The sequence below is a fragment of the Janthinobacterium sp. SUN120 genome (assembly GCF_030397735.1).
GTDB classification, from domain to species: Bacteria; Pseudomonadota; Gammaproteobacteria; order Burkholderiales; family Burkholderiaceae_D; genus Janthinobacterium; species Janthinobacterium kumbetense.
Map to the genome: position 1 here is coordinate 746773 of NZ_JAPUBW010000001.1, position 225212 is coordinate 971984.

General features: G+C 62.3%; 226 protein-coding genes and 1 pseudogene (2 of these 227 only partly in view). 110 read left to right on the forward strand and 117 right to left on the reverse strand.

Annotated elements, in window-relative coordinates:
• The 8 genes from O0879_RS03245 to O0879_RS03280 form a co-directional block, all read right to left on the reverse strand.
• Window positions 1-363 carry the start of a FecR domain-containing protein gene (locus tag O0879_RS03245; RefSeq protein WP_289914584.1) on the reverse strand. Its footprint begins 633 nt before the window's first position, so 363 of the gene's 996 nt are visible here — the first part of the coding sequence; the start codon lies at window positions 361-363; its stop codon lies off the left edge, out of view.
• Window positions 360-869 (reverse strand): sigma-70 family RNA polymerase sigma factor, encoded by a 510-nt coding sequence (locus O0879_RS03250; protein WP_289897741.1) that lies wholly within the window; start codon window positions 867-869, stop codon window positions 360-362. The genes O0879_RS03245 and O0879_RS03250 overlap by 4 nt, the downstream gene beginning before the upstream one ends.
• 129 nt (window positions 870-998) lie before the next feature.
• Window positions 999-2114: a HupE/UreJ family protein gene (locus O0879_RS03255; RefSeq protein ID WP_289916137.1), complete on the reverse strand. Its 1116-nt coding sequence runs from the start codon at window positions 2112-2114 to the stop codon at window positions 999-1001.
• Between the two features lie 8 nt (window positions 2115-2122).
• Window positions 2123-3334 carry a hypothetical protein gene (locus O0879_RS03260; protein ID WP_289914585.1) on the reverse strand — a complete coding sequence of 404 codons (1212 nt, stop codon included), beginning with the start codon at window positions 3332-3334 and terminating at the stop codon, window positions 2123-2125.
• A gap of 86 nt (window positions 3335-3420) precedes the next feature.
• Window positions 3421-3669 carry a hypothetical protein gene (locus tag O0879_RS03265; RefSeq protein ID WP_099667811.1) on the reverse strand — a complete coding sequence of 83 codons (249 nt, stop codon included), beginning with the start codon at window positions 3667-3669 and terminating at the stop codon, window positions 3421-3423.
• A gap of 18 nt (window positions 3670-3687) precedes the next feature.
• The gene (locus O0879_RS03270; RefSeq protein WP_289914586.1) at window positions 3688-5199 is read right to left on the reverse strand and encodes a DUF4331 domain-containing protein; all 1512 of its coding nucleotides are present in this window, start codon (window positions 5197-5199) and stop codon (window positions 3688-3690) included.
• A gap of 118 nt (window positions 5200-5317) precedes the next feature.
• Window positions 5318-5965 (reverse strand): DUF1109 domain-containing protein, encoded by a 648-nt coding sequence (locus O0879_RS03275; RefSeq protein WP_289914587.1) that lies wholly within the window; start codon window positions 5963-5965, stop codon window positions 5318-5320.
• Window positions 5962-6546: a sigma-70 family RNA polymerase sigma factor gene (locus O0879_RS03280; RefSeq protein WP_289914588.1), complete on the reverse strand. Its 585-nt coding sequence runs from the start codon at window positions 6544-6546 to the stop codon at window positions 5962-5964. The genes O0879_RS03275 and O0879_RS03280 overlap by 4 nt, the downstream gene beginning before the upstream one ends.
• A 130-nt stretch (window positions 6547-6676) precedes the next feature.
• Here O0879_RS03280 and O0879_RS03285 point away from each other — a divergent pair, with 130 nt between their 5' ends.
• The 10 genes from O0879_RS03285 to O0879_RS03330 all read left to right on the forward strand — a co-directional run bounded on the left by O0879_RS03285 (window position 6677) and on the right by O0879_RS03330 (window position 13919).
• Window positions 6677-7483, forward strand: coding sequence for a DUF1223 domain-containing protein (locus O0879_RS03285; protein ID WP_289914589.1), 807 nt, complete (start codon window positions 6677-6679; stop codon window positions 7481-7483).
• Window positions 7483-8079: a cytochrome b/b6 domain-containing protein gene (locus O0879_RS03290; RefSeq protein WP_289914590.1), complete on the forward strand. Its 597-nt coding sequence runs from the start codon at window positions 7483-7485 to the stop codon at window positions 8077-8079. The genes O0879_RS03285 and O0879_RS03290 overlap by 1 nt, the downstream gene beginning before the upstream one ends.
• A gap of 10 nt (window positions 8080-8089) precedes the next feature.
• Window positions 8090-8860 (forward strand): molybdopterin-dependent oxidoreductase, encoded by a 771-nt coding sequence (locus tag O0879_RS03295; RefSeq protein ID WP_289914593.1) that lies wholly within the window; start codon window positions 8090-8092, stop codon window positions 8858-8860.
• A gap of 166 nt (window positions 8861-9026) precedes the next feature.
• Complete coding sequence (locus tag O0879_RS03300) at window positions 9027-9323, forward strand: pentapeptide MXKDX repeat protein (protein WP_289914595.1); 297 nt, start codon at window positions 9027-9029, stop codon at window positions 9321-9323.
• 142 nt (window positions 9324-9465) lie between these two features.
• Window positions 9466-10092, forward strand: coding sequence for an energy transducer TonB (locus O0879_RS03305; RefSeq protein ID WP_289914596.1), 627 nt, complete (start codon window positions 9466-9468; stop codon window positions 10090-10092).
• A 38-nt stretch (window positions 10093-10130) separates the two neighbouring features.
• Window positions 10131-11351 carry an MFS transporter gene (locus tag O0879_RS03310; RefSeq protein ID WP_289914598.1) on the forward strand — a complete coding sequence of 407 codons (1221 nt, stop codon included), beginning with the start codon at window positions 10131-10133 and terminating at the stop codon, window positions 11349-11351.
• A 13-nt stretch (window positions 11352-11364) separates the two neighbouring features.
• Window positions 11365-11760, forward strand: coding sequence for a DUF5071 domain-containing protein (locus O0879_RS03315; protein ID WP_289914600.1), 396 nt, complete (start codon window positions 11365-11367; stop codon window positions 11758-11760).
• A gap of 140 nt (window positions 11761-11900) precedes the next feature.
• Complete coding sequence (locus tag O0879_RS03320) at window positions 11901-12773, forward strand: hypothetical protein (protein ID WP_289914602.1); 873 nt, start codon at window positions 11901-11903, stop codon at window positions 12771-12773.
• A gap of 79 nt (window positions 12774-12852) precedes the next feature.
• Window positions 12853-13179 carry a hypothetical protein gene (locus O0879_RS03325; protein WP_289914603.1) on the forward strand — a complete coding sequence of 109 codons (327 nt, stop codon included), beginning with the start codon at window positions 12853-12855 and terminating at the stop codon, window positions 13177-13179.
• Between the two features lie 98 nt (window positions 13180-13277).
• Entirely contained in the window at window positions 13278-13919 is a 642-nt protein-coding gene (locus tag O0879_RS03330; protein WP_289914605.1) for a CatA-like O-acetyltransferase, read from the forward strand.
• Here O0879_RS03330 and O0879_RS03335 read toward each other — a convergent pair.
• On the reverse strand, window positions 13916-14674 hold the full coding sequence (locus O0879_RS03335; RefSeq protein WP_289914607.1) for a helix-turn-helix transcriptional regulator: 759 nt from the start codon (window positions 14672-14674) through the stop codon (window positions 13916-13918). The two genes, O0879_RS03330 and O0879_RS03335, sit on opposite strands and share 4 nt — an antisense overlap.
• A gap of 85 nt (window positions 14675-14759) precedes the next feature.
• On the opposite strand from O0879_RS03335, the gene O0879_RS03340 reads away from it, so the two are divergent.
• On the forward strand, window positions 14760-15527 hold the full coding sequence (locus tag O0879_RS03340; RefSeq protein ID WP_289914609.1) for an alpha/beta hydrolase: 768 nt from the start codon (window positions 14760-14762) through the stop codon (window positions 15525-15527).
• Here O0879_RS03340 and O0879_RS03345 read toward each other — a convergent pair whose 3' ends face one another.
• Window positions 15528-16169, reverse strand: coding sequence for a LysE family transporter (locus O0879_RS03345; protein ID WP_099667826.1), 642 nt, complete (start codon window positions 16167-16169; stop codon window positions 15528-15530).
• 105 nt (window positions 16170-16274) lie between these two features.
• On the reverse strand, window positions 16275-17357 hold the full coding sequence (locus O0879_RS03350; protein WP_289914610.1) for a YeiH family protein: 1083 nt from the start codon (window positions 17355-17357) through the stop codon (window positions 16275-16277).
• A 105-nt stretch (window positions 17358-17462) separates the two neighbouring features.
• Here O0879_RS03350 and O0879_RS03355 point away from each other — a divergent pair, with 105 nt between their 5' ends.
• The 3 genes from O0879_RS03355 to O0879_RS03365 are packed head-to-tail and all read left to right on the forward strand — an operon-like array spanning window position 17463 to window position 19520.
• Window positions 17463-18365 carry a LysR family transcriptional regulator gene (locus tag O0879_RS03355; protein WP_289914612.1) on the forward strand — a complete coding sequence of 301 codons (903 nt, stop codon included), beginning with the start codon at window positions 17463-17465 and terminating at the stop codon, window positions 18363-18365.
• Window positions 18366-18415: 50 nt separating this feature from the next.
• On the forward strand, window positions 18416-18988 hold the full coding sequence (locus tag O0879_RS03360) for a helix-turn-helix transcriptional regulator (protein ID WP_289910135.1): 573 nt from the start codon (window positions 18416-18418) through the stop codon (window positions 18986-18988).
• A gap of 7 nt (window positions 18989-18995) precedes the next feature.
• The gene (locus tag O0879_RS03365; RefSeq protein WP_289914613.1) at window positions 18996-19520 is read left to right on the forward strand and encodes a GNAT family N-acetyltransferase; all 525 of its coding nucleotides are present in this window, start codon (window positions 18996-18998) and stop codon (window positions 19518-19520) included.
• Window positions 19521-19555: 35 nt separating this feature from the next.
• On the opposite strand, the gene O0879_RS03370 is transcribed toward O0879_RS03365, so the two are convergent.
• Window positions 19556-20944, reverse strand: a complete 1389-nt coding sequence (locus tag O0879_RS03370; RefSeq protein WP_289914614.1) for a methyl-accepting chemotaxis protein — start codon at window positions 20942-20944, stop codon at window positions 19556-19558.
• Window positions 20945-21265: 321 nt separating this feature from the next.
• Between O0879_RS03370 and O0879_RS03375 the strand changes: the two genes are divergently transcribed.
• Window positions 21266-21529, forward strand: a complete 264-nt coding sequence (locus O0879_RS03375) for a DUF378 domain-containing protein (RefSeq protein WP_218965320.1) — start codon at window positions 21266-21268, stop codon at window positions 21527-21529.
• A gap of 183 nt (window positions 21530-21712) precedes the next feature.
• Here O0879_RS03375 and O0879_RS03380 read toward each other — a convergent pair whose 3' ends face one another.
• Window positions 21713-22120 carry a cytochrome c family protein gene (locus O0879_RS03380; protein ID WP_289914615.1) on the reverse strand — a complete coding sequence of 136 codons (408 nt, stop codon included), beginning with the start codon at window positions 22118-22120 and terminating at the stop codon, window positions 21713-21715.
• 167 nt (window positions 22121-22287) lie between these two features.
• Window positions 22288-23166 (reverse strand): EamA family transporter, encoded by an 879-nt coding sequence (locus tag O0879_RS03385; RefSeq protein ID WP_289897765.1) that lies wholly within the window; start codon window positions 23164-23166, stop codon window positions 22288-22290.
• Between the two features lie 341 nt (window positions 23167-23507).
• Here O0879_RS03385 and O0879_RS03390 point away from each other — a divergent pair, with 341 nt between their 5' ends.
• The 4 genes from O0879_RS03390 (at window position 23508) to O0879_RS03405 (ending at window position 26967) form a co-directional block, all read left to right on the forward strand.
• A complete protein-coding gene (locus O0879_RS03390; RefSeq protein WP_289914617.1) occupies window positions 23508-23849 on the forward strand; it encodes a DUF2004 domain-containing protein in 342 nt (113 codons plus the stop codon).
• A gap of 115 nt (window positions 23850-23964) precedes the next feature.
• Window positions 23965-24342 carry a hypothetical protein gene (locus O0879_RS03395; protein WP_289914619.1) on the forward strand — a complete coding sequence of 126 codons (378 nt, stop codon included), beginning with the start codon at window positions 23965-23967 and terminating at the stop codon, window positions 24340-24342.
• Between the two features lie 164 nt (window positions 24343-24506).
• A complete protein-coding gene (locus tag O0879_RS03400; protein ID WP_289914621.1) occupies window positions 24507-26273 on the forward strand; it encodes a DUF262 domain-containing protein in 1767 nt (588 codons plus the stop codon).
• A gap of 280 nt (window positions 26274-26553) precedes the next feature.
• On the forward strand, window positions 26554-26967 hold the full coding sequence (locus O0879_RS03405; protein WP_289914622.1) for a hypothetical protein: 414 nt from the start codon (window positions 26554-26556) through the stop codon (window positions 26965-26967).
• An 82-nt stretch (window positions 26968-27049) separates the two neighbouring features.
• Here O0879_RS03405 and O0879_RS03410 read toward each other — a convergent pair whose 3' ends face one another.
• Complete coding sequence (locus tag O0879_RS03410) at window positions 27050-28909, reverse strand: phytase (RefSeq protein ID WP_289914625.1); 1860 nt, start codon at window positions 28907-28909, stop codon at window positions 27050-27052.
• A 17-nt stretch (window positions 28910-28926) separates the two neighbouring features.
• On the reverse strand, window positions 28927-31464 hold the full coding sequence (locus O0879_RS03415) for a TonB-dependent receptor (protein WP_289914628.1): 2538 nt from the start codon (window positions 31462-31464) through the stop codon (window positions 28927-28929).
• A gap of 305 nt (window positions 31465-31769) precedes the next feature.
• Here O0879_RS03415 and O0879_RS03420 point away from each other — a divergent pair, with 305 nt between their 5' ends.
• The 6 genes from O0879_RS03420 (at window position 31770) to O0879_RS03445 (ending at window position 38810) form a co-directional block, all read left to right on the forward strand.
• Window positions 31770-32678: a GGDEF domain-containing protein gene (locus tag O0879_RS03420; RefSeq protein WP_289914629.1), complete on the forward strand. Its 909-nt coding sequence runs from the start codon at window positions 31770-31772 to the stop codon at window positions 32676-32678.
• Window positions 32678-33703, forward strand: a complete 1026-nt coding sequence (locus O0879_RS03425; protein WP_289897776.1) for an AraC family transcriptional regulator — start codon at window positions 32678-32680, stop codon at window positions 33701-33703. The genes O0879_RS03420 and O0879_RS03425 overlap by 1 nt, the downstream gene beginning before the upstream one ends.
• A gap of 264 nt (window positions 33704-33967) precedes the next feature.
• Window positions 33968-35362: a class I SAM-dependent methyltransferase gene (locus tag O0879_RS03430; protein ID WP_099667840.1), complete on the forward strand. Its 1395-nt coding sequence runs from the start codon at window positions 33968-33970 to the stop codon at window positions 35360-35362.
• Window positions 35362-36705: a HAMP domain-containing sensor histidine kinase gene (locus O0879_RS03435; RefSeq protein ID WP_289904845.1), complete on the forward strand. Its 1344-nt coding sequence runs from the start codon at window positions 35362-35364 to the stop codon at window positions 36703-36705. The genes O0879_RS03430 and O0879_RS03435 overlap by 1 nt, the downstream gene beginning before the upstream one ends.
• Before the next feature lies 1 nt (window position 36706).
• On the forward strand, window positions 36707-37804 hold the full coding sequence (locus O0879_RS03440; protein ID WP_289904846.1) for a hybrid sensor histidine kinase/response regulator: 1098 nt from the start codon (window positions 36707-36709) through the stop codon (window positions 37802-37804).
• Entirely contained in the window at window positions 37797-38810 is a 1014-nt protein-coding gene (locus tag O0879_RS03445) for a response regulator (RefSeq protein ID WP_251348576.1), read from the forward strand. The genes O0879_RS03440 and O0879_RS03445 overlap by 8 nt, the downstream gene beginning before the upstream one ends.
• Window positions 38811-38886: 76 nt before the next feature.
• Here O0879_RS03445 and O0879_RS03450 read toward each other — a convergent pair whose 3' ends face one another.
• On the reverse strand, window positions 38887-39414 hold the full coding sequence (locus O0879_RS03450; protein ID WP_289897780.1) for an SRPBCC family protein: 528 nt from the start codon (window positions 39412-39414) through the stop codon (window positions 38887-38889).
• 215 nt (window positions 39415-39629) lie between these two features.
• On the opposite strand from O0879_RS03450, the gene O0879_RS03455 reads away from it, so the two are divergent.
• Window positions 39630-40415: a DNA/RNA non-specific endonuclease gene (locus tag O0879_RS03455; RefSeq protein ID WP_099667845.1), complete on the forward strand. Its 786-nt coding sequence runs from the start codon at window positions 39630-39632 to the stop codon at window positions 40413-40415.
• Window positions 40416-40435: 20 nt separating this feature from the next.
• On the forward strand, window positions 40436-40690 hold the full coding sequence (locus O0879_RS03460; RefSeq protein ID WP_289914631.1) for a hypothetical protein: 255 nt from the start codon (window positions 40436-40438) through the stop codon (window positions 40688-40690).
• Between the two features lie 98 nt (window positions 40691-40788).
• On the opposite strand, the gene O0879_RS03465 is transcribed toward O0879_RS03460, so the two are convergent.
• From O0879_RS03465 to O0879_RS03490, 6 genes are all read right to left on the reverse strand, one after another.
• On the reverse strand, window positions 40789-43623 hold the full coding sequence (locus O0879_RS03465; RefSeq protein WP_289914633.1) for a TonB-dependent receptor: 2835 nt from the start codon (window positions 43621-43623) through the stop codon (window positions 40789-40791).
• A gap of 670 nt (window positions 43624-44293) precedes the next feature.
• Window positions 44294-47158 carry a pitrilysin family protein gene (locus tag O0879_RS03470; protein ID WP_289914635.1) on the reverse strand — a complete coding sequence of 955 codons (2865 nt, stop codon included), beginning with the start codon at window positions 47156-47158 and terminating at the stop codon, window positions 44294-44296.
• Between the two features lie 122 nt (window positions 47159-47280).
• Window positions 47281-47613, reverse strand: a complete 333-nt coding sequence (locus O0879_RS03475; RefSeq protein ID WP_289914637.1) for a type II toxin-antitoxin system RelE/ParE family toxin — start codon at window positions 47611-47613, stop codon at window positions 47281-47283.
• Between the two features lies 1 nt (window position 47614).
• Window positions 47615-47902 (reverse strand): type II toxin-antitoxin system Phd/YefM family antitoxin, encoded by a 288-nt coding sequence (locus O0879_RS03480; protein ID WP_289904851.1) that lies wholly within the window; start codon window positions 47900-47902, stop codon window positions 47615-47617.
• A gap of 70 nt (window positions 47903-47972) precedes the next feature.
• Window positions 47973-48959, reverse strand: coding sequence for a diguanylate cyclase (locus tag O0879_RS03485; protein ID WP_099667847.1), 987 nt, complete (start codon window positions 48957-48959; stop codon window positions 47973-47975).
• A 101-nt stretch (window positions 48960-49060) separates the two neighbouring features.
• Window positions 49061-49966 (reverse strand): sensor histidine kinase, encoded by a 906-nt coding sequence (locus O0879_RS03490; protein ID WP_289914640.1) that lies wholly within the window; start codon window positions 49964-49966, stop codon window positions 49061-49063.
• Between the two features lie 282 nt (window positions 49967-50248).
• On the opposite strand from O0879_RS03490, the gene queE reads away from it, so the two are divergent.
• The 8 genes from queE (at window position 50249) to O0879_RS03530 (ending at window position 58897) form a co-directional block, all read left to right on the forward strand.
• A complete protein-coding gene (queE, locus tag O0879_RS03495; RefSeq protein WP_099667849.1) occupies window positions 50249-50884 on the forward strand; it encodes a 7-carboxy-7-deazaguanine synthase in 636 nt (211 codons plus the stop codon).
• Between the two features lie 10 nt (window positions 50885-50894).
• Window positions 50895-51341, forward strand: a complete 447-nt coding sequence (queD, locus tag O0879_RS03500) for a 6-carboxytetrahydropterin synthase QueD (RefSeq protein ID WP_035819191.1) — start codon at window positions 50895-50897, stop codon at window positions 51339-51341.
• Window positions 51334-51843, forward strand: a complete 510-nt coding sequence (gene tadA / locus O0879_RS03505; RefSeq protein ID WP_289914641.1) for a tRNA adenosine(34) deaminase TadA — start codon at window positions 51334-51336, stop codon at window positions 51841-51843. Before queD ends, tadA begins: the two co-directional genes overlap by 8 nt.
• Window positions 51844-52088: 245 nt before the next feature.
• A complete protein-coding gene (locus O0879_RS03510; protein WP_289914644.1) occupies window positions 52089-54452 on the forward strand; it encodes a TonB-dependent hemoglobin/transferrin/lactoferrin family receptor in 2364 nt (787 codons plus the stop codon).
• 61 nt (window positions 54453-54513) lie between these two features.
• Window positions 54514-55668 carry a ChuX/HutX family heme-like substrate-binding protein gene (locus O0879_RS03515; protein WP_289914645.1) on the forward strand — a complete coding sequence of 385 codons (1155 nt, stop codon included), beginning with the start codon at window positions 54514-54516 and terminating at the stop codon, window positions 55666-55668.
• Window positions 55669-55831: 163 nt separating this feature from the next.
• Window positions 55832-56749 (forward strand): alpha/beta hydrolase, encoded by a 918-nt coding sequence (locus O0879_RS03520; RefSeq protein ID WP_289914647.1) that lies wholly within the window; start codon window positions 55832-55834, stop codon window positions 56747-56749.
• Between the two features lie 37 nt (window positions 56750-56786).
• Entirely contained in the window at window positions 56787-57704 is a 918-nt protein-coding gene (gene ldcA / locus O0879_RS03525; protein WP_289914649.1) for a muramoyltetrapeptide carboxypeptidase, read from the forward strand.
• Between the two features lie 14 nt (window positions 57705-57718).
• The gene (locus tag O0879_RS03530) at window positions 57719-58897 is read left to right on the forward strand and encodes a DUF418 domain-containing protein (RefSeq protein WP_289914650.1); all 1179 of its coding nucleotides are present in this window, start codon (window positions 57719-57721) and stop codon (window positions 58895-58897) included.
• Here the strand turns inward: O0879_RS03530 and O0879_RS03535 are convergent.
• The gene (locus O0879_RS03535) at window positions 58894-59610 is read right to left on the reverse strand and encodes an SOS response-associated peptidase family protein (protein WP_289914651.1); all 717 of its coding nucleotides are present in this window, start codon (window positions 59608-59610) and stop codon (window positions 58894-58896) included. The genes O0879_RS03530 and O0879_RS03535 overlap by 4 nt on opposite strands.
• A gap of 144 nt (window positions 59611-59754) precedes the next feature.
• On the opposite strand from O0879_RS03535, the gene O0879_RS03540 reads away from it, so the two are divergent.
• Window positions 59755-59976, forward strand: coding sequence for a hypothetical protein (locus tag O0879_RS03540; RefSeq protein WP_099667857.1), 222 nt, complete (start codon window positions 59755-59757; stop codon window positions 59974-59976).
• Between the two features lie 13 nt (window positions 59977-59989).
• Here O0879_RS03540 and O0879_RS03545 read toward each other — a convergent pair whose 3' ends face one another.
• The 6 genes from O0879_RS03545 to O0879_RS03570 all read right to left on the reverse strand — a co-directional run bounded on the left by O0879_RS03545 (window position 59990) and on the right by O0879_RS03570 (window position 63481).
• On the reverse strand, window positions 59990-60235 hold the full coding sequence (locus tag O0879_RS03545) for a hypothetical protein (RefSeq protein WP_289914652.1): 246 nt from the start codon (window positions 60233-60235) through the stop codon (window positions 59990-59992).
• A gap of 71 nt (window positions 60236-60306) precedes the next feature.
• Window positions 60307-60636: a hypothetical protein gene (locus O0879_RS03550; RefSeq protein ID WP_289914654.1), complete on the reverse strand. Its 330-nt coding sequence runs from the start codon at window positions 60634-60636 to the stop codon at window positions 60307-60309.
• 236 nt (window positions 60637-60872) lie between these two features.
• A complete protein-coding gene (locus O0879_RS03555) occupies window positions 60873-61079 on the reverse strand; it encodes a hypothetical protein (protein WP_289904861.1) in 207 nt (68 codons plus the stop codon).
• A gap of 101 nt (window positions 61080-61180) precedes the next feature.
• Window positions 61181-61750, reverse strand: coding sequence for a manganese efflux pump MntP (gene mntP, locus O0879_RS03560; RefSeq protein WP_070218395.1), 570 nt, complete (start codon window positions 61748-61750; stop codon window positions 61181-61183).
• A gap of 179 nt (window positions 61751-61929) precedes the next feature.
• Window positions 61930-62784, reverse strand: coding sequence for an undecaprenyl-diphosphate phosphatase (locus O0879_RS03565; protein WP_099667861.1), 855 nt, complete (start codon window positions 62782-62784; stop codon window positions 61930-61932).
• 76 nt (window positions 62785-62860) lie between these two features.
• Window positions 62861-63481 carry a LysE family transporter gene (locus O0879_RS03570; RefSeq protein WP_289914660.1) on the reverse strand — a complete coding sequence of 207 codons (621 nt, stop codon included), beginning with the start codon at window positions 63479-63481 and terminating at the stop codon, window positions 62861-62863.
• Window positions 63482-63653: 172 nt separating this feature from the next.
• On the opposite strand from O0879_RS03570, the gene O0879_RS03575 reads away from it, so the two are divergent.
• Window positions 63654-64541, forward strand: coding sequence for a LysR substrate-binding domain-containing protein (locus tag O0879_RS03575; protein WP_289914663.1), 888 nt, complete (start codon window positions 63654-63656; stop codon window positions 64539-64541).
• A gap of 9 nt (window positions 64542-64550) precedes the next feature.
• Here O0879_RS03575 and O0879_RS03580 read toward each other — a convergent pair whose 3' ends face one another.
• Both O0879_RS03580 and O0879_RS03585 read right to left on the reverse strand, forming a co-directional pair.
• Entirely contained in the window at window positions 64551-65414 is an 864-nt protein-coding gene (locus tag O0879_RS03580) for an alpha/beta hydrolase-fold protein (protein WP_289914665.1), read from the reverse strand.
• Window positions 65415-65511: 97 nt separating this feature from the next.
• Window positions 65512-66153 (reverse strand): hypothetical protein, encoded by a 642-nt coding sequence (locus tag O0879_RS03585; protein ID WP_289914667.1) that lies wholly within the window; start codon window positions 66151-66153, stop codon window positions 65512-65514.
• A 162-nt stretch (window positions 66154-66315) separates the two neighbouring features.
• Between O0879_RS03585 and O0879_RS03590 the strand changes: the two genes are divergently transcribed.
• Window positions 66316-66744 carry an SMI1/KNR4 family protein gene (locus O0879_RS03590; protein ID WP_289914669.1) on the forward strand — a complete coding sequence of 143 codons (429 nt, stop codon included), beginning with the start codon at window positions 66316-66318 and terminating at the stop codon, window positions 66742-66744.
• On the opposite strand, the gene O0879_RS03595 is transcribed toward O0879_RS03590, so the two are convergent.
• The 3 genes from O0879_RS03595 to O0879_RS03605 form a co-directional block, all read right to left on the reverse strand.
• Window positions 66741-67073 carry a hypothetical protein gene (locus O0879_RS03595; RefSeq protein ID WP_099667867.1) on the reverse strand — a complete coding sequence of 111 codons (333 nt, stop codon included), beginning with the start codon at window positions 67071-67073 and terminating at the stop codon, window positions 66741-66743. The two genes, O0879_RS03590 and O0879_RS03595, sit on opposite strands and share 4 nt — an antisense overlap.
• A gap of 26 nt (window positions 67074-67099) precedes the next feature.
• Complete coding sequence (locus O0879_RS03600) at window positions 67100-67786, reverse strand: hypothetical protein (protein ID WP_251348600.1); 687 nt, start codon at window positions 67784-67786, stop codon at window positions 67100-67102.
• Window positions 67787-67884: 98 nt separating this feature from the next.
• The gene (locus tag O0879_RS03605; RefSeq protein WP_289914670.1) at window positions 67885-69555 is read right to left on the reverse strand and encodes a DUF6138 family protein; all 1671 of its coding nucleotides are present in this window, start codon (window positions 69553-69555) and stop codon (window positions 67885-67887) included.
• Between the two features lie 397 nt (window positions 69556-69952).
• On the opposite strand from O0879_RS03605, the gene O0879_RS03610 reads away from it, so the two are divergent.
• Complete coding sequence (locus O0879_RS03610) at window positions 69953-70645, forward strand: DUF3334 family protein (RefSeq protein WP_034784631.1); 693 nt, start codon at window positions 69953-69955, stop codon at window positions 70643-70645.
• Between the two features lie 59 nt (window positions 70646-70704).
• Here the strand turns inward: O0879_RS03610 and O0879_RS03615 are convergent, their stop codons facing one another.
• The 3 genes from O0879_RS03615 to O0879_RS03625 all read right to left on the reverse strand — a co-directional run bounded on the left by O0879_RS03615 (window position 70705) and on the right by O0879_RS03625 (window position 72499).
• Complete coding sequence (locus tag O0879_RS03615; protein WP_289914672.1) at window positions 70705-71151, reverse strand: GNAT family N-acetyltransferase; 447 nt, start codon at window positions 71149-71151, stop codon at window positions 70705-70707.
• A 63-nt stretch (window positions 71152-71214) separates the two neighbouring features.
• On the reverse strand, window positions 71215-71877 hold the full coding sequence (locus O0879_RS03620) for a hypothetical protein (RefSeq protein ID WP_289914674.1): 663 nt from the start codon (window positions 71875-71877) through the stop codon (window positions 71215-71217).
• A 79-nt stretch (window positions 71878-71956) separates the two neighbouring features.
• On the reverse strand, window positions 71957-72499 hold the full coding sequence (locus O0879_RS03625; protein ID WP_289914676.1) for a DUF2939 domain-containing protein: 543 nt from the start codon (window positions 72497-72499) through the stop codon (window positions 71957-71959).
• 223 nt (window positions 72500-72722) lie between these two features.
• Between O0879_RS03625 and O0879_RS03630 the strand changes: the two genes are divergently transcribed.
• The 5 genes from O0879_RS03630 to O0879_RS03650 all read left to right on the forward strand — a co-directional run bounded on the left by O0879_RS03630 (window position 72723) and on the right by O0879_RS03650 (window position 78411).
• On the forward strand, window positions 72723-74321 hold the full coding sequence (locus O0879_RS03630) for an ABC-F family ATPase (protein ID WP_034756044.1): 1599 nt from the start codon (window positions 72723-72725) through the stop codon (window positions 74319-74321).
• A 137-nt stretch (window positions 74322-74458) separates the two neighbouring features.
• On the forward strand, window positions 74459-75592 hold the full coding sequence (gene nadA, locus O0879_RS03635) for a quinolinate synthase NadA (RefSeq protein ID WP_289904874.1): 1134 nt from the start codon (window positions 74459-74461) through the stop codon (window positions 75590-75592).
• Window positions 75589-76455 (forward strand): carboxylating nicotinate-nucleotide diphosphorylase, encoded by an 867-nt coding sequence (gene nadC, locus O0879_RS03640; RefSeq protein ID WP_289897813.1) that lies wholly within the window; start codon window positions 75589-75591, stop codon window positions 76453-76455. The genes nadA and nadC overlap by 4 nt, the downstream gene beginning before the upstream one ends.
• Complete coding sequence (locus tag O0879_RS03645) at window positions 76455-77213, forward strand: transporter substrate-binding domain-containing protein (RefSeq protein ID WP_289904876.1); 759 nt, start codon at window positions 76455-76457, stop codon at window positions 77211-77213. The genes nadC and O0879_RS03645 overlap by 1 nt, the downstream gene beginning before the upstream one ends.
• Before the next feature lie 115 nt (window positions 77214-77328).
• Window positions 77329-78411: a TIGR03118 family protein gene (locus O0879_RS03650; RefSeq protein WP_289914678.1), complete on the forward strand. Its 1083-nt coding sequence runs from the start codon at window positions 77329-77331 to the stop codon at window positions 78409-78411.
• A 55-nt stretch (window positions 78412-78466) separates the two neighbouring features.
• On the opposite strand, the gene O0879_RS03655 is transcribed toward O0879_RS03650, so the two are convergent.
• Window positions 78467-79360: a neutral zinc metallopeptidase gene (locus O0879_RS03655; protein ID WP_099667876.1), complete on the reverse strand. Its 894-nt coding sequence runs from the start codon at window positions 79358-79360 to the stop codon at window positions 78467-78469.
• 165 nt (window positions 79361-79525) lie between these two features.
• Here O0879_RS03655 and O0879_RS03660 point away from each other — a divergent pair, with 165 nt between their 5' ends.
• Window positions 79526-80419 carry a GNAT family N-acetyltransferase gene (locus tag O0879_RS03660; RefSeq protein WP_289914680.1) on the forward strand — a complete coding sequence of 298 codons (894 nt, stop codon included), beginning with the start codon at window positions 79526-79528 and terminating at the stop codon, window positions 80417-80419.
• 4 nt (window positions 80420-80423) lie between these two features.
• Here the strand turns inward: O0879_RS03660 and O0879_RS03665 are convergent, their stop codons facing one another.
• Complete coding sequence (locus tag O0879_RS03665) at window positions 80424-81122, reverse strand: hydrolase (RefSeq protein WP_289914682.1); 699 nt, start codon at window positions 81120-81122, stop codon at window positions 80424-80426.
• Between the two features lie 107 nt (window positions 81123-81229).
• On the opposite strand from O0879_RS03665, the gene O0879_RS03670 reads away from it, so the two are divergent.
• Window positions 81230-81904, forward strand: a complete 675-nt coding sequence (locus tag O0879_RS03670; protein ID WP_289914685.1) for a TetR/AcrR family transcriptional regulator — start codon at window positions 81230-81232, stop codon at window positions 81902-81904.
• Here O0879_RS03670 and O0879_RS03675 read toward each other — a convergent pair.
• The 7 genes from O0879_RS03675 to O0879_RS03705 all read right to left on the reverse strand — a co-directional run bounded on the left by O0879_RS03675 (window position 81867) and on the right by O0879_RS03705 (window position 87374).
• Window positions 81867-82547: a DNA alkylation repair protein gene (locus O0879_RS03675; RefSeq protein WP_289914687.1), complete on the reverse strand. Its 681-nt coding sequence runs from the start codon at window positions 82545-82547 to the stop codon at window positions 81867-81869. The two genes, O0879_RS03670 and O0879_RS03675, sit on opposite strands and share 38 nt — an antisense overlap.
• A 184-nt stretch (window positions 82548-82731) precedes the next feature.
• On the reverse strand, window positions 82732-83508 hold the full coding sequence (locus O0879_RS03680; RefSeq protein ID WP_034756072.1) for a peptidylprolyl isomerase: 777 nt from the start codon (window positions 83506-83508) through the stop codon (window positions 82732-82734).
• 116 nt (window positions 83509-83624) lie between these two features.
• Complete coding sequence (locus tag O0879_RS03685; protein WP_077404793.1) at window positions 83625-84404, reverse strand: peptidyl-prolyl cis-trans isomerase; 780 nt, start codon at window positions 84402-84404, stop codon at window positions 83625-83627.
• 112 nt (window positions 84405-84516) lie between these two features.
• Complete coding sequence (locus tag O0879_RS03690) at window positions 84517-84819, reverse strand: BolA family protein (RefSeq protein WP_251348613.1); 303 nt, start codon at window positions 84817-84819, stop codon at window positions 84517-84519.
• The gene (locus O0879_RS03695; protein WP_099411909.1) at window positions 84816-85445 is read right to left on the reverse strand and encodes a septation protein A; all 630 of its coding nucleotides are present in this window, start codon (window positions 85443-85445) and stop codon (window positions 84816-84818) included. Before O0879_RS03695 ends, O0879_RS03690 begins: the two co-directional genes overlap by 4 nt.
• A gap of 75 nt (window positions 85446-85520) precedes the next feature.
• Window positions 85521-85922 carry a peptide-methionine (R)-S-oxide reductase MsrB gene (gene msrB / locus O0879_RS03700; protein ID WP_034756083.1) on the reverse strand — a complete coding sequence of 134 codons (402 nt, stop codon included), beginning with the start codon at window positions 85920-85922 and terminating at the stop codon, window positions 85521-85523.
• Window positions 85923-85931: 9 nt separating this feature from the next.
• A complete protein-coding gene (locus O0879_RS03705; RefSeq protein WP_289916139.1) occupies window positions 85932-87374 on the reverse strand; it encodes a protein adenylyltransferase SelO in 1443 nt (480 codons plus the stop codon).
• A 262-nt stretch (window positions 87375-87636) separates the two neighbouring features.
• Here O0879_RS03705 and O0879_RS03710 point away from each other — a divergent pair, with 262 nt between their 5' ends.
• Window positions 87637-89289 (forward strand): 3-(methylthio)propionyl-CoA ligase, encoded by a 1653-nt coding sequence (locus O0879_RS03710; RefSeq protein ID WP_285817010.1) that lies wholly within the window; start codon window positions 87637-87639, stop codon window positions 89287-89289.
• Between the two features lie 6 nt (window positions 89290-89295).
• On the opposite strand, the gene O0879_RS03715 is transcribed toward O0879_RS03710, so the two are convergent.
• From O0879_RS03715 to O0879_RS03730, 4 genes are read right to left on the reverse strand one after another with little or no spacing between them, the layout of a single operon-like run.
• Window positions 89296-90822, reverse strand: coding sequence for a chemotaxis protein CheW (locus O0879_RS03715; protein ID WP_289914691.1), 1527 nt, complete (start codon window positions 90820-90822; stop codon window positions 89296-89298).
• On the reverse strand, window positions 90809-91342 hold the full coding sequence (locus O0879_RS03720) for a chemotaxis protein CheD (RefSeq protein WP_289914694.1): 534 nt from the start codon (window positions 91340-91342) through the stop codon (window positions 90809-90811). Before O0879_RS03720 ends, O0879_RS03715 begins: the two co-directional genes overlap by 14 nt.
• Window positions 91339-92163, reverse strand: a complete 825-nt coding sequence (locus O0879_RS03725) for a protein-glutamate O-methyltransferase CheR (protein ID WP_289914695.1) — start codon at window positions 92161-92163, stop codon at window positions 91339-91341. Before O0879_RS03725 ends, O0879_RS03720 begins: the two co-directional genes overlap by 4 nt.
• A gap of 3 nt (window positions 92164-92166) precedes the next feature.
• Window positions 92167-94167, reverse strand: coding sequence for a PAS domain-containing methyl-accepting chemotaxis protein (locus tag O0879_RS03730; RefSeq protein WP_289904886.1), 2001 nt, complete (start codon window positions 94165-94167; stop codon window positions 92167-92169).
• 627 nt (window positions 94168-94794) lie between these two features.
• Here O0879_RS03730 and O0879_RS03735 point away from each other — a divergent pair.
• Window positions 94795-96882 (forward strand): 3-hydroxyacyl-CoA dehydrogenase NAD-binding domain-containing protein, encoded by a 2088-nt coding sequence (locus O0879_RS03735; protein WP_289914697.1) that lies wholly within the window; start codon window positions 94795-94797, stop codon window positions 96880-96882.
• A 45-nt stretch (window positions 96883-96927) separates the two neighbouring features.
• On the opposite strand, the gene O0879_RS03740 is transcribed toward O0879_RS03735, so the two are convergent.
• From O0879_RS03740 to O0879_RS03750, 3 genes and pseudogenes are all read right to left on the reverse strand, one after another.
• The gene (locus O0879_RS03740; protein ID WP_289897824.1) at window positions 96928-97776 is read right to left on the reverse strand and encodes an alpha/beta hydrolase; all 849 of its coding nucleotides are present in this window, start codon (window positions 97774-97776) and stop codon (window positions 96928-96930) included.
• 107 nt (window positions 97777-97883) lie between these two features.
• Complete coding sequence (locus tag O0879_RS03745) at window positions 97884-98282, reverse strand: VOC family protein (RefSeq protein ID WP_289904888.1); 399 nt, start codon at window positions 98280-98282, stop codon at window positions 97884-97886.
• 101 nt (window positions 98283-98383) lie between these two features.
• A pseudogene (locus O0879_RS03750) lies at window positions 98384-98587 on the reverse strand (DUF2798 domain-containing protein); the annotation flags it as partial.
• 187 nt (window positions 98588-98774) lie between these two features.
• On the opposite strand from O0879_RS03750, the gene O0879_RS03755 reads away from it, so the two are divergent.
• Complete coding sequence (locus O0879_RS03755; RefSeq protein ID WP_251348622.1) at window positions 98775-99680, forward strand: LysR family transcriptional regulator; 906 nt, start codon at window positions 98775-98777, stop codon at window positions 99678-99680.
• On the opposite strand, the gene O0879_RS03760 is transcribed toward O0879_RS03755, so the two are convergent.
• Entirely contained in the window at window positions 99677-100426 is a 750-nt protein-coding gene (locus O0879_RS03760; RefSeq protein WP_289914699.1) for a nucleotidyltransferase domain-containing protein, read from the reverse strand. The genes O0879_RS03755 and O0879_RS03760 overlap by 4 nt on opposite strands.
• Window positions 100427-100619: 193 nt before the next feature.
• Between O0879_RS03760 and O0879_RS03765 the strand changes: the two genes are divergently transcribed.
• Window positions 100620-100820: a hypothetical protein gene (locus O0879_RS03765; RefSeq protein ID WP_077404762.1), complete on the forward strand. Its 201-nt coding sequence runs from the start codon at window positions 100620-100622 to the stop codon at window positions 100818-100820.
• Between the two features lie 97 nt (window positions 100821-100917).
• Here the strand turns inward: O0879_RS03765 and O0879_RS03770 are convergent, their stop codons facing one another.
• A complete protein-coding gene (locus O0879_RS03770; protein WP_099667890.1) occupies window positions 100918-102618 on the reverse strand; it encodes an MFS transporter in 1701 nt (566 codons plus the stop codon).
• 233 nt (window positions 102619-102851) lie between these two features.
• Between O0879_RS03770 and O0879_RS03775 the strand changes: the two genes are divergently transcribed.
• From O0879_RS03775 to O0879_RS03790, 4 genes are all read left to right on the forward strand, one after another.
• On the forward strand, window positions 102852-104030 hold the full coding sequence (locus tag O0879_RS03775) for an acetyl-CoA C-acyltransferase (protein ID WP_289914701.1): 1179 nt from the start codon (window positions 102852-102854) through the stop codon (window positions 104028-104030).
• 125 nt (window positions 104031-104155) lie between these two features.
• Window positions 104156-104458, forward strand: coding sequence for a Dabb family protein (locus tag O0879_RS03780; protein ID WP_289897829.1), 303 nt, complete (start codon window positions 104156-104158; stop codon window positions 104456-104458).
• Between the two features lie 61 nt (window positions 104459-104519).
• Window positions 104520-105524 carry an NADP-dependent oxidoreductase gene (locus O0879_RS03785; RefSeq protein ID WP_289916140.1) on the forward strand — a complete coding sequence of 335 codons (1005 nt, stop codon included), beginning with the start codon at window positions 104520-104522 and terminating at the stop codon, window positions 105522-105524.
• A 60-nt stretch (window positions 105525-105584) separates the two neighbouring features.
• Complete coding sequence (locus O0879_RS03790; protein ID WP_289914703.1) at window positions 105585-106013, forward strand: GNAT family N-acetyltransferase; 429 nt, start codon at window positions 105585-105587, stop codon at window positions 106011-106013.
• A gap of 59 nt (window positions 106014-106072) precedes the next feature.
• Here the strand turns inward: O0879_RS03790 and O0879_RS03795 are convergent, their stop codons facing one another.
• The 9 genes from O0879_RS03795 to O0879_RS03835 form a co-directional block, all read right to left on the reverse strand.
• Window positions 106073-107083, reverse strand: coding sequence for a ribose ABC transporter permease (locus O0879_RS03795; RefSeq protein WP_099667894.1), 1011 nt, complete (start codon window positions 107081-107083; stop codon window positions 106073-106075).
• A 24-nt stretch (window positions 107084-107107) separates the two neighbouring features.
• Window positions 107108-108607: a sugar ABC transporter ATP-binding protein gene (locus O0879_RS03800; RefSeq protein ID WP_289914706.1), complete on the reverse strand. Its 1500-nt coding sequence runs from the start codon at window positions 108605-108607 to the stop codon at window positions 107108-107110.
• Between the two features lie 80 nt (window positions 108608-108687).
• Complete coding sequence (locus O0879_RS03805) at window positions 108688-109623, reverse strand: ABC transporter substrate-binding protein (RefSeq protein ID WP_077404737.1); 936 nt, start codon at window positions 109621-109623, stop codon at window positions 108688-108690.
• Window positions 109624-109687: 64 nt separating this feature from the next.
• Window positions 109688-110638, reverse strand: coding sequence for a transaldolase (gene tal, locus O0879_RS03810; RefSeq protein WP_289914708.1), 951 nt, complete (start codon window positions 110636-110638; stop codon window positions 109688-109690).
• A 2-nt stretch (window positions 110639-110640) separates the two neighbouring features.
• The gene (gene xylB, locus O0879_RS03815; protein ID WP_354670182.1) at window positions 110641-112125 is read right to left on the reverse strand and encodes a xylulokinase; all 1485 of its coding nucleotides are present in this window, start codon (window positions 112123-112125) and stop codon (window positions 110641-110643) included.
• Between the two features lie 32 nt (window positions 112126-112157).
• Window positions 112158-113165, reverse strand: coding sequence for a LacI family DNA-binding transcriptional regulator (locus tag O0879_RS03820; RefSeq protein ID WP_289904897.1), 1008 nt, complete (start codon window positions 113163-113165; stop codon window positions 112158-112160).
• Between the two features lie 208 nt (window positions 113166-113373).
• The gene (locus O0879_RS03825; RefSeq protein ID WP_289914712.1) at window positions 113374-114111 is read right to left on the reverse strand and encodes an NRDE family protein; all 738 of its coding nucleotides are present in this window, start codon (window positions 114109-114111) and stop codon (window positions 113374-113376) included.
• Window positions 114102-114392, reverse strand: a complete 291-nt coding sequence (locus O0879_RS03830) for a DUF4936 family protein (protein ID WP_289897836.1) — start codon at window positions 114390-114392, stop codon at window positions 114102-114104. Before O0879_RS03830 ends, O0879_RS03825 begins: the two co-directional genes overlap by 10 nt.
• Window positions 114393-114399: 7 nt before the next feature.
• On the reverse strand, window positions 114400-115515 hold the full coding sequence (locus O0879_RS03835) for a folate-binding protein (protein ID WP_289914714.1): 1116 nt from the start codon (window positions 115513-115515) through the stop codon (window positions 114400-114402).
• A 176-nt stretch (window positions 115516-115691) separates the two neighbouring features.
• On the opposite strand from O0879_RS03835, the gene mltG reads away from it, so the two are divergent.
• The 3 genes from mltG to O0879_RS03850 are packed head-to-tail and all read left to right on the forward strand — an operon-like array spanning window position 115692 to window position 118385.
• Entirely contained in the window at window positions 115692-116678 is a 987-nt protein-coding gene (gene mltG / locus O0879_RS03840; RefSeq protein ID WP_289914717.1) for an endolytic transglycosylase MltG, read from the forward strand.
• 21 nt (window positions 116679-116699) lie between these two features.
• Window positions 116700-117341 carry a dTMP kinase gene (tmk, locus tag O0879_RS03845; protein WP_289897839.1) on the forward strand — a complete coding sequence of 214 codons (642 nt, stop codon included), beginning with the start codon at window positions 116700-116702 and terminating at the stop codon, window positions 117339-117341.
• Window positions 117342-117356: 15 nt separating this feature from the next.
• A complete protein-coding gene (locus O0879_RS03850; RefSeq protein ID WP_099667903.1) occupies window positions 117357-118385 on the forward strand; it encodes a DNA polymerase III subunit delta' in 1029 nt (342 codons plus the stop codon).
• A 63-nt stretch (window positions 118386-118448) separates the two neighbouring features.
• On the opposite strand, the gene O0879_RS03855 is transcribed toward O0879_RS03850, so the two are convergent.
• Window positions 118449-118802: a hypothetical protein gene (locus O0879_RS03855; protein ID WP_289914719.1), complete on the reverse strand. Its 354-nt coding sequence runs from the start codon at window positions 118800-118802 to the stop codon at window positions 118449-118451.
• A 199-nt stretch (window positions 118803-119001) separates the two neighbouring features.
• Here O0879_RS03855 and O0879_RS03860 point away from each other — a divergent pair, with 199 nt between their 5' ends.
• From O0879_RS03860 to O0879_RS03885, 6 genes are all read left to right on the forward strand, one after another.
• Entirely contained in the window at window positions 119002-119388 is a 387-nt protein-coding gene (locus O0879_RS03860) for a VOC family protein (protein ID WP_289914720.1), read from the forward strand.
• Window positions 119389-119474: 86 nt separating this feature from the next.
• The gene (locus O0879_RS03865) at window positions 119475-120254 is read left to right on the forward strand and encodes a TatD family hydrolase (RefSeq protein ID WP_077404693.1); all 780 of its coding nucleotides are present in this window, start codon (window positions 119475-119477) and stop codon (window positions 120252-120254) included.
• 16 nt (window positions 120255-120270) lie between these two features.
• Window positions 120271-120921, forward strand: a complete 651-nt coding sequence (locus tag O0879_RS03870) for an ankyrin repeat domain-containing protein (RefSeq protein ID WP_289914722.1) — start codon at window positions 120271-120273, stop codon at window positions 120919-120921.
• A 256-nt stretch (window positions 120922-121177) separates the two neighbouring features.
• The gene (locus O0879_RS03875) at window positions 121178-122101 is read left to right on the forward strand and encodes a methyltransferase domain-containing protein (RefSeq protein WP_289914724.1); all 924 of its coding nucleotides are present in this window, start codon (window positions 121178-121180) and stop codon (window positions 122099-122101) included.
• Between the two features lie 100 nt (window positions 122102-122201).
• Complete coding sequence (locus O0879_RS03880; RefSeq protein ID WP_092708370.1) at window positions 122202-122450, forward strand: hypothetical protein; 249 nt, start codon at window positions 122202-122204, stop codon at window positions 122448-122450.
• A gap of 152 nt (window positions 122451-122602) precedes the next feature.
• Window positions 122603-122800: a hypothetical protein gene (locus tag O0879_RS03885; RefSeq protein ID WP_034784591.1), complete on the forward strand. Its 198-nt coding sequence runs from the start codon at window positions 122603-122605 to the stop codon at window positions 122798-122800.
• A 56-nt stretch (window positions 122801-122856) separates the two neighbouring features.
• Here the strand turns inward: O0879_RS03885 and O0879_RS03890 are convergent, their stop codons facing one another.
• A complete protein-coding gene (locus O0879_RS03890; protein ID WP_251348638.1) occupies window positions 122857-123975 on the reverse strand; it encodes a phospholipase A in 1119 nt (372 codons plus the stop codon).
• A gap of 284 nt (window positions 123976-124259) precedes the next feature.
• On the opposite strand from O0879_RS03890, the gene fusA reads away from it, so the two are divergent.
• Complete coding sequence (fusA, locus tag O0879_RS03895) at window positions 124260-126368, forward strand: elongation factor G (RefSeq protein WP_289904905.1); 2109 nt, start codon at window positions 124260-124262, stop codon at window positions 126366-126368.
• A 3-nt stretch (window positions 126369-126371) separates the two neighbouring features.
• Here fusA and O0879_RS03900 read toward each other — a convergent pair whose 3' ends face one another.
• The 4 genes from O0879_RS03900 to O0879_RS03915 are packed head-to-tail and all read right to left on the reverse strand — an operon-like array spanning window position 126372 to window position 131037.
• A complete protein-coding gene (locus O0879_RS03900; RefSeq protein ID WP_289914725.1) occupies window positions 126372-127547 on the reverse strand; it encodes an HlyD family efflux transporter periplasmic adaptor subunit in 1176 nt (391 codons plus the stop codon).
• 21 nt (window positions 127548-127568) lie between these two features.
• On the reverse strand, window positions 127569-129014 hold the full coding sequence (locus O0879_RS03905) for an efflux transporter outer membrane subunit (RefSeq protein WP_289914727.1): 1446 nt from the start codon (window positions 129012-129014) through the stop codon (window positions 127569-127571).
• A gap of 17 nt (window positions 129015-129031) precedes the next feature.
• Entirely contained in the window at window positions 129032-130606 is a 1575-nt protein-coding gene (locus O0879_RS03910; protein WP_289914729.1) for a DHA2 family efflux MFS transporter permease subunit, read from the reverse strand.
• Window positions 130603-131037, reverse strand: a complete 435-nt coding sequence (locus O0879_RS03915; RefSeq protein WP_152280889.1) for a MarR family transcriptional regulator — start codon at window positions 131035-131037, stop codon at window positions 130603-130605. Before O0879_RS03915 ends, O0879_RS03910 begins: the two co-directional genes overlap by 4 nt.
• Window positions 131038-131167: 130 nt before the next feature.
• Here O0879_RS03915 and O0879_RS03920 point away from each other — a divergent pair, with 130 nt between their 5' ends.
• Window positions 131168-131698, forward strand: coding sequence for an SRPBCC domain-containing protein (locus O0879_RS03920; RefSeq protein WP_289914731.1), 531 nt, complete (start codon window positions 131168-131170; stop codon window positions 131696-131698).
• A gap of 190 nt (window positions 131699-131888) precedes the next feature.
• Here the strand turns inward: O0879_RS03920 and O0879_RS03925 are convergent, their stop codons facing one another.
• Window positions 131889-132908, reverse strand: a complete 1020-nt coding sequence (locus tag O0879_RS03925; RefSeq protein ID WP_289914732.1) for a hypothetical protein — start codon at window positions 132906-132908, stop codon at window positions 131889-131891.
• 212 nt (window positions 132909-133120) lie between these two features.
• Window positions 133121-134038, reverse strand: a complete 918-nt coding sequence (locus O0879_RS03930; protein WP_289914734.1) for an alpha/beta hydrolase — start codon at window positions 134036-134038, stop codon at window positions 133121-133123.
• Window positions 134039-134178: 140 nt separating this feature from the next.
• Between O0879_RS03930 and O0879_RS03935 the strand changes: the two genes are divergently transcribed.
• Window positions 134179-137379 (forward strand): PAS domain-containing protein, encoded by a 3201-nt coding sequence (locus tag O0879_RS03935; RefSeq protein ID WP_289914736.1) that lies wholly within the window; start codon window positions 134179-134181, stop codon window positions 137377-137379.
• Here O0879_RS03935 and O0879_RS03940 read toward each other — a convergent pair.
• From O0879_RS03940 to O0879_RS03955, 4 genes are read right to left on the reverse strand one after another with little or no spacing between them, the layout of a single operon-like run.
• Window positions 137376-140258, reverse strand: a complete 2883-nt coding sequence (locus O0879_RS03940) for a PAS domain S-box protein (RefSeq protein WP_289914738.1) — start codon at window positions 140256-140258, stop codon at window positions 137376-137378. The genes O0879_RS03935 and O0879_RS03940 overlap by 4 nt on opposite strands.
• A gap of 7 nt (window positions 140259-140265) precedes the next feature.
• Window positions 140266-141456, reverse strand: coding sequence for a hybrid sensor histidine kinase/response regulator (locus tag O0879_RS03945; RefSeq protein ID WP_251348651.1), 1191 nt, complete (start codon window positions 141454-141456; stop codon window positions 140266-140268).
• Window positions 141453-142331 (reverse strand): CheR family methyltransferase, encoded by an 879-nt coding sequence (locus O0879_RS03950; RefSeq protein WP_289914741.1) that lies wholly within the window; start codon window positions 142329-142331, stop codon window positions 141453-141455. The genes O0879_RS03945 and O0879_RS03950 overlap by 4 nt, the downstream gene beginning before the upstream one ends.
• Before the next feature lie 28 nt (window positions 142332-142359).
• Complete coding sequence (locus O0879_RS03955; protein ID WP_289916142.1) at window positions 142360-145842, reverse strand: response regulator; 3483 nt, start codon at window positions 145840-145842, stop codon at window positions 142360-142362.
• Window positions 145843-146124: 282 nt separating this feature from the next.
• On the opposite strand from O0879_RS03955, the gene O0879_RS03960 reads away from it, so the two are divergent.
• Window positions 146125-146577: an Hsp20/alpha crystallin family protein gene (locus O0879_RS03960; protein WP_289904919.1), complete on the forward strand. Its 453-nt coding sequence runs from the start codon at window positions 146125-146127 to the stop codon at window positions 146575-146577.
• Between the two features lie 101 nt (window positions 146578-146678).
• Here the strand turns inward: O0879_RS03960 and O0879_RS03965 are convergent, their stop codons facing one another.
• Complete coding sequence (locus tag O0879_RS03965) at window positions 146679-148025, reverse strand: MFS transporter (RefSeq protein WP_099667920.1); 1347 nt, start codon at window positions 148023-148025, stop codon at window positions 146679-146681.
• A 217-nt stretch (window positions 148026-148242) separates the two neighbouring features.
• On the opposite strand from O0879_RS03965, the gene cyoA reads away from it, so the two are divergent.
• From cyoA to O0879_RS04000, 7 genes are all read left to right on the forward strand, one after another.
• On the forward strand, window positions 148243-149226 hold the full coding sequence (cyoA, locus tag O0879_RS03970) for a ubiquinol oxidase subunit II (RefSeq protein ID WP_251348654.1): 984 nt from the start codon (window positions 148243-148245) through the stop codon (window positions 149224-149226).
• 84 nt (window positions 149227-149310) lie between these two features.
• Window positions 149311-151314, forward strand: coding sequence for a cytochrome o ubiquinol oxidase subunit I (cyoB, locus tag O0879_RS03975; RefSeq protein ID WP_289914744.1), 2004 nt, complete (start codon window positions 149311-149313; stop codon window positions 151312-151314).
• The gene (cyoC, locus tag O0879_RS03980; RefSeq protein ID WP_289914745.1) at window positions 151307-151945 is read left to right on the forward strand and encodes a cytochrome o ubiquinol oxidase subunit III; all 639 of its coding nucleotides are present in this window, start codon (window positions 151307-151309) and stop codon (window positions 151943-151945) included. Before cyoB ends, cyoC begins: the two co-directional genes overlap by 8 nt.
• The gene (gene cyoD, locus O0879_RS03985; RefSeq protein WP_034748058.1) at window positions 151942-152328 is read left to right on the forward strand and encodes a cytochrome o ubiquinol oxidase subunit IV; all 387 of its coding nucleotides are present in this window, start codon (window positions 151942-151944) and stop codon (window positions 152326-152328) included. Before cyoC ends, cyoD begins: the two co-directional genes overlap by 4 nt.
• Before the next feature lie 77 nt (window positions 152329-152405).
• Window positions 152406-153182, forward strand: coding sequence for an SURF1 family protein (locus tag O0879_RS03990; RefSeq protein WP_289914750.1), 777 nt, complete (start codon window positions 152406-152408; stop codon window positions 153180-153182).
• Window positions 153166-154515 (forward strand): ATP-binding protein, encoded by a 1350-nt coding sequence (locus O0879_RS03995; RefSeq protein ID WP_289914753.1) that lies wholly within the window; start codon window positions 153166-153168, stop codon window positions 154513-154515. Before O0879_RS03990 ends, O0879_RS03995 begins: the two co-directional genes overlap by 17 nt.
• Window positions 154505-155041: a response regulator transcription factor gene (locus O0879_RS04000; RefSeq protein ID WP_034788474.1), complete on the forward strand. Its 537-nt coding sequence runs from the start codon at window positions 154505-154507 to the stop codon at window positions 155039-155041. Before O0879_RS03995 ends, O0879_RS04000 begins: the two co-directional genes overlap by 11 nt.
• Window positions 155042-155433: 392 nt before the next feature.
• On the opposite strand, the gene O0879_RS04005 is transcribed toward O0879_RS04000, so the two are convergent.
• From O0879_RS04005 to O0879_RS04070, 14 genes are all read right to left on the reverse strand, one after another.
• Window positions 155434-156195: a hypothetical protein gene (locus O0879_RS04005; RefSeq protein ID WP_289914755.1), complete on the reverse strand. Its 762-nt coding sequence runs from the start codon at window positions 156193-156195 to the stop codon at window positions 155434-155436.
• Window positions 156196-156453: 258 nt separating this feature from the next.
• Window positions 156454-156681, reverse strand: coding sequence for a hypothetical protein (locus O0879_RS04010; protein WP_289914757.1), 228 nt, complete (start codon window positions 156679-156681; stop codon window positions 156454-156456).
• A gap of 51 nt (window positions 156682-156732) precedes the next feature.
• On the reverse strand, window positions 156733-157227 hold the full coding sequence (locus O0879_RS04015; RefSeq protein WP_289914760.1) for a GNAT family N-acetyltransferase: 495 nt from the start codon (window positions 157225-157227) through the stop codon (window positions 156733-156735).
• Complete coding sequence (locus O0879_RS04020; RefSeq protein WP_289914762.1) at window positions 157224-157598, reverse strand: hypothetical protein; 375 nt, start codon at window positions 157596-157598, stop codon at window positions 157224-157226. The genes O0879_RS04015 and O0879_RS04020 overlap by 4 nt, the downstream gene beginning before the upstream one ends.
• A 181-nt stretch (window positions 157599-157779) precedes the next feature.
• The gene (locus tag O0879_RS04025) at window positions 157780-158292 is read right to left on the reverse strand and encodes an N-acetyltransferase (protein ID WP_289914765.1); all 513 of its coding nucleotides are present in this window, start codon (window positions 158290-158292) and stop codon (window positions 157780-157782) included.
• Complete coding sequence (locus O0879_RS04030; protein WP_289914767.1) at window positions 158289-158654, reverse strand: hypothetical protein; 366 nt, start codon at window positions 158652-158654, stop codon at window positions 158289-158291. Before O0879_RS04030 ends, O0879_RS04025 begins: the two co-directional genes overlap by 4 nt.
• Before the next feature lie 25 nt (window positions 158655-158679).
• Window positions 158680-159483: a phosphonate ABC transporter, permease protein PhnE gene (gene phnE, locus O0879_RS04035; RefSeq protein ID WP_289914768.1), complete on the reverse strand. Its 804-nt coding sequence runs from the start codon at window positions 159481-159483 to the stop codon at window positions 158680-158682.
• Window positions 159480-160292 (reverse strand): ABC transporter permease, encoded by an 813-nt coding sequence (locus tag O0879_RS04040; RefSeq protein WP_099668521.1) that lies wholly within the window; start codon window positions 160290-160292, stop codon window positions 159480-159482. The genes phnE and O0879_RS04040 overlap by 4 nt, the downstream gene beginning before the upstream one ends.
• Before the next feature lie 11 nt (window positions 160293-160303).
• The gene (locus tag O0879_RS04045; protein WP_099667935.1) at window positions 160304-161116 is read right to left on the reverse strand and encodes an ATP-binding cassette domain-containing protein; all 813 of its coding nucleotides are present in this window, start codon (window positions 161114-161116) and stop codon (window positions 160304-160306) included.
• 67 nt (window positions 161117-161183) lie between these two features.
• Window positions 161184-162062 (reverse strand): putative selenate ABC transporter substrate-binding protein, encoded by an 879-nt coding sequence (locus tag O0879_RS04050; RefSeq protein ID WP_289914771.1) that lies wholly within the window; start codon window positions 162060-162062, stop codon window positions 161184-161186.
• A gap of 26 nt (window positions 162063-162088) precedes the next feature.
• The gene (gene selD, locus O0879_RS04055) at window positions 162089-163153 is read right to left on the reverse strand and encodes a selenide, water dikinase SelD (protein WP_289914773.1); all 1065 of its coding nucleotides are present in this window, start codon (window positions 163151-163153) and stop codon (window positions 162089-162091) included.
• Between the two features lie 45 nt (window positions 163154-163198).
• On the reverse strand, window positions 163199-164290 hold the full coding sequence (mnmH, locus tag O0879_RS04060; protein WP_289914774.1) for a tRNA 2-selenouridine(34) synthase MnmH: 1092 nt from the start codon (window positions 164288-164290) through the stop codon (window positions 163199-163201).
• A 66-nt stretch (window positions 164291-164356) separates the two neighbouring features.
• Window positions 164357-165046, reverse strand: coding sequence for an LrgB family protein (locus O0879_RS04065; RefSeq protein ID WP_099667937.1), 690 nt, complete (start codon window positions 165044-165046; stop codon window positions 164357-164359).
• Entirely contained in the window at window positions 165043-165501 is a 459-nt protein-coding gene (locus tag O0879_RS04070; protein WP_289914776.1) for a CidA/LrgA family protein, read from the reverse strand. Before O0879_RS04070 ends, O0879_RS04065 begins: the two co-directional genes overlap by 4 nt.
• Before the next feature lie 103 nt (window positions 165502-165604).
• On the opposite strand from O0879_RS04070, the gene O0879_RS04075 reads away from it, so the two are divergent.
• From O0879_RS04075 to O0879_RS04105, 7 genes are all read left to right on the forward strand, one after another.
• Window positions 165605-166513 (forward strand): LysR family transcriptional regulator, encoded by a 909-nt coding sequence (locus O0879_RS04075; RefSeq protein ID WP_289914778.1) that lies wholly within the window; start codon window positions 165605-165607, stop codon window positions 166511-166513.
• A 26-nt stretch (window positions 166514-166539) separates the two neighbouring features.
• Complete coding sequence (locus tag O0879_RS04080) at window positions 166540-167364, forward strand: glutaminyl-peptide cyclotransferase (protein ID WP_289914779.1); 825 nt, start codon at window positions 166540-166542, stop codon at window positions 167362-167364.
• Between the two features lie 39 nt (window positions 167365-167403).
• Window positions 167404-168300 (forward strand): hypothetical protein, encoded by an 897-nt coding sequence (locus O0879_RS04085; protein ID WP_289914782.1) that lies wholly within the window; start codon window positions 167404-167406, stop codon window positions 168298-168300.
• On the forward strand, window positions 168297-168944 hold the full coding sequence (locus tag O0879_RS04090; RefSeq protein ID WP_289914784.1) for a hypothetical protein: 648 nt from the start codon (window positions 168297-168299) through the stop codon (window positions 168942-168944). Before O0879_RS04085 ends, O0879_RS04090 begins: the two co-directional genes overlap by 4 nt.
• 281 nt (window positions 168945-169225) lie before the next feature.
• The gene (locus O0879_RS04095; RefSeq protein WP_289914786.1) at window positions 169226-171250 is read left to right on the forward strand and encodes a ferritin-like domain-containing protein; all 2025 of its coding nucleotides are present in this window, start codon (window positions 169226-169228) and stop codon (window positions 171248-171250) included.
• Window positions 171250-172176 carry a DUF692 domain-containing protein gene (locus O0879_RS04100; RefSeq protein ID WP_289914789.1) on the forward strand — a complete coding sequence of 309 codons (927 nt, stop codon included), beginning with the start codon at window positions 171250-171252 and terminating at the stop codon, window positions 172174-172176. The genes O0879_RS04095 and O0879_RS04100 overlap by 1 nt, the downstream gene beginning before the upstream one ends.
• A complete protein-coding gene (locus O0879_RS04105; RefSeq protein ID WP_289914792.1) occupies window positions 172166-173044 on the forward strand; it encodes a DNA-binding domain-containing protein in 879 nt (292 codons plus the stop codon). The genes O0879_RS04100 and O0879_RS04105 overlap by 11 nt, the downstream gene beginning before the upstream one ends.
• A gap of 65 nt (window positions 173045-173109) precedes the next feature.
• On the opposite strand, the gene O0879_RS04110 is transcribed toward O0879_RS04105, so the two are convergent.
• From O0879_RS04110 to O0879_RS04150, 9 genes are all read right to left on the reverse strand, one after another.
• Window positions 173110-173358 carry a DUF3297 family protein gene (locus O0879_RS04110; RefSeq protein ID WP_010398340.1) on the reverse strand — a complete coding sequence of 83 codons (249 nt, stop codon included), beginning with the start codon at window positions 173356-173358 and terminating at the stop codon, window positions 173110-173112.
• A gap of 109 nt (window positions 173359-173467) precedes the next feature.
• Window positions 173468-173869, reverse strand: coding sequence for a GFA family protein (locus O0879_RS04115; RefSeq protein ID WP_289914795.1), 402 nt, complete (start codon window positions 173867-173869; stop codon window positions 173468-173470).
• An 11-nt stretch (window positions 173870-173880) separates the two neighbouring features.
• Complete coding sequence (locus O0879_RS04120; RefSeq protein WP_289914796.1) at window positions 173881-175653, reverse strand: ABC transporter transmembrane domain-containing protein; 1773 nt, start codon at window positions 175651-175653, stop codon at window positions 173881-173883.
• On the reverse strand, window positions 175650-176204 hold the full coding sequence (locus O0879_RS04125; protein ID WP_289914797.1) for a hypothetical protein: 555 nt from the start codon (window positions 176202-176204) through the stop codon (window positions 175650-175652). The genes O0879_RS04120 and O0879_RS04125 overlap by 4 nt, the downstream gene beginning before the upstream one ends.
• Window positions 176204-176725: a MauE/DoxX family redox-associated membrane protein gene (locus O0879_RS04130; RefSeq protein ID WP_289914799.1), complete on the reverse strand. Its 522-nt coding sequence runs from the start codon at window positions 176723-176725 to the stop codon at window positions 176204-176206. Before O0879_RS04130 ends, O0879_RS04125 begins: the two co-directional genes overlap by 1 nt.
• On the reverse strand, window positions 176719-177585 hold the full coding sequence (locus O0879_RS04135; RefSeq protein WP_289914800.1) for a hypothetical protein: 867 nt from the start codon (window positions 177583-177585) through the stop codon (window positions 176719-176721). Before O0879_RS04135 ends, O0879_RS04130 begins: the two co-directional genes overlap by 7 nt.
• The gene (locus O0879_RS04140) at window positions 177567-178580 is read right to left on the reverse strand and encodes an MvdC/MvdD family ATP grasp protein (protein WP_289914803.1); all 1014 of its coding nucleotides are present in this window, start codon (window positions 178578-178580) and stop codon (window positions 177567-177569) included. The genes O0879_RS04135 and O0879_RS04140 overlap by 19 nt, the downstream gene beginning before the upstream one ends.
• 64 nt (window positions 178581-178644) lie before the next feature.
• Window positions 178645-178830, reverse strand: coding sequence for a hypothetical protein (locus O0879_RS04145; RefSeq protein ID WP_099376727.1), 186 nt, complete (start codon window positions 178828-178830; stop codon window positions 178645-178647).
• A gap of 205 nt (window positions 178831-179035) precedes the next feature.
• The gene (locus tag O0879_RS04150; protein WP_251348681.1) at window positions 179036-179221 is read right to left on the reverse strand and encodes a hypothetical protein; all 186 of its coding nucleotides are present in this window, start codon (window positions 179219-179221) and stop codon (window positions 179036-179038) included.
• 307 nt (window positions 179222-179528) lie between these two features.
• On the opposite strand from O0879_RS04150, the gene O0879_RS04155 reads away from it, so the two are divergent.
• The 3 genes from O0879_RS04155 (at window position 179529) to O0879_RS04165 (ending at window position 181798) form a co-directional block, all read left to right on the forward strand.
• On the forward strand, window positions 179529-179903 hold the full coding sequence (locus O0879_RS04155) for a hypothetical protein (protein WP_289909988.1): 375 nt from the start codon (window positions 179529-179531) through the stop codon (window positions 179901-179903).
• A 7-nt stretch (window positions 179904-179910) separates the two neighbouring features.
• Window positions 179911-180240 carry a hypothetical protein gene (locus tag O0879_RS04160; protein WP_289914805.1) on the forward strand — a complete coding sequence of 110 codons (330 nt, stop codon included), beginning with the start codon at window positions 179911-179913 and terminating at the stop codon, window positions 180238-180240.
• 85 nt (window positions 180241-180325) lie between these two features.
• Window positions 180326-181798, forward strand: a complete 1473-nt coding sequence (locus tag O0879_RS04165; protein ID WP_289914807.1) for a serine hydrolase — start codon at window positions 180326-180328, stop codon at window positions 181796-181798.
• Here the strand turns inward: O0879_RS04165 and O0879_RS04170 are convergent.
• Window positions 181795-182370: a type 1 glutamine amidotransferase family protein gene (locus O0879_RS04170; RefSeq protein ID WP_289914810.1), complete on the reverse strand. Its 576-nt coding sequence runs from the start codon at window positions 182368-182370 to the stop codon at window positions 181795-181797. The two genes, O0879_RS04165 and O0879_RS04170, sit on opposite strands and share 4 nt — an antisense overlap.
• 217 nt (window positions 182371-182587) lie before the next feature.
• Between O0879_RS04170 and O0879_RS04175 the strand changes: the two genes are divergently transcribed.
• Window positions 182588-184240, forward strand: a complete 1653-nt coding sequence (locus O0879_RS04175) for a phosphoethanolamine transferase (RefSeq protein WP_289914812.1) — start codon at window positions 182588-182590, stop codon at window positions 184238-184240.
• A 67-nt stretch (window positions 184241-184307) separates the two neighbouring features.
• Here the strand turns inward: O0879_RS04175 and O0879_RS04180 are convergent, their stop codons facing one another.
• Window positions 184308-185081: a ferredoxin--NADP reductase gene (locus O0879_RS04180; RefSeq protein WP_035818959.1), complete on the reverse strand. Its 774-nt coding sequence runs from the start codon at window positions 185079-185081 to the stop codon at window positions 184308-184310.
• Between the two features lie 409 nt (window positions 185082-185490).
• On the opposite strand from O0879_RS04180, the gene O0879_RS04185 reads away from it, so the two are divergent.
• Window positions 185491-187062 (forward strand): hypothetical protein, encoded by a 1572-nt coding sequence (locus O0879_RS04185; RefSeq protein WP_289914813.1) that lies wholly within the window; start codon window positions 185491-185493, stop codon window positions 187060-187062.
• A 269-nt stretch (window positions 187063-187331) separates the two neighbouring features.
• Complete coding sequence (locus tag O0879_RS04190) at window positions 187332-188837, forward strand: anion permease (protein WP_289909979.1); 1506 nt, start codon at window positions 187332-187334, stop codon at window positions 188835-188837.
• A gap of 18 nt (window positions 188838-188855) precedes the next feature.
• Here the strand turns inward: O0879_RS04190 and O0879_RS04195 are convergent, their stop codons facing one another.
• Window positions 188856-189503 carry a hypothetical protein gene (locus tag O0879_RS04195; RefSeq protein ID WP_289914816.1) on the reverse strand — a complete coding sequence of 216 codons (648 nt, stop codon included), beginning with the start codon at window positions 189501-189503 and terminating at the stop codon, window positions 188856-188858.
• Window positions 189504-189746: 243 nt separating this feature from the next.
• Window positions 189747-190151 carry a ribonuclease domain-containing protein gene (locus tag O0879_RS04200; RefSeq protein WP_099667959.1) on the reverse strand — a complete coding sequence of 135 codons (405 nt, stop codon included), beginning with the start codon at window positions 190149-190151 and terminating at the stop codon, window positions 189747-189749.
• Window positions 190152-190567: 416 nt separating this feature from the next.
• Between O0879_RS04200 and O0879_RS04205 the strand changes: the two genes are divergently transcribed.
• Window positions 190568-192430 carry an amidohydrolase gene (locus O0879_RS04205; protein WP_289914818.1) on the forward strand — a complete coding sequence of 621 codons (1863 nt, stop codon included), beginning with the start codon at window positions 190568-190570 and terminating at the stop codon, window positions 192428-192430.
• Window positions 192431-192507: 77 nt separating this feature from the next.
• Here the strand turns inward: O0879_RS04205 and O0879_RS04210 are convergent, their stop codons facing one another.
• The 5 genes from O0879_RS04210 to O0879_RS04230 form a co-directional block, all read right to left on the reverse strand.
• Complete coding sequence (locus O0879_RS04210) at window positions 192508-194457, reverse strand: cytochrome c/FTR1 family iron permease (RefSeq protein ID WP_289914820.1); 1950 nt, start codon at window positions 194455-194457, stop codon at window positions 192508-192510.
• 156 nt (window positions 194458-194613) lie between these two features.
• Window positions 194614-195327, reverse strand: a complete 714-nt coding sequence (locus tag O0879_RS04215) for a hypothetical protein (RefSeq protein ID WP_289914823.1) — start codon at window positions 195325-195327, stop codon at window positions 194614-194616.
• Window positions 195328-195427: 100 nt separating this feature from the next.
• Complete coding sequence (locus tag O0879_RS04220; RefSeq protein WP_251349216.1) at window positions 195428-196462, reverse strand: zinc-dependent alcohol dehydrogenase; 1035 nt, start codon at window positions 196460-196462, stop codon at window positions 195428-195430.
• Window positions 196463-196658: 196 nt separating this feature from the next.
• Window positions 196659-197621, reverse strand: coding sequence for an acetoacetate decarboxylase (ADC) (locus tag O0879_RS04225; RefSeq protein ID WP_289914825.1), 963 nt, complete (start codon window positions 197619-197621; stop codon window positions 196659-196661).
• Between the two features lie 86 nt (window positions 197622-197707).
• Window positions 197708-198937, reverse strand: coding sequence for an NADH:flavin oxidoreductase/NADH oxidase family protein (locus O0879_RS04230; RefSeq protein WP_251348704.1), 1230 nt, complete (start codon window positions 198935-198937; stop codon window positions 197708-197710).
• A gap of 252 nt (window positions 198938-199189) precedes the next feature.
• On the opposite strand from O0879_RS04230, the gene O0879_RS04235 reads away from it, so the two are divergent.
• The 4 genes from O0879_RS04235 (at window position 199190) to O0879_RS04250 (ending at window position 202059) form a co-directional block, all read left to right on the forward strand.
• Window positions 199190-199999, forward strand: a complete 810-nt coding sequence (locus O0879_RS04235) for a type 1 glutamine amidotransferase domain-containing protein (RefSeq protein WP_289904962.1) — start codon at window positions 199190-199192, stop codon at window positions 199997-199999.
• Window positions 199999-200412, forward strand: a complete 414-nt coding sequence (locus tag O0879_RS04240; protein WP_289914828.1) for a MerR family transcriptional regulator — start codon at window positions 199999-200001, stop codon at window positions 200410-200412. Before O0879_RS04235 ends, O0879_RS04240 begins: the two co-directional genes overlap by 1 nt.
• Window positions 200413-200659: 247 nt before the next feature.
• Window positions 200660-201376: a hypothetical protein gene (locus tag O0879_RS04245; protein ID WP_289914830.1), complete on the forward strand. Its 717-nt coding sequence runs from the start codon at window positions 200660-200662 to the stop codon at window positions 201374-201376.
• A 71-nt stretch (window positions 201377-201447) separates the two neighbouring features.
• A complete protein-coding gene (locus tag O0879_RS04250) occupies window positions 201448-202059 on the forward strand; it encodes a hypothetical protein (RefSeq protein WP_289914831.1) in 612 nt (203 codons plus the stop codon).
• A gap of 246 nt (window positions 202060-202305) precedes the next feature.
• Here O0879_RS04250 and O0879_RS04255 read toward each other — a convergent pair whose 3' ends face one another.
• Window positions 202306-202485, reverse strand: a complete 180-nt coding sequence (locus O0879_RS04255) for a hypothetical protein (RefSeq protein WP_289914835.1) — start codon at window positions 202483-202485, stop codon at window positions 202306-202308.
• Between the two features lie 58 nt (window positions 202486-202543).
• Window positions 202544-202882, reverse strand: a complete 339-nt coding sequence (locus tag O0879_RS04260) for an NAD(P)H-binding protein (RefSeq protein ID WP_289914837.1) — start codon at window positions 202880-202882, stop codon at window positions 202544-202546.
• A 115-nt stretch (window positions 202883-202997) separates the two neighbouring features.
• Here O0879_RS04260 and O0879_RS04265 point away from each other — a divergent pair, with 115 nt between their 5' ends.
• On the forward strand, window positions 202998-204575 hold the full coding sequence (locus tag O0879_RS04265) for a PA domain protein (protein WP_289914839.1): 1578 nt from the start codon (window positions 202998-203000) through the stop codon (window positions 204573-204575).
• Window positions 204576-204839: 264 nt separating this feature from the next.
• Entirely contained in the window at window positions 204840-206198 is a 1359-nt protein-coding gene (locus O0879_RS04270) for a glycosyl hydrolase family 18 protein (RefSeq protein ID WP_289914841.1), read from the forward strand.
• Between the two features lie 36 nt (window positions 206199-206234).
• On the opposite strand, the gene O0879_RS04275 is transcribed toward O0879_RS04270, so the two are convergent.
• Complete coding sequence (locus O0879_RS04275) at window positions 206235-206819, reverse strand: TetR family transcriptional regulator (protein WP_289914845.1); 585 nt, start codon at window positions 206817-206819, stop codon at window positions 206235-206237.
• A gap of 93 nt (window positions 206820-206912) precedes the next feature.
• Between O0879_RS04275 and O0879_RS04280 the strand changes: the two genes are divergently transcribed.
• Window positions 206913-207311, forward strand: a complete 399-nt coding sequence (locus O0879_RS04280) for a nuclear transport factor 2 family protein (protein WP_289914848.1) — start codon at window positions 206913-206915, stop codon at window positions 207309-207311.
• Between the two features lie 164 nt (window positions 207312-207475).
• Window positions 207476-207898 carry a DUF2061 domain-containing protein gene (locus O0879_RS04285; RefSeq protein ID WP_289914850.1) on the forward strand — a complete coding sequence of 141 codons (423 nt, stop codon included), beginning with the start codon at window positions 207476-207478 and terminating at the stop codon, window positions 207896-207898.
• Window positions 207899-208074: 176 nt separating this feature from the next.
• Here the strand turns inward: O0879_RS04285 and O0879_RS04290 are convergent, their stop codons facing one another.
• Both O0879_RS04290 and O0879_RS04295 read right to left on the reverse strand, forming a co-directional pair.
• Window positions 208075-208353 carry a DUF3892 domain-containing protein gene (locus O0879_RS04290; protein ID WP_289914852.1) on the reverse strand — a complete coding sequence of 93 codons (279 nt, stop codon included), beginning with the start codon at window positions 208351-208353 and terminating at the stop codon, window positions 208075-208077.
• 480 nt (window positions 208354-208833) lie between these two features.
• Window positions 208834-210288 (reverse strand): amidase, encoded by a 1455-nt coding sequence (locus O0879_RS04295; protein ID WP_289914854.1) that lies wholly within the window; start codon window positions 210286-210288, stop codon window positions 208834-208836.
• 101 nt (window positions 210289-210389) lie between these two features.
• On the opposite strand from O0879_RS04295, the gene O0879_RS04300 reads away from it, so the two are divergent.
• The 7 genes from O0879_RS04300 to O0879_RS04330 all read left to right on the forward strand — a co-directional run bounded on the left by O0879_RS04300 (window position 210390) and on the right by O0879_RS04330 (window position 218855).
• On the forward strand, window positions 210390-211298 hold the full coding sequence (locus O0879_RS04300) for a LysR family transcriptional regulator (protein WP_289914858.1): 909 nt from the start codon (window positions 210390-210392) through the stop codon (window positions 211296-211298).
• 112 nt (window positions 211299-211410) lie between these two features.
• Window positions 211411-212778 carry an MFS transporter gene (locus O0879_RS04305; protein ID WP_289914861.1) on the forward strand — a complete coding sequence of 456 codons (1368 nt, stop codon included), beginning with the start codon at window positions 211411-211413 and terminating at the stop codon, window positions 212776-212778.
• Entirely contained in the window at window positions 212771-213283 is a 513-nt protein-coding gene (locus O0879_RS04310) for a MarR family transcriptional regulator (protein ID WP_099667977.1), read from the forward strand. The genes O0879_RS04305 and O0879_RS04310 overlap by 8 nt, the downstream gene beginning before the upstream one ends.
• Window positions 213280-214479, forward strand: coding sequence for an FAD-dependent monooxygenase (locus tag O0879_RS04315; protein ID WP_289914863.1), 1200 nt, complete (start codon window positions 213280-213282; stop codon window positions 214477-214479). The genes O0879_RS04310 and O0879_RS04315 overlap by 4 nt, the downstream gene beginning before the upstream one ends.
• A gap of 234 nt (window positions 214480-214713) precedes the next feature.
• Window positions 214714-216711: a c-type cytochrome gene (locus O0879_RS04320; RefSeq protein ID WP_289916147.1), complete on the forward strand. Its 1998-nt coding sequence runs from the start codon at window positions 214714-214716 to the stop codon at window positions 216709-216711.
• Between the two features lie 59 nt (window positions 216712-216770).
• Entirely contained in the window at window positions 216771-217547 is a 777-nt protein-coding gene (locus O0879_RS04325; protein ID WP_289914864.1) for a class I SAM-dependent methyltransferase, read from the forward strand.
• Complete coding sequence (locus tag O0879_RS04330) at window positions 217548-218855, forward strand: divalent metal cation transporter (protein ID WP_289914866.1); 1308 nt, start codon at window positions 217548-217550, stop codon at window positions 218853-218855. It begins immediately after the preceding gene.
• A 3-nt stretch (window positions 218856-218858) separates the two neighbouring features.
• On the opposite strand, the gene O0879_RS04335 is transcribed toward O0879_RS04330, so the two are convergent.
• Window positions 218859-219653 carry an SDR family oxidoreductase gene (locus tag O0879_RS04335; RefSeq protein WP_289914867.1) on the reverse strand — a complete coding sequence of 265 codons (795 nt, stop codon included), beginning with the start codon at window positions 219651-219653 and terminating at the stop codon, window positions 218859-218861.
• A 190-nt stretch (window positions 219654-219843) separates the two neighbouring features.
• Here O0879_RS04335 and O0879_RS04340 point away from each other — a divergent pair, with 190 nt between their 5' ends.
• The 7 genes from O0879_RS04340 (at window position 219844) to O0879_RS04370 (ending at window position 224807) form a co-directional block, all read left to right on the forward strand.
• Window positions 219844-220251: a MerR family transcriptional regulator gene (locus O0879_RS04340; protein WP_289914870.1), complete on the forward strand. Its 408-nt coding sequence runs from the start codon at window positions 219844-219846 to the stop codon at window positions 220249-220251.
• A complete protein-coding gene (locus tag O0879_RS04345) occupies window positions 220248-220901 on the forward strand; it encodes an SMI1/KNR4 family protein (protein WP_099667982.1) in 654 nt (217 codons plus the stop codon). Before O0879_RS04340 ends, O0879_RS04345 begins: the two co-directional genes overlap by 4 nt.
• A gap of 100 nt (window positions 220902-221001) precedes the next feature.
• Window positions 221002-221553 (forward strand): DUF4142 domain-containing protein, encoded by a 552-nt coding sequence (locus tag O0879_RS04350; protein ID WP_289914873.1) that lies wholly within the window; start codon window positions 221002-221004, stop codon window positions 221551-221553.
• A gap of 103 nt (window positions 221554-221656) precedes the next feature.
• Window positions 221657-222037, forward strand: coding sequence for a hypothetical protein (locus O0879_RS04355; RefSeq protein WP_099667984.1), 381 nt, complete (start codon window positions 221657-221659; stop codon window positions 222035-222037).
• 13 nt (window positions 222038-222050) lie between these two features.
• Window positions 222051-222488, forward strand: a complete 438-nt coding sequence (locus O0879_RS04360; protein WP_289914874.1) for a hypothetical protein — start codon at window positions 222051-222053, stop codon at window positions 222486-222488.
• 240 nt (window positions 222489-222728) lie between these two features.
• Window positions 222729-223196: a cache domain-containing protein gene (locus tag O0879_RS04365; protein ID WP_289914877.1), complete on the forward strand. Its 468-nt coding sequence runs from the start codon at window positions 222729-222731 to the stop codon at window positions 223194-223196.
• A 60-nt stretch (window positions 223197-223256) separates the two neighbouring features.
• Window positions 223257-224807 (forward strand): methyl-accepting chemotaxis protein, encoded by a 1551-nt coding sequence (locus tag O0879_RS04370; protein ID WP_289914880.1) that lies wholly within the window; start codon window positions 223257-223259, stop codon window positions 224805-224807.
• Here the strand turns inward: O0879_RS04370 and O0879_RS04375 are convergent.
• A protein-coding gene (locus tag O0879_RS04375) for a hypothetical protein (protein ID WP_289914882.1) crosses the window boundary here: on the reverse strand, window positions 224804-225212 show its final stretch. The gene runs 674 nt beyond the window's last position; only the last 409 of its 1083 coding nucleotides appear in the window; its start codon lies off the right edge, out of view; it ends in the stop codon at window positions 224804-224806. The genes O0879_RS04370 and O0879_RS04375 overlap by 4 nt on opposite strands.

The following is a 225212-nucleotide window of genomic DNA, read 5'->3' on the forward strand; positions in this document are numbered from 1 at the left end:
GCGGTAATCGCTGGCGGCGCGCTGCCACAGGCCCGATTCGTGCGCCAGCAGGGCCGTGCCGCCGCCCGCCGCGATCAATCCCAGCAGCTGCAAGGCGCGCCGGCGGCCGGCGGCATGGCGCTGGGCCGGCGCCAGCGCGCCGCGCGCCACTTCGCGGGGCAGGGCCTCGAATTGGCGGGCGAAGCGCTGCAGCCGAGCCCAGGCCCGTTCGTGCTCGGGATGGGCGGCGCGCCAGGCGGCGCAGGCGTCGGCATCGGCCGCGCTGGCGTCTTCCGCCCACAGCCGCGCCATCCACTCGGCGGCGCGCTGCAGCACGGCGGGGGCGATGGGAGCGCCATCAGGCGGCGACTGCATGCCGTTCATGCGCATTGCGCCATGCAGCAGGCCAGCAGCGCGCGGGCGATGTATTTTTCCACGGAGGAGACGGACACGTCGAGGCGCGCGGCGATGTCGGCGTAGGCCATGCCTTCGAGCTTGCACAGCAAAAAGGCGTCGCGCACCTTGTTCGGCAGGCTGGCCAGGATGGCGTCGATTTCCATCAGCGCTTCGACGATCAGCGCGCGCATTTCCGGCGTCGGCACGAGCGCTTCCGGCTGCGCGGCGATGGCGTCCGCGTAGGCTGACTCGATATGCCGGCGGCGGAACAGGTCGACCACCAGGCCGTTGGCGATCTGCGCCAGGTGCTGGCGCGATTCCACGGGAGCGGGCGCGCGGCCGCGCGCGAGGATGCGCAGATACGTGTCGTGCGCCAGGTCGGCCGCGTCGAAGGCGTTGCCCAGCTTGCGGCGCAGCCAGCCCTGTAGCCAGCCATGGTGGTCGCTGTAGAGGACTTCGATTTGCCGATGCAGTTCCAGTTCGGGGCGTAGCATGCAACCTTTCCATGCCACGGTCCACAGGACAGACAGGCCTTGATGCGATTGAGAATTGTTCGTATTGTAGCCCGATTGCCGGGACTTGTGGCCCGGCAGTGGCTGTCCAACAACGCTATCGGGCGGCCATCACGTTGAAATCAGCTTGATATCGGCTACCCGCTCCACCAGCCACACGCAAGCGACCAGCGCGATGGCCAGCGAGCCGACGGTCAGCACTTGCCGGTACAGCCACGTCTTGCGCAGCAGCCAGGCGAGCGGCAGGAAGGCGGCGACGATGGCCAGCTGGCCGATTTCCACGCCCACGTTGAAGCCGAACAGGCTGGCCAGCAGGGAACCCTGCGGCAAGCCCAGGTCGCGCAGCACGCTGGCGAAGCCGAAACCGTGGATCAGCCCGAATATGAAGGCGGCCACGGGGCGCTTGCCGCGGAACAGGGGCAGCAGGTTGTTCAGCGCGGCCAGGATCACGGACGCGGCAATCGCCGATTCCACCCAGCGCGACGGCAGCGAGACGAGCGACAGGCTGGCCAGGGTCAATGTGATGGAATGGGCCAGCGTGAACGCCGTGACGACCTTCAGCACGTCATAAAAAGCCGTTTTCAAGCCTTGCCGTTGTTCGCGCAAACCCGGCAGCAGCACGGCCGGCAGCAGCAGCGACAGCAGGAACAGGATATGGTCGTAGCCGATCCAGATATGCCAGATGCCGTGTTTGATGTAGGCGCCGAATTGCGCCAGGCGGTCGGGGGCGGCCAGGGACAGCGTCTGGCGCGGGCTGTCCGGGTCGAAGATGGCCGTTTGCGTGGCGCCGCCGCTGTCGATCTTGAGCAAGCCCTTGTGCTGCGGGTCGAGGTCGGCGAACAGGGTGTAGCCGATGCTTAAGGTGGTTGGCGCGGCGTTGCCGGGGCAGGTGGCCGCAAAGCGCAGCACGCTGTAGGCGCCGTCCGTATGCTGGTCGATCAGCTGCTCGACGGCCTTCAAGGGGCAGGCGCCTTGGTCGCTGGCCACCTGCAGGCGCTGCAGCGCGTAGGCGGCAATGGCGTCGTGGCGCGCGCGGATTTCATCCCAGGTCAGCGCGCCGTCGCCATTGCCATCGAGGCCGATGGCGAAATCGAGGTCGCGCAGGGCGATATCCCATTGCCCGTCGATCTGCTGGCCGTGCACGGCCAGGCTCAGGTAGCTGTCGCTGGGCTTGTGCGCCTGCGCGGGGGACAGCCAGGCGCACAGGGTGAGCAGCAACGCGAGCATGCGGGCGTTCACAGCGCACCTGCTTTCTTTGCGGCACTAAGTTTTTGCCCATCCTGCGGCCCCAGCTGCCTGACGAGCCGCTGCAGGGCCACGTCTTCCACGCCATGCGCCGTGATCCAGGCCAGCACCGGTTGCGCCGCCGCGTAGTTGCGCGCGGCCACGGATGCTTCCAGCAAGATGCGCATGTCGGGCACTTCCTTCTGGATGGCCCAGTTTTTCTGCGCCAGTTGCAGGGCGGCCGGCACATCCTGTTGCAAAAACAGGGCGAAACGGGCCTGTTCCCGCTGGTGCACGGTGTCGCCGCGCTGCATGGCGGCATTGAAACGGGCCGCCAGTTCCGCTTTCGCCGCCTGGAAGGCCGTCTGCTGGCCGGGCAGCGCCTGCAGGGCCAGCGCGTAGCGCAGCAGCAGGGCGTCGATGCGTTGCTGCTCTTTCAGCAATTTGACGACTTCCTGCGGGCGCTGCCGGTCGAGCAGGAAATCCGCGTAGGCGCCCAGCAGATAGCTGTCGCGCGGCTGCCGCGCCAGCGCCGTCGTGTAGCGCGCCTCGGCCAGCGCCGCCTCTCCGCGCCGCGTGGCCATTTCCGCCAGTAGGGTTGCGGCCCAGCTGTCGAGCTCCGGCGCCGCGCCGGCGCTGCGTTGCAGGGTCAGGTCCAGCAAGCGCTCGCTGCTGGCGGCGCGGCCCGTGACGCTGGCGATACTGGCAAGGCAGGTGACGGTGACGAGCTGCGTCGTCAAGGCCGACAGCCGGGCGCAGCTGGCTGTCGCCTGGGCGTAGTCGCCCTGCACGGTGAGCACGGTGGCGCGCGTCAGCCAGGCCTGGCCGTTTTGCGGCTGCTGGGCGATGACGGCGTCGAGGTCTTGCAGGGCCGGACCGAAATGGTGGGTGCTTTGCAAAATGGTGGCGCGCAGCAGGCGCACGGGGACGGGTGGCGCAGCTTGCCGCCACCATGGCGCCAGCGCCGCCTGCGCGTAACCCAGGTAGCGCGGGTCCGTTTCGCTGCGCGCCAGGGCAATGTAGCGCTGGGCCAGGCTGGTGGCCAGGGCAAGGTCTTGCGGCGTGTCATTCAGTTGCTGGCGCAGGCCGCGCAAGGCCAGCTGCGTGGCGTCGGCGCGGCGCGGCAATTGCTCGATGACGGCACTGCCGTCTTTCGGCGTGTAGGGCGCGGCCAGCGCCAGTGCGGGCAGGCAGGCGCACAGCAGGGAAATCGGTGTTTTCATCGTGGACGCCATCGACGGTGGAGTAGGGCGGCAAGGGCGGGCGCCGGAGAACGCTGTCTCCGGCGCCCGCACTCGGTGACCGCGCGTTACAGCGGTACCGGCTCCGTATTTTCCGGAGAGGTCGCCATGATGGCGTCGATGGCGACGCCGTCCTTGTCATCGCTGGTGGTCAGGATGACGTTGCTGACGGCCACATAGAAGGCGTCGAGCAAGACCACGGGCGGAGGGGTGACGCCGCCGTCGCCGTTATCGCCGCCGTGGCTGCTGCCGCCGCCACCGCAGCCGGCCAGCAGGGTGGTGAGCGCCAGGGCGCCGCATGCATGGAGCTTTTTCATCGTATTCTCCTCGTAGGCTTACAGTTGCGGCGAACCGGCGATGGGGTTTTTCAGGTAGGGAAAGCCTGCCGTGAAGTAGGTTTCATCGAGGAAGGCGCCATCCGTGAAGTGCAGGCCGCCGGCCGGGGCATCGGCCGGGGCGCAGCCGATGTTCAGGGTGCACAGCTTGCCCATGGCCACGCGCAGCACCACGTCGACCACGTCGTCGCCGGGGCGGCGGCCGTTCGGGAAGCCCGCGTTATCGCCATCGATCACGCCCAGGCGCTTTTGCGCGCCGACTGCGGTGGGGGCGATCGAGGTGTTCAGGCGCAACATTTCAGAGGCGACGACCGTCGCTGGCTGGTTCACGCCCTTGATGCCCGTCAGGAAAGTGGCCACCAGGTCGTTGCGGGGGAAGTTGGTGGGCGCCTTGGCGCCTGCCGAGCCGAACAGCACTTCCACCAGGGCCGGCGCCGTGGGGTTGGTGACGTAGTCGGCAAACTGCGCATCGCCTGAGGGTTTGCTGGCGTTGAAGCGGTCCTTGTCCTTCAGGCCGATGACCAGTTCATTCACCAGCGGCATGCCCAGGCGCGACACTTGCACCCATGCGCCGCCTTCCTTCGAGGCCGTGGTGGCCGTGCCCGGCGCCGGGTTCAGCAAGCGTCCCTGGCGCAGGCTGGCCGTGGTCCAGCCGCCGATGACGGGGTCGCTGCCAGCCGTCAGGCAGGCGGTCGGCACTTCCATCTCGATGGCCGTGACATTTTTCCGCGCCAGGTCATCCTTGGCGGCCGACTCCGCATTCGCGGCGAATTCCGTGGCGGGCGCCTTGATATTGATCAAGTCGAACGTTTCGCCCAGGTTCACGACGAACGGGTCCTTGCGCTGGCCGACGAACATGCGCGCTGGCGTGGCGCAGCCGGGAATATTGACGGCATACACATGTTGCGCAGCATACGCGGCGTAGTTGGGGATGGCCTTGTTGCCGATATTGTCGACGGGCTTGTCGAAGGTCGTGCCGCCGCCGCTGGCGTTGGTGACGGCGCTCCTGGTGCCTGTGCGGCGGTCGCCCCGCACCACGGTGACGCTGTACGTTTCGCGCACGTTCAGGCCGGCCGGATTGACGGAATCGATGGCGCCGCCGTTGATGACGAGCGGAATCGAGACTTTCTTGCCGCCCACGGTGAACTGGCCATCCTTGATGGTGTTGGTGAAGCGGAACTGGAAGGTGAGGTCTTCCTTGCCGTCGCCATTGTTGTCGATATGGATTTCGTACAGGGCGTTGGGGTCCATGGCGAAGTAATTCGGGCCGCCGTAGGCATCCTGCAGGGGAATGTAGTCGGCCACCAGGGTGGTGTAGGCGCCGCGGCCCGCTTCATAGCTGCGGAACATATAGAAGTCGGTGGCGTCGACCTTGGGGTTTTGCGTGATGAATGGCGCTTCGCGGTGGCTGGAAGCGTGGGCCGCTGGCGCGATGGCCAACGTGAAGGATACGGCGAGCAGGTTGCCCATGAGGGCGGCGCCCAGCGCGGTTTTCGAGTGTGACAAGGACATTTCGATTCTCCCGATTTTTGTTAGCGTTGACAGACAAGTCCAAGAAACTGCAGGCTGCCTGACTTATACGCACGGGGAACGAAAACGGATTCACTGCCTTGAAAAGGAGGTCATTGGCTTACCAGGCCAGCACCTTGGGGCCAAGGGCCGCGCCGAGGGCGGTCGGCACCAGCATGCCCAGCACGTACCAGAAACCGACGAAGCTGGCCGCCAGCTCGGGGCAATGCAGGCAGTAGACGAGCGCCGCCATGGCGCCGGCCGCGAAGCCGGCGGCCGCGCCCGCCAAGCGCAGGCGCGTGGGGGCCAGTTGGCGCATCAGGCGCAGCACGGCGGCCAGGATGGGCAGGGAAAGGGTGGCGATCAGCAAAGGGCAGCTGCGCCAGGTGGCGCCCCAGAACAGCTCGGCGCGTTGCCCGGGCGGGGCTTCCTGCAGGATGAGGGCGCCCAGCGCCCACATCAGCAGCAGGGGCAGGGCGAGCAGCAGGGGCAGGGCGCGCGTCGGCGCACCGGGCATGCACAGGCGGCGGCTGGCTTGCCAGGCCGCCAGGCAGAGGCAGGCGACAAAGCCCACCTTGATCCAGAAGTCGGGCAGCCGGGCCAGCTGTTCCAGGTTGGGCCGCACGCCCAGCAATATGGCCATCAGCGCCACGCTGCCCAGTACGCCGGCGGTCAAAGTGCCTGCGGCGCGCCAGCGGGTGCCCGGGGGCGGGGCGGCGGCCACGTCGGGGCCGCTGGCCAGCATGGCGATCAAGTCATCGGTTTTCATGGTGTCCTTATCCTCAAGTTGGCTGCCAGTGCCTTCAAGCCGCGATGCACGGCCACTTTGACGCTGGCTTCCGAAATCTGCATGGCCGCCGCCGTGTCGCGCACGGACCAGCCGTCGAGCTTGGTATGCACGATGGCGTCGCGCTGCTGCGCCGGCAAGCTGGCCAGCAATTTGCCCAGGTCGCGGCTGGCTTCGGCCGCCTCGGCATCGGCGCTGGAAAACAGTTCCTGCGCGCTATCTTCTTCGTCGTACGGCAAGTGCTGCGCTTCGCGCCGTCCATGCCGGCGCAGCCAGTCGATCAATTTATAGCGGGCGATCGCATGGATCCACGACGTCAGCGGCACGCCCGTGTCATACGTCAGCCGCTGGTTGTGGATGGCCAGCAGGCACTCCTGCACCAGGTCTTCCACCTCGTCCGGCCAGCGCTGCAGGCGGCGCCGCAGGAATGCGCGCAAATGGCTGCTGCTGGCCTGCAAGAAACTGCGATACGCCGCCGCATCGCCGTCGAGCCCGCGCAGCATCAAGCCATGCAGCCGCAATTCCGTGCCATGCAGGTGCTCGCTTACAGGTATTCGTTGCATGCAGGCCTTTGGTGACAGGCGTTGAAAAAAATAAATATCACTAATTTTGCCGGCGGCTGTAACCAATCCGGCCATTGCGGCGAATTGACAGGCAAGCACGCTTCTTCATTCACTATAACGGGTAGTCATCATGCATATCAAGCACCGCCTTGCCGCCAGCCTCGTTCCGCTCTGCCTGTGGGCCGCGACGGCACCCGCGTACGCGCAGCTGGCGGCCGGCCAGCGCTGCGCCGTGCAAAGCGGGCCGCAGACGGCGGCGCTGGTGGAGCTGTACAGCAGCGAAGGCTGCTCCAGCTGCCCGCCCGCCGACCAGCGCCTGAGCGCCTTGCGCAAGGAAGCGGGGGCGGCCAGCCTGGTCGTGCCGCTGGCCCTGCACGTCACGTACTGGGACCAGATCGGCTGGACGGACCCGCTGGCGCAGGCGCAATTCGATGCGCGCCAGGCCGAATTGCTGCGCCACCAGCCCCGTCACGTGGCGTACACGCCCCAATTCTTTGTGGGCGGCACGGAATTGCGCGGCTGGGATACGCAACTGCCGGCCGCCATCCGCCGCATCAACGCGACCGCCGCGCCCGTCAATATCAGCCTGTCCGCCACGCCGGGGCCCGATGGAAAATTATTGCTGGAAGCCAATGCCAGCGCGCCGGATGGGCAGACGGGCGGCCAGCTGTACGTGGCCATCAGCGAAAGCGCCATCGTCTCGAAAGTGCTGCGCGGCGAAAACCGCGGCGCCACCCTGCATCACGATGCGGCCGTGCGCCTGTGGCTGGGACCCGTTGCGCTGGCGCAAGGCCACGCCCGGCTGCGCCGCGAAGTCAACTTGCCCGCCAGCTGGCGGCCGGAGCAGCTGCAAGTGGTCACCTTCGTGCAGCGGCCCGACAGCAGCGCCATTCTGCAAGCCGTCAGCACGGCATCCTGCGCGAAGGGAGTGATGTGATGAACGGACAAGCGAACGTGATCCACCCCGCCTGGCTGCGCCTGACGCACTGGCTCAATGCCGTGGCCGTCGTGGTGCTGGCCACCAGCGGCTGGCGCATCTATAACGCGGCGCCATTTTTCCCCTTCGAGCTGCCGCGCGCGCTGACCCTGGGCGGCTGGCTGGGCGGCGCCCTGCAATGGCATTTCGCCGCCATGTGGCTGCTGGTGGCCAATGGCTTGCTGTATCTGATTATCAATATCGTCTCGGGACGGCTGCGGCGCCAGTTCTTTCCCCTGACGCCGCGCCTGTTGCTGGCCGATTTTATCGCCGCGCTGAAGGGCAAGCTGGCCCACGCGGATCCGCGCCGCTACAACATGGTGCAGCGCGCCGCCTACCTGTTCGTGATGCTCGACTGCATCGTGCTGGTGCTGTCCGGCCTGGTGCTGTGGAAGTCCGTGCAATTCCCCCTGCTGCGCGAGCTCATCGGCGGCTACGAGAGCTCGCGCAGGGTCCACTTCATCGCCATGGCGCTGCTGACGGGCTTTGTCGGCGTGCACTTGCTGATGGTGGCGCTGGTGCCGCGCACCCTGGTCGCCATGCTGCGCGGCCGCTAAGGAGACGATCATGAAAAAAACCATCCTCGTGCCAAGGCAGGGCCAGGCCATGCTGGACGACGCCTTGCGCCAGATCAAGCAGCCGTCGCGCCGTTTGTTCCTGCAGCGCAGCCTGACCTTGGGCGGCTTGTCCTTGTTGACTGGTTGCAACGTCAGCGACCCGTCCGGCATCGAGACGGCGCTGGCGGCCGTGTCGCGCTTCAACGACAGGGTACAGGGCTGGCTGTTCGACCCGACCAAACTGGCGCCGACCTACCCGGACTCCATGATCACGCGGCCGTTCCCCTTCAACGCGTATTACGGCGAAGACGAGGTGGAAGAAGTCGATGGCGACGCCTGGCGCCTGGAATTGAGCGGCTTGATCGCCGACAGGAAGCCGTGGAGCTTGCCGCAATTGCGCGCCTTGCCGCAGGAAACCCAGATCACGCGCCACATCTGCGTGGAAGGCTGGAGCGCCATCGGCAAGTGGGGCGGCGTGCCGTTTTCCCACTTCCTGAAGCGGGTCGGCGCCGACACGACGGCGAAATACATCGGCTTCAAGTGCGCCGACGATTATTTCACCAGCATCGACATGGCCACGGCCCTGCATCCGCAAACCATCATGGCCCTGACCTACGACGGCCAGGAATTGCCGCCCAAGTACGGCTACCCGATGAAATTGCGCATGCCGACCAAGCTGGGCTACAAGAATCCCAAGCACATCCAGGCCATTTTCGTCACGAACACCTACCCGGGAGGGTATTGGGAGAATCAGGGCTACAACTGGTTCGGCGGTTCCTAGGAGGGCCGGAGAGGCGGCCAGTGCGTAATCGTACTGCCTGCGGCAATGCGCCTGGCCCTGACCACCTCCCGGCCTTCCTATTATTTATCAGCAAGCAGCACCCGTAGCACCGCAGTCGCTTTCACACCGGGCATTTGCCCAACTAACCCAGAGACAAGGACTTATCATGAAAACCACGATCACCACCTTCGCAGCCATCCTCGCTTCCGCCATCCTCATGTCGGGCGCCGCGTTTGCCCAGGACGCCATGAAGAAAGACGCCATGGCCAAGGACGCCTCGGCCGACGCCATGCACAAGGACGCCATGGGCAAGGATGGCATGCACAAGCCGATGGCGAAGAAACACATGAAGAAGGAGCACATGGCCAAGGATGGCATGGCGAAAGATGCCATGGCAAAAGACGGCATGAAAAAGGATGAGATGAAAAAGGATGGCATGGCTAAGGATGCAATGGCCAAGTAAGCGGGCAAGCAAGGTTTTGCATGGGCAGGCGCACCATCCTCGCCGGGTGGCGCGCCTGCCGTCGTTTGGCCAGCGGCTTGCTGGTGTTCATGGCAATTTGCTAAAATTGAAAACTTATTTAATAGCAATTGCTGGAGTAACGATGCCGATGCATGAAGCAAGCTTCCCATTACGCTGTGCGGCAGCGGTGCTGGCCATCCTGCCCGGGCTTGGCCAGGCGATGCCGGGCGCGACCTGTCCGCCGCAAGTGTATCCGCGCGAGGCGCGCCTGTATGAACTGGAAGGTAAGACGAGCGTGCGCTTTTCCGTAGAGCAGGATGGCAAGGTGGCAACGGCATCCGTGGCACGCAGTTCGGGGTGGAAAGTGTTGGACGATGCGGCGCTGAGCAATGTGCGGCAGTGCGTATTCCCTGCTGATAGAGCGGCCAAGGAAAATTTTAGTGTTCAATATGTATGGGACCTGGACGATACCGAGCTCTTGCGTCCCTTGCTGGTACCGGGCAGCTGCCAGCCTTCCCAGCGCGTCCAGGGCTATAACAACCTCGACAAATCGGCCAGCAATGACAGCGGCGTCGTGCTGCGCATGTTTATCGGCAGCGAAGGTGCCCCTGCACGCATCGTGGCCGAAGCGCCGGGCCTGCCAGCGGAACTGGTCGAGGCGGCGGTTACCTACGTGCAGGGTTGTCGTTTTGCCATCGATCCTGGAGTTGGCGGCACGCGTAGCTGGAGCACGTATGGCAAGGTGCTGCTGCGCCGCCAGCCCCTGTAGTAAGCTTGCACTGTCCACATCGTTTTCCTGCCGAAGTCATGACTGAACCATCCGCCGCCGCTGTTGCCACTGTATCGTCCCCCTCCGACAAATCGATCCGCCGCCGCTCGCTGTTCGCTGCCTGCAGCGCGCATGCCGTGCATGACGGCTTGACGGACGTGATCTATGTGCTCCTGCCCATCTGGCAGGCGCAGTTTGCCATCAGTTACGCCATGGTGGGCCTGTTGCGCGGTTCCTACTCGGGCATGATGGCCGGATTCCAGCTGCTGGCCAGCCGCATGGCCAGGCGCTGGGGGCGCGAACGCATGCTGGTGGGCGGCACGGCGCTGGCCGGCGTCGCCTACCTGATCGCGGGGCAGGCGGGCGGCCTGGCCGTCTTGCTGATCGCCTTGCTGCTGGGCGGCCTGGGCGCCAGCACGCAGCATCCGCTGGCGTCTTCCATCGTCACCGACACGCACGAGGCGGGTGGCGGCGTGAAGGAGGCGCTGTCGCACTACAACTTTGCCGGCGATATCGGCAAGACCCTGATTCCCGCGCTGGTGGGCTTGCTGTTATTGGTGTGCAGCTGGCAAGCCAGCGTCTCCTTGCTGGGCTTGCTGGGCCTGGCGGCGGCCGGCTTGCTGTGGTGGCTGCTGCCGAAACCGGGCGAGCTGCAGGCGGGCGCGAAGAAGGCGGGCAAGACCATCGCCGGCAGCGGCTCGAAGGCGAGCTTTCGCGCCTTGCTGGCCACGGGCACCCTGGACAGCGCCGTGCGCATGGGTTTTCTCACCTTTTTGCCATTCTTGCTGAAAAGCAAGGGCGCGGGCACGGCCGGCATCGGCGTGGCGCTGTCGCTGCTGTTCGTGGGCGGCGCCTTCGGCAAGTTGCTGTGCGGCTACCTGGGCGCGCGCATCGGCATGATGAAGACCGTGTGGCTGACGGAATCGATGACCTCGCTGCTGATCGTGCTGGCCCTGTGGCTGCCGCTGGCCGGCGTCATGGCCATGCTGCCCTTGCTGGGACTGGCGCTCAATGGCACTTCATCCGTGCTGTATGGCGTGGTGCCGGAACTGGCCGAACCCGGCAAGCGCGAGCATGCGTTCGCCCTGTTCTACACGGGCAGCATCGGCGGCGGGGCGCTGTCCCCCGTGCTGTTCGGCGCGCTGGGCGACCAGACGAGCGTGCACACGGCCCTGCTGGCGCTGGCGGCCGTATTGCTGCTGACCTTGCCGCTGGCGTGGAAGGTGCAGCGGGGCCTGGCGCATGGCGGCACCGCATGAGGGGACGCTTCGCATGAGCCTGCCATTGCCGCGCGATAAACACGATACGCGCAACGCGCAAGCCCTGATCGCCTTGAGCTGGGAGGAAGTCCGTCCAGCCATGCCGCAGATCCTGGAATGGGTGCAGGATGTCAATTGGCCGGTGGCCGCCGTGCTCCTGCCGTATCTGGCCGGCATCGGGCCGCGCCTTGCCCCCTATATAAAAACGGTGCTGGCCGGTAATGACGAACAATGGAAGTATTTTGTATTGCAGGGCATCGTGCGTTATTCACGGGAGCTGGCATTCGAATTGGACGGGGAATTGCAACGCTTCGCCCATGCACCGACAATGGGAGAACGGGAAGAAGGCGTGGCCGAGGTGGCCCGGGAAATTCTGCAATGCCAGATAATAACTGTGGCCGGCCAGTAATCAGGGGCATTACTGTAAGAAATCAGTATTGAATGTGCGTGCGTGTGGCCATTCCTGTAATAGATAGGAGACAATCCGGGCCGAATATATTTCGACCTCCGGGTTGTAAAACCCTCCCTATCATTTAACAGGAAGATTACATGGGCAATTTTAGTATCCCGCAAACCAATAAAGCACTCGCCGTGTATTTTCATGGCAAGACGGTGCCTAGGCTGTTTGCGGTATTTGCGGCGATCCTGGCGGCAGTGGCAGGTTTTGTCTTGTACCTGAGCACGACCATCCCTCAGAAAACACTGACCGATACGCAGGCCATGACCTTGCGTAATGGCGCCAAGCTGGGCACGCACAGCAATTTGACTATTCTGTACGGCACGGCGGCTTTTCTATTGCTGCTCGCCGTGCTGGTACTGGTCATGCGCGCGATAATGCTCAAGCGGCGGAAAAGCCGTTTTGAATTGCATGAAGACGGTGTGGTGCATGAATTGAACGGCATTCGCAGCTATGCCGCCTTTGCCGATATCGAGGACCTGTATCTGTTTGCCGGCGGCTCCACCGCCATGACCGGCATGATCAATAACTTTGCCTACCGCACGGGCGCCGACCAGCCCTGGATATGGGCTACCGGGGAACTCAAGCGCTTTGACGAGTTCATGGACGAATTTCGCTCCCGTTACCTGGATTACCGCATGCCCGTCTTGAAGCAACAGCTGGCGGACGGCGAGCGCGTGACTTTCCGCTACATCAGCAGCGGCGAGGTATACAAGAAACGCTTCTTCGGCAATTTCCTGAATGTCAAGACACAGGAACTGGCCTTGTCGGCGCAGGGCTTGCATGTGGACGGCGTCACTTGGCCTGGCGCCAGCCTCAAGTGCATGAATCAGAATGACTGGACCGAGAGATTGACGATCAAGGATGCGGCGGGTACGACCGTATTTTCATGCATCGGCACGGGTATCCTGAGTTTCGACCTGTTCGCCAATATGATAGACGACGAGATTAATCAAGCGTCGTAATTCCGGCGGAAATAAGCCTCCCGATACGGGGAGGCTTGCGACCGGCTTATCCCGGTCGGCGGCCAAATACAGATAAAAAATGAAAACACATTTACTGTCGAATGACGAATATCAAAAAACCTTCCATGCACCCATGTTGAAGGTGACCGAGACCGCCAGGGAAGTCGTCGATCTTTGGGCATATGCCGATCTGGTCATCGGGAGTGACTTTGGCGACGCCGCGGACTGGAATTGGCAGGTCGCGCATATTTATGAGTCGTCAGATGGAAAGTTTCAGCATATCGGCATTCCCGTTCCCCACGATGACACTTATCTGACTGTGATCGTCGATATACACGGCAGAAAAATCCTGGGGCATGTTTTTCTTGATTTGCGCGCCAGGCAGTCAAGCCGCAGTGAGGAATAACAGGGAGCGATTGGTGCTCCATGTCGCATTGATAAGTTATTGGCAAGCCGATACGGCATGACTTGCCCGCCAGTCCCCCCATCGTCTACACTCGCCGCATGAAAAATTTTGAAAAGCGGCGCGACCGCTATGACTTGTTCCGGGCGTTTGATAATCCCCTCGTCAACATCAACTTCCAGCTCGACGTGCCGGACTTCCGGCCCTGGTGCAAGGAACGGGAAATCCCCGTGTTTCACTTTTTCCTGTTTTGCCTGCTCAATACGGTCAGGGATATCGATCAGTTCATGTACCGCATCTACCAGGGCGAGGTGATCAGGATCGATGATTTTCCCGCTTCCTATACCGTCATCAATGGCGACGAGAACCTCAATTACACGCGTTTCACGATGACGGACCAGCTCGACCTGTTCATCGAACGCAGCCTGGCAGCCAAGCGCTTCGCGGAAGCCAGCTCCGCGCTGATCAATACGGGCGAGGGGGAAACCGAGCGCGAGCAGCGCAACAATATCTTCATCACTTGCCTGCCGTGGCTGGAGCTGGCGGCCATCGAACACCCGATCCACCGCCACCGCGATGCCGATATCCCGACCTTTACCTGGGGCAAGTTTGGCCCCGCGCAAGAGGATGGCCGCATGCGGGTGCCGTTTTCCGCGCAAGCCCACCATGGCTTTGTCGATGGCTACCATGTGCAGAAACTGGCGCAGGCATTGTCGCAGCGCATCGCCGCCATCATTTCCTAGGCTAAATAATCGCTGGGTGCCTGGCCCAGCACGCGGCGGAAGGCGGCCGTGAAGGCGCTGGGGCTGGCATAGCCGAGGTCGAGCGCGACACGGGTGACGGCTTGCCCGTCCGCCAGCCGCGTGATGGCCGCCAGCAGGCACGCTTGCTGGCGCCATTGGGCAAAGGCCAGCCCCGTCTGGGCGCGGAATTGCCGCGTAAAGGTGCGCCGGCTCATGCCGGCCTGCGCCGCCATCGCATCCAGGCTGCTGTCCAGGCTCGGCTGCCGCAGCATGTCCATGCACAGGCGTGCCAGCCGGGGTTCCTGCGGCAAGGGCGCGTTCAGGGGCAGGGGGCTGGCGGCGGCAATCTCGTCGAGCAGCAAGGCCATCAGTCGTCCGGCGCGCGATGCTTCCGCATACAAGGCATCCACGGTCACGGCCTCGGCCAGCAGCTGGCGCAGCAGCGGCGAGGCGTCCAGCACCTGGCAGTGGGGCGGCAAGCCCATCCCGGCGATGGCCGGTGCGTCGATAAACACGTTGTGCATGGTCACGGCGCCATGCATGCGCATGCCGTGCGAAAGCCGGGCCGGTACCCAGCAAGCCCGCTGCGGCGGCACCAGCCAGTTGCCTTGCGGTGTGTGCACGCTGATGACCCCGCGCGCCGCATAGGCGAATTGCCCGCGCGCATGGCTATGGCTGGGAAAGACGGCATCGGCGGCATGGTCGCGCGCCGTGGCGATCAAGGGGCGGGGCACTTCCGTATAAAAATCATCCATGGCCCATACTCTACAGTATTTGACCTGCCATCGAAGGCGGGCCGCTTGCCGGCCGCTTACCATCACACTCTTTTCAGGAGTGAACATGCACAATAGCTATCATCGCGTGGGCCATGGCCCGCACGCCGTCATCGTCCTGCACGGCTGGTTTGGCGACGCCCACGCTTTTTCCCCGATGGAAGCGGGTCTCGACGGCGGCGCTTTCAGCTATGTCTTCATGGACAATCGCGGCTATGGCGGCATGCGTGGCGCGGCGGGTGAGTATTCGATGGAAGAGGTCGCCCGCGACGCGCTGGCCTTGGCCGATGCGCTCGGTTTTGCCACCTTCAGCGTGGTGGGCCACTCGATGGGCGGCATGGCGCTGGAACGGCTGGCCTTGCTGGCGCCCTTGCGCTTGCGCAAACTGGTGGCCGTGGCGCCCGTGCCCAGCTGCGGCCTGGCGTTCGACGGGGCGGCGCGGCAACTGTTTCTCGACGCCAGCGGCAACCAGCAGGCGCGGCGCGCCATCATCGACCGCAGCACGGGCGGGCGCTTGCCTGCCGCCTGGCTGGACTGGAAGGCGCAATATTCGTGGGAGAGTGCGGATCGGGCCGCGTTTGCGCGCTACTTCCTCGCGTGGAGCGGGACGGATTTCAGTGAAGAAATCAAGGCGGCGCGCGTGGCACTGCCGTTGCTGGCGCTGGTGGGGGAGCACGACCCCCGTTTTGACGCGGCCCTGATGCGCCGCACGTATCTGGCGTGGTACCCGCAAGCCCGGCTCGAGGTGCTGGGCAATGCGGGACACTATCCGATGAATGAAACGCCGCTGGCCCTGGCGGCCAGCATCGAGGCGTTCTTGACGGAAAAAGACTAGTTACGCTGCCTTGCTGCGCAGGCGCAGCAGGCTCAGGCCCAGCAAGACGAAGGCGCCGCCGCAGATGCGGTTGAACAGCTTGGCGCGGCCCGGCGTGGCCAGCTGGGTTTTCAGCAGGCGCGCCAGATTGGCGTAGAACAAGTGGGCCAGCATGGCGCAGGCGACAAACGAGGTCGTCAGCACGGTGAACTGGATGGCCACCGGTTCGCCCGGCGTGATGAATTGTGGAAACAATGCCGAAAAGAACAGGATGGCTTTCGGATTCGTCAGCGCCACCGTCAAGCCCTGGCGAAACAGTTTCCAGAACGTGTTGGGATTCGCCGCGCCGGGTGCCACGGGCGCATCGGCCACGACGCTGGTCTTGCTGCGCCATTGCTTGATGCCCAGGAACACCAGGTACAGGGCGCCAGCCAGTTTCAGCAGCATGAAGGCCGTGGCCGAGGTGGCCAGCACGACGCCCATGCCGGCCATGGCCACGCCGGAAATGATGAACAAGCCGAAACCATTGCCCATGCTGCTGATCATGGCGCGGCGCGGTCCGACGGCGATGGCATTCGAGATGGCCAGCAGGACGGCCGGGCCGGGAGAAAACGTGACGAGCAGGGCGACGCTGCAGAAAAGCAGCCAGTTCGAGAGATGCATGGGTGTTCCTGGGTGGGGCCGGAGCCGGATTGAGAGTCAAAACACGCTTATTGTACGAAGTTTTCGACTCCCGTGTCGGCTACCCCGGCCCGACAGCGGCGAGTGTCATGCAAACAGGCTGGCGACCACATGGTTGATGGCGGCGCCACCTGCGATCAGCCAGCAGAACAGCAGGCCGGCCAGCAACAGGGGCTTGATGCCGGCGCGGCGGATGGCCGACATGTGCGTCGTCAAGCCCAGGGCCGCCATGGCCATGGCGAGCAAGGCCGTGTCGATATCGGTGATGGTGGCCACCATGTTTGCTGGCAGCAGACCGAGCGAATTGAAGGCGACCACGCCGATGAAGATGAAGGCGAACCAGGGGATGGCCAGCTTGGCCGCCTTGTCGTGGCCGCCGTTGCCGCTCCTGGCCTTGCTGCGCGCCAAGACCGCCGACAGGATGACGAGAAACGGCGCCAGCATCATCACGCGCACCATCTTGGCGATCACGGCCGCATTCGCCGCCTCTTGCCCGATCGATTTGCCGGCCGCCACCACTTGCGCCACCTCATGCACGGTCGAACCGATGTACACGCCGAACGCGGTGGGCGTGGCGCCCAGCACCTGCCAGCCCAGGTTCCACCGGTATAGCAAGGGATACAGGAAGATGGCGATGGTGCCGAACACGACAACGGTGGAGACGGCCACGGTGACATCCTCGCTGCGCCCCTTGACGACGGGCTCGGTCGCCATCACGGCCGCCGCGCCGCAGATGGAGCTGCCCGCGCCGATCAAGATGGCGCTGTTGCGTTCCAGTTTGAACACCTTGGTGCCGAGGAACATGGCCAGGCCAAACGTGGACGCCAGCACCAGCGCGTCGATGGCGATGCCGGCCAGGCCGACCTGGCCGATATCCTGGAAGGTCAGGCGGAAGCCGTAGAGGATGATGCCGAGTCGCAATAATGTCTGCTTGGAAAAGGCCACGCCCGCGCCGCAGGTGGGCGCCAGGCGGCCATACACGCTGTTGCCCAGCACGATGCCGAGCATGATGGCCAGGGTGAGCGCGCTCATGCCGTGGCTTTGCATCCATTCCAGCTTGCCCAGCGCAATGGCGCCCCAGGCGATCACGCCGCTGAGCAGCAGGCCCGGCAGCAGGCGGCCGTAGCGGTCGCTGAAACTTGTTGTATTGGTGCTTGAGAGGGAAGACATGCCGTACTCCATGTTTTTATGCGTATGGCATGACTGTACAGTTTGTCGATTAAATGGTAAAACGGATTGTTTTTGTATGTTTAACCGATAAAATAGGTAAATAAAATGGCGTTGACCTTACGGCAACTACAGATTTTCCTGGCCGTGGCGGACACGGGCAGCACCAGCGCGGCGGCCGAACACATTGCGCTGTCGCAATCGGCCACCAGCGCGGCCCTGAATGAACTGGAAACCTTGCTGGGCGCGCAACTGTTCGACCGGGTGGGCAAGCGATTGCTGCTCAACGACAATGGCCGCCTGCTGTTGCCGCAGGCGCGGCAGATGCGCGACGGGGCCGCCAGCATCGAGCGCCAGTTCGCGGGCGCCGACCCGTCCGTGCCCGTCAGCCTGCAAATCGGCGCCAGCACCACCATCGGCATTTATCTGCTGCCGCAGATCCTGGCGCAGGCGGCGCAGCAGTATGGCCGCAGCATCCCGCAAGTGACGATTGCCAACACGGCCGACATCGCGGCCGCCGTGGCGGAATTCCGTGTCGATATCGGCCTGATCGAAGGGCCGTGCCACGAAGCGGGCTTGCTGGTGGAGCCGTGGCTGACGGACCAGATGCTGATCGTGGCCGCGCCCACGCATCCGCTGGCGCAACTGCGCCATCTGCTCAGTTTTACGGAGCTGAACCAGGCGGGCTGGCTGCTGCGTGAAGCGGGCTCGGGTACGCGTGAAGCCGTGGAACAGGCGCTGGTGCCGTATCTGCACTATCTGCGCGCCGCAGGCGAGTTCAGCAACTCGGAAGCGATCAAGTATGGCGCAGCGGCCGGGCTGGGCATCGCCTGCCTGTCGCGGGTGGTGGTGGCCGATTTGCTGGCCAGCGGGCAATTGGTGGAACTGGAAACCATGCTGCCGCCATTGGAGCGCAACTTTTACCTGATTCGTCAGTCCAAAAAGATCCTTTCGCCCCGTTTGACGGGTTTCCTGGAATTGTGCCGCCACGCGTCGCGCATGGCGGGCTAGCGCGCTCAAACAGCTTGACTGTTTTTCATATGAGGGATAAATTCCCATATATGGAAAATTCAGCACTCACAGAGAACGATACGGAACAGCGGCTGGCGGCCCGTTTAAAACAGTTGCGCGTGGAGCGGGGCTGGTCGCTGGATCAGCTGGCCAGTGCCAGCCAGGTCAGCCGCGCGACTTTATCGCGCCTGGAAAATGGCGAAGTCAGCCCGACTACAAACGTGCTGGGCAAGCTGTGCGCCGCGTATGGCTTGGCCATGTCGCGCCTGCTGCGCATGGTGGAAGACGATTTTCCGCCCCTGCTGCGGCGGGCCCAGCAAAGCGTGTGGACGGACCCGGACACCGGTTTTATCCGCCGCTCCGTCTCGCCCCCGGCGCGGGCGCTGGCCGGCGAAGCGCTCGAATGCGAGCTGGGCGCGGGCGTGACGATCGCCTATGCCGCCTCGCCCCGGCCCGGCATGGAACATCATTTGTTGCTGCAGGAAGGCAAGCTGAATGTGACCGTCGACGGCCGCTCGCACGACTTGCTGGCCGGCGATTGCTTGCGTTACCAGCTGCACGGCGCCAGCGCCTTCATGACGCCGCCAGACAGCGGCGCCCGCTATTTTCTCTTTCTTGTCTGAGGTCGTCATGCCCGCATCGCCGCGCCATTTTTCATCCGCCGACATTCTCGAACGCTTGCCGGAGCTGGGCGCGCTGCTGCAGGCATGCGTGCACGACGGCGCCAGCATCGGCTTCATCCTGCCGTTCGACACGGCAGCCAGCCAGGCGTTTTGGACGGATAACGTCTTGCCGGCCGTCACGCGCGGCGTGCGCCTGCTGCTGGTGGCCGAGGTGGAAGGGGCGGTGGCCGGCGCCGTGCAGCTGGACTGGGATACCAATCCCAACCAGGCGCACCGGGCCGAAGTGCGCAAGCTGCTGGTCGCACCCGCTTTTCGCCGTCGCGGCCTCGCGCGCCAGCTGATGCAGGCGCTGGAAGAGCAGGCGCGCCTCTTGCCGCGCAGCTTGCTGACCCTGGACACGCGCAGCAGCGACCATGCCGAACCGTTGTATTTGTCGCTTGGCTACGTGGCGGCGGGCAGCATCCCCGGCTATGCGCTGGCGCCGGCCGGTGACCGGCTGGACGCCACCACGGTCATGTACAAGCAGCTATAGCGAATTTATCGCGGCGAGGCGATGAGCTGGGGAACTCAGGCTTTCAGCCGCGCTCTAACGCTTGCGGCAGACAGGTTTGCCGGCGCGGTGACAGCGTGCGTGGTCTGTGCGGCTACCAGGCTGATGCCGTGTGCGGCTTGGGCTAACACTTGGTCACGGCTCAGCTTGAAGATGCCAACCGTGCCTGACAGTAGAGTGGCGCGCTGCTGCATGCTGGCCGCCGCGGACGATGCCTGTTCCACCAGGGCTGCGTTTTGTTGCGTTACCTGTTCCATTTGCACGATGGCGGCATTGACTTGTTCGATGCCGGACAATTGCTCGCCGCTGGCCATGCTGATTTCGCCTATGATGTCCGTTACGCGGTGCACGCTGGCCACGATTTCGCGCATGGTGGCGCCGGCCGTATCGACCAGGCGCGCGCCTGCGTCGACCCGCTCGACGGAGTCGCCGATCAGTTGTTTGATTTCCCTGGCCGCGCCGGCCGAGCGTTGCGCCAGGGTACGTACTTCAGCGGCCACGACGGCAAAACCGCGCCCCTGTTCTCCGGCGCGCGCTGCTTCCACGGCCGCGTTCAAGGCCAGGATATTCGTCTGGAAGGCGATGGCGTCGATGACGCCGATGATGTCAACGATCTTTTTCGACGAAGCGTTGATCGAGCTCATGGTATCGACCACTTGCGCCACCACCGTGCCCCCTTTGCCTGCCACTGCGGCGGCCGATTGCGCCAGCTGATTGGCTTGCCGCGCGTTATCGGCATTTTGCTTGACGGTGCCCGTCAGCTCGTCCATCGAGGCGGCCGTGCGTTCCAGCGAACTGGCTTGCGCCTGCGTGCGCTGCGACAAGTCCAGGTTGCCGGCGGCGATTTCGCCCGAGGCGCCCGCGATGTCGTGCGTGCCGCCGCGCACCTCGCCCACGATCGTGATCAAGCTGGCATTCATGTCTTTCAGGGCTTGCAGCAGTTGCCCCACTTCATCGCGGGAATCGACGCGGATATGTTCGCTCAAGTCGCCGCCAGCCACCTTGCGCGCCACTTTGACGGCATGCCGCAAGGGCCGCACGATGCCGCTGCTGATGAACCAGGCCGTCGCCAGGCTCAACATGCCGCCGACCAGGCCCAGCGCAATGATCAGCACGCTGGTATCGCGCGCGCGGCCCATGGCCGCCTCGGCCGCCGTGCGCATCTGCGCCGATTGCGTGGCGATCTGCTGGTCGAGTTCACGGAGGGCGGCTTGTTCTTGCGTACTGTTGCGCGTGGCCTGCAATTGCGCGATGCGCGCATAGCGCTGGTTCACGCTGCTATCGATTTCCCCGCTCACGGTCGACAACTGCCACGTGCTGATGACCACTACCACGGCCAGTAAAAGCGAAGTGAGCAAAAAGCCTGTGGTCAGGCGCACACCGATACGTATGTTTGAAATATTCATGTCCCCTCAGCTGTTGTCCCATGGTGGCCGTCTCCCATGCCTGCGGCATGGCGTGGCGCTTGTCCCCTGAAGTTGCTGGGGTGAAATGAGTGTAGCAGTGCGGTACTAAGTAATCTATAAATATTTCCATATTGGAATTAGTCACTGCCTGTTTAGCAACAGCGGCATGATTTGTTGCCAGATAAAATCACTCGCCGTATTACAGACGCGTCCTACCTCGATACCCGGTATCGTCCGACTGGCGCATGCCGGTGCAGCGCCTACACTGTTTCTTGCACAGACCCGACGGCGGGTCTTTCTTCTTATTCACAGGAGGCTGACATGGCGAATATCCAGGCAGGATCGGACGGTGCGGCAAATGAGGAAATGTCGGCCAAGCGCCTGAACGTGGTCGACTGGATCTCGATGATCCTGCTGATCGTGGGCGGTTTGAACTGGGCGCTGGTGGGCTTGTTCGATATCGATATCGTGGCCCGCATCCTGGGCGCCATGTCGACGGCATCGCGCGGCGTGTACGTGCTGGTGGGACTGGCGGCGCTGTATTCCATCTATCTGTGCGTGCGCAAGCTGCCGGCCAAGCCCTAGAGTCGTCTGCGCGACCATGAGGCGGCGCACAAGAAGCGCAAGGGCGTGCTGCAAGCGCCGAATTTGATCTGACGTGTCACGGGCCTGATGCCGCCTTGTGCGCGTGCATGTGCCTGCCTGCGTGCAGGCTGGCGGACAGCCAGCTTGGACGCTGACGTCGTTGCATATGTTTATTGCATGCGCTTACTGCGTGCGCAGATAGGCCAGCAAATCGGCCACTTGCTGGGCGTTGCCGATGCCCCAGAAACGCATGTTATTGCCAGGAATGAAATCGCTCGGCGCTTTCAGGAAGCCGGCCAGGTTTTGCTCGGTCCAGACGATATTCGCGTTTTTCATGGCCGCCGAGTATTTATAGTCGGTGGTGGCACCGGCCTTGCGGCCGATCACGCCCGTCAGCTTGGGGCCGAAGCCGCCGCGCGCCGATGGTCCCACCTGATGGCAAGAGGCGCACTTGCGAAAGGCGGCCTTGCCCGCTTCGGCATTGCCCGTGGGGGCGGCAGGAGCGGCCGCCTGTGCGGCGGCGACTGGCGCAAGCAGCAAGGCTGCGGTGGCGAGAGGGGAAAACCAGCGAAAAAGAAATGGATAGGTCATCGTTGAGGCGGAAGTGCACGATATGGCAAGCAATGACGTATTTTACAGGCGGGCATCAAAACCTGTCCGTCAGCGGCGCAGCGATGCCCGGCGGCGCAGGAATGGCTGCGGGAATGGCGGCAGGAAGGGAAGCGTGCAGGAATCGATACGGGATGGCCTGAATGCCGCTAGCGCTTGCCGCCTTGGGCACCCAGCGCCGCCATGGCCGACGCGAACACGATGCAGGCGATGGCCAGCCATTGGGTCAGGCTCAGCAGTTCTCCCAGCACGGCCATGGCGGCCAGCGCGCTGACGGCGGGCGCCGCGCTGCTGAACATGCCGAACACCCCTTGCGGCAAGCGACGCAAGGCAAAGATTTCCAGAGAGTACGGCAGGGCGCTGGACAGCATGGCAATGGCCAGGCCCATCAAGGCAATCGACGGCGCCAGCAGGGCCGTGCCCGAATAGGTGATGCCGATGGGCACCGTCACCATGGCCGCCACCGTCATGCCCCAGGCCACGGCTTGGCCACCTTGCAAGGTCGAGGCGCGCTTGCCGAAGATGATATACAGCGCCCAGCACAGCGCCGCCCCCAGCGCATACGCCACGCCGACCGGGTCCAGGCTGCCTGGACTGCCTTGCAGCGGCAACAGTAAATACAAGCCAAACACGGCGCACGCCACCGCCAGCAAATCGCGCGGCCGCCGCGACGACAGCATGGCCACGGCCAGCGGCCCCGTTACCTCGATGGCGACGGCGATACCGATCGGTATCAGCGCAAACGCCCGGTAAATCAGCAAGTTCATCAGCCCCAGCACGGAGCCGTAGACAAGCAAGTTCAGCACATCCTTGCGCGTCAGCCGGTAGCGCCAGGGCCGAAAGATGGCCAGCAGTATCAGCGCCGAAAACCCCACCCGGTACGCCGTAATCCCTTCCACGCCAATGACAGGAAACAGATTCTTCGCAATCGCCGCCCCCAGATTGACGGAAATCTGCCCTCCCAGTACGGCCAGGGAAGGGAGCAAGATGCTGTCGGGGAGGGAAGAGGTCGAGGCGGGGGAGGTCATGGGACGGTATTTTAATATGCCTGAGGCTGGCAGTCGCTGGCAGATTGGTAAGCCGGGGAGATTTAACGAGGTAGTTGCTGACATGACTGGTGCATTGCGGCTACTTTTTCGATATCATGTTGCAAAATACGCTACAGTTGTGGAATCGTTTACGAATGGTCAGAAGTAGCCGCTCCTAATCGAACAGCCTTTACCATTAGCACGTTAAAGACTGATACTAATGCTAATCGGCATTTTGACTAAAAGAGTCGGTAATCAGCCAGTAGCGGTCAGTCAGATTCGACCCACGAAGGGCAAAACTGTATCCCCAGTGAAAATTGGACACCTTTTAGGAGAACCGAGTGCAACCACAGTTAGATGAAATTAAGCGGCGTGAGATGTCTGCGCTAGCCGCGATTCGTGATGCGTTCGGTACCGAAGCTGATGAATACGGTGGAATTCTATTCGTCTCTCACCATCTCGAAGAGTTGGACGCCACCTATTGGCAGTCGAATCTGGCCACTACGTCCCCCGAACCCGAACAGGTTCTTGGCCTCTTGGAATTGAAGTCTCACTGGGGTGACGAGGATGAGAACGGCATTGATGTGTTCGATTTCACTTTGCCTGGCAAGGTTACAAATTACGTACTTAGCGTCCGATTCGATGAAACAGGTGCCATCGAGGAAATTTCCATGGAAAGCTAAACGCAGCATGTCCAATCTTGCAACCGACTCGGACTTGCTTTAGCGCTCCGACGAGCGTCTGCTTTAGACGTAGTTGGCTGTCGCAAAGCGGCCAGAAGCAGTCATTGGAGAGATAATGGATTGGGAACCGATTTCAGAGACAGAATTATGGGATAAGATCATAAGTGCGGAAGGCCGAATGAGTCCTCAGGTACTCCGCCTGTGGGAATCCATCAAAATTCCTCCTGAGAAGTGGGTCGAGCAAACCTATGGCACAGTTGGCGGCGGCTTTTGGGTTGTGGCCGTCATCGGTGGCAGGGTAATCTGGTTCAACGATATCGAAGATGGTTTTAACTGTTCTTCATATATAGTCGCCGGTAAGCTTTCCGAGTATTTTTGCAACCAAGATGAACTTGAGATAGCCGTTCAAAATGTGCTAGCGATCATCGAGACCGGCAGAGATTCAATCGCGCGACGCTCCGTCCCGATCCCAGGGGAATGGCAGTCTAGATAAGTCAAATATCAAAGATCCGGTCTGGAGCAGAACCTACCAACAGCGGCAATCGGCCAGTAGCGGACGCTCGGTGCGCACCACGAAACGTATGCTACTGCACCAATTCTTCGAGACTTGCAAGTGATACTGCAATCCTTCGAAAAAAATTGAAAGAAAAGAGAATAATGAGTATTGCTCCTCGTGGTATGAGTATTCAAGAAGCTTATCGACTGTACCGAGAAGATAAGTTGGTTGTTAACCGAAAATATCAACGTAAATTGGTATGGACTCTGGAAGAAAAACAAAAGCTGGTGGATAGTATATTAAATGACTATCCTATTCCTTTGGTTCTACTTGCCGAGGTGCAGTCGCCGCACGGATTATTCTATGAGATTATCGATGGAATGCAGCGCTTGAATGCTATTGTCGCGTTTATTGAAAATGAGTTTAGCGTAGCCGATAATTTTTTTGATGTTGATCAATTTGCGCGTGCACGACAGACAGCTGAAGCTGGGAAATTCAATCGGGTAGATTTTGGCAATTATTTAACGCCAGCGTTGTGTGCTAATTATTTGGATTATCAGCTGGCGGTTACAACTTTCCCTACCGTAAGCGAGGCTCAAGTTACTGAGGTCTTCGGACGTATAAATTCTGGTGGGCAACAGTTAAGTTGGCAGGATCGGCGTCAAGCGGGGAAGATCAACGAATTCTCGTCATTGATACGACGCCTCGCTTCCGAAATTCGCGGCGATGCCTCTAGGGAACTTCTCCCGCTTAGCGAGATGCCAGATATTAGTATTGACACGGCACGTCGTGGATTGGGGTACACATTGAAAGCCGAAGAGATATTCTGGTGCAAACAGGGAATTCTTTGGACTAAGCAATTGCGAGAAAGTGAAGATGAAGAAATTCTAGCTGACATTTGTGCATCGCTGCTGGACGGCCGACCGATAGCACGGAGCAGAGAACTTCTCGATGCCATATACGACGACAATTCGTCCGAGCATCTGGACATTGAGCTAAAGCTCACGGCGTATGGTTCAGAGCGGCTGTACGAAGAGGTTAAGGTTACTTTATCAGTGCTACGAGAAACCGTAGAAACGTACAGCAACGCAGTGAATGCGCTACGTACTGCCATTAATCCAGGTTCAAACAATCCGATAAAGGCTTCCTTTTTCGCGTTGTTCATGGCGTTTCATGATCTCGTCATCGGCGAAGAAAAAACTCCTTGTGAGGCTGGGAAGATTTTGCAGTCTATCGGTGGCCTGCAAAAGGCGATGATTAGTACCGCTAAATATTCCAAAACGGAAGACCGGGTAAAAAATATTGATAAGACAAAAGGCCTAATACAGCGGTATTTCGTAAGAAAAGATCCCCCAATGTTGAGACACGGCGCCGGATTGGCACTTGACTTTGAAAACGCAATGCGACGATCAAAAATTGAGACGGGGCGTTACGAATGCAAGCAGGGATTGGTTAATTTGAGTGCAGATCGCAGGGCAGACAAAGAGTTCGAACTGACATTGCTCCAGACGATCTGTGGAATTGCGAATGTAGGACCGGATAGTAGCGGATTCCTATTCTTGGGGGTGGCCGATAAGGAAGCCGATGCCAAGCGGGTAAAAGTGTTAGATGAAGTTGAAGCGATTAAGGTCGGTAATCGATTTGTTGTTGGCATAGATCGTGAATTGCCAATATTGGGAATCTCATTAGAAACCTACGTAAAGCGCTTAAGCGCGATGATCACCCAATCGGACCTTTCAGAAGTTCTACGACATCAAGTTTCGTCCCAGATCGATGCTGTTACTTATAAAGGACTTTCAGTCATACGATTGAGAATCCCACCGCAAAAGGGAGTATCTTTTTTAGGGGAACGTGCCTACATTCGGGAAGATTCCTCAACTGTAGAGGCTAGCGGGAAAAAATTGCTAGCGGTCAGCGCGTTGTTTTAATTGCTAAAGTGAAGGGGCTGGGCGGCCTATGGCAGCCTTCTAGTTTTCCGACGTAGTTAATGTCCGCTATGGGGTGGAAGCGGACATTACAAGTTTTATCTGTTTTTTTGGATAAACGCCTCTTTCTTGCATTCATTGGCATTATTAAAGATGGTAAAGTTTAATGTCATTGCTGTGCGCATTGACAATAGTTAAATTAATATGGTGAAGACACGGAAATCCTGCATTTCTTGCTGTTTATCGCGCCGTCTATTTGCTTGTAACTCAGGAGAAGTATTGAATGACTGTTTTTAGTATCGGCGACACCAATTTCGAAGTGGATGTAGCGAAATCAAGCATTAGTCTGGAAACGCATGGCAGCGGCATGCTGGAGCTGAATATCGATATCCATGGCGACGATGAGGTGTTTATGCGCTTGACCGAGCCGGAGGATGCGGAATGGTCGTGGGCGCTGTATCCGCCGGCTTTTTTGCTGCATGGCTTGCGCATACCGGAAGGGCAGGGAGGAGCGTTTGCGATCGGGATGCTGGATATGCATCCCGAGGCGGAGGAATCGGGTATCTATATGATGGAATATGGTGACGTGTCGGCTGTCAACATCATTGAATTGTCGGCGGATCGACTAGCCGTGTCGGGCATGGTGGACTTGTGGGGCAAGCGCCTGCCATTTCATATCGATATGCCGCGCAGATAGTATCGGGGCGGGGCTCCGCGGGATTGGAATGCGCCCCATTGAGGCGCATTCCTCCGGCGGGGTCGGCCCCGCTCCAGTCTGATTAGTCCAGCTTCAACGCCTTGGCCACATCCCCCCACGCCACATACTTGAAGTTCTGCGGTCCATCGGGCAGGCGCTTGTAGCCGTCCTGGATTACCAGCATGCCTTGCGCGTACGCGCCGCCCAGGTTGGCGGAGGTGACGTCGAGGCCGTCCGTTTCCGAGGTGCCGTCGATGCCGGCGGGCAGGTTGAAGCCCACCTTGAAGCGGCCGCGCACTGCATATGGCGCTTGCGCGTCGAGCACCACGTAGCTGCTGTCGCCCTGGCTGGAAACGATCAGGTAGCCGGTGTCCGGCTTGGCGCCAGGCTTGCGGTAGATGGCCATGCCTTCCACGTCGGCCGTCAGGTGCGCGCCCACAGGCAAGACCATGGTGAGGGTGTCCGGCTTGGCGGCGTCGGCCGAGGTGGTCCAGATGCCGCGCGTTTCTTCGCCCAGGAACAAGCGGGCGTTGGCGTCGTCGGCCACGCAGCCTTCCGGTTGGGTGGCGACCTTGAAGCTGCGCAAGAGGGTGGCGCTGAACTTGTTGCCGTTCAAGCCAATGCTGTATTGCTGGAAAGTACCGTCCTTGTCGTTGATGAACGCTTCCACTCCGCCGCTGGCTGGTTGGTACAGACACATGCCGTAGATGCTTTTCAGGCCGGTAGGGAAGCGGCCCGCTTCCGCCACGTCGCCGCTGGCATTGATGGTGAACAACATCATGCTGTTGTCGTCGCGCTGGGTAGCGACGGCCAGGTCGACCTTGCTGCTGCCCAACTGGATATTCTGCCGCACGTCGACGTTGTTCAGGCGTCCCACTTCCAGCAGTTGTGTCTGCTTGCCTTGCAGGTCGTAGACCAATAAGCCTTGCTTCTTGTTGGTGCCGAGGATGCGCGCGTCGGCCGGGTTGCTGGACAGCCAGATGGCTGGATCGTCGGCCGCGTCGCCCTGGCGCGCCATCGGCTCCGTCTGCGCCTGTGGGGCGATGATGGCTACCGCAGGCTGCGTTTCCGCCTTGCCAACCCATTTCAAGGGCCGCGCCTGCCAACCGTTCTTGCCGCGCAGCAGCAAGGAGTCCTTGTCCAGCGCCAGCTGGCTGTCGCCTTTGCGCACGTTCAAGGCGACCGCTTGCGGCGGCATGGCCGTCCATTGACTCCCCTGGTGGGTGTACAGGTGCAGCTTTTCCGCCTTGCCATCGAGCACGGCCACGCCGCCCGGCAGCACGGCCAGTGCACCGGCGCCGCCGTCCAGCTGGCCATACGGCTTGCGCAGGGCGACTACTTCGCGCTTGCCCATGCCTTCCGACTCGGCGTCATACGCCCACACGCCCATGTTGGCCTCGCTTACCAGCAGGCGCTGGGCGCCATCGTCGACCCGGCAATGCTTGGCGTGCGGCGGCAAGGCCAGTTTGCGCACCAGGCTGCGCTGCTCGCCCTGCATCACCCACTGTTCCGCTTGCCCATCCTTGCCGATCAAGAACAGATGGGCTAGCTGCTGGGCGTCGCGGTACAGGCACGACGCTTCCACGGAAAATGTCGGCACGGGAAACGGCGCCAGTTTGACCAGCTTGCCGGCCTGCACGTCGACGGAGACGGGCAGGGGGCGCTGCGTGTCCGCTTCCAGGAAGACGGCCAGCACCTTGCCGCCATCGCTGCGCGTGTCCAGTTGCTTGGCGCGCACGGCGATGCGGTCCTGTTCCTGGCCGGCTGCGTCGAACAGGCGCAAGCCGTGCTTGTCGAGTAGCAGCCACCCACCGCCGGGCAGGCGCGCCAGTTCTTCCGCTTCCTGCGTGAAGGAAGGCACAGTGTTGGCAGGCGCGGCTTGCGCCGTGCCCGCGAGGCAAAAGGCAGCCAGCAGGGCGCTGCAGAGTACGGTTTTTTTCATATTGTTGGAAATCATCATCAGAAGGCGCTGGCTTTCAGGCTCACTTTAAAGGTGCGGCCATATTGTTCGTTTTGCACGTTGTATTGCTTCGTGCCCTGGTAAACATAGTATTTTTCGTTGTTCAAATTGGCCGCCTCGAACATCAGCTGGAACTGCTTGTTGATCTGGTACGACAGCGAGAAATCGAGCTGTTTCTGGCCGGCGACGATATGGTCCTGGCTTTGATCGAGGATGTCGTTGCCCATTTCCAGCAGGTAAGGCGACTTGTAGTTGAGGGCCAGGCGGGCGCTGACCGGCCCCGTTTCATAGCCCAGCATCAAGTTCATCACCTGGTTCGACTGGCCCGGCAGGCGGATGTCGCGGTTCAGCTGTTTGTTGCTGGCTTTGTCGAAGCGGCCGATTTGCGCGCTCGAGGTGCTCAGGGTGCCGTTCACGCCGACGAGGAAACGATTGAAGGGCGCCGGCAGCATGCGCAGCGGCTGCATGTAGGCCAGTTCGATGCCTTTCACCTTGGCCGCGTCGCCATTCGCATACGAGGTGGCCGTCGTGTAGCCGGCCCACTGTCCCGTGCCGGCCAGGTTCGTCGTGTAGGTGAAATTCTTGATGTCCTTGTAGAAACCATACGCCGACATCACGCCGTCATTGCCCAGCACGCGCTCGATGCCCAGGTCGAGGTTGTTGGCCTTCAGCGGCTTCAAGTCCGGGTTGCCGATCACGGCTTCCGTGTTGCTGGCCAGGCTGATGCCGGGCGCCAGCTGGCTGAAGTTGGCGCGCACCACGGCTTGCGTCCAGGCGGCCCGCACGCTGGTATGTTGATCCAGGTCATAACGGGTTTGCAGGTTTGGCAGCCAATTGGTGTACGAGCGTTCGCGCGTCAAGGCCGTGGCGATGCCGGCGCTGTCCACTTGCGAGCCGGCCGCTTCGAAACTGGTGCGCTCGGCGCGCACGCCGCCCAGGATGTGCCAGGCGTCGAAGTCGTAGCTGTTCTGCACATACATGGCGTTGATGTCTTCATGCATGCGATAGTCGTTGATGATGGATTCCGTGGCCAGGCGCGCCTTGGCGCGGTCCAGTCCCGCCACGCGGGCGCGGATGAGGGCCGGGTCCAGCGCCACGCCGATGTTGCCCAGGTCATAGTCGAGATTGTGGCCTTGCACGAAATTGCTCATCGACGTGGAACCGGCGCCCCAGTAATTGCCGCTGGATGCCTTGCTGCTGTTATATGCCCATTGATCCGTGTCATTGGTTTTTTCGCGGCGGCTGACTTTTGCGCCGAACTTCAGGGTGGCGATGTCAAACTTGCGCGCCAGGTCGATGCGCGCGTGGTGTTCATTGTCCTTCGAGTAGCGCTTTTGCAGGGTGATGGCGTTGAGCGCATAGCTGGCCGGGTCGTACAGCGAGGCGGGGCCGCTCAATTTCGGTTCCTGCGTATCCGTGAAACTGATGCCGGCGAAATTGCTGGTGCCGCGGAAACGGCCGTCGTTCAAGGATTCCGGCGTGTCTTCCGTGGCTCGGCTCAGGCCGCCTTTCACGTCCAGGGTCCAGTCGCCCGATTTCTGCTGCGTGCCCAGCACCAAGGAACGCACTTGCTGCGTGTACTTGCGCTGGCGGATGCGGCGCTCGGCGCGCGCGCTGGCCGTCTGGCCTTCGGCCAGGCTGCCGCCCGCGATATTGCTGATGGTCAGGCGGTCGCGTACTTCATTGTCGGAAAATTCGCTGAGGAACGAGCGCAAGAACCAGCTGTTGCCCGCTTCGGGGCGGTAATCGAGGTTGACGGCCAGGGCGCCGCGCTTGCGCACGGGCAGGTAGTCGCGCAATTCCAGGCCCGACAACTTACCCTTGCTCCAGGCGCCGCCCGTTTCCACGTCATCCGAGCCGAACGAGCGCTTTTCCGCGCTTAGGCCGGCTGCCACGCCCAGCTTGCCGTCGAGGAAGCGCTGGGCCCACAGGGCGCCGCCGCTGGGGCTGGTCTTGCCCGTCTTTTCATCGTAGCTGGCGCCCACGTTGGCCGACAGTAGCTTGCCCGGCAAGTCGAAGGCGGACAGTGACTTGACTTCGACGGTGGCGCCCAGCGAGTTGGCGTCCATTTCAGGGAGTAAAGTCTTCGAGACTTCCAGCGTGCGGATCAGGCCGGCAGGCAGGATGTCCAGCGCCACGGCGCGGCGTCCCGCTTCCGGCGACGGCACCAGCGCGCCGTTGATGGTGACGGCGTTCAAGTCCGGGCCCAGGCCGCGCACGGTGATGTAGCGGCCTTCGCCCTGGTCTCGCTGCACGGACACGCCCGGCAAGCGGGCCAGCGCCTCGGCCGCGTTTTTGTCCGGCAAGCCGCCGATATCGTCGCTGCTGATGACGCTGATGATATTGTCGGCTTTCTCTTGCGCGGCGATGGCGTTGCGCAGGCTGGCGCGCTGGCCGCTGACGACCACGGTGGCGGCCGGCTGGCCATCCGCATCTTGCGCTTGCGCATGGCTTTGGCCGCTGAAGACGGCCATGATGCCGAGGGCCACGGCCGTCAGACGCAGCGGGGAGGGGAACGATGTGTGCATGGTTTTCATGAAGAGCTCGGTTAGGGGAAGGAACCGGGCGGATTCTAGGCAGCAAATATGACGGTTGCGTGACAGGCAAGGGCTTGCCACCTTGAAAACAACGGCCTGTGAGCGCTTTCCAGCTGGAAATGAATCGTGGTGAGCTGAAATGACCTGCCAGCGCAGGGCGCATGGGATGCTGCTTGCCGGATTTGCATCGGCTGCGCTGTTAATGATGAGCCGTTTGCACCTGCCGCACGGGCGTGGGGCATGTCATCGTGCCGTCATGGGCGGGCGCTATCGTGGCGGCAGCACCACTTTTAAAGGTTTCCCACATGCTGCCGTTGCACCGTAACAGCCTGATTGCCGCCGCGCTCGCGTTGCCCCTGTTCTTGTTTCTGTACGCCACACTGGGGCACCTTAAACCGTTTGCCATCTGGAAGTGGATGGATATCGTCTGCGAAGGCGGCACGGCCGTCATGGCGGGCATCTGGTTCTTGTTTACCCTCAGCAGCCGTCCCCGCGGGCTGGTGACGCGCCTGATCGCCGGCGGCCTGTGCGCCATCATGCTGGGCTCCTGGGCCGATTGCCTGGACGAATTCTTTGCCGTCGACAAGAGCGCCGTGTGGGATAACTGGCTGGAAGCCTTGATTCCGTTCGGCATGCTGGTGCTGACGATCGGCATGTATTACTGGCGCCAGGAACAGTTCCGCCTGAACGAGCACCTGCAAAAGCGCGAGCGCCTGTTCCGCGACCACCGCGCCTTCGACCGCATCACGCAGCTGGCCGACGCCAGCTACCTGCGCACGCAGATGCGCCTGGAACAGGAGCGCCGGCCCGGCCTCGATTGCGCGCTGGTCTTGCTCGACATCGACAGCTTTCACCTGATTAACCGCGAATACGGCCACCGCGAAGGCGACCGCGTGCTGCAAGCCGTGGGCCACATGCTGCTGTTGAACTTGCGCAATGACGACTTGCTGTGCCGCTATGCGGGCGACCGCTTCGCCGTGCTGATGCCGGGCGTGTCGCGCGAGGATGCGGCCGCGAAGGCGCGCCACCTGTGCGCCATGGTGGGACAGATGCGCCACCACGCCAACGACAACCGCGAAATCCGCCTGAGCCTGCGGCATGCGTGCGCGCTCACCGATGGCGTGCCGGAAGTGGTGCTTGCCGAGCTGAGCCGGGCCGTGGAAACGCCCGGCCGCAGCGCCGGCCCCAGGGCCAGCACCGCCGCGCCTGCCTGATGCCGCTGAACCAGCAGGGCGACCCCAGCATCGCGGCCCATCACCAGCCGGCGCTGGTGCTCGATTATGCGCGCAGCCGCGAACTGGCCGTGGCGCCGCTGCTCAAGGGCACGGGCCTCGATGGCGGCGCGCTGCCGTCCGCGGAAAGCCAGGTCAGCGCCGCGCAATACCTGCAATTGCTGGCCAACGTGGCGCGCGGCCTGGACAGTGCCGATACCAGCTTCATGCTGGGCCAGCAAATGCTGCCCGGCCATTACGGCGCGGCCAGCCACGCCTTGCTGCAGGCGCAGAATCTGCGCCAGGCGCTTGGCATCCTGTGCGAATTCCACACCTTGCTGTGTCCGCTGTTGCAGCCGCGCTTGCGCGAGGCGGGCGACATGCATGTGCTGTACTGGGTCGATGCGTTCGGCGCGCCCAGCCAGCTGCCTTTTCTGGTGGAGATGCACATGACGGCGCTGGCGGCCATGTGCCGCTGGCTGGCGGGCGAAGCGCTGCCGTGGCGCTTTTGCTTCAACCGGGCGCGGCCCCGCCACGTCGAGCAGCACGAGGTGCACCTGGGCCAGGCGCTGCGTTTCGATTGCCAGGTCGACGCCATGCTCATCGATTCCAGCTGGCTGGATAAACCCTGGCCGCGCGGCAATGCCACGGCGGCGGCGCTGGCCTTGCGCGCGGCCGCCGTGGCGCCCGTGCCGGCGGCGAGCCTGCTCGGCGCGCTGTACGACTACCTGCTGGCGAACATCCGTTGCGCGCCGACCCTGGAACGCACGGCGCAGGAGTTCGGCGTCAGTCCCGCCACCCTGAAACGCCACCTGGCGCGCCATGGCACGCATTTCCAGGCCGAGCTGGACCAGGTACGCGCGCACAAGGCGATCTATCTGTTTCAGGCGCATGGCTACGACAACGACGCCGTGGCCGCCTATCTTGGCTTTCATGATGCCACCAACTTCCGCCGCTCGTTCAAGCGTTGGACGGGCCAAACGCCGCAGTTGCTGCGCCATGCTTTGGCCCTTTTTGTGGCAGGTTGATCGCCGGCGTTGCGCGCCAGCGCCACGGACAGTCGTTCCTGAGGGAACAATTGCCCGTTCTGCTACATCCATAGTACACTCGATCAGAGAGCGAACAGACGCGCTTTGAGGCGCTCCGGCACGGCGTCACGCGACGCCGCAATTCCGTCATCTTGATGGCGGTGCCGGCGGCAGACGACCGGTGTGCCGTGCCTTAACCCAGCCTGGAAACTGGCGTCACCCGTGGGGTGCGCCGGAAACCGGGCAACTTGATAATGCTCAATCGTGTATTCACAATCGCAGATCGATCCAGTCGTCAGTTTCCGCAACACCCAGGGTGAGGCGGTGCGCGGCACGATTTTCAACTTGCAGCGCAATTCGCTGGTCATGGAAATCTATAATCCATACTCGATTGTGCAGGTCAGCGAGGTGCTCAATGACGTGACGGTGCGCATGGGGGCGAAAAATGCCTACGTGGGCAAGGCCGTCGTCATCAGCAGCGTCAACACGGGCCTGACCGCCATCGTTTCCGTGACCCTGATCGACGAGTGGCGCGAGCTGAGCGACGTGGTGGTGGTCAAGGGCGCCGTGCAGAAAGAGTCCAGCGCCTTTGTCGCCGGCTGGGGCGAGCGCTTCCGCATCCGCCGCGATTACCAGATCGTCGTCAACGAAATGCGCGCCTTCCTGTCGGAAGTGTCGCGCTGGGTCGAGCAAGTCGACTTGTCCGACTCGCTGCCCAAGGAAAACGGCCGGCTGCGCCCCGATATCTTCGACGAACTGGCCTTGCCGCTGATGGAGCAAACCCAGCTGTATCTGCGCCAGCTCGAAGTGGAAGCCTCGCTCGTCGAGGAAGAGCGGGCGCCCGCGCACCGCGCCTTCGCCCAGGCGGCGCTGCATCCATTGATCCTGCGCGCGCCGTTCGTCTTCCGCACGTTTACCAAGCCGCTCGGTTACGCGGGCGATTACCAGATGGTCAACCAGCTGCTGGACGATCCGCGCCAGGGGCCGAGCACGTACTTTCAGATCGTCAATGCGGCCTTCCTGCAGGCGGCCGTGGCCACGGCGCACCGCAACCGCATCGATATCCTGACGGAATTCCTGTCGCAGAAGGCGGCCGCGGCGCGCGCTGCCGGGCGCGTGTATAAAGTGCTCAACGTGGGCTGCGGCCCGGCCATCGAGGTGCAGCGCTTCCTGGAAACGTGCCCGGACGCGCAGTGGCTGGCCTTCGAACTGGTCGACTTCAGCAGCGAGACCCTGGACTGGACGCGCGCGCGCCTGACCACCATCATGCAGCGCACGGGGCGCGTGGTCGAGATCGATTATGTGCACGATTCCGTGCACAACCTGCTCAAGCGCCGCCATGGCGCCGGTATCACGGGCTTGCCCGGCAGTTTCGACGCCGTGTATTGCGCCGGCCTGTTCGACTATCTGTCCGACAAGGTGTGCGCGCGCCTGCTGATGCATTTCGCCTCGCGCGTGGGACCGGGCGGACGTTTGCTCGTCACCAATGTGCACGCGAACAACCCCGGCAAGTTCGGCATGGAGCATTTGCTGGAATGGCATTTGATCTATCGCAATGAAGAGGGCCTGTCGGCCTTGCTGCCCGAGCACGCGACGGACCCGCTGATCTATGTCGATGCCACGGGCGTGAATGTGTTCGCGGAAGTGAGCATTCCTTGATGGATACTCCAGGCCTGCACGCCGGCTACACGGCCGTTTTGCGCGACTTCCGCCTGGAATTCAGCCGCGGCGGGGCGTACACGGGCATCGTGCTGATCCTGCTGGGCATGGGCCTCGATTCGGCCCTGTATCCGGACAAGCAGTCGGCGTTCACCACTGCGCGCATCCTCGTGTCCGTGCTGATCTTTTGCGTCGTGCTGGCCATGCGCACGCGCTGGGCGCAAGACCGCATCCAGGGCTTGACCTTTGTCTGGCTGATCTTGCCGCAGATCATGATCGCCTGGATGATCGCCGTCACGGAAGGCGCCACCTCGATCTATTACGTGGGCATGACCCTGGCCATCTATTCGTCGGGCATCGTGCTGGCCTTCGGCTTGTGGCAGAATATGGTTTTCGGCGCCATCTCCTGCCTGCTGTATGTGGGCGCCTGTGCCTGGCATGCGGGCGGCTTCGACCTGGCGGGTACGTTTGTCGTCAATTGCTTGTTCCTTATCATGTCGGCCAGCATCAGTGCCGTGTTTACCTATTTCAATGAGCGCGCCCGCTTCATGCTGTTCCAGCTGAAGGCGGAAGTGGCGCAAAAGAACACGCAACTGGAAGAAACCAACAAAAGTCTGGCCGATATCAAGGGGCAGATGCTGCAGCAGGAGAAAATGGCTGCCATCGGCACCCTGGCCGCCGGCATGCTGCATGAAGTCAATAACCCCGTGAATTTCTGCATGATGGCCATCGAGGTGGCCATCGAAGACCCGGCCGCCAAGCAAAGCGCGCTCGTCAGCGAATGCCTGGCCGACGCCAAGCAGGGCATGCTGCGCGTGCAGCACATCGTGTCCGACTTGAAGACCTTTGCCTACCGCAAGAGCGGCAACCAGCTGGAAACGGGACACTTCCAGTTCCGCAGCGCGCTCGACGCGGCCATCCGCCTGGTGGGCCATGAAACGAAGAATGTCAGCATCAGCCACGACTTGCCGGTCGACACCCTGGTGCGCGGCGACGAAGCGGCCATCGTGGGCGTGCTGATCAACTTGCTGGGCAATGCCGTGCTGTCCATGCGCAAGGGCAATGCGCCGCCGTTCGAGATCCGCATCACGGCCCACTGGGACGAGAACCGCCTGCGCATCAGCGTGCGCGACAACGGTCCCGGCATCGCCCCGGAAAACCTGGCGCGCGTGTTCGAACCGTTCTTTACCACGCGCGAAGTGGGGCAGGGCCTGGGCCTGGGCCTGAGCATCAGCTATGGCGTGATCGAGCGCCACGGCGGCACCCTCACGGCCGAAAGCGAGCTGGGCGCGTGGGCCAGCATGAATTTCGACTTGCAGCGCTCCGATTGGGAGGGCCGTTAGCATGGATAACGATAGCCGCGCCAGCGTGCTGTACGTGGACGACGAAGCGCTCGCCTGCAAGTATTTCGAACGCGCCGCCGGGGCCCGCTACCGCGTGCTGACGGCGCTGAGCGTCGATGCGGCGCTCGCCTTGCTGGCAGACGAGGCCGGACAGATCGACGTGCTCGTCACCGATTACCGCATGCCGGACCGCCTGGGCAGCGAATTGCTGCAGGAAGTGGCGCAGCGCTATCCGCACATCGTCTGCATGCTCGTCACCGCGTATGCGGACAAGGATGTGCTGCTCGAACTGATCAACGGCGGCGCGGTGTTCCGCCTGCTGGAAAAACCGCTCGACCTGGCCGCCATGCAGACGGCGCTGCAACTGGCCGTGCAGACGGGACGCGAGCGCGCCGCGCGCCGCCAGGGCCTGGTGGCGATGGAAGAATCGCTGGCGTTTCTGGCGCATGAATTGAACACGCCGCTGGCGGCCATCGCCAATTTTGCGCGCGGCATCGCCCGGCGCGCGCAGGCGGAGGCCGCGCCGCAGGCCGAGATCGGCGAAGCGGCCGCCTTGATGCACGACAATGCGCGCTATTGCCTGTCGGTGCTGGCCAGCTTTGTCGACACGGTGCGCCTGGCCAGCGCCGGGCCCGGCATGCAGGGCGGACGCCGCGCCGGCAGCGCGCGCCAGCTGCTGGCGGCCTTGCTCGACAGCTATCCCTTGAGCACGGCCCAGCGCGCCGCCATCACGGTGGACGTGGGCGACGATTTCTCCATTGCCGAGTCGCCCAATTGCGTCGCGCTGATCCTGTCGTCCGTGCTGGCGAATGCCTTGCGCTCGGCCGGTGAGCAGGCTCATCCTGCGATCGGCATCCGCATCGACGCCGGCCGCATCAAGGTGCGCGACAATGGCGCCGGCATCGCCCCCGAGATTGTCGAACAGCTGTTGATCGACCCCGTCAGTGCCAACGGCGACGAAGGCAAGGGCTGGGGCATGGTGTTTTGCCACCGCATGATGCAGTCGTTCGGCGGCAACCTCGACATCGCCACCGAGTTTGGCACTTCCACCACGGTAACCCTGAATTTTCCAGTACATATAAGGAACGAGCATGATTGACGCCAATCTGCGTTTACCGGCTCAGCGTGAGCCGGCGCAAGGCTTGCCGACGATACTCTATGTCGATGACGAGGCCAACGCCCTCAAATACTTCCAGCGCGCCATCGCGCCGCTGGCCGACGTGCTGACGGCGACCTCGGTCGAGGAGGGCAAGCGCATCCTGGACGAGCAGGCCGACCGCATCGCCGTGCTGGTGTCGGACCAGCGCATGCCGGGCGCCTATGGCAACGAGCTGCTGTCGTATGCCTGGGACCGCCATCCGCACATCGTGCGCATCCTGACCACCGCGTATTCCGAGCTCGAACACACGGTGGAAGCCGTCAACCAGGGGCAGATCCACCGCTACATCCAGAAGCCGTGGGATATCGCGGCCCTGCGCATGGAACTCAAACAGGCGCTGGAACTGGCGCGCTTGCGCAACGAGCACGCCCAATTGCTGCGCGAAAAGCTGATGGTGCGCCAGCGGCAAGCCGTCGCCAACCGCATCGGCAGCCTGTACGCGCTGTGCGCCAGCCTGGCCGGTCCGGAACAGCAGCTGCCCGTGGAAGCGTATTTGTCGGCGGCCTTGACGGCCGGCGTCACGCCGCCCGAGCCGGACTGGCTGTTGATGGATTATGCCGACCTGGTCAGTTCAGAAGCCTTCCGCGGCACGGCCTTTGCCGCCGCCGTGCGCCAGCAGCTCGATACGCTCGAGCGCGAGCATCCGGGGCGCGGCGTGGAACAGGCGATCGACATGCTGCTGCCCGTGTTCGGCGCGGCGCTGCAAAACCAGGGCGGCACGGCGCTGTTCCTCGATGGCCGCCTGCTGACGGAATTCCTGGAAACGCCCACCACCACGCCCGTTTCGGCCATTCACTCGTTCTGGCTGGCCAGCTTGCTGTGGCTGGCGCGGCGCGGCTGGTCCTTGCAGCTGAGTAAAACGGAAATGGGCTTGCAGGGCAAGGTGGTGCAGGCTGAACCGGCGCTCACGCCGGATCACCTGGCGGCCTGGATCGAGCAGTTCTGAGCCGGCTGCTCCGCAAGGGGCGGCGCCAACGACAACAGGGCCGCGCGGCCCTGTTTTTCATCGCGACGGGAAAGGCTTAGCGCTCTGCCGCCGCCTTCAGGTTGTTCAAGCCCTTCTCGAAATCCTTGCCGATCATGGTATCCATGCTGACGAAGACCGTCATGACCTTGCTCACGTAAGGGCTGGGACCCGTCATGGTCCAGTTCACCTTGGTGCTGTCGCCCTCGGGTGTCATGGCAAACGTGGTGGTGTTATGGCTTTCGAACGGCTTGAGGAAGTCCAGCTTGATGACGGTGCGCTCGGGCTGGGCCGCTTCCGTGATTTCCATGCGGCCGGCGCCCACCTTGTCATTGCCCGTCCACGCATATTGCGCGCCCAGGCCATTGGCGGGGCCCGTAAACGTGCGGCGCATGGCCGGATCGAGCTTTTCCCACGGCGACCAGGCGGCCCAGTAGTGGAAGTCCGTGATCAGGGCGGCGATTTTCTCGGGCGGTGCCTTGATGGTGATTTCACGCTGGACACTGAAGGTGTCGGGTTTGGTGGTGGCATAGCCAAGGATGGCGGCGACGACGACAACGATCAGCAGCAGGGTTTTTTTGATCATATGCTCTCCAAATCTTGAATGGTCGATGCGAACGAATCAAGGCAATCTTAGCAGATATGAATGGCTGTGCGTGGCCTGTTGGCCTTTATTTGCGCCAGCTCTGCACAGGGCCGCCCGCACGCCCGTTCGCCGCTGCGCACGCCAGGTTTGTGCCGGTTTGTGGCGAGGGCCGCCGTCCGCTAGAATGCTGGCCTGCAAAGATTTCAGAGGGAAATATGTTTCAACGATCGATCGCCAGGCTGACCCTGGCGTGCGGCTTGCTGGCTTCCGCCTTTGCCGCGAACCTGGCGCATGCCGATGCCTGTCCCGCCCACTACGTCGATGGCCGCAAGCCGGAAATCACCAACCCCAAGCTGGACGTGGCAACCAGGGAGCTGTGCTACAACGTGTTTGGCGTGATGCATTCGGGGATTACGCGCACGCCCCTGTGGTCGGCTGAACACTTGACGGCGAACAATCTGGAAGCGGCGCAGGATTTGTCGCGCGAAAATTCCTTCCACGCGGAACGCAAGCTGCCCGCCGCCCAGCGCGCCGAGCTGGCCGATTATGCGCGCAGCGGCTTCGACCGTGGCCACATGGCGCCCAACGGTGACATGCCGGACCGCCAGAGCCAGCGCGACAGCTTTACCCTGGCCAACATGGTGCCGCAGGATGCGCGCAACAACCGCTATGTGTGGGCCGGCATTGAGGGCGCCGTGCGCAAGATGGCGAAGAAAGAGGGCGACCTGTACGTGATCACGGGGCCGGCTTTCATTGGCGGCAACCTGCGCAAGGTGGGAAGAGTGATTGTGCCCAGCCATCTGTACAAGGCCGTGTACAGCCCGCGCCAGCGCGCCGGCGCCGCCTACTTCATTGAAAACGTCGATACCAAGGCGTATGAAGTGCTGAGCATTGCGCAACTGGAAGACAGGATAGGCATCGATCTGTTACCGTCGCTGACGCGCCAGCAAAAGTTGCGCATGCTGAGTTTGCCCAAGATCAATAGCAAGTCGAAAAAATAATCCCTTTGAAAGGAAATCCCATGTGCGCAAAGAAATTCGTCCCGTACGCCAATGAAAGCGATGTGCTGGAGATCGGCGGCCTGAGCATCGAAAACCGTGTCGACCGCATCAGCATCAGCGGCGACATCGACCTGACCCTGGACAAGCCGGGCCTGGCGCTGGCGAAACAGTTGCAAAAACTGCTGGGCGACGTGGTGGCGCAACTGGAAAAGCAGGACTTGCCCGACCAGCTGCCGCCGCCCGAAGTGACGTCGGTGGCCAATCCCTTCGAGTAGATTGCTGAAGGCAACACCGGGAGCGTTTCCGCATCTGATGCCGGTACGGCAAAAAAAACGCCTCCCGAAGGAGGCGTCAAGAGCGTGCCTGCAGCTAATTAGAACGTATAACGTCCGTTGAAGGTGAAGTAGCGGCCATAGTTGTTATGCAAGCCCTCGTTGTAGCCCGTAGTTGGGTAGCCTGGATCGTAAGGCGCGGCACGGTCGAACAAGTTCTGGATGTTGATGCTCAGACTCACGTTCTTGAAACCCGTGTAGGTATAGCCGAGACCGACCGTGGTCCAGCTGGCGACCTTGCAATCCGGGAAGGCAGCTTCATAGCCGGGAATCGAGGTATTGCGATCCGGCGCCGCATCGGTCGGCTTCTTCGTGCCATAGGCACAGAAAGGCTGGTCGTAGACGGTAGCGCCATCGCGGAAGCGCTTGAGCGAAATGCTGTCGACGAAATTGAGCGAGGCATTCACGTTGTGATCGCCCTTGGTCCACGACGTGGTCAGCGAGGCTTTTACGCGCGGCATGTCCGTGCCCACGCCCAATTGCCAGTCGGACAAGCCAGGACGGCTGCCGGTGACGTTGTTTTCCACGTCGCCTGCCACCTGCGCCATCTTGTAGCTGTAGACATAGGTGGCGCGGAAGGCCGAGCTCAGCGAACCCCATTCGCCGAGCTTGTTGCGCATGCGCGCTTCCAGGTCGATGCCCTTCAACTCGGTGGCACCTTGGTTGGTCCATGGCGTCTTGACCCCCAGCAGCGGGCCCGTGCCTGGAATCGGATTGCCATTCGCGTCGGTGATGAAGTTGACCGGATTCTGGTCGCGGATGACGTTTTCAGGCATCCGGTCTTCGTTTTTCAAGGCGTCGCTGGCCGTACCCAGCGCCACTTCCTTCTCCTTGCGCACCTTGTACACGTCGACCACGAAGTCCAGCCAGTTTGCCGGGGAGTAGATCAGGCCCAGCGAGTAGCTCTTCGAGGTTTCCGGTTTCAGGTCGGGATTGGCGTTACCGACGCCCGAAGTCGTCTTGTTGCAGTCGGAAGCGACGCCATTCGGACGCGGCGTCTCTTCATCCTCCTCGCAGCGTTTCGGGTCATACACGCCGCGCAGGAAATATTGCGCACCGCCGGGCGTCACTTGCGACAGTGCCGGCGCGCGGAAGCCTTCGGCGTAGGTGCCGCGCAGCGCCAGCGTATCGGTGACTGTCCATTTGGCACCCACCTTCGGCACGAAGTTGGTCTTGATGCCAGGATATTTGTCGACGCGTCCGGCGAAATCCATTTCGAAGCTTTTCGTGAATGGCGTGCGCAGTTCGACGAAAGCCGACTTGACATTGCGCTGGCCGTCAATGGCGGTATTGGCGACACCCAGGATTTGCCCGCTGGCCGTCAGGCTGTCAGGATCGATGCGGATTTTTTCGCGCCGCAGTTCAAAGCCCACCGCCAGTCCCATGGCGCCGCCGCCGAGTTGGCCAAATTCCGTGCTGGCCTTGCCATCCCACTGGAGAATTTCAGCTATGCCGCGGTCTGTGACATCGTGGCCAAGCGTGGGATCGGCCACCAGTTGCGCCAGCGATGTACCTGTGTTGAGCTTGCGCAAGGTTGGCAGGTACAGTTGGCCATATGTTGTTTCTTCGCGCTCAGAACGATTCCACAGCACGCCGCTTTCCCAGTTCCAGCCGAAATGGTCGCCTTGCAAGCCAGCCAGCAGGCGCGAGTTTTCATTCACGGTTTGCGAGCCGCCCCGCAGGTTTTCGAAACGGTAGTTGACCGAGGCGCGTGCATTGCTGAGCGGATTGTCCGGGTGGCCGATGGGCAGGATGACCTGGAAAGGTTCGCCCGTTCCCGTGGCTGTAAAGTTGGTAACCTGGGCATTGCCCAAGGTAATAGGCAATCCCGTGTAGCTGCGGCTCGAACGCGTGTAGGCCCCTTCGGCGAAACCTGTCACCTTGCTGTTTATCTTCAGCGTGCCGCGTGTCAGGACACTGGCATCCTTGCCGGCGCCCGTGCCTTCGAGGAACTGGTCACCGTTGTAGTTGCAGAAGGTGCGGCCGATCAGCACGCTGGTTGGCAGCAGGCCGTCCTTTGTGCCGCCCGTAATGCGCTCGCTGGGATCGCAGCCCAGGTTGAAGGTCATGCGGGCCGGGCCATTGGCCTGGGTGACGCCAAAGCTTTTCGATCCGGGTGCGGACTCGCGGAAAATCGTTGCATATTTCGACACGGCGCTCGAATAGTTCGAGCGGAAACGGCCGTTCAGGTCCTGGTAGGTGGAATAGGCGATGTCATTGACATCGCGGCGCGCCACGCGATCGCGTTCGGAGTAATCGACGGCGACAAAGACGTTATAGCCGTCGGTATCGAAGTCGCCGGTGCCGAAAAAGCCATTGATGTTCTTGCGGCGGAAACGGTTGTCGTCGTTGGCGCTCGCATTGGCGGATAACTGGCCGCCTCGGTAGTTCGATTTGGTGATGAAGTTGATGACGCCGCCGATGGCGTCCGAGCCGTAGACGGCCGATGCGCCATCCTTGAGGATTTCCACGCGGTCGAGGGCGGACAGGGGGATGCTGTTCAAGTCATACAGGGTCGAATTGCCATTGTTCGGATCGGCGTACGCGGATGGCGTCATGCGCCGCCCGTTCAGCAGGATCAGGGTGGAGCTCGATCCCAGGCCGCGCAATGATGCCGTGGCCACGCCCTTGGCGAAGCCGCTGCCGCTGGCCTGATCCTGATTGGTATCGGTGCCCATCGATGGAATCAGCTTCATCAGTTCGGCCACCGTCGACGCGCCGCTGTCCTTGATGTCCTTGGCGGTAATCACGTCGACAGGCGAGGTGCCTTCCTTGTCGGCGCGCTTCAGGTTGGAGCCGGTGATCAGGATTTTTTGCAGTGCCGGCTCCTGCGGAGCCAGCTGGGCATAGACCAGTTGCGAAGAAGACAGGGTCAATGCGACTGCGATGACGCTTTGTTTTAAGACTATTTTTTTGAGCAAAATATTCTCCATCAATTTTCAACTGCTGAACACATGGCCGACCATCGTTGTGCAATGTCCGGCTTTCCCGGTCTAGTGAATCGCTTGAGCGATTTTTGTTGCAAAACCGTATAAACAGTATTGCCTAGACCTTTATCAAAACATCTTCGGAAACGCCGCGCTATGTTTTTTTTTAATATTGTCACGTTGACACAACAGTTAATCTAGAATATTTTTGCGCTTACATATTTGATAAAAAATTGATGGTGTTAAAAAGAAACTGTGCTAATAAATTCCAAATTATTACATTTTATGTAATAAAAATATTTTCCATAAATCATGTAAGTATTTGTTTTATATGTGTTTATTTTAAATTTAATCCGCGCTGTGATAAATTGTCATTTTTTCATATGTCCAGGAATGTTGCAAATTTTTACATTTGTAATATTTTGCAGATGCACAATTTTGGTGCGTCGGCGATTATCGCTGGCCCTACTGGGGAGGGCGAGATAATGCCGGGAGATAATCAAATAATGTCGGAACATAATTAGAGCCTGGTGCTGCGATGCATCATTTTCGTGCATAAAAAAAGCCGCCAGCATTATGCTGGCGGCCATAGCTGCATTTATCTGGTGCGTTGCCGCGGCTATTTGGCGAAGGCCTGTGCCGCCGGCGTGACGGTGACGGCCGCCGGCCTGATGTCCAGCTTCATCGCACCGATGACCTTGTCTTCATCGAGCAGCGCCTGCGGCTTGTTGCCGTCGTACTTGATGGGAGAGAACGCGTCGCTGACGAGCTTATCCTTCAAGCCGGCCGCATCCTTGGCGACGATCACCACGGACAGGTTCTTCGCCGACAGGTGCTGCTGGATGGCGCGGTTGACGTCGGCCAGCGTCAGTTTCGACAAGCCATCACGCATCAGCTTGGTAAATTCCGGCGTGCCATACCATTGCGAATCGAGCGCATAACCGAGTTGCTGGTCTTGCGTCGAGGTCATGACGAAGACGTTCTTCATCAGATAGTCGCGCGTGGTGGCGAAGTCGTCCTGCGTCAAGCCGTTGTCGACCAGCTTGCCCAGTTCCGTCAGGGCCACGCGCAGGGCGAAGTGGGCGTTGTCCGGCGCCACGGGGCGGATCCAGATTTCGAACAGCTGCGCCTTGCGGCCCAGGTTCGGGTTCGGGAAGAACTGGTACATGCCGCGCGGGAAGGCTTCGATGTACGCGTAATCGCCATAGTTCATGCCGCGGATTTCACGGATGCGCTGGTACAGGTAGGAATTCGAGGCGCGGTGCTCGCCCAGCCACGTCTTCGCCAGCCACAGGGCGGGGAAGTCTGGGTGCGTGCGCGTCACGTCCAGCGGCAAGCCGAAGGAAATGGCCGTGGCGCGCGTGTTTTTCTCGATGATTTCCACTTCCAGGCCCTGCGCCTTGCGGCCCGCGGGTTTCACGGTGGCGGGCAAGCCCGGGCCGGCCGGCAAGCTTGCCAGTGCCTGCGTCAGCGAGGCCGTCATGGCGTCCGACACGTCGCCGGAAATGCCGACCTTGACGGCGCCTTGCGCATACGCGCTCTTCCAGAACTGTTTCACGTCGTCCAGGGTGATGGCGTCGATGCCGGCGACCGTGCCCAGCACGGGGTGGCCGTACGGCGTGCCCGCATACACATTGGTTTGCAGGCGTTCCTTGGCGAATTCCTCTTCGTTATTGTCCTTCAGGTCCAGCAGCAGCGCGTTCTTTTGCGCATCCTTCAGGCGGCGGAAGTCGTCTTCGCGGAAACCGGGCGAGAGCAGCAGCGGCAGGGCGATGGCGTTGAACTGGGTCCAGTTATCCCGGTGGATGGAACCCGTAAACGTTGTCATTTCCTTGTCCGTCTGCTGGCTGAAACTGCCGGCCAGCGGGAACAGGGCCTGGTTGACTTCGTCGATCTTGCGCTCGGACGAACCGCCCGACGCCACCATGGACGCCGTCAGCGCGGCCAGGCCTTCCTTGCCTTGCGGGTCTTGCGCGGAACCTGCCATGAACAGCAGCTTGTAACGGATTTGCGGCAGCGCGGACTTTTGCACCAGCACGTCGAACTTCGCGGTCGGGGCGGCCGGCAGCAGGCTGGCCAGCGTCGGCGTGGCGGCGATGGCGGCCGCCATCGGCTGGTGCGACAGGGTCGTCACCACCAGGCCCTCGTCCGTCAGGTATTTGCGCGCGGCCGCCTGCAGGTCGGCCGGCGTGAGCGTATCGATCAGGCGGTAATACTGGTTGATGGTGGCGTAGGAACGGTCGAAATGCACGAAGGAAGCCAGGGTGCCGGCGATCTGCTCCGTGTTGTCGAGCGAGCGGATCAAGCCGTATTTTTCCGCCGACTTGGCGTCCGCCAGGTCTTTGTCGCTGACTGGCGTGTCGCGCAGCCGCGCCACGGTGGCCAGGATGGCGTCGCGCACGTAGACGGCGTCGTCGATGTTTTTCACGCGCGCGCCTAGCACGGCCAGTGTCGGGTCGACCCGGTCCGGCGTCATGTCGAACAACTGGTCGACCTTTTGCTCGTTCTGCACCAGGCGTTTATATAAAGGCGAGGTGCGGCCGAACGACAGCGACAGCAGGGTGGCCAGCGCCGCCTGGTCCTTGTCCTTCACGGAAAACGCGGGCGCGTGGAAGCCCACGGCCACCCACGGCAGGGTCGGCGTGGGCCAGGCCACATGCTTGTAGACGGGGCCGCGCGGCTTTGGTTCCACGGGCACGGCCGCCTGCTGCTTGCCGCGCTGCCAGCTGCTCCAGTATTTTTCCACCAGCGCGATCGCTTGCTGCGGTTCCACGTCGCCGGCGATGATGATGGTGGTGCGCTCGGGACGGTACCAGCGGTCGAAGAAGAGCTTCGAATACGCGTACTGGTTCGGCATGTCTTCGATGTCCTGGATAAAACCCATCGTCGTGTGCTTGTAGGTATGCGTCGTGTAGGCGCTGTCGCGCATCACTTCGAACAGTTTCGACACGGGATTGGCGCTGTTCTTGTTGTATTCGCCCAGCACGGCACGCGATTCCGTCTTGAACGCGTCTTCCGCATAGTCGAGGTGCTGGAAGCGGTCCGCTTCCACCTTCAGCACGGTTTCCAGGTCTTGCTTGGCAAACGTCGTGTGGTAATTGGTCAAGTCGTCGCTCGTATACGCGTTTTGGCGCGCGCCGGCGCGGGTGATGACTTCCTGGTATTTCTCGGGCGGATACGCCTTGGTGCCGCGGAACATCATGTGCTCGAAGAAGTGGGCGAAACCGGACTTGCCCGGCTCGACTTCGTTGCGCGAACCCGTCTGCACGGGAATCTGCAGCGAGACGAGGTTCGGGAAGCCGGTCGGCACGATGATGATTTTCAAGCCGTTGGGCAAGGTCTTTTCCGTCGCCTTGAATGGCAGCAGATCGGCCTTGCTGGCCGCGGCGCCATGGGCGGCGGCCGGTTTGACGGGCGCGGCGCCCAGGTTCGACGAGGCCATGGCCGACAGGGCCAGGGCGAAAGCGGGTAACAACACAGGCATGATTCTTGACACGGGGGCTCCTTCTTTTTCTGGAATGTGGAAAGTGCAACGCCGCAGCATAGAATATTCGTGCCGCCGTGCATAGGGGCAAGGCGCTGTCGGAACGCTGCGCTGGGGGGAGATTAAAAGTCGGGCCGCAGGATGCGCGCCGTCAAGTGGGCGAGGAAGTCGCGTTTGGTGGGCAGGAACATGCGGATGTACACGGTGTCGTGCGCGCGGTCATGGTGGTAGATGACGCGGATCTCTTCGCACAGGCGTTGCCGCACATCCATGCCGACTTCGCGGGCGGCTTCGACGGGCGTACCGCTGTCGGGGAAGGTCTTGAGATCGGCGAATAATTGCCGGAAAGCTGCGATGAACTGCGCGTACGCTACCGCCGTGTGGCGCGCCTTGAAGTCGCTGCGCAGTTCATTGAAATCGGCTTGCGCGCTTTTCAGCACGACGATGCGCGCCATGTCAGTCCTGATCGAGGCTGGCCAGGAAGTCTTCTTCGGACACCACGTCGCCGCGCGCGATGTCCTGGTTGCCCATGGCGATCAGTTTCATGAATGCATGCTGCTCCTGCATCTGCCGCGCTTGCCGCTTGCCTTCCTGATATGCGTGCATGGACAGCACGACCATCTTCGCTTCGCCATTTTGCGTGATGATGATGGGCTCGTCCTGGCCCGCGTCGAAGCTGTTGACGATGTCCGTCGTATTGGCCTTGAGATAGGAAATCGGCTTGATGCGTTCCTTGAGGTCCATGGCGGCTCCGAATGCGAAAAACTGTGATAGGACTAAATATACACCAAATTTGGTCGTGCTTCCCTGTTGCCTACGTGAGCGTCGTTTCCGGCAGGCTGATGCGGTTGCGGCCCAGGTGCTTGGCGCGGTACAGGGCGCAGTCGGCCGTGTGGATCAGCTGCCCCAGTTCCGTGCCGGGGCCGGGCAGGGCCGTGGCGGCGCCGATGCTGACGGTGACGCAGGCGCCGTCGGGACGCTTGCGCGGCAGTTGCAGCCGTTCCACGCGCTGGCGGATGCGTTCGGCCACGATGGCCGCGCCCTTGAGCGACTGGTTCGGCAGGATGACGGCAAATTCTTCGCCGCCATAGCGGGCCACCAGGTCGTTCGTGCGCATTTCGCTGGCCACGGCGCCGGCTACCTTGCGCAGGCACAGGTCGCCGCCCTGGTGGCCATGGCTGTCGTTGTATTCCTTGAAATTGTCGACGTCGACCATCAGCAGCGACAGGGGCTGGCCCTGCCGCTGGGCACGTTGCCACTCGGCCAGGATGGTGTCGTCGAAGCAGCGCCGGTTTGCCAGGCCCGTCAGGCCGTCGCGCGTGGCCAGGCGTTCCAGTTCCACGTGTGCGCGTTTTTCATCCGTCATGTCGCGCAGGGTTTCGACGACGGCGATCAGCTCGTCGTGATTGCCATAGATGGGACTGGCATCGACGGCCAGGTAGCGCCGCCGCCCCGTGCGGGGCATGTCGCACCAGTTTTCCGCGCACAGATTGCCGCCCGTGCTGCTGCGGTACTGCTGCTGGGCGTGCAGCGCGCGCATGTCGCCGCCGCGCCCGGCCAGCAGCAGGTCGGCCAGGGTGGGGCGCTCGTCGTTGTAGAAGCAGCGGCCCGGCTCGCGCGTGCGCAGCACTTCGGCCGCCGGCACGCCCGTCAGCTGCTCGCAGGCGCGGTTCCAGATCATGACCTGGCCATGCACGTCGAGGACAAAGGTGGGCACCACCAGCAATTCCATCATCTTGACGGCAAAACCCTGGGCTTCATCGCAGGGCGATGCGCTGGCATGAGCATGGCTATCCGGCATGTAAGCATCCTTCTTGGGGTGAATGGGGCTGGCTCGTTGGCCATGATGCAGCGCAGCGGGACGGAAGGTGTTGATATTGAGCAATATTTATGGCACCACGATCAGTCGTGCAGCAGGGGCGCCTCCTCGCAGGCGGCCAGCGGCAGGGACAGGCGCAAGGTGGTGCCGGCGCCGCTGCGGCTTTCGATGTGCAGGCTGCCGCCGGCGGCGGCGACTCGCTCATGCATGCCGGACAGGCCGCAGCCGAGGCGCGGTGGCGAACCCGACAGCCCGACGCCGTCGTCGCTGATGCGGCATGCCAGGGTGGCTCCCGCTTGCTGCAGGCTCAGCTGGACATGCGTGGCGCGCGCATGGCGGGCGATGTTCGCCAGCGCTTCCTGCAGCACGTGATACAGCAAAGGGCCGTGCGCGCTGCCGGCGGCGGCGTCGAGCCGGTAGTCGCAGCTGCAAGCGATGCCCGTGGTGCGCTTGAAGTCCGCCAGCAAGCCGTCGCACGCCGCTTGCAGGCCCGCGTCGAGGGCGGGCGGGCGCAGGTCGTGGATGACGCAGCGCAGCGCCGCGATGCTGAGGTCGATATTGCGCGCCATCATGGCCAGTTGCCGCGCCAGCAAGGGTGCGGCGTCATGCGTGCTGGTCTGCAGCATGGCCAGGTCGATTTTCAGGGTCAGCAGATGCTGGCCCAGGTCGTCGTGGATGTCGCGCCCGATGCGCAGGCGTTCCTGCGCGCGCGCCTTGTGCTGTTCGCCGGCCAGGCGCGCCTGTTCCGCCTCCGCGCGCAGCTGTTCCAGTGCCTGCAGGCGCAGCGCCAGGCGGTGCTGGCGCCACAGCAGCAGCGCCAGCGCACCGAGCAGGACGGCGCAGGCCAGCATCAAGGGGGAGGGCGTGCCAGCCGGCTGCATTGGCCCGGCGGCATGGCTGGCGTGCAGGGCCGCGAGTGCGGCCGCCGCCAGGCAGGCCAGAATACTCAGGCGGTACGGCGGGCGTAGCCAGCGTTGCACCATATCCATGCTCCCTTAATGTTTTCCATCAGGCAATGTTCTTACAGAAAATATATTAACTTGGGATCATTTACATTGTCTAAACGCAAAAGCCGCGCAGTTATGCCTGCGCATGTCGATTTCCTGCCCCGGACGCCGCAGCGGCAGGCGGCGGGCACGGCATTTGCACGGGAAGTGTCGCGGCGGCATATAATAGAGGGTTGTCAATCGGCTTTTGCGGTAACGGCGCCACGCGCCTGCCCCGATGCGTTCGCCCTGCGCGATGACGCCAGCCAGCTCTTAGGAAATACAGTGACTTATAGCATCAAAGAGATTTTTTATACCCTGCAGGGCGAAGGTGCGCACGCGGGCCGTCCGGCCGTGTTTTGCCGCTTTTCCGGCTGCAACCTGTGGACGGGCCGCGAAAGCGACCGCGCCACGGCCGTGTGCCAGTTCTGCGATACGGATTTCGTCGGCACGGACGGCGAACTGGGCGGCAAGTTCAAGACGCCGGCCGAACTGGCCGCGCTGATCGACAGCCTGTGGCCCGCCAGCTACGCGCCCAGCAAATACGTGGTGTTTACGGGCGGCGAACCGCTGCTGCAACTGGACACGGCCCTGATCGACGCCATGCACGCGGTCGGCTTTACCATCGCCATCGAAACCAATGGCACCTTGCCCGTGCCGGCCGGCGTGGACTGGATCTGCGTCAGCCCGAAGATGGGTTCCACCCTGGTGGTGCACAAAGGCAATGAAATCAAGGTGGTCATCCCCCAGTTCCAGCAAGACCTGGCCGCCTACGAACAACTGGACTTCGAGAACTTCTTCGTGCAGGCGATGGACGGCCCCCTGGCCGCGCACAACATGAAGCTGGCCATCGAAACATGCAAAAGCAACCCGAAGTGGAAGCTGAGCCTGCAAACCCATAAACTCCTGCAAATCCCTTAAAACAAATAATATGCTGACTATCACACGCAAGCTCGAATTCGACGCGGGCCACCGCATTCCCGACCACAAAAGCCAGTGCCGCAACCTGCACGGCCACCGCTACACGGTGGAAATCACCCTGGTCGGCAAGGTCATCGAAGCGGAAGGCAATTCCGACAATGGCATGATCATGGACTTTTCCGACGTGAAAACCTTGGCCAAGCAGCACCTGGTCGATGTGTGGGACCACGCTTTCCTCGTGTACGAAAAAGATACGGCCGTGCGCGACTTCCTGGCCAGCCTGCCCGACCATAAAACCGTCGTCATCGACCGCATCCCGACCGTGGAAAACCTGGCGCGCATCGCTTTCGAGATCCTGAAAGCCGCATTTACCGACCATTTCGGCACGGGCTTGCACCTGCATAAGCTGGTGTTGCATGAAACGCCGAATTGCTGGGCAGAAGTGACCGATGACTGAAACGCACGCTAGCGCGCAGGACGCGCGCTACATGCAGCTGGCCCTGGAACAGGCCCAGCACGCATGGGACCTGGGCGAAGTGCCCGTCGGCGCCGTCGTCGTCAAGGATGGGGTAGTCATCGCCGTCGGCTACAACCAGCCCATCGGCCGCCACGACCCCACGGCGCATGCGGAAGTCATGGCCTTGCGCGCGGCCGCCGAAAAGCTGGGCAACTACCGCTTGCCCGGCTGCGAGCTGTACGTGACGCTGGAGCCGTGCGTGATGTGCTCGGGCGCCATGCTGCATGCGCGCCTGGCGCGCGTCGTGTACGGCGCGGGCGACCCGAAGACGGGCGCCTGCGGTTCCGTGCTGAACCTGTTCGAACAGCCGGCGCTGAACCACCAGACGGCCATCGCTGGCGGCGTGCTGGCCGATGAGTGCGGCGCTTTCCTCAAGCGTTTCTTTGCCGAGCGCCGCCGTGCGCAGGCGGAAGCGCGCAAGCTGGCCCATCCTCCGACCTGATTCTGGCCCAGTCAGGGCAGGGTCGCCACGGCCTTGTCCCGCGCGTCAGCCATGCCAGCCACCCCGGCTGGCATTTTTCATAACTGTTGCGAAATAACATCTGTCTAGACCACTTTGCCATTCTCAAATGAGAATGATTCGTGTTACAGTATTGTTTTCGCCAGCAAACTTTCCTTATACATCGTTAACACTTTCGTTATCGATCCGGGTTCAAGAGCCAGCCTTTACTCTTCCACCGGATCATCATGACTACTGTGCCTACGCAGCGCCTCGCTGCACCCGTCGTATCCCCAGCTCACCTGCCTGTCCGCCGCCATAACCTGGTGCTGCGCGCCGCTTTGCTGGGCCTGTTCGCCGCGCCGCTGCTGCCCGTGGCCGCGCAAAACGCCGCCGTCAATGCAGGCACGGCCGCGCAGGAACCGGCCAAGCTGCCTGTCTTCCCGGAAATCGTCGTGAACGCCAAACAGGATTACGAGCGCCGCGCGGGCACCAAGACGGTGATCCGCAGCGACGACCTGGAGCGCCGCAACGTGACGGACATGGCCGGCGTCGTGCGCTATCAGCCGCTGATCAGCACGTCAATGGCGGCCTCGGGCGGCGGCGGCATGTGGGATGGCGCGGGCAATACCGGTTACAACATCCGCGGCCTGGAAGGCAACCGGGTCAGCCTGGAACTCGACGGCATTTCCCTGCCCGACGCGGCACCCAAGCCGGACAGCACTAACATGAACGCCTTCGGCATGGGCCGCGATTATTTTGATCCAGAAACTTTCCGCGAAGTGCGCATCGATTCGGGCACGACGGCCGTCAGCGGCGCCAATCCCGGCCTGGGCGGCGGCGTGGCCTTCATCACCAAGTCGCCCGAAGATTACCTGGGCGAAGGGGTGGACCATTATGTGGCGTATAAATACGGCCGCGCCACGGTGGACCGCAGCAATGCGCACACCCTGACGGGCGCCGCCAAGATCGGCGCCAGTCTGCAAGGCCTGGCCGTGTACGTGCACCGCGATGGCGAGCAGCTGGACAGCCGCGGCAGCGCCACCGTCAACCCGGATGACTGGCATTCGAACGCCTTGCTGTCGAAGCTGGTGTGGGCCTTGCCGGGCGAACAAAAGCTGGACTTGACGGTCGACATGTTCGAACGCAAGAACAAGCGCGACCTCAACAATAAAGTCAGCGCCATGTACCCGGACGGCGTGCAGCAGGATTCCACCACCAAGCGCACCCGCGTCAGCCTGGGCCACGAGGTGGTGCTGAAGGATTTCGCCCTGTTCGACCGCCTGACCTCGAAAGTCTACCTGCAGAATGCGAAGATCGAGGACAAGAGCAAGGGGCGCTATGTTTACCGCGGCAACTTCCAGCGTGCCATCGACACCAGCTTCAAGAATGACAGCATCGGCCTGACCTCGGAAGCGTTCAAGCAGCTCAACGCCGACAACGCGCTGCTGTACGGCGTGCAGCTGGAACAGGCCAAATCGCGCCGTCCCTGGATGGAAGACCGCACCCTCATCGCCACGGGCGAGCACCAGATCACGCGCAAGAACCGCATGGCCGACATGGATGTCACCAAGCTGGCCCTGTATGTGCGCGACGACCTCAGTTTCGACCTGGGCGGCAAGAAAGCCGTGCTGACGCCGGGCCTGCGTGCCGACTACCGCAAACTGGAGCCGAAAAACCTGCAGAACTATCTGATCGGCGTGCCGAATGCGGCCAAGGAAGTGCGCAAGGAGAGCGATTCCTACTTCACGCCGAGCCTGAGCCTGTCCGTGGAAGTGCTGCCGGAAATGCAAGCCTACGCCACGTTCACGCGCGGCACGCGCCTGCCGACGGCGATCGAACGCACGGGTACCTATGATTCCATCAGCTATACGGGCACGGGGAATGGCTATGCCGTGCTGGGCAATCCGAATCTGGGCAAGGAAACCAGCAAGGCATATGAACTGGGGCTCAAAGGCGACGTGACCAGGGGCTTGAGCATGCAGGCGTCCGTCTACCAGACGGAGTACAAGAACATGATCGAGTACGTGGCGCAAGAGCTGGATCCGGTGAATTACCCGACCCTCACCCTGGGCCTGTTCCGTCCGGAAAACATCGGCAATGCGCGCACCTGGGGCGCCGAGCTGAGCCTGCGCGCGGAGCTGGGCGCCTGGTTGCCGGCCATGCAGGGCTACCGCGTCGACCTGGCCACGGGCGTGGCCAAGGGCCGCTCCTTCAATACCCTGACGGGCGAGAGCGGCGGCCTGGCCTCGGTGGCGCCGGCCAAGACGGCGCTGACCTTCGGCTATGACCATACGAACAAGTTGTTCGGCCTGGAACTGACGGCGCTGCATGCCGGCGAGAAACAGGCGCCGAACGATTTGCTGATGGGCGGGACCGCGCCGCTCTTCAAGGTGCCGTCGTACACCATCTTCGACCTGTCGACCTATTGGAACGTGCACAAGAACGCCAAGATCATCGTCGGCGTGTACAACTTGACGGATCGCAAGTACTGGGATTACGCCGCCGCGCGCAGCCTGGCCTCCGGCACCACGGCTGCCAGCCGCCTGGAGATCGAGCGCTACGCCAAGCCGGGCCGCAACGTCGCCGCCAGCCTCAGCGTCAACTATTGATTTCTACCGGGGAGGGGTGCTTGCCCCTCTTTTTTTCCATGTTTGATTGAATGGTCTCTCTATGAAGTTATCCAAACTCGTTCTATCCCTGCTAGGCAGCCTGCTGATCGCAAACGCATACGCGGCCCCAGCCACTTTGGCGGAACGCTGGTCCACCTTGCGCACGGAGCAGCCGAAGCTGCAGATCCGCGACGCGGCGCGCGCGCTGGGTGTATCCGAAGCGCAATTGCTGGCAACCAACATCGGCAAGGGCGTCACTCGCCTGCAGGCCGACGGCAACCAGCCGCGCGAAATCATGCGCGCCGCGCTGGACCTGGGCATCGTGCAAGCGATCACGCGCAATGAAAACGGCGTCATCGAAACGACGGGCGTCGCCAGCAAATTCAAGCAGGCGGGCGACAAGTCCGAGCAGGCCGACGCCAAGGACCCGGAAACGGAAGCGCGCCAGCGCAATATCGCGGGCGGTTACCTGGGCGGCCAGATCGACCTGCGTTTCCACTTTGAAAACTGGAAATACGCATTTGCGGTAGAACAAGCGGGCCGCGATGGTAAGCCGACGCGCAGCCTGCAATTCTTCGACGCCAACGGCACGGCCGTGCACAAGATCTACCTGCGTAACGAGCCGGGTGTGGCCGTCTACGATAAATTGGTGGCGACCTTCCGCATGCCCCAGCAAAGCGCGGAGCTGAACGTGCTGGCCGTGGCGCCGAAAGCGGCGGAAAAGCCGGATGCCGAGATCGACGTCAAGGAATTCCAGCTGGCCTGGAAAGACATGACGGACGTGCACCAGTTTGCGCAAATCATGCGCGAATTCCACCTGTCGCGCGAACAGGCCCTGCGCCTGGCGCCGGCCGGCGTGGTCGAGCGCGTGACGCCAGCGGCGCTGCGCACCCTGCTGGAAAACGCGGCCAAGGACAAGGTCGCCATCATGGTGTTCCTGGGCAATGAAGGCTTGACGCAGATCTACAGCGGCAAGATCGAGAAAACCATGGCCGCCGGCGGCTTCTTCAACGTGCTGGACCCGGACTTCAACCTGCACATCCGCGACACGGCCCTGCGCAGCGGCTGGATCGTCAAGCGCGGCGGCGTCACTTCCGTCGAGTTCTTCGACAACGACGGCACGCAAGTGGTCTCCTTCTTCGGCGTGCGCGAGCGCGGCAAACCGCAGCCGCAAAGCTGGGTGGATCTGGCCGATTCCTTGCCGAAGGCCAAGTAAGCAGTAGCGATGATTCTGCACGGTTGCCGCGCGCCGTACCGGCGCGGCAACACTTCAGCTTGTGTACCGCGTGCCGGTCTCATGTCTGAAGCACAATAGTGGTATGCTGATTGCAAGGCCGCAGCGATCGTGCCTGCGTGCTGGTTCCTGAAGAGAGGCAATCATGGCAACCATCATGGCGAACGGCCTCAACATAGCTTATGAGAGCCACGGCAACCCCGATGACCCGTGCGTGCTGCTGGTCATGGGCCTGGGCATGCAACTGATTGCCTGGCCGGCGGACTTCGTCGAAGGCATCGTCGAGCAAGGCTACCGGGTGGTGCGTTTCGACAACCGCGACAGCGGCCTGTCGAGCAAGATGGCGCTGGCGGGCAAGCCGTATCTGCCGCTGGCCTACGTGAAAAACCTGCTGGGCTGGCCCCTCAGGACTTCCTACACCCTCGATGACATGGCGGACGACGCGCTGGGCTTGCTGGCGTCCCTGCGGATTGCCCAGGCGCACGTGATCGGCGTGTCGATGGGCGGCATGATCGCGCAAGTGATGGCGGCGCGCGCGCCGCTGCAGGTGCTCAGCCTGACCTCCATCATGTCGAGCAGCGGCCGGCGCGGCTTGCCCGGCCCCACGCGGGCCGCGCGCAATGCGCTGCTGCAACGCCCGAAACGCAACGCCAGCCGCGCCGAACTGATGGCGCACATGGCCGCCACCGTGCGCGTGATCGGCAGTCCCGCCTATCCCGTGTCGGAAAAACTGCTGTACCAGCGCATCGAAGCGGCGCTGCAGCGGGGCAGTTGCCCCGAAGGCGTGGCGCGGCAAATGGTGGCGATCGCCGCCTCGGGCGAACGCACGGCCTTGCTGCCGAGCATCAGTTGTCCGGCGCTGGTGATCCATGGCGCGGCCGACCCCTTGATCCCCGTCGCCTGCGGCATCGATACGGCGGCGCTGATCCCCGGCGCCCGGCTGGAAGTGATCGAAGGCATGGGGCACGACATGCCGCCCCAGCTGATCGAGCGCCTGCTCGCCTTGATCGATGTGCATCTGCAAGGTAAGATGGCGCCCCAGATGCGCTCCCAGCCAGCTTGAGCCAGGCGCGCCCACCACTTGACTAGCCAGGCATATTTTGAAGACACCTGAGATTGGCATCGCCATCGTCGCGCCGGGCGGTTGTGCGCCCGACGAGGCGGCTTTGGCGCGCGGCATCGCCCGCTTGCAGGCGCAAGGCGCCACCGTCCACAATTACTACGACCCCGACCACACATTCCAGCGCTTCGGCGGCACGGATGCGTGCCGCTTGGCGCAGCTGAACGCGGCCGCCGCCGACCCGGCCGTGCAAGTGGTGATCGCCTTGCGCGGCAGCTACGGCATCAGCCGCATCCTGCCCGACATCGATTTCAACCGCATGGCCGACAGCGGCAAGCTGTTTGTCGGCTACAGCGACTTCACGGCCTTCCACATGGGCTTGCTGGCAAAAACGGGCCGCGCCAGCTTTGCCGGTCCGATGATCTGCGACGATTTTATCCGCGACGAGCCCGAGCAATTTACGCTGGATCAACTGTGGTCGTGCCTGGCCGGTCCCACGCACACGGTCACGGGCGCGGCGGCGGGCAATCCGCAGGTCGAGCTGACAGGAAAATTGTGGGGCGGCAACCTGGCCATGCTGGTTCACTTGCTGGGCACGCCGTATTTCCCCCAGATCGATGGCGGCATCCTGTTCCTGGAAGACGTCAACGAACACCCGTACCGGGTCGAACGCATGCTGCTGCAACTGCTGCACGCGGGCGTGATCCAGCGCCAGCAAGCGGTCGTGCTCGGTGACTTTTCCGGCTATAAACTGAGCCCCATGGACAAGGGCTACGATGTCGACGCCATGCTGGCTTACGTGCGCGAGCGCCTGCCCGTGCCCGTGTTGACGGGACTGGAATTTGGCCACATCCGCCGCCGCGTCACCTTGCCGTTCGGCGGCCAGGCGCGGCTGCAATCGGATGCGTCCGGCTTCAGCCTGCAGGTGGGCGATTACCCGACCCTGGCGCGCCCCTGAACGTCCTGAACTCCGTGGGCGCCAAGCCCGGCAGGTTGCTGCAGCTCGACGTGCTGCGCGGCATCGCCGTGTTTGGCATCTTGCTGGTGAATATATGGTCGTTCGCCTGGGGCAGCCTGTCCTTGCGCTACGGCACTTTGCCGGCGCAGCCGCCCGTGCTCGACCAGCTCGTCATTTTTGGCGTGGCGGCGTTGGCGCAATTCAAGTTTTACCCCATCTTCGCCTTTCTGTTCGGCGCCGGTTTTGCCTTGCAGACACGTTCCCTGCGGCACCAGCTGGGGAGCTGGGAGGCGGCGCAAGCGGCTTACCGGCGCCGTTTGCGCTGGCTGCTCGTGTTCGGCCTGCTGCACGGCTTCTGCATCTGGAGCGGCGACGTGCTGACCTCGTATGCCGTCGCCGGCATGCTGGTCCTGCCCCTGCTGTCCGCCAGGCTCAGCCGCGTGCGCAACCGCGCCTGGCTGGTGGCGGCCGGTTTTCTATTATTCATGTGCCTGTTGATTCCTGTGGGCCAGCAGGGCGGCGCGCCGGACATCGCGCGCGACCTGCAAGCCTTTGCGGAGCGCTACGCGGTCTATACGCAGGGCGGCGCATGGGCCGTCGCCAGGCTGCGCGCCAACGATTTCCTCGTGTCCTTGCTGTACTCGGCCGCCATGCTGCCGCATATCATCGTGCTGTTCTTGCTGGGCATCTTGTCCGTGCGTTTCGGCTGGCTGACGCAGCCGCAGCGCCACCAGCGCCTGTGGCGCCGGGTGCGTGCCGTGGGACTGGGCGCGGGCTTGCCGTTCAACCTGCTGGCGGCGGGGGCCGTCGCGTGGCAGGTGGCCGATCCGTATCAAACCGTGTTTGACACGGCCCTGTTCGAAGTGGGCCTGTTCGCCGGCGGCCCCGTGCTGGCGGCCGGCTATGTGGCCGCGCTGATGCTGGCCGGCCCCTTCATGCTGCGCTGGCTCGGTGCATGGCTGGCGCCCGTGGGACGCATGGCGCTGAGCAATTATCTGCTGCAATCGCTGATCGGCACCTGGCTGCTGCAGGGGCCGGGCCTGGGCTGGGGCGCAACACTGCGTCCCGCCGAGATGCTGGGCCTGGCGGTCGTGATGATGGCGGGGCAGGTGCTGCTGAGCCGCTACTGGCTGCGCCATTTCAGGCAAGGTCCCATGGAAGCGCTGTGGCGCCGCCTGGCGCGCCTGCCTTAATCCGTACCCCAGTCGAACGTACTTTGCGCCGCGGCCGGTGGCGGCGCCTTGGCCTTGGCGGACGGCACCAGCGGATTGTCGACGGCATGCCATTCGAACAAGTCCACGTCGAGCATGCAGGTGCGTGCCAGGTGCAGCGCTTGCTCGGGTGTCAGGGCGGGGTCAATCCAGCGGTGCGCGTCTTCCCGGCTGACGGCCACGGGGCGCCGGTCGTGGATATCGACCATGCCGCCCAGACTGTCGGCCGTCACCAGCACGAAGCCCGCTTCTTCCCGATTGACCTTGTAGGGGCCGAACTGGGCCAGCGCCAGCAGGAACAGGGGCGCGCGGTCCTTGCGGTGGATGTGCCACGGCTGCTTGCCGCCTTTCTCGCCCGTCCATTCATACCAGCCGGAAACGCAGACGATGCCGCGCCCCGCGCGCAGCAAGGGTTTCCAGTAGGCGCCGGCGAGCTTTTCCAGGCGTGCATTGATGGCGATGGGGATTTTTTTCTTGCCGGGAGCGGGCACGGCCGCGGCGGCCCAGGCGGGCCGGTAGCCCCAGAAGACATCGTCGACCCGGTGCACGCCATCCTGGATGTGCAGGATGGGGCGGTAGGTGCCGGGCGAGACGTTCAGGTGCGGTTCCGCCTCGCTGTCGAACACCGCGTCGGTCCAGCCGAAGGATGACGCCAGCACGCGCGCCGTGTCATTTTGATCGAATCGTCCACACATGTGGAAATCATACCCGATCGCCTGCCGGCGCGAGCGCGGCGCGCGCCCTTTTCGTGAGTGTGGTCAAACGTACAGACGTGGGCGGCCGCAAGGCGCACAGTGGAAGCCAGTCAGGTCCCTGACGCTTCTTGCATCGGAGGAATTATGCCTTTTGAAAATCCCACCATCCACAAAGGTTTTACCATCAGCGCCACGGCCAGCCAGCGCCGCGATGGCCGCTGGGTCGGCTCGTATGTCAGCCAGAACCAGGCGTGCGGCGCATATGCGGACACCTGCGATTACGACGATTGCAGCAATGAAAAAGAGGCGCAGCAACTGGCCCTGTCCGTCGGCTGGCGCCTGGCCGATGGCGTGCCTGCACGCTGAGACCGCTTTTGGGTCAGTGTTTTCGCCGCAGGGCCAGCAGCAAGCCGGCCACGGGGAACAGCAGGGCGGTGCCCAGCCGTACAGAGGTCAAAGAAGCGGCCTCCACGCCCACCACATGGGGCAAGGCCAGCAGCAACAGGGGCGTGGGCACGGCGATGGCGAAGAAAAACAGGTACCACGAATAGCCATTCTTCTTGGCCAGCAAGGCAATCAGGGCGCAGCCGACGAGGAAGACCAGCGGCAAGTTCACATATTCCATGGTTCTGAGTTTTCATCCGGGAAAGCGCGTCATTATACGCGCGCCCGGGGTGCCGGTTTGGCTTGCCGGCGTCAGTTGCCGACGAAATCCGGCGGCTGCGGCGCCTGCGTGCCGGCCTGCGTACCGGCCTGTGTATCCGCGAGCGGGGCCTCGGCCGGCAGCAGCGCCTTGATGGCGCCGTTATAGATGAGTTCCTGGGCGTACGCCGAGGCCTCGATCAAGGCCGCATGCACGGATTTGAAACTGCTCGGCGTTTCAATCAGCACGGGCTTGGCATACGCCTGCAAGGTATCGCCGCGCTTGCTGATCAAGATCATGCCCCGGTAGCGCCCATCCTTCTCCAGCGCCCCCGTCACATGAAATTCATAACCCCTGATCTGGTGTTTTTGTTCCTGATCCATGTCTCCCGCCTCCAATTCCATTGTCACGGCATTGGGCCATCAATTCGATAGGAACAGCAGAGTGTTTGACCTGAATCAAGCCCCAAATTCTTGACCACGATCCAACCAACGTCGCGACGGCAGCGGCAAGCGTAGCGAGCGGAGCGGATGTGTGGCCGAGAAGCGCAACCGCACTGACGTGCGGTGAGCATCGCCAGCCGCAAAGCCGCCCGCGCAGTAGCTTGCGGCTGCCGTCATCACCCAGCGCGGATGGCGCGGATCTGCTGGGCCGTTTCTTCGATCTCCCGATACGCTTCCTGGATGTAGCCATCGATCGGATGCCCATCCATCCACTCGAAATAGGCGCGCTCGTCGTGCTTGATGGCAAAAGGGACGTGGTGGTCGCGTATCGATTCGGCCGTTTCGCGCACCAGCGAGGCAAAAAGCAGCTCAAGAGTTTCCATGATGGTCACCTTGCGGGACAGGAATGCAGAGCCTTGAATGTAGCACAAAGTGGCGCGTCGCCTGCGCCGCCGGCCATGGCGTGCGCAGGCCTTGCCCGGCGTCAGGCCGGATGGCCGATATGCTCGTACAGGATCACGCAGCCGATGACGATCAGCACCAGGCCGCCCACCAGTTCGGCGCGCCGGCCCGCCACCGTGCCCAGCACGCGGCCCAGCATCACGCCCAGGGTCACCATGACGAAGGTGGAAAAGCCGATGGCGGCGGCCGTCACGACGATGTTGGCGCCCAGCAAAGCCAGGCCCGCACCCACCACCATGGCGTCGATGCTGGTGGCCAGGCCCGTCACGGCCAGCACCCAGAACGAGTGCGACTGGGCCGGCGCCTCTTCCTCGTCGGCATCGGAAAGGGCATTGCGTATCATCAGCAAGCCGATGATGCCCAGCAGGCTGAAGGCGATCCAGTGGTCCCACGCTTCCACGTAGGGCGCGGCCACGCTGCCCAGGGCCCAGCCGATGATGGGCGTGATGGCTTCGATGACGCCAAAGATCAGCCCCGTGCGCAGCGCTTCGCGCCATTGCGGCTTGTGCAGGGCGGCGCCCTTGCCCACGGCGGCCGCGAAGGCATCGGTGGACATGGCAAGCGAGAGGGCGGCGGTGGCGGCGAAATTCATCGTTGGCTTTCAGTAAAACCTGGCTGGGATAATAAAGCAACAACGCCGAAGAAAACCGTAGCGAGCGGAAGGGAGTTGCGGTCGAGAAGCGCAACTGTACGCAGGTACAGTGAGCATCGCAGGCCGTAAATCACGACGCGCAGTAGGTTTTATAGGCGTTTAACGCAAACCCGGCGATTTTACCCTACGTACAGCACCACCAAGGAGGCCAGCAGGCAATATGCGCCAAAGAAATGCCAGCGCCCCTGTTCCAGCCAGCGCGACAGCCAGCGCAGGGCCAGCAAGCCGGCCAGGAACGACAGCAGCATGCCCAGCAGGCTGGGGCCGAGCAGGTGCAGCAGGCTGTTGCCGTGCTCCAGATGATCGAGGCTGCCGTTTGCCACGGCCTGGTAGAAGCGCCAGCCTTCCTTGACCAGCACGGCCGGCGTCAGCACGACGGCCAGGGCGAAGCTGAATTCTTCCGCGCGGCGCTGCGGCACGCCCATGGCGATGCCGGCGGAAATGGTGGCGCCCGAGCGGGAAAAGCCCCGGAAGGGCAGGCACAGTCCCTGCACGGCGCCGATCACCATCGCCTTGCCGATGGACAAGGTGCCATGCTGGCGCGCCTGCAGGCGCGACGACACAATGATCAGCACGCCTGCGGCGGCCAGGGCGGCGGCCATCAGTTTTGCGTTGCCGAACAGGTGCTCGATTTCAAAGCCCGGCGCATCCTTGCTCATGACGTGCGTAATGCCTTTCAGCAAGCCGAAGCCGACGATGCCCGTCAGGGCCGTGGCGGCCACGAGCAGCAAGGCATTGCTGCGGAAGGCGGTGGCCGAGCTGAAATACGTGGCGCGCCAGGATTTCCAGAAATACACGATGACGGCGAACATGGTGCCCGTGTGCAGCATCACCAGCAGCATGGTCAGCTCCGGCGACGTCGGGTCCAGGCCCATCAGTTTTTCCGCCATGATGACGTGGGCGGAGCTGGACACGGGCAGCAGCTCGGCGAAGCCCTGGACGATGGAAAGAATAAATAGTTGTAAAAAACTCATGGATATCTGTGCTCGGCGGGGGAAGAAGGGTCGCCGATTTTACCCGCCGGATGTGGCGGGCACGTCCCGCGCCAGATTACAGTTTGTCCATGTTGGCGCAGGCGAGCGCAACGCCCAGCGCCATCAGGACCGCGCCGATCAGCCGGTCTATGGTCCGCTGGTGGCTGACCATGCGCAAGCGGAAGCGCGCTTGCGAGAAAAAGACGGCCACCAGGGCGAACCAGGCCAGGTGGATGGCGGACATGCACAGCCCGTAGCCGAACTGGACTGCCAACGGCGTGCCGGGCTGCACCACCTGGGTGTAGGTGCTGATGACAAACAGGGTCGTTTTCGGGTTCAGGGCATTGGTCAGAAAGCCGTTGAGCAAGATTTGACGCCGGGGCACGCTGGCGCCGCCATGCAGGTCGATGACGAGTCCGGTGCGGTTGGTCCAGGTTTTCCAGCCGATCACGGCCAGGTAGAGGGCGCCGGCCAGCTTGATCGCCGTAAATAGCCCAGGCGAACCGGCGATGAGCAGCGCTACGCCAAACATCGTATAGAACACGTGCACTTGCACGCCCAGCGCGATGCCGAGCGCGGCCAGCAGGCCGGCGCGGCGGCCATGCAGATAGCTGTTGCGCGTGACCATCGCGAAATCGGGGCCGGGGACGATGGAGGCCAGCAGGGTAATCAGGGCAACGGCAAGCAATGCAATCATGTGTCTTCCTTGGGCAGTGGTGGCGCCCGCACGGCCATCGGTGACTATTTCTCGCCTATTGGGCAAGGGCGCGGCGCGCATGCGGGCTGCCGGAAGACAAATTATCGCTAGAATGGCCTTCCATGAAAAACGATGATATCTTGCAGATATGTGTGAGAAAAAGTGACAGATCATGACTAGACAGACGGCGCTGGGCACCTTGCGTTTCTTCGAGGCTGCGGCCAGGCTGGGCAGTTTCGTCCAGGCGGCCGCGGAACTGCACGTCACGCATGGGGCCGTCAGCCGGCAAATCCGCCTGCTGGAAACGTCGCTGGGCACGCCCCTGTTCGAACGCCGCAACCGCGGCGTGTTCCTCCTGCCGGCGGGCGCGCAGCTGCGTGATGCCGTCCAGCAAGCGTTCGAACGGCTCGACGCCGCCCTCGACGCCGTGCGCCAGCCGGTGCGCCAGGGGCAGCTGGTGGTGTCGTGCGAGCCGACGATCGCGATGAAATGGCTGATACCGCGCCTCGGCGACTTTTACCAGCGGTATCCCGAGGTGCCGCTGCACCTGTTCGCCTCGGGCGGGCCGGTGGCGTTCCAGCGCGACGCGGTGGACGTGGCGCTGCGCCGCAACGATTTTCTGTGGGATGCGGGCTTGCATGCGGAAAAGGTATGCGATGAATGGATCGCGCCCGTGTGCGCGCCGGCCCTGCTGCGGCAAGGCCGGCTGGACCTGTCCGCGCAGCGCCTGCTGCACACGGCGTCGCGCCCGGCCGCCTGGGCCCACTGGCGCGCCGCCGGCAAGGATGCCGACGGCGGCGGCCAGGGCGGCAGCCAGGCCTACGAGCACTTCTATCTGAGCCTGCAAGCGGCTTGCGCCGGCCTCGGCGTGGCCATCGGCTCAGTCTTCATGGCGCGCGAAGACCTCGACAGCGGGCGCCTGGTCGCGCCCTACGGTTTCCGGCGCGACGGCAGCGCCTATTTCCTGCTGTCGCCGCTGCCATTCGATGGCGATGCGCGCCGCACCACCTTGCTGCACTGGCTGCGCGAGCAGATGGGGCAGGCGTTGCCGGCGCCGTAGCCGTCTTGCTTATTGCGGCGGCGTGGCCGGCTTGAAGACGCTGCGAAATGCTTTCAGGGCGGCCGGGTGATAGATCGTGCCGTGGGTTTCTTCCGGCATCTTTTCCACGTGCCATTGCAAGCCGCGCGGCGCCTGTTTTTCCAGCACGTCGGCCAGGCGCTGCACTTCCACGGCGATGCCTGCTTCGCTGCTGGACGCCAGGTACAGGCTGTGCTTGCCTGGCGTGCCTTTCGCCAGTAGGGCTGCCGCCTGGCGCGGCAGGGCGCCCTGATTCCACCACAGGCTGGGGTCGAACGCCACGTAATGGTCGAACAGTTGCGGTTCCAGCAGATAGGTTTCCACCACGAACAGGCCCCCCAGCGATTCGCCGACGATGGCCGTCTCGCCCGTCGTGCGGTAGCGGCGCTTGATTTCCGGCATCAGCTCATCGCGGATGAAGGTCCGGTAGGCGGCCGCGCCGCCCACGACGGGGGCGATCTTGCGGTCTTCCGCATTCCCGGTCGGGCCCGTCAGGTCGCGCCGGCGCTGCGTGTTTTGCATGCCGACCAGCATGAAGGGGCGCATCGTGCCATTTGCCACCGACACTTGCAGCAAGCCGGCCACGTGCAAAAAGTCTTCGGCCACGCCGCCGTCGGGCATGTACAGCACGGGCAGCGGGGCGTCGGGCGGCGTATCCCAGGCGCGCGCCATGTACACATTGATGTGGCGTTTTTCTTTCAGCGCCTGCGAATCGATGCTGAAACTTTCGCCGATGACGAGCGGCGTGGTTGCGCTGGAGGAAGCGGTAGCGGCGGACGCGGCAGTGGCGAGGTGGAAGGGGCTGGACAGCAGCAGGGCGGCGGTGAGGTGCAGTGCAAGGCAAGAGCGGCGCATGGTTTCCTGTGATAAGTAAGTTTGGATCGATGGCATGTACTCGTATAGACATGCCATCAAGCAATTCTATCTCATCTTTCTTGTCTTTGATGCAGTCTTACTTGATCGTCAATAGTTTTCTCTCGCGCACGATACCGGCCTTGTCGATCGTGTAGGCGACCAGCAGGGCGCCATCGTCGGCGCAGGCGTGGCAGGTGATCAGGGGCGTGGAAAACAGCACGCTCTGGCCGCCATCGCCGGTGGCCGTGCTGCCGACGAACTCGGCGGGCGCGAACGGCATGGCGTCCGGGTGGGCGGCGGTAAACGCTTGCCAGGCAGGCGTGGCCCGGTCTTCCTCGCGCACGGAGTGCTCGTCGACATCGATGGCCGCGCCATCGCTGCCGATCAGCAAGGTGCTTTCATTCGTGTTGGCGCGAAACGGATAGGTGACGGTGGCCAGCGCCACCTTGCCCAGCGGGCGCCAGGCAGAGATGTAGCCTGGCATGTTTGCCCCGACCAGCATCCTGGCGGCGGCGATGGCTTGCGGGGGCGCACCGGTACGCTTCATGGTGCGCAGCAGGCAGACGTCGGGCGCGGAGTGCGATTGCCCGGTGCGGCAGGCCGACAGCGAGCGTTCCTGCCAGACGGCACGCGCATCGATGGGCCCCGTCTCTTCGGCATGGGCGGCCTGCATGGCGGCCAAACCGGAAAAGGCCAATACGGCGCAACCTATTACATGGCGGGGAAATTGTATGGACATGGGGAACTTTCTGTAGCGGAAACAATAGAGCCTCAGATTATAGGAGGGGGCCGACGAGCTTGCGCGCACGGCTGGATGGTCGCTTGACGCCCGGCGTCCGCTCGCCGATGATGGCGCGCCGAGGCAGCCCGCCGCGCGCCCATTCAAAGGAAACCCATCTCTATGCGTCTTGCCCCAGTCATCGCCGCCGTCGCGCCGTACTGGCGTGCCAGTCCTGGCGCCACGCCGGCATCCCTGGCTGCCATCGAACAGGCCATGGGCCTGCCGTTGCCGCCGGATTTACACGACTTCCTGTGCTGGTCCGATGGCGGCGCAGGGGATGTCGATGGGCAATCGCTGTCGCTGTGGCCCGCGCGCGAGCTGGTGGCGCTGAATGGCGCGTATCAACTGCAGCGCTACCTGGGCGGCCAGTGCCTGGGGATCGGTTCCGATGGCGGGCCGCTATGCCTGCTGCTCGATTATCGCGCGGGCGCGGCGCCGGCCCTGGCGTACGTCAACTTCGGCGACCTCGATCCGGCCGAGGTGCGCGTCATCGCCCCCGCGTTCGGCGAGGGCATGGCCTTGCTGGCGGCCGGCTTGCGCCTCGATTAACGCTTTTTGGCCGCCGCCTGGCGCAAGGCCTTCGCTTCCTGCTTGTTGGGGATGTGCGGGCGCGTGGCCAGCACCGCCTTGACGGCGGCGATGGCGGCGCCGAACTGCTGCTCGGCCTGCTCTGGGGTGGCGCCTGCATAATCCTGCTGGTTGGATTGCGCGGCACGCAGCCGGCGCAGCAGCGCCAGCAATTGCTTGCCGTGCAGGCTGGCCAGGTCTTGCGCCAATACCTGCTTGCTCAGCGCACCGTCCACGTGGTCGGGATCGAGCAGGCGCAGCAGGGCCAGGCCTGCCGGCTGGGCGACGGGTGTCAGTTTGGGTTTATCCACCGGCAGCCTTAGGGATGAGTGAAGGATTACAGATATTCCCAGATTTCATCGAAGGTTTCGCGCGCGAAATCGTTGCGCCAGGCTTCCGAGTTCTTTTCGCGGCTGACGGCAAACACGGCGCGCCACGCCTGTTTCGGCGAGCTCGTGTAGGTCGCGGCGATCTTTTGCAGGCCGGCCTTGCATTGCTCGACCTTGCAACCGCTCTTCGCCAGTTGCTGGGCGGCAGGCGCCCATGCCAGCGGTACCTTGACGATCTGGCATTCGAAGCTGACGGCGGCCGTCTGGATGCCGTTTTCCACCGTCACCGGGTCTGCCTTGGTGGCCTGGCACACTGCGCCCTTCTTGGCGGCGATGACGTTCGCCGCCAGCAATTCGGCGGCCGGCGTCACGGCCGCGCGCATGGTTGCGGGGAACAGGTCGGCGATCAGCTTGCCCGTTTCCGTTGGAAACTTGGCGTCCGCTTCCTTCATGTCGCTGTACGACGCGTATTCGGCGCTCTGGTGGCCGGCCAGGCGGGTGGGGCGCAGGTAGGCGTTGAGCTTGGCGACGCTGGCTTCATCCTGGTTGATGATGGTCTTGATGTACAGGTCGGCCGCATCGAGCGGGGCCAGTTCCGCGGCGTCGGCGGCGATGGCGGGTTGGGCCAGCGCCACGGCGGCGGCAAAGCTTGCTGCCAGCAGGAAGGTGCGCGATGTTTGTTGTGTTTGATGCATGCATTTTCTCCACGATTCAATGTCAGACGCCAAAAGATGCCTTAAGGCAACTCTGGCGCCGCGCATTATATATGGTGAAAGTCATAACGTTGCGCACATTAGGCGCCGGTCTTGCTGGCTGCTTCGAGCAAGGCCAGCAGCAGCTCCCTGCGCCGGCCTTGCGCCTTGCGCGCCAGGGCCGCCAGTTTTTCCAGCTTGCCCCAGATGGGGTACAGCATGTGCTCGACCAGATAGCCTTCCAGCCCTTGCAGTTGCTGGCAGAACAGTTCCAGTTTCTCCACCTCTTCCAGTTCCGCCTGGATTTTGACTTTGGCGTTATCCGTGCACGCGCGCAGGCAGGCCGCCAGCACGGGGATGGACGCCGTCGTCACGCCATGCCGTTCGGCGAAGGCGGCCGTGAACTGATCCTGCACGGACTGGTGTTCCTCGTCGACGTTGGCCATGTAGTGCTGCACCAGCGGGAAATGGCGTGCGTCGAGCAAGCCCAGGCCAAACGTGGCGTAACTGCCGGGCATGCAATTCTTTTCGCCTTCCGTGTCGGCATAGAACTCGTATTGCCCGATGGCGGCGCGCGCATACGCTTCCAGTTGCGGCTGCAGCGATGCATGGGCGAGGGCGTTGGCAAAGAAGCGGTGCGTGTCGGAGCGGGCCAGGCCTTTCAAGGGCAGATATTCCTTGACCTTCGATTTGAGCTTGATCCGGTAGCTTTTCGGGAAACCGTTGTTCAGCAGGTGCGTGATGAACGCGAGCGCCTGCGCATACGCGCCTTCTTCTTCCTGGGCAATCGTGATGCTGATCGTGGCAAACACGTCGTTGGCGCGGCATTCCAGCAGCGTATTTTTCACGTGGATGTCGCCGTCGGGGAAGGTGCCGCTGCCTTCCTTGAGCATGCGCACGGCCCGTTCGCTGCCCAGTTCACGCGCGATTTCCAGGAATTTCAGGCCCGTCGACTTGGCGTAGCTCGGTTCGTGGCGCAAGATCATCACGGCCCCGTACAGCAGCAGGTCGATCGGCGCCAGCGCCTGGGCATCGGGCGCCGCGCCCGCTTTCAAGGTGTATTCCGTGCCACTGTAGCTTGAGGTTTGCACGTCATAGAACTGCGGCAAGAACTGTTTTTCCGCCCAGGCCGACACGGCCTGGATGATGTCGCTGCGATGTTCGGCCAGCGCTTGCGGCCGCGACTTGTTCAGCTGTTCGATGCGCTCGAATTGTGCGATGGTCCAGGCGATATCGGGTTGCGGAAACAGCTGGGGATCGAGCAGGTGGCGCGCCAGGAAGAAGGTTTCCAGCTTTTTCGTCGGCCGGTTGCCGCGCTCGAGTTTTTGCTCGACGTAAGTGTGGATGCGCGCGAGCAGGGCGCTGCGCTTGCCTTCGTTGACATGATCGAGCAGATTCAGGTGCAGCGTGCCCTGTGCCGTCTGGAATTTGCCGCGAAAGCTGAAGCGATAGTCGATCAGGGGCGTGTCGGCCAGCGTTGCCAGCTTTGCTTGCACCATGGCAACCAGCTGGGGCGCGATGCTGTCGCGCACGACGGTTTCATCGAGGCGCGATGGCGTCCTCTGCGCGAAATCCCCGGCATCGGCCAGATGGTAATCGTCGGCCGTGGTGCGGCCGGGTTTGTAGTCGAGCAAGAGATCGTTAAAGATACCCATTTGCAAGGTGGTCCGATTCACGGCGCTTTCCAGATCGGTGCGCTTCAGGCGCTCGACAAACCACGCCTCCACGGCCGCCATCATTTCCGCCGTTGCCTGTTCCTGCAGTGTACTCATCCTCTCATGCCTTTCGGTAGTTGCGTCCCGCGGGGCAGTATACGTGATGCTGCCTTTTCGCCATGGTTTCAACCGTGCCAGCCTGAATCTTCCTGCATGCTTATCTTCCGCATAATGTTGCATTGCAGTGTATTGGTATTTCCGCACAGATCGTCAAGTAAATGCAGGTATGGCTGGACGGAAATGTTACATCTGGGTATTCTGCGCATGATACTTATTTCTATACAGAAAAAGGTAAGAGGGCGGTTCGGGGCGGCGGCAACGCGGCGCGCGCCGCCACGCAAGGTCAGGCATGCAAAGGTGAAGTCGTCCGCCAGCTGAGCGAAACTGTCAGGTTTCGGCTCGCGGCGGGCAGGGAACAGTGCTGTCATCTTTAAAATAGTAGGAGAGGTTGCTCATGGATGCAGAAAAGGATGTTGTGTACGGTACAGAAGATTTGTTGATGAGTTTGTGCAACTCGGTGGTTCGGGTGCTCAACGTTGCAACGCAAAGCAAGGTCAATTATTCAGGCATGGTGCAGCGCATCACCAAGACGGGCCTGAAGCCGGATATCGGCTGTTTCGTCATGTTCGATGGCGGTTTCACGGGCCTGGTGGTGCTCAATTTTGCCGCCGATACGGCGATGGAAATCTATGAGCGCTACATGTTGCACATGGGCATGCCGAAGTCGGAGCTGGCCAGCTTCTACACGTCGGACGAAGTGTCGAACATCATGGGCGAGCTGATGAACCAGATCGTGGGCGACTTCACGGGCAAGGTGCGGCGCGAGCTGCAAACGAATATCACCCAGAGCCAGCCGAAGATGCTGGTGCTGAACAAGCAGGTGATGCTCAGCGTCGACACGCCGCTGGACCGCCCGGAAATGCGCCGCGTCACTTTCTACACGGAAAAGAACAATATTTTCTATCTGGAACTGGCGATCGACCGTACCGAGTTCATCAAGTTGCACGATTTCGATTCCCGCGAAGTCGACGCCGACTCGCTGATGGATGGCGAATTCGCGAATCGCGAACGGGACGCCGCCCCGGCGCCTGCCGCGGAACCGGAAGACGACGACAACGCCGACCTGCTCAAGTCCCTGGGCATGTAAGCAGAGGTCGCTGACAAGGGCTGGCGGCAGGTTTGCCGCCAGCCCTTGTCGCATGCCGCCTACAGGGTCTTGCTCATGAATACCCGGCTCGCCCCCTCGGGACTGCAGGCAATCTCGCCGAAGCGGCGCCAGCCGCGCCGCTCGTAAAATTCGGGCGCCTGGAAAGTGATGGTGTACAGCACCGCCGAGGCGCAGCCGCGCCGGCGTCCTTCCTCTTCGAACTGCGCCAGTATCCGGCTGCCCAGTCCCAGTCCCCGCAAGGCGGCGGGCAAATAAAACAAATCGAGAAACAGCAGGCCCAGCGAAGTCCGGCCCATGGCGCCGCCCAGCACGCGCTGGCTGTCGCGGTCGCGCACGACGACGCTCAATACCTGTCTGTCGCTATAGCCGGTGATGGCATCGTTGTAGGCATTCAAGCCCTCGAGGATGGTTTGCTCGACCTCCGCGTCGATCGTGGCGCTGATGCAGATGGTGTAGGGTAATTGGATGGGCGGGTGTGCAGGCATGCTCGAAAAGGGGATAATAGATAACTGTATGAATATACAGTATTTCGCCTGTTCGCGTCTATTTTATTGTGGCAACGTCAATGTTTCCATCCTGCGAATGCCGACCATGCTGCGTTGCTGGCTGTCATCGAGCGACCAGTACTCGAGCGCGTACGCATAACTGCCGTCGATGATGGTCAGCGACTCCTTCTGGCGGCCGTTGGGCGCCTTGTAGTACAGGCGCCGCGCGGGCCTGCCATCGACCTGCTGCTTGAACGATTGCGGCGAAATGTGAGCGCGCTTGCCCGTCTTGCCTGCCATCGACATGGCCGTGATCGTCACATAGGCCCGGTCCGGGCACCGCGCCAGCAGGTGCGCGCCGCTCAGGACGGTCGCTTGCGCTTGTTCCAGCGGGAAACCGAACGGCTGCATGCCGACGATATCGTCGCACCCCATCTGCTGCGCCAGGCTGCTCAGCACGGCCGGATCGAGCGCGCTGGTATAGTGTTTTTCAGCGGCCTGCGCCTGTCCCAGCGCCAGGCGGCGCTCCAGCTCGGCCAGCGAAATGTCGCTGGGCACGGGCAGCAGTGCCGGGGCGTCCGGATCGGCGGCGCTGGACGTTTCCGCCTGCATGCGCGCGGCAACGGAGTGGCTGCGCTCGGCGGCGGCGATCCCATCGTGGGCATGGGCGGATGGTGCGGCGCCGGCAAAGGCCATGGCCAGCGCCAGGGTCGTGTGTTTCAGCATGAAATCTCCTGCAATCGGATACAAGTGGCCCGCATTGTGTATCAGATTGCCTGCGCATGCGCGCTTCTTCTAGCTTCTTCTAGCGTGCGGCCATCGCCGATGCAATCTCGATCGAACTCAGCTTCCAGCCCCACACGCCGTGGCGCAGCAGGACCAGCGCGCCTTCCTGCGCATTGCCATCCTTCGCGCGCACGATGAAGGTGTTCAGGCCGGCATAGCCGGCTGAATAGTCGGCCTTCTTGCGCGCGCCATCGGCGGGCGCATCCGGATTTGCCTCTGCTTGCGGGCTGACGGCGCTCTTGTTGACCAGCGCCACCACGCCGGCGGGCGAGACCATGGTATCGACCATCTTGCCCAGCATGGCGCTGGCGATCGACTGGCCCAGCGCGGCCAGCGGGTTGCCGCTGCCGGCGGTCGCCTCGATGCTGCGCGCCATGCTCGCTTCCAGCTGCGTCTTGACGCTGGCGCGCAGGGCGGGGAAGTCCACGTGTGCGGCCAGGGCGTCGGCGTTGCGCTCGGCCAGCGCGGTCTTGATCTGGTGCAAGGTGTAGTAGGGCGAAGCGTAGGCGGTGACAGCGACGGCAATGACGGCCACGGCGGCGGCGATGGTGATTTTTTTCAAGTGATGCCTGTGAGGTAAAGGGTGGAAAACAATGCCACGCAGCGTAGCTGCTAAATGGGAATACGGCAATCATATTTTCTTGCCATTATTTCTGCGCCGTATGCCTGCGCATAGGCTCCGGCTGCGCTTGCCGGGCCACTATAGAGTGGAAGAGGGTGGGTGCTGTATAATGGAGGAAAAGTACTTAACTAGCTGTTTTAACTGAATAAAGACCTAATATCACATGCTTTCAACCGCAAATATTACGATGCAGTTTGGCGCCAAGCCATTGTTTGAGAATATCTCCGTCAAGTTCGGCGACGGCAACCGCTATGGTTTGATCGGCGCGAACGGCTGCGGCAAGTCGACGTTCATGAAGATCCTGGGCGGCGACCTGGACCCGTCGGGCGGCAACGTCATGCTCGATACCAACGAGCGCCTGGGCAAGCTGCGCCAGGACCAGTTTGCGTTTGAAGACATGCGCGTCCTCGACGTCGTCATGATGGGCCACACGGAAATGTGGGCCGCCATCCAGCAACGCGACGCGATCTACGCGAACCCGGAAGCGACGGACGACGACTACATGCAGGCCGCCGAGCTGGAAGGCAAAGTCTCCGAATACGACGGCTACACGGCCGAATCGCGCGCGGGCGAACTGCTGCTGGGCGCCGGCGTCGCCATTGACCTGCATCAAGGCCCGATGAGCAATGTCTCGCCAGGCTGGAAGCTGCGCGTGCTGCTGGCGCAGGCGCTGTTCTCGAACCCGGACATCCTGCTGCTCGACGAGCCGACGAATAACCTGGACATCAACACGATTCGCTGGCTGGAAGACGTGCTCAACGAGCGCAATTCCACCATGATCATCATTTCCCATGATCGCCACTTCCTGAACCAGGTGTGCACCCACGTGGCCGACATGGACTACGGCACGCTGAAGATTTATCCAGGCAACTACGACGAATACATGTTCGCCTCGACCCAGGCGCGTAACCAGCAACTGGCCAACAACGCGAAAGCGAAAGACAAGGTTGCCGAGCTGCAGGAATTCGTGCGCCGCTTCGCCGCGAACAAGTCGAAGGCCCGCCAGGCCACGTCGCGCGCCAAGCAGATCGAAAAGATCAAGGTCGACGACATCAAGCCATCGTCGCGCGCCTATCCGTTCGTGCGTTTCGACGGCGAAAAGAAATTGCACCGCCTGGCCGTGGAAGTCGAGAATATCTCGAAAGGCTTCGATCGCCAGCTGTTCAAGAACTTCAGCATCATGGTCGAGGCGGGTGAACGCATCGCCATCATCGGCGCCAACGGCGCCGGCAAGACCACCATGCTGCGCTGCATCGCGGGCGACATCGCCGGCTTGCAGCCGGACCAGGGCCGCGTGAAGTGGGCGGAAAACGCCAACGTAGGCTACATGCCGCAAGATCCGACGGAAGATTTCGCCAAGGACACGAACCTGACCGACTGGATCGGCCAGTGGACGAAAGAGGGCGACGACGACCAGGCCGTGCGTTCCATCCTGGGCCGTTTGCTGTTCGGCGGCGACGACGTCAAGAAGGCCGTCAAGGTACTGTCCGGTGGCGAAAAGGGCCGCATGATGTACGGCAAGCTGATGCTGGGTCGCCACAACGTGCTGATGCTCGATGAGCCGACCAACCACATGGACATGGAATCGATCGAATCGCTGAACATCGCGCTGGAAAAATACGCGGGCACCCTGATCTTCGTGTCGCATGACCGCGAATTCGTCTCCTCGCTGGCCAACCGCATCATCGAGATCAAGGAAGATGAAGTGGTCGATTACCGCGGCAACTATGAAGATTACCTCAAGAGCCAAGGTATTGACTAAACTCTGAGGCAAGATGCCGGATGGCGCGCCAGTCGCCCATCCGGCAGCACCACACCGACGCGCCGCGGTCCTTTCGTTCCGGCGCACCTGCTTTATTGCAATCGTGCCGGTCTATCCCGTTTTTGTTTGACACAGCCATGCAAACTTTAGCCATCAAATCCGTCGAGTACGAACATCCACAAGACGGAGCCAGCTGCACTGCCCACGCCTGGGCACGCACGCCAGCGACGCCTTCCCCGGCCGAGAAAGCCGAACTGATCACGCGCATCAAGCGCTTGCTGATCGAGCGCGAAGCCGTGCTCGTTGCCCACTACTACGTTGATGCTGACCTGCAAGACCTGGCGGAAGCCACGGGCGGCTGCGTCTCCGATTCCCTGGAAATGGCCCGCTTCGGGCGCGACCATCCGGCCAAGACCCTCGTCGTGGCCGGCGTGCGCTTCATGGGCGAAACGGCCAAGATCCTCAGTCCTGAAAAAACGGTCTTGATGCCCGACCTCGACGCGACCTGTTCGCTCGACCTGGGCTGCCCGGTGGATGAATTCACAGCCTTTTGCGACGCCCATCCGGACCGCACCGTCGTCGTCTACGCCAACACCAGCGCCGCAGTCAAGGCGCGCGCGGACTGGATGGTGACGTCGTCCATCGGCCTCGACATCGTTGCCCATTTGCATGCGCAGGGCAAGAAAATCCTGTGGGCACCCGACAAGCACCTGGGTTCGTATATTCAGAAGGAAACGGGCGCCGACATGCTGCTGTGGCAGGGCAGCTGCCTCGTGCACGACGAATTCAAGGGCATCGAACTCGATTTGCTCAAGGAAGAGTATCCGCAAGCCAAGGTGCTCGTGCATCCGGAGTCGCCCGCGAATGTGGTGGCGCTGGCCGACATGGTCGGTTCGACGTCGCAAATGATTGCGGCAGCGCAAACCATGGATACGGACACTTTCATTGTCGCCACCGACAACGGCATCCTGCACAAGATGCGCGCGGCCGCGCCGGGCAAGCGTTTCATCGAAGCGCCCACGGCCGGCAACAGCGCCACCTGCAAGAGCTGCGCGCACTGCCCGTGGATGGCCATGAACGGCTTGCTGAACCTGGCTGAAACGCTGGAAAACATGCACAACGAAATCCACGTCGATCCGGCCGTCGGCCAGCTGGCCGTGCGTTCGATCAACCGCATGCTCGACTTCGCCGCCGCCAAGAAGGCGGGCCTCAAGCCGGGTGCGGACCTGGCAAAAGAAACTAAATTGTTCCAAGGAATCGGTCCAGCATGAGTACCCTCGTTAATTCTTTCGCTCCCTTCGATCCCGCCCTGGCGCGCGCATTCGAAGGCAATTTGCTGGCCGCCTTGCTGGAAGACGTGGGCCAGTGCGACCTGACGGGTGAACTGGTGCCGCCAGACCATATCGTCACGGCCCGTGTCATCGTGCGCGAAGCAGCCGTGCTGTGCGGCGCGCCCTGGTTCGAAGGCATCATGAAAAGCCTGGACCGCAGCATCGACATCGTTTGGCATTACGCCGAAGGCGACATGATGACGGCCGACAGCGTCGTGTGCACGATCGAAGCACCGGCCCGCGCCTTGCTCACGGCCGAGCGCAGCGCCCTCAATTTCCTGCAATTGCTGTCGGCGGTCGCCACGGCCACGCGCCAGTATGTGGACGTGGTCGCCGGCACCAAGGCGTCCATCCTGGACACGCGCAAGACCTTGCCGGGCCTGCGCCTGGCGCAAAAGTATGCGGTGCGCGTGGGCGGCGGCAAGAACCAGCGCCTGGCCCTGTATGACGGCATCCTGATCAAGGAAAACCATATCGCGGCCGCGGGCGGCGTCAGCCAGGCCCTGGAAAACGCGCGCAATCTCGACGCGGGCGTGCCCGTGCAGATCGAGGTGGAAACCCTGGCGCAATTGCAGGAAGCGCTGGACGCAGGCGCCGTCTCCGTCTTGCTCGATAACTTCAGCAACGACATGATGCGCGACGCCGTGGCCTTGACGCATGGCCGCGCCTTGCTGGAAGCGTCCGGCGGCATCAACTTCGATACCGTGCGCGCGATTGCCGAAACGGGCGTGGACCGCATCTCGATCGGCAGCCTGACCAAGGATGTGCGGGCCACCGATTACTCCTTGCGCATCGTCGGCTGATGAGCGGAGCAGGGCGGCGCCTGCTGGCCTTGGCGCTGCTGTGGCCGGCATTTGCCGCGCCGCTGCAGGCGCGCGAGCTGCTGGCCGTGGGCGCGCAGTTCGAGCGCGTCTTCGAGTACCAGGATAGCGGCGAGTATGGCGGCCTGGGCGCGGAACTGCTGCGCCTGATGGCGGCCCGGACGGGCAATACCGTGCGTTTCCGCATGGTGCCGTGGGCGCGCGCGCAAGCCATGCTGGTGCAGGGCCAGGCCGATATCTTGATCGGGCCCTACAAGACGCCCGAGCGTATCGCCGGCATGGCGTTTGCCGACAAGCCGTTTTACCAGGACCAGATGGTCTTCTATACGCGCCAGGATGCCAGCTTCGGCTGGGATGGCGATTACGCGGTGCTGAAGAGCCGCCGGGTGGTGCTGCTCAATGGCTGGGCCTATGGCGCGGACTGGGAGCGCGTGCGGCCCGGCCTGCAGGTCAGCGTGGCGAATAACGTGGAAAACGGCTTGAAGATGCTGGTGCACAACCACGTCGACGTGTTCGTCAGCAACCGCCGCAATACCGACCCCGTGATCGCCCGCCTCGGCTATGGGCGCCAGGTGAAACCCTTGCCCAAAGTGATAGAAGTGCAGAATGGCTATTTTGCCTTTCCCCGCTCGCCCGCCTTCGACAAGCTGCGCCTGCAGTTCGACCAGGAATTGAATAGCCTGATCGAGACAGGCGAACTGAAAAAGCTGGGCAAGCGCTACGACGTCGGCATACCCTGACGGGGCGCAAGCCCTATCTGCGCTGCGCTTGACGCGGCTCAAGCGCCCGGCACGGTCCGCTTATACCCTGATGGCAGGCAGCGCAACTCTGCCCATCACGCAGAAGGGGAACGCCATGAAAACGCATACCACCAGGCAGATTGTTTGCGCCTGTCTCGCCGCCGCGCTGGTCACCGTGCTGTTTGCCTGCGGCGGCGGCCATCACCATCACAAGCCGCCAGCCCTGAACGCATATGCGGCGACCAGCCTCGTGTCCGATACGGCCGCGCTGCCGGCCGCGCACACGGACCCTAACCTCGTCAATGCCTGGGGCGTGGCGTTCAATCCGCGCGGCTTCGTCTGGGTGGCGGCGAATGGCACGGCGAAGTCGACCTTGTACGATGGCAACGGCGTGCCGCAATCGCTGGTGGTCAGCACGCCGGCAGGGCCGACGGGCATCGTCTTTAACGGCACGCAGGATTTCAAGCTGAGCCAGAATGGCGTGACGGCGCCCAGCCCCTTCATCTTCGCCAGCGAAAGCGGCAGCATCTCGGCCTGGTCGCCCACGGTCAGCCCCGTCACGGCCCAGGTCGTGTATGACGGCAGCGCCGGCGGCAGCGTCTACAAGGGCCTGGCGATTGCCGCCCGTGCGGGCGCCAACTACCTGTACGCGGCCGATTTCCATAACGGGCGCGTCGACGTCTTCGATGCCAATTTTACCAGGGCCAGCTGGCCTGGCGCGTTCAGCGATCCCGGCTTGCCGGCCGGCTATGCACCGTTCGGCATCCAGGCCATCGGCGAGCGCATCTATGTCGCCTATGCCAAGCGCGAGGCCAGCGGCGACGACGAGGAGGCTGGCGCGGGCCTGGGCATCGTCAATGTGTACGACACCGGCGGCACGCTCATCAAGCGGCTGGTGAGCGGTGGGGCCTTGAATGCGCCGTGGGGCATGGCGTTGGCGCCGGCCGACTTCGGCTCTGCCGGCAATATGCTGTTGATCGGGAATTTTGGCGATGGCAAGATCAACGCCTATGACACCGTCACGGGCAAGGCTGGCGGGCCGCTGCTCAAGCCCGACGGCACGCCGCTGGTGATCGATGGCTTGTGGGGCATCGCTTTCGGCAATGGCCTCAACAGCCAGCCCGTCAATACCCTGTTCTATGCGGCCGGGCCGGCTGACGAGGCGCACGGACAATATGGGCGTATCGACGTGAAGTAGCGTGGCACGGGCAGGCGCGCCGTGCCCAGCGCGCCTGCAACCGGCCGGCAAGGGCCTACAGTTGGCGTGCCTCGAACGTGTTGCACTGGGAAATCTGGCCGCTCTCGATGCCCTTGCTGAACCAGCGCACGCGCTGCTCCGAGGTGCCGTGCGTAAACGAGTCCGGCACGACATGGCCTTGCGACTGGCGCTGCAGCGCATCGTCGCCGATGGCCGTGGCCGCTTTCAGGGCCGCTTCCACGTCGCCCTGTTCCAGGATCTTGCGGTCGGCGTTCGCGTGATACGCCCACACGCCGGCAAAGCAGTCGGCCTGCAATTCCAGGCGCACGGACATGGCGTTGGCCTGGCGCTCCGATTGCGTGCGGCGGGCATTGTCGACCTTCTCGGACAAGCCCATCAGGTTTTGCACGTGGTGGCCCACTTCATGCGCGATCACGTAGGCTTCGGCAAATTCGCCCGAGACCTTGAAGCGCTGCTGCATCAGGTTGAAGAAATCGAGGTCCAGGTAGACTTTCTGGTCGCCAGGGCAATAGAAAGGCCCGCTGGCGCTCTGGCCCGTGCCGCAAGCCGTCGGCGTGCTGCCGGAAAACAGCACCAGCTTGGGTTTCACATAGCTGCCGCCTTCGGCCTTGAACAGGGCGCCCCAGGTGTCTTCCGTATCGGCCAGCACGGTTTTCACGAAGCGGGCCATCTCGTCCGATTCGGGCGGCTGGCGCGCGGGCGACTGGCTTTGCTGGGTGCTGATCTGGCCGCCACCGCCGCTGAGCAGGTTGAGCAAGGTCAAGGGATTGACGCCCAGCACATACGAGCCGACGAGGGCGATGACGATGGTGCCGATGCCGATCGAGCGCCCGCCAAAACCGAAGCCGCCACCGCCGCCGCCCCCACCGCCGTCTTCGCCACGGCGATCTTCCACATTGTCGCTTTCGCGATTGCCTTCCCATTTCATGATATCTACTCCTGCTGCGATTTGCGATTGATTGGTGACGTCGCAAGATGCGTCTGGCGACGAATCTTATGACGAGTCTTATAATTATCGCAGCAAACCGCGCCGCGACAGGAGCGACAGTGTTACGCTTTGCAACTTTCCACCCACATCACAACAGGTACACGCATGGCGCTTGCCAACGATACACGCATTTCTCCCGTCGCGGTGGTCCAGGCCCAACTGGACGCCTACAACGCGCACGACGTGCCGGCCTTGCTGGCCATCTATGCCGATGACGCACAGCAATTCCAGCATCCCGATACCTTGCTGGCCACGGGCAGCGGGCAAATCGGCCCCCGTTTCACGGCCCGCTTCGCCGCCAGCAAACCGCATGCGCAGTTGCTCAACCGCATCGCCTGCGGCAAGCTGGTGATCGACCATGAAATCGTCCATGGCGACACGGACGATGGCGTGTCGGCGCAGGAACTGGTGGCGACGTATGAAGTGGAGCAGGGACGCATCAGCCGCGCCTGGTTCAGCTTTGGCGCTTTGAGCGGCTTGCGCGTGGCGCTGCCGGCCGACGTGCCTGCCATGAACGCGCTGATTGCCCGTTCCGGCGTGGCGCTGAGCGCGGGGTTCTATACGCCGGAACAGGCCGAGTCCGTGACGCGCCACGTGTTCGGCGTCGATACGCAGCTCGTGGCCGACCAGACGTATTTCGTCATCGAACGGGAGGGCGCCATGCTGGCCTGCGGCGGCTGGAGCCGGCGCGCCACCCTGTATGGCGCCGACCGCGCCAAGAACGGCCCGGACCCGCTGCTCGATCCGGCCAGCCAGCCGGGCCGCATCCGCGCCTTCTTTGTGGAGCCAGGCGCCGCGCGCCAGGGCCTGGGCAGCATGCTGATGCGCCATTGCGAACGCCAGGCGCTGGCCGCCGGTTTTACCGCCCTGGAACTGGCCGCCACCTTGCCCGGCGTGCCGCTGTACCTGGCCAGCGGCTTTGCCGTGACGGAAGAGTTTTACCTGGACTTGCCCGATGGCGTCAAGCTGCCGCTGGCGCGCATGCACAAGCGGCTGTAATGTTTTACCAGGGCAACGGGGCTTGCTCTCCATTCGCGTGCTCGCCGTAATACAGCGATGGCAAAAAGCGCGACAGGTAGGTAAATTCGCTGTAGCAATGGCGCAGCAAGTTCAGGCCCAGCACGTCGGGCACGTCGCGCACGGGGTTCAGGCTATTGCGGCCTAGCAAGAAGCGGCTGCGCAGCACGCAGCCCGTGGGGGTGTCGCGCGTCAGGTGCAGCATTTCGCCATCGAGCGGATCGCCCTGCGGATCGAGCGCCACATGGTCGCCGAAGCCGATGCGCGCGCAGATGGCGGCCGACAGGGCGCCGCTGTCCCTGGCCTGTTGCAGTTGCGCCGTATCAAATACATCCTTCGGATCATGGAACTTCAGCTTGGCTTTCACGGGCGGAATGTCGCCCAGCGATTCCACTGCCTCGATCGAGGCGCCATAGTAACTTTCTCCCTTTTTCCACGCGCTGTTCCAGCCATGATGGGCCACGTGATCGTGCGGGTGCCACCATTTGATGTGCTGCGTCGTCTCGAAAAACGTAAACCACCAGTCCAGCATGCGCCCGCTGCAGCCGTGCAGTTCCGTGCGCGCCGCCACCAGCAGGCAACCGTTTTCCAGGCGCGTGACGCCCGTTTCCAGGTGCAGGGGGAATGGGTCGAGCAAGTCGCCCGTGCTGGTAATGCTCCATGGGAATTCAATATGCTGCGTCATGTCGTTCTCCTTTGTTGGGGTGAGCCAATTATATATTAAAGAAACGCACAGCGTTTCCTAAATATGTTTCAGTGTAAAATTGCTCATCGATCAAGCTTGGAGCTGGCATGCAGGAAGAAGAGAGCAAGGCCTTGCGCGGGCGGGGCCGTCCGGCGCGGCCGCCCGAGGAAGCGCGCGAGGCGGCCGTGCAGGCGGCTACCTGGCTGCTGCTGAACGAAGGCTATGCGGCCACGACGATGGAAGCGGTGGCGCGCCACGCGGGCATGGCAAAGAAATCGCTGTATCAATACGCGGCCAACCGCGAGGAACTGGTCGCCCTGGTGGTGCGCGGCTGGACGGACGCTTTCCTGCCGGCCATGGCGCACGATGCGGCCGGGCCTGGCGAGGTGTTGCCGCTGTTAAAAGAGATCTTGCAGGCGATGGCGGCGCGCGTGCTGACGGCGGACGCCGTCGGACTGTTCCGCCTGCTGTGCACGGAGTTTCCCGCCCGCGCGGATTTACTTGCCGTGTATCAGCGCAACGGCATCGAGCGGGGCACGGCCCTGCTGGCCGACTGGCTGCAGCGCCAGGCCGCGCGCGGCCATCTGGCGCTGCAGGATGGGCGGGAGCTGGCCGGCTTGCTGCTGGCCATGGTGATTGCCGAGCCCTTGCGGCAGATGGCGCTGGGCTTGCTGGCGCCCGCGCCGGCCTGGGATGCCGCGCCGCGCATCGATGCCGCGCTGCGCCTGCTGGGCGGCTCGGCCTTCAGCGTGGCTGGTGCTTCAGCGCTTCGCGGTAGCTGAGCGCCGACAGTTGCTGGCGGTGCGCGTCGGCAAACGCCGTCACGGCCTCGGGCGCGTGGCGCGCGTAGTCGCGCAAGGCCCAGCCGATGGCCTTGCGGATGAAAAACTCGTCTTCGTGGGCCAGCGCCAGCGCCGCGCCGAACAGCCAGGCCGCATCCGTGTCGGCCCGCCAGCCCAGCTGGTGCAACATGGCGATGCGGCGCAGCCAGAAGTCCTCATGGCGCAAGGCGCCCTCCATGTGCGCATGGCCGTCGCCGCCGCGCTGTTGTTCCGCCTGCAGCACCTCGCCGACGATGCCCGCCATGCCGTCGACGCTGTCCCACCACGCGCGCTGGCGCGCCAGTCCCAGCAGGGCGGGGAGGTGTTCGATGCCCAGTTGGCGCCGGTGCAGGGCCAGCATGTCGAGCGCCACGTGCTGGTATTCGCGTTCCGGCTGTTGCCACAGCAGTTGCGCATGTTCCAGCAGGGCATCGGCACCGATGCCTTGCAAACCCGCCACCAAGCCCCTGGCGGCCAGCCGCCGCTGCGGCGCCGCCACGCCCAGGAAAACGAATTGGTCGCGCATGTAGGCCTGCATGGGCCCCGCGCGGCCCGGTTCGGCAACCGCTTCCAGCGCCGCCTTCAGTTCTGCATGTAAATCCATCGCATCTCGCTTTTTTCAGGCGTAAAAAAAGCGCCCCGAAGAGCGCTCTTGTCCAGCCATCCAAACGGCTGATAGAAGCGTAGCGAGCGGCAGCGATTTGTGGCCGAGACGCGCAACCGTACGAAGGTACGGTGAGCATCGCAGGCCGCAAAGCGCGACGCGCAGTAGCTTATATCAGGCGTTTTTATTGGATTTTTGCCTTCTTCATCAACTCATCGCGGTAGGCGGCGAGTTTCTTCTGTTGCAGCGACTCGGCCACCTGGCCCTTGACTTCTTCCAGTGCCGGCAACTTCGTCGGACGGGTTTCTTCCAGCTTGATCACGTGGAAGCCGAATTGCGATTGCACGGGCGTTTGCGTGACCTGGCCTGGTTTCAGGGCGACCATGGCGTCGGAGAATGGCTTCACGTACGAAGCTGGGCTAGCCCAGTCCAGGTCGCCGCCATTGGCTGCGGAACCGTCTTTCGATACTTTCGCCAGTTCTTCGAACTTGGCGCCGCCTTTCAGCTTGGCGATGATGTCTTTCGCTTCCGCTTCGGTGGCTACCAGGATGTGGCGTGCATGGTATTCCTTGTCGCCCGCTTGTGCCTTGAACTTGTCGTATTCGGCCTTGATTTCAGCGTCCTTGACAGGGTTTTTCTTCACGTAGTCGGCCAGCAGGGCGTTGATGATGATGCTTTGACGGGCATTGTCGATCTGCGACTTGACTTCCGGACGGGTGCCGTAGCCTTGCTTGTCGGCTTCCTGGATCAGCACTTCACGGCCGATCAGGTCTTTCTTGATGGCTTCGCGCAATTGCGGCGAATCCGCTTGTTTGCCTTGGGCAACGACTTGCTTGACGACCTGGTCGACGCGCGACGAAGGGATGGCCTTGCCGTTCACGGTGGCCACGTTTTGCGCGAACGCAGGGATCGCTACAACGGCGACCAGAGCTAAGATCAGGCGGGCTGGCTTCAAAATCATGTTCATTCCTAATAAGTATACAAAAACCGATACAAAAGATCGCGACTGCCGTGCAGTACGCATTCAGGCGCAGAATACACGACCGGCGCCGAAAAGGGCGCCGGGGAGGTCAGTTCTTACTGAACTTTCGCTTTTTTGATCATTTCTTCCTGATACGCTTGCAGTTTCTTTTGCTGCAGCGCTTCGGCGATCTGTGGCTTGACTTCTTCCAGGGTCGGCAGTTTTGCCGCGCGGGTGTCGTCCAGCTTGATCACGTGGAAACCGTTAGGCGTTTGCACCGGGGTGTCGGTGACCTGGCCTTTTTGCAGTTTCACGAAGGCGTCGGAGAAGACTTTCGGGAAGGACGATGGTGCTGCCCAGTCCAGGTCGCCGCCGTTGTCGGCCGAACCGGCATCTTTCGATTGCTTGGCCAGGTCTTCGAACTTGGCGCCGCCTTTCAGCTTGGCGATGATGTCTTTCGCTTCCGCTTCGGTGGCTACCAGGATGTGGCGTACGTGGTATTCCTTGTCGCCGGTCTGGGCCACGAAACGGTCGTATTCCGCCTTGATTTCAGCGTCGTTGACGGGGTTCTTTTTCAGGTAGTCGCCGACCAGGGCGTTGATGACGATGGCCTGGCGTGCGTTCTCGATTTGCTGCTTGACTGCTGCATCTTTACCGAAACCTTTGTTTTCCGCTTCTTGCATCAGCACTTCACGGCCGATCAAGTCCTTCTTGATCATTTCGCGCAGTTGCGGCGAATCCGGTTGCTGGCCTTGGGCGACGACTTGCTTGACGACTGCATCAACGCGCGACGATGGGATAGGCTTGCCATTAACAACGGCAACATTTTGCGCAAAAACAGGTACCGCGACAACGGCGAGTAGTGCGATCAGCAAGCGGGCTGGCTTAAAAGTCATTATTAAATCCTGTTAGGGAAAGTTTCGTAAAAAACGCATGGAAAGAAATCCAGGCATGGCGCCAGAAGCACGGGCATACCCAAGTGATCCGGGTACGCCAAAAACGCCATCCTTATGCTACCTCGGACGGCGCCAATGCCACAATCGCCAATGCATGTATCTCATTATGCATCATATCGTGCACGGAATCATACACCAGTCGATGGCGCATGACGAGCCTGAGCCCCTCAAATTGACTAGAAATAATGCGTAGATTGTAATGGCCGCCGCCCGAGGCGGCGCCCGCATGGCCCCGGTGGCGCGCCGAGTCGTCTTCCAGCACGCATTCCAGAGGGGAAAGTGCCGTTTCCAGGCGGGTACGAATGCGCTGCATGCGCGTTTCCGGCGAAGTATTTTCGGTGGTGGTGTGCATCATGCGTCTTCCTTGATATGTTTGGCCAGGAACAGGGTTTGCGCCACGATGAAGGCAAAGAAAATGCCCGTCGCGCCAAACGCCTTGAAACTGACCCAGGCAGCCATGTCGCCCTTGTACAGCACGAAGGCGACGAACAGGTTCAGTGCGCCGATGGCGCCAAAGAAAATGATCCATGCGGCCAGCAGCTGGTTCCAGACGGCATCCGGCAATTGCACTTGCGCTTCCATGGTCTTGCGGATCAGGTTTTTCTTGAAACCCACGTGGGCGATCAAGAGGGCCAGGCCGGACAGCCAGTAGATCAGGGTCGGCTTCCATTTCAGGAAGAAATCGTCATGCAGGTAAATGCTGGCGCCGCCGAACACGACAAAGATGAACAGCGACAGCCACAGCATGCCGTCCACCTTGCGCCCGCGCAGCAGCAGATAGCTGACCTGGCAAGCCGTGGCGACGATGCCGACGAGGGTGGCAAGTATCCACGGCGCCTGGTCGGCCTTGATCAGGCCGCCGGACACGAAGCCGGACAGATATTGCTGCACGAAATCGTGCGTGGCCGCTTCATACATGCCGCCCAGTTTGAAGGCGGTGAAGAAGGCGATCAGGGGGAAGAGGTCGAATAGAAATTTCATGGCGAGACTTTACACTGGTCTTATTAAAATCATCTTAGGAATGGCTTAGGAGCAAGGCCCAAGCCATTGCCGGCATCACGGCTGCGGATCGAAGCGCAGGGAAGCCGAATTGATGCAATAGCGCAAGCCGGTCGGCGGCGGGCCGTCCGGGAACACGTGGCCCAGGTGGGCGTCGCAGACGGCGCAGACGATTTCCGTGCGCACCATGCCGTGGCTGCGGTCGACGATTTCCGTGACATTCGCCGGGTCGAGCGCCTGGAAATAGCTGGGCCAGCCGCAGCCCGAGTCGAACTTCGTGTCCGAGGCAAATAGTGGCGTGTTGCAGCAGACGCAGGTGTAGACGCCGTGTTCATGGTGGTCCCAGAACTTGCCCGTGAAGGCCCGTTCCGTGGCCGCGTGGCGCGTGACTTCGTATTGCATCGAGTCGAGCATGGCGCGCCATTCGGCGTCGGTTTTCTTGACTTTATTCGTGGTCATAAGGACTCCTTAGGATGAGCAGCTGACTTCAAGGTGGCTGGCCCAGTCGGGCGGCAGGGCCGCATAGTGCTGGTGTTCGGGCTGTTCGTCAAATGGCTTTTGCAAAACTTCCAGCAATTTCGCCACTTCCGTGTAATCGTGCTGCTGGGCTTTCTCGATGGCCACTTGCGCCAGGTAGTTGCGCAGCACGTATTTCGGGTTGACCTGGTTCATGGCTGCACTGCGCTCGGCATCGATACTCTTTTCTTGCAGCAGGCGCGCGCGGTAGGTCGTCGCCCACGCATCGAAGGCGGGGCGGTCGATGAACATGTCGCGCAGCATCGTGTCGTGTTCGGGAGCGGCCACTTGCAAGGTCGCCAGCGCGCGGAAGAAGTTGGTGAAATCCACGTGGTTGGCTTGCATCAGCGCAAACATGCTGTCGAACAGCGCCGTGTCGTCTTCCTGCGTCGTGCGCAAACCCAGCTTGGCGCGCAGCAAGGCATTCATCTTGTCCGCAAACGCGGGCTGGTAGCTGTCCAGCGCCGCCTGCGCCAGCTCCACTTCGCCAATCAGCGGCAGCAGGGCCTGGCCCAGCGCATAGCAGTTCCAGTGGCCCACTTGCGGCTGGTTGGCGTAGGAATAGCGGCCTTGCTGGTCCGTATGGTTGCAGATGTGCTCGGCGTCAAACGCTTCCATGAAGCCGAAGGGGCCGTAATCGAGCGTCAAGCCCAGGATGGACATATTGTCCGTGTTCATGACGCCATGCATGAAGCCCACGGCTTGCCAGTGCGCAATCATGTGCGCCGTGCGCACGCACACTTCGGCCAGCAAGGCTTGATATGGATTTGATGCGGCGCGCAAATGGGGATAAAAACCGTCGATGACGTAATCGGCCAGGATTTTCAGCTCGTCCGGCTTCTTGCGGTAAAACCAGTGTTCGAACGAGCCGAAGCGCACGAAACTGGGCGCCATGCGCGTCACGACGGCGGCCGTTTCCACCGTTTCGCGCATGATGCCTTGCTGCGAACCCATGATGGACAGCGCGCGCGAGGTGGGAATGCCCAGCGCCGCCATGGCTTCCGAGCACAGGAATTCGCGGATGGATGAGCGCAGCACGGCGCGCCCGTCGCCCATGCGCGAATACGGCGTGGCGCCCGCGCCTTTCAGCTGCAACTCCATCGGGCCGTGTTCGGTGGCGATATCGCCCAGCAAGATGGCGCGGCCGTCGCCCAGTTGGCCGGCCCAGACGCCGAACTGGTGGCCCGAATACACGGCCGACAGGGGAATCGAGCGCTCGGCAACCGTGTTGCCGCTCAGCAGCTCCACGTAATCGGGCCCGGCCAGGCGCGCGGCATCGAGGCCGACCAGGCTGGCGGCCGGCGCGCTGGCGGCCACGAAATACGGGGCGGGCAGGGGCGTGGGCATCAAGCGCGTATAGAACGCGGGCGGCAAGGCCGCAAAGGCGTTATCCAGTGGTAAGGTATGAGCGGTGATGGCAATTCCAGTCAGATAAGAGGGAGCGGCAAGGTGCGCCAGCCTGGAAGGCGATTTTACCGCACGGCGCCAAGCCGCGTGGCGGGCGCGGAAATGGGGGCCACTGCGGCAAAAAACGGAATCGAAAATTCCATGCTGCAATGCAATATCGAAATGCGTTGACGATTTCCGCACGACCGTACGAAACTAAGGAAAATCTTTAAATTCCAACAATAACCGAGTATCCAACCCAGGAGACACGATGTCGGCATTTCCCTTGAGTCCAGTGATGGGCCAGATGATGAATCAGCCCCTGCTGATTTCCAGCATTATCGAGTTTGCAGCGCGTCATTATGGAGGCAGCGAAATCATTTCGCGGCGGGTGGAGGGCGATATGCACCGCTACACCTACCGCGATTGCCACCAGCGCGCGCGGCGCCTGGCGAACGCCTTGCATGGCCTGGGAGTCGGCATGGGCGACCGCGTCGCCACCCTGGCCTGGAATGGCTACCGCCACCTGGAAGCCTATTATGCCGTGTCCGGCTCGGGCGCCGTATTGCACACGATCAATCCGCGCCTGTTTCCCGACCAGATCGCCTATATCTCGAATCACGCGGAAGACCAGGTCTTGCTGTTCGATTTGACCTTCCTGCCCGTGGTGGAGAAAATCGCCGCCGACTGCACCTTTGTGCGCCATTTCGTGCTGATGTGCGACCGCGACCGCATGCCCGCCAGCAGCACGATTCCCGACCTGCTGTGCTATGAAGACTTGATCGCCACGCATTCCGACGATTACGCCTGGCCCCTGTTCGACGAAAATGCAGCCGCCACCCTGTGCTACACGTCGGGCACGACGGGCAACCCCAAGGGCGCCCTGTATTCGCACCGCTCGACCGTGCTGCACGCGTATGCGTCGGCCATGCCCAGCGCCCTGAACGTGCGCGCTTCGGATACCGTGCTGCCCGTCGTGCCCATGTTCCACGTGAACGCGTGGGGCTTGCCGTATTCCGTGCCCCTGTCTGGCGCGCGCATGGTGTTTCCCGGCGCGGCGCTCGATGGCAAATCGCTGTACGAACTGTTCGAGGCGGAAAAGGTGACGTTCTCGGCCGGCGTGCCCACCGTCTGGCTGGGCTTGCTCAATCACGCCTTGCAGAATAACTTGCAGTTTTCTACCTTCCGCCGCACGGTGATCGGGGGCGCCGCGTGCCCGCCCGCCATGATGGATACCCTGATCGACAAGTTCGACATCGAGGTCATCCACGCCTGGGGCATGACGGAAATGTCGCCGCTGGGCACGGCCGGCGGCTTGCAGACCAAGCACCTGGACTTGCCGAAGGAGGAGCAGCGCAAGATCCTGCAAAAGCAGGGCCATGCGATCTATGGCGTGGACATGAAGATCGTCGACGACGATGGCAAGGAATTGCCGTGGGATGGCGTGGCCTACGGGCATTTGCTGGTGAAAGGGCCGTGGATCATTTCCTCGTACTACAAGAACGAGGGCGGCGAGGTGTTGCAGGATGGCTGGTTCCCCACGGGCGACGTGGCCACCATCGACGGGGACGGCTACATGCAGATCACGGACCGCAGCAAGGACGTGATCAAGTCGGGCGGCGAGTGGATCGGCACCATCGACCTGGAAAACCTGGCCATGGCGCACCCGGCTGTGTTGCAGGCGGCCTGCATCGGCGTGTTCCACCCGAAATGGGACGAGCGCCCCGTGCTGGTGGTGGTGTTGCGTCCCGGCATGACGGTCACGCGCGATGCGCTATTGCAATTCTTCGAGGGCAAGATCGCCAAGTGGTGGACGCCGGACGACGTGCTGTTCATCGATGCCTTGCCCATGGGCGCCACGGGCAAGATCCAGAAAAACAAGCTGCGCGAGCAGTTCAAGGGGCACAAGCTGCCGGGGATGTAATCCAGCCTAGGCCGCCTGCGGCAGCGCCGACCCCAGTTTTTCCAGCAAATGATCGCACTGGAAGACGGACAGGGTCTGGCGCTGCGCATCCGTGCCGATATCGATCATTTCATCCATTTCGCTGCGCAAGTCGTCATGCTCTCCCGTGCGGATGATTTGCGGCGCCGCAAAGCGCTGGCTGTCGGATATCGTCATGATGTTATCGACATGGTCGACGAGAAAACCGTAGCGCTCGTCACCCCGTTCCACGATCAGGATCTTGCCCGCGCTGGCGTCCGGCAAGGCCGGCATCGCGTACAGTTGGCGCAAGTCGATGATGCTGATCATTTGCTGGCGTAAATTCAGCATGCCGCGCATGCAGGCCGGCATGCCCGGCGGCGTGGTGATGGCGCCGCTGAAATCGATGATTTCGCGTACTTGTCCGATTTCCACGGCGAAGCGGGTTGCCACCGTAAACGTGATGTAGACGCGGCGCTGCGCCTTGCGCGTGGCGGCGGTGGCCGTTTCCGGGTCGCTGGGGTACAGGCGCGCGTGGCCGTCGCGCATTTCGACGATCTCCGCCTGCGACAGGATTTCCTTGTGATCCAGGAAAATGATGTCGCCCAGGCCTTCTTTCGTGATGCAGCCGGCAAACATGGCGGCGCGCGCCTTGCTCAGCAGGGGAATCGGCAGCACTTCGTCGCCAAAGAAATGCACGATGCTGTCGACGGAGTCGACGAGGAAGCCCACGGTCGTGTCCTCCAGGCGCACGACGATGATGCGCTGGTCGCCGGTGGCTGCCTTGCCCGGTTCGCCCGCCTGCAGCAGGGCGCCGAAATCGACGACGGCCACCTGGCTGCCGCGAAAATGCATGCGCCCCAGGCACAGTTCGCTGTTCAGCAGGGAGCTGTGCAGTTCCGGCACCCGGATGATTTCCTGGATGGCCAGCATTTCGAAGGCAAACGTGGCGCCCGCTGCATGGAAGCTGACGCACTGCCGGCGTTCGCTTTGCGCGTGATAGCGGGACGTGCTGAGCCTGGCGCCCGTGGCCTGCAGGGCCAGCACGTGGGGCACGTTTTCGATGCGCAGCAGGGCGTGCGGGTCGAGTACCTGCAGCAGGCGCGCGCCGCCGTCCTGCAGGATCGTGCCGGCGATGACGGCGTGGCTGTCGCCGGCCGCATACTGCAGGGCGCTGCGGGCGCTGGCGGGCACGCGCAGGATTTCGCCCGTATCCTGGAAAACGATGCCGATCAGTACTTGCTGGAAATCGAGGATGGCGATCTTGTCCGTGGCCACGGCGCGCGGCGCGTCGGCGCGGAACAAGCGGCCCAGGTTGACCACCGGAATGACGCTGCCGCGCAAGGTGAACATGCCTTCCAGGTAGGCGGGCGACAGGGGCAGGGCGGTGACTTTGGCGGGGTAATTGACGACCTCGCGGATGCAGCTGGCGGGCAGGGCGAATTCATCGTCGCCCAGGTGGAAGGAACCGAACAGTTCGGTGGCCGTGTCGCTGGCCCCCTGCGCTTGCAAGCCCGTTGCTTCATGCATATCCATATGCGCCTTCCTTGCGTGGAATCAATTCGGGTTGCGCCACCACATCGGTGACGGCATAGCTGTGCCGGGCGCAATCGATCAGCAACTGACGCCCGTGGCGGCCGCCCAGCGCGCAAAAAATGACGTGCAAGCCGCACTGGTCCAGGTATTTTTGCGCCGCTTCCGCGTTTTGCCGGCCCACTTGCAAGCGCCCGTTGCGCGGGCCAAACATGCTGGCGCCGCCCGCCAGCACCACTTCGATATCGGCGTAATCGGCCTGGCGCACGCCCATCAGGCGCAGCAGCGAGGGCACGGCCTGGCTCACATAGCGTGCATTCGGAGCGCCAGGGGCGCCGGCGGTACCGGGCGCTTCCGGCAGCAGGCAGTGGGCCAGGCCGCAGCACGGGCCATTCTTCCAGATGAAGCCGATGCCGATGCAGGAACCGAGCAAGGCTTGCAGCTGCTCGCCCTGCGTGCCCACGCTGAGTTGCCCCATGCCAACATGTTGCAGCGGCAAGTTATGCTCGATGATGATGCTCATGCGGTACCCGCCTTATAAATCATGGGAAACTCGAATTGATAGCCGGTGCCGAGGCGGGCGATGGTTTCCGACTCGCCCAGGATCAGCCGGCCCTCGTCCTTCAGGCTCAGGCGTGCCTGGCGCAGCACGGTTTCCTGGTGCTCGGCGTCGAAATAAATGAGCACATTGCGCAGGAAGACCAGGTCGAAGCGCTGGGCCGGGCGCAGCGCTTCCAGCAGATTATGCTGGGCAAAGCTGACGTGCTGGCGCAATTCCTCGTTGACCTTGACGCCATACGGCGCGGGCGTGAAATATTTGCGCAGCAAGTCCGGGTGCGACAGGCGGATGCGCTCGACGGAGCGGCCGCTGTACTGGCCGGCCCGCGCCGCGCCCAGGATCTGCTGCGAAATGTCGCTGGCCAGGATCTGGTAGCGGAAGGCGGGCGCCTGCAGCTTGAATTGCTCGCACAGCATGGCGATCGAATACAGTTCTTCGCCGCTGGCGGCCGCCGCCGACCAGATGGCGAGGCAGCCTCCCGGATGCGCGCGCGCCCAGGCGGGCAGGTAGCGGTCGCGGAAGTAATCCCAGATGGATGGCGTGCGGAAGAACAGGGTGTCGTTGGTGGTCACCAGGTCGATGAAATGGGCCACTTCGTCGCGGTCGCTGGCCACGCGATCCAGGTACGCCTGGTAGCTGTGCAGGGACAGCGCCTGCAGCCGTGGCTGCAAGCGCCGTTCCAGCAAGACGCTCTTGCGCGCCGTCATGGCGATGCCCGTGTGCTGGCGCACCAGCGCGATCAGGGTCATCAGCACCTCGGGCGTCAAGGTGGCCGCGTGGCTCATGGCCTACACCACGAAGCCGGAGACAGTCTGGTTCAGGCTGCCTGCGCGCTCGTTCAAGCCATCCGTCGAGCGGGCGATGCTGTCGCAGTTGGCGGCCGACTTTTCCGTTTCCTCGGCAATGTACTGGATCGCCGTGGACACTTCGCGCGCCGTCAGCAGCTGCTCGTTGGCCGCCTTCGAGATATCCGAGATGGCCAGGGTGGTCTTCGCCACGCCCGAGACGATCTTGTCGAAGGCGTCGCTGGCCTGGCGGGAGATTTCGCTGCCCGTCGAGACGCGCTTGACGGATTCGTTGATCAGCTTGGAAATTTCCTTGGTCGCCTGCGAAGAGCGCTCGGCCAGCTTGCGCACCTCGTCGGCGACGACGGAAAAGCCCAGGCCGTGCTCGCCCGCGCGGGCCGCCTCGATGGCCGCATTGAAGGCCAGCATGTTGGTCTGGTTGGCGATTTCGCTGATCACCTTGACGATTTCGCCGATGTCTTCCGACGAGCGGTTGATCAAGTCCATCGCCTCGATCGACTTGGCGACGGCGCGCGCGCCCGCTTCCGCTTCCTGCTGCGTGGCTTTCGCCAGGTAATCGGCGTTCGAGGTGTTTTCCGCGATGGAATTGATGGAAAAGGTCAGGCCGTCGATGGAGGCGTTCATTTCTTCCACCGTGGCGCCCAGCGCCTGCGTGCCCACGGCCACGCCCGTGGCCCGTTCGGCGATCGCGTGCGAGGCGTCGGCAAAGCCGTTCGCCGCCGACACCACGTTGCCGATCACGCCGCGCAAGTCGATGATCATCTTGCTGATGCCGCCGGCCAGCAGGTCGATCGGCTCGTCGCCCTCGGGCACGATATTGCAGGTCAGGTCGCCTTGCGCCGCGCGCGCCACCGATTCGAGCAGGGCATTGACCTTGCGGCTGTCGTTGGCGGCCTTGGACTGGATGCTGTTTTCCAGGTTCACCTGTTCGCTGATGTCGATGGCGAACTTGACCACCTTATACGGCTTGCCGTTCAGGTCCAGGATGGGGTTGTAGGTGGCCTGTATCCACACCACCTTGCCATGGTTGCCCAGGCGCTTGTAGCGGCCCGCGTCGAATTCGCCGCGGTTGAGCTTTTGCCAGAATTTCTTGTACTCGGCGCTGCTCGCATACTCGGGCTCGCAGAACATGCGGTGGTGCTCGCCCTTGATATCGCTCAAGTCATAGTCCATGACGGCGAGGAAATTGTCGTTCGCGTCCAGCACATTGCCCTGCATGTCGAATTCGATCACGGCCTGCGCCTTGCCGATGGCGCTGACCTTGCCTTCGTATTCGGCATTTCGCTTTTTCAGGGCCGTGACGTCGCTGGCGAACTTGACCACCTTGAAGGGCCGGCCTTCCGTATCGAAAATGGGGTTGTACGAGGCGTTGAGCCAGATTTCGCGGCCGTCCTTGGTGAGGCGCTTGTATTCGCCCGCGTCGAACTGGCCTTGCCCCAGCTTGTGCCAGAACTGCGCATAGTCGTCGCTGTTGGCGTAGTCGGGCAGGCAAAACATGCGGTGATGCTTGCCCTTGATCTCGTCGAGCGTGTAGCCGACGGACTTGAGGAAATTGTCGTTGGCGTCGAGGATGGTGCCGTCGAGCCGGAATTCGATCACGGCCTGGGCCTTGCTGATGGCGTCGATCTTGCCTTCGTAATCGGCGTTGCGGCGCTTGGTGGCCGTGATGTCGGTGGCAAACTTGATGACTTTATACGGCTTGCCGTCCGCGTCGAGGATGGGGTTGTAGGATGCGTTGATCCACACTTCGCGCCCATCCTTGGCGCGGCGCTTGTATTCGCCATGGTCGAACTCGCCGCGTCCCAGCTTGGCCCAGAAGTTACTGTATTCATCCGTCTTGACATACTCGGGGTCGCAGAAGATGGCATGGTGCTTGCCTTGCACTTCCGCCAGGGTATAGCCGACGACGCGCAGGAAATTGTCGTTCGCATGCAGGATGGTGCCGTCGAGTTCGAATTCGATCACGGCCTGGACACGGTTCAATGCAGTATTTATCGCTTGTAAGTCCAGATCCTGGGAGTGGCTGACATGGCTGGCTGCGTCCATAGTATTTCCTTCGGGGTGAGAAGAGGAATGGGAACGATAATGCCGCTGCTATTACTTTTACTGCTATCCATAAAAGGCAGCAATGTTATTGCCGCGGTCGAAATCTGGTGATAATCGGTGAGAATGTGCGCGCAGAACGGCCGCCAGTGTTTTTCCTGCGGTATGCCTTATTGTAGATAAATTGTAGAGTATTGATTTGTATCAACAATTTTATTATTCCCCAGCATCTGGCGAAAAACAAGGGGCGGGAATAAATAATGTAAAAACTGTCGCAATTGGCCCATGCCGGCATATAACAAACGCATTTCCTTGCATAATAAAACGGCGTTATTATTATTGTGCTTTTATTATTTAAATGAATATCCAAGTGATAGCTTCTACTGAAACTTGCTGCATGCAGCAGAATCTTTCCGCAAATGATGTTGTACCATGGCGTACCATGCTGGCGCCTGCGCGCGCACGACAAAAATAATACGAGCGTTCTTTTATGCGGTATAGTGCAGCTTCATCCCTTGCAACCACCTCATCGCCAAGCAAAAACCTATAGACCAACAAGGAAGAGACATGAGTGCTGAATATCAAGTGAACGGCGCCGTTGCCGTCATTACCCTGGCCAACCCGCCCGTCAACGGCCTGGGCCTGGCGACGCGTACGGCCGCCGTGGCCGGCATCCGCCAGGCGCTGGCGGACGACGCCGTCAAAGCCATCGTCATCACGGGCGCCGGCAAGGCCTTTTCGGGCGGCGCCGATATCAAGGAATTCAATTCGCCCAAGGCGCTCACGGAACCAACGCTGCACACCTTGATCAACGTCGTCGAGCAATCGACCAAGCCTGTAGTGGCGGCCATCCACAGTGTCTGCATGGGCGGCGGCCTGGAGCTGGCGCTGGGCTGCAACTACCGCGTGGCAGCGCCTGGCGCGCAGATGGCCTTGCCTGAAGTTAAACTCGGCATCTTGCCGGGCGCGGGCGGCACGCAGCGCCTGCCGCGCGTGCTGGGCCTGGAAATGGCCTTGAACATGATCGTCTCGGGCACGCCCGTGGCGTCCGAAAAACTGGCCGGCACGGCCCTGTTCGACGAAGTCATCGCGCCCGGCGCGGACTTGCTGGCCGCCGCCGTGGCCTTCGCCACGAAAGTGGGCGACGTGCGCCCGCTGCCGAAAGTGCGCGAGCGCAAGGTCGATTACCCGAACCACGAAGCGTTCCTGCAATTTTCGCGCAATACCGTGAAAGCCATGTCCGGCCCGTTCCCCGCACCGCTGAAATGCGTCGATGCCGTGGCGGCCGCCGTGACGATGAAGTTCGACGAGGGCTTGAAGTACGAGCGCGAACTGTTCATGCAGCTGGTGCAGTCGCCGGAATCGAAAGCCCTGCGCCACGCCTTCTTTGCCGAGAGGATCGCCAGCAAGGTGCCCGACGTGCCGGCCGACACGCCCGTGCGCGCCATCGCCAGCGCGGCGATTGTCGGCGCCGGCACCATGGGCGGCGGCATCGCCATGAATTTCGCCAACGCGGGCATCCCCGTGACCTTGCTGGAAACGAAGCAGGAAGCGCTGGACAAGGGCCTGGCCACCATCCGCAAGAATTATGAAAACACGGTCAAGAAGGGCAAATTGACGCAGGACAAGGCCGAGCAGCGCATCGCCTTGGTCAGCGGCACGTTGGCGTATGCGGATATCGCGCAGGCGGACATCGTCATCGAAGCCGTCTTCGAAGAGCTGGGCGTGAAGGAAACCGTGTTCAGGCAGCTCGACGCCGTCATGAAGCCGGGCGCCATCCTCGCCTCGAACACCTCGACCCTGGACCTGGACAAGATCGCCGCGTTCACCCAGCGCCCGCAGGACGTGGTCGGCACGCATTTCTTCAGCCCGGCGAACGTCATGAAACTGCTGGAAATCGTCCGTGGCAAGGAAACGGGCAAGGATGTGCTGGCCACGGCGCTGGCGCTGTCGAAAAAGCTGAAAAAGACGGGCGTCGTTTCCGGCGTGTGCGACGGTTTCATCGGCAACCGCATGATCGAGCAATACAGCCGCCAAGCCGGTTTCCTGCTGGAAGAAGGCTGCCTGCCCGAGCAGGTCGACAAGGCCGTCGAGAAATTCGGCTTTGCCATGGGCCCGTTCCGCATGGGCGACCTGGCCGGCAACGACATCGGCTGGGCCATCCGCAAGCGCCGCTACGTGGAAAAACCGGAAGTGACGTATTCGAAGACGGCCGACCTGCTGTGCGAACTGGGGCGCTATGGCCAGAAGACGGGCGCCGGCTGGTACGACTACAAGCCGGGCGACCGCAAGGCGTACGCCTCGGAACAGGTCAACGCCATGATAGTCCAGCACTCCGCCGACATCGGCGTGGCGCGGCGCAAGATCAGCGACCAGGAAATCGTCGAGCGGCTCGTGTATGCGCTGGTCAACGAAGGCGCGCGCATCCTGGAGGAGGGCATCGCCCTGCGCGCCTCGGACATCGACATGGTGTATCTGACGGGCTACGGCTTCCCGCTGTTCCGCGGCGGCCCGATGTTCTACGCGGACACGGTCGGCTTGCCGAACGTGCTCGACACCATCGCCGGCTATGCGAAAGGCCGCCACGGCGAAGCGTGGACGCCGGCGCCCCTGCTGGTGAAGCTGGTGGGCGAGGGCAAGGGCTTCAATAGTTGATGTTGGGTTGTTGAATGACAAAGGGCAGATTTCTCTGCCCTTTTTTTATTTCTTCTTCGCCACCATCTTGACCGCCTCGTTGACGATGACGGGGTTGTCCTTCTGGATGTAGTAGCCGGCGCCCGTGATGCGCTCGATGGCCGGCGCGCCGGACAGGCGCTGCCAATCCTTTTCCTGGGCCCGCACCACGTTTTCAAACGATCCCATTTCCTCGATGCCGAACTTGTCGCGCACCAGCAGCATGGCGGGCACGCGCAGCGGGCTGCCCATGTCGACGTGCTGCAGACATTGCGTCTGGGCATCAAATTCGGCCGATTCCGTACTGTTGAACATCAGCTTGCGCCGCGTCTTGACGAGCATGGCGTAGGTGGATGCGTCCGTCTGCAGGCGGTTCCATTGCTGCGGGTGCGTGGGATCGAGCAAGACCAGGCCGGCCACGTCCTGCGGGTACAGCTTCGCATACACATACTGGTACAGCCCGCCCAAGCCATGGCCGACCAGCACATACGGCGGTTTCAAGCCAGCTTGCGCCAGCAGGGCGCGCTGCTGGGCAGCGATGGTGCACGGGTCGCGCGGCGTGGTGGTTTTCTTGCTGTCGCCGTAGCCGGGACGGTCGTACACGAGCACGCGGTGCTGCTTGGCCACTTCGGGCGCCACCTTGGCCCACACATCCTTGCCGTCGCCCATGCCCGACTGGAACACGACGGGCACGCCGCCCTGGCCGCTCACGGTGTAGGCGATGCTGGCGTCGGGCAGGGCGGCGGTAGCCGGCACTCCGGGCATGACCGGGGTCGATGGCAACAGGGAGCAGCCGGAAAAACAGCCTGCCAGCAGCAAGCCGGCGCTGGAGAGGAGCATGGTGCGCGCGGGGCGGCCGACGAATAGATGATGCATGAATCTCCTTCTTGGTGCAGGGACCGGGGACCGGTATGGCGTGCCAGCCATTATAGGCAAATCGTCACGAAGTGGAAATGCCGAACAGAGGTGGATTTCCCGTCCTGTCAGCCGGCGTCGGCGCGGTGGCAGACGGCTTCGATGCGGTTGCCGTCGGGATCGAACAAAAAGGCCGCGTAATAGCTGGCGTGATAGTGGCGCAAGCCGGGCGCGCCCAGGTCGATGCCGCCCTGCGCCAGCCCCGCGTGCCAGAACGCTTCCACGGCCGCGCGCGAGGGGGCCTTGAAGCAGCAATGGCGGCGCGGCGCGTCGTCGGGCGCGGGGCCCAGCCGCACGGAAAAATAGCTGCGTTCGGGATGTTCGGCATCGCTGCGCTCGCCATAGCCTATCCACGCATTGGCATGGTCGCTGCCCACCTTGGGTACGCCGAGCGCGGCGAAGATGGCGTCGTAGAAGCGCTCGGCGCGTTCCAGGTCGCTGACGGTGAGGGAAACGTGGTCGAGCATGGTCACTCCGCAGTAAAAACAAGGACGGCCATAGCATAGCCCGGATCAGGGCGGCCGTGGGCGGGAGTGACCGAGTGATACTGCCGGTGGCCGACTGCTGGTTAAGGGCGGCGGACGCACGCACATGGCGCATCGGCCGCGCAGGCGGGGCAGCCTGGTGCCGGGCGCGCCAGCCGGGCCACGATATTGCGGCTGATGACTTGCACGCGGGGCGCGAACAGCATCACGGCGCAGAAGGCCACGGGCCAGGCGGCAAAGAACGCGTGGCGCCAGCGGGGCAGGAAGTCCGCCTGCAGGCCGATATTGAGCCAGGTGACTCAGGCGCTCATCAGCAGGGTCATGACCAGCGACATCAGGAAGGCAAATACGCAACGCAAACGCAGGGCTTCGGACATGGGACACTTTCAAAATGGTAAGGAAAGGGCAGCGTAACAACTTGCAGCAATCTATACTAGAGCCATATTTTTAATTTCAAATTCCGAAAATGCAATCATGCTCGATGATTTAGCCCTGTTTGTTTCCATTGTCGAGGCGGGCAGCCTGCATGCGGCGGCCGTCAAGGAAGACTTGCCCGCCGCCACCGTCACGCGCCGGCTGCAAAAGCTGGAAAGCCAGCTCGGTTACCGCTTGCTCAACCGCAGCGCACGCCGCTTGCAGCCGACGGCGGAAGGCTGGCAATACTACGAGCAGTGCCGTCCCCTGGTCCATGCCCTGCGGCAAGCCACGCAGCAGCTCGACGCCAGCCTGTCGGCCGTCTCGGGCAGCATCCGCGTGCTGGCGCCCGTCAACTTCGCCAGCGGCTTGCTGACGCCGGCCTGGGTCAGCTTCATGCAGAAGTATCCGGACATCCGCCTGGAGCTGGAACTGTCGAACCTGCTGCAAGACCTGGTGGGCAGCGGCGCCGACCTGGCCATCCGCGTGGGCTCGCTCGACGATTCCTCGCTGATGCAGCGCCGCCTGGGCAGCGCCGCGCTGGTGATGGTGGCCGCGCCCGGCTACCTGGCGCGCGCCGGCGTGCCGCGCGACTTGCAGGAACTGGAAAAGCACGAGCTGATCGTGGCCGAACCGCTGCGCACCTGGCGCTTGCGGCGGCCCGGCGACGGCGCCGAAATGGTGATCGAACCGCAGGCGCGCCTGCGCGTGAACGAAATGCGCCTGGCCGTGGAGATGGCCGATGCGGGCATCGGCATCCTGCTGTGTCCGCTTCTGCAATGCCGCGACGAAGTGGCCAGCGGCAGCCTGGTGCGCGTGCTGCCCGACTGGATGCCGCAGCCGCGCCACGTGTACGCCGTGTGGACGCAGCGGCGCTACCTGCCGGCCCGCGTGCGCGTGCTGCTCGAACACCTGGCGGCGTTTGCGGCCGGCAATCCGCTGTTGAACGATGAGGCCGGCGTCTAGCCCGCCTGTTGCTGCACCAGCCACTGCGTGAATCGGCGCAGCGCCGGCGCAAAGCCGCTGGCCGGCGCGGCGCCCGGCCTGGCCTGGGCAAGAAAATAGGCTGCCTGCGCCTGCATGGCGGGATAGCGGCGCAGCAACAGCGCGGCATGCTCGTCCAGGCTGGCGGGCCAGCCGGGATCGCCATCCTGGTGCAGCAGGTTGCAGGAACGGATCAGCTTGCGCGACGCTTCGCGCTGCAGGCGGGCGATGGCGGCAGGGTCGCGCTCGTCATCGAGGCGCCGCGCATAATCGTCCAGCACGCGGGCAAAGTCGCCATTCACGGCCAGGGCGATGGCGCGCGAGGGAGAGAAGGGCGCAAAGTGCGGCGCCAGGTCCTCGCCCCACAGGCAGCGGCACTGGTGCTTGAGCCAGTAGCCCCAGCTGTACAGGTGCTCCGGCGCCAGCACCTGGGCCCGGTGGCCGATATCGAAATCGATTTTCAGTACTTCCCGGTGGCGTGCCTGCAGGGCCAGGCGCAGCGCTTCCAGCGTTTCCAGTTGCGGCGGCGTGGGCGGCTGGCGCAGCACCAGGGTCAGGTCGAGGTCGGACACGCTTGGCGTGGCATCGCCGCGGGCGATGCTGCCGTACAGGTATATGCCGTCCAGCAAGTAACCGGCGTGCGCAGCCAGGCTGGCGCAGACGTCTTGCAGCAAGGCGTCGAAATGCTGCTGCAGCGGGCCGCAGGGGGCGGGGGCGATGGTCGGCATGCCTGGGGACGAGTCCGGTGGGAGAAACTTCCACCATAGCATGCAGTGGCGCGCGGACAGGTAATCCTTTCTAATAAGTAATACCGAGCGCTTGTACTTTTCGCCAGGATCGCGTTAAGATAAAGCTGCCCGCTTATCCAGTGGGCAATCTGGTGTTTTTCGCGCAATCCCGTCCCTATCCATGAGAGTAGCAATGAAATATCTGATCATTCCCTTCTTGCTGGCCATTACTGGCTGTGAAGTACTGTATGACGCAAACCGGGACAAGATCGGCGAGTATTGCAACAGCCTCAATAATTTTGACGACCGCAACGCCTGCCGCAAGCGCAACCAGACCAGCTACCAGGAATACGTGCAGCAGCGCGACCAGCTGAAAAAGAAAAACGACAAGTAAGCCTGCCGCCATAGACGCCACATAAAAAAACGCCGCTGACCAGTCAGCGGCGTTTTGCTTTGCGGACCCCGGTCTTGCGGCCGGAGCTTGCATCCATTTAATCGTCGGCGTAGATATTGTTGTCCTTGGTTTCCTTGACGAACAGGGTGCCGATCACGACAGTCGCCAGGGCAACGACGATCGGATACCACAGGCCATAATAAATGTCGCCCTTGAAGGCCACCAGCGCGAAGGCCGTGGTCGGCAGCAGGCCGCCGAACCAGCCGTTACCGATATGGTAGGGCAGGGACATCGAGGTGTAACGTATACGCGTCGGGAACATTTCCACCAGCATGGCGGCGATCGGGCCATACACCATGGTCACGTACAGCACCAGGATGAACAGCAGCAAGACGACCATCGGCTTGTTGATCTGGTCCGGATCGGCTTTCGCAGGGTAGCCCGCTTCCTTGATGCCGGCGCCCAGTTCTTTCTTCAGCGCCGCTTCGTGGGCCTTGCTGTCCGCATCGAAGTTCAGGCCGTCCGGCGTCATGACGGCGTTGAACGAGCTAAATTCCTTCGTACCGATGCGCACCTTGGCGATACTGCCGGCCGGCGCGTCTTCCTTCGTGTAGTTCACCGAGCTGTTCGACAGGAAGCCCGTGGCGATGTCGCACGACGATGGGAACTTCTTCGTGCCCGTCATGTTGAACTGGAAGTGGCAGGATGCCGGATCGGCGACCACCACCACTGGCGAGTTCTTCAGTGCCGCTTCCAGCTGCGGGTTGGCGAAGTGGGTCAGGCCGTTGAAGATCGGGAAGTAGGTGGCCGCGGCGATCAGGCAGCCGCCGAGGATGATGTACTTGCGGCCGATGCGGTCGGACAGGCTGCCGAAGAACAGGAAGAACGGCGTGGCCAGCAGCAGGGCGACGGCGACGAGCACGTTGGCCGTTGCCAGGTCCACTTTCAGGGTCTGGATCATGAAGAACAGGGCGTAGAACTGGCCCGTGTACCACACGACTGCCTGGCCGGCGGTCAGGCCGATCAGGGCCAGGATGACGATCTTCAGGTTTTTCCACTTGCCGAACGCTTCCGTCAGCGGGGCTTTCGAGGTCTTGCCCTCGGCCTTCATCTTGGCAAACGCCGGCGATTCATTCATGGCCAGGCGGATCCACACGGAAATACCCAGCAGGATAACGGAGACCAGGAAGGGAATGCGCCAGCCCCACGCTTCGAAATCCTTCTCGCCGGTGGCCAGGCGGGTGCCCAGGATGACCATCAGCGACAGGAAGAAGCCCAGGGTTGCCGTCGTCTGTATCCACGCAGTGAACGCGCCGCGCTTGCCTTCAGGCGCATGCTCGGCCACGTAGGTGGCTGCGCCGCCGTACTCGCCGCCCAGCGCCAGGCCTTGCAGGATGCGCAGGATGACGAGGATGATCGGTGCGGCGATGCCGATGGACGCATGGCCCGGCAGCAAGCCGACGATGAAGGTGGAGCCGCCCATGATCAGAATGGTGATCAGGAAAGTGTACTTGCGGCCGATCATGTCGCCCAGGCGGCCGAAGACCAGCGCGCCGAACGGACGCACGATGAAGCCGGCGGCAAAGGCCAGCAGCGCGAAGATGAAGGTGGTGGTGGGGTCGCCGATGAAGAATTGCTTGGCGATGATCGATGCCAGCGAACCGTACAGGTAAAAATCGTACCATTCAAAGACGGTGCCCAAGGAGGATGCAAAGATGACCTTGCGTTCCTCTGGCGTAATCGGCGTTCCTTTGGTGGAAATTTTCCGTACGTCGGCAGAGCCGGATGGTGATGCCATGGTTTGTCTCCCTATGTTTTATAGTGAACCATTGCCGCGGTCTTTTTGACCATTCTTGCAACAGCTGGAGGCGAGTGTGTTCTCTGAACCTTACGTCATGCTTGCTTGAAACTTACAGCAAGCTTACAAATTGCCATTCATTTCAACTTTGCGAACGACCGTACTTAAATGTGCTATTCTGATTCCGCAGATATACCACCCGACCATATAACATTCCCACAAGGAGACACAGCATGAATGAAGCCGTCATCGTATCGACCGCCCGCACGGGCCTGGCCAAGTCCTGGAAGGGCGCGTTCAACATGACGCATGGCGCCACCCTGGGCGGCCATGTGCTGGCGGCCGCCGTCGAGCGCGCGCGCATCGAGGCGGAGGAAGTGGAAGACGTGCTGGTCGGCTGCGCCTTTCCGGAAGGCGCCACGGGCGGCAACATTGCGCGCCAGGTGGCCTTGCGCGGCGGCTGCCCCGTCACGACGGCCGGCATGACCGTCAACCGTTTTTGTTCCTCGGGCTTGCAGGCCATCGCCCTGGCGGCGCAGCGCATCATCGCCGGCGAAGGCGATATCTATGCGGCGGGCGGCGTGGAATCGATTTCCTGTGTGCAAAATGAAATGAATACGCATATGTACCGCGACGTCTGGCTGCAGCAGCACAAGCCGGAAGTGTATTGGCCCATGCTGCAGACGGCTGAAACCGTGGCCAAGCGCTACCAGATCTCGCGCGAACGCCAGGATGCCTACGGCGCGCAAAGTCAGCAGCGCGCCGCCGCGGCCCTGGCTGCCGGCCTGTTCGATGCGGAAATCGTGCCGATGACCACCATCATGGGCGTGGCCGACAAGGCCAGCGGCATGCTGGTGTCGCGCGAAGTGACGATCTCGGCAGACGAAGGCATCCGCGCGGACACGACGTATGACGGCGTGGCGAAGATCCGCCCGGCCATTCCGGGCGGCGTCATCAGCGCCGGCAACGCCAGCCAGTTTTCCGATGGCGCTTCGATGGCCATCGTCATGAATGCGAAAGTGGCCGAAGCGAAAGGCTTGCAGCCGCTGGGCATCTTCCGCGGCTTCGCCGTGGCCGGCTGCGAACCCGATGAAATGGGCATCGGCCCCGTGTTTGCCATCCCGAAACTGCTGAAAAAGGCGGGCTTGACTGTAGCCGACATCGGCTTGTGGGAACTCAATGAAGCGTTCGCCGTGCAAGTGCTGTACTGCGCCGACACCCTGGGCATCCCCATGGACCGCCTGAACGTCAACGGCGGCGCGATCGCCGTCGGCCACCCGTACGGCGTGTCGGGCGCCCGCCTGACGGGCCACGCCTTGATCGAAGGCAAGCGCCGCGGCGTCAAATACGTGGTGGTGACCATGTGCATCGGCGGCGGGCAGGGCGCGGCCGGGCTGTTCGAAGTGCTGTGATATAGGTAAACCTGGTCCGCGGGCGGCTTCCAGGGCCGCCCGTTTGCATTTCGCGCCCTGTTCCTGCAAGACGCGCCGATAGCGGTTACAGTAATGCTTCATTAATAAACAAGCAGCCTGCCGCCATGATCAAGCACATCGTTTTCTGGAAACTCAAAGACCACGCCGAAGGCGCCGACCGCGCCACCAATGCATTGAAACTGAAAGCCCTGCTCGATTCCTGCTCGGACCTGGTGCCCGGCATCTTGAAATTCGAGGCAGCCGTGGCCCAGCCTGGCCTGGAAGCGACCTACGATATCGTGCTGTACAGCGAGTTCGCCAGCCGCGAGGCGCTCGACGCTTACCAGAATCACCCCGAGCACGTGAAAATCAAGCCATTCTTTGGCGCCGTGCGGGAAGCGCGCCAATGTATGGATTATGAGATTTAGTCCTTACGCAGCAGACACCTTGTTCATCAGCATGTAACTCTCTCACTTTATTGACAGGAGCATCATGACCACCTACCAACGCATCGTCCTCGCCTCGCGTCCCGCCTCCAATGAGGAAGTGCAGCCGGCACATTTCCGTCTGGAAACCAAAGAGATTCCCTCCATCCAGGATGGCGAATTGCTGGTGCGCAACCAGTACCTGTCGCTCGACCCCTATATGCGCGGGCGCATGAGCGCCAATAAAAGCTATGCGGCGCCGCAGGCGCTCGATGAAACCATGATCGGCGGCACGGTGGGCGTGGTGCTGGAATCGAAGCATCCGAAGTTTGCCGTGGGCGACACCGTCGTGGGCACCCTGGGCTGGACGGAAGTGGCCGTATCGGACGGCACCATGCTGCGCAAGGTCGACACGACGCACATTCCCGCTTCCGCCTATCTGGGTTCCGTCGGCATGCCGGGCATGACGGCCTGGTATGGCTTGAACCAGATCATGGCGCCGAAAGCGGGCGAAACGGTCGTCGTGTCGGCCGCCAGCGGCGCCGTGGGCAGCGTCGTGGGGCAGCTGGCGAAATTGAAAGGCTGCCGCGTGGTCGGTATCGCCGGCGGCGCGGACAAGTGCGCGTATGTGGTGAATGAACTGGGTTTCGACGCCTGCGTCGACTACAAGGCGGGCAACTTGGAGGCTGACCTGGCGGCGGCCACGCCGGACGGCATCGACGCCATCTTTGAAAACGTGGGCGGCGCCATCTTCGATGCGGCCCTGGCGCGCACCAATGCGTTTGGCCGGATCGCCGTGTGCGGCTGGATCGCCGGCTACAACGGTGAACCGACGCCGCTCGACAATGCGCGCCTGATCCTCACCAACCGCCTCACCGTGCGCGGCTTCATCGTTTCCGAGCAGCCGGAATTCTGGCCGCAAGGCTTGAGTGAACTGGGCACGCTGGTGGCGACGGGCAAGCTGAAATTCCGCGAATCCGTGGCTGACGGCCTGGCCAGCGCGCCGGAAGCGTTCATCGGCCTCTTAAAAGGGCGCAACTTCGGCAAGCAGCTGGTCAAGCTCAGCTGATCTCTCTGTGGAAAGGCAGGTCGTGCGACAATTGCGGCCTGTCTCTTTCTACATTACACCATGACCAAGCACACCATCCGCCTCGGCAACTGGGCCACCCTGGGCCCTGACGCCACCGCCATCCGTTTTGAAGTTTTCGTCGATGAACAAAAAGTGCCGGCCGAGATCGAACTCGACGACATGGACGCCGTCTGCCTGCACGCCGTCGCCTATGACGATGCCGGCAACGCCATCGGCACGGGCCGCTTATTGCCAGATGGCCACATCGGCCGCATGGCCGTGCGCCAGCCGGGCCGCGGCACGGGCGTGGGCGGCGCCATTTTGACCTTGCTGATGGACAAAGCCCGCGAACGGGGAGACTTGGCGGTGGTGCTGAACGCGCAAACCGTAGCCGCGCCATTCTATGCGCGCCACGGTTTCGTGCAGCAGGGGGAACAATTTGAAGAGGCGGGGATTGCGCATGTCGAAATGCGCCTGCAGTTTGCCTGATTAATCAAGCAGGCGTGGTTCGCACGACGTCCGCGAATACGGACGCCGCGCGGGTACGCTTAATTTTGCGCGTGGCTCTGGCGCCATTTGTCCAGAATCACGGCCAGCACGATCACGACACCTTTCGCCACATACTGCCAGAACGACGACAGGCCCAGGATCGTCAAGCCATTGTTCATCACGCCGATGATCAGCGCGCCGATGACTGTGCCCCAGACGGAACCCACGCCGCCCATCAGGCTGGTGCCGCCCAGCACGACGGCCGCGATGGCATCGAGTTCATAACCGGTACCCCAGTTGCCGTTGGCCGCATACAGGCGGCTGGCCGACATGGCGCCGCCCAGGCCCGCGAACAGGCCGCTGATCGTGTAGACAAACATCAGCACGAGGCCGACTTTGATCCCCGTCAAACGGGCCGCCTGGATATTGCCGCCGACGGCGTAGATATGCAGGCCCAGGGTGGTCTTGCGCAAGATGAACCACGTCAGCACGACGACGGCCGCCGCCAGCCAGATCAGCCAGGGCACGGCCAGGAAGCTGCCGTTGCCCATCCATTCGAAGCTGGGGATTTCCGTGTTCAGCACGCTGGTGCCATCCGCCAGCAGGTAGGCGGCGCCGCGCAGGGCCGTCATGGTGCCGAGGGTCACGACGAAGGGGTTCAGGCCGACGAGGGCCACCAGCACGCCGTTCAGCGCGCCCAGCAGCAGGCCGACGATGAGGAAGGCGGGAATCGAGAAGCCCGCGAACTGGGCCGACAGCGACATCAGCATGCCTGCCACGGCCGAGACGGCCAGCACGGAGCCGACGGACAGGTCGATGCCGCTGGTCAAAATGACGAAGGTCATGCCGGACGCCAGCACGATGTTGATCGACACCTGGCGGAAGATGTTCATGGTGTTATTGCTGGTCATGAACGTGGACGTGCCGTCGGCCGAGAAATACACGGTCAAGCCATACATGGCCAGGTACAGCACCACCAGCACGGGCAGCATGCCCAGGCGGCGCATCAGGTTCGAGGCATTGAAGGGTTCGCCGGCGCGCGCGGCGCCGCGGGTGGTAGTCGTTGTCATGTTGAATCTCCTGAATGATTATTTTTATGCCGCTTCCAGCTGGGTGGCATAGGCGAGGATGTTTTCCTGCGTGATGTCGTCGCCCGTCACTTCGCCCGTCAGGCGTCCTTCGCACATCACCATCACGCGGTCGCAGATGCCGACCAGCTCGGCCAGTTCGCTGGAAATGCACAGCACGGCCGTGCCCGCATCGGCCAGCTGGTGGATGATCTTGTAGATTTCGCTCTTCGCGCCCACGTCCACGCCCCGCGTCGGTTCGTCGAGGATCAGCACTTTCGGCGCGATGGCCAGCCAGCGCGCCAGCAAGACTTTCTGCTGGTTGCCGCCAGACAATCCGCCGACGATGCCGTCCGGTCCCGACACCTTGACGTTCAGGTTGCTGATCGCTTCGCGCGTGAGCTGCGTCAGGGCGCCACGGTTGACGACGCCTGCCGTCGCATGCTTGGACAGGATATTCATCGACATGTTTTCCATGGCCGACAATTGCATGAACAGGCCCAGGCTCTTGCGGTCCTCGGGCAGGTAGCCGATGCCGTGGCGGATGGCCGCCAGCGGGCGCTGGATATGCACTTCCTGGCCATCGAGCCACACTTGTCCCGTTTGTTTCCTGTCCGCGCCAAAGATCAGGCGCGCCAATTCCGTGCGGCCTGCGCCGACGAGGCCGGCCAGGCCCGTGACTTCGCCCGCATGCAGGGAAAACGAGGCGGGCTTGACCTTGCCGCCGCCCACGTTTTCCACGCGCAAGCGCTCGGCGCCCCGCGTGGTGCGCCGCTGGTGCGAATAAAAGTCGTCGGCGGGGCGGCCCACCATCATTTGCACGACTTTCTTTTGATCCAGCTCATCCTTGCCCAGCTCGCCCACATAGGCGCCATCGCGCAGCACCGTGATGCGGCGCGCCAGGCGCTCCACCTCGGCCATGCGGTGGCTGATGTACAGCACGGCCAGGCCCTTGTCGCGCTGTTCTTCGATGATGCGGAACAATTGTTCTGTTTCCCGGTCGGACAGGGCGGCAGTGGGCTCGTCCATGATCAGGATGCGGCTTTCGTGCACGAGAGCGCGGGCGATTTCCACCTGCTGCTGCTCGGCGATCGACAGGGTAGACACCATGGTGTCGGCGTCGAAGCGGGAGCCGAGGTCGGCCAGGATGGCGTTCGTGCGCGCGCGCATTTCGCCGCCCTTGACGGTCCAGAACGGTCCTTGCGGCTCGCTGCCCATGAAGACGTTCTGCGCCACCGTCATGTTCTTGGCCACGCTCAGTTCCTGGTAGATCAGGTTGATGCCCAACGCGCGCGCCTCGCCCGGGTTGCGGATGCGGATCGGCTTGCCGTCGAGGATGATTTCGCCCGCGTCCGGCGTGTACACGCCCGACAGAATCTTCATCAGGGTACTCTTGCCGGCGCCGTTTTCGCCCATCACGGCATGGATTTCGCCGCTGCGCACCGTCAGGTGCACGCCGCGCAGCGCGCGCGTGGCACCAAAGCGCTTCTCGATGCCGCGCATTTCAAAAATAATATCGTCGCTCATGGGGATATCCTTGCTGGTGAAACTGCCGCCCGCCACCGGCCGGGGCCGGGACGGGCAACACGTGGTTCAGGTCAGGCAGATCAGTTCTTTACCCAGCCCGTGTAGGTGGCGACGTTTTCCTTGGTGATGGCCGGCGTCGGCAACAGCACCATGGTCTGTTTCGGCGTGCGGCCGTTCATGATGTCGTAGCCCATCTGCACGGCGTCCGTGGCCATGCGGTACGGGTTTTGCGCCGAGGTGGCGGCAAACAGGCCGGCCTTGTTTTTCAGGGCGTTCTGGCCATCGGGCGCGCCGTCGACAGCCGTGATCAGTTTCACGTCCGTGCGCTTCGACTGCTTGATCGCCAGTTCGGCGCCGATACCCGTCGGGTCATTGATGGCGAACACGCCGTCGATCTTCGGATGGGCCGTCAGCAAGTTCGACATCACAGTCATGCCGCCGTCGCGGCTGCCGCCCGCGTTCTGGTTGTCGGACAGAATCTTGATATCCTTGAACGCGGCCAGGGTCTTCTTGCAGCCATTCACGCGGTCGATCACGGACGTCACGGGCGGGCCGTTCAGGATCACCACATTGCCCTTGCCGCCGATCTGTTTGGCCAGGTAGGCGCACGACACGTCGCCCGCCATGGTGTTGTCGGACATCACGGTGGCCGAAGCGCCCACGGCGCCCACGTCGACGGCGATCACGACCACGCCCGCATTGCGCGCTTTCTTGATGGCTGGCGCGATGCCCTTGGAATCGACGGCGTTCAGGATGATGATGTCGGTCTTGTTGGCGATGAAGTTCTCGATCTGGTCCACCTGGGTGTTCAGGTCATACTTGCTGGAAACAGTCGTGACTTTCACGCCAGGGCCGCCCAGCTTTTTCGCGCTTTCTTCCGCACCGCGGCCAATGGCGACAAAAAACGGGTTGGCCAGGTCGCCCACGCTCACGCCGATCGATTTCAGCGGTTTGTCGGCGGCGAAGGCGCCGCAGGCGGCGGACAGCAGCAGGGAGGCGGTAATGACTTTTTTCATGAGGATCTCCAAGGGTTTTTATTGTAAAAAACAAACGGTGCTACGGTAAAAACTGGGTAAAAACTTAGCGAGTGCGCAATTTCTCGATCATGGCATCCAACTTGCCCGCATCGACGGCGAAGCCGCGGATGCCTTCGGCCAGCTTTTCGGTCGCCATCGCGTCGTCGTTCAAGGCATAGCGGAAAGCCGCTTCGTCGTAGGTGACGGCCGGCTGCGCCGCGCCCAAGTCGCCGCCCAGCGCGCGCTCGAATGGCGCATCCGCCGCTTCGAGCTTGGCCAGCAAGTCCGGGCTGATGGTCAGCAAGTCGCAGCCGGACAGGGCCGTGATCTGGCCCACGTTGCGGAAGCTGGCGCCCATCACCTGGGTGGCGATGCCATGTTGCTTGTAGTAATTGAAGATGCGCGTGACCGATTGCACGCCTGGATCGTTGGACAGGCTGCGCGCCGCTTCGTCCCATGCCGCGCCCTGCGACTTCTTGTGCCAGTCGTAGATGCGGCCCACGAACGGCGAAATCAGGCGCACGTTCGCATCGGCGCAGGCGACGGCCTGGCAAAACGCGAATAGCAGGGTCAGGTTGCAAAAGATGCCGTCTTTTTCCAGCTCGCGCGCGGCCTGGATGCCTTCCCAGGTGGCGGCGACCTTGATCAGCACGCGTTCGCGGGCCACGCCGGCTTGTTCGTACAGGGCGATCAGGCGGCGACCGCGGGCGACGGTGGCGTCGCGGTCAAAGCTCAAACGGGCATCGACTTCCGTCGAGACGCGGCCCGGCACGACTTTCAAAATTTCCAGGCCGAAACGTACCAGCACCTGGTCGACGATATCGTCCAGGCTGGCGGATTGATGCGCGGCGACCGTGCTTTCCAGCAAGGGCGCGTAATCGGGCTGCAGCACGGCCTTCAAGATCAGCGACGGGTTGGTGGTCGCGTCTTGCGGCGCGAAGCGCGCCAGTTGCAGGAAGTCGCCCGTGTCGGCGACGACGGTGCTGTGTTGCTTCAATTGTTGCAGCTGATTCATTACTATTCCTTATCACTGAGTTGGTGCAAGGCTTGCACGGCGGGAAACAGGCTACGGTAGCGTCCGTAGCGGATGCTCGAGGCTGCGCTGTGCGCGGCATCGGGCAGGAAAGTGTTTTTGATGGACAAGCCGGTGGACAGCAGCTGGCGCTGGCCGATGGCGGCAAAGCCCAGCTTGGCCGCGCCCAGGCTGGCCGACAGTTCGCTGTTGTGCAGGGTGCGCATTTCGCGTCCCAGCACATTGGCCAGCAATTGCGCCCAGTACTGGCTGCGCGCGCCGCCACCCACCAGCATGCAATGGGGCACGACGGCGCCCGTCGACGTGACGGCCGCCATGGCGTCGCGCAAGGCAAAGGCCACGCCTTCGAGCACGGCATAGCCGAGCTGCGCCGGCGTGCTGTCGTGGCCCAGTTGCAAAAAGGCGCCGCGCACTTGCGGGTCGTTATGCGGCGTGCGCTCGCCCGACAGATACGGCAGGAACAGGGGCGCGGAAGGGGCGACGGGGGCGTCGAGCGGCAAGCCCGCTTCCACCAGCGCCAGCAGGGCAGCTTCGTCGGGCTGGCCCAGCACGCCGGTGGCCCAGCGCAAACAGCTGGCGCCGGACAGGATCGCGCCCATCGCATACCAGCGGCCGGGCAGGGCGTGGCAAAAGCTGTGCACGCCGCCGGCCGGGTTGCCCAGCGGTGCTTCGGTCACGGACACGATGGCGGCGCTAGTGCCCAGCGAGATAAAACTGTCGCCGCCGTTGACGGCGCCGATGCCCACGGCCGAGACGGGATTGTCGCCGCCGCCGCCCGCCACCACCACATCCGCCGGCAAGCCCAGCTGGTCGGCGATGGACGCCAGCACGGTACCGGTGGCGGCGTCGCCTTCAGCCAGGGCCGGCATCTGCTCCGGCGTCAGGCCGCAGGCGGCCAGCATGGGCGCGAACCAGGCACGGTTGGCCTCGTCCAGCCACAAGGTGCCGGCCGCGTCGGACATGTCCGTGAGTTTGATCCCCGTCAATTGCAGGCGCAGATAATCTTTCGGCGACAGCAGGCAGGCGATGGCGGCGAAGGCGTCAGGCTCGTGCGTTTGCAGCCACAGCAGTTTCGGCGCCGTCAGGCCCGCCATGGGGAGGCTGCCCGTTACGTCCGCATACGCGGGATAATCGCGCGCCAGGGTAGCGGCTTCGGCTTCGGCGCGCGCATCGTTCCACAGGATGGCGGGACGGATGACTTCATCGTTGGCGTCGAGCAGCACGGCACCGTGCATCTGGCCCGACAGGCCGATGCAGGCGATCTGTGCATAGTCCTGCGGCCAGCCGGCGCGCAGCTGGGCCAGCGCCTGGATGCAGGCGGCCCACCAGTCCTGCGGCGCTTGTTCGGACCAGCCTGCTTGCGGGCGGCTGGTGTCGATGCGCACGGACGCCTGGCCGCGCACGCTGCCTGCGCTGTCCATCAGCACGGTTTTCAGTTCGGAGGTACCGAGGTCGATACCGAGGGAAATTGCTGGATGCATGGTGTGTCTATATGTAAAGGTCAGGGGCAGCCGCAGGAGTTGCGTACGCGCAAGGTTGGCGACAAACGCTGCACGTGCTGGGCGCGGCCTGGATTGGCGATGCGGTCGATCAACAGGTCGACGGCCATGGCGCCCAGCTCTTCGAGCGGCTGCGCCATCACGGTCAGGCGGGGGCTGAAATAATCGGCCCAGTCGAAATCATCGAAGCCGGCCAGCGCGACGTCTTGAGGTACCGCAATGTGCGCGTCGCGCAAGGCGTGCATGGTGCCGATGGTCATCAGGTTATTGCCGGCGACGATGGCCGTGGGGCGCTTGTTCGATGGCAAGGCCAACAGTTCGCGCGTGGCCGCGCCGCTGCGCTCCAGGTTGGAGTCGCCCGAGCGCAGCAAGTCCCCATCAAAGGCGATATCGGCGCGCTGCAAGGCCAGCCGGTAGCCGTCGATGCGCTCGTCCGTCGTGGACAGGCCGGGCGCGCCCGCGATGAAGCCGATGCGGCGGTGGCCGTGGACCGTGATCAGGTGGCTGACCAGCTCGGCCGTGGCGTGTGTGTTTTCCACGCCCACCTGGTCGAACGGTTGCGGCGACATGCGGTCGACCAGCACGGAAGCGATCTTGTTGCTATTTAAATAGTCGAGGGCGCGGTTGTGCGGATCGCCGGACGGCGCCAGCACGATGCCGTCGACGCGGCGCTGGTGCAAGTTCTGCACCACTTTCAACTCCTGTTCGGGGTCGTCATGCGTATCGGAAAACAGCATCATCAAGCCATGGCGCGTGCAAGCCGCCTCGATGGCGCGCACGGTTTCGCTGAAGTAATGATTGGTGAAGGCGGAAATGGCCACGCCGATGGTGCCCGACGAGGAGCCGGCCAGCGCGCGTGCCAGCATGTTCGGTACATAGCCGATCTGCTGCATGGCTGCGTTGACGGCGGCGACGGTTTTCGGGCTGACCTTGCGGGTGCCGTTGACTACGTGAGAGACGGTCGACAGCGATACGTCCGCCGCCCGCGCTACATCTTCCATGGTGGCCATGGTGTCTCCTGAGGTTTTTTTATTATTGTGTACTGCGATTGGGTACGGCTGTGTCGCCGCGATTGAAGCTATCGTAAACAAAAGAAAGCGCTTGCGCAAGCGCTTTCTTTTTTTGCGCGAACGATATTTTGCCAAGGCAAGCAAGCCGCGCGGGAGGGAACGGATGAGGGAAACGGGGCGGAGCCGGACGGTGCCGGCCCCGCAGCAATTACTGAATCACCAGCTCGTGCAATTCGCCGGGAGAGTCCGGGAACAGTTTCACGACGGTGGACGTGCGCGTGCCGTAGCCCGGCGTTTCGATGCAGACGGCGGACAGCACGCGCTCGAGGTCGAGCGGCACGCCCGTGTCCGGCAAGCGGAAGTCGGGCGCGCGCGTGGTGTCGGCCAGCATGTCGAAATACGCTTCGTCGGGCGCGCCCTGGCACAGCAGGCTGGCGAACTGGGCCTTGGTTTTCAGCACCTTCGGCCACGGCGCGTCGAGCAGGGCGTTCGACAGGCCGTAGATGCCCGGTTCCAATGGCTGGCCATTGCGCGCATCGCCGTCGCCCCGGTTGGAAAACCAGATCAGGGTCTCCGCGTCGCCCAGCACCAGGTTGAAACCGTTGTAGGCTGTGCAGCCGGGGCGGATCTGCGCGATGTAATCCTGTGGCGACATGTCGCCGGCCAGATAGTCTGCCACCAGGGCGCCGCGCGAGGGGGCGTCCGGGTTGCGGTCTTGCGGGCTGCGGATATTCGTGATGGCGGCAAAGCGCGAGCTGCCGCTGCCGGCCTGGGTGATGCCCATCCAGCTGCCGCCCGCCTGCAGGTCGCGGCCCGCATACACTTGCGGGTGCTCGGGCCAGGCGCCGGCGGGGGCGCTGGCGCGTTCATAGAATTCGTCGCGGTTGGCGGCGGCAATCAGCGGGATGTGCGGATTGACTTTCCAGGCAAAAACGATCAGGCACATGGGGGCAAATCCATGAACACTTCCGTATGCCGCGCGCCAGCCGTCAGGGACAGCAAGCCCGCTTCCTCGGCCACGCTGGCCAGCAGTTCCGTAAAGCCTTCGCCGACGACGGGGTAGATTTCCATCCACGTCTGCAAGCCGTCCTTGGCTTCCGGACGGCGCTTCAGTTGCGGCGCCACGCCGGAAGCGGCTGCCAGCTTGCCTTGCAGGGCGCGGACCCGCGCTTCCAGCGCCTGGGCGTGCTCTTCTTTTACCTGATAGTAAACGTACAGATCTTTCATGGCATTCTCACAAGTCGAGTGCGTCGAGCACGTAAGGCATGGACAGGAACTGCACGGCGGCGCCCTGGGCCGAGCCGTAGCGCACGGCGCCGGCGGCGCTTGAACCTTCTTCGATCGCCCCCAGCTTCATTTCGACGAGGGCGTCGATGCCGCCGTCGCCGTTGGGCGCCGCGTTGACGACCATGCCGCAAGGCTGCTCGGGGTCGCTGACGGCAAACAGTTCGCCACCGGCGGCGACGCTTGCGTCAGCGATGCTGACGAGGGTGGTGCGGCGCTTGAGCTTGCCCAGATACTGGCTGCGCGCGACGATTTCCTGGCCCGGGTAGCAGCCTTTCTTGAAATTGACGCCGCCCAGCAGCTCGAAATTGACCATTTGCGGCACGAATTGTTCTTGCGTGGCGGCCGTGATCTGCGGGATGCCCGCGTGGATGTCCGACAAATGCCAGGCGTCATTGCCGCCCTTGGCCAGCTGTGCCGTCAATGGCGGCCACGCGTCGCGCGCCGTGGCGGCGGACGTCAGCCATTCATAGCGGGGGCTGCCGAAGGCGTCGGCCACGCGCAGCAGGGTGCCGGACGCATGTTCGACCTTGCTGAACGGCGTGGCGGGCAGGACGGGGAACCAGGCGGACAGGGCCGCGTTGGCTTGCTTGCCGCCCAGGCCCAGCACGACCTGGTTCGCTTCGTCGCCGGAGGCATCGTGCAGCTTGGCCTTGGCGCGCAGCACGAACATCTGCAGCCGCTTCTGGATGGCTGGCTGTATGGCGCGCGGCAATTGCAGATAAATGGTGGTGGCGTTGCGCCACATCAGGAAACTGGCCAGCAGCCGGCCTTTCGGCGTGCAGTAGCCGGCCAGGCGCACTTGCTCCGGGCTCAGGTGTTCCACGTCGTTGGTCAGCTGGCCGTGCAGGAAACTGGCTGCCTCGTCGCCGTTCAAGCCGATCAAGCCCTGGTCCGTGACGGCCGCGACAAAACCTTCTTGCAGTTGGGGCACTGTCAGGGACTGGCCGAAGTCGGCGATAGGGGCGGCGGCGATGGGGGCGGTGCTGTCAGGCGCGCCATCGGTGGCAACGGGGCGGGCGCCTTGTGCGGTTAAAAATTGATTCCAGTTATTCATAATTTCCATTAGATCAGCGATTAAGCATTATCATTACGGGTTCATTATAGTGATGTCGGGCAGATTGCGTCGGCAGCGGCAAGATTGCCAGTGTTGGCGCCGCTTTGCGCGCACTTGCTTCACAAATGAACGATCATAACAAGCGGACGTTGGCCATCAGCGCCCGCATCACAAGAATCGGAACAATGGCTTTCTTTAAAAAACTTGTAGTCAGCTCGGTCATCGCCGCCATCGGCGTCGGTGGTACTTTTGTGTACTGGGCGCAGCAGCCCATCACCACGGACGGCGAAGCGATTCCGTTTACGATCAGCCCGGGCAGCGGCGCGCATGCGGCCGGCCAGCAGATCGCAGACGCGGGCGTGCCCATCGTGCCCATCCTGTTCAACATGCTGGCGCGCATCGAAGGCAAGACCTCGAAGATCAAGGCCGGTTCCTACGAGTTGAAACCGGGCACCACGCCGCAGCGTTTGATCACGCAACTGGCGCGCGGCGAGTTCGCGCAAGAGTCGCTGACCATCATCGAAGGCTGGACCTTCAAGCAGATGCGTATGGCCATGGCCAGCCATGCCGGTCTCAAGCACGATACCGTGGGCCTGTCCGACAAGGAACTGATGGCGAAGATCAGCCCGGAATATGTGTTGCCGGAAGGCTTGTTCTTCCCGGATACGTATCTGTTCGCCAAGGGCGCCAGCGAAATGCAGATTTTCAGGCAGGCGCACGCGGCCATGATCGGCCGCCTGTCCGAAGCGTGGGACAAGCGCGATCCGGCCTTGCCGTATAAAAACCCGTACGAGGCGCTGATCATGGCCTCCATCGTGGAAAAGGAAACGGGACAAAAGTCCGAGCGCGCCATGATCGCCGGCGTGTTCGTCAATCGCCTGAAGACAGGCATGCTGCTGCAGACGGACCCGACCGTGATCTATGGCATGGGCGACAACTACCAGGGCAAGATCCGCAAACGCGACCTGGAAGCGGACACCCCGTACAATACCTATACGCGCGGCGGCTTGCCGCCCACGCCGATCGCCCTGGCTGGCGCGCAATCGCTGACGGCGGCGCTGGCGCCGGCCCGCACGCAGGCGCTGTATTTCGTCGCGCGCGGCGACGGCACCAGCCAGTTCTCGGCCAACTTGCCCGACCATAACCGCGCCGTGAATCAATACCAGCGTTAATTATTTCAAACTAGAAGCTTCATGACACCACACTATCAACCCCGTTTCATCACCTTCGAAGGCATCGATGGCGCGGGCAAGTCGACGCATATCGGCTTTGTCACCGACTACCTGCAGCAGCGGGGCGTGACCCTCGTCTCGTCGCGCGAACCGGGCGGCACCAGCCTGGGTGAAAAGCTGCGCGAACTGCTGCTGCATGAAAAGATGCACCTGGAAACGGAAGCCTTGCTGATGTTCGCCAGCCGCCGCGAACACATCGCGCAAGTCATCGCGCCCGCGCTGGAGCGCGGCGAATGGGTCATTTCCGACCGGTTCAGCGATGCCAGCTTCGCCTACCAGGGCGGCGGGCGCGGCATGGATTTGCGCAAGATGGAGCAACTGGAAGCGTGGGTGCACCCGCATCTGCAGCCTGACCTGACGTTCCTGTTCGACGTGCCGCTGGCCGTCGCCCGTGCCCGCCTGGACGCCACGCGTGCGCTCGACAAGTTCGAGCAGGAGCGATCGGACTTCTTCGCCGCCACGCGCAACGAGTATCTGCGCCGCGCGGCCCAGTTCCCGCAGCGTTTCCGCATCATCGATTCCACGCAAAGCATTGCCGATATTCAAGTACAACTGGCGCAGCTGCTTGACGTGTTACTTGAGAAAAGCATCGCAACGTGTTGATTTGCAAAGAATAAAATGACGACTTCTCTCTATCCGTGGCAACAGGACGCCTGGCAGCAATTGCAAGCCTTGCGCCCGCGCATGCCGCACGCCATCCTGTTCCATGGCGCCCAGGGCATCGGCAAGGCCGACTTCATCGAGCATTTCGCGCAGGCATTGCTGTGCGAAGACGTGCGCGCCGACGGCCATGCCTGCGGCGCCTGCGCCTCGTGCGGCTGGTTTAGCCAGGGCAACCATCCCGATTACCGCCGGGTCCGTCCGGAAGCGCTGGAAGACGACGTGGCGGACGACGGCGAAGAGGGCGAAGGCGCGAAGAAAAGCGCCAAGACCAAGACGCCGTCGAAAGACATCAAGATCGAGCAGATCCGCAACCTGGCCGACTTCATGAACATTTCCACGCACCGCCAAGGCTTGCGCGTGGTGGTGCTGTACCCGGCCGAGGCGCTGAACACGCCCGCCTCGAACGCCTTGCTGAAAACGCTGGAAGAGCCGCCGCCGGGCACCCTGTTCTTGCTGGCATCGAACAGCCTGGACCGCCTGCTGCCGACGATATTGTCGCGCTGCAGGAAATTTGCCTTGCCGATGCCCAGCCATGAGCAAGCCTTGACGTGGCTCAAGCAACAAGGCTTGAACGATGCGGACAGCTGGCTGCGCGAGCAGGGCGGCGCGCCGCTGGCCGCACTGGCTCAGTCCGAATCGGGTGGCCGCGAAGAGACGGAACAATTGTTGCAAGTCTTGGCTAACCCTGGCGTGGAAGCGGCCCTGAAAGCGGCCGATAAATTGCAGAAGTCTCCGCTGGCGCCGCTGGTCGCTTCCTTGCAGCGCTGGCTGTACGACGTGTTTTCCGTCAAGCTGTCCGGCACCATCCGCTACTACCCGCGCCACCGGCGCGAACTGGAAGCGTTGGCGGGACGCATCAACGTAAGCCGTTTGATGGCCGCCATCAAGGCCGCCAACGAACGCCGGGCGATTGCCGAGCATCCCCTGTCGCCCAAGCTGTTTCTGGAAGACATGCTGCTCGACTACGCATCTAGTTGCCAATAAAATCAAACACTTGCGCTGCCAAGTTAATCCGGATTGTGCGATTTTTTGCCCGTTTGGAATGACTTAGCCGCAGGTGCGCGTGCAACTGCGGTACTGCACTTCGCACGCTTGCTGGCGCTCGGCGCGCCGTGCGCGGAAGGCTTCGGCCTCCGTCGGGCGCAACTGCTGCGACTGGGCGCCGGCTTCTTTGCCAGCGGCAACGTAGGGATTGCTGCTCGGCTTCATCAACAGCATGGGGCTGGTATCGTTTTCCGTGGCGCCTTGCGCTTGCGCGCGGCAATCCTGGCGCGCCGAGGCGCAGACGGGCTGGCACAGTCCAGCATCGGGGATGGCCTTCGGCGCATCGCGCTTGTCTTGCGCATGCGCTGTCAGGGCCAGGCAGGCCAACAGTATCAAAGGGCCGGCAACTTTCAGCATGAACACTCTCCACGGTTCCGCGCGCAACCCCATGGTTGCGCATCGGCAAGCTACTATACATCTTGATAATATTTTTGCCTAGCCATGCCAGTCAAGGCCGGCCACTTCACCGGCCAGGTCCGTTTGCCATGCCAAGAACGCGGTGTTACAGTCAGTCATTCTTGCAAACCATGCGGCAGCGCCGCACCGGAGGCGTCAAATGAAGCGAGTCACTGGCATCGGCGGCATCTTTTTCCACGCGCAAGACCCGGCCGCGCTGCGCGCCTGGTACCAGCGCCACCTGGGCCTGGACGTGCAGCCGTGGGGCGGCGCCGCCTTCACCTGGACGGATGCCGATGGCAAACCCAGTGCCGGCACCACCATCTGGTCCGTCGCGGCCAAGGACAGCGAGCAATTCGCCCCCGGCAAGGCCTCCTTCATGATCAACTACCGCGTCGACAACCTCGACGCGCTGCTGCAAGCCCTGCGCGACGAGGGCTGCAACGTGCTGGAAAAGGCGCCCGATTCCGAATATGGCCAGTTCGGCTGGGTCATCGATCCCGAGGGCAACAAGGTGGAGCTGTGGCAGCCGCCGCAGGGGCAATAGGCGAACCACGCGGGAGCAGTCAGCGGCAGTACGGATTTGCACCTTCCCCCTGCCAGTTTTCCCGTGCTCCGGTACAATCCCGCCTTATGTATATCGATTCCCATTGCCATATCAATTTCCCCGAGCTGGCTGCTCGCATGCCCGAGATCCTGGCCAAGATGGCCGAGAACAAGGTGACGCACGCGCTGTGCGTGTCCGTCGACTTGCCGGACTTTCCACAGGTGCTGGCCCTGGCCGAGCAGTATCCGCATATCTTTGCTTCCGTCGGCGTGCATCCCGATTACGAGGACACGCCTGAACCGTCCGTGGAAGACCTGGTCCGTCTGGCCGACCATCCGAAGATCATCGCCATCGGCGAGACGGGACTCGACTATTTCCGTTTGACGGGCGACCTGGAATGGCAGCGCGAGCGTTTCCGCACTCACATCAAAGCTTCAAGAATCACGCGTAAGCCCTTGATTATTCACACAAGAGCGGCTAGCGAAGACACCATACGCATCATGCGCGAAGAGGGCGCCGGCGTGTCCGACGGCGGCGTGGCCGGCGTCATGCATTGCTTTACGGAATCCCTGGAAGTGGCGCGCGCCGCCATCGACATGGGCTTCTATATTTCCTTTTCCGGCATCGTCACGTTCAAGAGCGCGAAAGACTTGCAGGCCGTGGCCCTGGAAGTGCCGCTCGAGCGCATCCTCATCGAGACGGATTCGCCGTATCTGGCGCCGGTGCCGTTCCGCGGCCGCATGAACGAACCCGGCTATGTGGCCCACGTGGCGGAATACCTGTCGACCTTGAAAGGCATCCCCCTGGACCAGGTGGCGCGCCAGACGACGGATAATTTCTTCAAGTTATTCAATCAGTTGCCGTAACTTCTTAAGGTTAGACATGATGAAAAAACTCGCGTTGGCGATGCTGCTGTGCTGCACCACCGCCAGCCACGCGGCGCCGGAACCGGACGCTTTCTTCCGCGCCGTCTCCGTCAATAATGTCAGCGGCGTGCGCAGCATGCTGCTTGACGGCATGAATCCGAACCAGCCTGACGCGCAGCGGGGCGACATTCCCCTCGTGCTGGCCTTGCGCGACGATGCGGACCGGGTGTTCCAGGTATTGCTCGATTCGCCCGGCATCGATATCGAAGCCCGTTCGGCCAACGGCAACACGGCGCTGATGATGGCAGCCTACAAGCACAAGCTGGAAGCCGTGAACGCCTTGCTGGCCAAGGGCGCCAAGGTCAACCAGAGCGGCTGGACGGCGCTGCACTATGCGGCCTCGGCTGGCGACTTGCCCATCATGAAGATATTGCTCGACCGCGACGCCATGGTCGATGCGCGCGCCCCCGCGAATATCACGCCGCTGATGTTTGCCGCCCGCGAAGGCCAGGAGGGCGCCGTCAAGCTGCTGCTGTCCTGGGGCGCGGACGCCAGCCTGAAAAGCGACCATGGCTGGACGGCCGTGCAGTTCGCCCAGGCGGGCGACAAGCCCGGCGTGGTCGCCATCATCGAAGCGGCACAGAAGGCGCGTGCAGCCCGCAAATGATTCTTTAATTGCAATACTTTCCATGCCAGCGCTGAAACTGGCATGGAATTGCCTCTCACCTCAGCCCTTTGTTCTCCCTGCCGATTAACGATAATGATTGTGTCGCATTAATCAGGAGATACGTCGCATGGGTCATCACATCACCGTCAGGCGCCGGCTGTATTGTCGCCGCCCCTCGCGCAGCCCGTGCGATATCACTGCTTTCTGGAATGACAAAACCGATCGGCCATCGGAGCCAGACTCCAAGAGGACAGACATGCTGAATGAACGAGAAATCGAGAGTTGTTACCTGGGGCAATTTATCCCCGTCCATTACCACCACAATATGTTGATGGACCAGAACCGCATGCACGGGTTCAAGTCGGCGATCGATTACGCGGTAAAACCCGGCATGAAGGTGCTGGAACTGGGCGGCGGCACGGGCGTGCTGTCGTGGTTTGCGGCCGCGCGCGCCGACAAGGTGTGGTGCGTGGAATTCAATCCGGACATGGTCAAGGAAGCGCGCAAGATGCTGGCGCTCAACCCCAACGGTGAAAAAGTCGAGGTCGTCCACGCGGACGCCTTCGAGTACCTGCCGCCGGAGCCCGTCGATGTGGTCATTTGCGAAATGATCCATGTCGGCATGCTGCGCGAAAAACAGGTGGAAGTGATCGAATCGTTCAAGCGCCGCTACCTGGCCCGTTTCGGCGGCCCGCTGCCCATCTTCCTGCCCGAGGCCGTCATCATGGCCGTGCAGCCGATGCAGCAGGAATACGATTTCGAAGGGTTTTATGCGCCCATCGTGCAATTCCAGGAAACCACGGCCATCCACCCTGGCGTGCAGGAACTGGCGCCGCCTTCCGTGTACAGCATCATCGACTTCAGCCAGCTGACGGACAGCGTGTTCGGCTTCGACGGCAAGTTTGTCGTCGAGCGCAGCGGCACCCTGAACGCCTTGCGTTTCGTCACCAAGAACATCCTGGCCGTCGTGCCCGAGCGTTCGACCACCATCGACTGGCTGAACCACTACATGTGCTTGCCGCTGGCCACGCCGATCGCCGTGAAGGCGGGCGACGTGCTGCAGGTGACCTTCCAGTACCGCGCGGGCGGCTCGATTCCCTCGCTGGAAGCGTCGATCCGCGCGCAGGTCATCTATGACGTCAACTTGCAGCCGGTGACGCAGAGCGCCGTGTATGCGTAAGCATCATTAATGTAAAGGCAACGCCGCAGCGATTTCATCCTGCGGCGTTTGTCCATTCAGGGTATATTTCGTCTTTTACCCACTGGACAGCTTTACTATCATGGAACAGATCGATCAGCGTTACCTCGTGCAACAGAACAAAATCAGCGATGGCGAGACCAGGCCGCCCGTGTTTGCCAAGGTAATGCGCAGCAAGGAAGGCGTGTTTGAAGGCGTGTCCTTCATCAAGTCGAAGGACAAGGCCACCGTCATGACCATCGAAGATGCCAACCAGGCCATCAAATGGGCCACCAGCAAGAAGCCGAATGCGCATGAATACGTCACGAAAGTGATTTGCGTCGGTCAATAAGCCCCGTTCATTCCCGTTTTCGTACCGTTCATCCCCGCAGCACGCAGTTCATCGCATGGCCGTTGCCGCCGTCGCGGCGCTTTACTATAGTGCTGTCACGGTAGCGGGGCAAGCACGGCTTGCTCCGCACATTTCATTCTAGGGGGAACGCAATGCTGGGATTCGTGCTGTGGCTGCTGCTCTTGCTGGTGTGCTGGCCCCTGGCCTTGCTGGCTCTCGTGCTGTATCCGCTGGCCTGGCTGCTGTTGCTGCCATTCCGCTTGATCGGCATCGGCGTGGAAGGCGTGTTCGAATTGCTGCGCGCCATCGTCATGCTGCCGGCCCGCGTGCTGGGCGGCGGGCGGCGCTAAACTGGTTTCCCCATAAAAAATGGCGCCCTCGGCGCCATTTGTCATTGAGGTGCCGCTTACAGGTCAACCATGAAACCTGCACCGATCGATTTCTGCGAATAGTTGTAGTCGATCAAGCTCTGGCCATAGCCGGAGAACAGCTGCAGATAGCCTTTCAGGTTGGCCTTCAAAGGGAAAGCCCAGCTTGCCTGCATGGAGCCATGCTTCTTGCTGAAATTACGGCGCGCCGTCACCGCATACTCGTGCCCCTTGTTGCGATAGCTCACGCGCAAGTCGCCATGTCCCAGGTAATCGGTGATGTCGATATTGTCATTGTCGACCGCGCTATTGTCGAGGCGGTGCCAGACGCGCGCGGCGACGGCCAGGTTATCCTTCTCCATGCCAAGCTCGGCATACACGCGGTTCCAGCTGCGCGACAGGGTCGACGTCTGGCCGTTGGACTGGTGCACGAGGCCGAAGTTCAGGTAATTGAATTCGATGCCCGCGAAATTCTTGTTGATCGGCATGACCAGCATCAGTTCCGGCTGGTAATTGGTCTCGCGGAAGGGGCTCGAGGCCTTGCGGTTATATGCCTGCCAGAAACTTTGCTGCGTGTAGCCGAACCACATGTCGATAGGCGTGCCGGCGATATCTTCCAGCAGCTTCATCTTGAAACTCAGCTGGAACGTCAATTCCACGTGCTGGCTCTTGATGCCGGCCGGCGTGAAATCCTGGAACGGTTCGTCATTCGACGCGTCGCTGTAATTGGCCAGCAACAGATAGGTATCGCGGTGCGGGCGGAAGTTGAACAGTCCCCGTTTCGAGGCGTCGTTCAGTTCCCATGATTGCTGGGTGCGCGAAATCGGCGCTTCCGGCGGCGCCGCGCCAGCCTGCGCGATGGCGGGAATGGCGGCGTTGACGGCGTCCGGCGTGGCCACGCCAGGCGGGCTGACAAACGTGAGGGGGGCGACTTCGGCGGCTGCCGCCAGGGTGACCGCCGCCGTGGCGGGATCGCCGCCGGCAGCGATGGTGGCCTTTTCCGCCGCCTTGGCCAGGGTGTCGAAGCAACCGAGGCGGGCGCTGGCGTCACCGAGCACGGCGCAACGCTGCATTTGCTGTTCCAGTTCGCCGGCCATGGCCAGCGCCGGCGATGCCAGCAGGGAAGAGAGAATTATTTTTCTTAGTCGGATAGTCATAGGCTGAGTGGGGCATGTCGTTCGGTGCGCACCTGGGCTGCATGCCGGCGGCGTCGCCTTACACGATAAATTACCGTGCGTCTTGATCCTGATTAATCTTTGTTAGATTAATACTTATGAAAGTATAGCGGAATACCTTGTTTACCCCGTGCGGCTACCGTGCGCGCGGCCGACAGTGTTGTGCGCTTGGTAAACGGTTTGCCGCCGTGCCGCCCAAATCGATGTCTGCTACACTGGAAAACCGGTGCTGACACTGGCGCGCCGGGCTAGCCATGGAGATTGTGATGACCCGCAAAACACCTATCGAGCGCTACCGCAACATCGGCATCAGCGCCCATATCGACGCCGGCAAGACCACCACCACCGAGCGCATCCTGTTCTATACGGGGGTGAATCACAAGATCGGCGAAGTGCACAACGGCGCCGCCACCATGGACTGGATGGAGCAGGAGCAGGAACGGGGCATCACCATCACCTCGGCCGCCACCACGGCCTTCTGGAAAGGCATGGCCGGCAACTTCCCCGAACACCGCATCAACATCATCGATACGCCGGGCCACGTGGATTTCACGATTGAGGTCGAACGCTCGATGCGCGTGCTCGACGGCGCCGTGATGGTCTACGATGCCGTCGGCGGCGTGCAGCCGCAGTCGGAAACCGTCTGGCGGCAAGCCAACAAATACCATGTGCCGCGCATCGCCTTCATCAACAAGATGGACCGGGTGGGGGCGGATTTCTTGCGTGTGCGCAAGCAGATCGCCGAGCGCCTGAAAGGCGTGGCCGTGCCCATCCAGCTGCCCATCGGCGCGGAAGAGCATTTCACGGGCGTCATCGATCTGCTGAAAATGCGCGCCATCACGTGGGATGACGCCAGCCAGGGCGTGCAGTTCAGCTATGGCGAGATTCCCGCCGAGCTGCTGGCGCAGGCGCAGGAGTGGCACGAGCACCTGGTCGAGCAGGCGGCCGAAGCCACGCTGGAGATGACGGAACGCTACCTGAACGGCGACACGTTCACGGAAGCGGAGCTGAAGCAGGCCTTGCGCGCGCGCACCATCCGCAATGAAATCGTGCCCATGCTGTGCGGCAGCGCCTTCAAGAACAAGGGCGTGCAGGCGATGCTCGACGCCGTCATCGAATACCTGCCGTCACCGATGGAAGTGCCGCCCATCATGGGCCATGACGAGCACGACAACGAGGTGGAGCGCCACCCGACGGACGACGAGCATTTCTCGGCCCTGGCCTTCAAGATCATGACGGACCCGTTCGTGGGGCAGCTGACCTTCTTCCGCGTGTATTCGGGCGTGGTGAATTCGGGCGACATGGTCTACAACCCCACCAAGAGCGCGCGCGAGCGGTTGGGGCGCATCCTGCAGATGCATGCGAACGAACGCAAGGAAATCAAGGAAGTGTATGCGGGCGACATCGCCGCCGCCGTGGGCTTGAAAGCCGTCACCACGGGCGACACCCTGTGCGCCATCGACCACATCATCGTGCTGGAAAAGATGATTTTCCCGGAACCCGTGATTTCCCAGGCGGTCGAACCCAAGACCAAGCCTGACCAGGAAAAGATGGGCATCGCCCTGAACCGCCTGGCGCAGGAAGACCCGTCGTTCCGGGTGCATACGGACGAGGAATCGGGCCAGACCATCATGTCGGGCATGGGCGAGTTGCACCTGGAAATTCTGGTCGACCGCATGCGCCGCGAATTCGGCGTGGAAGCCAATGTCGGCAAGCCGCAAGTGGCGTACCGCGAAACCATCACGCGCGCGGTGGACGATATCGAAGGCAAGTTCGTCAAGCAATCGGGCGGACGGGGCCAGTACGGCCACGTGGTGCTCAAGCTGGAACCCTTGCCGCCAGGTACCGGTTATCAATTCGTCGATGCCATCAAGGGCGGCGTGGTGCCGCGCGAATTCATCCCGGCCGTCGACAAGGGCATCGTCGAAACCTTGAAATCGGGCGTGCTGGCCGGCTATCCGGTCGTCGACGTCAAGGCGACGCTGACCTTCGGCTCCTACCACGACGTCGATTCGAACGAAAACGCGTTCCGCATGGCCGGCTCCATCGCCTTCAAGGATGGCATGCGCAAGGCCCATCCTGTGCTGCTGGAACCGATGATGCAGGTGGAGGCGGAAACGCCGGAAGAGTTCATGGGCAACGTCATGGGCGACTTGACGGCCAGGCGCGGCATGGTGCAGGGCGTCGACGACATTCCCGGCGGCGCGGGACGCATCGTCAAGGCCCTGGTGCCGCTGGCCGAAATGTTCGGTTACTCGACAACCTTGCGTTCGCTGACCCAGGGCCGCGCCACCTACACGATGGAATTCAAGCACTATGCGGCCGTGCCCAAGCATATACTGGACCAGGTGGCGGCGGCGGGGAAGGCGAAGTAGGCGTCAGTGGCTTGAGTTCTGCGCAATGATGGCGTCCGCCATCTTCTCCGCTTCATCCACGGGCTGGCTCAGCGCCTGGGTCGTGTAGACCGTGCTGGTCACCATCGGCTGGTCCAGGGTGGCCCCTTCGCCATGGCTGGTATCGACCGTCACCGTGGTCGACAGGCCGATGCGCAGCGGGTGGGCGGCCAATTCCTTCGGATCGAGCGTGATGCGCACGGGCACGCGCTGCACCACCTTGATCCAGTTTCCCGTGGCATTCTGCGCCGGCAGCAGGGAAAACGCGCTGCCCGTGCCGGCCGACATGCCCAGCACCTTGCCGTGGTAGACCACCTTGCTGCCATACAAGTCCGTTTCGATGGTGGCCGCCTGGCCCACACGGATATTGCGCAATTCGGACTCCTTGAAGTTCGCATCGACCCATAATTGATCCAGCGGCACGATGGACATCAAGGGCGTGCCCGGCGTCACGTGCGTGCCCAGCTGCACGCTGCGCTTGGCGACATAGCCCGAAACGGGCGCGACCACGGCGTTGCGGCGCACGGCCAGCCACGCCTGCAGCACGTCGCCCCTGGCCGACAAGACGGCCGGATGGCTGGCCAGGCTGACGCCGGCCACGCCCGATTTGGCCGACTCGGCCTGGCGCTGCGCCACCGTCAAGGCCGCTTTCGCATCGTCGACGGCCTGTTTCGCATGGGCCAAGTCTTCGCCCGAGATCGTCTGGTCCGCCGCCAGCGGCGCGCGGCGCGCCAGGTTGCCCTGCGCCGTGGCCAGGGCCAGGCGGCGCTGCTCGATGACGGCGTCGTACTGCGCCACGTTCGCATAGCGTTCGCGCTCCTGGCGCACGACGTTGCCCAATCGTGCCTCGGCCTGGCTCAGGGCCAGCTCCGCATCGATGGCATTCAGGGTGATCAGGGGGGCGCCCGCTTTCACCATTTGCGTCTCGTCGGCGCGGATGGCGTCGACATTGCCCGTCACTTGCGCGGACAGGGTGACCAGGTTGCCGCCCACGTAGGCATTGTCCGTGACTTCTTCCCTGGACAGCACCAGTTGATAGTAGGCGGCCCAGGCCGCGCCAGCCACGAGGAAGGCGGCCGTGATGGCGATGAGGACGGTCTTGCGCTTGCCCGGGTTGTCGGTGGGTGCGGAGGTGGAGGTGGAGGTGGTATCGCTGCTCATGATGTGTTCCGTAATCGTTGGTTATTGTTTGGTGGTGACGGTGTCGGCGCCGGCGGCGAAATCGCTGCTGCCACGGTAGCCGCCGCCCAGGGCCACGGTCAGGTTGATTTCCGCGTCCTGGCGCTGGTTTTGCAGCTGCATGCCCAGGTCCACCTGGCCGCGCACGGTCATTTCCGCATTCAGTTGCGTGGCGCGGTCGGCCAGACCTTGCTTGAGTCGCGCATTCGCATTGCGCAACTGCGCTTCGCTGGCGCGCAGGTTTTCCTGCTGCAGGCGCAGCTGGTTTTCCACGCCCTGCACCCTGGCGCCCGCCTGCGCCACGTCGCGCACGACATTGAAGACGTTCTGGTTGTAGTCGGCGATCAATTCATTGCGTTCGCTGCGGGCGCCAGCCAGCTGCGCCTGCAGGCGGCCGCTGTCGAACAGAGGCAGCGACAGGGCCGGGCCGATGAACAGGGTGCGGCTGCCGGACTGCAGCAGCTTGCCCAGTTTTATCGCGTCGAGGCCGAACGAGGCCCCCAGGTCGATATCGGGGTAGAACGAGGCTTGCGCCGCCTCGATCGTGCTCATGGCTGCCTGGACTCGCCAGCGGGCCGCCTGCAAGTCGGGCCGGCGCGCCAGCAATTCCATGCCCAGCTTGCCGGGCAGGGCGTGCGGCAGCGCCTGCGCCTGCCTCGGCTGCAGGCTGACCAGGGCCGAGGCATCCGCACCCAACAGGGCGCGCAAGGCTTCCCGTTCCGTGACGACCTGCGTTTCCAGCAAGGCGATCTGCTGTTGCAGCAAGCTCAAACGCGTTTGCGCGGACAAATGGTCGTCGCTGACGCCCAGGCCGTTGGCGATGCGCTTTTCCTTGTCGACCACCAGCTGCTGTTGCAGCTTGACGAGCGCATGCAGGTTGTCCATGCGTGCCCAGCCATTTTGCATGCTGAAGTAGTGGCGGGCGATCTCGGCGGCCAGCATCTGCTCCGCCATCGCGTATTCGGCGCGGCGCGCATTGACTTCGCCCAGGCTGGCCGCGATCTGCGCCTTGTGCTTGCCCCACCAGTCGAGGTCGTAATGGGCTTGCACGCCCACGGTGGTTTCATTGTAGTAATTGCCGCCGATGGGAGCGGGCATCAGGCCATTGCCCGAATAGCGCTGGCGGCTGGCATTCGCGCCCAGGTCGATCCTGGGACCGCGCTGCGCATGCTGGGCATCGAACGCGGACAGGGCCGAGCCGATGCGGGCATTCGCCACGTCCAGGTTCGGGCTGCTGGACAGGGCGCTTTCAATCAGCTGGTCCAGCTGGGCGTCCTGGAACTGGCGCCACCACAGCGCGGCGGGCCAGCCTTCGCTGGCCAGGTGGATGTCGGCCGCCAGCTGCATCGTGGCCAGGTCTTGCTGCGGCAACGGTTGCGTGTCGGGCGGGATGCTGGCGCAGCCGGCCAGGGCCAAACTTAGTGCCAGGACGCTCAGGGAGAGTTTCATAGGTGTGTGCATGAGGGTTATTCCATGGCCGCGTGGTCGACCACGACGGGCGCATTCTTCTTCGGTGGTTTGATCAGGAGCAAGAGCGGCAGCACGAGGATGGTCAGCCACATCATCAGCCAGAAGTCGTCGAGGTAGGCGATCATCGATGCCTGCCGCGTGATTTCGCCATTCAGGGCCGCCATGCCCGTGCTCGTGCCCAGGTCGAACACCTGGGCAATACCGGGGTCATGCAGGGCCGGGTTGGCGATAGTGATGTGTTCCGTCAGGGACGCATGGGCGATCTGCGTATTGCGCACCAACAAGGTTTGCACGAGGGCGATGCCGATGCTGCTGCCGATATTGCGCACCAGGCTGTAGATGGCCGTGCCTTCCGCCCGCATCTGCGGCGACAGGGTGGCAAACGTAGCCGCGCTCAGGGGCACGAAGACGAGGCCCAGGCCGATGCCCTGGATGATGCCGTTCCACACGACGGTCTTCGGCACCAGGTCCAGGGTGAAATTGGCCATCTGCCACAGCGAGAACGCGGTGATGGAAAAGCCCACGCCCAGCAGGATGCGCGTATCGATCTTGCCCGTCAGCTTGCCGACGATCAGCATGGCCAGCATCGTTCCCAGGCCGCTGGGCGCCGTCACGAGGCCGGCGATGGCCGCCGGATAGTTCATCAAGCCTTGCAGCATCGACGGCGTCAGCGCGCGGGTGGCGAACAGCACCATGCCGACGATGAAGATGAACAGCAAGCCGCTCACATAGTTCGAGTTTTTCAGCAACCGGTAGTCGAGGAAGGACTTGCCGGCCGGACGCAGGGCCGTATGGGCGATGAAGTAGCACAAGCTCATGGCCAGCACGATGGCTTCGATCCACGTTTCCGTGGAAGAAAACCAGTCGTTCTGCTCGCCACGGTCCAGCAGCATCTGCAGCGCGCCGATGGACAGGCTCAGGGTGGCAAAGCCGAACATGTCGAAGTTCATGCGGCGGTTCGGCGGGTCCTTGCGGATGTAGCGCCAGATGCCATAGAAAGCCATGGCGCCGATGGGGATGTTGATGAAGAAGACCCAGCGCCAGCTGTAGCTGTCCGTCAGCCAGCCGCCCAAGGTCGGTCCCAGGATGGGGCCGATCATCACGCCCATGCCCCAGATGGCCATGGCCGAGCCGTGCTTTTCGCGCGGATTGATGTCGAGCAAGACCGCCTGCGACAGGGGCACGAGGGCCGCGCCGAACACGCCTTGCAGCAAACGGGCGGCGACGATCTCGGACAGGGTGCCGGACAGCCCGCACAGCACGGAAGCGAGCGTAAAACCGGCCACGGAAACGAGAAAGGTGTTTTTCTGGCCGTAGCGGTCGCACAGCCAGCCCGTCAGGGGCGTGGCGATGGCGGCGGCGACGATGAAGGAGGTGAGTACCCAGGTGATCTGGTCTTGCGAGGCGGACAGGCTGCCTTGCATGTGGGGCAGGGCGACGTTGGCGATGGTGCCGTCGAGCGCCTGGATGATGGTGGCGAGCATGATCGAAATCGTGATCATGCGCCGGTTCAGGCTGGGGTCCTGTGAAGCGGGCAGCGCCGGTGCGGCGCCGGCTGTGGCCGAACTCATGCGGATTTCTCCGTGGCCGCCTGCAACGCTTCCAACAGTTCGGTGGCGGCCCGCAATTGATCAGGATCAATGCCCTGCAGCAGTTCCTTACGGAAACCATCCGCTTCCTTGCGCACGGTGTCATAGACCTGCATGCCCGCCTCGGTCAGCACCACCAGCTTGACGCGGCGGTCCGTTTCCGATGGCTGGCGCTGCACGAAGCCCGATTTCACGAGCCGGTCCAGCATCGACACCATGGTGGGGTTTTCCACGCCCAATTGATGGGCCAGTTCGCTTTGCGAAGGCGGCTGGGGCGACTTGGCGATCATGGCGATGCACATCCAGCTTGCTTGCCCCAGGTCCAGGTCTTTCAGGCGCCGGTCGATGGCATGGCGCCAGCCGCGCGCCGTCTTGTGGAGGGCGGCGGAAAAGCGCTCTTCGATAGAAGTCATAAAGTGAGTCGTCTAATGGTTAGGTATCTAACTAATATTTTAGCATGCAGGTTTGACAGGCGTACAGGCCTTCCCGTTTATCTGCGCCGCTGGTACATTAGTGCCAGACCATTACCCTGAGGAGACCGCCATGACCACCGCAGAACAGAAGCAGGACGGACAGCACCGCGACAGCAGCGACTTTGTCATCACGCAAACTTTCGACGCGCCGCGCGAACTGGTATTCCAGTCGTGGGTAGAGCCGGAGCGCCTGGCCCAATGGTGGGGCCCCGTCGGCTTCGAATTGAGCGTGCTGGCGCTGGACTTGCAGCCGGGCGGCATTTTCCACTATGGCATGCGCGCCGACAATGGCTATGAGATGTGGGGCAAGTTCACCTACCAGGCGATCGAAGCGCCGGAAAAGATCGTGTCGATTTTGTCATTCGCTGACAAGCAGGGCAATGCGGTGCAGCATCCGGTCAGCGCCACCTGGCCGCTGGAATCGTTCAATGTGATGACCCTTACGGAGGAAAACGGCAAGACGACGATGACCTTGCGGTCGACGCCGCACAAGGCGACGGATGAGCAGCATGAGACTTTCAAGCAGGGGTTTGAGTCGATGAAGGAGGGGTTCAAGGCGACCTTTGGCCAGTTGGCACAGTATCTGGCGCGGGTTCAGTGATCGTATTGTTTTGAACGGCGGGCCAGAGCCGCGGGCCTGAGAAAATGTCCATGGCTGCGTTGCTTGGGCTCGCCGTACATGCGTACTGTCTTCGCCCGCGCGCCTTGCCCTGGCCATTTTTCAGGCCCGCTGGGCCCGGGGAGCCTATTTAACTGTATAGCGGCTGGATCTTATATTTATATTTCAGATTTTATTTTACCAGATGTGAGAATTCACTGACTCGCCTTATGGAAAATTTATGCCCCCGGAATTCAAGATAATCTTTATCGGTAAACTCCAGCGCTCCTCGCACAAATCCAACTCCAACATACTCACCAGGTTCATGCTCAAATGGATCCTGAGGTGGGTATTTCCTTTCGCTGGCCATAACGGCATCCCAGGCTTTATTAATGGCATCGTCAATATTTTTTAATTTAACGTATCCAAATTTATTTAATTCCTCCAAAAGGTCGGCGGCAGATTCCTTGGAGGATGTATTCCTTTTTGGGAATTTCCATGCCATGTACCCAAGTAGGCTATCAAGATTAATGTCAGCCTCAAGTGATAGTTGAGAATCTGAATTGATTGAAATTTTTAATTTATTTTGATAATCAATCCGTGCATAGTTTATATTTTCAAATTGATCATCTGCAGTCTCAAACATGCCTGAGAGTGCATGTAGTTTTCGTTTTAATTCATTAGGAATATCTTCTTCATGCTTGTATGATAAATGATGAGCAACAATTGCCCAAGCATCTTGAAGAATTGTTCGAATTTGAATTTCACATCGAATTCCTCTCAGATCGTCATACCTTGCTCCAGCATGCTGTTCCTTTAAGCCAACTATATAATGAAGGGCGCCATAGCCAAATCTCTCTACGCCCTGATCATTAATCTTATCGACTTTTTCATGAATTTCAAATTCATCTTCGATAAGTTTTTCTAATTTAATCTTATCGGAAGTATATAGAAAGACGATTCTAACTCCGGCTAGGTCTGTAATTTCTTCCAGCGGATTTTTATATGTTTTCCTTTCTATTTTTTCGCAAAAACTAGCAAGGGTTTTTGCTCTGGCACTGATATGTCCAACTTCAATGCCTAAAACCCGAATTTTATTTTCAACAATATACTTTACCTCATCGCAAAGTCGATCATGCATAGGAAGTAAGTCGTAATAGCTGCGAATTATCTCTGGGCTTTCTTTCCATATTGTATTTAATGGGCTATCCAATTTTTATCCCTATATTAAAATTTTTAATGGCAAAGCACTGGTTGGGTGCAGACTCTATGGAATGCAAAATTTCGAAAAATTTCGACTTTGTGATCTTTTAAATAGTTCTGATGATCATTTTCTATCGCAAAATTTTCATGTAGTTTCAACGAACTGCAAAATTTATGCAAGTTCAATTTTTCGGCAAGGGTATGTACGTCAATTCTTGAAAATTAATTAGACTTTTCTTGCAAATCCATCCCCAACATCCCCCGCACCACCGGCAAAATCATCCCCCAAGCATTCGACGTCGCCGCAATCTCGTCATAATGACTGGCACCGGGCAAGATCAGTACTTCCGCATGGTCGCCGGCCTTGATTGCCTTGGCTGCATAGTCGTGCGCGACTCTGGGCGGGGAGATGGTGTCGAGCTCGCCTGTGATCAGGACGGTGCGGCTGCCGTTGGGCATCAGGTCGGCTGCGTTGGTGTCGCTGTAGATGTCGGGGCGCTCGGTGCTGGCGCTGCCTGCCAACTGGGCAATGTCGCGCTCGCAGCTGGTCTTGATCAAGTCCTTTTCATGGCGCAGGTCGGCCAGGCCGCCCAGGCTGACGATATTTTTGACAGGCAGGAACTGGTCGCGATACAGGGGGCTGGTCTTGGGCAGCTTTTCCCTGCCTGCGATCCACTGCACCAGCTGGCCGCCGGCCGAGTGGCCCATGGCGACGATGCGGTTCACGTCCAGCTGGTACTGGGAGGCGTGCTGTTGCAGGCTGTCGAGCGCCGCGTGCATGTCTTCGTAGGTGCCCGGATAGCCGCCGCCCGGCTCGTCGACCCGGCGGTACTCGACATTCCACACGGCGATGCCTTGCGCGACGAGGGCGCCGGCCACGTTGCGCATCTGCTGGATGCCGCCGAAGGCCACCGTCCAGCAGCCGCCGTGCACGAGCACGACGACGGGAAACGGTCCGCTGCCGTCGGGCCGGAACAGCTGCGCGTATTGCGACGGCGCGGGGCCATACGCGATCTGCGCGGTGGGCGGAGGGCCGTTCAGGGCCAGGTAGTCGTCCAGGCTCATGGGGGCGGCGACGGCGCCGTGGGCGGAGGCGAGCAGGGCGGTGGCGATCAGGGAGGATGGCAAGGAGGTAGGCATGCTGGAATTCGCTTGAGAAGAGAGCAACACTTTAGCATAGGCCCGCGTGGGCGCAGAGATCAAGCGCTGAGCTGTTTTCCTCCTGCAAGAGGGGTGCCCCATGGTATATTTCGGGCATCAGTTTTCCCCTTATCGACACGGTGCACGCAAACAACATTCTTTCCTTGCTGGACGCCGAGCATATTGCGCTGGGCAGCATCGCGGCCGGTGCCGACCTGGCTCATGCATTGGAGCATTTGTTGCTGGCGCTGCAAGACCTGGCCGAGGGCGGCGCGCATGCCTGCCTCGTGCTCATCGACGAAGCCGACCGCTTTTGCGGCCTGTCCGCGCCCAGCCTGCCGCAAGACCTGTGCCTGGCCCTGCGCCACGGCGGCGACCAGCCATCCCCGTTCGGCACGGCGGCCTTTTCCGGCGCGCCCGTGTATTGCGGCGACATCACGCGTGACGTGAACTGGAGTGCCGGACGCAAGGAAGCCATGCTGCACGGCTACCGCGCCTGCTGGGTCGCCCCCGTCTTTGGCGCCAAGGGACATATCCTCGGCGTGCTGGGCCTGTTTTTCCAGGCGCCATGCCATCCCACGCAACCCGAGACCGAATTGCTGGCGCTGGCCGCGCGCGTGGCCGCGCATGTCATCGAGCGGGGCCAGCTGGAACAATCGCTGCACGACAGCCGCGAACATTTTCATTACGCCATAGAACTGAACACGCAAGTGCTGTGGACGGCCGACGTCGACGGCAAGCTCGATTATGTGGCGCAGCGCTGGCGCGAATGGACGGGCGGCAGCGGCCTGGGCACCAGCTGGCTGGACGCCATCCACCCCGAGGACGTGCCCCATTCCCTGGCGGCCTGGAGCGAAGCCGTGGGCAGCGGCCAGCCTTTCGACCAGGAAATGCGCGTGCGCCGGCAAGACGGCCGCTACCGCTGGATGCACTCGCGCGCCTACTGCCGCCAAGACGAGCGCGGCCAGCCCGCGAAATGGTATGGCTCGTGCGAGGATATCGACGAACACTGGCAGGCGCGCAACGCCTTGCTCGACAGCGAAGCGCAGTTCCGTTCGCTCGCTTCCACCATGCCCAACCAGGCCTGGCTGGCGCATGGCAGCGGCGCTACCTACTGGGTCAACGAGCAGGTCTGCGAATACACGGGACAGTCGCTGAAGTCGCTCGTCACCAGCGGTTTTCGCCACTGCGTGCATCCGGACGACGTGCAGGCCACGCAAAAGAGCTGGGAACGGGCCGTCGCCACCGCCAGCGCCTACGAACACGAATTCCGCATGCGCCGCGCCAGCGACGGCGCCTACCGCTGGTTCCTGGCGCGCGCCTTGCCCCTGTTCGACGAGGCGGGCACGGTGCTGCGCTGGGTGGGCACGAATACGGACGTGCAGGAACAGAAGAACGTGCTGGAAAAGATGGCTTACCTGAATTCCTCGCTGGAAGTGGAAATGGCCAACCGCACGGCCGACCGCGACCGCATGTGGCGGCTGTCGACCGATATCATGCTGGTGGCGGACCTGGCCGGCATGATCATCGCCGTCAATCCCGCCTGGAGCAAGATCCTCGACCGGCCGGAAATCGAGTCGCTGGGCATGGATTTCATCAGCCTCGTGCATCCCGACGACCGCATGGCGGCCTTGAAGGACTTGTCGCGCCTGGCCCACGGCGCGCCCACCTTGCGCATGGAAAACCGCTACCGGCGCCGCGATGGCGGCTACCGCTGGATTTCCTGGACGGCCGTGCCGGCGCAAAAGCTGATCCATGCCATCGGCCGCGACGTCACGGACGAGAAGGAGGCGCGGCTGGCACTGGTGCGCAGCGAGCAAGCTTTATTGCAGGCACAGAAGCTGGAATCGATCGGCAAGCTGACGGGCGGCGTGGCCCACGATTTCAATAACGTGCTGCAAATTATCTCGGGCAATTTGCAGTTGCTGAAACTGACCGTGGCCGACAATCCGCAGGCGGCCAGGCGCCTCGCTTCGGCCGCCTCGGCCGTCGAGCGGGGCGCCAAGCTGTCGTCGCAGCTGCTGGCCTTTGCGCGGCGTCAACCTTTGCGGCCGCTGGTGACGGACCTGGGGCGCTTGCTGCGCCGCATGCATGAGCTGATCCGCCGCGCCCTGGGCGAAGCGATTGCCGAGGAAACCTTCATCAGCGAAGGCTTGTGGCATACCCTGGTCGACCCGAACCAGATGGAAAACGTGCTGCTGAACATGGCCATCAACGCGCGCGACGCGATGGACAAGGGCGGGCGCCTCACTTTTACCTTGAGCAATGTCACGCTCGATGCGGACTACGCCAGCCTGCATGCCGACGTGCTGGAAGGGCAATACGTGCTGCTGACCATCACCGACACGGGCCACGGCATGACGCGCGACGTGATCGACCAGATCTTCGAGCCCTTCTTCACCACCAAGCGCGAAGGCGAGGGCACGGGCCTGGGCCTGTCCATGGCCTACGGCTTCATCCGCCAGAGCGCGGGCCACATCAAGGTGCACAGCGCGCCGGGCGCGGGCACGACGTTCAAGATTTATCTGCCCCGTTCGCTGGAAACGCTGGCCGAGCCGCCGCCGGGCCTGACGGGCCCCGTGCTGGGCGGCAGCGAGACCATCCTCGTGGTGGAAGACGATGCTCCAGTGCAACATACGGTGGTCGACATGCTGCGCGGTCTCGGTTACGACGTGCTGCATGCGGATGACGGCGCCTCGGCCCTGGCCCTGCTGGGCACGGGCGTGGCCATCGACCTGCTGTTTACGGACGTCGTCATGCCGGGGCCCGTCAGCAGCAAGGAACTGGCGCAGCAAGCCAGGCTGCTGCTGCCGGAACTTGCCGTCCTGTTTACTTCGGGCTATACGCACAACGCCATCATGCAGGGCGGGCGGCTGGATCCGGGCGTCGAATTGTTGAGCAAACCCTATCAGCGCGAAGACCTGGCGCGGCGCATCCGCCACGTGCTGGCCGACCGCCGCCTGGTGGGCGCACCGGACCCGTCCGGGCGGCGCATCCTGCTGGTGGAAGACAATGACGATGCGCGCGAAATGACGACGGAAATGCTCAATATGCTGGGCCACACCGTGCACGGCGTGTCCAGCGCCGAGGAAGCCTTGCCCCTGCTGGCCTTGCCGGGCCTGGACGTGCTGGTAACGGACATCAGCCTGCCCACCATGTCCGGCCTGGAACTGGCGCGCCATGCGCGCGCGCATTGGCCGCAGCTGGACGTGGTATTTGCTTCCGGGCATGATTGGGGCGCCAGCCTGATGCAGGACGCCAGCGCGCGCTTCCTGCGCAAGCCGTTTGGCCTGGAAGAGCTGGCCGGCGCACTGAAGGCGCGCCGGCTCGACGTTTACTAGCCTGTCGGCAGCAAGGCTTGCTGCAATTGCTCGACGGTAAATGGTTTCACCAGGAAGCGCGCTTGCGGGTCCAGCACGCCGGAATTGGCCGGCGCGTGGCCCGTGGAAAACACCACTTCCAGCCGCGGATGGTCGCGCGCCGCCAGTTCGGCCAGCTCGGCGCCCGACATGCGCGGCAGGCTGATATCGGTCAGCAGCAGGTCCAGCCCCGGCGTGTCCAGCAGGGGCAAGGCTTCCTCGGCCGTGCCCACGGCCAGTACCGTGTGCCCCAGCATGGACAGCAGGTCGCCCGTCATGGCGCGCGCGTCCGCATTGTCTTCCACCAGAAGGATATGGCGGCCTGCCGGCAGTGGCGGCGCAGGCTGCGGCGCCAGCTGCGCGCGGTACTGGTGCAGGGCCGTCACGTGGCGGCCATTCGCCAGCAAGTGGCGGATGCGCCGCGCCAGGTCTTCGCGCCGGTATGGCTTGCTCAACAATTCCACGCCCGGTTCCAGCCGCCCGCCCTGCATGATGGCGTCCTGCGTATAGCCCGAGGTGAACAGCACGGCCAGCTGCGGCAGCAGCACGCGCGCCTGGCGCGCCAGCGCCGTGCTGGCGACCTTGCCTGGCATCACCACGTCCGTAAACAACAGGTCGATGGGCACGCCGCTGCCGATGATGGCCAGCGCGCTTTCGCCATCGCTGGCGCGCAGCACGGCATAGCCGAGGCCGCGCAACATGTCCACCACCGTCGTCTGCACCTGCACGTCGTCTTCCACGACGAGGATGGTTTCCTTGCCGCCCAGCACGGGGCCGCCCAGTTGCAGCGGCAGTTCCGTTTCCGCTTCGAGCGAGCGCGGCAGATAGATGCGGAAGGTGCTGCCATGGCCAGGCAGGCTGTCCACCGTCAGGTGGCCGCCGCTCTGGCGCAGGAAGCCGTACGCCATGCTCAAACCCAGGCCCGTGCCTTCGCCTTCTTTCTTGGTCGTGAAGAACGGCTCGAAAATCTTGTCCAGCAGTTCCGCGGGAATGCCCGTGCCCGTGTCCGACACGGCCAGCTGCACGTAGTCGCCGGGCGCCACGTCCGCGTGGCGCGCCGCGTAGTCGCTGCCCAGCACGCAGTTGCTGAGTTCGATGGTCAGCTGGCCCTGGCCCTCCATGGCGTCGCGCGCGTTGATGGCCAGGTTGAGGATGACATTTTCCAGCTGGTGCGGATCGACCAGGGCGCGCCAGCAGTCGTCGGCCAGCAGCAAGCGCGTCTCGATGGTTTCGCCGGTGGCGCGCCGCAGCAGCTCTTCCGTCGCGCGCAGCAGTTGCGCCAGGTCCGTCACCAGCGGTTTTAATGGTTGACGCCGCGCAAAGGCCAGCAACTGGGCCGACAGCTTGGCGCCCCGTTCCACGGCGGCCGAGGCGCTGGCGATGCGCTTGGCGGCCAGCGGGTCGTTGTCCAGGCCCAGCTGCAGCAATTGCAAATTGCCCGAGATAATTTGCAGCACGTTATTGAAGTCGTGGGCCACGCCGCCCGTCAGCTTGCCCAGCGCTTCGAGCTTTTGCGATTGCAGCAGGGCCATCTCGCTGTGGCGCAACGATTCCTGCATGCGGCGCAAGGTATTCTGCGCTTCCTTTTCCAGGGTGACGTGGCGTCCGGTGGCAAACACCAGGTCGCCTTCGATTGCCGCCACCCACGACAGCCAGCGGTGGCCGCCGTCGCGGTGCCGGTAGCGGTTTTCAAAGCTGGGCATGGACTCCTTGCCCACTTGCAGCAAGGCCTCGCGCGTGGCGGCGGCATCCTCGGGCAGCACGAAGTCGAAGATGCTGCGGCCCAGCATTTCCTCGGGCAGCCAGCCCAGGATGGCGCCGGCGGCCGGGTTGACGGCGGCAAAGCAGCCTTCGGCATCGATGGCCACCATCAGGTCTTGCGCGCTGCGCCATAGCCGCTCGCGCTCGCTGTTGCGCGCGGCCAGGTCCGCTTCCAGCTTCTTTTCCACGGTGATGTCGCGCGCGCTGCAATACACCTTGTCGCCTTCGGGCACGGCCACCCACGACAGCCAGTGCCAGCCGCCCAGCTTGTGGCGGTAGCGGTTTTCGAAGCGCAAGGCGGGCTGGCCCTGGTTGGCCGCATCCCAGGCCGCATGGGTGCGCGGCAAGTCGTCCGGATGGATCAGTTCGAGGAATTTCGTCGTGCGGATTTCCTCTGCCGACCAGCCCAGGGTGGCTTGCCAGGCGGGGTTCGAATGCTCGAAATAGCCGTCGAGGTTGAGCACGCCCAGCAAGTCGGGGCTGACGTTCCAGGTGCGGCCGAATTCGCGCGTGCGCTCGGCCACCTGCGTTTCCATGCTGGCACTGAGGGCGCGCAGGCGCGCTTCTGCCTGGGCCCGCAAAATGGTCGACCAGACCCGCTCCGACACTTGCACGGCCAGTTCGATCTCGTCCGCATGCCACAGGCGGGCCGCGCGGCTGTGCACGACGAACAGGGCCGCCAGCTGGCCATCCTTGGCAATGGGAATGTTCAGGAAGGCACGGATGCCCAGGCGCGCAAACGTGGCTTGCGCGGCGGGCTGGGCCGTGCGCGGGTCATTCATCACGTCGCTGACGGCCAGCGCCTGGCCCGCGGCAAGCGCCTCGGCCAGGCCTGCCGCGCAATCGCCGAGGAAATATTCGCCGGCGGCGCCCGGCGCCAGGCCGTCGCTCCACGCATGCTGCAGGGTGGGGCACTGCAGGGCCTGGTCAATATCGAAACACGCCACTTGCTGGGCGCCCAGGCGCTGGCCCAGCAGCTGGGCCGACAGGGCGAGGATCTCGCCCGTGTCTTGCAGCAGGCGCAGCCGGCGTTCCAGTTGCAGCAGGAAGGCCACGCCGCTGGCGCCGGCCTGGCTGCTGGTGGCAGGAGTGCTGTTCATGGGGGCCTCAGCTGCCGGCCAGCGGCAGGGTGACGCTGAACAGGGCGCCATTGCCGGGCTGGCTTTGCAGGGTGATGGCGCCGCCGTGCGCATCGACCAGCTGCTTGGTGATGAACAGGCCCAGGCCAAGGCCGCCCGTGCGGTCCTGGTGGATGACGCGCTCGAAGGCGTCGAAGATGCGTTCCTGGTCGCGCGCATTGATGCCGATACCATGGTCGCGCACTTCGATGACGGCGCTGTTCTGCGTGTGCGCCAGGCTGATTTCCACGGGCTGGCCCTGGCCGTAGCGCACGGCATTGCTGATCAGGTTGACAACGATCTGCTCGACGCGGAAGGCGTCCCAGTAACCCTGGATGGGTTCGAAGGCCAGCACTTCCAGCACGCTGCCGGCGGCCGCCGCATACGGTACCAGGTCGTCCGCCACGCGGCGCACCAGGCTGGTCAGGTCGACGGCTTCGCGGCGGATCGACAGCTTGCCGCTGGTGATGCGCGACACGTCGAGCATGTCGTCGATCAGGCGCACCATGCTGCGGATTTGCCGCCCGTCGCGCGCCACCATCTTGCCCAGCTTTTCCGGTTCGAAGGCGGCCAGGTTGCCCCGTTCCAGGTTGACGGTGCGCATCTGCGTTTCCAGGAACAGCGTATTCAGCGGCGTGCGCAGTTCGTGCGCCACCATGGACATGAATTCGTCGCGCAGCCGTAGCGAGCGCTGCAGTTCCGCCTGGGTGGCGCGCAATTCCTTCAGCAGCGCTTCCTGCTGCTGGCGGCTGTGCTCGAGCGCCTGCACCTGGCGCCGCGTTTCGCTGCGCTGCTGGTGCAGGGCAACGAAGACATTGACCTTGCTTTGCACGGCATTGATGTCGAGCGGCTTGTGCAGGAAATCGACGGCGCCGCTCTCATAGCCCTGGAAGGCGAAATTCATTTCCTTGCCGGCCGCCGTGACGAAGACGATGGGGATGTGGCGCGTCTTTTCCGTGCCGCGCATCAATTGCGCCAGCTCAAAGCCATCCATTTCCGGCATTTGCACGTCGAGGATGGCCAGCGCGAAATCGTGTTCCAGCAGCAGGGCCAGCGCTTCTTCGCCCGAGGATGCCTGGTAGACGCTGCGGTCGCTCTCGCGTATCAACGCATTGAGCGCGCGCAAGTTTTCCGGCAAGTCGTCGACGATCAGCAGTTTGGTGCTTGTTTCATTCATCATGTTTCATTCCTGGCATGGCTTTGCCGTCCAGCGTAGTGGGAAGCGGCGTGCGACGGCGCACGCTTGCGGTAGAGCTTTTCGGGACCCGGCAATGGCTCGAATTCGGCGGCAAAGCGGGTGAAATGCGTGCTTTCCTTGCTGCCCAGGCCCAGGAAACCCCGGTGGCACAGCGAGTCGTGGAACAGGCCCAGGGCCCGCTCCTGCAAGGTTTTGTTGAAGTAAATCAGCACGTTACGGCAGCAAATCAATTGCGTTTCGATAAAAACACTGTCCGTGGACAGGCTGTGGTCGGCAAAGTTGATCCTATCGAGCAGGCGCTGCTGGAAGCGCGCTGTCGCATGCTCGGCCGTGTAATAGTCGGCCAGCTGGCCCAGGCCGCCCGCGGCCAGGTAGTTGGCGCCGTACTCATCGAGCCGGTGCAGCGGATACACGCCGCGCGCGGCCGTGGACAGCGCTTGCGGATTGATGTCCGTGGCGTAAATCGTGCTGCGTTCGAGCAAGCCTTCCTCGTACAGCAGGATGGCCAGCGACAGCGCTTCTTCCCCCGTGCAGCAGCCGGCCACCCAGATGGTCGGCGACGGATAGGTTTTCAGCACGGGCACCACCTGTTCGCGCAAGGTGCGGAAAAACGCCGGGTCGCGGAACATTTGCGTGACGGGCACGGTCAAAATCTGCAGCAGCTTGCCAAAGGCGGCGGCATCGTCCAGCACCAGCTGCTGCAAGGCGGGCAGGTCGGCGCAATGCAGGCGTTCGAGCGCCTGATGCAGGCGCCGCCGCTGCGAGGGTAAAGAGTAGTCGCGGAAGTCATAGCTGTAGCGCTGATAGATTGCCTCCATCAGCGCCTGCAGTTGCGCGTCCGTGGTGCGCTGGGACATCAGCGCCGCTCCCAGGCGTGGCGTGTCATCACATGCGTTCCATCTTCGGCATCCACACGCGCAGCAGCGAATACAAACGGTCCAGGTCGATCGGCTTGGCCAGGTAGTCGGATGCGCCCGCCTGCAGGCATTCTTCCTGGTCATTTTTCATGGCCTTGGCCGTGATGGCGATGATGGGCAGCTTGTTGTAGCGGCCATCGGCGCGGATCAAGCGCGTCGCTTCCAGGCCATCCATGCCCGGCATCATGACATCCATCAATACGAGGTCGATATCGTCCACGCTGTTGAGCTTGCTGATGGCTTCGAAGCCGTTGCGGCCGATTTCCACCACCACGCCTTTCTGTTCCAGCGCATTCGTCAGGGCAAAGATATTGCGCACGTCGTCGTCCACCAGCAAGATCTTGCGCCCTTCGAATACGCGCTCGCGGCTGCGCACCTGTTGCAGCATGCCCTGGCGCTCGCTCGACAGTTCCGACTCCACCTTGTGCAGGAAGAGGGTGACTTCGTCCAGCAGGCGTTCGGGCGAACGGGCCCCCTTGATGATGATGGAGCGCGAATACTTCATCAGGTCCGCTTCTTCTTCGCGGCTCAGGTTGCGGCCCGTGTAGACGATGACGGGCGGGAACGAGCACAGCTCTTCATGCTCCATGCGTTCGAGCAATTCGTTGCCCTGGATATCGGGCAGCTTCAAGTCGATGATCATGCAGTCGAAAATCTGTGTTTTCAGCAATTCCAGCGCCTGCTCGCCCAGGGCCACGGCCGTGATTTCCACGTCGTCGTCGCTGATCAGGTGGACCACGCTTTCGCGCTGGCGTTCGTCGTCCTCGACCAGCAGGATGCGCTTCATCTGTTGCGTGAATTTCGATTCGAGCTTGCGGAACACTTCCTTCAGCTGCTCGCGCGTGCGCGGCTTGGTGGCGTAGCCGATGGCGCCCAGTTGCATGGCTTCCTGCATCTGGTCGTTGCCGGAGACGATGTGCACGGGAATGTGGCGCGTCAGCGGGTTTTCCTTGAGCTGCTGCAAGACCAGCAAGCCAGGGCGGTCCGGCAAGCCCATGTCGAGCAGGATGGCGTCGGGCAGGAATTCTTGCGCCAGGCGCAAGCCTTCGTCGGCGCCGTGCGCCACCAGGCAGCGGTATTGCATTTCATGCGCGAGGTCGAACAGGATGCCCGCGAACGACGGTTCATCCTCGATCACCAGCACGGAACGCTGGCCGGTCTTGGCCGCGGGCACGCTATTCCTGTCATCCTCGAAGGTGGGCAGGGGCACGGGCTTGGCGGCAGGCGCCGCCTTGGGTGCGGCGGCCGCGATTCTGGCGGGGGCCTGCGGCGCGGCGGCGGGCACGGTGGCCGCTTCCGCCGCGCGTTCCGGCATGACGGCCGGCAACACGAGGGTGAACGTGCTGCCCTGGCCGGGCGTGCTGGCCAGCTCGATGCTGCCACCGAGCAAGGCTGCCAGGTCGCGCGAAATCGACAGGCCCAGGCCCGTGCCGCCGTAGCGGCGGCTGGTGGTGCCGTCGGCCTGGTGGAAGGCGTCGAAAATCTTGTGCTGCTGGTCGCCGGCGATGCCGATGCCCGTATCCTGCACCTGGAAGCGCACCTGGCCGGCCGCAGCGGTGCTCACGTGCAGGGATACGCTGCCCGTATCGGTAAACTTGATGGCGTTCGACAGCAGGTTTTTCAGGATTTGCTCCAGGCGCTGGCGGTCGCTGACGAACGATGGCGGGGAGTCCGGCGCCACCTTGACGTCTAAGACGAGTTTCTTTTGCTGCGCCTGGGCGCCGAACAGCATCTTCATGCTGCTGAGCAGCTCGTCGAAGGGCACGGCTTCCGGCGTCAATTCCAGCTTGCCCGCCTCGACCTTGGAAATGTCGAGGATATCGTTGATGAGGGTCAATAAATCGTTGCCGGCCGAATAGATGGTTTGCGCAAACGTCACTTGCTCCGGCGTCAGGTTGCCGCTGGTATTGTCCGACAGCAGCTTCGACAGGATGAGCGAACTGTTCAACGGCGTGCGCAGTTCGTGCGACATGTTCGCCAGGAATTCGGATTTATAGCGGCTGGCCCGCTGCAGCTCTTCGGCGCGGGCTTCCAGCTGTGCATGGGCTTCGCCGATGGCCATGTTTTTCTGGTCCAGCGACAGCGCCTGCACGGCCAGCTGCTCGTTCGACTGTTCCAGTGCCGCCTTTTGCTCTTCCAGGTGGGCTTGCGACTGTTCCAGCACGCGCGACTGCTCGCCCAGCTCTTCATTGGCCGTGCGCAATTCTTCCTGCTGCACTTCCAGTTCTTCATTCAATTGTTGGGTTTCTTCCAGCACATTTTGCAGGCGCTGGCGGTACAGGGCCGCTTCCAGCGACGTGCCGACATTCGCGGCAATCAGGTTCAGCCATTCCTTGGCGCGGGCACTGACGGGGTGTGTAAAGCCCAGTTCGATGACGCCGTTGACGACGCCTTCGTTGTTGACGGGCGTCAAGACCAGTTCCAGCGGCGTGCCGTGGCCCAGGCTCGATGTCACGGTCAGGTAATTCTCGGGCACTTGCTGCACATGCTTGAGGCGCTTTTCGCGCGCCGTCTCGCCCACCAGGCCTTCGCCCAGCTTGAAGACGGGCTTGTCCTTGACGCCCTGGTCGCTGAAGCCGTACACGGCCGTGCGGCGCAGGCTGCCATCGTCGTCGACGACGTACAGGGTGGCGACGGCCACGTCGAGGCGGTGAGCGAGGAAGTCCAGCACGTGCCGTCCCAGCTGCGGCAGGCCCAGCTGGCCGCTCGTGTGGGCCGCCAGTTCCGTCTGCCCAGTGCGCAGCCACGCCTGCTCCTGCAGCACGTCGTTATCCTTGCCGCGCTGCTCGAGCGCATCGTTGTAGATGTCGGACAGGCGCAGCAGTTCGCGCCGTCCCAGGTAGGCGAGCAAGCCCGACAATCCCAGGCTAAGGATGAGGAAGACCACCACGGCCAGCATGGTGCGGCTCTCGGCCGTGTCGGCCCGTTCCTGGCGCAGTCGCTGCTCCATGGACAGGAAGGCGAGGAATTCGCGGCGGATTTCGTCAAATTCCAGCTTGCCTTCGCCCTGGCGCACGCGCGCGAGGAATTCCTGGTTGCTGCGGCGCTGGGCGATCACGCCTTCGGCATAATCGAGCCATTGGCCTTGCAGCGCACGGATGCGGCGCAGCCGGTCGACCTGGATGGGACTGTCGGACACCAGTTCCAGCAGCGTGTTCATTTCGACGGCGATCTTTGCCTTGCCTGATTTATATGGCGCCAAAAACGTTTCGTCGCCCGTCAGCAAGTAGCCGCGCATGCCCGTTTCCAGGTCGACGGACAATTTCATGACTTCGTTCGCATTGCCGATCACCCGTTCGGAATGCTCGACCGAGCGCAGGGCCGACAGCAGGTAGGCGATCAGGGCGACGAACACGAGGGCCGTGATGACCCCGATGACCAGCGGCAAGGTGACGTTGCGGGCGAGGATGCGGCGAAAGCTGAAGGAATCGATCGGGGTCTTGGTATTCATCATGTCCGTGTAAGGCTGTCGCGAAAGAATCAATTTTAATTGAAATGCAAGTTTTCTGGTGGTCAAGCATGGCGTGCGCTAGCATAACAGTCTTGTGCCCAATTGCCGACTCGCACGCCTGTGCAAGGCGAGGCAACGCACAGATCAAAGTGGCGGGAAAATCAAGCTGGCCACGATTGAGGCAGATCAAAGAGATTGGCTGTTGTCATCCTAAGATGCAGGAGGTGGCGGCGTCCTTGCGGGCGGCCGCCGTGTGCAAGCCAGCCCATGCAGGAGGACATCATGGCCAATCATTTGATCCACCGCGATCCGCAGCACCCGCTGGGACGTTTCGACCCCTTCAGCGACATGGAAGAATTCATGCGCGACTTTTTCGCGCCCGCCTTGCATGTGCGCGACGTGGGCAATGGGCGCATGCGTGTCGACATTGCCGAAACCGAACAAGCCTATCTGTTGCAGGCGGACATTCCAGGCGTGAATAAAGACGATATCCAGGTGTCCATCGATGGCAACCGCGTCTCCATCAGCGCCGAACTCAAGAATGAAAGGGTGACGCGCGACGGCGGCGGCAAGGTCGTGCGCAGCGAACGCGAGTACGGCCAGCAATACCGCAGCTTCGTGCTGCAGCATGAGGTGGACGAGGCCGGTGCGCAGGCCCGCTATGAAAATGGCGTGTTGCTGCTGGACTTGCCGAAGAAGGAAGGCACGGGCGGGCGGCAATTGGCGATACAGTAAGCGTGGCCAGGAAGCGTGGCGTCAAGCTGGCGCGGGGATGAAAAAACGCCGGACGGAGCCGGCGTTTTTCAGTGCTGTGCGTACTGCACACTATATATATGTCAGTCGCGGATTTCCAGCGCCCGGTTCAGGCTCAGGGCGGCCAGCGAGGCGACGGCGCCCGACAGCAGGTAGAAGCTGACGTAGGCGAGGCCGAAGTTGGCTGACAGGCCCAGCGCCACCAGCGGAGCGAAGCCGGCGCCGACCAGCCAGGCCAGGTCGGACGTCAGGGCCGCGCCCGTATAGCGGAAGCGGGCAGGGAAGTTGGCCGTCACGGCGCCGGCTGCCTGGCCGTAGGACAAGCCCAGCAGGCTGAAGCCCACGAGGATGAACACGTCCTGGCCCGTATTGCCGCCGCCCATCAGGGTCGGCACGAAGGCGCTGAAGATGGCGATCAGCACGGCCAGCACGCCCAAGGTGGTGCGGCGGCCCACTTTATCGGCCAGCAAGCCGGAAATCACCACGCCGACGGCGGCCAGCACGGCGCCCAGCATCTGGATTTGCAGGAAGTCCGGCGCGGAGCGAGTCTGGTAGACGGAAATCCACGACAGCGGGAACACGGTCACCAGGTGGAACAGCGCATAGCTGGCCAGCGCGGCGAGGGCGCCGATCAGCACGTTGCGGCCCTGGCCGCGGCTCATTTCAAATACGCTCACGGGCTGCAGTTCGCGTTCGTCGAGCAGGCGCGCATATTCATTCGTCGACACCAGGCGCAGACGGGCAAACAGGGCGACCACGTTGATGGCGAAGGCGACATAGAAAGGATAACGCCAGCCCCAATCGAGGAAGTCTTCATCCGTCAGGGTGGTCAGCATGAACCAGAACAGGCCGGCGGCGATCAGGAAGCCGGCGGGCGCGCCCAGCTGGCCCAGCATGGCGTACCATCCCCGCTTGTTTTCCGGCGCGTTCAGGGCCAGCAGCGACGGCAATCCATCCCACGAACCGCCCAGGGCCACGCCCTGGCCGATGCGCAGCACGGACAGCCAGATGATGGCGGCAAAACCCAGGTGGGAATACGTGGGCAGGAAGGCGATGCCGGCCGTCGACACGCCCAGCAGGAAGAGGGCGAAGGTCAGCTTGGCGCTGCGCCCCATGCGGCGCTGGATCTCCATGAAGATCACGGTGCCGAACGGACGGGCGATGAAGGCGAACGAGAAAATCAGGAAGGCATATAAAGTCCCTTCCAGGCGCTCTTCGAATGGGAAGAAGACGCGCGGAAACACCAGCACCGAGGCGATGGCGTAGACAAAGAAGTCAAAGTATTCGGAAGCGCGGCCGATGATCACGCCGACGGCGATCTCACCGGGGTCGATATGCGATTCGACCGTGCCGGCCCCGCTTGCGTCGCGCAGGGAGTGAGGGGAAAAGTCGGCGGGTACATCCCCGCTGTGTATGCGCGTGCTGGACATGATGATCGTCTCCAATATAGTTTCGAGTTCGGCCAACGCGTAACATACCCCGGGTGTCTCACGCCCGGAGTAGGACTATTCAATAGATAGCTGTAGGAAAACTCCTCAACTACCGAGTGAAAATCCGAGCAAGGGGTAGGACAAAACGTCCAATTGCCAACGCGCTCCAGTGAGAATACAGTACCATATCTTCATCCCCTGTACTGGACTTTCCTGTATGTTTTCATTAAAAGTTCGTCGCGGACTGCTTCTTTTACCTCTCGCATTGTTGGCTGGTTGCAATACGGTGGTACTGAATCCGTCCGGAGACATCGCAGTTCAGCAAGGCAATCTGATTGTCATCTCGACATTGCTGATGCTGTTGATTATCGTTCCGGTAATCGCCCTGACCCTGCTTTTCGCATGGCGCTATAGAAAAAACAACACCGCGGCCAAATACGAGCCGGACTGGGACCACTCGACTCGCCTCGAGCTGATCATCTGGGGCGCGCCCCTGCTGATCATCATCGTGCTGGGCCTGCTGACCTGGATCAGCACCCACACCCTCGATCCTTATCGTCCGCTGAGCCGTATCGACGCCAACCGTCCGATTCCTGCCAGCCACAAGCCGATGATCGTCGAAGTCGTGGCGCTGGACTGGAAATGGCTGTTCATCTACCCGGAGCAAGGCATCGCTTCCGTGAATGAACTGTACGCGCCAGTCGATCGTCCGATCCGCTTCAAGATCACCGCGTCGTCCGTCATGAACTCGTTCTTCATCCCCGCACTGGCAGGTCAGATCTACGCCATGCCTGGCATGGAAACGCAGCTGAATGCCGTCATCAACAAGCCTGGCGTCTACAAGGGCTTTTCCGCCAACTACAGCGGTGCCGGTTTCTCGGGCATGCGCTTCAAGTTCCACGGCGTGAATGATGCGGACTTCGACAAATGGGTGGAATCGGCACGTGCCGGTGGCGGCGCGCTGAACCGCGACGACTACCTGTCGCTGGCCCAGCCTAGCGAACGCGACCCGGTCCGCCGCTACAGCGCCGTACCTAGCGATCTGTACAAGGCAATTCTGAACCGCACCATCGTTTCCGACGCCCTGTGCGTGACGCCGGTCGAGCCATACAAATTGACGATGGCAAATAGCCCGGTAGCGGCCGTAACGGCAGTAGTCGCTAGCGATGCAGTAGTTGAAAAGGGCGTTCAAGCCAAGTAACGACTGCATGAATCCCGCAGCGCATTGCGCTGCAGATACTGGCGCCGCTTGCCTGGCGCCTCCCTTTTTTCTCTGAGAGTAACAATGCTAGACCATATTGATCTGACGAAGCTTATATTCGGCCGTCTGACTTGGGATGCAATTCCATTTCACGAACCTATCCTGCTGGCGACCTTTGCAATGGTCGCCCTGGGCGGTATCGCACTCGTTGCGGCACTGACGTATTTCCGCGTCTGGGGTACCCTGTGGCGCGACTGGATTACCAGTATCGACCATAAAAAAATCGGTATCATGTACATGATCCTGGGCCTGGTCATGCTGCTGCGCGGCTTCGCCGACGCGCTCATGATGCGCACCCAGCAGGCAATCGCCTTTGGCGACAATGCCGGCTTCCTGCCACCGCATCACTACGACCAGATCTTCACCGCCCACGGCGTGATCATGATCTTCTTCGTCGCGATGCCTTTCGTGACGGGTCTGATGAACTACGTGGTGCCGCTGCAAATCGGCGCGCGCGACGTGGCTTTCCCTTTCCTTAACAACTTCAGCTTCTGGATGACCACCATGGGCGCCGCCCTGGTCATGGCTTCGCTGTTCGTCGGCGAATTCGCCCGCACGGGCTGGCTGGCGTATCCACCGCTGTCGGGCATCGTCGGCAGTCCGGACGTGGGGGTAGACTATTACATATGGTCCTTGCAGATTGCCGGGGTCGGGACGCTATTGTCCGGCGTCAACCTGATCGCCACCATCGTCAAGATGCGCGCGCCAGGCATGACCTGGATGAAAATGCCGGTCTTCACCTGGACCGCACTGTGCACCAACATCCTGATCGTCGCCGCCTTCCCGGTGCTGACGGCTGTATTGGCCATGCTGTCGCTGGACCGCGTTGCAGGCTTTAACTTCTTCACGACGGAACTGGGCGGCAACGCCATGATGTACGTCAACCTGATCTGGATCTGGGGTCACCCAGAGGTCTACATCCTGATCCTGCCGCTGTTCGGCGTGTTCTCGGAAGTCGTTGCCACCTTCAGCAGCAAGCGCCTGTTCGGCTACGCTTCGATGGTGTACGCCACCTGCGTCATCATGATCCTGTCGTACCTGGTATGGCTGCATCACTTCTTCACCATGGGTTCGGGCGCCAGCGTCAACTCCTTCTTCGGTATCACGACGATGATCATTTCGATCCCGACGGGCGCGAAGATCTTCAACTGGCTGTTTACCATGTACCGCGGCCGTATCCGCTTCGAACTGCCTATGCTGTGGACGATCGGCTTCATGGTCACCTTCACCATCGGCGGCATGACCGGCGTATTGCTGGCCGTACCTCCAGCGGACTTCGTGCTGCACAACAGCCTGTTCCTGATCGCCCACTTCCATAACGTGATTATCGGCGGCGTGGTCTTCGGTGTCTTCGCTGCGATCAACTACTGGTATCCGAAAGCCTTCGGTTACAAGCTCGACGCGTTCTGGGGCAAGTGCTCGTTCTGGTTCTGGTTCGTCGGCTTCTACCTGGCCTTCATGCCGCTGTACGTGCTGGGCCTGATGGGCGTGACCCGTCGTGTCAACCACTTTGAAGATCCATCGCTGCAAATCTGGACCATCATCGCCTGGTTTGGCGCCGTCTCGATCGCACTGGGCATCGCGTCCATGCTGATCCAGTTCTTCGTCAGCTACCGCAACCGTCACGCCCTGCGCGACGTGACCGGCGACCCATGGGGCGGCCGTACGCTGGAATGGTCGACGTCGTCGCCACCGCCAGACTATAATTTCGCCTTCACGCCGCAAGTGCATGAACTCGATGCATGGACCGACATGAAGAAACATGGTTACCAGCGTCCGACGTCCGGTTTCATGAAGATCCACATGCCGAAGAACACCTGGGCTGGTTTCGTGATCGCCGCACTGTCCGCACTGGTCGGTTTTGGCCTGATCTGGCAAATGTGGCTCGTCGCCAGCATTGGCTTCGTGATCATGATGGTCACCATCATCGTCCATACCTTTAACTACAAGCGCGATTACTACATTCCTGCGGAAGAAGTGGTCCGTACCGAAGACGCTTATACTAAATTGCTGAGCAGCCATGTCTGATACCATCGCCCATAACACCGGCGCCGCTGGCGCCGCACCAAGCCCGCGCAGCTACTTTGTGCGCGAGCACCACCCGGAAAACGGCAGCCTGCTGGGTTTCTGGCTCTACCTGATGAGCGATTGCCTGATCTTCGCCTGTCTGTTCGCCACGTACGCCGTGGTCGGCCGCAGCTACGCGGACGGCCCGACGGGCGCCGCGCTGTTCGACCTGCCGCTGGTGGCCGTCAACACGGCCATGCTGCTGTTGTCGTCGATCACCTACGGCTTCGCCATGCTGACCATGCAGCGCAAGCAATTGCGCAGCACCCTGGTCTGGCTGGGCATCACGGGCCTGTTCGGCCTGGCCTTCCTGTCGCTGGAAATGTATGAATTCATTCATCTGATCCACGAAGGCGCCGGTCCGCAGCGCAGCGCGTTCCTGTCGTCGTTCTTCGCCCTGGTCGGTACCCACGGCTTGCACGTGACGTTCGGCGTGATCTGGCTCGTGACCTTGATGTTCCAGTTGAACAAGCATGGTCTGACCCCGGAAAACGGCCGTCGCATGATGTGCCTGTCGCTGTTCTGGCATTTCCTGGACGTCATCTGGATCGGCGTCTTCACCTTTGTCTACCTGATGGGAGTGCTGCCATGAGCGACCACCACACACACGGCGATAGCCACCACCATGACAATCACGATCATGGCAGCCTGAAAAGCTATACCATCGGCTTCATCCTGTCGGTGATCCTGACGGCCATTCCGTTCTGGCTGGTGATGACGAAAGCCATCACCAACTCGGGCACCATGGGCCTGGTCCTGCTGGCGTTCGCGGCCGTTCAAGTCGTGGTACACATGGTGTACTTCCTGCACATGAACACCAAGTCCGAAGGCGGCTGGAACATGATGGCGCTGATCTTCACGATCATGATCGTGGGTATTGCCATGGCCGGTTCCCTGTGGGTCATGTACCACATGAACCACAACATGATGCCGGATCTGATGCCTGAGTACATGCATACGAAAACGGCTCCATGATGAGTAATACGCGCCCAAGCAACACCGGGCGCGCCCCTGGCGCCGCATCGCAAGATGCCGCGCCAGGCCCACGCGGCATGGCTGTGCATTATTCAAAAATTGCACTGGCCTTGCTGGCGGGGATCTTGTTTGCCGGTTTCTGTGCCCTGGGCACCTGGCAAGTCAAGCGCCTGTTCTGGAAGCTTGACCTGATCGAGCGCGTCGAACAACGCGTACATGCGCCCGCAACGGACGCGCCTGGACCCGCAGCCTGGGCCAGTGTCACGCAGCAAACGGATGAATACCGCCATGTGCGACTCTCCGGTACATATCTCCCCATTTTCAATACCCTGGTGCAAGCAACGACGGCACTGGGCAGCGGTTATTGGCTGGTGACGCCCTTGCGCCTGGCCGATGGCAGCACCGTGCTGATCAACCGCGGCTTCGTGCCCAAACGCGAAGGCATCGCCGCCAGCACGCCGGCCGGCATCGTCCACGTGGACGGCTTGCTGCGCGTCAGCGAGACGGGCGGCGGTTTCCTGCGCGAAAACAGTCCTGCCACGCAGCAGTGGTATTCGCGCGACGTGGCCGCCATCGGCGCCTCGCACATGCTGAGCAACGTGGCGCCATACTTCGTCGATGCGAAGGCAAAGTCGGAAACGGCTGCCGACGCCCCCGTCGGCGGGCTGACCGTGATTTCCTTCCACAACAGCCACCTCGTGTATGCCTTGACGTGGTTCACCCTGGCCTTGATGGTAGCCGGTATCAGCTGGTGGATCGTGCGCGAAGACAAACGTCGCCGCGCGCGCAAGGCCAGCTTGTCCCAACAGCACCTTGATCTATCGCAAGAAGGCGACCATGCCGGGCAGGATTGAGATCCTGCCCAACCGCGAGGTATTAGAACGCGGTGCGGTGGCGGCCGAGATGGAACATCCGGCCGGCCACCAGAACATGAAGCTGCTGATCCAGCTGCGCTGGCTGGCCGTGATCGGCCAGATCAGCACGATCTTCGGCGTGGGCGTGGGACTGGGCATCGCCTTGCCCGTGCCCTACATGCTCGAAGTGCTGTCCTGCCTCATCGCTTTTAATTTAGCCAGCCTGCTGCGCTGGCACGAACGCCAGCCCGTGTCCAACACGGCCCTGTTCCTGGCTCTGCTGGTCGACGTCACCGTGCTGACGGCCCAGCTCTACCTGAGCGGCGGCATCAGCAACCCGTTTGCCTTCCTGTACTTGTTGCAAGTCATCCTCAGCGCCGTCCTGCTGGAAGTGTGGTCGACCTGGATCATGGTGGCCATTACCAGTCTGTGCCTGGCGGGCCTGGCCTTGCTGCCCGGCCCCTTGATCCTGCCGATCGACCCGGAGCGGGGCTTTTCCAGCCTGTACGTGCAAGGCTTGCTGATCTGTTTCATCCTGAACGCCGCCTTGCTGGTGGTGTTTATTACGCGCATCAACCGCAATCAGCGCGCCGGCGACGCCAAGGTGGCCGACTTGCGCCAGCGCGCGGCGGAAGAAGAGCACATCATCCGCATGGGCTTGCTGGCTTCGGGCGCCGCGCACGAGCTGGGCACGCCGCTGGCGACCCTGTCCGTCATCCTCGGCGACTGGCGCCGCATGCCGGAATTGAGCAAGAACAGCGAATTGCTGGAAGAAATCACGGAAATGCAGGCGCAATTGCAGCGCTGCAAGAGCATCGTCAGCGGCATCTTGCTGTCGGCGGGTGAAGCGCGCGGCGAATCGTCCGTGAAAACGACGATCAACACCTTCCTCAACGACCTGGTCGACGAGTGGCGCAGCAGCCGCCCCATCCAGGATTTCGAGTACGATAACCGCATCGAGCACGACGTACCCGTCGTCTTCGATTCGACCCTGAAACAAACCATCTGCAATGTGCTCGACAATGCGCTGGAAGCGTCGCCCGACTGGCTGCGCTTCGAAGCGACGCGCGAAGCGGATGCCTTGCATCTGGTCATCACCGATGCGGGCCCCGGCTTCGAGCCGTCCATGTTGACGCACCTGGGCAAACCGTACCAGAGCAGCAAGGGCAAGCCCGGCGGCGGCCTCGGCCTGTTCCTCGTGGTGAATGTTGCGCGTACCTTGGGCGGTACGGTGACGGCGCGCAACAGGGTGCAGGGCGGGGCGGTGGTGCACCTGGCCTTGCCGCTGGCGGCCATCAAACTGGAAAGAGAAAGCGACCACCATGCAGGATGACCGTCTGTTACTGATCGTGGAAGACGACGCCGCGTTTGCCCGCACCCTGGGCCGCTCGTTCGAACGGCGCGGCTACCAGGTCATCCTGGCCACCAATTTCGATGAAGCGAGCGCCTTGCTGGAACAGCATTGCCCCGACTACGCCGTCGTCGACTTAAAACTCAATGGCAATACGTCCGGCCTGGCTTGCGTGCAGATGCTGCACCAGCACGACCCGGAGATGCTGATCGTCGTGCTCACCGGTTACGCCAGCATCGGCACGGCCGTCGAAGCCATCAAGTTGGGCGCCTGCCAGTACCTGGCGAAACCGTCGAACACGGACGACATCGAAGCGGCCTTCGGCCACGTGGCCGGCAACGCCGACATCGAACTGACGAACCGCGCCACCAACATCAAGACCCTGGAATGGGAACGCATCCACGAAATGCTGGCCGAGACGGATTTCAATATCTCGGAAACGGCACGTCGCCTGGGCATGCACCGGCGCACGCTGGCGCGCAAATTGGAAAAGCAGCGGGTGAAATAGACAGGCATCCCGCAGCTTTGGCCCGCCACGGCATGGCGCATCAATTGGAGTCATTCTTGGCAAGGATATTGATCCACACCATGACGATACCGCAGAGTGACAGAACGAATCCCAGATATATTAGGAAAAATCCGAAAGATTCGGATAAATATCTGATCGTCAAATACCCAATCATCCCAGTCAGGAAACCAAAAAATCCAATTTTGTGGCCTTTGGATTTTTTACTTTGCATAATGTAATTCCCTGAATATTGATAAAACCATTTTCAAGCTCCTGTTGATGATGTTTTATGCAAGTCCTGCGCAACCTACGGGACCATGTTTCAGTGCACATTCTGCGCCTGAATGTGCGGACTGCTCTCCCGTTGCGCCCATGCCGGCAGGAACAAAACCTTATTTCTCGTCTTCAAACGTCAGTTCGAGCACGCTGTCGTCGCTCCAGTCCTGTTCCCGCAGCGGCGGCGTGAACGACGAACCGCTGAAGGGCACGGGCGCGCTCTTGCCGTTAAAACTGATCGTTGCCGCCGTGATGCGCCGTGGTTCGGAAAAGCTGTAGGTTCCCTTTTGCGACACGAAATTGCAGGGTCCGCCCAATGCGCTCATCGTGGTACGCATCGCAAACGGCAAGGTTTCCTTGTCGATGGCCCAATGGACTTCGCACGCCAGCCGCAGGTCGCCCAGGCGGCGCAGCGTGTCGCTGGTGGCCGCGCTCCTGACGTAGGGTATCCACCTGACCGACCCCACCTTGCGGTTCACGGTCAGCTCGGCCTTCTCATACAGAGGACCCTGTTCCACAGGCAAGCTGAAGATATTGCGCTCTCCCAGCGGTATCGCCATACCCGCCTCGTCGCTTTCCAGCCGCAGCGCGATGGCATGCATGTCGACATCGGCACGGCGCGGCTCCAGGATGAAGCGCAATTCAGCGCCAGGCGCCAGACCGTGTTTTTCCTCGAAGCGTTTCACCCCCTTGAGCATGGCACTGTAGGGTTTCCAATCCGGATCCCGGATGCCTTTGACATTGACGGACGCCGCCGCAGCGGGTTCAGTTTGTTCCACGACCTGTTCCACGGCCGTCGCCACGGCTTGTTCTACATCAGCCTGGGCGTGGACGGCGGAGCCGCATGCACACAGCAGAAGTCCGGCGATTGCACGCATATTCATCCTGTTCATTTGCCTCTCACGTCATTGTTTATCAAGTCAGAGCAGTCTGTTTTTCCTGCCCATTCAAGGAAACATGAGTGTAGAAAAGAATGGCGATGAATGGGGATTTTTAGGACAGAGTGTCAATCTGGAGCAATGGAATGCTTGAATCAGCTGTTTTTTTAGCGGCATTGGGGAAAGAAAGCAACGTTGTGCCGATGCCGCGTCGATGCGCGTATCTGCCATGAATGATTTACTCGCTAAAACACTGTATTACGTCAATGCCATCAACAGGCCGGAAGCGATGACTACCGCAGCAAACAGGGCGACGGCAAAGCGATTATGCGGCAACGCTCTCGCCGGCGGGTAGTGGCCCAGCGTGAGTAGCCGTAGTATTGCCCAGCCCGGCCAATAGAACAGCTTTTCAATGACCGTTCCTAACAGGTTATAGATCAGCAGACGAACGATCCAGACGATGCCGTCAAAAATCCAGTCAAGCACGACTCATCCTCGGAGGGACGCAAGAATGGCCGCTACGCGCAGTGATCGAACTCATGCCACCGCCAGCCATTCCATTTTCTGCACGCGGATATGGGGATGGCTTTCCAGCGCTTCCCATTCCGGTAAAAAGACAAAGCCCTGTTTCTGGTAAAACGCGGCCGCGCGCGCATTTTCCGGTGCGACGCCGAGTACCAGCCGCGCGTGGCCATTGCCGACGGCGCATCGTTTCACGGCCTCGACCAGCTCTTGTGCCACGGCCTGGCCCCGGTATGGCTGCGCCACCCACATGGCGATCAGGTGGCATTCGCCATTGCCAGCCACCACTTGCGCGGCCAGGCCGATGGGTTGTTCTGCGTCAAAGGCGAGGAAAAACGTGCGCTGCGGCGTGCTGACGGCGCGCTGCTGCCAGTCGGCGTCCGAAAAAGCGGCCGCGCTGGCGTGGCTGGCGCCAAAGGCCGTGGGGGCGTCGAGCAGGGCGGCCAGGCGCGTGGATTTCAGCGCCGGCCAGTCGGCGGCGCTGGTGGGGCGGATGAGGATATGATTCAAGTCTGCGACATTCCTTCACTGGTGGGCGCATCCGTGGACGAGGAAATCTTTCTGTACGCTTCCGCCAGCATCGTGACAGTCGCCACGTCGTTCACGCTGCGCGCTTCGATGACTGTCTCGCCCGCAGCGATGGTGATGTCGCCGTCCGCATAGCTGGCGGGAAAGCGCCGTTCGACGATCTTGTTGGTGAGGACATTGCGCGAGTAGCGCAGGGCCACGAGGCGGTCGCCATCGTGCTTGATGACAACATAGTTCGGCACGGTGGTGCGTTCCAGTTTCCAGGTGCCGATAAAGTCTTCGACAGGGGCGGCGCTGGCGTTGGTGAGCAGCCCGCAGCAGGCGGTGGTAATACCAAAAAACAATTTTTTCATGGTGCCGGCAATTCCATGCAAGGGTGGCCCGCATAGGCGGGAAAGACGTCCGTCATGCTTGAATGACATGGCGCGCATCCATGGATGGCGCCAGTCATTTAAGTATTTGGCAATATTAACAGCATCAATGCCTTGCTGGTGCCCGTGCATGCTGCAGTGTTGTATGCGCGTAAGACTTTGCCTAGCTGTTGGCCTCGAACGCGCGGTGGTAGGTCACGTTTCCTGTTGGTAAGGGTCCCGCCAGATGCAGTGTCTGGAAATACTCGGCCGGCACGCCCGGCAGGGTCAAGGCAGCGTCCGCGCGGAAGCCGAAACGCCCGTAATACCGTGGATCGCCCAGCACCACGCAGCCGGCCGCGCCCAGCTGGCGCAAGTCGTCCAGCAATTGCCCGATGAGCTGGCTGCCCACGCCCTGTTGCTGATGGCCAGGAGCGACGGAAACGGGGCCCAGCCCATACCAGCGCGGCGTGCCATCGCTGATACTGACGGGGGAAGCGGCCACGTGGCCGATGATGGCGCCTTCCAGTTCGGCCACCAGCGACACGCTCAAGGCGCCCGCGTCGCGCAAGGCCTTGACGATGAACTGTTCCGTATGGTCCGTGTGTTCCGCATGCAGGAACGCCTCGCGCGTGATGCGGTCGATGGCGTCGACGTCGGCCGGGGTTTCCTTGCGAATGATCAACGCTTGCGTCATGACTGGTCCCACACTTCGATCGTCAGCAGTTGCCCGGCCTGGCAGGCGGCGACGCGTTCCCGGTGCACGGTAATGCTGCCGGGCCAGCCTGTCAGCCGATCCTGTGGGAATTCGTCCTCCTGCGCCTCGGCAATGCCCGCCTGCAGCAGGGGCGCGATGACGTCCGCCGAAGCCGTGTAGCGGTTGGGAAAACCGTTCGACGACAGCTGGGTCGCCTTGCCTTGTGTGCACAATTGCGCGATCCAGTCGGCGCCGAACAGGCCCGCTTCCCAGGTGGCGAGAAACGCGTCCTTGTTGATTTTCGTCATGTCGGCCAGCTGTTCCGGCGTTTCTGTCGAGATAATGGTCCACCAGCCTGACATGGGCGATCCTTGCGAAAAGTGAAAATTAACGGGTCATGGCGCGGCGCAGCAGGTAGCTGAGGCCATCGACGGCGGCCACCATCAGCAGCATGGCGACGATGACGGTGGCGGCGTTCTGCATCTGGAACAGCGACAGATGGTATTTCAGCATCTGCCCCAGGCCGCCCGCACCGACGACGCCGAGGATGGCGGCGGCCCGGATATTGTTTTCCCAGCGGTACAGGGTGTAGGACATCATTTGCGGGCTGCATTGCGGCAAGGTCGCGTACAGGAAGGCCACGGCGGGGCGCGCGCCGTTGATGCGCAAGGTCGCCGCCGGCAAGGGCGGGCAATTCTCGAAGGCATCGGCAAACAAGCGGCCCAGCACACCCACCGTGTGCAGGGCCAGCGCCAGGGTGCCCGCGAACGGGCCCAGGCCGGCGGCGATCAGCAAGATCGACGCCCAGACCAGTTCCGGGATCGAGCGCAGCACATTCAACACGCCGCGTGTCGCGTTGCGCGCCACGGTGCCAAAACGCCCGCTGGCGGGCAGGGCCAGCAGCGCGCCGAATACGGCCGCGATGACCGTGCCGATGGCCGACATGGCCAGGGTCTCGAACGTGGCCACGCCGACTTTCATCAGGAAGGGGTTGGCCAGCTCGGGCGGGGCGAAGCCGTGCAGGAAGTCGGCACTCGTGCGCACGGCGTCCGCGCTGAAGAACTCGCCCCATTTCAGGGGCAAGGTGGCGAAGCTGGCGATGACCAGCAGCAACAAACCGGCCAGCAAGGCCCAGGTGGACCAGCGCACGGGAGCAGGCGCGGGCATCGCTGTGAAATGCTGATGCTTCATGCCAGCCTCCGGCGCAACATGGCGGACACGGCGTCGGCGCCCGCCACCAGCAGCACGAAGACCATCAGCATGGTGGCCAGTTCGCTGCCCGCCATCATCTTCATCGATTCATCCATGCGCTGGCCCAGGCCGCCCGCGCCGACAAAGCCCATGACGACGGAGCCGCGGATCGCGCATTCCCAGCGGTAAATCGTGTACGACACCAGTTCGGCGGCCGATTCGGGCAAGGCGCCGTACAGCAAGGCTTTCAGCCTGCCGCTGCCGTTGTGCAATAACGCGTCGCAGGCGGACGCATCCGACGATTCGAGGATTTCCGCGTAGACCTTGCCCAGCATGCCGCAATAGGTGAGGGCGATGGCGATCACGCCTGCCGTCGGCCCCAGCCCCACGATGCGCACCAATAACAAGGCCCACACCAGTTCCGGCACGCTGCGCAGCAGCACCAGCAAGGCACGGACCGCGTGGCGCAGGGCGGCGGCCAGGGGCGCCACCCGGCCGGAGCCGAGGCGCGAAATCGACAATCGTTCCGTCACCAGCAAGGTCAGGGGGATGGCGCCCAGCATGGCCAGCGCCATCCCGGCCGTGGCCATGGCGATGGTTTCCCAGCTGGAAATGGCCACCAGTTGCAGGAATTCCAGCGAGTGGGCGGGCGGCACGAAGCTGGCAAGGAATTGCCAGGTGGCCGCCAGGCTTTGTGCATCCCATAAAATCCACGGTTTGAATTCCGCCTGCACCAGCATCGGCCACAGCACGAGCAGCACGATGGCGGCGCCGGTCAGGCGGCCGCGCCAGGCGGGGTCGCGCGGCATGGCGGTGCTCGTCAGCAAAGGGGCCTCGCGGCGTCCAGCTGCGTTTCCACGGCCTCGAACTGCGGCGCCGTATCCGCCTTGTTGCGGTACAGTTCGGCGATCATGGCGTCGCTGACCTGGGCGCCGGGCAAGTCGAAGACGATCTTGCCGTCGCGCAAGGCGACGATGCGCGTAAAGCAGGCGCGGGCGATTTCCACCTGGTGCAGGCTGCAGATCAGGGTGGCGTTGCGCGCCGTCGCTTCCGCTTGCAGCACGTGGATCGTTTGCAAGGCGAGCGTGGGGTCGAGCGCGGACAGCGGTTCGTCGACGAGGAAGACTTGCGCATCCGACACGAGCGCGCGCGCCATGCCGCAGCGCTGGCGTTCGCCGCCGGACAGGCGGTCGACGCGCGCATACAGCTTATCCTGCAGGTTGAATTTACCTAAAGCTTCCCATGCGGCGCGCGGGTCGACGGGCGCCAGCAGCGAACGGATGGCCGTCCACAAGCTCCATTGGGGCAAGCGGCCCGCCAGCACGGCGTTGACGACGCGCTGGCGCGGCGGCAGCGGCGGCGTCTGCGGCGCCAGGAACAGGCGCGCGCGCAAGGCGTGGCGCTCGGCGCTGCCGATTTGCCAGGGAGAAATGCCCAGGATGTCCAAGGTGCCGGATTCGGGACGCAGCGCGCACGCCAAGGTGTGCAGCAGGCTGGTCTTGCCGGCGCCGGACGGGCCGATCAGGGCGATCTGCTCACCCTGGGCCACGTCCAGGTCCAGGTCGCGCAGGGCCAGCGCATTGCCGGCGGCGCCCGCGTGGTGGACGCTGACCTTGTGAAGTTGGAATGTCATGCGAGATTTCGGTGTGGGGGAGTGTGCCGGATGCGTCCGCAGGACGCCATCCGGCAAGTTTCAGCAGTTACTTCAACAACTTCGCATCGCGCGCAGCCGCTTCGATATCCTTGTAGTTCTCGGCCTTGGTCGGGATGAACTTGGTGGCGCGCTGCAGTTCGAGGATTTCCTTGCCTTCGGCCGTCGATGGGTCCAGCGCCAGGAAGGCGTCCGTCAGCTTCTTGCGCACGACGGGGTTCATGTCGGCGCGCACGCTCCAGTTGTAATCGTAGTAGCCTGGCGTCGTGTAGAACACGCGCACCTTGGCGGGGTCGACCTTCTTCGCTTCGACGAGCTTTTCCCACACGGAAATGTTCAAGGTGCCCGCATCGACCTTGCCGCCGGCCACAGCCGCCACGGTGGCGTCATGCGCGCCGGAAAATGCGATGCGCTTCATGTCCGTGTCCGGGTTGATCTTGGCGGCCAGCAAGTAGTAGCGTGGCATCAAGTGACCCGAGGTCGACGATTCCGAGCCGAACGTGAAATTCTTGCCCTTCAGGTCGGACAATTGATTGATGTCCTTGCTGGTGGTCACAAACACCGAGCGGAACTTCGTGTCTTCCTCGCGCTGCACCAGCGGCACGATCTTGCCGCCGCTGCGCACGTTCGCTTGCACGAAGGTAAAACCGCCGAACCAGACCATGTCGAGCTTGTTATTGATCAAGCCTTCGACGGAGGCCGCGTAATCGGTGACGGGCGTAAATTCCACCTTCATGCCCAGCTTTTTCTCCAGGTAGCTGCCCAGCGGCTTGAACTTGCGCTGCAATTCCGTCGGCGCTTCGTCGGGGATGGCGGAGACGCGCAGCACTTGCTGCGCTTGCGCCAGGCCGCTGTGGATGGCCAGGGTGGCGGCGACGGTGGCCAGGATGGCGGGGAACTTGGAAAATGAGTTGGAGAATGTGGTCATGGGACTGCCTTTGCAAAAAATATTCATTAGATTACGGAAACCCCGGTACTGCCTTCCTGCATCTCGCCGATGACGACGGCGTCGCCAAAGCCTTCGGCGCGGAAAATCGCCAGCACTTGCTCGACGGCTTCCGGCGCGCAAGCCACCAGCAGGGGGCCGGCCGTTTGCGGGTCCGTCAAAATGGCCTTGTCGATGGCGCTCAGGCTGTCGTCCAGCGCCACTTGCGCGCCATAGCCCTGCCAGTTGCGGTTCGAGGCGCCCGTGATGTTGCCGTTTTGCGCCAGTTGCTGCACTTGCGGCAGCAGCGGCACGTCGTCCATGGCGATGCGCGCCTGCAACTTGGCGCCGCGCGCCAGTTCCAGGGTGTGGCCCAGCAAGCCGAAGCCCGTCACATCCGTCAGCGCATGCACGCCGTCCAGCAGGGCCAGTTTCTTGCCCGGGGTATTTAATTTGGTGGTGTTGTCTATCAGGGAAGCGTAACCCTCCGCGTCCAGCGCGTTCTTTTTCAGCGCGGCCGACAGGATGCCCACGCCGATGGGTTTACCCAATACCAACTTGTCGCCGGCGCGCGCGCCCGCGTTGCGCTTCACTTGCGAGGGGTGGACCAGGCCCAGCACGACCAGGCCGTAGATCGGCTCGACGGAATCGATGGTGTGGCCGCCCGCGATGGGGATGCCGGCCTGGGCGCAGATGGTTTCGCCGCCTTTCAAGATGAGGCCGATGGTTTCCACGGGCAGCTTGTTGATCGGCATGCCGACCAGGGCCAGCGCCATGATGGGCGTGCCGCCCATGGCGTACACGTCGGAAATGGCGTTGGTGGCGGCGATGCGGCCGAAGTCGAACGGATCGTCGACGATGGGCATGAAGAAATCCGTCGTGGCGATCAGCGCCTGTTCGTCGTTGAGCTGGTAGACGGCCGCGTCATCCGAGGTTTCTATGCCGACCAGCAATTCCTTCGGCAGGGGAAAGCCGCCGCTGCCCTTTAAAATATCGGCCAGCACGCCCGGCGCGATTTTGCAGCCGCAGCCGCCGCCATGGGCAAATTCGGTCAATCGGATGGGGGTATTGGGTGTTGCTGCGCTATCGGACATGGTCGTCATCCTGCTCAAAAAGGTCATCAAAAGCTGCGCCGGCGCTTACGCGGCGCTGGCGGCACGGTGTTCGCCGACGATAGCACATAATGCGCGCGCGGCTTGCTCAAAGGCATGTTCTGAAATGTCGGGCAAGACCAGCGGCGTCGCCTGGGCATAGCGGCTGAAGTTGCGGGCGATCGATTGCCGGTAGACGGGGTCGTAATGCTGCACCAGCAACTCTTCCACCAGTTCGGCCATGCGGCCGGAAGTGGCCAGTTGCTGCCAGTGGGCAATTTTTTCCTTGCCATGCAGCTGCGTCAACAGGGCCAGCTGCACGTTCAGGCGCGCCGGGTCGCCGACGAAATGCTCGTAGTCCTGCATCAGCAATTGCACGCGCTGCTCCGTGGCCAGCCGCACGTCCGTGCAGGCGGCCGCGCGCATCTTGTCCATCAGCGCATCGGGCACGCGCAAACGGCCCACTTTCTTGCTTTCCGATTCGATGAAGACGGGGAGTTGCGGGTCGAAATGGCGCAGTTGCTGCCACAGCGCGCTTTCAAACGCTTTTTGCGCCGGCTGGTCCGCCTCGGGCAAGCCGCCCAGCACGGAGCCGCGGTGCGCCGCCAGGTCTTCCAGGTCGATCACTTGCGCGCCTTGCCTGTCGAGCACTTGCAGCAAACGGCTCTTGCCGCTGCCCGTGGGGCCGCACAGCACGTTGATGAAGTCGAAGCGTTCGGGCAGGGTGGCCAGCTCGGCATTCACGTGGCGCCGGTAATCCTTGTAGCCGCCTTCGAGCTGCGTGACGGGCCAGCCGATGCGCGCCAGGATATGCGCCATGGCGCCGCTGCGGTTGCCGCCGCGCCAGCAGTACACGAGGGGTTTCCAGTGCTGCGGGTGGCCGAGGAAACCGTCTTCGATATGTTGCGCGATGTTCCTGGCGATCAGCGCCGCGCCCAGCTTCTTCGCCTCGAAGGCGCTGGTCTGTTTATATAGGGTACCGACGCGCACGCGCTGCTCGTCGTCGAGCACGGGCAGGTTGATGGCGCCGGGCAAGTGGTCTTCCGCGAACTCGGACGGGCTGCGCACGTCGATGATGGCATCGAATTCATTCAGGCGCGGCAGGATGTCGCTGAAGGGAAGCACTGCAGGGTATTTCATCGTGGCGCGGCTGCTTGGAATGGGGAAAGACGTATTATCCCCGATAAACGCCTTCCCCGTGGACCGTTAGCCCAACAATCTGCCCAGCAGCGGCGCCAGCAATACCGTGACGACGCCCGAGAAAATCATCGTCAGGCTGGCCACGGCGCCTTCTTCCGTGCCCACCCGGCGCGCCACGGATAATCCAAAACCGTGCGCGGCCGCGCCATACGGGGCGCCACGGGCAATGCGCATGCGCAAGGGCAGCAGTTTTAATAACGGTTTGCCCAGCATCAAGCCGAACAAGCCCGTCATCACGACGAAGATGCCCGTCAGCTGGGCCGAGCCGCCCATGTGGCGCGACGCTTCCAGCGCGAACGGCGTCGACACGGAACGGGCCAGCAGGCTGCGCGCCATGTCGCCATGCACTCCCAGCAGACGGTCCAGCAGCAGGGTGGCGGCCACCGAGGCAACGATGCCGGCGCAGCTGCCCAGCGACAGGGCCAGCCAGTGTTTGCGGATCAGCTTGCGCTCCTGGAAGATGGGCAGCGCAAACGCGATGGTGGCCGGGCCCAGCAGCCACGGCAGCCAGCGCGTCTCGCCGAAATACGTGGCGAACGGCGTCGACGTCGCCTGCACGATGACGATCAATATCGCCGAGGTGCAGATGGCGGGCGTGAGCAGGAAATGCGGATGGCGGCGGTGCAGCGCCTGGTTGGCGTAGAACAGCACCAAGGTCAGCAGCAAAAACAGCAGGGACAACAGCAGGGTATTCATGCCGCCGTCCTCGCGGCGCGCCGGCGCAGCAGTTTCTGCAGGCGCAACTTGCGCTCATAGCGACACACCCATTCCACCGTCAACGCCGTGGCCAGCATCACGCTGGCAAAGCCCAGGCCGATATTCACGAACAGCATCAGCCCCTGCGACTTCAACAGTTGCGTAAATTGCACCACGGACACGACCAGCGGAATGAAGAACAGCAGCATGTTGGCCAGCAGCCAGTTCGCGCCCAGTTCGATGGCGGCAGGCCGCACCCAGCCCGCCAGCAGCAGGGCCACCAGCACGAACAGACCCACGACCCCGCCGGAAAACGGCAGGTGCAGGGCGGAGGCGGCCTCATCGGCCAGCCACCAGGCGGCGATCAGCACGCCCACTTGCCACACGGTGTGCACGGGCTGGCGCCAGGCAGGGATGGCGGGCAGGGCGGCGGTAGAACAGTGCAAGGCTTTCACGGCAGGCTTTCAAACGGCAGGGGGAAGTTTTCATTGTAGAGACCCCACATCAAAAGATAAAATGACTTAAACTCATGAAAATCATTCGATATTGGAATGTATTATGGATATCCGCTCACTGCGCTACTTCGTCGAAGTGGTGGAACAGAACAGTTTTACGCGCGCGGCCGCCAGGCTGCACGTGACGCAACCGACAGTGAGCAAGATGATTGCCCAGCTGGAACAGTCGCTGGACCTGGCCTTGCTGGACCGCGCCGGCAAGCGTTTTACCCTGACGGACGCGGGCAAGGTGGTGCTGTCGCGCGCGCATACATTGCTGGCCCTGCACGCGGAACTGAAGGTGGAGTTGCGCGACCTGCAACATCTGGAACGGGGAGAATTACGGGTCGGCGTGTCGCCGCAAACCCATTCCACCCTGGCGCCGTGGCTGGCCGAGTACCACCAGCGCTATCCGGGCATCGAGCTGAAAATGTACGAAAGCGGCACGCAAGCGATCGAGCGCGACTTGCGCACGGGCACGGTGGAGCTGGGCACCATGCTCGACTACCCTGGCAATGCGGCCACCTGGCAGGATTTCGAGGCGCTGCCTCTCGTGCGCTCGCCGCTGTGCCTGCTGGCCGCGCCCGGCTCGCCGTGGCAGGGACGTGCTTCCGTCGCCCTGGCCGAGCTGGCCGACAGCCCCTTCATTTTCTATGGCGCCGCGTTTGCCCTGAACGACATCGTGCTGGACGCCTGCCAGCGTGCCGGTTTTGCCCCGCGCATCACGGGCCGCAGCGGCCAGTGGGACTTTATTGCCTCGCTGGTCCGCCTGGGCGTGGGCATCTGCCTGCTGCCGAAGATGTATTGCGACACCCTGGAACCGTCGCAGTTTGCCGTCATTCCCCTGGCCGGCCCGCCCGTGGAATGGAATCTGATGCTGGCCTGGCGCCGCGGCGGGCGGCTGTCGTTTGCCGCCCGTGCCTGGCTGGAGCTCGTCAGGGCGCGCATGACGGACGCGGCACGTTTACAATAGGCGCTCGCCAACTTCCGTCCGACCAGATGAACATCAACGCCAAGGTTACAGCCAAAATCAAACGCACGGCAGGCTCGCTGCTGCTGGGATTGCTATGCACCGTGGGCCTGATGAGCGAAATGGGCTACGCCCAGGCCGCCATTCCCGTGTATGGCTATTTCGTCAAGAATACCTATCCGCACGATCCCCAGGCGTTTACCCAGGGCTTGCTGTTCAAGGATGGCCATCTGTATGAAAGCACGGGCCAGAACGGCCAGTCGTCCTTGCGCAAGGTGGAATTGACAACGGGCAAGGTGCTGCAGAAAAGCATGCTCGACAAAACGGTGTTTGGCGAAGGCATCACGGACGTGGGCGATGAAATCCTGGGACTGACGTGGATTTCGCAAACGGGTTATGTGTTCGACCAGAAAACGTTCAAGCTCAAGCGCAAATTCAGCTACCAGGGCGAAGGCTGGGGCCTGGCCAGCGATGGAAAGTTCGTCTACATGAGCGACGGCACGGCCGCCATCCGCGTGCTCAATCCGAAAACCCTGGCCGAGGTGCGCCGCTTCGAAGTGAAGGCCGAGGGCCGTCCCATCGAACGCCTGAATGAACTGGAAATGGTCGATGGGGAACTGTTTGCCAATGTGTGGGGCGCGGACGTGATCGCCCGCATCGACCCGGCCAGCGGCAAGGTCGTCGGCTGGATCGACCTGACGGGCTTGCTGCCGCCCGAGCAGCGGGGCACGGCCAATCCCGACGCCGTGCTCAACGGCATCGCCTGGGATGCGCGCGGCAAGCGTTTGTTTGTCACGGGGAAACTGTGGCCCAAGCTGTTCGAGATCGAGCTGATCGAAATCCAGCGCCGTTGATGTTTCCTATCGGACAGTGTTGCTAGCGAAGAATCGTCTATGATGCTGTTCCTTCGCCCCGTGCGACTCTTGCAGGATGCCATGCTGTCCCTTCCTTTATGCCGCCTGGCGGCCGCCGCCAGCTTGCTGGCCGCCGTCTTGCCCGCCGCGCAGGCGCAAACGCCATACGTGCCGGTGATGCAGCAATACGGCGACTTTGTCGTCACGCGCGACCGCCACGATCCGCTCGTCAACTTGTCTTTCCGCAAGCACGGCTATTGGCCCGGCGGCGCGCGCGAAGTGGTGGAAGTGCGGCCCCTGAAGGCCAGGCGCGAAGGCCAGCCCATGCTGCTGGCCTTTACCAAGGGCTATACGGGCCAGGGCACCATCCTGATCGGCGTGCAGAACGGCGAACCGCTGATGCGCCCCGTCAGTCCTTTGCGGCGCGACGACATGGTGCGCACGGAGCGCGACCCCGAATGGGGCGTGCCGCAGCCGGGCCGCAGCGAAATACTGCTGTTTGCCCGCGACGGCCGCGCGCTCGACACGGACACGGGCGAGTTGCTGTGGTTTGACATGCCGGGCATCGTCACCGGCGATTACGCGCCCGCCATGCTGGTCTCCGTCTCGCCCGACGGGCGGCGCGGCGCCTATCTGGCCCGCAGGGCGACCAGCGTGGAGGTCGTCGTCGCCACGCGCGACGACGGTGTGGCCGGCGTCCTGGCCTTGCCGCCCGACACCTATCAACGGTGGCTGAAGCCCTTGTCGCAGGCCGCTGCCGAACAGGCGGGCGCCGCCATCAAGGCGCGCCAGGGCCGCACGGATTCGAACCGCATCCAGCGCGAGCTGGAACTGGCCTGGTTCGGCCAGCAATTTCAATGGAAACAGGGCAAGAACGGCTTGCAGGTGACGGGGTTGGGCCTCATTTCCGCGCCGCCCGAGGGGGAACAGCCATGAGCATACCTGGACTGATCGTCGGCTGCTTCGCCGCCTCCGCGCTGGCCGGCTGCGTGCACGGGGAAATATTCGCCCAGGATTATCTGGCGCAAGACATTGACAAGCAACAAGCCTTGCTGGAACTGGACGTGGTCTTCGGGCAAGCACCCGATGACAAGCTGACGTCGCGCGTAACGGCCCGCAATACCGTGGAATACACGGGCGCGCCGCATATCGTCGTGCCGTTTTACCAGAAGGGCCTCGGCTTCGACCAGGGGTTTGCCGGCACCTACATGTTTGCCGTGCCCTATCCGATCGCCAAGGTCGAAATGGCCACGGCCAGCAGCCGCGTCTTCGGCCAGAAACTCGACGGCCAGCAACAGGGCAGCCCGCGCTACCGCTTCCGCGTGCCGGGCAAGGCGCAATGGAACAGCAATGAAACCTTCATGCTGGGCTTTGAGCGCAAGGGCCGCCGCGAAGAAATCACTTTCCGTTTCAGCAACGAGCAAAGCTGCCCGTCCGCCTTCCTGGCCACCACGCCAAAATACGGTTTCCACATCAAGGTGGTCGCCACGTTCAAGGATGACAAAGGCTGCCTGAAAGTATGCGACAGCCGCGACCAGTGGCCCGGCTTTTGCGCCTTCCAGCCGCCGCCCGGCGCCTGACTATCACCATGCAAGCCACGCGCCGGCGTTTGCCGGCGTGCCGCTTATACACGCGCGCGTTTTGCCGATTCTATTCAATTGTCATCGAATGACCGCCTGAAACGCCTATTTTCACGGCATAAGGGTGGCGATATTGACGCAGCTCAATGTCTGGATCGGCGCATAAATCTTGCCGCAAAAGTATCTTTCTCAGGCGTATGATTTCTGTGCCGTGATCGGCGCACGCAGATGGCGCGGCGCGGCCCGATATCCGAAACGCATCCTTCCTGTGGAGATACAGAATGAAAATGCCAGTTTTAGGAAGCACCCAGCCCGCCATCACCAGGCGTCCGCTCGACATGCTGGACACCGACAAGGCCGCCGTGCGCGCCATCGCCCAGGCGGCCGTCAGCGTCGAACTGTTCACCATTCCCCTGTACATGGCCACCATGTATTCGATCCAGGGTACGCACCAGATCAACTCGAAAGGCATCACGTATTACGAAGGCCGCCAGTGGCCGGGCATGGGCACCACGGCCCGGCCCGAACTGGCGGAGCAAAAGGCCTTCAATATCATCTTCAGCGTTTTCATCCAGGAAATGCTGCACCTGCAGATGGCGGCCAACCTGGCCACGGCCATCGGCACGGCGCCATGCTTCACGGGTTCGGAGCTGCAATCGCAGGACCACGGCTGGACCTGCTATGGCAAGAGCTGCACGGTGATCCCGCACATCGTCGACTTGCAGGACACGTCCGGCTACCGCCATGTGCGCGTCAACCTGGAAGAGCTGAACGCCAACCAGTGCGACCTGTTCCTCGCCATCGAGCAGCCGGAGGAGCAGGCCCGCGCCCAGCTGGCCGAGTTCGACAAGCACAACCACACCAAATATTTCCCCGAGGTACCGTTCGTGGGCTGGACGCCGGGCAAGCACGTGCATGATCTGCCCCTGTTCGGCACCATCGGCTACATGTACGAATGCTATGCGCGCTATATCGGCATCGAATATGCGGATGGCCAGACCCTGTGGCAAAAGCTGTTCGTCAACGGCTCGGTGCAGCAAGACATGTTCAACAGCCAGGTGCAGGGCCATGCGCGGGCGGAATTTCCCAAGTTCGACACCTGCTTCGGCCCGCAAGACCAGGATGGCGGCCAGACGGGCTCGTTCAACAAGGCCATCGACATGATGGCGGCCATTACGGACCAGGGCGAGGGCAGCGCAACGGCCATCCAGCGCTACCGCCGCGACGCGGCGCAGCGCCTGATGGCCGTGCAGCCCGATTACCGCGAAGACCTGGCCGCCCTGAAGTGCGATTATCCGTCCTACGCGAACAATGGCAAGGATGCCGAATCGCGCGACGCGCAAGCGCGTCACGACAGCGCCCCGTTCGACCACTACGAGCGTTTCGGCCAGGTGAAGGCCATGCTGCCCGTAAAAACCTGGGCCGGCTGGCACCAGGACGGGGGGCGCTGGAGCGAGGCCATGCTGACCAACGAGCGCTACAACCCGGCCACCGCGCCCAGGAATATCCCGGCGCCGGCAGCCGTGGCGGGCGCCCTGAACCGCCTGAAGGATAGCAGCGGCACCTTGGGGATGCTGAGCACGGTCGCCACGGGCGCCATCTATGGCATCACTTCCGTGCTGGACAAGTACTGGCTGAACCAGGACCTGGACTTCCCGTATCCGTCGATGGTGGGCGCGGGCGACCGCATGGCCATCTGCTGGGCCGTGCTGGGCCAGGCGCCGAACCTGGCGACGGGCGTGCCGCTGGCCGAGAAAAGCGTGCTGTACCACGCCTGCCAGGGCATGCACCTGGAGGGCGAAGCGTCGTCCACCTGCGCCGCGCTGGCCGTCTACCACACCTGCCGCGGCTCCAACGGCTGCCACGCCCAGGGCGGCTGCGGCTTTGCCCAGGCCGACACGGGCGGCTCGTCCTGCGGCCACTCGGTCAAGCTGGCCGCGTCGCCGGGCACGCCGTGCTACGTGCCGCCGCCTCCGCCGCAGCCCGACAAGGTCTACAGCGCGCCCAGCGACAACAAATGCGGGGGATTCGGCGGCTGCGCCGTGCCGATTTCGGCCTCGCAGCTGTATCCGAACACCTCGGGCAAGGAACCGCCCGAGCCCGCCACCATGACCCTGTACGATTTCGGCCCCGCGCCCGACCACCGCAGCATTCCGCTGGGCCAGACCATGAGCTTTGCGCTGGGCGACAATGTCTACGACAAGGCCTGGGAAGCCTACGGCAAGGTGATGGCGGCGCGCGGCACGCCGGTGGGGGCGCCGCCGCCGCCCACCGACCTGCGCCTGGCCTTGCCGCCGTCGACCTGATGCGGGCCACGCACGGGGTGCCGCCACGCCTGGGCTTGCCGAACCTGGGCCTGGGCGTGGGGCTGCGCCCGCCGCACTATGAACACATCCTGTGCCACGGGCCGCAGGTGGACTGGTTCGAGATCATCAGCGAGAACTTCATCGACAACCACGGCTATGCGCGCCATGTGCTCGAGCAGGTGGCGGCGCAGGTGCCCATCGTCATGCATGGCGTGTCGCTGTCGATCGGCAGCAGCGATCCGCTCAATCTCGGCTACCTGCGCAAGCTGCGCCAGCTGGCCGGCGAGATCCGGCCCGCGTGGATTTCCGACCACCTGTGCTGGACGGGCGCCGCCTCGCTCAACAGCCACGATTTGCTGCCGCTGCCGCTGGACGAAGCCAGCCTGCGCCACGTGGCGGGACGCGTGCGGCAAGTGCAGGAGTTCCTGGGCCGTCCCCTGGTCCTGGAAAACCCCAGCACCTACGTGGAGTTTGCCCAGTCCAGCATGCCGGAATGGGAATTCCTGGGCCGCCTGGCCGAGGACACGGGCTGCGGGCTCTTGCTTGACGTCAACAATGTCCACGTCAGCGCGCATAACCACGGCTATGACGCGGCCGCCTACATCCGCCAGTTGCCGCACGCGCACATCGTGCAGATCCACCTGGCCGGGCCGACCGTCTGCGGCGCCGTGCTGATCGACACCCACGACGCCCCCGTGCCGGCCGCCGTCTGGCGCCTGTACGCGCTGGCGCAGCGGCTGACGGGCGGCGTATCGGCCCTGCTGGAATGGGATGCCGGCATTCCTCCGTACCCGCAACTGCTGGCCGAGCTCGATAAGGCGCGCGCGGCGGAACGGGGAGAATTTGCGGATGCGGCGCCCACCATGGCTGCCGCCGCCGTGTCGGCGCCGCTGGGCTTTCACCTGGAGGCGGCCCATGCCCCGTAGCACCGCCGCAGGCGAATCTGGCGGCGCCCGCGCACCACTGGCGCAATTGCAGGCGTGGTTCCTGACGGCGATGACGGCGCCGGGCGGCGCGGCGCGCGGCGTCCAGTTGGCCAGCGAGCGCCATGGCTTGACGCAGGAGCAGGTATTGAAACGGGCCAGGGGCGGGCCGGCGCCGCTGCATATCCATGCGGATGGCTATGTGCTGCGCCTGCTCGAATGCCTGCAAGCCGACTATCCCGTCTTGCGCAAGGTCATGGGCGACGAGCTGTTCGCTTTCTTTGCCCGCGCCTATGTCTGGCGCCACCCGTCCGCTTCCGCGACCTTGTATGACCTGGGCGGCGGCTTTGCCGATTTTCTCGCCGCCAGCCAGCGTGCCGCCGGCGCGCAAGGGGCAGCCTTGCGCTTTCCCGTGGAACTGGCGCAGCTGGAGCGGGCGCGCAGCGAGGCGGGCAGAGCGCCGGGCCTGGAAAAGCTGGCGCCGCCCATGCTGCCTTCCGGATTGGACTTGCTGTTAGGAAATACACCGTCCTGGCGCCTGGCGCCGTGCACGCGGCTGCTGGCCCTGTCGTTTCCCCTGTGCGACTACTGGCAACGGGCGCAGGCCGCACCCGGCGACGCCGTGCCGGCCCAGCCGGAGGCAAGTCCCGCCTTTGTCGCCATTACGCGCATGCATTACCGGCTTGCCATGCAAGAGTTGCAGTCCTGGCAATTTTACTGGCTGCAAGCGCTGGCCGGCGGCGCGCCGCTGGCGCAGTGCGCGCGGCAGGCGGCGCAGTCCAGCGGCAGGGCGCCGGACGAGGTGCTGGCCGACGCCATGCTGTGGCTGCCCATGGCGGCCGCTGCCGGTCTGGTCGCCTGCGATGCCTGAACAACAAGCGGCGGACGCAAAAAAGGCCGATGAAAATCGGCCTCGATGACAGCTGAATGCGTTGCTTAGCGGTAAAACGCTTCGACTTTGCCCTTCAGCTTGATCTGCAGCGGACGGCCGCGGCGGTCCAGCGACTTGGTGGAAGCGACCTTGATCCAGCGTTCGCTGATGCAATATTCTTCTACGTCAAGACGTTCCTTGTCGTTGAAGCGGATGCCGACGTCGTTCTCGAACACGGCTGCAACGTGGTAAGGGCTGCTGGGGTCGATCGACAGGCGATCGGGCAATGGGGGTAAGGTGGTGGTATCGTTCATGGGCGTAATTATCGCCCAGAATGCCGATCCAGACAACGGGGTGCGCATGCTTATCTGGCCGGCCGCGGCGCGGCGCTCCCGCATTTCCCTTCCCAGCGATGCCTACGCCCTACAGATGCCGTGTTTCCTGCGGCGGCACATTCCACTCGTCATGCACGCCATCGACAAAGGTGACGGGCACCCGGGCCAGTTCGGCCGCCGAGGCATCGTCGAGGCAGTTGACGCCGATGCCGACAAACGCACCGCTGCGGGCGGAATCGCCACGGCCGAACAGGCGCACGCCGCAGTGGCGGCAAAAGTAGTGGCGTTCGCGGCCGGTGCCGAAGCGGTATTCGCTCAAGTCCGCCTCGCCGGCCAGCAGGCGGAAGGCCGTGGGCGGCACTTGGCTGGCCCAGCAGCGGATTTTCAGGCAATAGGAACAGTTGCAGCGCAGGCTGGGCGCCGCCAGGTCGATCTCGGCCGCGAAGCGCACGGCGCCGCAGTGGCAACTGCCATGACAGATTTTTTTCATCGTGTCTTACTTTACAGTGTTGCTGTGCTGTCATGCAACTGCTGGAATTGCGACAGCTGCTGCTGCATCAGCCGCGCATACTGGCCGCCCGCGCGCAGCAGCTCGGCGTGCGTGCCTTGCTGGCAAATCCGGCCCTTGTCCATGACGATGATGCGGTCCGCTTTGACGATGGTGGAAAAGCGGTGGGCGATGATGATGGTGGTGCGCCCTTGCATCAGGGTATCGAGGGCGAGCTGCACCTGCTGTTCGCTGGCGGCGTCGAGCGCGCTGGTGGCTTCGTCGAGGATGAGGATTTTCGGCGCGCGCAGGATGGCGCGGGCGATCGCGATGCGCTGCTTCTGTCCGCCGGATAATTGCACGCCCCGTTCGCCCACCAGGGTTTCGTAGCCGTCCGGAAAGGCCGCAATGAAATCGTGGGCGTGCGCCAGGCGCGCCGCAGCCAGCATCTCGTCGCGCGTCACCTGGCGATCCGGCACGGCAAAGCCGATATTGTCGGCGATGCTGCCGGAAAACAGGGCCGGTTCCTGCTCCACCACGGCCATCTGGCGGCGCAGCTGCGTCACGCCCAGCACGTGCGCATCGATGCCGTCGAATTGCAGGCTGCCCCCGTCAAGCCGGTAATGGCCGAGCACCAGGCTGGCGATGGTGGACTTGCCCGCGCCCGAGGCGCCCACCAGGGCGATCTTTTCGCCAGCGCGGATGGACAGGCTGACGCCGTCGAGGGCCATGACTTGCGCGCGCTCGGGATACGAAAAACGCACGTCGCGCAGCGCGATATGGCCGGCCAGCGGCGGCTGCGGCGGCGCCTCGGGCACGGCGCGGTGGCTGCGCAGGATGTCGAAGATGCGGTCGGTCGACCCCATGGTGCGCATCCACGTGTTCCAGAATTCGCTGATGGAGCCGGCCGTGTCCGTCACCATGCTGGCATAGATGACAAAGGCCGTCAGCTCGCCCACGCTCAAGCGGCCCTGGCCGATCAGGTGGGCGCCGAAGCACAGGGTGGTCAGCAGGGCCACGAAGGCCAGCAAGCCTTGCGCGCCCTGGAACACGGCCAGCAGCCGCGTGCCGGCCAGGGACACGTCCAGCAATTGCCGCATGGCTTGCGCGTAGCGGGCCATGGCGCCGCCTTGCTGGTTGAAGGCCTGCACCAGGCGCGCATGGGCAAAGTATTCCTGCGCCACCTTGCCGCTGGCGGCCAGGCTGGCGGAAATGGCCCGCGCGCGCAGCCGGTAGTTGCTGCCAGATAACTTGCCCAGATACAGGCTGACGGGAATGAACAGGGCCAGCGGCAGGCTCAGCATCGGTGACAGATGCAGCAGCATGGCGATGCCGCCCACGAAGACGCACAGCGAGCGCAGGGCATTGGCCGCACCGATGGTCAGGCTTTCATGCAGGGCCGACACGTCGGACGTGAGCCGGCTGTTCAGTTCGCCGCCATGGTGCTTGTCGAAGAAGGCGATGGGCTGGTTGATCACCACGTCGAACAGGCGCCGGCGCACGCCCATGACGATCATGTGGCCGCCCGACTGCAGCAGATAGAAGCGCGCGGTCGTGATCAGCGCATACAGCAGGCTGAAGGCCAGCATGGCGGCGACCATGCCCGGCGTGACGCCGCGCCGGGTCAGTTCCGTCACGTTGTCGATGAAATACGCGATGGCTTGCGGAAAGGCCAGCTGCGCGCCCACGGTGAGGGCCATGCACAGCAAGCCGGCGGCGATGCGCCAGCGCACGGGATACAGCAGGCGCAGCCGTTCGAGATGGGGGCCGACATTCAGATGGCTCATGCGGCGCGCTCCTGCGACGGTTCGGCGTGCAATTGCCCGACGAGGGCCAGCCAGTCTTCGTCGCCGATCAGGCCGGCCGCTTCCACTTGCCCCTGGTAATTGACAAAGACATAAGATGGCGAGCTCATCAGGGGATTCACGCGCCGGTAGTCGCGCAGGGCAAGCCGCGCCGTGGCCGAGCGCAGGCTGTCGCCGGGCAAGAAGGCGCGCAGCCGGCGGGCCGGCTCTTCGCTGAGCAGCCACAGGGCCAGGCCCGCGTCCTGCGCCAGCGGCAGCAGCCGCTCGATGCCGGCCAGCTTTTCCCCGCATTTCGGGCAGCGGCTGGCCAGGAACAGCAGCACGGCCGCCTGGCCGGCCGCGCCCGGCTGGAAACGCGCGCCGCCAGCCAGCGGACGGGCTTGCACGGCGGGCAGGGGCTGGCCCGGCTCCAGGGCCATGGGCGCGAGGCGTTCGCGGCGGCCGGCGCGCAGCACGGCCAGGCTTAGCCAGATATTGCCCGCAACGGCAAACGCCAGGGCCGCCAGCACCCATTGCAAGGTGGTGGCATCCATCAGTCGGCCTTTGCCAGGGTGGCGATGTCGTGCAGGGAAATCGTGGCCACGCAGACGATGGCAGCCAGTCCGGCTGCCAATGCCGTGGTGGCGACGGGCAAGGTCGTTTCTTGCGCGAGCGCAAAGTAGGCGCCGTTGATGCCCACCGCCAGCACGTTGCGCAGCAAGTCGTACCGCGACACGGGCCGCGCCGCTTCGCCGAAGCAGCTGCAGCGCACCACGCTGTGCGTGAAATAGCGCCAGGCCAGGACGGCCGTGAGGGTAGTCAACAGCAAGAGCGACAGCAGCATCGGTATGTGGGTACCGCCCGCCAGCAGCCAGCCGGCGAGCGACAATTCCGCCATCACGAGGGCCGGCGCGGCCAGGCTGGCGGCGGCCGGCGGCACGCCGAACGAGGTGGCCAGGTTGCCGCGAAAGTCGCCGTAGCTGCGCAGCTTGCCCACGCTGGCCGCCAGCAGCAGCAAGGCGATGCAGCAGCGCGCGGTATCGGCCAGCAACGTGGCCAGCACGGACGTCAGCATTGCGTGCTCCACACGGGCGCAAAGCCGCCCGGACGCTGGCGCCGCAGCTGCACGCCGTCGCGCGTGGCCAGCAGGGCATCGTTCCACGGCTCGTCCGGCGCGCTGCGCAGGGCGCCGCCTATGCTGGCCTGCAATTGCGTCGAAATGGCCCAGCCCAGCCGTTCCGCGTGCGCATCGCGTTCCATGCGCAAGCCCAGCTGCGCCAGCTCTTCGCGCGTCAACGCATAGTTATGCGAGTGATAACCCGTCACCAGTTGCGCGACGATGGCGCGCCGCGCCTCGGGTGTGGCATCGGGCAATTGCCAGGCGATCAATTCCTCGCCGATCTGCGTCAGTTCCAGCGTGGTGCGGTAAAAGGCCGTCAGGGAAGGGGGGAAGATGCTGCCGCACAGCAGGGACAGCGATTGCTGGCGCGCTTCGGCCGCGTCCACGCCGAACCATTGCTGCGCCATGTCGCCGAAGACCTTGATGTCCAGGCTGGAAAAGGCGCCCCCATCCGCGCCTTCGAGCTGCGGGTCGATGGGCGAGAACAGGGCCAGGTCGCCCGCGATGATGTCATCCGCGCCCAGGACCAGCAGGGTGGCGGCCGACTGGCAGTGGAAGGGCACGATAAAACTCAGGTGGCGCGCATGCTGGCGCAGCAGGAGGGCGATGCGGCGCGCCGCGTTGACGATGCCGCCGCGTCCGTGCAGCACGACGTCGAGGCGGGCCACGGGGCCGATACCCTGGCACAGCTCGTACAAGGCGGGCAGCAGTTCCATGTCCAGGTGCGAGGCGGCCAGGACGATGGCGCGGCTGTCGCGCACTTGTTCCAGCTCGCGCAGCTGGACGGGGATCCGGTTCAGGTCTGGCTGCGGCATACGGCTCCTTCGATCAGGGTATCGGCCACGCTTTCCAGCAGGGGCAGGGCGGGCACCAGTTGTTGTACGTACAAGAATTGACCCACAGGATTGTTTTCCAGGAAAACATACTCGCCCTCGGGCGTGACGATCAGGTCCAGCGCGCCGTATTCGAGGCCATAGCTGTGCACGAAAGCGAGACAGCGCTGCTGTATTTCCGCCGGCAAGGTGCAGGCCTCATAGCGGATGGGGGCCGACATGTCGCGCGAATCGATGGCCGTGCGGGCATCGTCCTGGGAATACAGGCGCGCGGCAAACAATTGCTTGCCGATCACGGTGATCCGCAGTTCGTATTGCTTGGCGATATATTCCTGGAACTGGCAGCTCAGTTCGCCGACGGCGTCCAGGCTGTCGAGCATGGCGTCGTCGACGATGGTGGTGCCGATGCCGGCGCTGACCCTGTCAACCTCTTCGACCGTCTCGGCGGCCAGGCTGGGCGTGGACATGGACTTGAAAATGATGGGTCCCTTGACGGCCGCGCGGAAGGCGTGCACGTCGTCGGGCACGTTGGTGATCACGGTGGCGGGCACGCGAAAGCCCATGCGCGCGGCGCGCGCAAGCTGTTCGCCTTTCCATTGGGCGCCGCGCAAGGCCAGCGGATGGCTGAGCCAGTAGCAATCGAGACCGTACAGCACGCTGAAGACGGCTTGCTCCGTTTCCAGCTGGGCATAAGCGCGTTCCTGCGGCGTCAGGTCGGCGCTGGCATAGGCATAGTCGGCTGCCTTGCGCAGCCAGACGGCGCCCACGTCCTGCAAGTCGAGCCAGTCGCCGTCGGGCAGGCGGCGCAGGCGCGCGCTGGCGCGGCCGTCCTGCACGCGCTGGCACAGCTGGTAATCGCGGGGAAAGGCGTCGAGGTCGATACGGAAAGGGGCATGGCCGCGGGCGGCGAGGAGCGATCCGACCAGGTCGGCGTGCAGATCGCCGCTATGGCTGATGATCAAGACCTTTTTGTGCATGGAGGGGCCTGCGTAAGGGAAGGTGAAAAAGCCTTGCCGTGGCAAGGCTTTCAGCTGGAACGTATCAGCAGAACTCGCCGCCATCGCTGGAACCGATGCGCGAATAGCGGTATTGCTCTTCGCTGTCGACCGCCGTGCAGCCGGCCACGGCGACGCCGTCGCGCACCTTCCAGGGCGCGGGAAGGGCCGGCTTTTCCTGTTCCTTCTTTTCCGCCAGTTTGAATGCGAACAGTTTGGTTTCTTTATGCATGGGAATATCCTCTATGAATGGTTATGTTCCGGTTTTTTCCGGTAAATACATATTTTAAAAAATGGAATCGCCAATTGAAAGGCGATCATATGGCTTTATGCATTGCGCGCAGAAGAGCCACGCCGGAATTGGCACCGGCGCCAGTTTGAATATGGAAGATTGAATGAAACCCCCACGCCTGGCGGGGGTTATGGCGTGCCGGGGATCAGCAATACTGGCCGCGGTCGTTCGGCTGGAAGCGCGAAGAGTCGCGGTATTGCTCAGCTTGCACCGCGGTGCAGCCGGCCACGGCGACGCCGTCGCGCACTTTCCAGGCGGTGGCGGGCACCGCCGGTTTTTGTTCCTGTTTCTCTGCCAGTTTGAATGCGAACAATTTGGTTTGATTTTGCATTGTACTATCCTCTTGTGATGGTTAAGTACTGCTTGCGTTGTATGCCATGGTATATGGCCATTCGATCTTAGCGCTGGAATAAATAAGCGTCAACTTGAATTGAATCGTATTCGCGATTATCTTTCTGAAATACTCACCAAGTATCACGCAGGCTATTTGTATTATTGCAGTGCGATAAATAATATCTGCCCATTTTAAATGGGCGGCAATATGCCTGATTATCGATGGAAAACGGATCGACCATGTGCGCGGGCACGCACTATAATGGCGCCTGTTGAATGGATAAGGCAGGAATCGCTCTATGGACATGGCCATCACAGACAGCTTGCGGCAGCTGGCATATGCGCAGGCCGCCGCGTTCGTGCAGACGCTCGACAGGCGGGATCCTGTTGCGCTGCAACGCGACTGGGGCCTGTCGCCCGGCGTGGCCGACGAGATCATCGAGATGCTCGACAGTTATTTTGCGGCAAACCAGGCGCTGTCCCTGGCGCCGCTGGCGCAAGCCTTCGTGCCGGGCAAGGGTGGCCGCGTGGCCGTCGATGTGTATGCCACCGATGCCGGGCCGCTGGGCCTGGAGTGCCTGTTGCTGGCCGATGGCCAGCCGGGCGAGGCAACCTTGCACCTGGAAATGTCCGGCCACGACGGCGCGTTGCGCCTCCATTACCACTACATCGGATCCTGACAACACCATGACCGCACCGATCAGCGAAACACAGCAGCGCACCTGCGACAAATTCGGCTTGCCCGCGCAAGCGCCCGAGCCCATGGTGGCTCTCGCCATCGGCAGCCTGGACCAGTCGCCCATCTACGGCACCCGCATCGTGCTGCCGGAAAACGGCACCATCAGCTGGTTTATCCACTGCGGCGAGCACGACGATGCCAGCGGCTTTTACCAACCCCTGCATGCGGACCACCTGCGCGAGATGCTGCCGCAGGTGGTCGATTACCTGGCCTTGCCCAGCGGCGCCAAGTTCATCCTCGACCGGGAAGGGTATGAGGATGTGTGGCTGGAAGAGTAACTTTCCGACCGGCAAGATTGTCGTTGACGTTGATAAATAGGTATGGGATGCTGCTGTTCCGTTTTCAACTGTCGAAAGCCTTATCTTGAACCCACGCCTCCCGTCTTTCCTGCTCGTCATGGCGCTCGCTGCCGTGGCTGCTCCTGTCACCGCGGCTGCCGCTGCCACCAGCCAGCCGCAAGCCTTGCGCGCGGAACAGGATATCGCCGCCTTTGTGCGCAGCGAAATGCAGGAGCGTCAGATTCCTGGCTTGCAACTGGCAGTGATTCAGCATGGCAAGGTCGTGTTGTCGCGCAATTTCGGCGTGGCCAGCCTGCAATACCAGGTGCCGGTGACGGATGCCAGCCTGTTTTCCATCAATTCGGCAACGAAAGCGTTTGCGGGCGTGGCCGTGATGCAACTGGTGCAAGAGGGCAAGATCGACCTGGCGGCACCCATCGGCCAGTACCTGACGGGCTTGCCGCCAGCCTGGCAAGCCGTGACGGTGACCCAATTGCTCAACCATACTTCAGGCTTGCCCGACGTGCTGGACCAGCGCAGCGGCAAACTGGTGGGGCCGCAGCCGGACGATGCCGCTGCGGCGTGGACTGCCGTGCAGGCGCTGCCGGTGGAAGCCCAGCCAGGCGAGCGCTATCGCTATAACCAGACCAATTACGTGTTGCTGGCGCAATTGATCGAGTTGCAAGGCGGCCAGCCCTTTACCGCTTTCATCCAGCGCCGGCAATTCGACGTGGCCGGCATGCCGCACAGCGGCTTTGGCGATGCGAAGGACGTGGTCGCCAACAAGGCCAGTTCCTACGTGCTGGACCGGGGAGGCAAGGGCTACCGCAACGTGATCGAGGATTTCCCCGTGTTCATGCGGGCCGGGGCCGGCATCAACAGCAATGCGGGCGAACTGGCCAACTGGCTTGTCGCGCTGCAGTCGGGGCGCTTGCTGGCGCCCGCCAGCGTGAAACGGCTGTGGCAGCCGACCAGCCTGAAGGATGGCAAGCCGGGGGCGTGGGCGCTGGGCTGGCCCGCCATCGGCCGCGATGCGCACCGCGCCGTGGCCGGCATCGGCGGCGCCCGCTCGGCTTTCTATGTGTATCCGGACGATGGCCTGGCCGTCGTTATCCTGAGCAACCTGGCCGGCGGCCAGCCGGAACAGCTGATCGATACCGTCGCCGGTTTTTACCTTCCCGCCCTGCGCCAGCAGCGCGGTGGCGCGTATGCGGCGCACCTGTTGCGCCAGCAGGCGGCCAGCGCCGGTTTCGACGGGCTGGACAAGAAACTGGCGGCTATCCGGCGCCAGCACGGCTTGTCCGCCCCCAGCGAAGACGACTTGAATGCCTGGGGCTACCGCCTGCTGGGTCGGCAGCAGCCGAAACAGGCGGCCGCCGTCTTCGAGCTGGGCGTGCAACTGTACCCGCAAGGGGCGAATGGCCACGACAGCCTGGCCGAAGCGTACGAGGCGGACGGCGCGAAGGCGCAAGCCATCACGCATTACCGCCGTTCGCTGGAACTGGACCCGGGCAATACGCACGCCACCGAGCGCCTGCGCGTGCTGGGCGCCAACTAAGGTGCCGTCTTGCCGTGCTCGGCGCCGTGCATGGCCAGGTAGGCGGCCAGGTTGTCATCGGCGATGTCCAGGGCGCGCAAGACTTCCCGCGTGAAGGTGACGGGCGCCGTGCCGGGCGCCGTGATGATGCGCTGGTCGGCCACGGCCCACGGCACGTCCTGGTACAGGGCCGCGCCCGCATAGCCGGTACCGGCCAGGTTGTCGGCGGAATTGGAAGTGTGGCGCACGGTGTCGAGCACGCCGGCTTGCGCCAGCACGCGCGTGCCGTCGCAAATGCCTGCCAGCACGACATTCTTGTCGCGGGCGGCGCGCAGCAGCGGGCCCAGGTCGGGCGCCTTGCCGCTTTGCCAGTGGCTGCCGCCACACACCATCAGCAAATCGAGTTCCTCGAGATGGATTTCTTCCAGCGCCAGTTGCGGCGTGACGAGCATGCCGCCGGACGAAGTGACGGGCAAGCCGCCCGGCGTGGCGAACTGCGTGTAGAAGCCGTAGTACAGGCGCGCCGTGGAATTGATCAGGGCGGTTTCCCAATCGGCAAAGTTCTCGGTCAGAATGGTAATGGCACGTGTCATGAAAAGTCCTGTCGCAGGTGGTGATATCAATATGAATACAGGCTGGCTGGCCTGCTGGTGCCGAAAGCATAATAAAAAGCACTGACAATTTCTGTCAGGAGCCCACGCAAAATGATGGCACGAGTTGCAACAGCCTGCGCTACAATCGCAGGCCCGTTACCGCGGGCACGACCCTGTTCCATGTACGCTTGTTGATTACCTCCTACTTGTCGCCTCCATGCTGATTCTGTTTTGCCGTGTCCTGTTCAGCATTGCTGGCCTGCTGCTGTTCTTCCTCTTCGATCAGTTAAGCGCGAACGAATGCCTGAAATTGAGCGTCTTGCTGGCGGCCTGCCTGCTGGGCGTGGGCGGCGTGCTGTATGCGTGGCGCGGCAATGCCAGCGCCAGCGCGATTACCGTGCTGGTGCGCGTGGTCGTGCCCGTGTTTTACCTCGATGCCGCCATCAAGGGCTTCTTGCGTGGCTATTTTGGCATGCGGCCGAATCCCAATGCGGTTTTACAGGCGATGTTTGCGACAGATCAAGCCGAAACGGGAGAGTTTTTCCTGCACAACAGCGTCGCCCTGGCGCAAGCGGCCGGCTGGTTCGTGCTCGTGACGGCGGCCGTGCTGCTGGCCGACCGCCAGCTGCAGCGCCGGCAGGCCGGGCGCGACAGTGCGCCGCCGGGCTTGCCGCAAAAGGGCTTTGCCGTCTTCATGGCCGCATTGCTCGTGTCCTTGCACGTCAATACCACCATGCGGCGCGAAAATCCTGCCCTGTTCTGGCCGCTGCGCTACCAGCAATACAGCGCGCAACTGGCGGCGATGAAGTCCATGCAGCACGCGCTGACGGCGGCCATGGCCGCGCCGCGCGACTGGAACGTGCGCTATGCGGGCGAGGATGCCCGCACCGTCATCCTGGTGATCGGCGAGAGCACCAACCGCGCCTCGATGTCGCTGTACGGCTATCCGCGCGCCACCACGCCCCAGCTCGACGCTCTGCGGTCGAAACTGCTGGTATTTAACGATGTGATCTCGCCGGCCGCCAGCACGGTGGAATCGATGATGACGATGCTCACGCCGGCCGATATCGGCAACCCCGATGCGTGGATGGCCAAGCCGAACTTGCTGATGCTGGCCGAGGCGGCCGGCTACAAGACGTTCTGGGTGTCGAACCAGACGCGCAACGATGGCTGGATCGGGCTGCTGGCGGGCGAGGCCGATGAAAGCGACTTCATCAACTACGGCACCGGTCGTGGCGAAAACAATTTTGATGGCAACCTGTTCCAGCCATTCGCCCATGCGCTGCGCGACGAGGCGCCGAAAAAGCTCATCGTCGTGCATTTGCTGGGCGCGCATCCAAGCTATGACATGCGCTACCCCAGCCGCTTTGCGCATTTCGACCGGGCGCACGACGCCGTCAGCGCGCAGATGGAACACCAGGGCAGGTCAAGCTGGATACGCAGCCAGCGCGACGAGTACGACAACGCCATCCGCTATGGCGATTATGTGCTCGGTACGCTGATCGGCATGACGGAAAAAGCCAAGACCGACCGCGCCGCGTCGCTGCTGTTCGTTTCCGACCACGGGCAGGAAGTGGGCTACAGCCGCAATCACGCAGGCCATTCCGCCTCGGACAAGAGCGGCTATGAAATTCCCATGTTGATCTGGAATAACCAGCAGGCGCCGCAATCGGCGGCTGCGCGCGCCGCGCTGGAAAACCGGCCCTACCAGACGGACAAGCTCGATGCGACCGTGCTGGGCTTGCTGAAGATCGAGACGCGCTATTACGCGGCGCAGGACGATATCCTCAGCAGCGCCTTTTTGCCCGTACAGCGCTTCATGAATGGCTTGCGCTACCAGCGCGCGGCTGGCCCGCTGACGCGGCAATGAAAAAGGCCCGGCGCCGCCGCAGTGTGCGGCGGGACCGGGCCCTCGGGTCTTGCGGATACCTTGCGGATTACTTCTCGGCGAACGCGCGCTCGACAACGAAGTCGCCAGGCGTCGAGGTATTGCCTTCCTTGAAGCCACGCGCTTCCAGCATTTCTTTCAGGTCGCGCAGCATGTCCGAGCTGCCGCAGATCATGACGCGGTCTTCGGCAGGATTGAGTGCCGGCACGCCCAGATCTTCGGCCAGCTTGCCGTTTTCGATCAGTTCGGTAATGCGGCCCATGTTGCGGAAGTCTTCGCGCGTCACGGTCGGGTAGTAGCGCAGCTTGTCGCTGACCATTTCGCCCAGGAACTCATGCTTCGGCAGGTGCTCTTCCAGCAAATCGTGGTAAGCCAGTTCATCGACCTGGCGCACGCCGTGCACGAGGATCAATTCGTCGAAGCGTTCGTAGATGTCCGGATCGCGCACGATGCTGAGGAAAGGCGCCAGGCCGGTGCCCGTCGACAGCATGTACAGGCGCTTGCCTGGCAGCAGGTAGTCGGACACCAGGGTGCCCGTCGGCTTGCGGCCAACGATCACGGTGTCGCCCACTTGCAAGTGTTGCAGACGCGACGTCAATGGACCGCCCGGTACCTTGATGCTGAAAAATTCCAGGTGGTCTTCGTAATTGGCGCTGGCGATACTGTAGGCGCGCAGCAATGGCTTGCCGTCGACGCGCAGGCCGATCATGGTGAAGTGGCCATTCGAGAAACGCAGCGACGGGTCGCGCGTGGTGGTAAAGGAGAACAGGGTATCCGTCCAGTGGTGCACGCTTAAAACGCGCTCTTCATTCATCGAACTCATAGTATTTGTTGGCTGGTCAAAAAAATGGTTAGTTGCTGGCAACTGCTGGCAAAAGTGAAACCCTGTGTAGGCCCAGACGCTATTGTACCGGCCTCCACACGAAATTGTTACCGTCTATCGCCGCCAATGCTGCCGCACACGGTGCCAACATTATAGTGCGGCTGGCAAGTTTGGGCTGAAAACCACCGTGAAAGACGCAGGCGGCATGCGGACTCTTGACCTGGCTCACTTTTTGACGCCCAGGCAGGACAAACATCGTTCAATGCCTGGGGTACATACCGGACAGGGAGTTCCAGATAAGACGGTCCGTGCTTTCAATTTCACCATACATGCCAATTTTGCAAATTTATTGGCGCCAGGAAAGAAAGTTGCACTATAATATTAAAACGTTAACCAATCGCTTGATATTATGACACTGGCTGAAGAGAAGCAAATAGCCGAGATTGAAAACCTCAGGGCGGACCGATTTAAAACAATGAGCACTTTATTTGCCGGATTCAGCTCCGCTTTCGGGATGATTGTGGTATTTGTTTATTGTTTCTTCGTGATTGGTTTCTTTCCTTCAGGATTGAGCGTGGGGGATACATTACTTTTTATTTTTGTGACGCTAGCTTTTTCTTGTGTCGGAGCGCTATTGGTTGTCATGGGATTTTTTCTTTTTATCCCATGGTCTACACAAAAAGTTCTGTCAAGCGGGTCTTTGAAGGGAAAGTGGTTGTTGTTTGTGATGTTACTTCTTTCCGTGTTGATGTCTGAATTTTTCTTTCAAATTTTAAGATACACTGGAGATACAACTGATGCCGGGTGCAAACTAATTTTATTGATATTGTTTTTTGTTTCTCTTGTTGTTTTATATTGGCTAGTAGCTCACGAGTTGACGGAAGACAGTTCGATAGCCAGCTTTTGTATTGTTCCTTGGCTTATTTCCACAGTTGCATTGGCATACATCGCTATTCTTTTTGGCTCTGGCGATGAAAAAGTTATTTTTAAAAATTTTCATTTCCCAGGCATTATTATAATGTCAGGAATGCTCTTAAGCCTTGGAATTTCCAACTTCTCCATAGTCATACCGCCCGTACCTCCAGCTACAGCCAGCCCCGCCACTGCCAATCTTAGCGTTCATGCACGGGAAGCTTATTCTTTTATCGCGTTGGGGTTCCTGTTTGCCTATATCCCATTGATGGTGGTCCCACATGGTTTTAATTATGTAATGAGTGGATTAGGTTTTCGATCCGATGCCGTACTGGTCGTCAATAAAACGAACTTTTCGACAATGCAAGCTGTAGCTGATGCTAAAGGTATCTTGCTACATGGTTGCAAGTTTGATAGCGATAGCTACTCGATCAGCAATGTGCGGGTGCTGTGGCATGGAATTGGTCTTCGCAGCTATATTGAATTGAAGGGGGAGTATAAGAAAGAAGAGGCGAAGCAAGCTACAGATAAGCCTGAAGTAGGAAAGAAAAAGAAGGTTGATGAGAATAATATAAAAATTGAACTCGATAGTTCCGGCATTAGGGTTGCAAGGGGCGGCCAGGTGAAAATGTGCGGGGAACTAAAGAACGGGATCTACTTTGATTCGGGGAAGGATTCCCTTAAAGAGAATCAGCTGAAAGTTGCCCGACCGTTAATTGAAGAATTTATGCGCACGGAAAATAAAAAAAGAAAAAAGAAGATAATTATTGTCGGATTCGCCGATCCCATGCCACGCGAAAAAGACGGAAATTTTGTATTGGCGCATAAAAGAGCATGCACCATATATCATCAAATGGTTAAAGATAAATTGATTGAGAAGACGGAGGCGTTGATCGATGTTCGCCTGGATCGCGATAACATCAGTGGCTGTGGCGAGATCAAGGAGGCGGTCAAGCAGAACGCCTGTTTCGAGCAAGGCCGCCGTGTCGAACTTCAGATCGTTGAAGGAGCGGGGGCGGTCGTGCGCGCAGGAACAGCAGATGCGGAGAAGGCTTGCAGTCTGAAATAAATTCCCGCGGTTCTGATTCGTCAGGCGGGTGCCCCGCCAGTGGTTTTGATGTGGCATGCCGCGCCCAGATCAACGATTTGAAAGTTAGTTGAGGCGGGCGGCGTTGCAGGGCAGGGGCCGCACCAACCTTGCGTGTATGATATTGCCGAACAGAATTGTTGGGCATCTGCCATCTTGCGGGCGCGTGGTTTGTGCGCCTTCCAGCCCATGAATCTGCGTGCACGATTCCGACCGCGAGGATGCCTGACCCACAGCGAAAGGTAATAAAGATGTATAAAACAGTGCGCGACATGTTCCTGCATTTCAAGGAAGCCGTCCCATTCCGCCTCGTCCCCGCCCTGATTTGCACGGCCTTGCTGGTGAGCATGCTATTGCTGCCGGCGCCGGATGGCTTGACGCCCAAGGCCTGGGGCCTGGTGGCGATCTTCCTCACCACGATTTTGGCGATCATCCTGAAAGTCATGCCGATCGGCGTGATGGCGATGATGGCCATCGTCATCGTGTCCTTGTCGCAAGTGACGTCGACCTCGTCCAAGGGCGCCATCACGGATGCGCTCAGCAGTTTTTCGAATCCCCTGATCTGGCTGATCGTCGTGGCGATCCTGATTTCGCGCGGCTTGAAAAAGACGGGATTGGGCAGCCGCATCGGCTTGCTGTTCATCTCGCTGCTGGGCAAGCGCACCATGGGCATCGGCTATGGCCTGGCGATTTGCGAACTGGTGCTGGCACCGTTTACGCCAAGTAACACGGCGCGCGGCGGCGGCATCGTCCACCCCGTCATGAAATCGATCGCCAACGCCTTCGATTCGGACCCGGCCAAGGGCACGGAAAAGAAGGTGGGCACCTATCTGGCTCTCGTCAACTATCACGCCAACCCGATCACGTCGGCCATGTTCCTGACGGCCACGGCGCCGAACCCGCTGGTGGTCGACTTCGTGGCCAAGGCCAGCGGCCAGGCTTTCCACCTGACATGGACGACCTGGGCCCTGTGCATGCTGCTGCCGGGCCTGGTCTGCCTGCTGGCGATGCCGTTGATCATCTACTGGCTGTCGCCGCCGGAACTGAAAGCCACGCCCGACGCCGTCACCTATGCCAAGGCGGAACTGAAAAGCATGGGCCCGCTGTCACCGTCGGAAAAAGTCATGCTGGGCACCTTCGCCTTGCTGCTCTTGCTGTGGGCCAACGTCCCAGCCATGCTGTTCGGTCCCGCGTTTTCGCTCGATGCCACGGTCGTCGCCTTTGTCGGCTTGTTCGTGCTGATCATTACCGGCACCATCGACTGGGATGACGTGCTGTCGGAAAAGAGCGCCTGGGATACCCTCGTGTGGTTCGGCGCGCTCGTCATGATGGCCGAGCAATTGAACAAGACGGGCGTGATCGCCTGGTTCTCGGCCGGCATGAAGGCGGCGATTATCGCCAGCGGCATGGACTGGCTGCCGATCGCCGGCGTCCTCGTGCTGGTCTTTGTCTTCTCGCATTACTTCTTTGCCAGCACGACGGCCCACATCAGCGCCATGCTGCTGGCCTTCCTGACGGTGGGTCTGCACCTGATCCCGGCCGAATACCACGTGCCGTTCATGCTGATGATGACGGCCGGCTCGGCCATCATGATGACACTGACCCACTATGCGACGGGCACGTCGCCCATCATCTTCGGCAGCGGCTTCGTGACCATGGGCAACTGGTGGCGCGTCGGTTTCATCATGTGCGTGGTGGAACTGCTGATCTTTGCCGTCGTGGGCACCACCTGGTGGAAAGTGCTCGGCTACTGGTAACGCAGGCTGTCACCGCCGCTACAGCTGGCGCGCCAGACTCTGCACCGTCGCCAGGCAGTGCTTGAGCTCGCCGCCCGCGGCGCGCTTCCACAGGGCGGCCGCCTGCGACCACGCTTTTTGCGCAAGCAAGTCCTTGATTTCTCTCTGCAATTCGCCCGGCAAGCCGCCGAACTGGCGCAGTTCCAGTGTACGGGGCTGGCCGTGGCGGCCCGCCGGGTCGTTTTCTTCCAGCGCATCATGCAGGCTGCCGGGCTGGTGCGGCGTGCCGGCCTCATCCACATACGCCAGTTGCACGTCGGGGGCATCGGCGACTTCGTAACCGAGGTCGCCGCAAGGCTCGTCGACCAACTGGGCGATGTTATAGATCGTCAATACCTGCGCGGAACGCACGACGTCCGTCAGGTCGTGCACGTCGACGCCCGCGTCCAGCAGGCGCTGCAGGGCAGGGGAGTTGATGAAGGGAAAGCCTGATTCTCCCAGTTCGCGCCAGCGTTCCAGCCACAGCGGCTGCGGCATGGACTCGTCGACGACGTTGGACCACAGGCCGCGCAGCAGCAACTGCTGCAGCAAGGGACCATATTTCTTGTGTTGAATATCTTGCGCGAGGGCGTCTGCCTGCGCCGCATCGATGCCGCATTCCTGCAATCGCCCGGTGATCGTTGTCATTCCCGCCGCCAGCCTTTCCATTTCATCTTGTCCAGGCGGCATCATATACGCAAGTGGGCGGTTCCCGCATGCACGCTTGATGAGTTGTTGTAGATCAAAGCCTGTTTTGCGGACCTACGTTAATATCCATTAAATGGGCGCAGTCAGCACAGTTGAATATCGAGCCTGATATGCGGGTATTTCAAGCGGCACCAGGTATTTACCTGAGCCGCTTGAATAATGCTGGAAATTAATAAAGAACGATTAGTTCTTCAGGCTGCAAAAGGAAGCATAGTGGTCTTGCGTGTAATAGCGTTCCACCAGTTTGCGTTTGCCCGCCGGAGTCTGTACGAGCAATACCGCGCGATGCGAACCTGCTCCGCCATCGCCGCCGATACCCAGATAATATTCATAATAAATCTCGTCCTTGCCGGCGGCAGGGAGACGCTTTTCATTATTATTGAAGACGGTATTGCCCGGACCGCCCGCCACCGCGCTCGTTTTCGCGTTGCGGTATGCATCGTATTCGCTATTTTGCGGGGTGGGCAGGGTTTTGCTCGGTTCCCTTTTGCCGCAATCGGGGATTTTTGCCGCATAGGCTTGGGAAGAGAACAGGGCGCCTGCCACGATAAGACCAAGCGACCAGGTTGTTGCGCGTTGAATTTTCATCGGTAAGCTTTCGTTGGTGCTGCGTTCAATGGATGGGCTATTGCGGATGCGGCCGGAATCCGGGCGGCCGGTGTCATCACTGCAATGCTGAATATAGTTGGATTTTTAAAAAAATTACTATTCAATTGTCACGCGTTGATAAATTTCCATATATTTACCTCAAGGAAACTATATGGGGCATTGCGGAAAATAAATCCAAGGCAAGGAATGGAAAGCAGCCGCTCCGCCATTTACATTGACGTGACAATGTTTGAGTTTTTTTGATCGGCAATTCGTTATGCTTCGAAGAAGTTACTGGCAAAAAGCAAGCCAGTCCAGGCGTCGCGTTTTCCCGATATTCTGTTGTTGGGCATATTCGAGCCGGAATAAAGGATGACTTCATTGATTTAAATCATTAACCTCTGATAGGAATCTGCATGAGCCATGACCACCTCGGTTGCGCCTGCTGCAACCTGCCTCACCTGCCTACGCTGACAAGCGGCCTGTTGACGGGAACCGCACTCAGCGGCGAACTGGACGCGGCGTTCCAGCAGGCATATCCCCAGCACGCCCAGAAACTGACGCCGCAAGCGACGATTTTCCATAACGGTAACATTCATACCATGGCCGCGGATGGCAGCGACCAGGTGGCGGCGCTGGGTATCGCCGGCGGCACCATCATTGCCACCGGCACGCTGCACGAGGTGCGCCAGGCCATGCAGCCGCATCAGGCAAGCGAGGTGGACCTGGACGGCCGCACCTTGCTGCCGGGCTTCGTCGAACCCCATATGCACATCCTGCCCAGCGCGCTGTACAAGAGCTGGCTGTCGCTCACGCCGTTCCTGAGCGCACCCCGGCAGCAGGAACTGGATCCGGAATACAGTTTCAAGAGCATCAGTTGGCGAATCGGCGCGGCGCTGGGGCAGCCGGATCAGCTGCCGAAAGACAAGAAAGGCAACCCTTGGGTGCTGGGCTTCGGCGTCGATCCCTCGCTGATGCAGTCGTGGGAAGACATCACCGCCAGCGAGCTCGATAAGCTGAGCAGCACGGTGCCCATCCTGCTGATGAACTCGTCCGGCCACCTGGCCTATCTCAATACCGCGGCACTGAAGGCGGCGAACATCGAGGACAGTCCTTCCGGCGTGCTGACCGAAATCAGGATCGCCAAGGCGCTGCTGGTTGCGCCGCTGCCCAAGCTGCCGGAATTTATCGCTTGCCTGAAGCAAGTGCTGGACAACGCCTCGGCCATGGGCTTTACCAGCGTCTTCGACGCGGGCCTGGGCGCCACCGATGCACCGCTGGTGGAAATCGGCTTGCTCAAGCTGGCGGCCCATCTCGGTCCCGTGCGCATCGGCGCCGCGCTGTTCACCAAACCCGACGAAAAAGCACTGGACAATTGGCTCGATCATTACAAGCCGGACCTGGACAATCACGGCGACCAGCGTTTCAGCATCAAGGCGATTAAGCTGATCGCGGACGGCTCCAACCAGGGCTTGACCGGTTACCAGAGCCAGCCCTATGCCTGCTCGCACGACCATTCGATACCTGAGGTGCCGCCCACCGGCTTGAGCAATTACCCCGACACGTCCGTGTTTTCCCGCATGCTGGACAAGGCGGTGGGGCGCGGCTGGCCCGTGCTGGTGCACGCCAACGGCGACAAAGCGGTGGAATATGTGCTGCACAGCTACGACAAGGTACTGACGCCACGGCCAGGCGGCATCAGCGAAGAGGAAGCGCAAAAGCGGCGCCAGCTGCGCCTGCGCGTCGAGCACGCCTCGCTGCTGAATGACGAGGCCATCACGAAAATGGCGACACTGCAGCTGAACCCCAGCTTCCTCATCGGCCACGTCGGCTATTGGGGACACACGTTCCAGCAGACCATCTTTGGCCAGGAGCGGGCCCAGTTGCTGGACCGTTGCCACTCGGCATTGAATGCGGGCATGCACATCAGCTTGCACTCGGACCATTTCGTCTCGCCGCTGGGCCCCTTGCGCATGATGGAGCAGGCCGTGTTCCGCACCATGGAAGGTGCGCCAGGGAAAGAGGTGCTGAATCCGGATGAGCGCATCAGCCGCATGGCGGGATTGCGCGCCGTCACGCTCGATGCCGCCTGGCATTGCCACATGGATCATCTGGTGGGCTCGCTGGAAGCCGGCAAGCGGGCCGACCTGGTGATCCTGGCGCAAGACCCGCTGGACGAGAACGTGCGCAAGCTGCGCGACATCGTCGTGGAAGAAACCTGGCTGGCAGGGGTGCAAGTGCACAGCGCTGCCACATCCGCAGGGGCAGTGACGCGCTAGGCGGCTGTAAACGTAACAGCCCCCGATAGCTGCAGGCAGCTACCGGGGGCTTTCAGTTACTGCGGGGCGTTACAGGGTCAGGCCAGCTTGTGCTTGCCTGCCGAGAAACGGTTCCAGCCATAGCCGGCGACGATGATGGCCAGGATGGCGGCCTGCGCCAGCAAGGTTTCCAGGGTCGGCAGGATGCCCAGCAAGTCGATACGCATGAAATCGACGGGGGTGACGCCGACCCAGCCCGCTTCCTGCAGCGCGGCCACGCCTTTGCCCATCAAAATCACGGCCAGCACGGCCACGAAGGCGGACGTCCACGAGAAGAATTTGCCGATCGGCATACGGGCGCTCGTGCGCAGCAAGGCCCAGGCGATCACCACCAGCAGCACGATGGCCACGAGGAAGCCGCCCAGCAAGGCGCCGCCATTGCCGTCCGCCGCCAGGGCGGAATAGAACAGCACGGTTTCAAAGACTTCGCGGTAGACGGCGATGAAGGCCAGCGCGAACAGGCCCCAGGCAGAGCGCCGCGACATCGCCGCCGTGAGTTTTTCGTGCAGGTATTCCTGCCAGCGCCCGGCGCTGCTCTTCTGGTGCATCCACAAGCCCACGCTGAGCAGGACCAGGGCCGCAAACACGGAGCCGAGTCCTTCGCTCACTTCACGGCTGGCGCCGCTGATGGTCACCAGATACGTTGCCGCCACCCATGTCAGGCCGCCTGCCACCAGTGCGCTGGCCCAGCCCGCATGCACGTAAGGCAGCACATCGTTGCGCTTGGCCTTGCGCAGGAAGGCGATGATGCCGATCACGATCAGCAGCGCTTCCACGCCTTCGCGCAGCAGGATCGTCAGGGCGCCGACAAAGGTCGTCATCGGCTCGGCCTTGGCGTCGCCCAGCTCCGCTTCCACGTGGGTAAACAGTTGCTGCAGCTTTTCTCCCGCCGCCTCGGCCTCGGCCACCGTGCCCTTGGCCACGGCGGAACGGTAAGCCAGCATGGCGTTTTCCACGGCCAGCAGCAAGGACTTGTTGCGCGCGCCGACCATCGGCTCGATCGGTTCGAAGCCGTCCAGGTAGGCCGACAGGCCCAGGCGCGTGGCGCCCGCGCGGTCGCCCGCGTGCATGGCCGCCAGGCTTTCCGCCAGGCGCAAGCGCGACAGGGCCAGGCCGGCCGGCTTGTGCGCCTCGGCCTTGTCCGGGTGGCTGCGCAGGTAGGCCGTCAGCGCCTGGGCTTCGTCCGCGCCCAGCTTGGCGGCGGCCGCTTCCTGCGTCAGCGTCGTCACGGCAGCCAGGTCGGCGTACAGTTTTTTGCTACGCGGATCGTCCTGCCACAGCTTTTCGCCGCGCGCGCTTGCCGCCGCGTCGTGCGACATGCCGCCGATATAGAACGCCAGGTCCCAGCGCTCGTTGTCGGACAACTGGCCGAAACTGGCCATCGAGGTGCCGGACACGCCTTGCGAAATGACCTGGTACAGCGCCATCAGGCTGCGCGACTGCGCCCGTTCGCCATCCGTGAAGGCGATCGGCTTCGGTTCCAGGCTGGCCGCCAGCGGACCGTCGCCGCCGCCGGCCACGCCGTGGCAAGACGCGCACTGGGCCGCGTACAGGGCCGCGCCGCGCGCCAGGTTGGGCAGCACTTTCGGCGCCACGGGAATCGGGTAGGCGGCAATCAGCAAGCCGTTCGCGTGGTGCGCCAGGCGCTTGACTTCCACGCCGTCCGCCTTGGCGACGACGGCCGCGCGCAGGTCGGCGATGGCGGCGGCAATGGCCGCCTTGGAAGCGTGGGCGGGCAGGGCGGCGATCTGCGTCGTCGCGTTGTCCGTGAAATCGAGCATTTCCGCGTATTCCGCTTCGCTGACCACTTTGCCGTGCTCGACGGCGCCGCTGTAATCGACGGCAACATAATCGATCAATTGCCACAACTGTTTGGCGCCGCCGCCCTGGTCGGCCACTTGCGCTTGCGCGCCGCCTGCCAGTAAGAGGCTGAGGCTGGCGGCCACGAGCGGATAGCACACGAGCCATTTCTTGATAGAACTGAACATGATTCTCATTCTCATTTGTCGTTAACCCGGCGACTATAGGACAGACAGTGCGGGGTGTCAACGGCGCACGGGCGTGCGCGGGCGCAAACAGCGCTATCCTGGTCAATATGCTTGACCAGGACGGCGTGCATGGAGAATGAAACGAGGGGGGGAAGGTTATTGCTTCGATGCCGCTTTCGCGTACAGGCCCCTGGCCAGTCCGTTGTCCGCATCGTCGACCTTCAGGCCGCCCTTGACGACGCGCAAGGCCAGCTTCTGGAACGCCTGGCCCCGCAACCACTGGGGATCGGTGACGGCGAACGCGGCGATGCGTTCCTGCGCGCGCTCGGCCGGCACGGCCAGCCATTGATAGTCGGCCTTCGAGTCCTGGCGGCGCAATCCGGCGCGCACCCAGTGTTCCGATGCCGGCATGCGGACGATGGCGTCGCCGTTCGCCACGCTGACGGCCGTGACCGTCTTGCCGCTTTGCGCTTCGAACTTCACTTCCACGCCGGCCATCGGCCCCAGCCGGGGGAAGCCGACGATGGCCACCCACACGCCCGCTTCGGCGGGTTTCTGGATGCGCATTTCCGCTTCCTCGAACACGCGAAACTGCGGCTCCTTGCCGCCGTTGCCCGCCACCAGGGTCACCAGGTCGCCGGCAACGCGCCACTCGCCGCTGGCTTGCTCGTCGGTATTGCCATAACTGAGCATCCATTCGAAGGTGCCGTCCTTTTTCAGCAGCAGTTCGGAACCCGTTTCCATGACGCCTTGCAGGTAATAGTGTCCGGGCAGCGTAGCCGGGGCCGAGTCTGCCGTGCTGGCCGCGCTGGCCGAAAACGACCAGGCGAGGGCGGCGCAGGCCAGCAGGCCGGAGAGGGATTTCTTCATCGGTGTATCCTCGGTGTGTCTTTTAGGAAATGCCATCATAGCAACATCAATCGCATTGCCGTCGCACGACACACCGAGCAGCCTGCTGGCGGCGTGCCGCTCAGCTGCCGCTGAAATCGAGCACCACGCGCGAGGCAACCTGGCCATGTTCCAGCCGGCTGAAGATCTCGTTGATGGCCGACAGCGGCTGCAATTCCACGCCGGCCTTGACCTTGCCCGTGGCGGCGAAGGCGAGCGCCTCGGCCATGTCCTGGCGCGTGCCCACAAAAGAGCCGCGTATCGTCACGCAATTGGCGACCACGTCGAACAGCGGCGTCGGGAAGTCGCCCGGCGGCAAGCCGACCAATACGCAGGTGCCGCGCTTGCGCGTCATCGCCACGCCTTGCTGGAAGGCATCGATCGACGGCGCCGTGATCAGCACGCCGTGGGCGCCGCCCCCGGTCGCTTCGCGCAAGGCCGCGACGGGGTCGCCCTGGCGCGCATTGATGGTCACTTCGGCGCCCAGGGCGCGCGCATGCTCCAGCTTGCCTTCATCGATGTCGACGGCCGCCACGCGCAAGCCCATGGCCACCGCATATTCGATGGCCAGGTGGCCCAGTCCGCCGATGCCGGACACGGCCAGCCACTGGCCCGGCCGCGCGCCCGTTTCCTTGATGCCCTTGTAACTGGTCACGCCGGCGCAGATGATGGGCGCCGCCTGCACGGCGGACAATCCGGCCGGAATGTGCGCGACGTAGCGCGGGTCGGCCAGGATGTATTCGGCAAAGCCGCCATTCTTGGTGTAGCCGCCGAACTGCGCCTCGGCGCACACGGTTTCCCAGGCTGCCAGGCAATGTTCGCAATGGCCGCAAGCCGAATACAGCCAGGGCACGCCGACCCGGTCGCCCAGCTGCACTTCCGTCACGCCCGTGCCCACGGCCACCACCAGGCCGATGCCTTCGTGGCCGGGAATGAACGGCGGCGTCGGCTTGACGGGCCAGTCGCCGCGCGCCGCATGCAAGTCCGTGTGGCACACGCCGCACGCTTCCGTCTTGACGAGGATCTGGCCGGGGCCGGGCACCGGCACGGCGACGTCGCGCAGCACCAGCGGTTGACCCAGCTGTTCGACAACGGCGGCTTTCATGGTGGTGGGGATCATGTTATTCCTTATGTAGTGGCAAATGCAGGACGCAGGCGCTCTGCCATGGTCTGTTCAACAGAGGCTTGCGAATGATCATATTCTGCTGCACACAATAGGAAAATTGATTGATCTACATCAACATATACCGGGAGGGAAGGCGATAAAAAAAGCACCTGGAACGGTGCTTTTTCGCTGCTTGCTGTTTAGCCAATCACTTGCCGGCACCGAGGGCCGCCAGCGGCTGCGGGGCATACAGCGCATTCTGGAAGGCCGGCACGTATTCATAGCTCATCATCTTCCCCAGCTTCAATGATTTGATATACGTGGAAAAACTGCCGTCGCCCAGTTTCAGGTCGACCGATTCCGCGTGCGTGCTTGATGCATGGCTCAGCAGACGTGAAACGGCATAGCCATACGTCAGCTTGCCGGCACCATCCTTGTTGGTGAAGCTGTTGCTCACCACCTCGGCCTCGTGCGACAGGTCGCCCAGCTTTTTGCCTTCGAAAACAAAATCCAGCTTGCCCGTCGCGCTGTCCATGACGGCAAAGGAAACGCTTGCTTCAGTTTCCTGTATGTCGATACCGGTCAGCCACTTGGGCAGGTTGTAGCCAACCACGCCACGCACCCTGGCCAGTTCCGTGTTGACGGGAAGCTTGAGCACATAGCCCCAGAAATCATGGGACAGCGATTGGCCCAGCAAGGTCAAGGGGCCAAAACTGGTGGAGCCGGGCTTGTTGGTCACAATCGCCAATGAAATTTCATTGTAGCTGTCGTTGTCGCAGTATTCGTATGCGTAGGCCGTCAACGCCACGGCCCCCCGGCCTGGCCACACTTGCAGCGGCTGGACTGCCTTCAATATGTCTTCCGGCATCAATTCCTTCAAGCGGGCAAGGTCGGCCGTAAATACCGCCGTGATCTTGCGGTTCTTGTAATAGAAATTCGGCGAATACGAGGCAAAGCCGATGTCGACCTTTTCTTTCTGCATGCCCTTGAACCAGCTCAGATCAAGGTCCGGCGCTTCCGACGCAATGACCGATAAGGGCGGATTCGAGCGGAAGCGCTCGTACAGGCCGCCAGCGGCCACGGGGACGGCATGGCCGGCGATATCGATGATGACGGGCGTGTTTTCGGCAGGAGTTTCGGCCCGCGCCGGGTTTGCGGCTAGACTCAGCATCAATGTCGATACTGAGGCGGCTGCTGCCGCGGCAATTTTCATGTTCATGGCTTGCACCTTCAATGTTGGATGTGGAAAAATTCAGTTCAAATCCCGCTATTCATCCTGCGGCGATACTGCCGGTTCCTGATGGCGGTTTCCCATTGCTGCATCAGCAGCGCCAGGGCGGGCGCCACCTGGGGCCTGGTATGCTTGCCCTGGCTCAGGCGCCGCAACTGATACTTGACCATCGCCATGTAGGCGATGGACGACAGCACCTTGTTTTTCCAGGTGATGGCCCTGAGCAGGGGGCTCGCCGATGGGTCGGCACGCCATGCCTTGGGCAATTGCGGATCGATCGCCAGCGCCGTTCCCATGCCGGCCATGGCGATGCCGCTGTCGAGCACTTGCTCCACCACCTGGTAGCGGCGTATGCCGCCCGTCACCATGAGGGGCATGCTGGCCACCGTGGCGATCTCCTTGGCGAACTCCAGGAAATAGGCTTCGCGGGCCAGCGTGCGGCCATCGCGGGTCTGGCCATGCATGGCAGGCGCTTCATAACTACCGCCGGACAACTCAATCAAGTCCACGCCCAAGGTGTTGAGCATGGATACGACTTCCTTCGCATCTTCCGAACTGAAGCCGCCTTTCTGGAAATCCGCCGAATTGAGCTTCACCGCGACGGCAAAGCCCTTGCCGACGGCTTGCCGCACCCCGTTGACGACGTCGACCAGCAAGCGCGCCCGGTTTTCCAGCGATCCGCCCCAGCGGTCCGTGCGTTGATTGGTCAACGGGGAGAGGAACTGGCTGATCAGGTAACCGTGCGCCGCATGGATTTGCACGCCCGTAAAGCCAAACCGCTCGGCCAACCGGGCGCTGTTGACAAAGCGCTGCTTCACGTCGGCAATATCGGCCTCCGTCATCTCGCGTGGCGCCGAAAATTGCCTGGAAAAGTTGCCCATATCCATGGGCACAGGAGACGGCGCGATGGTTTCCTGTCCCAGGGCGGCAGGCATCTGGCGGCCTGGATGGTTGATCTGCATCCAGATCTGCGCCCCGCGTGACCGTGCGGTGCGGGACCACTGCTCGAAGCGGGCGCCAAATTGCTCGGACTCAAGCACCACCCCTCCGGGGCCCGTCATGGCGCGGCGGTCGATCATCACGTTTCCGGTGATCATCAGGCCAACGCCGCCGTCCGCCCACGACTGGTACAGGCGGATCAGCTCCTTTGACGGCGCGTGGTCCTTGTCGGCCATGTTTTCTTCCATGGCGGCTTTGGCGAGGCGGTTCGGAATGACTGTCCCATTGGGCAATGTCAGTGCGGTAAAGGGTTTCATGCTGATCTCCAAGGTTGCGATAGCCTCACGATAAGCTTTAAGCTAACTTGAAGGTCAAGCCCTGAAATGAAAAAAAATCGCACTGTCGCGTTCGGGACACTGGTTTGAAGAAGGGCCGCTCCCCTTGAACCACAAAAATCCCGTGGCAGCCGATCTGCCGCTTGACATTCAAGTTGGCTTTAAGCTTATAGTTGATCACGCTGTGTTCGGCGGACATGGCCCAGACTACTCAACTATTCGGAGGACGATCCCATGTCTGTTTTCAAGAAACTGCTCCTGGCTGTCATGCCCTTGCTGTTCCTGCAGATGGTTGCTGCTGAACCGGTGTCCCCCATGCGCGATCCGGCCATGGAAAAAGTGTTGATAGTCATGACCAATCATTCCCGATATCCGAGCAGAAACGACCATACGGGGCTGTGGCTCACGGAATTGACGCATGTGTATGATGTGCTGAAGGAAGCCGGGTATGGCATCGACTTCGTCAGTCCCAGCGGCGGCGTGGTGCCGCTGGATGAACGCAGCCAGGGATGGCTGTACATGGATGAGGCAGCAAAAAGTCACCTGAGTGATCCTGCTTTCATGGCATTGCTGCAATCGACAAAAGCTGCGGCCGACATCGATCCCGCTGCCTATGGGGCTGTTTTCTACACGGGCGGCCATGGAACGATGTGGGATTTCAAGGGCAACAAGGACCTCAAGCGCATTGCCGAGGCCATCTACCGCAACGGCGGCGTCGTTTCCTCCGTGTGCCATGGCGCCGCTGGCTTGCTGGATCTGGAGGACGAGAAGGGCGAGCCACTGATAAAAGGGCGCAGCGTGACAGGATTTTCCAACTTGGAAGAATCGCTTGCCGGCATTAAGGACCAGGTTCCCTACCTTTTGCAAAGCGAGGTAGAGAGCAAAGGGGCGCTGTATGCCAAAGGCTTTTTCCCGTTTGGCAGCTTCGTGCTGACGGACGGCCGCCTCGTCACCGGCCAGAACCCTGGTTCCAGCAAGGAAGTGGCGCAAGCTCTGCTCAAGGCTTTACGGAATAACAAACTACAACTTCAGCGGGAAAAATAATGAAAATTGGCGAATTGGCCAAGCGCAGCGGCTTGGCGGCGTCCACGATACGCTTCTACGAATCCAAGGGCTTGTTGAAAGCCGTGAGCCGCCAATCGAACGGCTACCGCGACTATCCGCTGGAAGCGGTGGCGGTACTGTCCATCATCAGCGACGCGCAGCAGGCGGGCTTTTCCCTCGACGAAATCAAGCAAGTCTTGCCAGAGGACAGTTCATCATGGAAACATGATGAATTGATGGCTGCGCTCAAGAAGAAGATAGCCGATATCGAATCGCTGGAAGTACGCCTGGCGCAAAACAAGGCCCATCTTTTGTCGTTGATTCAATTGATCGATGCAAAACCGGAGGATGTGGACTGCAAGGACAATGCTGCCAGGGTCATGGAAAGCATGGGCATCGTCGGTAAGAATTAGCAAGCAGGCCGGTTTCGCGGGAATTGCCCGCGTTTGCCGATGGGCAGTTGCGAGCGCTGCGTATTCGCAGACAGATCAGGGGGAGGGTGCCGCTTGCCCAGTTCAAGGACTGGAGCAAGTATGAAGTGGATAGAGCGGCGTCTACGCCAGCAGTTATTAGTCGGTGCTGATTGGCCAAAGTCCTGTTGTAACCTGTTATCCTAAGTAATTACTTCATACAGCAAATCATACGAATGGAGAGTGCAACGTGACTGTGCGAAAAGATCAAATTGATCGTCTGTTAGAGCATCCATCAGAAAGCCTAAATGTCGAAGTGAAAACTTGGATCGATCCGCGTGCTCCTGAGGGCATCGCAAAGATAGTTAAAGGGGTTTTCGCGATTAGGAATCGTAACGGGGGGTTTTTGGTTATTGGCTTAGATAATGATACGCTTCGGCCAGACAACTACCCATACGAAGTACCGGCAGCGCAACTATTTCATCTCGATAAAATCCAAGAACTAGTATCAAGGTATGCAAATGAACCTTTTGAGATTTTGGTTGAGCTGAGAGCTTTTTTCAATCAGATACATCCAATTATCGTTATTCCAGAGGGCGTCAAGGTCCCATCGTCGGTGAAAAGCGACCTTAAAGGGGGCGAAGGAAAATATCTTCTAGCAGTTGGTGATATCTATTTCCGCACACTAAATGCTAATGGCGTACCCAGCAGTGCAAAAATGTCGCCTCGAGATTTATCCTCCATCCTAGAAATCTGTTTCGACAACCGCGAAGCAGACATTGGAAGATTCTTCCGAAGACAGTTGGCATCAGCAGATGCTTCTAACCTTGCTAATTTTCTGATGGGACGGAATTTTAACGAAGATAACCTTAAAAATCGAGCGTTGTCCGTAATCAGAAAAGGCGATGAATCATTTGAGAAAGTTCTCAGCAAAGCTCCATTAAGCGAAGAAGAAGCATCGCATTAACGTTTCTAACCATGAGTGTTGGACTTGTCTTACATCCCAAAAAAGCAGATAGCTTACCGACTCAAGAATTCATGAATACCGTCGCCTCGGCCAATCCGCAATACACAGGTTGGCCAGTTTGGATGGATACTCGAGGTTTCCAGAGGACTAGCGACCGCCCGATGGTAGTTGATGGGGCTTGGCAAACATTCATTAACGACATAAATGATTGGTCTGCGAATTTTGAATTTATGCGAATTGACCCAGTTGGTGAATTATTTTTGCGAAGAGTAATGCAAGATGATTTAGTGCCAAGCAGAATAACGCCAGGTACAGCGCTAGATGTATTGCTTATGGTTTATCGAGTGGCGGAGGTATTGGCAGTGGGGATTAGCATAGCTAGAGCGACTGGATGGGATCAAAGTGAAAAGGCAGGATTTGCTTTTAAATGGTCGGGGTTGGAAGGACGTAGCCTTCACGCTTGGGCTAATCCAAATCAATTCTTCTTTGGTGCTTCTGGAGTCTCGAATACTTTGCATGCCAATTCGTTCGTGGAAATCCCTCTTGATACCCCACATTCTGCATTGGCTCCCCACGTCGCTGCCGCAGTTGCGCCACTATTTGCATCGTTTAACGGTTTTCAGGTTGGCCTTGAAGCAGTTGAAGATTGCGTACGGCGGATGGTCGAGCGTCGGATATCCTGAAGCCAAGTCTGCACATTTAGGCCGATAGTAAGGCGTCTCGAAAAGACCAGCGGCACAAGCGGGCGGAACGGCAAAATCTTTGAGGGGGCTGAGGTAGGCGGTGGACGTTGAGATGCTGTCGAGTATGCCGACAGCATTCTTGGCAATCAAAATATCGACATTTCGACAGCAAGTTGATCTTTTTGAGACCAAACCGTCGGCGTATTACTAAGTACCAAAAGTACCTCCCACGCCTCACCATCAATTTTACATAATATAAATTATGCGAAATTGTGGATGGATTTGAGAAAACCTCCAGTTTGCCAGTTCCCCAATCGCAAATGCGATTTTCCCCCTCTGCGCGCCGCTGTCGCTGATGCTGCGCCGCCGCGCTTGAACGAGCTGCATGAAATACGGCTTGTCCCCGTCCATGTGCGGTTTGTTCACGTCCAGATTCCCAGATTCGCGTGCAGGTGCAAGTCTGGCGCTGCGATGATGTTGGCGATCAGGTCTGCCACTCTTCTAATGGCGCGTGCGTCGTCCGTTCGTAGTCGACTTCGTCTTCGTTCGTCATCCAGGCTGGACGCACGATCATGTATGCGAAGCCCGGTGCTTCGATGGCGTCGGCGGCGCGGCGGAATGGTTTTGGGTGTTGTGCCAGCGGCGCTATCTTATTTGCCGAATGTGCCGGGAACTCACCGTAGATGCCCATCGACAGGATGAAAACCAGGCGTTCAACACCGGAGGCCCGCATGGCGGCAATGATGCTGTTGGCCTGGTCTTCCATGCCGTCGCCCAGCAGATTGGCGTGAACCAGGACATGGAATCCGGTGAGGCGTGCCAACCCGGCGCCTTGTCTCGTGGTAAATTGCCGTCCGTGAGAAGTATCTCCAATACCTACAATATCAATGAAATCAGGCGTTTGCCGACTATTTTGCATGAGAAGTCTCAAGATCCGTATGACCCAGCAGCCTGCACGCACGGCGTTGCTTTTACCGCCTTGCCGGCGCTTCCTGTCCTTTGCCGGCGCGCTGGCCATCGCGGCCGCCTTGTGCGGCTGTGCCAGCAAGCCTGGACCCTGGCCTGCGCGCGCCCTGCCGCCGTCGGCTGCCGTGACGGTCGATGCCACGCAATTCCTGTCCAGAAAACAACTGGTGGACTGGCAAGTCGACCTGGACGAACGCCGCCTGCGCGCCACGGGTTCGCCCCGGCATGAAGCATATATCGACGTCCTGCATGAACGCCTGGCGCGCGCCGGTGTCAAACAACTGCGCTTTGAACCGGTCAGTTTCCGGCAATGGTCGGTGCAGCCGGAAGACTGGGGCCTGGAAGTTGTCCACGACGACAGGTCTGGCGTGCTGCCCACGGCTGGCTACATTCCGTATTCGGGCGTGACGCCGCCGTCCGGCATTACGGGGCGCATCGCCTATCTGGCGCCGGGGGCCAGTCCCGATGCCAGCCTCGCCGGCAAGCTGGTGCTCGTCGACATGCCCGCCGTGGCGTGGACGGGCAAGGTTTTCCATCGGTCCGCCGTGCATGTCCACGATCCGGACCACGCCATGGAGCCGGACACGCCGTATGCGCGCCAGTTCCAGATGCTGGGGCCGTTCATCTCCCTGCTGGACAGCCTGCAGGCGGCCGGTGCGGCGGGCGTGATCGTCATTCTCGATACGCCGCCCATGTCGATGAATGGCTTGTATGCGCCTTACGACGGCAAAGTGCGCCAGCTGCCCGGCATGTTTATCGACCGTGACCGGGGTCGGCGCCTGCGCGAAAGCGTGCTGGCGGGCACGGCGCCTGTCTTGCGGCTGACCATGGCTGCCACTGTGCGCCAGGTGCAGACGCGCAACCTGGTCGGCATCATCCCCGGCAAGTCCGCGGAATTGATGGTGCTGGGCAGCCACACGGATGGCACGAACGCGCTGGAAGACAATGGACCGAACGCCATTGTCGACATGGCCCAGTACCTGGCGCGCCTGCCGCAGGACAGCTTGCCGCGCAGCGTCATGCTGCTGTTGACGAGCGGCCATTTCGCGGGCGGCGTGGGCATGAAGCAGTTTATGGATCGCCACCAGGACGATGGCTTGATGCAAGGTATCGCCACGATGCTCACCATCGGGAACCTGGGCGCGCTGGAAGTGCTGTCTGACAGCAATGGTTACTTGCGCCTCACGGGCAGGTTCGAGCCGGCCGCCGTGTTTTCGCCGCGCACGCCTGCCCTGATGGACGCCTCCTACGCCATGCTGAAGCAGGCCGATGCGGCGCCCGCGTTCGTGCTGCCAGCCTCCAGTCCTGCGGGCGATGGCGATCCGAAGAATGCCGCCTGGCCTGGCGCAGGCCGGTATTTATGGGAGGCGCAGCGCATTCCCACGGTGTATTACATCACGCAACCGACCTATTTGCTCTACTATGGCATCGACAGCGTGACCCGGGTGGATTACCGGCTGATGCAGCGCCAGACCGTGGCCTTGACGCAAATGCTGCTGGACCTGTCGCGCGTGCCGTATGCCGATTTGCGCAAGGAAACGATGCCATAGACCTTGCCTGGCGTTCACCTCCCTTCCCCTCCCTGCTCCCGGCGCCATTCCGGACACCATACCAGCGCACTGGAAAACAGGCACTGGTATGGCCCGCATTGCCCATCTCCTGGGGTAATGCCGCAACTGGTATTGTGATCTTGCGCAAAGAACAAAACCAGTTGACTACCACCTGCAATGCTTGCACTCTGAAAAATCGGACGGTGTCCAGCCGCCCGGCCATGCTAAAAAATACACAAGGAGATGCAAGTGAACCGGACAGTCATGAATACCCTCATCCTTACCCTCTTCGGCGGCACTCTGGCGGCCTGCGGCGGCGGCAGCGGCGACGGATCCAGCGGGGGCGCAAGCCAGTTGCTGGCCGGCGCGACCGCAGCAGTGGCCTGCTACACGCCGTGGAATAGCGGCACTGCCTACAATGGCGGCGGCCAGGCCAGTTACAACTACGTCAATTACACGGCTAACTGGTGGACGCAAGGAAATAACCCGTCGACCAGCAGCGGCGGCGCCGGCAGCGGCCAGCCCTGGACGGCGGTGGGAGACTGCGGCACGCCGACACCTACCCCTACTCCTACTCCGACACCTACGCCTACTCCGACGCCTACGCCGACTCCCACTCCGACACCGACGCCGACACCTACCCCGACTCCAACACCTACGCCTACGCCTACGCCCACCGGCCTGGCCAAGCACGCGCTGATCGGCTACTGGCACAACTTCACCAACCCCAGCGGCGCCACGTATCCGATCAGCCAGGTCAGCGATGACTGGGACGTGATCGTCGTTTCGTTCGGCGACAACGCGGGCGGCGGCAATGTCAGCCTGACCATCGATCCGGGTGCGGGCACGGAAGCGCAATTCATCGCCGACGTGGCGGCCAAGCGGGCCAAGGGCAAGAAAGTCATCCTGTCGCTGGGCGGGCAAAACGGTTCCGTTTCCGTCGGCAACACGGCCGAAGCGACGAATTTCACCAACAGCCTGTACGCCATCATCACGAAATATGGTTTCGACGGCATCGACCTGGACCTGGAAAACGGCGTGGCGCAAGGCGCGGCCATCCAGACCTATCTGCCGATCGCCGTGAAAAACCTGAAAACCAAGGTCGGCAGCAGCTTTTACCTGTCGATGGCGCCCGAGTGGGTGTATGTGGAAGGGGGATACACGAGCTATGGCAGCATCTGGGGCGCCTACATTCCCATCATCAACGCCTTGCGCAGCGAGCTGACGGTGCTGCACCCGCAGTACTACAACAATGGCGACATCTACACGCCGTACGCCACGGGCGCCATCAAGGCTGGCTCGGCCGACCAGCTGGTGGCCACGGCGCGCATGCTGATCGAGGGGTTCAATTATGGCGGCAATACCTTCGCCGGCCTGCGTCCAGACCAGGTGGGCTTCGGCGTGCCGTCGGGGCGCAGCTCGGCCGGTTCGGGCTTTACGACGAATGCCGACGTCAGCAATGCCCTGAATTGCCTGACGCGCCTGCTTAATTGCGGCACCATCAAGCCGCTGCAGGCGTATCCGGACTTCCGCGGCGTGATGACGTGGTCGATCAACTGGGACCGCCACGACAACTATAATTTCTCCGTGCCGACGAAGAATGTGCTGAAGACCCTGCCGTAAGAGCCCAGGCCCGACTGCGCATGCGAGCTTGGCCGCTCACATGCGCAGCAGCGCCGCACCCAGCAAGCGCATGTGCAGCGCCACGCCCTGGCGCAACGCCTCCCCTCCTCCTTGCGCATGCTTGATGCCATCCATGGTGGCCACCAGCAAACCGGCCACCTGCGCGGCGGTCGCGTCCACCCGGCGCAGCGCAATATCGCCCGCCGCTTCGGCCTGTTCCAGCGCGCCGGCCAGCGACGCCACCAGTGTTGCCCGCGCCGTCAAGGTGATGTCGGCGGCCAGGGTCATATTGGCGTCGAACAATTCCTGCCCATGGGCGCTGGCGGAAATTTCCGCCATCACGCCTTGCTGGAATGCCAGCAGCGCCGTTTCGATGCGCGTGAAGACGGGGCCGGGTTCGGCCAGCGCCGCTGCCACTTGCGCCATGACGGTAGCATGGGCCCGTTCGGACCCGGCGCGGAACACGTCTTCCTTGTTCTTGAAGTGCAGGTACAGCGCGGCGCGCGACATATCGGCCGCCTGCGCGATGTCGAGCATCGAGGTCTTGCGGTAGCCATAGCGGCAAAACACGGCCAGGGCCGCGTCGAGTATGCGCTGGGTCTTGAGGGTGTGGGGTGACATGCTGGCATATTGACATTTTATATATATAGTGTCAACATGGCTTTTGGACAAATTACGTCAAAGTGCCAATCCCCCACAGCGAAGGATGGAATCATGCAAGAACAGCACCCTGGCTCCGAGGCGGCCATGCAGGACCAATTGCGCGACATCGAACGCGGCCGCCTGCGCGCGCTGGTCGACGGCGACGTGGCGCTGGCGCGCACCCTGCACGCCGACGATTTTCAGCTGGTCACGCCCATCGGTAGCTTGCTGTCCCGGGAAGAATACCTGGGCGCCATCGCGGCGGGCCACATCCGCTATCTGAGCTGGGAACCGGGCGAGATCGCCGTGCGCGTGCATGGCGATGCTGCCGTGCTGCGCTACCAGGCCCAGCTTGAAATCCATTTCGCCGGCCAGGCCGTGCCCCGCGCGCGCTACTGGCATATCGATAGCTATGAGCGGCGCGCTGGGCGGTGGCAAGCCGTGTGGTCGCAGGCGACGGCGATACGCTGACGGCCATGGCGGCTGCGGGAGGTGTGCGCAGCAGGGGCAATTGATATTTCTCAAACCATAGCCTCAATCTATGGGTTCGGTTGAAATATTTTACTTCCTTTTGTAAATGAGAATCGTTACTATCTAAATCAAGGATAAGCGAATTCAACAGAAAGGAGCATCCCTTGTTCACAGCCATCAAAACATTCAGCCAGGTCTGCACGCACATGTCGATCGCCTTCGGCCTCGCCTACTTGCTGACGGGGTCTCTGGCACTCGGTGGCTTGGCCGCGATCATCGAACCGATCATCAACGTTGCCCTGTTGCCGTGGCATGAAAAAGCCTGGCACGCGATTCGCCGCCGCTACGCCGCCAGCCGCCTGGGCATTGCCGCCCTGGCCGGCGAAAAACTCAGCCAGACGACCCTGCACATGGGCGTGGCCTTCGGCGTCATGTACTGGGCCACGGGGTCCATGGCCTTCGGCGGTTTGCTGGCCGTGGTCGAGCCGATCTGCAATGTGATCGTCCTGCCCTTCCACGACCGGCTGTGGGAAAAAGCCCGCTTTCGCCTGGAAAACCGCGGCGCGGCCCGCCTCGCCGCCCTGTAAACCCAATAATCAGGTATCTCAGTAAGCTACTTCTTACTTGTGAGTTTAGTAGCAGCGCCAAATGAATTGATACATATGGATTTTTTCTCAATCCACCTGACAGTGGTATATGCCAAAATTGGGACCGACAGGTATTTTATGTGTGAAAGGCTCGCGCCTGCGAGCCTCGCTTGAAACTACCTGAGCTGACAAGTTGTTAAGGATAGAAGATTATCAGTCCAGACTCTATCTGCATAAGTTCGGATATGGGGAGGATTGGCTTCCACTACGCCGACCCAAGCCATGTTTCCGCGGGCGTCTAATACATAAAACTCATCTGTTTTATTCTTAATAAATGTCACGATTTCCGCCACAGTAAGTCGACGATTCAAAGCCGGGCCTCCTACATGCGTGATGTGCTCGTGACGGCCATTTGTATGGGAAAGGTTAATGCAACTAATTTGATAGCTTGCCATGATGTGTTCCTTTAAGGAGTTGTAAAATTTGCATTTTTACTATCCCGTAACACCATATCGGTTCTTGACAACCAATATTGGCTAGATAAACTTACTTATGAGTCGAAGCATATCCTAACGGGTACATCTTCATGGAAGGGATGCGTCTTCACACGTATCCCTTCACTCTGCAAGAACCTACTACATCTAGTAAATTATTCTTACATAGCCCTAATTGTAGGCTTTTCCTTGCTTGAGTCCAAGTAGGCGTCTATTTATTTTTCTTGTCCATTTGGCACTCATACTTCTTGACTTTTCCCAAATCATGACCTTTCATAGTGCATACGTAAATAAATCACATTTACTTTTTAATATTTCTTATTGAGCGACCAAGACTCTTCTGTCTCTATATGACAACAGTTAAGAAGTATTTTTTACTGATTATTCGTACAGTGAAAGCAGAACGTTCGCGTCTTCAATTATTTCACTGTGAAACGTAGCTTAGTTTGAAAAATTCCCTGCCCACACGGGCGGCCGCTGCTGCACCCACGGCGCCGCCCGCTCCAGCTGGCCCGCCAGGCGCAGCAGCACGCCATCCTTGGCGTAGCCGGCCATGAATTGCATGCCGATCGGCACACCCTCATTTGACATACCCAGCGGCACGGACATGGCCGGCAAGCCCGCCACGTTCGCCAGCGGCGTGTACGGCGAATGCTCGAACAGGCGCGCAGTCCAGCCAACACCGTCAAGCTGGTCCTCCTTTTCGCCATAGCGGCCCAGTTGCCACGGCATATCCGGCAAGGTGGGCGTCAGCAGCACGTCGTACTGGCCGAACAAGGCGCCCGCGTGGCGCGTGACCGTGTTGCGCACGTCGAGGGCCGCCACGAAATCGACCGCCGACACCGTCTGCCCATGGCGGTAGCAAGCCAGGGTCGCCGCTTCCAGGGTGTCCAGCGACACGGCGCGCCCGCTTTCGCGCGCCAGGCCATCGATCCACGGCACCAGGTTGGCGCACCAGATGCCGGCATTCGCGTGCACGAACGCTTCCCACGACACGCCCAGCGCGGGCGAGACTTCTTCCACGTGGTGGCCCAGGCTTTCCAGCAGGCGCACGGTGGCGTCCAGCGCGGCTTCGACGGCGGGCGCGGGCCGGGCGCCATTGCAGGCGGCGCGCTGCACGCCGATGCGCAGCTTGCCCGGCGCCACGCCTACCTGCGACAGCCAGCTGTGGCCGGGTGGATTCGTCACATACGGTTCGCCTGCCATCACGCCCTGCACGGCATCGAGCAAGGCGGCGCTGTCGCGCACGGTGCGGCTCACGCCCAGCTGCACGCCCAGGCCGCTGAAGATCTCGTCCATGGCGGGGCCGTTCGAGACCCGGCCACGGCTTGGTTTCAGGCCGAACAGGCCCGTCGAGGCGGCCGGTACGCGGATGGAACCGGCCGCATCCGTCGCATGGGCCAGCGGCACGATGCCGGCCGCCACGGCCGCCGCCGCGCCGCCGCTGGAGCCGCCCGCGCTCAAGGACAGGTTCCAGGGATTGCGCGTGGCGCCGTAGAGCACGGGTTCCGTGGTGGTGGCAAACGCCATTTCCGGCGTGCTCGTGCGGCCGAACGTCGCCAGGCCGGCTGCGCGGAACTGCGTCATCAGGTGGGAGTCAAATGCGGCGACATGGCCGGCGCCCAGGCGGCTGCCCGCTTCGCTGCGGCGGCCCGCCATCGTGACGGCCACGTCCTTGATCAGGAAGGGCACGCCGGCGAACGGCGCAGTGCTGAGTGTGCTGTCGATGGCAGTCAAATCCGCCGGCCACAGCTCGACCACGGCATTGATCAGCGGGTTGACGGCGGCGCAGGCGCGCGCGGCCGCGTCGTGCAATTCGGCAGCCGAGACGTCGCCGTCGCGCAGCAGCTGGGCCAGTCCAAGACCATCAAAGCTTGTATATTCATGGAGTTGCATCAGTTTATTCCTGTAATGGATGAAGAGTGGATATCACAGGAACTACTCTAGGGCTTGCGCTATCATAGTGGAAATGAATAGTTGATATACGAGGTATAGTCATGAACAATTTGCACAAGCTGGACTTGAACCTGCTGCTGACCCTGAACGCCCTGTTGATTGAACGCAACGTCACGCGGGCGGCGGCGCGGCTGCACCTGAGCCAGCCGTCCGTCAGCGTCCAGCTGGGCAAGCTGCGCGCCGCCTTCGACGATCCGCTGCTGTTGCCCGGCCCGCGCGGCATGCTGCCCACGGCGCGGGCGCTGGCCCTGTTCGCGCCGCTGCAAGCCGTGCTGGCCCAGTTGGAGCAAGTCTTGCAGCCGGAACAGGCGTTCGACCCGGCCACGGCCGAAGTGCGCTGGAATCTGGCGGCGGCCGACGCCACCGAGTATGCGATTTTGCTGCCCATGCTGCCGTCCCTGCGCGCGCAGGCGCCCCTGTCGCGCATGGCCGTCTTCGAAGCCGTGCCGGCGCGCATGGCGCACGCGCTGGAAAACGGCCAGGTCGACCTGGGCTTTTTGGCGCAGGAAGAAGCGCCGCCCGGCTTGCGCCACCGCACCCTGTTCACCGAACATTATGTGCTGGCGGGCCGCCGCGACCACCCGCTGCTGCAGGCGCCGCCCGACCTCGAGCGGTTCTGCGCGCTGGAATTCATCGTCGTCTCGCCCAATGGCGGCGGTTTCCGCAGCAACGTCGATACGGCGCTCGAAACGCTGGGCCGGACGCGCAAGGTGGTGCTGTCCGTGCCGCATTTCCTCATCGTCCCTCCCCTGCTGGCCGCGTCCGACATGGTGGCCCTGCTGCCGTCGCGCCTGCTGAAAAACGCCCTGGGCGACCTGCGCACGTGGGAGCCGCCCGTCACCCTGCCCGATTACGAGATGGCGATGGTGTGGCACGAGCGCATGCACCTGGACCCGGCGCACCGCTGGCTGCGCGAGCGCATCATGGCGTGGAACGAAAAGCCCGCTTGAACCATTGACAAAGAGCATCAGGCCGTATACTGTCTCGTTTTATTACTAACTAAGTTAGCTATTAATTCGTATGAAGATTGCTGCACTGCCTCGCTGGCCCATTTTACTGGTCATGATCGTTTCCGAAATCATGGACCTTGCCGCATCCACCATCGTCAACGTCGGTGGACCTGCCCTGATCGAGTCGCTGGGCGCCAGTTCCGCCCAGATGCAATGGGTCATCGGCGGCTATGCGCTGGCCCTGGGCGCCGGCCTGGTGCTCGGCGGCAGGCTGGGCGACCGCTACGGGCGGCGCGCCATGTTTCTATACGGATTGGCCGCCTTTACCATCGCCTCGCTGTTGTGCGCCGTGGCGCCGACCATCGCATTGTTGATCGTCTTTCGCCTGCTGCAAGGGCTGGCCGGCGCGATGCTGTTGCCGCAAGGCTTGGGCTTGCTGCGTGAAAACTACCAGGGAGCTGCCCTGGCCAAGGTGTTTGGCATCTTCGGCCCCATCCTGGGCCTGGCGGGCATACTCGGCCCCGTGCTGGGCGGGATGCTGCTCGAAGCGAACGTGTTCGGCCTGGGCTGGAGAGCCATGTTCCTGATCAATATTCCGATCGGCATCGCCTGCTTCCTGGTGGCGCGGCGTTACCTGCCCCACCGTCCGGGAGACCGCTCCGTCCACATCGACGTCCCCGGCGCCAGCCTGCTGGTACTGTCGTCCGTATTCCTCGTCTTGCCGCTGGGCGAGGCGGGAGCGTGGCCGGCGTGGGGGTGGCCGATGCTGGCGATGGCCGTGCTGGGTTTCGGCCTGTTCGGCCTGCGCCAATCCGCGATGGTGCGCGCCGGGCAGACGCCGCTCATCATGACGTCGATCTTCCAGCGCTCCGCCTACACGGCCGGGCTGGCCGGCATTGCCCTGTTCTTTTGCTCGCTCGTCGGCATGCAGCTGGTGCTGACGCTTTTCTTGCAAATTGGACATGGCTTGACGGCGGGCGAAGCAAGTATTGCCAATCTGCCATTCGCTGTGGGCACGGCGTGCGGCGCCACCCTGAGCGGCGCCGTCCTGGCGGCCCGTTTCGGGCGCAAGGTGCTGCAACTGGGCGCCGGTGTCCAGCTTGCCGGCGTGGCGCTGCTGCAATTTGAACTGGGCAATACGGCGGTATTTTCTGCGTGGCATGTCGTGCCCGGCATGCTGGTCTGCGGCATCGGGGCCGGCCTCGTGATCGCAGCCTTGTTCAGCATCATTCTGGCGTCGCTGGACAACAAGCAGATCGGCTCCGGTTCCGGCGTGCTGTCTGCCGTGCAATCGATCGCCGCATCGATCGGCGTGGCCCTGTTCAGCGGCGCATTTTTTGCCGCGCATCCCGCCCTGACGCCGGACCGGGCGCTCAGCGCCGCATTGACGATCCAAACCGGCATACTCATCGCCTTCATGGGCGTGACGTTCTTCTTTCCCACTGCTGCAAAATCTGAACTTGAGGTAAATCATGCATGACCAGCCAACACACAATCAAGCATTCGCGGCCGACGATCCCCGTGGCATGCACATCGCCGGCGATGTCATCGGCCGCCAGTTGCAGGATATCGCGATCCTGACCCGTGAAACGGCGTTGCACCTGAGTAACGCGATGGGCATCAACCAGACCGATTTGGCCCTGATGGAGCAGTTGATCACGCACGGTCCGCTGTCTCCGAATGAGCTGGCCGCGCGCCTTGCCGTCACCACCGCAGGCGTCACGCTCGTCATCGACCGCCTGGAACGGGCCGGCCACGTGACGCGCGTGCGTCAGCAAGACGACAAGCGCCGCGTGCTCGTCCATCCCGTGCCAGCCTCGGTGGCGCAAACCTACACGCATATCGCGCCGATGCTCAACGGACTGGACGCGGTGCTGAGCGGCTTGTCCGCCGGCGAACGGACGACGATAGAACACTTTCTCCAGCAAGTGATTACGGTTTACCAGACCACTTTGCCAACCACAGCAGAAAAGAAAATCAAATGACGATCAAACGAAAAATCCTGATCACGGGGGCCAGCGTTGCCGGCCCGACCCTGGCTTACTGGCTGTCGCGCCTGGGCATGGACGTCACCGTTGTCGAGCGGGCGCCCGAGTTTCGCGATGGCGGACAAACGATCGACGTGCGCGGCGCAGGCAAGCTGGTGGCGCAGCGCATGGGGCTCGAGAGCGCCATCCGCGCCAAGACCACGCATGAGGATGGACTCCGGTTTGTCGACGCGCAAGACCGCACGCAGGCGGAATTCGGCATCGGGGCCTTTGGCGGCAACGGTCCCGTGGCCGAGCTGGAAATTTTGCGGGGGGAACTGGCCAAGCTGCTGATCGGGCATGGCCGCGACGCGGTCGACTACCGCTTTGGCGACAGCATCGCCGCGCTGGAAGAATTGCCGCATGGCGTCAAGGTGCGCTTCGAACAGGGCGGCGAAGCAGTGTTCGATCTCGTCATCGGCGCCGAAGGCGTCGGTTCGCATACGCGCAAACTCGTGTTCGGCGATGAAGTCCAACGCCGCTCGTTCAAGCTCTACACGGCCTATTTCACCATCCCGCGCGCGCCGGGCGACGAACGCCAGATGCGCTGGTTCAACGCCCCGGGCGGCTTGAGCGTGTGCCTGCGTCCCGATAACCTGGGCACCACGCGCGCCCTGCTGTCATTCCAGGAAGCGCCCAGCGCCTATGAAAAACTGCCGATTGCCGAACAAAAGGCCCTGCTGAAGGAGAAATTCGGCGCCCTGAAGTGGGAAACGCCGCGCATCCTGGCGGCCCTGGATGACGCCACCGACCTGTATTTCGACCAGATTTCCCAGGTCAAAATGCCGCGCTGGTCGAAGGGACGGATTGCCCTCGTCGGCGACGCCGCCTATTGCGCCTCGCCCATCAGCGGCATGGGCACGAGCCTGGGCATGTGCGGCGCCTACGTGCTGGCGGGAGAACTGGGACGCCACGACGATCATGCGCAAGCCTTTGCCGCGTATGAAGCGATCATGCGCCCGTATGTTGACCAGGCGCAAAGCGTGCCCACCTTCGCGCCGCGCCTGGCCTCGCCGCACTCGCGCGCCGGGATCGCCATCGGCCATGCGCTGTTGCGCATGTCAAACGTGCCAATTATCAAGACGATACTGGCCAGGTTCCTGACGCCCAAGGCGGATGCCATCGCGCTGCCCGAGTATGCGAACATGGCCTGAGGCGGGCAGGCAGAAGGCGTTGGCATACACGAATTGTTGCCGCAATGCACTAGGCAAAATTACCTAGTCGATCGAAAGAAACTCCCAATTTTCGCATTGGGAAGGAATGCGTAAGCTTGGCCCGAATAATAAAGGGTCACCATGAACGCCATTTCCATCCTGCATCGCGGCTCGCGCCGCCCTACTGCTTCCTCCCCCTCGCTGTTTGGCCGGCTTGCCATCATGCTCCTGGGCATGCTGGTCTTCTGCGCCAGCGCCTGGGCGGCACCTGCGCCCACGGCGTCGGCCGAGCTGATCAAGCGCGGCGAGTATGTCGCCCGCCTGGGCGACTGCGTGGCCTGCCACACGAGCCCGAACGGCGCCGCCATGGCCGGCGGCCTGGAATTGAAAACGCCGTTCGGCACCATCTACAGCACCAATATCACGCCGGATGCGAAGACGGGCCTGGGCACGTACACCTTCGCGCAATTCGACCGCGCCATGCGCAAGGGCGTGGCGGCGGACGGGCACAACCTGTATCCGGCCATGCCCTACCCTTCCTACGCGAAGATCACGCCCGACGACATGCAGGCCCTGTACGCGTATTTGCAACGGGGCGTGGCGCCCGTGGCGCAGCAAAACCGCGAAACGGACATGAAATGGCCGTTCAGCATGCGCTGGGGCTTGTCGCTGTGGAACGCCGTCTTCCTCGACGATGCGCCATTCAAGCCCGACAGCGCCAAGTCGGCCATGTGGAACCGGGGCAGCTATCTGGCCCAGGGGCTCGGCCATTGCGGCTCGTGCCACACGCCGCGCGGCGTGGCTTTCCAGGAAAAAACCATGGGCCAGGATGGCAGCAGCGGCAAGCATTATCTGTCCGGCTTCACCTTCGACGGCTGGCATGCCGTCAATTTGCGCAATCTGTGGACGCCGGCCGACATCGTGCAATTGCTGAAAACGGGCCGCAACAGCTTCGGCACGGCGGCCGGCAGCATGACGGAAGTTATCACGCACAGCACGCAATACTTTACGGACGGCGACCTCGATGCGCTGGCGCACTACCTGCACGGCTTGCCGGCCAAGCCGGGCGCGCCAGTGCAGCAGAGCAAACCGGCGCCGGCTGTCGCGGCCAGCAACGACGCGCTGTACAACACGCGCGGCGGCCTCGGCTACCTGCAGTTTTGCGCCACCTGCCACCGCCGCGACGGCCGCGGCGTGGAAAACATCTTCCCGCCGCTGGCGCAGAACGACTCGGTGCAATCGAAGGACGCCACTTCCGTCATCCATATCGCATTGACCGGCTGGCAGTCGGCCGTCACACAGCAGTCGCCCCGCTCCTTCGGCATGCCCGCGTATGACCGCCTGTCCGACACGGAACTGGCGGAAATCCTCACCTTTGTGCGCGGCAAGTGGGGCAACCACGGCGCACCGGTCACGCCCGGCCACATCGCCAAGGTGCGCAAGGAGCTCAAGCTCAAGGCGCCGGATGCGGGCGGCTTCGTCACGCCCCGCTTTGCCGCCCTGACGGCCGATCCGAACGCCAATCAATTAATCCACGGCATGCAGCTGATGACGGAAACCCGCGCCCGCCTGCCGAACAACGTGGGCAACGACCTCAATTGCAGCAGTTGCCACCTGAATGGCGGCACCGTGGCCAACGGTTCGCCCTTCCTCGGCATTTCCGCCTTCTTCCCGGCAGAAGCGCCGCGCGCCGGCAAGGTCATCAGCCTGGGCGAGCGCATCAACGGCTGCTTCCGCCGCTCCATGCACGGCAAGCCCCTGCCCGTGGATGGCCCCGACCTGCAGGCCATGGTCGCCTATATCGACTGGATGAAGGGCGCCACGCAGGCGAACGACAAGGTGCCGGGACGGGGCGTGGCGAAGATCGACCGCAATCTGCTGCCTGACCCCGTGCATGGCAAAAAAGTGTACGCCGAGCAATGCGCCGTCTGCCATGGCGCGAATGGCGAAGGCATCCGCGGCGCCAACGGCGTGGTGGCTTTCCCGCCGCTGTGGGGCGAGCGCTCCTTCAATATCGGCGCCGGCATGGCCCGCACCTACACGGCGGCCGGCTTCGTCAAGGCGAACATGGTGATGGGCCACGGCCAGAAATTCCCGCTGGGGCAAGGCAACCTGTCCGATCAGGACGCCGTCGACGTGGCCGAATATTTTACGCACATGCCGCGCCCGGACTTCCCCGACAAGGTCAAGGATTGGCCGAAGGGCGGCAAGCCCAAGGATGCGCGCTACTGACGCCCCATCGCGTTCGTAATCTGCTACGCTCATGCCACGACCACGCCAAGGAGTCTTGCATGAGCAGCAACATCCACCACGCGGCAGCCGGCGGTTATGCCACGGCGGCCGCCAGCTACGTCAAGGGCAGGCCCGATTATCCCCCCGCAGTGTCGGCCTGGCTGCAGGATAGCCTGGGCCTGGGGCCGGGCGCCACCGTGCTGGACCTGGGCGCCGGCACGGGCAAGTTCACGCCGCGCCTGCTGGACACGGGCGCCACGGTGATTGCCGTGGAACCCGTGCCTGCCATGCTGGCAAGACTGGCGGCGGCCTTGCCGCAAGTCCAGGCGCTGGCGGGCACGGCAACGGCCATTCCCCTGCCCGACGCCTCGGTCGACGCCGTGGTCTGCGCGCAAGCGTTTCACTGGTTCGCCACCCCTCAGGCGCTCGATGAAATCTGGCGCGTGCTCAAGCCGGGCGGCAGGCTGGGCCTCGTGTGGAATCTGCGCGACGCCAGCGTTCCCTGGGTGGCAAGACTGGACGCCATCGTCAACCAGGCGGAAGGCGACACGCCCCGCTACTACACGGGCGCCTGGCGCCGGGCCTTCCCCCATGCGGGTTTCACACCCTTGCAGGAAACACAATTTTCCCAGGAGCACACGGGATCGCCCGAAGACGTGCTGTTCAACCGCGTGCGCTCCACCAGTTTTATCGCCGCCTTGCCGCCGCAGGCGCGCCAGCGCATCGATGACGAGATTGGCCAGCTGGTCGCGTCGGAGCCGGCCTTGCGCGGGCGGGACAGCATCAGCGTGCCCTACCGGACGACCGCCTTCGTGGCACAAAAACAGGCCGTATAGATGTCTAGTGAACAAGACAAAGAACCGCGGCAGGCCACCCGTCAGGCGGCGGCCCCCTCCGACACCTGGCTGGGCAAGCTGGGCCCCGGTCTGATCACGGGCGCGGCCGACGACGACCCCAGCGGCATCGCCACGTATTCGCAGGCGGGCGCCCAGTTCGGCTTCGGCATGCTGTGGACCGTCTGCCTGACCTTCCCTTTGATGCTGGGCATCCAGGTGATCAGCGCCAAGATCGGCCGGGTCAGCGGGCACGGGCTGGCGACGAATATCCGCCGCCACTATCCGAAATCCTTGCTGTACGCCATCGTCGGCTTGCTGCTGCTCGCCAATGTCATCAATATCGCCGCCGACGTGGCCGCCATGGGCGATGCCTTGACCCTGATCATCGGCGGTCCCACCCACCTGTACGCCATGGGCTTCGGCCTGCTGTCCCTGCTGCTGCAAGTGTTTATTCCCTACCAACAATATGTACGCATCCTGAAATGGCTGACCCTGGGCTTGCTGGCCTATGTAGCCACCGTGCTGACCATCCACATCCCGTGGGGCGAAGTGGCGCAGCGCACCGTCTGGCCCCGGTTCGCCTGGTCGGCCGCCTCGGTGACCATGATCGTGGCCGTGTTCGGCACGACGATCAGCCCGTACTTGTTCTTTTGGCAGGCATCGCAGGAAGTGGAAGACTTGCAGGCGGATGCCGGCGCGCAAGCCCTGCGCCGGGCGCCGGAACAGGCGCCGCGGCAATTCCAGCGCATCAAGATGGACACGGCCATCGGCATGGGCTTTTCCAACCTGGTGGCCTTCTTCATCATGCTGACGACGGCCGTGACCCTGGGCGCGCAAGGCATCACGCATATCGACACGTCGGCGCAAGCGGCCTCCGCCCTGCGCCCCATCGCCGGCGAGTTCGCGTTTGCCCTGTTCAGCCTGGGCATCATCGGCACGGGCTTGCTGGCCATTCCCGTGCTGGCCGGCTCGGCCGCCTACGCCATGGCGGGCGCCTTCCACTGGAAAAACAGCCTGGAACTGGCGCCCCGGGCCGCCAAGAAGTTCTACGGCATCATCGTCACGGCCACCGTGATCGGCGCCGCCCTGTGCTTCACGCCGCTCGACCCCATCAAGGCCCTGTACTGGAGCGCCGTCATCAATGGCGTCATTTCCGTGCCCATCATGGCCCTGATGATGGTGATGGCCTCGCGCCCCGCCATCATGGGCACGCTCACCATTTCAAGACGCCTGCGGGCGCTGGGCTGGCTGTCGACCATCGTCATGGCAACGGCCGTGCTGGCCATGTTCGCCACCATGGCGTTTTGAAGCCTAGGCCGTCTTCGGCTTGAGCATGCCTTCTACGATGCCCAGCACGGTCTGGCGGGGCAGCAGGCGCGGCAGCCAGGCCAGCAGCCGGTTCGGCCGGCCCGCCACATGGCTGCTGCGGCCCCGGTCCAGCGCGCGCAGCGCTTCATCGACGACGGCTTGCGGCGCCATGCGCTTGCCCACGGCCGCTTCGGGCGCGGCCACCACGTCGAAGAAGGCCGTGTCCGTGGCGCCAGGGCACAGGGCCAGCACGCGCACGCCGCGCTGGCGGTTTTCCGCCCACAGCGCTTCCGAAAACGACAGCACGAATGCCTTGCTGGCGCCGTAGATCGCCATGTAGGGATCGGGCTGCAGGGCCGCCGTGGACGCCACGTTGATGATGGCGCCCCGCCCCTGGGCCAGCATGTGCGGCAAGACGCAGTGCGTGAGTTCCATGAGGGCCGTGCAATTGACGGTCACTTCGGCCGCCTGGCGCGCCAGGTCGATGCTCTCGAACCTGCCATGCGTGGCGAAGCCCGCGTTATTGATCAGCACGTCGGGCGGCATGCCCAAGGCGCACGCCTGTGCATGGGCGTCTTGCGCGGCGCCGGGCAAGCCCAGGTCGGCCACCAGCGCGTGCGCGCGGATGCCGTGGCGTTGGGAAAGTTCCCTGGCCAGGCTGTCGAGCACTGCGCCGGAACGGGCCAGCAACAGCAAGTGCGCGCCGCGCGCGGCCAGGGTTTGCGCAAAGACGCGGCCGATGCCGGACGAGGCGCCCGTGATCAGCACGGTTTGGTTGGTGTAGTCGTATGGGAGCATGGCGAACGTGTCGTAGTTGAGAGTATTTCTAATGTAAACTGTAGACTTTAGTCCACGGTCAAGCGTGGAACGCAAAAAAGTGCGCATGGCCGCGTTGCATAGTCTTGCCGTACTAGCGTACTGTCTGCGCCTATACGCCTTGCCCTGCACATTTTTCACGCTCCACAAATGAGTAGAAAGTCAAAAAACTATGCGCATCGGTGAAATCACCCGCCTGACGGGCGTCAGCAAGGATACGGTGCGCTTCTACGAGCGCCAGGGCTTGCTGGAGGAAGCGCCGAAGCCGGGCGTGACGAATAACTACAAGGAATACTCGGCGCAAGCCTTGCGGCGCATCGAGCTGATCGGCCACGCCAAGGCGCTGGGCTTTACCTTGAAGGAAATCGCCGAAGTCATTGCCGTCTGGCAGGAAAACGCGCTCGATGCGCAGACCAAACGGACCATGCTGGAAACGAAAATTGCCCAGATCGATGACAAGGCCCGTTCGATGGCCGTGCTGCGCGCCGGCCTCGTCGATGCACTGGCCAAGGTGGAGACGGGTTGCGACGATGCGGCGCCAGTGCATATGAACAAGAATAACGACAAGGAGTACCAATGAGCAACCATTACACGCAATACCGCCACCTGGCGCTCGAGGGCGCCAAGCCTGCCCCCACGGCGCAGCAGATCGCCGCCATCGAAACCTTGCTGGAAGCGCCCTTGCCGCCCGCCTTCCTGGCGTTCTTACGCGTCGCCAACGGCGCCTGGTTCGATTACACGTGCGATGTGCCGGACGGCAATGGCGGCGTGGAAAAAATGGGCTTCAATACCTTTTTCAGCGCCGACGAAGGCGATTTCTGCGATGAAACCCTGGTCGGCGAAATCCGCGCCGCGCGCCAGCATGCGGACATGCCGGTGCGCATCCTGCCGTTCGCCCGCGATGGCGGCAATTCCATGCTCTACCTGGACTTGACGGAAGAAGGCGGCGGCCGGGTGCTGGCCTATGTGCAGGAATTGCCGGAGTGGACGGGCAAGCGCGCCCATGGCCTGATGGAGCTGGCGCCCTCGTTCGACGCCTGGCTGGACAGCCTGTATATCGACCGCGACACGGTGCTGGAGGAACTCGAACACAGCGTTTCGGAACCCTCCCACCTGGAAGCGATGGCGCAGTGGCTCGATATCGGCATGCCCGCCTGGCGCCGCGATGCGGGCATCGCCGCTTTATTTGCTATTAAACAAGTCGAACTGTGCGCTAACGAACAGGACTAGTCCTACGGGCATGGCCGCGCCTGTCCTATGGGTGTGCGCAGGCTGAGGGCTTAACATTGTCATCAGCTTGCATAAAACGCCATACTTGAAAGGATTTCCCATGCCTATCTCCACCACCAGTTCCCGTACCCCCTCCCTGAAAAGCGTGGCCATCGGCGCGGCCGTGGCGCTGTTGAGCGGGATCGCCATCAACAGCATCGCCGCCGCCGCGCCGGGCGCGTACGACAAGCAATTCCTCAGCAAGGCCGCCGATGCGGGCAGCACGGAAATCGCCGCCAGCAAGGTGGCGCAAAGCAAGAGCAGCAATAGGGAAGTGAAGCAATTCGCTGACGCCATGGTCACCGCCCACACGACAGTGGCCGACGCGCTGAAACAGTTGGCCAGCAGCAAGCAGATCGAGGTCAGCGACCAGCCCGGCGCGAAACACAAGGCGCTGATTGACCGGCTGGGCCGCCTGGAAGGCCAGGCCTTCGACAGGGAATATGCGGCCACCATCGGCGTGGCGGCGCACAAGGAAGCCGTGAAACTGTTCACGGATGCCAGCCAAAAGGCGAGCGATCCCGACATCAAGGCCTTTGCCACGAAAACCTTGCCGGCGTTGCAACATCACCTGGAAATGGCGCATGCGCTGCACGCGGCATTGGCGAAATAGACAGCCATACGCGGGGAAATACTTGCAGTACGTGCTGTACAGCAAGTATTTCTGCTCTTGACATACAATGCGGCAACTTCGTTTTCGGCCATGCCATGACCTCATGCAGCTACTCAAGAAAACCGGCTTGATCGCCGCCGCCTTCCTGTTCCTCATCCTGCTGGCAGGCTGGCTCTTCATCAAGGTGAGCGCGGCGCGCAATGCCACCGTGTATGCCCAGCAGTGGAACGACCAGGGCACGTGCGTGATCAAGACCTATGTTCCGCACTACGGCAACGGCGTGCCGAATAACATCGTGCGCGCGTTCAGCACGTCCACCTTCTTCCGCGTGTACCACAAGGATGGCACCATGCTGGAAAGCACGGAATGGGTGCTGGACATGCATGAAGACGGCATCCTCGACCACGCCCACTGGGGCCAGAACCGCGCCATCTACCCGACCGACCTGGGGTATGAAGGCTGGACCTTGCCTGAGTGCGCGTGAACGGAAAATCATCATGCAAGAACTGAAACAAAAGGGGTTGCGCGGCCCCTGGAGCGACGCCCCCTACCTTCCCACCTTGCACCATTTCCTCGGTCCCTTCGACGTGTATGACCGCGAAGAAACCCTGGGCGTGGAGCTGGATGCCTGGGACATGAACGATCCTGCCCAGCGCGCGGCGCTGATACGGCGCGACATCACGTCCCAATACAAGGAACTCAGCTACCGCCACCGCCATGCGCTGGTGGCCGTGCTGGCGCAGGCCTTGCAAGACCCTGATTACGATTTCCAGGCCATCCTCGAACATGACCCGGAAAGCACGCATGCGCTGCCGGCCCTGTGGGACGAAATGCACGACCCGCGCGCCTTCTTTGCCGATATCTACCGCCTGGTGCGGCAAGACTGGCGCGACGACCTGGCGCGCGCGGCGGCGGAAGACCCGGCCAGCTGGTAGCGCGGCGCACACGCCACACTATCGACACGATAGGCTGCGCCTTCCTTTCCCCTATGAAATATCCATTGCGGCAATGTGCACGCGCCGTTGCAAAAACGCCCGTCTGAAAAAATATCCGTTGCACCAGCGCATGCCCACTGGCATCGCGCTACCATGAGCCGTCGGCACTTCGATAGGCGCCGCCTTACTGCGCCGGTTCCCCCGCCGGCTTCCCCCAGCCGCAATGTGAAGGAGATTCTCATGCCCAAGTTCGCCCCTGCCATGTGCTTGTCGCTCATGCTTGCCGTCGCTACCTTGCCCGGTGTCGCCAGCGCTGCCGAGGGCGGCGCCACGCGCGCCGACGCCGAAGCCATGGTCAAGAAAGGCGTGGCCTACATCAAGAGCGCCGGCGACGCCAAGGCGTATGGCGAAATCACGGCCAAGTCGCCGCAATTCATCCTGCACGACCTGTACCTGGTCGTGTACAAGCTCGACGGCACGGTCGCCGCGCATGGCGCCAATCCGAAAATGGTGGGCAAGAACTTGATCGAGTTGAAAGATATCGATGGCAAGGCCTTCGTCAAGGAGCGCGTCGACCTGGCCAAGAGCAAGGGCACGTTCTGGCAGGAATACAAATTCACGAATCCGGAAACCAAGAAGATCGAGCCGAAGGTGATGTATTGCGAAAAGCTGGCCGAGACCGTCGTCTGCGGCGGCATCTACCTGTAGCCAGCCGCCGCGCCGCCGGCGCCGGGATGGTTGTCCGCTCTCTTGACGATAGGGGCTCCGATGAAAATCGCACAGAAGATGTTGATCGTCCCGGTGGTCGCGCTGGCTTGCCTGCTGGCCATGGGGGCCTTGTCCTATTTCGCCATGCAGCAGAACGAGCAGCGCATGCGCGAACTGAAAGACGTCACCCTGACGGCCGAGCGGCTTGCGAACCAGCAAGCTATTGCCCTGGGCCAGGTGCACGCCGACGTGTATGCGAAGATCGCCATCGCGGCCAGCCTGTCGGATGAGCAGTTCAAGCAATTCGGCGCGCAAACGGATGGCCAGCTGAACGCCATCGCACAAGGCTTGCAGCAATTGCAGACATTCTCGGGCGCCGCCACGGAAGCAGGCCAGGCGCTGCCGGGTGTCGAACGCTACCGTGCCAGCGTGGCGCAGGCGCTGGACCTGGCGTCCATGGACCCGAATACGGGCGTGGCGGCGATGCAAAATGCCGCCACGCATTACCAGCAAGTGCGCGGGCAGTTGCGCCAGGTGCTGCTCAATCTCGACCACCGCACTGTCGATGCCTTGCAGGATACCAAGAATGCGGGCCAGCGCGCCGGCTGGCTGTCGCTGGGCACCATGGCCATCGGCTTTGCCCTGCTGGCCCTGATCGCCACCTGGGTGGCGCGCTCCGTGGTGGGCCCCATCGACGAGGCTTGCCGTGCCGCCGAATCGCTGGCCGCCGGCGACTTGACCACGCGCATCGACGCCCGGGGCGACGACGAGGTGGGCAAGCTGGCGCGGGCCCTGGCCACGGTGCTGAAAAACTGGAATACTTTATTGGGCGACATCCGCCAGGCAGGCTCCACCATCACGGTGGAAGCGAGTGAAATCGCGCTGGGCAATGCGGACTTGTCGGCCCGCACGGAGTCGCAAGCTCATTCCTTGCAGGAAACGGCGTCGTCCATGCATGCCTTGACGGATACCGTGCGCGAAAACGCCAGCCATGCGCACCAGGCCAACCAGATGGTGCTGTCGACGTCGAACGTGGCGCTCGAGGGCGGCCGCGTGGTGGGCCAGGTGGTCGAGACGATGGGCTCGATCAAGGCCAGTTCCGGGCGCATCGTCGACATCATCGCCGTCATCGACGGCATTGCCTTCCAGACCAATATCCTCGCCTTGAACGCGGCAGTGGAGGCGGCGCGCGCGGGCGAACAGGGACGCGGCTTTGCCGTCGTCGCCACGGAAGTGCGGGGCCTGGCGCAGCGCTCGGCCACGGCGGCGCGCGAAATCAAGCAATTGATCGAGGATTCCGTGGCCAGGATAGAAACGGGCAGCGAGCTGGCCGACAGCGCCGGGCGCACCATGGGCGATATCGTCGCCTCCGTCCAGCAAGTGACGGAAATCATGAACGACATCACGGCGGCCAGCCAGCGCCAGAGCAAGGGCATCGAGGAAGTCAACAACGCCATTACGGAAATGGACGAATTGACCCAGCGCAATGCCGCCCTCGTTGAACAGTCGGCCGCCGCCGCGCAAAGCATGCAGGACCAGGCGCATGATCTATTGCGCGTGGTCGACGCCTTCCGCCTGGGCGAAGGCGGCGCGCCGTTGCTGGCGCCTTAGCGCCGGTGCGGCATGGCGGCCCGGGCGCAGGCTTGCATGGCCTTGCCTGTCCCGACCAGCGCGGGGTCCGCGTCCCGCAGCAAGACATTGCCCATGCGGTATTGCTGATGATAATCACCCAGCAGGGCTGAATACAGGAAAACCTGGTCTTGCCTGCGCCAGGCGGCGTGGTCATTGCTGCCAGGCGTTGCCGGGATGGCGGGGCTGAAGTAACTGTACAGGCCGCCCACCTTCTTCTTGTGCAGCCATTCCATCAATTGCACGATGCGGTACTGTTCCAGCAAGCTCAATTCGCTGACATTGACGCTCGACAAGGCGTAATACAGCTCCAGGCGGGCCATCCAGTTGCCCTTCCCGCCTGCCGCCGCCAGCGCATCCCAGGGCGGGCCGGCGCGCACCTTGCGC

Bases quoted from the DNA above. Each gene is read 5' to 3' on its own strand.
- O0879_RS03565 (WP_099667861.1), bottom strand. From the start codon at position 62,784: ATGAGTTTTTTACAACTATTTATTCTTTCCATCGTCCAGGGCTTCGCC.
- O0879_RS04095 (WP_289914786.1), top strand. From the start codon at position 169,226: ATGAAAATGCCAGTTTTAGGAAGCACCCAGCCCGCCATCACCAGGCGT.
- O0879_RS04330 (WP_289914866.1), top strand. From the start codon at position 217,548: ATGTCTAGTGAACAAGACAAAGAACCGCGGCAGGCCACCCGTCAGGCG.
- O0879_RS04115 (WP_289914795.1), bottom strand. From the start codon at position 173,869: ATGAAAAAAATCTGTCATGGCAGTTGCCACTGCGGCGCCGTGCGCTTC.
- O0879_RS04065 (WP_099667937.1), bottom strand. From the start codon at position 165,046: ATGAATACCCTGCTGTTGTCCCTGCTGTTTTTGCTGCTGACCTTGGTG.
- O0879_RS03350 (WP_289914610.1), bottom strand. From the start codon at position 17,357: ATGTCTTCCCTCTCAAGCACCAATACAACAAGTTTCAGCGACCGCTAC.
- O0879_RS03940 (WP_289914738.1), bottom strand. From the start codon at position 140,258: ATGAACAGCACTCCTGCCACCAGCAGCCAGGCCGGCGCCAGCGGCGTG.
- O0879_RS04130 (WP_289914799.1), bottom strand. From the start codon at position 176,725: ATGCTGACGTCCGTGCTGGCCACGTTGCTGGCCGATACCGCGCGCTGC.
- tadA (WP_289914641.1), top strand. From the start codon at position 51,334: ATGACTGAAACGCACGCTAGCGCGCAGGACGCGCGCTACATGCAGCTG.
- O0879_RS04215 (WP_289914823.1), bottom strand. From the start codon at position 195,327: ATGAAGAAATCCCTCTCCGGCCTGCTGGCCTGCGCCGCCCTCGCCTGG.
- O0879_RS03775 (WP_289914701.1), top strand. From the start codon at position 102,852: ATGAATGAAGCCGTCATCGTATCGACCGCCCGCACGGGCCTGGCCAAG.
- O0879_RS04145 (WP_099376727.1), bottom strand. From the start codon at position 178,830: ATGCATAAAGAAACCAAACTGTTCGCATTCAAACTGGCGGAAAAGAAG.
- mltG (WP_289914717.1), top strand. From the start codon at position 115,692: ATGGCTTTCTTTAAAAAACTTGTAGTCAGCTCGGTCATCGCCGCCATC.
- O0879_RS03490 (WP_289914640.1), bottom strand. From the start codon at position 49,966: ATGGATATGGTGCAACGCTGGCTACGCCCGCCGTACCGCCTGAGTATT.
- O0879_RS04275 (WP_289914845.1), bottom strand. From the start codon at position 206,819: ATGTCACCCCACACCCTCAAGACCCAGCGCATACTCGACGCGGCCCTG.
- O0879_RS04090 (WP_289914784.1), top strand. From the start codon at position 168,297: ATGAGCATACCTGGACTGATCGTCGGCTGCTTCGCCGCCTCCGCGCTG.
- O0879_RS04350 (WP_289914873.1), top strand. From the start codon at position 221,002: ATGCCTATCTCCACCACCAGTTCCCGTACCCCCTCCCTGAAAAGCGTG.
- O0879_RS04310 (WP_099667977.1), top strand. From the start codon at position 212,771: ATGCATGACCAGCCAACACACAATCAAGCATTCGCGGCCGACGATCCC.
- O0879_RS03850 (WP_099667903.1), top strand. From the start codon at position 117,357: ATGACGACTTCTCTCTATCCGTGGCAACAGGACGCCTGGCAGCAATTG.
- O0879_RS04000 (WP_034788474.1), top strand. From the start codon at position 154,505: ATGCAGGATGACCGTCTGTTACTGATCGTGGAAGACGACGCCGCGTTT.
- O0879_RS03385 (WP_289897765.1), bottom strand. From the start codon at position 23,166: ATGACCTCCCCCGCCTCGACCTCTTCCCTCCCCGACAGCATCTTGCTC.
- O0879_RS04230 (WP_251348704.1), bottom strand. From the start codon at position 198,937: ATGAAACCCTTTACCGCACTGACATTGCCCAATGGGACAGTCATTCCG.
- O0879_RS03420 (WP_289914629.1), top strand. From the start codon at position 31,770: ATGCTGCCGTTGCACCGTAACAGCCTGATTGCCGCCGCGCTCGCGTTG.
- O0879_RS04100 (WP_289914789.1), top strand. From the start codon at position 171,250: ATGCGGGCCACGCACGGGGTGCCGCCACGCCTGGGCTTGCCGAACCTG.
- O0879_RS04280 (WP_289914848.1), top strand. From the start codon at position 206,913: ATGCAAGAACAGCACCCTGGCTCCGAGGCGGCCATGCAGGACCAATTG.
- O0879_RS03825 (WP_289914712.1), bottom strand. From the start codon at position 114,111: ATGTGCCTGATCGTTTTTGCCTGGAAAGTCAATCCGCACATCCCGCTG.
- O0879_RS03405 (WP_289914622.1), top strand. From the start codon at position 26,554: ATGACTGTTTTTAGTATCGGCGACACCAATTTCGAAGTGGATGTAGCG.
- O0879_RS03890 (WP_251348638.1), bottom strand. From the start codon at position 123,975: ATGACTATCCGACTAAGAAAAATAATTCTCTCTTCCCTGCTGGCATCG.
- O0879_RS03315 (WP_289914600.1), top strand. From the start codon at position 11,365: ATGAGCCTGCCATTGCCGCGCGATAAACACGATACGCGCAACGCGCAA.
- O0879_RS03955 (WP_289916142.1), bottom strand. From the start codon at position 145,842: ATGAATACCAAGACCCCGATCGATTCCTTCAGCTTTCGCCGCATCCTC.
- O0879_RS03615 (WP_289914672.1), bottom strand. From the start codon at position 71,151: ATGCCTGCACACCCGCCCATCCAATTACCCTACACCATCTGCATCAGC.
- O0879_RS04160 (WP_289914805.1), top strand. From the start codon at position 179,911: ATGACCGCACCGATCAGCGAAACACAGCAGCGCACCTGCGACAAATTC.
- phnE (WP_289914768.1), bottom strand. From the start codon at position 159,483: ATGAAGCATCAGCATTTCACAGCGATGCCCGCGCCTGCTCCCGTGCGC.
- O0879_RS04225 (WP_289914825.1), bottom strand. From the start codon at position 197,621: ATGCTGAGTCTAGCCGCAAACCCGGCGCGGGCCGAAACTCCTGCCGAA.
- O0879_RS03930 (WP_289914734.1), bottom strand. From the start codon at position 134,038: ATGCCTACCTCCTTGCCATCCTCCCTGATCGCCACCGCCCTGCTCGCC.
- O0879_RS03630 (WP_034756044.1), top strand. From the start codon at position 72,723: ATGCTTTCAACCGCAAATATTACGATGCAGTTTGGCGCCAAGCCATTG.
- O0879_RS03260 (WP_289914585.1), bottom strand. From the start codon at position 3,334: ATGAAAACACCGATTTCCCTGCTGTGCGCCTGCCTGCCCGCACTGGCG.
- O0879_RS04360 (WP_289914874.1), top strand. From the start codon at position 222,051: ATGCAAGAACTGAAACAAAAGGGGTTGCGCGGCCCCTGGAGCGACGCC.
- O0879_RS04155 (WP_289909988.1), top strand. From the start codon at position 179,529: ATGGCCATCACAGACAGCTTGCGGCAGCTGGCATATGCGCAGGCCGCC.
- O0879_RS04305 (WP_289914861.1), top strand. From the start codon at position 211,411: ATGATCGTTTCCGAAATCATGGACCTTGCCGCATCCACCATCGTCAAC.
- O0879_RS03600 (WP_251348600.1), bottom strand. From the start codon at position 67,786: ATGCATCAAACACAACAAACATCGCGCACCTTCCTGCTGGCAGCAAGC.
- O0879_RS03585 (WP_289914667.1), bottom strand. From the start codon at position 66,153: ATGTCCATACAATTTCCCCGCCATGTAATAGGTTGCGCCGTATTGGCC.
- O0879_RS03990 (WP_289914750.1), top strand. From the start codon at position 152,406: ATGGCTGTGCATTATTCAAAAATTGCACTGGCCTTGCTGGCGGGGATC.
- O0879_RS03685 (WP_077404793.1), bottom strand. From the start codon at position 84,404: ATGACTTTTAAGCCAGCCCGCTTGCTGATCGCACTACTCGCCGTTGTC.
- O0879_RS03795 (WP_099667894.1), bottom strand. From the start codon at position 107,083: ATGACAACGACTACCACCCGCGGCGCCGCGCGCGCCGGCGAACCCTTC.
- O0879_RS03295 (WP_289914593.1), top strand. From the start codon at position 8,090: ATGAAAAAAACCATCCTCGTGCCAAGGCAGGGCCAGGCCATGCTGGAC.
- O0879_RS03820 (WP_289904897.1), bottom strand. From the start codon at position 113,165: ATGGCCACCATGGAAGATGTAGCGCGGGCGGCGGACGTATCGCTGTCG.
- O0879_RS04045 (WP_099667935.1), bottom strand. From the start codon at position 161,116: ATGACATTCCAACTTCACAAGGTCAGCGTCCACCACGCGGGCGCCGCC.
- O0879_RS03680 (WP_034756072.1), bottom strand. From the start codon at position 83,508: ATGATTTTGAAGCCAGCCCGCCTGATCTTAGCTCTGGTCGCCGTTGTA.
- O0879_RS03880 (WP_092708370.1), top strand. From the start codon at position 122,202: ATGGAACAGATCGATCAGCGTTACCTCGTGCAACAGAACAAAATCAGC.
- O0879_RS04325 (WP_289914864.1), top strand. From the start codon at position 216,771: ATGAGCAGCAACATCCACCACGCGGCAGCCGGCGGTTATGCCACGGCG.
- O0879_RS03715 (WP_289914691.1), bottom strand. From the start codon at position 90,822: ATGGATATGCATGAAGCAACGGGCTTGCAAGCGCAGGGGGCCAGCGAC.
- O0879_RS03835 (WP_289914714.1), bottom strand. From the start codon at position 115,515: ATGGAAATTATGAATAACTGGAATCAATTTTTAACCGCACAAGGCGCC.
- O0879_RS03790 (WP_289914703.1), top strand. From the start codon at position 105,585: ATGACCAAGCACACCATCCGCCTCGGCAACTGGGCCACCCTGGGCCCT.
- O0879_RS04320 (WP_289916147.1), top strand. From the start codon at position 214,714: ATGCTGGTCTTCTGCGCCAGCGCCTGGGCGGCACCTGCGCCCACGGCG.
- O0879_RS03270 (WP_289914586.1), bottom strand. From the start codon at position 5,199: ATGTCCTTGTCACACTCGAAAACCGCGCTGGGCGCCGCCCTCATGGGC.
- O0879_RS03905 (WP_289914727.1), bottom strand. From the start codon at position 129,014: ATGAAACTCTCCCTGAGCGTCCTGGCACTAAGTTTGGCCCTGGCCGGC.
- O0879_RS03550 (WP_289914654.1), bottom strand. From the start codon at position 60,636: ATGGATCAGGAACAAAAACACCAGATCAGGGGTTATGAATTTCATGTG.
- selD (WP_289914773.1), bottom strand. From the start codon at position 163,153: ATGTCCGATAGCGCAGCAACACCCAATACCCCCATCCGATTGACCGAA.
- O0879_RS03335 (WP_289914607.1), bottom strand. From the start codon at position 14,674: ATGGATGATTTTTATACGGAAGTGCCCCGCCCCTTGATCGCCACGGCG.
- O0879_RS03735 (WP_289914697.1), top strand. From the start codon at position 94,795: ATGAGTGCTGAATATCAAGTGAACGGCGCCGTTGCCGTCATTACCCTG.
- O0879_RS04205 (WP_289914818.1), top strand. From the start codon at position 190,568: ATGAGCCATGACCACCTCGGTTGCGCCTGCTGCAACCTGCCTCACCTG.
- O0879_RS03695 (WP_099411909.1), bottom strand. From the start codon at position 85,445: ATGAAATTTCTATTCGACCTCTTCCCCCTGATCGCCTTCTTCACCGCC.
- O0879_RS03655 (WP_099667876.1), bottom strand. From the start codon at position 79,360: ATGAAATGGGAAGGCAATCGCGAAAGCGACAATGTGGAAGATCGCCGT.
- O0879_RS03400 (WP_289914621.1), top strand. From the start codon at position 24,507: ATGAGTATTGCTCCTCGTGGTATGAGTATTCAAGAAGCTTATCGACTG.
- O0879_RS03520 (WP_289914647.1), top strand. From the start codon at position 55,832: ATGGCAACCATCATGGCGAACGGCCTCAACATAGCTTATGAGAGCCAC.
- O0879_RS03710 (WP_285817010.1), top strand. From the start codon at position 87,637: ATGTCGGCATTTCCCTTGAGTCCAGTGATGGGCCAGATGATGAATCAG.
- O0879_RS03605 (WP_289914670.1), bottom strand. From the start codon at position 69,555: ATGAGTACACTGCAGGAACAGGCAACGGCGGAAATGATGGCGGCCGTG.
- O0879_RS03610 (WP_034784631.1), top strand. From the start codon at position 69,953: ATGGATGCAGAAAAGGATGTTGTGTACGGTACAGAAGATTTGTTGATG.
- O0879_RS04135 (WP_289914800.1), bottom strand. From the start codon at position 177,585: ATGCCGCAGCCAGACCTGAACCGGATCCCCGTCCAGCTGCGCGAGCTG.
- O0879_RS04180 (WP_035818959.1), bottom strand. From the start codon at position 185,081: ATGAGTTCGATGAATGAAGAGCGCGTTTTAAGCGTGCACCACTGGACG.
- O0879_RS04335 (WP_289914867.1), bottom strand. From the start codon at position 219,653: ATGCTCCCATACGACTACACCAACCAAACCGTGCTGATCACGGGCGCC.
- O0879_RS03455 (WP_099667845.1), top strand. From the start codon at position 39,630: ATGTTTCAACGATCGATCGCCAGGCTGACCCTGGCGTGCGGCTTGCTG.
- tmk (WP_289897839.1), top strand. From the start codon at position 116,700: ATGACACCACACTATCAACCCCGTTTCATCACCTTCGAAGGCATCGAT.
- O0879_RS03915 (WP_152280889.1), bottom strand. From the start codon at position 131,037: ATGACTTCTATCGAAGAGCGCTTTTCCGCCGCCCTCCACAAGACGGCG.
- O0879_RS03480 (WP_289904851.1), bottom strand. From the start codon at position 47,902: ATGGACCTCAAGGAACGCATCAAGCCGATTTCCTATCTCAAGGCCAAT.
- O0879_RS03470 (WP_289914635.1), bottom strand. From the start codon at position 47,158: ATGCCTGTGTTGTTACCCGCTTTCGCCCTGGCCCTGTCGGCCATGGCC.
- O0879_RS03425 (WP_289897776.1), top strand. From the start codon at position 32,678: ATGCCGCTGAACCAGCAGGGCGACCCCAGCATCGCGGCCCATCACCAG.
- O0879_RS03805 (WP_077404737.1), bottom strand. From the start codon at position 109,623: ATGAAAAAAGTCATTACCGCCTCCCTGCTGCTGTCCGCCGCCTGCGGC.
- O0879_RS03645 (WP_289904876.1), top strand. From the start codon at position 76,455: ATGAGCGGAGCAGGGCGGCGCCTGCTGGCCTTGGCGCTGCTGTGGCCG.
- queD (WP_035819191.1), top strand. From the start codon at position 50,895: ATGCTGACTATCACACGCAAGCTCGAATTCGACGCGGGCCACCGCATT.
- O0879_RS03395 (WP_289914619.1), top strand. From the start codon at position 23,965: ATGGATTGGGAACCGATTTCAGAGACAGAATTATGGGATAAGATCATA.
- O0879_RS03435 (WP_289904845.1), top strand. From the start codon at position 35,362: ATGGATACTCCAGGCCTGCACGCCGGCTACACGGCCGTTTTGCGCGAC.
- O0879_RS03450 (WP_289897780.1), bottom strand. From the start codon at position 39,414: ATGATCAAAAAAACCCTGCTGCTGATCGTTGTCGTCGTCGCCGCCATC.
- O0879_RS03765 (WP_077404762.1), top strand. From the start codon at position 100,620: ATGAAATATCTGATCATTCCCTTCTTGCTGGCCATTACTGGCTGTGAA.
- O0879_RS04025 (WP_289914765.1), bottom strand. From the start codon at position 158,292: ATGACGCAAGCGTTGATCATTCGCAAGGAAACCCCGGCCGACGTCGAC.
- O0879_RS03415 (WP_289914628.1), bottom strand. From the start codon at position 31,464: ATGAAAACCATGCACACATCGTTCCCCTCCCCGCTGCGTCTGACGGCC.
- O0879_RS03535 (WP_289914651.1), bottom strand. From the start codon at position 59,610: ATGTGTGGACGATTCGATCAAAATGACACGGCGCGCGTGCTGGCGTCA.
- O0879_RS03720 (WP_289914694.1), bottom strand. From the start codon at position 91,342: ATGAGCATCATCATCGAGCATAACTTGCCGCTGCAACATGTTGGCATG.
- O0879_RS03780 (WP_289897829.1), top strand. From the start codon at position 104,156: ATGATCAAGCACATCGTTTTCTGGAAACTCAAAGACCACGCCGAAGGC.
- O0879_RS03830 (WP_289897836.1), bottom strand. From the start codon at position 114,392: ATGAAAGATCTGTACGTTTACTATCAGGTAAAAGAAGAGCACGCCCAG.
- tal (WP_289914708.1), bottom strand. From the start codon at position 110,638: ATGAATCAGCTGCAACAATTGAAGCAACACAGCACCGTCGTCGCCGAC.
- O0879_RS03665 (WP_289914682.1), bottom strand. From the start codon at position 81,122: ATGACGCAGCATATTGAATTCCCATGGAGCATTACCAGCACGGGCGAC.
- O0879_RS04080 (WP_289914779.1), top strand. From the start codon at position 166,540: ATGAACATCAACGCCAAGGTTACAGCCAAAATCAAACGCACGGCAGGC.
- O0879_RS03555 (WP_289904861.1), bottom strand. From the start codon at position 61,079: ATGGAAACTCTTGAGCTGCTTTTTGCCTCGCTGGTGCGCGAAACGGCC.
- O0879_RS03855 (WP_289914719.1), bottom strand. From the start codon at position 118,802: ATGCTGAAAGTTGCCGGCCCTTTGATACTGTTGGCCTGCCTGGCCCTG.
- O0879_RS03670 (WP_289914685.1), top strand. From the start codon at position 81,230: ATGCAGGAAGAAGAGAGCAAGGCCTTGCGCGGGCGGGGCCGTCCGGCG.
- O0879_RS04235 (WP_289904962.1), top strand. From the start codon at position 199,190: ATGTCTGTTTTCAAGAAACTGCTCCTGGCTGTCATGCCCTTGCTGTTC.
- O0879_RS03300 (WP_289914595.1), top strand. From the start codon at position 9,027: ATGAAAACCACGATCACCACCTTCGCAGCCATCCTCGCTTCCGCCATC.
- O0879_RS04240 (WP_289914828.1), top strand. From the start codon at position 199,999: ATGAAAATTGGCGAATTGGCCAAGCGCAGCGGCTTGGCGGCGTCCACG.
- O0879_RS03255 (WP_289916137.1), bottom strand. From the start codon at position 2,114: ATGCTCGCGTTGCTGCTCACCCTGTGCGCCTGGCTGTCCCCCGCGCAG.
- O0879_RS03250 (WP_289897741.1), bottom strand. From the start codon at position 869: ATGCTACGCCCCGAACTGGAACTGCATCGGCAAATCGAAGTCCTCTAC.
- O0879_RS03650 (WP_289914678.1), top strand. From the start codon at position 77,329: ATGAAAACGCATACCACCAGGCAGATTGTTTGCGCCTGTCTCGCCGCC.
- O0879_RS03900 (WP_289914725.1), bottom strand. From the start codon at position 127,547: ATGAGCAGCGATACCACCTCCACCTCCACCTCCGCACCCACCGACAAC.
- O0879_RS03875 (WP_289914724.1), top strand. From the start codon at position 121,178: ATGCTGAATGAACGAGAAATCGAGAGTTGTTACCTGGGGCAATTTATC.
- O0879_RS03920 (WP_289914731.1), top strand. From the start codon at position 131,168: ATGACCACCGCAGAACAGAAGCAGGACGGACAGCACCGCGACAGCAGC.
- O0879_RS04125 (WP_289914797.1), bottom strand. From the start codon at position 176,204: ATGGATGCCACCACCTTGCAATGGGTGCTGGCGGCCCTGGCGTTTGCC.
- O0879_RS03770 (WP_099667890.1), bottom strand. From the start codon at position 102,618: ATGGCATCACCATCCGGCTCTGCCGACGTACGGAAAATTTCCACCAAA.
- O0879_RS03865 (WP_077404693.1), top strand. From the start codon at position 119,475: ATGTATATCGATTCCCATTGCCATATCAATTTCCCCGAGCTGGCTGCT.
- nadC (WP_289897813.1), top strand. From the start codon at position 75,589: ATGAGTACCCTCGTTAATTCTTTCGCTCCCTTCGATCCCGCCCTGGCG.
- O0879_RS04140 (WP_289914803.1), bottom strand. From the start codon at position 178,580: ATGCACAAAAAGGTCTTGATCATCAGCCATAGCGGCGATCTGCACGCC.
- O0879_RS03860 (WP_289914720.1), top strand. From the start codon at position 119,002: ATGAAGCGAGTCACTGGCATCGGCGGCATCTTTTTCCACGCGCAAGAC.
- O0879_RS03755 (WP_251348622.1), top strand. From the start codon at position 98,775: ATGCTCGATGATTTAGCCCTGTTTGTTTCCATTGTCGAGGCGGGCAGC.
- O0879_RS03960 (WP_289904919.1), top strand. From the start codon at position 146,125: ATGGCCAATCATTTGATCCACCGCGATCCGCAGCACCCGCTGGGACGT.
- O0879_RS03910 (WP_289914729.1), bottom strand. From the start codon at position 130,606: ATGAGTTCGGCCACAGCCGGCGCCGCACCGGCGCTGCCCGCTTCACAG.
- O0879_RS03445 (WP_251348576.1), top strand. From the start codon at position 37,797: ATGATTGACGCCAATCTGCGTTTACCGGCTCAGCGTGAGCCGGCGCAA.
- O0879_RS03340 (WP_289914609.1), top strand. From the start codon at position 14,760: ATGCACAATAGCTATCATCGCGTGGGCCATGGCCCGCACGCCGTCATC.
- mntP (WP_070218395.1), bottom strand. From the start codon at position 61,750: ATGAATTTCGCCGCCACCGCCGCCCTCTCGCTTGCCATGTCCACCGAT.
- O0879_RS04210 (WP_289914820.1), bottom strand. From the start codon at position 194,457: ATGTTCAGTTCTATCAAGAAATGGCTCGTGTGCTATCCGCTCGTGGCC.
- O0879_RS03690 (WP_251348613.1), bottom strand. From the start codon at position 84,819: ATGATGCACACCACCACCGAAAATACTTCGCCGGAAACGCGCATGCAG.
- O0879_RS03660 (WP_289914680.1), top strand. From the start codon at position 79,526: ATGGCGCTTGCCAACGATACACGCATTTCTCCCGTCGCGGTGGTCCAG.
- O0879_RS04355 (WP_099667984.1), top strand. From the start codon at position 221,657: ATGCAGCTACTCAAGAAAACCGGCTTGATCGCCGCCGCCTTCCTGTTC.
- O0879_RS04190 (WP_289909979.1), top strand. From the start codon at position 187,332: ATGTATAAAACAGTGCGCGACATGTTCCTGCATTTCAAGGAAGCCGTC.
- O0879_RS04345 (WP_099667982.1), top strand. From the start codon at position 220,248: ATGAGCAACCATTACACGCAATACCGCCACCTGGCGCTCGAGGGCGCC.
- nadA (WP_289904874.1), top strand. From the start codon at position 74,459: ATGCAAACTTTAGCCATCAAATCCGTCGAGTACGAACATCCACAAGAC.
- cyoB (WP_289914744.1), top strand. From the start codon at position 149,311: ATGCTAGACCATATTGATCTGACGAAGCTTATATTCGGCCGTCTGACT.
- mnmH (WP_289914774.1), bottom strand. From the start codon at position 164,290: ATGAAATACCCTGCAGTGCTTCCCTTCAGCGACATCCTGCCGCGCCTG.
- O0879_RS03740 (WP_289897824.1), bottom strand. From the start codon at position 97,776: ATGCATCATCTATTCGTCGGCCGCCCCGCGCGCACCATGCTCCTCTCC.
- O0879_RS03950 (WP_289914741.1), bottom strand. From the start codon at position 142,331: ATGTCCCAGCGCACCACGGACGCGCAACTGCAGGCGCTGATGGAGGCA.
- O0879_RS03460 (WP_289914631.1), top strand. From the start codon at position 40,436: ATGTGCGCAAAGAAATTCGTCCCGTACGCCAATGAAAGCGATGTGCTG.
- O0879_RS04185 (WP_289914813.1), top strand. From the start codon at position 185,491: ATGACACTGGCTGAAGAGAAGCAAATAGCCGAGATTGAAAACCTCAGG.
- O0879_RS03945 (WP_251348651.1), bottom strand. From the start codon at position 141,456: ATGATGAATGAAACAAGCACCAAACTGCTGATCGTCGACGACTTGCCG.
- O0879_RS04270 (WP_289914841.1), top strand. From the start codon at position 204,840: ATGAATACCCTCATCCTTACCCTCTTCGGCGGCACTCTGGCGGCCTGC.
- O0879_RS03620 (WP_289914674.1), bottom strand. From the start codon at position 71,877: ATGCTGAAACACACGACCCTGGCGCTGGCCATGGCCTTTGCCGGCGCC.
- O0879_RS03310 (WP_289914598.1), top strand. From the start codon at position 10,131: ATGACTGAACCATCCGCCGCCGCTGTTGCCACTGTATCGTCCCCCTCC.
- O0879_RS04110 (WP_010398340.1), bottom strand. From the start codon at position 173,358: ATGAACGATACCACCACCTTACCCCCATTGCCCGATCGCCTGTCGATC.
- O0879_RS04265 (WP_289914839.1), top strand. From the start codon at position 202,998: ATGACCCAGCAGCCTGCACGCACGGCGTTGCTTTTACCGCCTTGCCGG.
- O0879_RS03290 (WP_289914590.1), top strand. From the start codon at position 7,483: ATGAACGGACAAGCGAACGTGATCCACCCCGCCTGGCTGCGCCTGACG.
- O0879_RS04050 (WP_289914771.1), bottom strand. From the start codon at position 162,062: ATGACCACATTCTCCAACTCATTTTCCAAGTTCCCCGCCATCCTGGCC.
- O0879_RS03570 (WP_289914660.1), bottom strand. From the start codon at position 63,481: ATGATTGCATTGCTTGCCGTTGCCCTGATTACCCTGCTGGCCTCCATC.
- O0879_RS03760 (WP_289914699.1), bottom strand. From the start codon at position 100,426: ATGCCGACCATCGCCCCCGCCCCCTGCGGCCCGCTGCAGCAGCATTTC.
- O0879_RS03375 (WP_218965320.1), top strand. From the start codon at position 21,266: ATGGCGAATATCCAGGCAGGATCGGACGGTGCGGCAAATGAGGAAATG.
- O0879_RS03515 (WP_289914645.1), top strand. From the start codon at position 54,514: ATGAAGTTATCCAAACTCGTTCTATCCCTGCTAGGCAGCCTGCTGATC.
- msrB (WP_034756083.1), bottom strand. From the start codon at position 85,922: ATGACCACGAATAAAGTCAAGAAAACCGACGCCGAATGGCGCGCCATG.
- O0879_RS04020 (WP_289914762.1), bottom strand. From the start codon at position 157,598: ATGAAAAAATTGTTTTTTGGTATTACCACCGCCTGCTGCGGGCTGCTC.
- O0879_RS03485 (WP_099667847.1), bottom strand. From the start codon at position 48,959: ATGCCGGATAGCCATGCTCATGCCAGCGCATCGCCCTGCGATGAAGCC.
- O0879_RS04005 (WP_289914755.1), bottom strand. From the start codon at position 156,195: ATGCGTGCAATCGCCGGACTTCTGCTGTGTGCATGCGGCTCCGCCGTC.
- O0879_RS04150 (WP_251348681.1), bottom strand. From the start codon at position 179,221: ATGCAAAATCAAACCAAATTGTTCGCATTCAAACTGGCAGAGAAACAG.
- O0879_RS04290 (WP_289914852.1), bottom strand. From the start codon at position 208,353: ATGGCAAGCTATCAAATTAGTTGCATTAACCTTTCCCATACAAATGGC.
- fusA (WP_289904905.1), top strand. From the start codon at position 124,260: ATGACCCGCAAAACACCTATCGAGCGCTACCGCAACATCGGCATCAGC.
- O0879_RS04105 (WP_289914792.1), top strand. From the start codon at position 172,166: ATGCCCCGTAGCACCGCCGCAGGCGAATCTGGCGGCGCCCGCGCACCA.
- O0879_RS03745 (WP_289904888.1), bottom strand. From the start codon at position 98,282: ATGCTCGACCACGTTTCCCTCACCGTCAGCGACCTGGAACGCGCCGAG.
- O0879_RS03575 (WP_289914663.1), top strand. From the start codon at position 63,654: ATGACTAGACAGACGGCGCTGGGCACCTTGCGTTTCTTCGAGGCTGCG.
- O0879_RS04250 (WP_289914831.1), top strand. From the start codon at position 201,448: ATGAATACCGTCGCCTCGGCCAATCCGCAATACACAGGTTGGCCAGTT.
- O0879_RS03545 (WP_289914652.1), bottom strand. From the start codon at position 60,235: ATGGAATATGTGAACTTGCCGCTGGTCTTCCTCGTCGGCTGCGCCCTG.
- O0879_RS04040 (WP_099668521.1), bottom strand. From the start codon at position 160,292: ATGCCGCGCGACCCCGCCTGGCGCGGCCGCCTGACCGGCGCCGCCATC.
- O0879_RS03355 (WP_289914612.1), top strand. From the start codon at position 17,463: ATGGCGTTGACCTTACGGCAACTACAGATTTTCCTGGCCGTGGCGGAC.
- O0879_RS04300 (WP_289914858.1), top strand. From the start codon at position 210,390: ATGAACAATTTGCACAAGCTGGACTTGAACCTGCTGCTGACCCTGAAC.
- O0879_RS04370 (WP_289914880.1), top strand. From the start codon at position 223,257: ATGAAAATCGCACAGAAGATGTTGATCGTCCCGGTGGTCGCGCTGGCT.
- O0879_RS03675 (WP_289914687.1), bottom strand. From the start codon at position 82,547: ATGGATTTACATGCAGAACTGAAGGCGGCGCTGGAAGCGGTTGCCGAA.
- O0879_RS03440 (WP_289904846.1), top strand. From the start codon at position 36,707: ATGGATAACGATAGCCGCGCCAGCGTGCTGTACGTGGACGACGAAGCG.
- O0879_RS04075 (WP_289914778.1), top strand. From the start codon at position 165,605: ATGGATATCCGCTCACTGCGCTACTTCGTCGAAGTGGTGGAACAGAAC.
- O0879_RS03365 (WP_289914613.1), top strand. From the start codon at position 18,996: ATGCCCGCATCGCCGCGCCATTTTTCATCCGCCGACATTCTCGAACGC.
- O0879_RS03320 (WP_289914602.1), top strand. From the start codon at position 11,901: ATGGGCAATTTTAGTATCCCGCAAACCAATAAAGCACTCGCCGTGTAT.
- O0879_RS04315 (WP_289914863.1), top strand. From the start codon at position 213,280: ATGACGATCAAACGAAAAATCCTGATCACGGGGGCCAGCGTTGCCGGC.
- O0879_RS04030 (WP_289914767.1), bottom strand. From the start codon at position 158,654: ATGTCAGGCTGGTGGACCATTATCTCGACAGAAACGCCGGAACAGCTG.
- O0879_RS03280 (WP_289914588.1), bottom strand. From the start codon at position 6,546: ATGCAACGAATACCTGTAAGCGAGCACCTGCATGGCACGGAATTGCGG.
- O0879_RS03590 (WP_289914669.1), top strand. From the start codon at position 66,316: ATGCGTCTTGCCCCAGTCATCGCCGCCGTCGCGCCGTACTGGCGTGCC.
- cyoD (WP_034748058.1), top strand. From the start codon at position 151,942: ATGAGCGACCACCACACACACGGCGATAGCCACCACCATGACAATCAC.
- O0879_RS03725 (WP_289914695.1), bottom strand. From the start codon at position 92,163: ATGAGCCACGCGGCCACCTTGACGCCCGAGGTGCTGATGACCCTGATC.
- O0879_RS03870 (WP_289914722.1), top strand. From the start codon at position 120,271: ATGATGAAAAAACTCGCGTTGGCGATGCTGCTGTGCTGCACCACCGCC.
- O0879_RS03330 (WP_289914605.1), top strand. From the start codon at position 13,278: ATGAAAAATTTTGAAAAGCGGCGCGACCGCTATGACTTGTTCCGGGCG.
- O0879_RS04170 (WP_289914810.1), bottom strand. From the start codon at position 182,370: ATGACACGTGCCATTACCATTCTGACCGAGAACTTTGCCGATTGGGAA.
- O0879_RS03800 (WP_289914706.1), bottom strand. From the start codon at position 108,607: ATGAGCGACGATATTATTTTTGAAATGCGCGGCATCGAGAAGCGCTTT.
- O0879_RS04365 (WP_289914877.1), top strand. From the start codon at position 222,729: ATGCCCAAGTTCGCCCCTGCCATGTGCTTGTCGCTCATGCTTGCCGTC.
- O0879_RS03410 (WP_289914625.1), bottom strand. From the start codon at position 28,909: ATGAAAAAAACCGTACTCTGCAGCGCCCTGCTGGCTGCCTTTTGCCTC.
- cyoC (WP_289914745.1), top strand. From the start codon at position 151,307: ATGTCTGATACCATCGCCCATAACACCGGCGCCGCTGGCGCCGCACCA.
- O0879_RS03380 (WP_289914615.1), bottom strand. From the start codon at position 22,120: ATGACCTATCCATTTCTTTTTCGCTGGTTTTCCCCTCTCGCCACCGCA.
- O0879_RS03305 (WP_289914596.1), top strand. From the start codon at position 9,466: ATGCCGATGCATGAAGCAAGCTTCCCATTACGCTGTGCGGCAGCGGTG.
- O0879_RS03965 (WP_099667920.1), bottom strand. From the start codon at position 148,025: ATGTCCAGCACGCGCATACACAGCGGGGATGTACCCGCCGACTTTTCC.
- O0879_RS03885 (WP_034784591.1), top strand. From the start codon at position 122,603: ATGCTGGGATTCGTGCTGTGGCTGCTGCTCTTGCTGGTGTGCTGGCCC.
- O0879_RS03360 (WP_289910135.1), top strand. From the start codon at position 18,416: ATGGAAAATTCAGCACTCACAGAGAACGATACGGAACAGCGGCTGGCG.
- O0879_RS04085 (WP_289914782.1), top strand. From the start codon at position 167,404: ATGATGCTGTTCCTTCGCCCCGTGCGACTCTTGCAGGATGCCATGCTG.
- O0879_RS03285 (WP_289914589.1), top strand. From the start codon at position 6,677: ATGCATATCAAGCACCGCCTTGCCGCCAGCCTCGTTCCGCTCTGCCTG.
- O0879_RS03540 (WP_099667857.1), top strand. From the start codon at position 59,755: ATGCCTTTTGAAAATCCCACCATCCACAAAGGTTTTACCATCAGCGCC.
- O0879_RS04200 (WP_099667959.1), bottom strand. From the start codon at position 190,151: ATGAAAATTCAACGCGCAACAACCTGGTCGCTTGGTCTTATCGTGGCA.
- O0879_RS03995 (WP_289914753.1), top strand. From the start codon at position 153,166: ATGCCGGGCAGGATTGAGATCCTGCCCAACCGCGAGGTATTAGAACGC.
- O0879_RS03275 (WP_289914587.1), bottom strand. From the start codon at position 5,965: ATGAAAACCGATGACTTGATCGCCATGCTGGCCAGCGGCCCCGACGTG.
- O0879_RS03325 (WP_289914603.1), top strand. From the start codon at position 12,853: ATGAAAACACATTTACTGTCGAATGACGAATATCAAAAAACCTTCCAT.
- O0879_RS03265 (WP_099667811.1), bottom strand. From the start codon at position 3,669: ATGAAAAAGCTCCATGCATGCGGCGCCCTGGCGCTCACCACCCTGCTG.
- cyoA (WP_251348654.1), top strand. From the start codon at position 148,243: ATGTTTTCATTAAAAGTTCGTCGCGGACTGCTTCTTTTACCTCTCGCA.
- O0879_RS03370 (WP_289914614.1), bottom strand. From the start codon at position 20,944: ATGAATATTTCAAACATACGTATCGGTGTGCGCCTGACCACAGGCTTT.
- O0879_RS03510 (WP_289914644.1), top strand. From the start codon at position 52,089: ATGACTACTGTGCCTACGCAGCGCCTCGCTGCACCCGTCGTATCCCCA.
- O0879_RS04120 (WP_289914796.1), bottom strand. From the start codon at position 175,653: ATGAGCCATCTGAATGTCGGCCCCCATCTCGAACGGCTGCGCCTGCTG.
- O0879_RS04175 (WP_289914812.1), top strand. From the start codon at position 182,588: ATGCTGATTCTGTTTTGCCGTGTCCTGTTCAGCATTGCTGGCCTGCTG.
- O0879_RS04295 (WP_289914854.1), bottom strand. From the start codon at position 210,288: ATGCAACTCCATGAATATACAAGCTTTGATGGTCTTGGACTGGCCCAG.
- O0879_RS03475 (WP_289914637.1), bottom strand. From the start codon at position 47,613: ATGGCGCGCATCGTCGTGCTGAAAAGCGCGCAAGCCGATTTCAATGAA.
- O0879_RS04340 (WP_289914870.1), top strand. From the start codon at position 219,844: ATGCGCATCGGTGAAATCACCCGCCTGACGGGCGTCAGCAAGGATACG.
- O0879_RS03580 (WP_289914665.1), bottom strand. From the start codon at position 65,414: ATGCGCCGCTCTTGCCTTGCACTGCACCTCACCGCCGCCCTGCTGCTG.
- O0879_RS03345 (WP_099667826.1), bottom strand. From the start codon at position 16,169: ATGCATCTCTCGAACTGGCTGCTTTTCTGCAGCGTCGCCCTGCTCGTC.
- O0879_RS04195 (WP_289914816.1), bottom strand. From the start codon at position 189,503: ATGACAACGATCACCGGGCGATTGCAGGAATGCGGCATCGATGCGGCG.